The sequence below is a fragment of the Allomesorhizobium aridi genome (genome assembly GCF_043769475.1).
Classification (GTDB): domain Bacteria; phylum Pseudomonadota; class Alphaproteobacteria; order Rhizobiales; family Rhizobiaceae; genus Allomesorhizobium.
In genome coordinates, this window is the sequence record NZ_CP171728.1 from 114,931 (window position 1) to 343,359 (window position 228,429).

205 protein-coding genes and 25 pseudogenes (1 of these 230 only partly in view) are annotated in these 228,429 nt (G+C 60.9%); 107 read left to right on the forward strand and 123 right to left on the reverse strand.

Annotated features, from left to right (window positions below; all coding sequences use genetic code 11):
• Positions 1–375 (reverse strand): annotated as a pseudogene (locus tag ACG873_RS00505) (PQQ-dependent sugar dehydrogenase); it reaches 643 nt to the left of the window's first position.
• Between the two features lie 341 nt (positions 376–716).
• Between ACG873_RS00505 and ACG873_RS00510 the strand changes: the two are divergent.
• On the forward strand, positions 717–1,181 hold the full coding sequence (locus tag ACG873_RS00510) for a phasin (RefSeq protein WP_394886007.1): 465 nt from the start codon (positions 717–719) through the stop codon (positions 1,179–1,181).
• Between the two features lie 725 nt (positions 1,182–1,906).
• Here ACG873_RS00510 and ACG873_RS00515 read toward each other — a convergent pair.
• The gene (locus ACG873_RS00515; RefSeq protein ID WP_394886009.1) at positions 1,907–2,965 is read right to left on the reverse strand and encodes a LacI family DNA-binding transcriptional regulator; all 1,059 of its coding nucleotides are present in this window, start codon (positions 2,963–2,965) and stop codon (positions 1,907–1,909) included.
• 212 nt (positions 2,966–3,177) lie between these two features.
• On the opposite strand from ACG873_RS00515, the gene ACG873_RS00520 reads away from it, so the two are divergent.
• From ACG873_RS00520 to ACG873_RS00555, 8 genes and pseudogenes are all read left to right on the forward strand, one after another.
• The gene (locus ACG873_RS00520; RefSeq protein WP_394886011.1) at positions 3,178–4,167 is read left to right on the forward strand and encodes an autoinducer 2 ABC transporter substrate-binding protein; all 990 of its coding nucleotides are present in this window, start codon (positions 3,178–3,180) and stop codon (positions 4,165–4,167) included.
• An 88-nt stretch (positions 4,168–4,255) separates the two neighbouring features.
• Positions 4,256–5,769 (forward strand): annotated as a pseudogene (locus ACG873_RS00525) (sugar ABC transporter ATP-binding protein).
• On the forward strand, positions 5,762–6,763 hold the full coding sequence (locus ACG873_RS00530) for an ABC transporter permease (protein WP_394886013.1): 1,002 nt from the start codon (positions 5,762–5,764) through the stop codon (positions 6,761–6,763). Before ACG873_RS00525 ends, ACG873_RS00530 begins: the two are co-directional and overlap by 8 nt.
• Positions 6,760–7,755 (forward strand): ABC transporter permease, encoded by a 996-nt coding sequence (locus tag ACG873_RS00535; RefSeq protein ID WP_394886015.1) that lies wholly within the window; start codon positions 6,760–6,762, stop codon positions 7,753–7,755. The genes ACG873_RS00530 and ACG873_RS00535 overlap by 4 nt, the downstream gene beginning before the upstream one ends.
• Before the next feature lie 5 nt (positions 7,756–7,760).
• Complete coding sequence (locus ACG873_RS00540) at positions 7,761–8,609, forward strand: sugar phosphate isomerase/epimerase family protein (RefSeq protein ID WP_394886017.1); 849 nt, start codon at positions 7,761–7,763, stop codon at positions 8,607–8,609.
• 4 nt (positions 8,610–8,613) lie between these two features.
• On the forward strand, positions 8,614–10,077 hold the full coding sequence (locus ACG873_RS00545; protein WP_394886019.1) for an FGGY family carbohydrate kinase: 1,464 nt from the start codon (positions 8,614–8,616) through the stop codon (positions 10,075–10,077).
• Positions 10,070–10,762, forward strand: a complete 693-nt coding sequence (locus ACG873_RS00550) for a class II aldolase/adducin family protein (protein WP_394886021.1) — start codon at positions 10,070–10,072, stop codon at positions 10,760–10,762. Before ACG873_RS00545 ends, ACG873_RS00550 begins: the two co-directional genes overlap by 8 nt.
• A gap of 12 nt (positions 10,763–10,774) precedes the next feature.
• The gene (locus ACG873_RS00555) at positions 10,775–11,071 is read left to right on the forward strand and encodes a hypothetical protein (protein ID WP_394886023.1); all 297 of its coding nucleotides are present in this window, start codon (positions 10,775–10,777) and stop codon (positions 11,069–11,071) included.
• A gap of 82 nt (positions 11,072–11,153) precedes the next feature.
• Here the strand turns inward: ACG873_RS00555 and ACG873_RS00560 are convergent, their stop codons facing one another.
• The 9 genes from ACG873_RS00560 to ACG873_RS00600 all read right to left on the reverse strand — a co-directional run bounded on the left by ACG873_RS00560 (position 11,154) and on the right by ACG873_RS00600 (position 20,582).
• Positions 11,154–12,500, reverse strand: coding sequence for a hypothetical protein (locus tag ACG873_RS00560; protein WP_394886024.1), 1,347 nt, complete (start codon positions 12,498–12,500; stop codon positions 11,154–11,156).
• On the reverse strand, positions 12,497–13,231 hold the full coding sequence (gene hutC, locus ACG873_RS00565) for a histidine utilization repressor (protein ID WP_394886026.1): 735 nt from the start codon (positions 13,229–13,231) through the stop codon (positions 12,497–12,499). The genes ACG873_RS00560 and hutC overlap by 4 nt, the downstream gene beginning before the upstream one ends.
• Positions 13,228–14,232 carry a zinc-dependent alcohol dehydrogenase gene (locus tag ACG873_RS00570; protein ID WP_394886028.1) on the reverse strand — a complete coding sequence of 335 codons (1,005 nt, stop codon included), beginning with the start codon at positions 14,230–14,232 and terminating at the stop codon, positions 13,228–13,230. Before ACG873_RS00570 ends, hutC begins: the two co-directional genes overlap by 4 nt.
• Before the next feature lie 6 nt (positions 14,233–14,238).
• A complete protein-coding gene (gene hisD / locus ACG873_RS00575; RefSeq protein ID WP_394886030.1) occupies positions 14,239–15,561 on the reverse strand; it encodes a histidinol dehydrogenase in 1,323 nt (440 codons plus the stop codon).
• Between the two features lie 35 nt (positions 15,562–15,596).
• Positions 15,597–16,397 carry an ABC transporter permease gene (locus ACG873_RS00580; protein WP_394886031.1) on the reverse strand — a complete coding sequence of 267 codons (801 nt, stop codon included), beginning with the start codon at positions 16,395–16,397 and terminating at the stop codon, positions 15,597–15,599.
• Complete coding sequence (locus ACG873_RS00585) at positions 16,394–17,338, reverse strand: ABC transporter permease (RefSeq protein ID WP_394886032.1); 945 nt, start codon at positions 17,336–17,338, stop codon at positions 16,394–16,396. Before ACG873_RS00585 ends, ACG873_RS00580 begins: the two co-directional genes overlap by 4 nt.
• A 63-nt stretch (positions 17,339–17,401) precedes the next feature.
• Positions 17,402–18,508, reverse strand: a complete 1,107-nt coding sequence (locus tag ACG873_RS00590; protein ID WP_394886033.1) for an ABC transporter substrate-binding protein — start codon at positions 18,506–18,508, stop codon at positions 17,402–17,404.
• Between the two features lie 35 nt (positions 18,509–18,543).
• Positions 18,544–19,689: an ABC transporter ATP-binding protein gene (locus tag ACG873_RS00595; RefSeq protein ID WP_394886034.1), complete on the reverse strand. Its 1,146-nt coding sequence runs from the start codon at positions 19,687–19,689 to the stop codon at positions 18,544–18,546.
• Between the two features lie 119 nt (positions 19,690–19,808).
• Positions 19,809–20,582: an SDR family NAD(P)-dependent oxidoreductase gene (locus ACG873_RS00600; RefSeq protein WP_394886036.1), complete on the reverse strand. Its 774-nt coding sequence runs from the start codon at positions 20,580–20,582 to the stop codon at positions 19,809–19,811.
• Here ACG873_RS00600 and ACG873_RS00605 point away from each other — a divergent pair.
• From ACG873_RS00605 to ACG873_RS00655, 11 genes and pseudogenes are all read left to right on the forward strand, one after another.
• Positions 20,581–20,853 carry a hypothetical protein gene (locus tag ACG873_RS00605; protein WP_394886037.1) on the forward strand — a complete coding sequence of 91 codons (273 nt, stop codon included), beginning with the start codon at positions 20,581–20,583 and terminating at the stop codon, positions 20,851–20,853. The genes ACG873_RS00600 and ACG873_RS00605 overlap by 2 nt on opposite strands.
• A gap of 485 nt (positions 20,854–21,338) precedes the next feature.
• Complete coding sequence (locus ACG873_RS00610; protein WP_394886039.1) at positions 21,339–21,950, forward strand: cupin domain-containing protein; 612 nt, start codon at positions 21,339–21,341, stop codon at positions 21,948–21,950.
• A gap of 117 nt (positions 21,951–22,067) precedes the next feature.
• On the forward strand, positions 22,068–23,006 hold the full coding sequence (locus tag ACG873_RS00615) for a substrate-binding domain-containing protein (protein ID WP_394886127.1): 939 nt from the start codon (positions 22,068–22,070) through the stop codon (positions 23,004–23,006).
• A gap of 68 nt (positions 23,007–23,074) precedes the next feature.
• A complete protein-coding gene (locus ACG873_RS00620) occupies positions 23,075–23,872 on the forward strand; it encodes an ATP-binding cassette domain-containing protein (protein WP_394886040.1) in 798 nt (265 codons plus the stop codon).
• Entirely contained in the window at positions 23,869–24,879 is a 1,011-nt protein-coding gene (locus ACG873_RS00625; protein WP_394886042.1) for an ABC transporter permease, read from the forward strand. Before ACG873_RS00620 ends, ACG873_RS00625 begins: the two co-directional genes overlap by 4 nt.
• On the forward strand, positions 24,880–25,971 hold the full coding sequence (locus ACG873_RS00630; RefSeq protein ID WP_394886043.1) for a phosphotriesterase family protein: 1,092 nt from the start codon (positions 24,880–24,882) through the stop codon (positions 25,969–25,971).
• A 26-nt stretch (positions 25,972–25,997) separates the two neighbouring features.
• A pseudogene (locus tag ACG873_RS00635) lies at positions 25,998–26,770 on the forward strand (glutamine amidotransferase).
• Positions 26,771–26,773: 3 nt separating this feature from the next.
• Positions 26,774–27,688 (forward strand): ribokinase, encoded by a 915-nt coding sequence (locus tag ACG873_RS00640; RefSeq protein WP_394886044.1) that lies wholly within the window; start codon positions 26,774–26,776, stop codon positions 27,686–27,688.
• Entirely contained in the window at positions 27,685–28,524 is an 840-nt protein-coding gene (locus tag ACG873_RS00645; RefSeq protein WP_394886046.1) for a BtpA/SgcQ family protein, read from the forward strand. Before ACG873_RS00640 ends, ACG873_RS00645 begins: the two co-directional genes overlap by 4 nt.
• Entirely contained in the window at positions 28,521–29,777 is a 1,257-nt protein-coding gene (locus tag ACG873_RS00650) for a Zn-dependent hydrolase (RefSeq protein WP_394886048.1), read from the forward strand. Before ACG873_RS00645 ends, ACG873_RS00650 begins: the two co-directional genes overlap by 4 nt.
• 225 nt (positions 29,778–30,002) lie before the next feature.
• Positions 30,003–31,013 carry an AI-2E family transporter gene (locus ACG873_RS00655; protein WP_394886050.1) on the forward strand — a complete coding sequence of 337 codons (1,011 nt, stop codon included), beginning with the start codon at positions 30,003–30,005 and terminating at the stop codon, positions 31,011–31,013.
• Positions 31,014–31,316: 303 nt separating this feature from the next.
• Here the strand turns inward: ACG873_RS00655 and ACG873_RS00660 are convergent, their stop codons facing one another.
• The 3 genes from ACG873_RS00660 to ACG873_RS00670 form a co-directional block, all read right to left on the reverse strand.
• A complete protein-coding gene (locus tag ACG873_RS00660) occupies positions 31,317–32,054 on the reverse strand; it encodes a GGDEF domain-containing protein (RefSeq protein ID WP_394886051.1) in 738 nt (245 codons plus the stop codon).
• A gap of 333 nt (positions 32,055–32,387) precedes the next feature.
• A complete protein-coding gene (locus ACG873_RS00665; RefSeq protein ID WP_394886053.1) occupies positions 32,388–32,885 on the reverse strand; it encodes an RES family NAD+ phosphorylase in 498 nt (165 codons plus the stop codon).
• 4 nt (positions 32,886–32,889) lie between these two features.
• Positions 32,890–33,240, reverse strand: a complete 351-nt coding sequence (locus ACG873_RS00670) for an MbcA/ParS/Xre antitoxin family protein (RefSeq protein ID WP_394886055.1) — start codon at positions 33,238–33,240, stop codon at positions 32,890–32,892.
• Positions 33,241–33,715: 475 nt separating this feature from the next.
• On the opposite strand from ACG873_RS00670, the gene ACG873_RS00675 reads away from it, so the two are divergent.
• Complete coding sequence (locus ACG873_RS00675; protein WP_394886056.1) at positions 33,716–33,985, forward strand: YMGG-like glycine zipper-containing protein; 270 nt, start codon at positions 33,716–33,718, stop codon at positions 33,983–33,985.
• 346 nt (positions 33,986–34,331) lie between these two features.
• Here the strand turns inward: ACG873_RS00675 and ACG873_RS00680 are convergent, their stop codons facing one another.
• Positions 34,332–35,270, reverse strand: a complete 939-nt coding sequence (locus ACG873_RS00680; protein ID WP_394886058.1) for a sensor histidine kinase — start codon at positions 35,268–35,270, stop codon at positions 34,332–34,334.
• 341 nt (positions 35,271–35,611) lie between these two features.
• Between ACG873_RS00680 and ACG873_RS00685 the strand changes: the two genes are divergently transcribed.
• From ACG873_RS00685 to ACG873_RS00695, 3 genes are all read left to right on the forward strand, one after another.
• Positions 35,612–36,382, forward strand: coding sequence for an HAD-IA family hydrolase (locus ACG873_RS00685; RefSeq protein WP_394886060.1), 771 nt, complete (start codon positions 35,612–35,614; stop codon positions 36,380–36,382).
• 114 nt (positions 36,383–36,496) lie between these two features.
• Entirely contained in the window at positions 36,497–37,627 is a 1,131-nt protein-coding gene (locus tag ACG873_RS00690) for a pyridoxal-phosphate-dependent aminotransferase family protein (RefSeq protein WP_394886061.1), read from the forward strand.
• Positions 37,628–37,784: 157 nt separating this feature from the next.
• Positions 37,785–38,012, forward strand: a complete 228-nt coding sequence (locus ACG873_RS00695) for a hypothetical protein (RefSeq protein WP_394886063.1) — start codon at positions 37,785–37,787, stop codon at positions 38,010–38,012.
• 371 nt (positions 38,013–38,383) lie between these two features.
• On the opposite strand, the gene ACG873_RS00700 is transcribed toward ACG873_RS00695, so the two are convergent.
• Entirely contained in the window at positions 38,384–38,638 is a 255-nt protein-coding gene (locus ACG873_RS00700; protein ID WP_394886065.1) for a DUF982 domain-containing protein, read from the reverse strand.
• 500 nt (positions 38,639–39,138) lie between these two features.
• On the opposite strand from ACG873_RS00700, the gene ACG873_RS00705 reads away from it, so the two are divergent.
• From ACG873_RS00705 to ACG873_RS00715, 3 genes are read left to right on the forward strand one after another with little or no spacing between them, the layout of a single operon-like run.
• On the forward strand, positions 39,139–39,795 hold the full coding sequence (locus tag ACG873_RS00705) for an ABC transporter ATP-binding protein (RefSeq protein ID WP_394886067.1): 657 nt from the start codon (positions 39,139–39,141) through the stop codon (positions 39,793–39,795).
• Positions 39,792–42,188: an FtsX-like permease family protein gene (locus tag ACG873_RS00710; protein ID WP_394886069.1), complete on the forward strand. Its 2,397-nt coding sequence runs from the start codon at positions 39,792–39,794 to the stop codon at positions 42,186–42,188. The genes ACG873_RS00705 and ACG873_RS00710 overlap by 4 nt, the downstream gene beginning before the upstream one ends.
• Positions 42,178–43,227 (forward strand): lipocalin-like domain-containing protein, encoded by a 1,050-nt coding sequence (locus ACG873_RS00715; RefSeq protein WP_394886070.1) that lies wholly within the window; start codon positions 42,178–42,180, stop codon positions 43,225–43,227. Before ACG873_RS00710 ends, ACG873_RS00715 begins: the two co-directional genes overlap by 11 nt.
• Before the next feature lie 197 nt (positions 43,228–43,424).
• On the opposite strand, the gene ACG873_RS00720 is transcribed toward ACG873_RS00715, so the two are convergent.
• The 3 genes and pseudogenes from ACG873_RS00720 to ftsZ form a co-directional block, all read right to left on the reverse strand.
• Positions 43,425–43,700, reverse strand: coding sequence for an HU family DNA-binding protein (locus ACG873_RS00720; RefSeq protein ID WP_394886071.1), 276 nt, complete (start codon positions 43,698–43,700; stop codon positions 43,425–43,427).
• A 597-nt stretch (positions 43,701–44,297) separates the two neighbouring features.
• Positions 44,298–44,468, reverse strand: a pseudogene (locus ACG873_RS00725) (HNH endonuclease signature motif containing protein); the annotation flags it as partial.
• A gap of 1,018 nt (positions 44,469–45,486) precedes the next feature.
• The gene (gene ftsZ, locus ACG873_RS00730; protein WP_394886073.1) at positions 45,487–46,518 is read right to left on the reverse strand and encodes a cell division protein FtsZ; all 1,032 of its coding nucleotides are present in this window, start codon (positions 46,516–46,518) and stop codon (positions 45,487–45,489) included.
• Between the two features lie 156 nt (positions 46,519–46,674).
• Between ftsZ and ACG873_RS00735 the strand changes: the two genes are divergently transcribed.
• On the forward strand, positions 46,675–46,962 hold the full coding sequence (locus tag ACG873_RS00735; protein WP_394886075.1) for an oxygenase MpaB family protein: 288 nt from the start codon (positions 46,675–46,677) through the stop codon (positions 46,960–46,962).
• 76 nt (positions 46,963–47,038) lie between these two features.
• A pseudogene (locus ACG873_RS00740) lies at positions 47,039–47,152 on the forward strand (transposase); the annotation flags it as partial.
• A gap of 560 nt (positions 47,153–47,712) precedes the next feature.
• On the opposite strand, the gene ACG873_RS00745 reads toward ACG873_RS00740, so the two are convergent.
• The 4 genes and pseudogenes from ACG873_RS00745 to ACG873_RS00760 all read right to left on the reverse strand — a co-directional run bounded on the left by ACG873_RS00745 (position 47,713) and on the right by ACG873_RS00760 (position 54,568).
• Positions 47,713–48,507: a GGDEF domain-containing protein gene (locus ACG873_RS00745; RefSeq protein ID WP_394886077.1), complete on the reverse strand. Its 795-nt coding sequence runs from the start codon at positions 48,505–48,507 to the stop codon at positions 47,713–47,715.
• Positions 48,508–49,040: 533 nt separating this feature from the next.
• Complete coding sequence (locus ACG873_RS00750; RefSeq protein WP_394886079.1) at positions 49,041–50,309, reverse strand: polysaccharide biosynthesis/export family protein; 1,269 nt, start codon at positions 50,307–50,309, stop codon at positions 49,041–49,043.
• A 419-nt stretch (positions 50,310–50,728) separates the two neighbouring features.
• Positions 50,729–53,035: a mannose-1-phosphate guanylyltransferase/mannose-6-phosphate isomerase gene (locus tag ACG873_RS00755; protein ID WP_394886080.1), complete on the reverse strand. Its 2,307-nt coding sequence runs from the start codon at positions 53,033–53,035 to the stop codon at positions 50,729–50,731.
• Between the two features lie 13 nt (positions 53,036–53,048).
• Positions 53,049–54,568 (reverse strand): annotated as a pseudogene (locus ACG873_RS00760) (phosphomannomutase/phosphoglucomutase).
• Between the two features lie 212 nt (positions 54,569–54,780).
• On the opposite strand from ACG873_RS00760, the gene ACG873_RS00765 reads away from it, so the two are divergent.
• The 3 genes from ACG873_RS00765 (at position 54,781) to ACG873_RS00775 (ending at position 58,022) form a co-directional block, all read left to right on the forward strand.
• Positions 54,781–55,116: a hypothetical protein gene (locus ACG873_RS00765; RefSeq protein ID WP_394886082.1), complete on the forward strand. Its 336-nt coding sequence runs from the start codon at positions 54,781–54,783 to the stop codon at positions 55,114–55,116.
• Positions 55,117–55,253: 137 nt separating this feature from the next.
• Positions 55,254–57,128, forward strand: a complete 1,875-nt coding sequence (locus ACG873_RS00770; protein WP_394886084.1) for a GumC family protein — start codon at positions 55,254–55,256, stop codon at positions 57,126–57,128.
• 306 nt (positions 57,129–57,434) lie between these two features.
• Complete coding sequence (locus ACG873_RS00775) at positions 57,435–58,022, forward strand: sugar transferase (RefSeq protein WP_394886086.1); 588 nt, start codon at positions 57,435–57,437, stop codon at positions 58,020–58,022.
• A gap of 18 nt (positions 58,023–58,040) precedes the next feature.
• On the opposite strand, the gene ACG873_RS00780 is transcribed toward ACG873_RS00775, so the two are convergent.
• From ACG873_RS00780 to ACG873_RS00790, 3 genes are all read right to left on the reverse strand, one after another.
• Positions 58,041–58,277 (reverse strand): hypothetical protein, encoded by a 237-nt coding sequence (locus tag ACG873_RS00780; RefSeq protein ID WP_394886088.1) that lies wholly within the window; start codon positions 58,275–58,277, stop codon positions 58,041–58,043.
• A gap of 299 nt (positions 58,278–58,576) precedes the next feature.
• Positions 58,577–59,899 (reverse strand): polysaccharide biosynthesis/export family protein, encoded by a 1,323-nt coding sequence (locus ACG873_RS00785; protein ID WP_394886090.1) that lies wholly within the window; start codon positions 59,897–59,899, stop codon positions 58,577–58,579.
• Positions 59,900–59,913: 14 nt separating this feature from the next.
• Positions 59,914–60,786: a glycosyltransferase family 2 protein gene (locus ACG873_RS00790; RefSeq protein WP_394886092.1), complete on the reverse strand. Its 873-nt coding sequence runs from the start codon at positions 60,784–60,786 to the stop codon at positions 59,914–59,916.
• A 259-nt stretch (positions 60,787–61,045) separates the two neighbouring features.
• Here ACG873_RS00790 and ACG873_RS00795 point away from each other — a divergent pair, with 259 nt between their 5' ends.
• Positions 61,046–62,278 carry a glycosyltransferase gene (locus ACG873_RS00795; protein ID WP_394886094.1) on the forward strand — a complete coding sequence of 411 codons (1,233 nt, stop codon included), beginning with the start codon at positions 61,046–61,048 and terminating at the stop codon, positions 62,276–62,278.
• 125 nt (positions 62,279–62,403) lie between these two features.
• On the opposite strand, the gene ACG873_RS00800 is transcribed toward ACG873_RS00795, so the two are convergent.
• Positions 62,404–63,531: a glycosyltransferase family 4 protein gene (locus ACG873_RS00800; RefSeq protein ID WP_394886096.1), complete on the reverse strand. Its 1,128-nt coding sequence runs from the start codon at positions 63,529–63,531 to the stop codon at positions 62,404–62,406.
• Positions 63,532–63,669: 138 nt separating this feature from the next.
• Here ACG873_RS00800 and ACG873_RS00805 point away from each other — a divergent pair, with 138 nt between their 5' ends.
• Both ACG873_RS00805 and ACG873_RS00810 read left to right on the forward strand, forming a co-directional pair.
• The gene (locus ACG873_RS00805; protein ID WP_394886129.1) at positions 63,670–64,902 is read left to right on the forward strand and encodes a glycosyltransferase; all 1,233 of its coding nucleotides are present in this window, start codon (positions 63,670–63,672) and stop codon (positions 64,900–64,902) included.
• 352 nt (positions 64,903–65,254) lie between these two features.
• Positions 65,255–65,428, forward strand: coding sequence for a DUF6455 family protein (locus tag ACG873_RS00810; RefSeq protein ID WP_394886131.1), 174 nt, complete (start codon positions 65,255–65,257; stop codon positions 65,426–65,428).
• 130 nt (positions 65,429–65,558) lie between these two features.
• Here ACG873_RS00810 and ACG873_RS00815 read toward each other — a convergent pair whose 3' ends face one another.
• The 6 genes and pseudogenes from ACG873_RS00815 to ACG873_RS00840 all read right to left on the reverse strand — a co-directional run bounded on the left by ACG873_RS00815 (position 65,559) and on the right by ACG873_RS00840 (position 70,878).
• Positions 65,559–66,341, reverse strand: a complete 783-nt coding sequence (locus ACG873_RS00815; protein ID WP_394886097.1) for a hypothetical protein — start codon at positions 66,339–66,341, stop codon at positions 65,559–65,561.
• Between the two features lie 158 nt (positions 66,342–66,499).
• Positions 66,500–67,477, reverse strand: a complete 978-nt coding sequence (locus ACG873_RS00820) for a glycosyltransferase family 8 protein (protein ID WP_394886133.1) — start codon at positions 67,475–67,477, stop codon at positions 66,500–66,502.
• A 39-nt stretch (positions 67,478–67,516) separates the two neighbouring features.
• Positions 67,517–68,974, reverse strand: coding sequence for an oligosaccharide flippase family protein (locus tag ACG873_RS00825; protein WP_394886099.1), 1,458 nt, complete (start codon positions 68,972–68,974; stop codon positions 67,517–67,519).
• A gap of 173 nt (positions 68,975–69,147) precedes the next feature.
• Positions 69,148–69,534 carry a hypothetical protein gene (locus ACG873_RS00830; RefSeq protein WP_394886162.1) on the reverse strand — a complete coding sequence of 129 codons (387 nt, stop codon included), beginning with the start codon at positions 69,532–69,534 and terminating at the stop codon, positions 69,148–69,150.
• 272 nt (positions 69,535–69,806) lie between these two features.
• Positions 69,807–70,099 (reverse strand): annotated as a pseudogene (locus ACG873_RS00835) (glycosyltransferase family 2 protein); the annotation flags it as partial.
• On the reverse strand, positions 70,099–70,878 hold the full coding sequence (locus tag ACG873_RS00840; RefSeq protein WP_394886101.1) for a class I SAM-dependent methyltransferase: 780 nt from the start codon (positions 70,876–70,878) through the stop codon (positions 70,099–70,101). The pseudogene ACG873_RS00835 and the gene ACG873_RS00840, both read right to left, overlap by 1 nt.
• A 378-nt stretch (positions 70,879–71,256) precedes the next feature.
• Here ACG873_RS00840 and ACG873_RS00845 point away from each other — a divergent pair, with 378 nt between their 5' ends.
• The 5 genes from ACG873_RS00845 (at position 71,257) to ACG873_RS00865 (ending at position 77,870) form a co-directional block, all read left to right on the forward strand.
• Positions 71,257–72,684, forward strand: coding sequence for a DUF4214 domain-containing protein (locus ACG873_RS00845; RefSeq protein ID WP_394886103.1), 1,428 nt, complete (start codon positions 71,257–71,259; stop codon positions 72,682–72,684).
• Between the two features lie 24 nt (positions 72,685–72,708).
• The gene (locus ACG873_RS00850) at positions 72,709–74,037 is read left to right on the forward strand and encodes a DUF4038 domain-containing protein (protein ID WP_394886105.1); all 1,329 of its coding nucleotides are present in this window, start codon (positions 72,709–72,711) and stop codon (positions 74,035–74,037) included.
• A 28-nt stretch (positions 74,038–74,065) separates the two neighbouring features.
• A complete protein-coding gene (locus ACG873_RS00855; RefSeq protein ID WP_394886107.1) occupies positions 74,066–75,346 on the forward strand; it encodes a polysaccharide pyruvyl transferase family protein in 1,281 nt (426 codons plus the stop codon).
• A 139-nt stretch (positions 75,347–75,485) separates the two neighbouring features.
• On the forward strand, positions 75,486–76,547 hold the full coding sequence (locus ACG873_RS00860) for an NAD-dependent epimerase/dehydratase family protein (RefSeq protein ID WP_394886109.1): 1,062 nt from the start codon (positions 75,486–75,488) through the stop codon (positions 76,545–76,547).
• Between the two features lie 6 nt (positions 76,548–76,553).
• Positions 76,554–77,870, forward strand: coding sequence for a DUF4910 domain-containing protein (locus tag ACG873_RS00865; protein ID WP_394886111.1), 1,317 nt, complete (start codon positions 76,554–76,556; stop codon positions 77,868–77,870).
• Positions 77,871–78,803: 933 nt separating this feature from the next.
• On the opposite strand, the gene rfbC is transcribed toward ACG873_RS00865, so the two are convergent.
• A complete protein-coding gene (gene rfbC / locus ACG873_RS00870; protein ID WP_394886113.1) occupies positions 78,804–79,343 on the reverse strand; it encodes a dTDP-4-dehydrorhamnose 3,5-epimerase in 540 nt (179 codons plus the stop codon).
• Between the two features lie 341 nt (positions 79,344–79,684).
• Between rfbC and ACG873_RS00875 the strand changes: the two are divergent.
• From ACG873_RS00875 to ACG873_RS00890, 4 genes and pseudogenes are all read left to right on the forward strand, one after another.
• A pseudogene (locus ACG873_RS00875) lies at positions 79,685–80,982 on the forward strand (methyltransferase domain-containing protein).
• On the forward strand, positions 80,979–81,794 hold the full coding sequence (locus ACG873_RS00880; RefSeq protein ID WP_394886115.1) for a sugar phosphate nucleotidyltransferase: 816 nt from the start codon (positions 80,979–80,981) through the stop codon (positions 81,792–81,794). Before ACG873_RS00875 ends, ACG873_RS00880 begins: the two are co-directional and overlap by 4 nt.
• Complete coding sequence (locus tag ACG873_RS00885; RefSeq protein ID WP_394886117.1) at positions 81,791–82,444, forward strand: PIG-L deacetylase family protein; 654 nt, start codon at positions 81,791–81,793, stop codon at positions 82,442–82,444. The genes ACG873_RS00880 and ACG873_RS00885 overlap by 4 nt, the downstream gene beginning before the upstream one ends.
• A 257-nt stretch (positions 82,445–82,701) precedes the next feature.
• Positions 82,702–82,995, forward strand: a complete 294-nt coding sequence (locus ACG873_RS00890; protein ID WP_394885639.1) for a hypothetical protein — start codon at positions 82,702–82,704, stop codon at positions 82,993–82,995.
• 16 nt (positions 82,996–83,011) lie between these two features.
• Here the strand turns inward: ACG873_RS00890 and ACG873_RS00895 are convergent, their stop codons facing one another.
• Positions 83,012–84,379: a glutamate-1-semialdehyde 2,1-aminomutase gene (locus tag ACG873_RS00895; RefSeq protein ID WP_394885640.1), complete on the reverse strand. Its 1,368-nt coding sequence runs from the start codon at positions 84,377–84,379 to the stop codon at positions 83,012–83,014.
• Between the two features lie 202 nt (positions 84,380–84,581).
• Here ACG873_RS00895 and galE point away from each other — a divergent pair, with 202 nt between their 5' ends.
• Entirely contained in the window at positions 84,582–85,835 is a 1,254-nt protein-coding gene (gene galE, locus ACG873_RS00900) for a UDP-glucose 4-epimerase GalE (RefSeq protein ID WP_394885641.1), read from the forward strand.
• A gap of 58 nt (positions 85,836–85,893) precedes the next feature.
• Here the strand turns inward: galE and ACG873_RS00905 are convergent, their stop codons facing one another.
• From ACG873_RS00905 to ACG873_RS00925, 5 genes are all read right to left on the reverse strand, one after another.
• Positions 85,894–86,658 (reverse strand): LuxR C-terminal-related transcriptional regulator, encoded by a 765-nt coding sequence (locus tag ACG873_RS00905; protein WP_394885642.1) that lies wholly within the window; start codon positions 86,656–86,658, stop codon positions 85,894–85,896.
• Between the two features lie 276 nt (positions 86,659–86,934).
• A complete protein-coding gene (locus ACG873_RS00910) occupies positions 86,935–87,591 on the reverse strand; it encodes a Crp/Fnr family transcriptional regulator (protein ID WP_394885643.1) in 657 nt (218 codons plus the stop codon).
• 851 nt (positions 87,592–88,442) lie between these two features.
• Positions 88,443–88,670 carry a hypothetical protein gene (locus ACG873_RS00915; protein ID WP_394885644.1) on the reverse strand — a complete coding sequence of 76 codons (228 nt, stop codon included), beginning with the start codon at positions 88,668–88,670 and terminating at the stop codon, positions 88,443–88,445.
• Positions 88,671–88,890: 220 nt separating this feature from the next.
• The gene (locus tag ACG873_RS00920) at positions 88,891–89,532 is read right to left on the reverse strand and encodes an acyltransferase family protein (RefSeq protein WP_394885645.1); all 642 of its coding nucleotides are present in this window, start codon (positions 89,530–89,532) and stop codon (positions 88,891–88,893) included.
• An 8-nt stretch (positions 89,533–89,540) separates the two neighbouring features.
• Positions 89,541–90,071, reverse strand: coding sequence for an acyltransferase family protein (locus ACG873_RS00925; RefSeq protein ID WP_394885646.1), 531 nt, complete (start codon positions 90,069–90,071; stop codon positions 89,541–89,543).
• Positions 90,072–90,349: 278 nt separating this feature from the next.
• On the opposite strand from ACG873_RS00925, the gene ACG873_RS00930 reads away from it, so the two are divergent.
• The 3 genes from ACG873_RS00930 (at position 90,350) to ACG873_RS00940 (ending at position 92,847) form a co-directional block, all read left to right on the forward strand.
• Positions 90,350–91,813: a hypothetical protein gene (locus ACG873_RS00930; protein WP_394885647.1), complete on the forward strand. Its 1,464-nt coding sequence runs from the start codon at positions 90,350–90,352 to the stop codon at positions 91,811–91,813.
• A gap of 113 nt (positions 91,814–91,926) precedes the next feature.
• Positions 91,927–92,547, forward strand: coding sequence for a Gmad2 immunoglobulin-like domain-containing protein (locus ACG873_RS00935; protein WP_394885648.1), 621 nt, complete (start codon positions 91,927–91,929; stop codon positions 92,545–92,547).
• A 72-nt stretch (positions 92,548–92,619) separates the two neighbouring features.
• Positions 92,620–92,847: a hypothetical protein gene (locus ACG873_RS00940; protein WP_394885649.1), complete on the forward strand. Its 228-nt coding sequence runs from the start codon at positions 92,620–92,622 to the stop codon at positions 92,845–92,847.
• A gap of 91 nt (positions 92,848–92,938) precedes the next feature.
• On the opposite strand, the gene ACG873_RS00945 is transcribed toward ACG873_RS00940, so the two are convergent.
• Complete coding sequence (locus ACG873_RS00945; protein WP_394885650.1) at positions 92,939–94,018, reverse strand: glycosyltransferase; 1,080 nt, start codon at positions 94,016–94,018, stop codon at positions 92,939–92,941.
• Between the two features lie 331 nt (positions 94,019–94,349).
• Here ACG873_RS00945 and ACG873_RS00950 point away from each other — a divergent pair, with 331 nt between their 5' ends.
• The 7 genes and pseudogenes from ACG873_RS00950 (at position 94,350) to ACG873_RS00980 (ending at position 99,830) form a co-directional block, all read left to right on the forward strand.
• Entirely contained in the window at positions 94,350–95,258 is a 909-nt protein-coding gene (locus ACG873_RS00950) for a hypothetical protein (protein ID WP_394885651.1), read from the forward strand.
• Positions 95,236–95,559 carry a hypothetical protein gene (locus ACG873_RS00955; RefSeq protein ID WP_394885652.1) on the forward strand — a complete coding sequence of 108 codons (324 nt, stop codon included), beginning with the start codon at positions 95,236–95,238 and terminating at the stop codon, positions 95,557–95,559. Before ACG873_RS00950 ends, ACG873_RS00955 begins: the two co-directional genes overlap by 23 nt.
• A gap of 165 nt (positions 95,560–95,724) precedes the next feature.
• Positions 95,725–95,850 (forward strand): hypothetical protein, encoded by a 126-nt coding sequence (locus ACG873_RS00960; protein WP_394885653.1) that lies wholly within the window; start codon positions 95,725–95,727, stop codon positions 95,848–95,850.
• A 45-nt stretch (positions 95,851–95,895) separates the two neighbouring features.
• Positions 95,896–96,990: pseudogene (locus tag ACG873_RS00965) on the forward strand (NAD(P)/FAD-dependent oxidoreductase); the annotation flags it as partial.
• A 911-nt stretch (positions 96,991–97,901) separates the two neighbouring features.
• On the forward strand, positions 97,902–98,552 hold the full coding sequence (locus ACG873_RS00970) for a hypothetical protein (RefSeq protein ID WP_394885654.1): 651 nt from the start codon (positions 97,902–97,904) through the stop codon (positions 98,550–98,552).
• Positions 98,545–98,940 carry a phage holin family protein gene (locus tag ACG873_RS00975; protein ID WP_394885655.1) on the forward strand — a complete coding sequence of 132 codons (396 nt, stop codon included), beginning with the start codon at positions 98,545–98,547 and terminating at the stop codon, positions 98,938–98,940. The genes ACG873_RS00970 and ACG873_RS00975 overlap by 8 nt, the downstream gene beginning before the upstream one ends.
• Positions 98,937–99,830: a hypothetical protein gene (locus tag ACG873_RS00980; RefSeq protein ID WP_394885656.1), complete on the forward strand. Its 894-nt coding sequence runs from the start codon at positions 98,937–98,939 to the stop codon at positions 99,828–99,830. Before ACG873_RS00975 ends, ACG873_RS00980 begins: the two co-directional genes overlap by 4 nt.
• A gap of 229 nt (positions 99,831–100,059) precedes the next feature.
• Here the strand turns inward: ACG873_RS00980 and ACG873_RS00985 are convergent, their stop codons facing one another.
• The 3 genes from ACG873_RS00985 to ACG873_RS00995 all read right to left on the reverse strand — a co-directional run bounded on the left by ACG873_RS00985 (position 100,060) and on the right by ACG873_RS00995 (position 102,767).
• Complete coding sequence (locus tag ACG873_RS00985; protein WP_394885657.1) at positions 100,060–100,497, reverse strand: MucR family transcriptional regulator; 438 nt, start codon at positions 100,495–100,497, stop codon at positions 100,060–100,062.
• A 374-nt stretch (positions 100,498–100,871) separates the two neighbouring features.
• Positions 100,872–102,155 carry a cystathionine gamma-synthase family protein gene (locus ACG873_RS00990; protein WP_394885658.1) on the reverse strand — a complete coding sequence of 428 codons (1,284 nt, stop codon included), beginning with the start codon at positions 102,153–102,155 and terminating at the stop codon, positions 100,872–100,874.
• 246 nt (positions 102,156–102,401) lie between these two features.
• Entirely contained in the window at positions 102,402–102,767 is a 366-nt protein-coding gene (locus ACG873_RS00995; RefSeq protein WP_394885659.1) for a hypothetical protein, read from the reverse strand.
• A 530-nt stretch (positions 102,768–103,297) separates the two neighbouring features.
• Here ACG873_RS00995 and ACG873_RS01000 point away from each other — a divergent pair.
• Positions 103,298–104,119, forward strand: a complete 822-nt coding sequence (locus tag ACG873_RS01000; protein WP_394886135.1) for an SIR2 family NAD-dependent protein deacylase — start codon at positions 103,298–103,300, stop codon at positions 104,117–104,119.
• A 95-nt stretch (positions 104,120–104,214) separates the two neighbouring features.
• On the opposite strand, the gene ACG873_RS01005 is transcribed toward ACG873_RS01000, so the two are convergent.
• The 5 genes from ACG873_RS01005 to ACG873_RS01025 form a co-directional block, all read right to left on the reverse strand.
• Positions 104,215–104,376 (reverse strand): hypothetical protein, encoded by a 162-nt coding sequence (locus ACG873_RS01005; RefSeq protein ID WP_394885660.1) that lies wholly within the window; start codon positions 104,374–104,376, stop codon positions 104,215–104,217.
• Positions 104,377–104,402: 26 nt separating this feature from the next.
• Positions 104,403–104,690 (reverse strand): hypothetical protein, encoded by a 288-nt coding sequence (locus tag ACG873_RS01010; protein WP_394885661.1) that lies wholly within the window; start codon positions 104,688–104,690, stop codon positions 104,403–104,405.
• A gap of 130 nt (positions 104,691–104,820) precedes the next feature.
• Complete coding sequence (locus tag ACG873_RS01015) at positions 104,821–104,997, reverse strand: hypothetical protein (RefSeq protein WP_394886155.1); 177 nt, start codon at positions 104,995–104,997, stop codon at positions 104,821–104,823.
• Positions 104,924–105,205 carry a 2Fe-2S iron-sulfur cluster-binding protein gene (locus ACG873_RS01020; protein WP_394885662.1) on the reverse strand — a complete coding sequence of 94 codons (282 nt, stop codon included), beginning with the start codon at positions 105,203–105,205 and terminating at the stop codon, positions 104,924–104,926. Before ACG873_RS01020 ends, ACG873_RS01015 begins: the two co-directional genes overlap by 74 nt.
• Positions 105,117–105,416 (reverse strand): 2Fe-2S iron-sulfur cluster-binding protein, encoded by a 300-nt coding sequence (locus tag ACG873_RS01025; protein WP_394885663.1) that lies wholly within the window; start codon positions 105,414–105,416, stop codon positions 105,117–105,119. Before ACG873_RS01025 ends, ACG873_RS01020 begins: the two co-directional genes overlap by 89 nt.
• Positions 105,417–105,678: 262 nt before the next feature.
• Between ACG873_RS01025 and ACG873_RS01030 the strand changes: the two are divergent.
• Positions 105,679–106,205, forward strand: a pseudogene (locus ACG873_RS01030) (divalent metal cation transporter).
• 61 nt (positions 106,206–106,266) lie between these two features.
• Positions 106,267–106,443 (forward strand): hypothetical protein, encoded by a 177-nt coding sequence (locus ACG873_RS01035; protein ID WP_394885664.1) that lies wholly within the window; start codon positions 106,267–106,269, stop codon positions 106,441–106,443.
• Between the two features lie 1,488 nt (positions 106,444–107,931).
• Here the strand turns inward: ACG873_RS01035 and ACG873_RS01040 are convergent.
• Together ACG873_RS01040 and ACG873_RS01045 are read right to left on the reverse strand one after the other, a co-directional pair.
• Entirely contained in the window at positions 107,932–109,002 is a 1,071-nt protein-coding gene (locus ACG873_RS01040) for a polysaccharide deacetylase family protein (protein ID WP_394886137.1), read from the reverse strand.
• 21 nt (positions 109,003–109,023) lie between these two features.
• A complete protein-coding gene (locus ACG873_RS01045; RefSeq protein ID WP_394885665.1) occupies positions 109,024–109,581 on the reverse strand; it encodes a sugar transferase in 558 nt (185 codons plus the stop codon).
• Positions 109,582–110,203: 622 nt separating this feature from the next.
• Between ACG873_RS01045 and ACG873_RS01050 the strand changes: the two genes are divergently transcribed.
• From ACG873_RS01050 to ACG873_RS01060, 3 genes and pseudogenes are all read left to right on the forward strand, one after another.
• Positions 110,204–110,854 carry a class I SAM-dependent methyltransferase gene (locus tag ACG873_RS01050; protein ID WP_394885666.1) on the forward strand — a complete coding sequence of 217 codons (651 nt, stop codon included), beginning with the start codon at positions 110,204–110,206 and terminating at the stop codon, positions 110,852–110,854.
• 364 nt (positions 110,855–111,218) lie between these two features.
• Complete coding sequence (locus tag ACG873_RS01055) at positions 111,219–112,244, forward strand: GGDEF domain-containing protein (protein WP_394885667.1); 1,026 nt, start codon at positions 111,219–111,221, stop codon at positions 112,242–112,244.
• A 170-nt stretch (positions 112,245–112,414) separates the two neighbouring features.
• A pseudogene (locus tag ACG873_RS01060) lies at positions 112,415–112,664 on the forward strand (transposase); the annotation flags it as partial.
• A gap of 253 nt (positions 112,665–112,917) precedes the next feature.
• Here the strand turns inward: ACG873_RS01060 and ACG873_RS01065 are convergent.
• Positions 112,918–113,970 (reverse strand): annotated as a pseudogene (locus ACG873_RS01065) (IS110 family transposase).
• Between the two features lie 474 nt (positions 113,971–114,444).
• On the opposite strand from ACG873_RS01065, the gene ACG873_RS01070 reads away from it, so the two are divergent.
• Positions 114,445–115,419: a glycosyltransferase gene (locus ACG873_RS01070; RefSeq protein ID WP_394885668.1), complete on the forward strand. Its 975-nt coding sequence runs from the start codon at positions 114,445–114,447 to the stop codon at positions 115,417–115,419.
• A gap of 445 nt (positions 115,420–115,864) precedes the next feature.
• On the forward strand, positions 115,865–120,034 hold the full coding sequence (locus tag ACG873_RS01075; protein WP_394885669.1) for a M10 family metallopeptidase C-terminal domain-containing protein: 4,170 nt from the start codon (positions 115,865–115,867) through the stop codon (positions 120,032–120,034).
• 127 nt (positions 120,035–120,161) lie between these two features.
• Here the strand turns inward: ACG873_RS01075 and ACG873_RS01080 are convergent, their stop codons facing one another.
• The 4 genes and pseudogenes from ACG873_RS01080 to ACG873_RS01095 all read right to left on the reverse strand — a co-directional run bounded on the left by ACG873_RS01080 (position 120,162) and on the right by ACG873_RS01095 (position 125,474).
• A complete protein-coding gene (locus ACG873_RS01080; protein WP_394885670.1) occupies positions 120,162–121,457 on the reverse strand; it encodes a nucleotide sugar dehydrogenase in 1,296 nt (431 codons plus the stop codon).
• A 78-nt stretch (positions 121,458–121,535) separates the two neighbouring features.
• Positions 121,536–123,422 carry an asparagine synthase (glutamine-hydrolyzing) gene (asnB, locus tag ACG873_RS01085; RefSeq protein ID WP_394885671.1) on the reverse strand — a complete coding sequence of 629 codons (1,887 nt, stop codon included), beginning with the start codon at positions 123,420–123,422 and terminating at the stop codon, positions 121,536–121,538.
• A 15-nt stretch (positions 123,423–123,437) separates the two neighbouring features.
• Positions 123,438–124,593: pseudogene (locus ACG873_RS01090) on the reverse strand (glycosyltransferase family 4 protein).
• A gap of 17 nt (positions 124,594–124,610) precedes the next feature.
• Positions 124,611–125,474, reverse strand: coding sequence for a glycosyltransferase (locus ACG873_RS01095; RefSeq protein ID WP_394885672.1), 864 nt, complete (start codon positions 125,472–125,474; stop codon positions 124,611–124,613).
• Between the two features lie 556 nt (positions 125,475–126,030).
• Between ACG873_RS01095 and ACG873_RS01100 the strand changes: the two genes are divergently transcribed.
• Together ACG873_RS01100 and ACG873_RS01105 are read left to right on the forward strand one after the other, a co-directional pair.
• Positions 126,031–126,369 carry a glycosyltransferase family 2 protein gene (locus ACG873_RS01100; protein ID WP_394885673.1) on the forward strand — a complete coding sequence of 113 codons (339 nt, stop codon included), beginning with the start codon at positions 126,031–126,033 and terminating at the stop codon, positions 126,367–126,369.
• On the forward strand, positions 126,273–127,001 hold the full coding sequence (locus tag ACG873_RS01105; RefSeq protein WP_394886156.1) for a hypothetical protein: 729 nt from the start codon (positions 126,273–126,275) through the stop codon (positions 126,999–127,001). The genes ACG873_RS01100 and ACG873_RS01105 overlap by 97 nt, the downstream gene beginning before the upstream one ends.
• Here the strand turns inward: ACG873_RS01105 and ACG873_RS01110 are convergent.
• Both ACG873_RS01110 and ACG873_RS01115 read right to left on the reverse strand, forming a co-directional pair.
• The gene (locus ACG873_RS01110) at positions 126,998–128,194 is read right to left on the reverse strand and encodes a hypothetical protein (protein WP_394885674.1); all 1,197 of its coding nucleotides are present in this window, start codon (positions 128,192–128,194) and stop codon (positions 126,998–127,000) included. The genes ACG873_RS01105 and ACG873_RS01110 overlap by 4 nt on opposite strands.
• A gap of 124 nt (positions 128,195–128,318) precedes the next feature.
• Complete coding sequence (locus ACG873_RS01115; protein WP_394885675.1) at positions 128,319–130,268, reverse strand: DUF4091 domain-containing protein; 1,950 nt, start codon at positions 130,266–130,268, stop codon at positions 128,319–128,321.
• A 718-nt stretch (positions 130,269–130,986) separates the two neighbouring features.
• Between ACG873_RS01115 and ACG873_RS01120 the strand changes: the two are divergent.
• Together ACG873_RS01120 and ACG873_RS01125 are read left to right on the forward strand one after the other, a co-directional pair.
• Positions 130,987–131,984 (forward strand): annotated as a pseudogene (locus ACG873_RS01120) (Gfo/Idh/MocA family protein).
• A gap of 15 nt (positions 131,985–131,999) precedes the next feature.
• Positions 132,000–132,995 carry an NAD-dependent epimerase/dehydratase family protein gene (locus ACG873_RS01125; RefSeq protein WP_394885676.1) on the forward strand — a complete coding sequence of 332 codons (996 nt, stop codon included), beginning with the start codon at positions 132,000–132,002 and terminating at the stop codon, positions 132,993–132,995.
• A 95-nt stretch (positions 132,996–133,090) separates the two neighbouring features.
• Here ACG873_RS01125 and ACG873_RS01130 read toward each other — a convergent pair.
• Positions 133,091–133,848, reverse strand: a protein-coding gene (locus ACG873_RS01130) for an IS5 family transposase (RefSeq protein ID WP_394886139.1) whose coding sequence is annotated in 2 segments (ribosomal slippage) — positions 133,091–133,489 and positions 133,492–133,848 — 756 coding nt in all. Because the reading frame shifts where the segments join, the coding sequence is not laid out codon by codon here.
• 325 nt (positions 133,849–134,173) lie between these two features.
• On the opposite strand from ACG873_RS01130, the gene ACG873_RS01135 reads away from it, so the two are divergent.
• The 3 genes from ACG873_RS01135 to ACG873_RS01145 all read left to right on the forward strand — a co-directional run bounded on the left by ACG873_RS01135 (position 134,174) and on the right by ACG873_RS01145 (position 137,657).
• Entirely contained in the window at positions 134,174–135,289 is a 1,116-nt protein-coding gene (locus tag ACG873_RS01135; protein WP_394885677.1) for an IS110 family transposase, read from the forward strand.
• Positions 135,290–135,493: 204 nt separating this feature from the next.
• Positions 135,494–136,263, forward strand: a protein-coding gene (locus ACG873_RS01140) for an IS5 family transposase (protein ID WP_394885678.1) whose coding sequence is annotated in 2 segments (ribosomal slippage) — positions 135,494–135,814 and positions 135,817–136,263 — 768 coding nt in all. Because the reading frame shifts where the segments join, the coding sequence is not laid out codon by codon here.
• Between the two features lie 245 nt (positions 136,264–136,508).
• The gene (locus tag ACG873_RS01145) at positions 136,509–137,657 is read left to right on the forward strand and encodes an IS630 family transposase (protein ID WP_394885679.1); all 1,149 of its coding nucleotides are present in this window, start codon (positions 136,509–136,511) and stop codon (positions 137,655–137,657) included.
• Between the two features lie 21 nt (positions 137,658–137,678).
• On the opposite strand, the gene ACG873_RS01150 is transcribed toward ACG873_RS01145, so the two are convergent.
• A complete protein-coding gene (locus ACG873_RS01150; RefSeq protein ID WP_394885680.1) occupies positions 137,679–139,232 on the reverse strand; it encodes a lipopolysaccharide biosynthesis protein in 1,554 nt (517 codons plus the stop codon).
• A 443-nt stretch (positions 139,233–139,675) separates the two neighbouring features.
• On the opposite strand from ACG873_RS01150, the gene ACG873_RS01155 reads away from it, so the two are divergent.
• Positions 139,676–141,151 (forward strand): lipopolysaccharide biosynthesis protein, encoded by a 1,476-nt coding sequence (locus ACG873_RS01155; protein ID WP_394886141.1) that lies wholly within the window; start codon positions 139,676–139,678, stop codon positions 141,149–141,151.
• Here ACG873_RS01155 and ACG873_RS01160 read toward each other — a convergent pair.
• From ACG873_RS01160 to ACG873_RS01170, 3 genes are all read right to left on the reverse strand, one after another.
• On the reverse strand, positions 141,059–142,588 hold the full coding sequence (locus ACG873_RS01160) for an O-antigen ligase family protein (protein WP_394885681.1): 1,530 nt from the start codon (positions 142,586–142,588) through the stop codon (positions 141,059–141,061). The two genes, ACG873_RS01155 and ACG873_RS01160, sit on opposite strands and share 93 nt — an antisense overlap.
• A gap of 161 nt (positions 142,589–142,749) precedes the next feature.
• Positions 142,750–143,424 (reverse strand): tyrosine-protein kinase family protein, encoded by a 675-nt coding sequence (locus ACG873_RS01165; protein WP_394885682.1) that lies wholly within the window; start codon positions 143,422–143,424, stop codon positions 142,750–142,752.
• Entirely contained in the window at positions 143,421–144,815 is a 1,395-nt protein-coding gene (locus tag ACG873_RS01170) for a polysaccharide biosynthesis/export family protein (RefSeq protein WP_394885683.1), read from the reverse strand. The genes ACG873_RS01165 and ACG873_RS01170 overlap by 4 nt, the downstream gene beginning before the upstream one ends.
• An 86-nt stretch (positions 144,816–144,901) precedes the next feature.
• On the opposite strand from ACG873_RS01170, the gene ACG873_RS01175 reads away from it, so the two are divergent.
• Positions 144,902–146,116 (forward strand): glycosyltransferase family 2 protein, encoded by a 1,215-nt coding sequence (locus ACG873_RS01175; protein WP_394885684.1) that lies wholly within the window; start codon positions 144,902–144,904, stop codon positions 146,114–146,116.
• A gap of 78 nt (positions 146,117–146,194) precedes the next feature.
• On the opposite strand, the gene ACG873_RS01180 is transcribed toward ACG873_RS01175, so the two are convergent.
• From ACG873_RS01180 to ACG873_RS01195, 4 genes are all read right to left on the reverse strand, one after another.
• On the reverse strand, positions 146,195–147,928 hold the full coding sequence (locus tag ACG873_RS01180; protein WP_394885685.1) for a calcium-binding protein: 1,734 nt from the start codon (positions 147,926–147,928) through the stop codon (positions 146,195–146,197).
• Positions 147,929–148,496: 568 nt separating this feature from the next.
• Positions 148,497–149,822 (reverse strand): HlyD family type I secretion periplasmic adaptor subunit, encoded by a 1,326-nt coding sequence (locus ACG873_RS01185; RefSeq protein ID WP_394885686.1) that lies wholly within the window; start codon positions 149,820–149,822, stop codon positions 148,497–148,499.
• A gap of 8 nt (positions 149,823–149,830) precedes the next feature.
• Positions 149,831–151,585 (reverse strand): type I secretion system permease/ATPase, encoded by a 1,755-nt coding sequence (locus ACG873_RS01190; protein ID WP_394885687.1) that lies wholly within the window; start codon positions 151,583–151,585, stop codon positions 149,831–149,833.
• A gap of 663 nt (positions 151,586–152,248) precedes the next feature.
• Entirely contained in the window at positions 152,249–152,488 is a 240-nt protein-coding gene (locus ACG873_RS01195; protein WP_394885688.1) for a hypothetical protein, read from the reverse strand.
• A 214-nt stretch (positions 152,489–152,702) separates the two neighbouring features.
• Here ACG873_RS01195 and istA (ACG873_RS01200) point away from each other — a divergent pair.
• Positions 152,703–153,940, forward strand: a pseudogene (gene istA, locus ACG873_RS01200) (IS21 family transposase); the annotation flags it as partial.
• A gap of 86 nt (positions 153,941–154,026) precedes the next feature.
• Here the strand turns inward: istA (ACG873_RS01200) and ACG873_RS01205 are convergent.
• From ACG873_RS01205 to ACG873_RS01230, 6 genes and pseudogenes are all read right to left on the reverse strand, one after another.
• Positions 154,027–154,956: a PRC-barrel domain-containing protein gene (locus ACG873_RS01205; protein WP_394885689.1), complete on the reverse strand. Its 930-nt coding sequence runs from the start codon at positions 154,954–154,956 to the stop codon at positions 154,027–154,029.
• Between the two features lie 718 nt (positions 154,957–155,674).
• Complete coding sequence (locus tag ACG873_RS01210; RefSeq protein WP_394885690.1) at positions 155,675–156,004, reverse strand: hypothetical protein; 330 nt, start codon at positions 156,002–156,004, stop codon at positions 155,675–155,677.
• A 447-nt stretch (positions 156,005–156,451) separates the two neighbouring features.
• Positions 156,452–157,321: pseudogene (locus ACG873_RS01215) on the reverse strand (SDR family oxidoreductase).
• Between the two features lie 227 nt (positions 157,322–157,548).
• Complete coding sequence (locus tag ACG873_RS01220; protein WP_394885691.1) at positions 157,549–158,076, reverse strand: ferritin-like domain-containing protein; 528 nt, start codon at positions 158,074–158,076, stop codon at positions 157,549–157,551.
• 77 nt (positions 158,077–158,153) lie between these two features.
• A complete protein-coding gene (locus ACG873_RS01225) occupies positions 158,154–158,498 on the reverse strand; it encodes a hypothetical protein (RefSeq protein ID WP_394885692.1) in 345 nt (114 codons plus the stop codon).
• Positions 158,495–158,743: a hypothetical protein gene (locus ACG873_RS01230; RefSeq protein ID WP_394885693.1), complete on the reverse strand. Its 249-nt coding sequence runs from the start codon at positions 158,741–158,743 to the stop codon at positions 158,495–158,497. Before ACG873_RS01230 ends, ACG873_RS01225 begins: the two co-directional genes overlap by 4 nt.
• A gap of 301 nt (positions 158,744–159,044) precedes the next feature.
• Between ACG873_RS01230 and ACG873_RS01235 the strand changes: the two genes are divergently transcribed.
• On the forward strand, positions 159,045–159,221 hold the full coding sequence (locus tag ACG873_RS01235) for a hypothetical protein (protein WP_394885694.1): 177 nt from the start codon (positions 159,045–159,047) through the stop codon (positions 159,219–159,221).
• A gap of 59 nt (positions 159,222–159,280) precedes the next feature.
• Positions 159,281–159,769 (forward strand): FMN-dependent NADH-azoreductase, encoded by a 489-nt coding sequence (locus ACG873_RS01240; protein WP_394885695.1) that lies wholly within the window; start codon positions 159,281–159,283, stop codon positions 159,767–159,769.
• 321 nt (positions 159,770–160,090) lie between these two features.
• Here ACG873_RS01240 and ACG873_RS01245 read toward each other — a convergent pair whose 3' ends face one another.
• A complete protein-coding gene (locus tag ACG873_RS01245; protein ID WP_394885696.1) occupies positions 160,091–160,537 on the reverse strand; it encodes a hypothetical protein in 447 nt (148 codons plus the stop codon).
• A gap of 101 nt (positions 160,538–160,638) precedes the next feature.
• On the opposite strand from ACG873_RS01245, the gene ACG873_RS01250 reads away from it, so the two are divergent.
• From ACG873_RS01250 to ACG873_RS01270, 5 genes are all read left to right on the forward strand, one after another.
• Positions 160,639–161,286 (forward strand): TetR/AcrR family transcriptional regulator, encoded by a 648-nt coding sequence (locus ACG873_RS01250; protein ID WP_394885697.1) that lies wholly within the window; start codon positions 160,639–160,641, stop codon positions 161,284–161,286.
• Positions 161,287–161,907: 621 nt separating this feature from the next.
• Positions 161,908–163,137 (forward strand): acyltransferase family protein, encoded by a 1,230-nt coding sequence (locus ACG873_RS01255; protein WP_394885698.1) that lies wholly within the window; start codon positions 161,908–161,910, stop codon positions 163,135–163,137.
• Between the two features lie 18 nt (positions 163,138–163,155).
• Complete coding sequence (locus tag ACG873_RS01260; RefSeq protein ID WP_394885700.1) at positions 163,156–164,256, forward strand: glycosyltransferase family 2 protein; 1,101 nt, start codon at positions 163,156–163,158, stop codon at positions 164,254–164,256.
• Between the two features lie 43 nt (positions 164,257–164,299).
• Positions 164,300–165,274: a glycosyltransferase family 2 protein gene (locus ACG873_RS01265; protein WP_394886143.1), complete on the forward strand. Its 975-nt coding sequence runs from the start codon at positions 164,300–164,302 to the stop codon at positions 165,272–165,274.
• Between the two features lie 15 nt (positions 165,275–165,289).
• Complete coding sequence (locus ACG873_RS01270) at positions 165,290–167,080, forward strand: ABC transporter ATP-binding protein (RefSeq protein WP_394885701.1); 1,791 nt, start codon at positions 165,290–165,292, stop codon at positions 167,078–167,080.
• A gap of 634 nt (positions 167,081–167,714) precedes the next feature.
• Here the strand turns inward: ACG873_RS01270 and ACG873_RS01275 are convergent.
• Positions 167,715–168,164, reverse strand: coding sequence for a hypothetical protein (locus ACG873_RS01275; RefSeq protein ID WP_394885703.1), 450 nt, complete (start codon positions 168,162–168,164; stop codon positions 167,715–167,717).
• Positions 168,165–168,691: 527 nt separating this feature from the next.
• Here ACG873_RS01275 and ACG873_RS01280 point away from each other — a divergent pair.
• Positions 168,692–169,461 (forward strand): IS5 family transposase gene (locus ACG873_RS01280; RefSeq protein WP_394885705.1). Its coding sequence is split into 2 segments (ribosomal slippage): positions 168,692–169,012 and positions 169,015–169,461, totalling 768 coding nucleotides; the frame shifts between segments, so codons are not numbered across the junction.
• 304 nt (positions 169,462–169,765) lie between these two features.
• Positions 169,766–170,035 carry a DUF736 domain-containing protein gene (locus tag ACG873_RS01285; RefSeq protein ID WP_394886145.1) on the forward strand — a complete coding sequence of 90 codons (270 nt, stop codon included), beginning with the start codon at positions 169,766–169,768 and terminating at the stop codon, positions 170,033–170,035.
• Between the two features lie 35 nt (positions 170,036–170,070).
• Here ACG873_RS01285 and ACG873_RS01290 read toward each other — a convergent pair.
• Positions 170,071–172,501: pseudogene (locus tag ACG873_RS01290) on the reverse strand (TOTE conflict system archaeo-eukaryotic primase domain-containing protein).
• A gap of 218 nt (positions 172,502–172,719) precedes the next feature.
• Here ACG873_RS01290 and ACG873_RS01295 point away from each other — a divergent pair.
• Positions 172,720–172,886: pseudogene (locus ACG873_RS01295) on the forward strand (DUF736 family protein); the annotation flags it as partial.
• A gap of 22 nt (positions 172,887–172,908) precedes the next feature.
• Here ACG873_RS01295 and ACG873_RS01300 read toward each other — a convergent pair.
• The 7 genes and pseudogenes from ACG873_RS01300 to ACG873_RS01330 all read right to left on the reverse strand — a co-directional run bounded on the left by ACG873_RS01300 (position 172,909) and on the right by ACG873_RS01330 (position 176,318).
• Positions 172,909–173,205 (reverse strand): WGR domain-containing protein, encoded by a 297-nt coding sequence (locus tag ACG873_RS01300; RefSeq protein ID WP_394885707.1) that lies wholly within the window; start codon positions 173,203–173,205, stop codon positions 172,909–172,911.
• Between the two features lie 197 nt (positions 173,206–173,402).
• A pseudogene (locus tag ACG873_RS01305) lies at positions 173,403–173,665 on the reverse strand (HU family DNA-binding protein).
• 268 nt (positions 173,666–173,933) lie between these two features.
• Positions 173,934–174,167: a hypothetical protein gene (locus ACG873_RS01310; RefSeq protein ID WP_394885709.1), complete on the reverse strand. Its 234-nt coding sequence runs from the start codon at positions 174,165–174,167 to the stop codon at positions 173,934–173,936.
• A 278-nt stretch (positions 174,168–174,445) separates the two neighbouring features.
• Positions 174,446–174,808 (reverse strand): hypothetical protein, encoded by a 363-nt coding sequence (locus ACG873_RS01315; RefSeq protein ID WP_394885710.1) that lies wholly within the window; start codon positions 174,806–174,808, stop codon positions 174,446–174,448.
• A gap of 33 nt (positions 174,809–174,841) precedes the next feature.
• A complete protein-coding gene (locus tag ACG873_RS01320) occupies positions 174,842–175,156 on the reverse strand; it encodes a hypothetical protein (RefSeq protein ID WP_394885712.1) in 315 nt (104 codons plus the stop codon).
• A protein-coding gene (locus ACG873_RS01325; protein ID WP_394885678.1) for an IS5 family transposase occupies positions 175,156–175,925 on the reverse strand; the annotation gives its coding sequence in 2 pieces (ribosomal slippage) (positions 175,156–175,602 and positions 175,605–175,925; 768 coding nt in all). The genes ACG873_RS01320 and ACG873_RS01325 overlap by 1 nt, the downstream gene beginning before the upstream one ends.
• Positions 175,926–176,318, reverse strand: a complete 393-nt coding sequence (locus ACG873_RS01330; RefSeq protein ID WP_394885714.1) for a hypothetical protein — start codon at positions 176,316–176,318, stop codon at positions 175,926–175,928.
• 465 nt (positions 176,319–176,783) lie between these two features.
• On the opposite strand from ACG873_RS01330, the gene ACG873_RS01335 reads away from it, so the two are divergent.
• Positions 176,784–176,921 carry a hypothetical protein gene (locus tag ACG873_RS01335; protein WP_394885715.1) on the forward strand — a complete coding sequence of 46 codons (138 nt, stop codon included), beginning with the start codon at positions 176,784–176,786 and terminating at the stop codon, positions 176,919–176,921.
• The gene (locus ACG873_RS01340) at positions 176,911–177,165 is read left to right on the forward strand and encodes a hypothetical protein (RefSeq protein WP_394885717.1); all 255 of its coding nucleotides are present in this window, start codon (positions 176,911–176,913) and stop codon (positions 177,163–177,165) included. The genes ACG873_RS01335 and ACG873_RS01340 overlap by 11 nt, the downstream gene beginning before the upstream one ends.
• A 146-nt stretch (positions 177,166–177,311) precedes the next feature.
• On the opposite strand, the gene ACG873_RS01345 is transcribed toward ACG873_RS01340, so the two are convergent.
• Positions 177,312–178,295: a hypothetical protein gene (locus ACG873_RS01345; RefSeq protein WP_394885719.1), complete on the reverse strand. Its 984-nt coding sequence runs from the start codon at positions 178,293–178,295 to the stop codon at positions 177,312–177,314.
• Here ACG873_RS01345 and ACG873_RS01350 point away from each other — a divergent pair.
• The 3 genes from ACG873_RS01350 (at position 178,242) to ACG873_RS01360 (ending at position 181,140) form a co-directional block, all read left to right on the forward strand.
• The gene (locus ACG873_RS01350; RefSeq protein ID WP_394885720.1) at positions 178,242–179,519 is read left to right on the forward strand and encodes a relaxase/mobilization nuclease domain-containing protein; all 1,278 of its coding nucleotides are present in this window, start codon (positions 178,242–178,244) and stop codon (positions 179,517–179,519) included. The genes ACG873_RS01345 and ACG873_RS01350 overlap by 54 nt on opposite strands.
• A 957-nt stretch (positions 179,520–180,476) precedes the next feature.
• A complete protein-coding gene (locus tag ACG873_RS01355) occupies positions 180,477–180,791 on the forward strand; it encodes a hypothetical protein (protein ID WP_394885722.1) in 315 nt (104 codons plus the stop codon).
• A gap of 94 nt (positions 180,792–180,885) precedes the next feature.
• A complete protein-coding gene (locus ACG873_RS01360; RefSeq protein WP_394885723.1) occupies positions 180,886–181,140 on the forward strand; it encodes a hypothetical protein in 255 nt (84 codons plus the stop codon).
• A gap of 102 nt (positions 181,141–181,242) precedes the next feature.
• Here the strand turns inward: ACG873_RS01360 and ACG873_RS01365 are convergent, their stop codons facing one another.
• The 6 genes from ACG873_RS01365 to ACG873_RS01390 all read right to left on the reverse strand — a co-directional run bounded on the left by ACG873_RS01365 (position 181,243) and on the right by ACG873_RS01390 (position 185,097).
• Positions 181,243–181,434: a hypothetical protein gene (locus ACG873_RS01365; protein WP_394885724.1), complete on the reverse strand. Its 192-nt coding sequence runs from the start codon at positions 181,432–181,434 to the stop codon at positions 181,243–181,245.
• The gene (locus tag ACG873_RS01370; protein ID WP_394885726.1) at positions 181,431–181,685 is read right to left on the reverse strand and encodes a hypothetical protein; all 255 of its coding nucleotides are present in this window, start codon (positions 181,683–181,685) and stop codon (positions 181,431–181,433) included. The genes ACG873_RS01365 and ACG873_RS01370 overlap by 4 nt, the downstream gene beginning before the upstream one ends.
• Entirely contained in the window at positions 181,639–181,845 is a 207-nt protein-coding gene (locus ACG873_RS01375) for a hypothetical protein (RefSeq protein ID WP_394885728.1), read from the reverse strand. Before ACG873_RS01375 ends, ACG873_RS01370 begins: the two co-directional genes overlap by 47 nt.
• Before the next feature lie 1,620 nt (positions 181,846–183,465).
• Positions 183,466–183,984 carry a hypothetical protein gene (locus ACG873_RS01380; protein ID WP_394885730.1) on the reverse strand — a complete coding sequence of 173 codons (519 nt, stop codon included), beginning with the start codon at positions 183,982–183,984 and terminating at the stop codon, positions 183,466–183,468.
• 573 nt (positions 183,985–184,557) lie between these two features.
• Positions 184,558–184,833: a DUF1294 domain-containing protein gene (locus ACG873_RS01385; protein ID WP_394885732.1), complete on the reverse strand. Its 276-nt coding sequence runs from the start codon at positions 184,831–184,833 to the stop codon at positions 184,558–184,560.
• 33 nt (positions 184,834–184,866) lie between these two features.
• Positions 184,867–185,097, reverse strand: a complete 231-nt coding sequence (locus ACG873_RS01390; protein ID WP_394885734.1) for a hypothetical protein — start codon at positions 185,095–185,097, stop codon at positions 184,867–184,869.
• Positions 185,098–185,482: 385 nt separating this feature from the next.
• On the opposite strand from ACG873_RS01390, the gene ACG873_RS01395 reads away from it, so the two are divergent.
• Positions 185,483–186,085 carry a recombinase family protein gene (locus tag ACG873_RS01395; protein ID WP_394885736.1) on the forward strand — a complete coding sequence of 201 codons (603 nt, stop codon included), beginning with the start codon at positions 185,483–185,485 and terminating at the stop codon, positions 186,083–186,085.
• A 152-nt stretch (positions 186,086–186,237) separates the two neighbouring features.
• On the opposite strand, the gene ACG873_RS01400 is transcribed toward ACG873_RS01395, so the two are convergent.
• Genes ACG873_RS01400 through ACG873_RS01415 form a run of 4 tightly spaced genes read right to left on the reverse strand, consistent with a single transcriptional unit; the run spans position 186,238 to position 188,907 of the window.
• Positions 186,238–187,212 carry a calcium-binding protein gene (locus ACG873_RS01400; protein WP_394885737.1) on the reverse strand — a complete coding sequence of 325 codons (975 nt, stop codon included), beginning with the start codon at positions 187,210–187,212 and terminating at the stop codon, positions 186,238–186,240.
• Positions 187,200–187,457: a cadherin-like domain-containing protein gene (locus ACG873_RS01405; protein ID WP_394885739.1), complete on the reverse strand. Its 258-nt coding sequence runs from the start codon at positions 187,455–187,457 to the stop codon at positions 187,200–187,202. Before ACG873_RS01405 ends, ACG873_RS01400 begins: the two co-directional genes overlap by 13 nt.
• Before the next feature lie 48 nt (positions 187,458–187,505).
• Positions 187,506–188,330 (reverse strand): IS5 family transposase, encoded by an 825-nt coding sequence (locus tag ACG873_RS01410; RefSeq protein WP_394885740.1) that lies wholly within the window; start codon positions 188,328–188,330, stop codon positions 187,506–187,508.
• A 55-nt stretch (positions 188,331–188,385) separates the two neighbouring features.
• Positions 188,386–188,907, reverse strand: a complete 522-nt coding sequence (locus tag ACG873_RS01415) for a VCBS domain-containing protein (RefSeq protein WP_394885742.1) — start codon at positions 188,905–188,907, stop codon at positions 188,386–188,388.
• 264 nt (positions 188,908–189,171) lie between these two features.
• Here ACG873_RS01415 and ACG873_RS01420 point away from each other — a divergent pair, with 264 nt between their 5' ends.
• Both ACG873_RS01420 and ACG873_RS01425 read left to right on the forward strand, forming a co-directional pair.
• Positions 189,172–189,303, forward strand: coding sequence for a DUF982 domain-containing protein (locus tag ACG873_RS01420; protein WP_394885744.1), 132 nt, complete (start codon positions 189,172–189,174; stop codon positions 189,301–189,303).
• Between the two features lie 317 nt (positions 189,304–189,620).
• Complete coding sequence (locus ACG873_RS01425) at positions 189,621–189,836, forward strand: hypothetical protein (RefSeq protein ID WP_394885746.1); 216 nt, start codon at positions 189,621–189,623, stop codon at positions 189,834–189,836.
• A 195-nt stretch (positions 189,837–190,031) separates the two neighbouring features.
• Here ACG873_RS01425 and ACG873_RS01430 read toward each other — a convergent pair whose 3' ends face one another.
• A complete protein-coding gene (locus tag ACG873_RS01430; RefSeq protein WP_394885747.1) occupies positions 190,032–190,496 on the reverse strand; it encodes a hypothetical protein in 465 nt (154 codons plus the stop codon).
• A 119-nt stretch (positions 190,497–190,615) separates the two neighbouring features.
• Complete coding sequence (locus ACG873_RS01435; protein WP_394885749.1) at positions 190,616–191,392, reverse strand: DUF1353 domain-containing protein; 777 nt, start codon at positions 191,390–191,392, stop codon at positions 190,616–190,618.
• Between the two features lie 238 nt (positions 191,393–191,630).
• Here ACG873_RS01435 and ACG873_RS01440 point away from each other — a divergent pair, with 238 nt between their 5' ends.
• From ACG873_RS01440 to ACG873_RS01460, 5 genes and pseudogenes are all read left to right on the forward strand, one after another.
• Positions 191,631–192,317 carry a hypothetical protein gene (locus ACG873_RS01440; RefSeq protein ID WP_394885750.1) on the forward strand — a complete coding sequence of 229 codons (687 nt, stop codon included), beginning with the start codon at positions 191,631–191,633 and terminating at the stop codon, positions 192,315–192,317.
• Positions 192,318–192,415: 98 nt separating this feature from the next.
• Positions 192,416–193,822, forward strand: a complete 1,407-nt coding sequence (locus ACG873_RS01445) for a S8 family serine peptidase (protein ID WP_394886146.1) — start codon at positions 192,416–192,418, stop codon at positions 193,820–193,822.
• Between the two features lie 94 nt (positions 193,823–193,916).
• Positions 193,917–194,943: pseudogene (locus tag ACG873_RS01450) on the forward strand (transposase); the annotation flags it as partial.
• Positions 194,944–195,250: 307 nt separating this feature from the next.
• Positions 195,251–195,700: a recombinase family protein gene (locus ACG873_RS01455; protein ID WP_394885751.1), complete on the forward strand. Its 450-nt coding sequence runs from the start codon at positions 195,251–195,253 to the stop codon at positions 195,698–195,700.
• 420 nt (positions 195,701–196,120) lie between these two features.
• The gene (locus tag ACG873_RS01460; protein ID WP_394885752.1) at positions 196,121–196,654 is read left to right on the forward strand and encodes a hypothetical protein; all 534 of its coding nucleotides are present in this window, start codon (positions 196,121–196,123) and stop codon (positions 196,652–196,654) included.
• Here ACG873_RS01460 and ACG873_RS01465 read toward each other — a convergent pair.
• From ACG873_RS01465 to ACG873_RS01475, 3 genes and pseudogenes are all read right to left on the reverse strand, one after another.
• Positions 196,639–197,028, reverse strand: a pseudogene (locus ACG873_RS01465) (hypothetical protein); the annotation flags it as partial. The gene ACG873_RS01460 and the pseudogene ACG873_RS01465 overlap by 16 nt on opposite strands.
• A gap of 397 nt (positions 197,029–197,425) precedes the next feature.
• A complete protein-coding gene (locus tag ACG873_RS01470; RefSeq protein ID WP_394885753.1) occupies positions 197,426–197,779 on the reverse strand; it encodes a hypothetical protein in 354 nt (117 codons plus the stop codon).
• A gap of 701 nt (positions 197,780–198,480) precedes the next feature.
• Complete coding sequence (locus ACG873_RS01475) at positions 198,481–199,734, reverse strand: hypothetical protein (RefSeq protein ID WP_394885755.1); 1,254 nt, start codon at positions 199,732–199,734, stop codon at positions 198,481–198,483.
• A gap of 142 nt (positions 199,735–199,876) precedes the next feature.
• Here ACG873_RS01475 and ACG873_RS01480 point away from each other — a divergent pair, with 142 nt between their 5' ends.
• A complete protein-coding gene (locus ACG873_RS01480) occupies positions 199,877–200,401 on the forward strand; it encodes a hypothetical protein (RefSeq protein WP_394885756.1) in 525 nt (174 codons plus the stop codon).
• Positions 200,402–201,187: 786 nt separating this feature from the next.
• Positions 201,188–201,454, forward strand: a complete 267-nt coding sequence (locus tag ACG873_RS01485; protein WP_394885758.1) for a DUF982 domain-containing protein — start codon at positions 201,188–201,190, stop codon at positions 201,452–201,454.
• Positions 201,455–201,471: 17 nt separating this feature from the next.
• Here the strand turns inward: ACG873_RS01485 and ACG873_RS01490 are convergent, their stop codons facing one another.
• Together ACG873_RS01490 and ACG873_RS01495 are read right to left on the reverse strand one after the other, a co-directional pair.
• Complete coding sequence (locus ACG873_RS01490; RefSeq protein ID WP_394885760.1) at positions 201,472–203,094, reverse strand: calcium-binding protein; 1,623 nt, start codon at positions 203,092–203,094, stop codon at positions 201,472–201,474.
• Between the two features lie 247 nt (positions 203,095–203,341).
• On the reverse strand, positions 203,342–203,527 hold the full coding sequence (locus ACG873_RS01495; protein WP_394885761.1) for a hypothetical protein: 186 nt from the start codon (positions 203,525–203,527) through the stop codon (positions 203,342–203,344).
• 920 nt (positions 203,528–204,447) lie between these two features.
• Here ACG873_RS01495 and ACG873_RS01500 point away from each other — a divergent pair.
• Complete coding sequence (locus ACG873_RS01500) at positions 204,448–204,594, forward strand: hypothetical protein (RefSeq protein ID WP_394885762.1); 147 nt, start codon at positions 204,448–204,450, stop codon at positions 204,592–204,594.
• A gap of 177 nt (positions 204,595–204,771) precedes the next feature.
• Here the strand turns inward: ACG873_RS01500 and ACG873_RS01505 are convergent, their stop codons facing one another.
• The 4 genes from ACG873_RS01505 to ACG873_RS01520 are packed head-to-tail and all read right to left on the reverse strand — an operon-like array spanning position 204,772 to position 210,279.
• Positions 204,772–206,337, reverse strand: coding sequence for an adenylate/guanylate cyclase domain-containing protein (locus ACG873_RS01505; protein WP_394885764.1), 1,566 nt, complete (start codon positions 206,335–206,337; stop codon positions 204,772–204,774).
• A 25-nt stretch (positions 206,338–206,362) separates the two neighbouring features.
• Positions 206,363–206,734, reverse strand: a complete 372-nt coding sequence (locus ACG873_RS01510; RefSeq protein ID WP_031255744.1) for a response regulator — start codon at positions 206,732–206,734, stop codon at positions 206,363–206,365.
• Between the two features lie 54 nt (positions 206,735–206,788).
• The gene (locus ACG873_RS01515) at positions 206,789–209,521 is read right to left on the reverse strand and encodes a response regulator (protein ID WP_394885768.1); all 2,733 of its coding nucleotides are present in this window, start codon (positions 209,519–209,521) and stop codon (positions 206,789–206,791) included.
• Positions 209,518–210,279, reverse strand: coding sequence for a Tll0287-like domain-containing protein (locus ACG873_RS01520; RefSeq protein ID WP_394885769.1), 762 nt, complete (start codon positions 210,277–210,279; stop codon positions 209,518–209,520). Before ACG873_RS01520 ends, ACG873_RS01515 begins: the two co-directional genes overlap by 4 nt.
• A gap of 1,090 nt (positions 210,280–211,369) precedes the next feature.
• Between ACG873_RS01520 and ACG873_RS01525 the strand changes: the two genes are divergently transcribed.
• Positions 211,370–212,056: a recombinase family protein gene (locus ACG873_RS01525; RefSeq protein ID WP_394885771.1), complete on the forward strand. Its 687-nt coding sequence runs from the start codon at positions 211,370–211,372 to the stop codon at positions 212,054–212,056.
• A gap of 50 nt (positions 212,057–212,106) precedes the next feature.
• On the forward strand, positions 212,107–212,310 hold the full coding sequence (locus ACG873_RS01530; protein ID WP_394885772.1) for a hypothetical protein: 204 nt from the start codon (positions 212,107–212,109) through the stop codon (positions 212,308–212,310).
• A 143-nt stretch (positions 212,311–212,453) separates the two neighbouring features.
• Here ACG873_RS01530 and ACG873_RS01535 read toward each other — a convergent pair whose 3' ends face one another.
• The 7 genes and pseudogenes from ACG873_RS01535 to ACG873_RS01565 all read right to left on the reverse strand — a co-directional run bounded on the left by ACG873_RS01535 (position 212,454) and on the right by ACG873_RS01565 (position 218,565).
• On the reverse strand, positions 212,454–212,585 hold the full coding sequence (locus ACG873_RS01535) for a hypothetical protein (protein WP_394886158.1): 132 nt from the start codon (positions 212,583–212,585) through the stop codon (positions 212,454–212,456).
• 1,138 nt (positions 212,586–213,723) lie between these two features.
• Entirely contained in the window at positions 213,724–213,873 is a 150-nt protein-coding gene (locus ACG873_RS01540; RefSeq protein WP_394885774.1) for a DUF1059 domain-containing protein, read from the reverse strand.
• A gap of 691 nt (positions 213,874–214,564) precedes the next feature.
• Positions 214,565–215,197 carry a plasmid pRiA4b ORF-3 family protein gene (locus ACG873_RS01545; RefSeq protein ID WP_394885775.1) on the reverse strand — a complete coding sequence of 211 codons (633 nt, stop codon included), beginning with the start codon at positions 215,195–215,197 and terminating at the stop codon, positions 214,565–214,567.
• Positions 215,194–216,773 (reverse strand): annotated as a pseudogene (gene tnpC, locus ACG873_RS01550) (IS66 family transposase). Before tnpC ends, ACG873_RS01545 begins: the two are co-directional and overlap by 4 nt.
• A gap of 100 nt (positions 216,774–216,873) precedes the next feature.
• Positions 216,874–217,221 (reverse strand): IS66 family insertion sequence element accessory protein TnpB, encoded by a 348-nt coding sequence (gene tnpB, locus ACG873_RS01555; protein WP_394885777.1) that lies wholly within the window; start codon positions 217,219–217,221, stop codon positions 216,874–216,876.
• Positions 217,218–217,637, reverse strand: a complete 420-nt coding sequence (gene tnpA, locus ACG873_RS01560) for an IS66-like element accessory protein TnpA (RefSeq protein ID WP_394885778.1) — start codon at positions 217,635–217,637, stop codon at positions 217,218–217,220. The genes tnpB and tnpA overlap by 4 nt, the downstream gene beginning before the upstream one ends.
• A gap of 703 nt (positions 217,638–218,340) precedes the next feature.
• Entirely contained in the window at positions 218,341–218,565 is a 225-nt protein-coding gene (locus ACG873_RS01565; RefSeq protein WP_394885780.1) for a hypothetical protein, read from the reverse strand.
• A 432-nt stretch (positions 218,566–218,997) separates the two neighbouring features.
• Here ACG873_RS01565 and ACG873_RS01570 point away from each other — a divergent pair, with 432 nt between their 5' ends.
• Positions 218,998–219,306, forward strand: a complete 309-nt coding sequence (locus ACG873_RS01570) for a DUF1236 domain-containing protein (protein ID WP_394885781.1) — start codon at positions 218,998–219,000, stop codon at positions 219,304–219,306.
• Positions 219,307–220,428: 1,122 nt separating this feature from the next.
• Here the strand turns inward: ACG873_RS01570 and ACG873_RS01575 are convergent.
• Positions 220,429–220,803 (reverse strand): PRC-barrel domain-containing protein, encoded by a 375-nt coding sequence (locus ACG873_RS01575; protein ID WP_394885783.1) that lies wholly within the window; start codon positions 220,801–220,803, stop codon positions 220,429–220,431.
• An 83-nt stretch (positions 220,804–220,886) separates the two neighbouring features.
• Positions 220,887–221,360: a hypothetical protein gene (locus ACG873_RS01580; protein WP_394885785.1), complete on the reverse strand. Its 474-nt coding sequence runs from the start codon at positions 221,358–221,360 to the stop codon at positions 220,887–220,889.
• Between the two features lie 263 nt (positions 221,361–221,623).
• Here ACG873_RS01580 and ACG873_RS01585 point away from each other — a divergent pair, with 263 nt between their 5' ends.
• From ACG873_RS01585 to ACG873_RS01605, 5 genes are all read left to right on the forward strand, one after another.
• Positions 221,624–221,812: a DUF3606 domain-containing protein gene (locus ACG873_RS01585; RefSeq protein ID WP_394885786.1), complete on the forward strand. Its 189-nt coding sequence runs from the start codon at positions 221,624–221,626 to the stop codon at positions 221,810–221,812.
• Between the two features lie 68 nt (positions 221,813–221,880).
• Positions 221,881–222,015 (forward strand): hypothetical protein, encoded by a 135-nt coding sequence (locus ACG873_RS01590; protein WP_394886160.1) that lies wholly within the window; start codon positions 221,881–221,883, stop codon positions 222,013–222,015.
• The gene (locus tag ACG873_RS01595; RefSeq protein WP_394886147.1) at positions 222,011–222,184 is read left to right on the forward strand and encodes a DUF982 domain-containing protein; all 174 of its coding nucleotides are present in this window, start codon (positions 222,011–222,013) and stop codon (positions 222,182–222,184) included. Before ACG873_RS01590 ends, ACG873_RS01595 begins: the two co-directional genes overlap by 5 nt.
• A 30-nt stretch (positions 222,185–222,214) precedes the next feature.
• Positions 222,215–222,346 carry a hypothetical protein gene (locus ACG873_RS01600; RefSeq protein WP_394885788.1) on the forward strand — a complete coding sequence of 44 codons (132 nt, stop codon included), beginning with the start codon at positions 222,215–222,217 and terminating at the stop codon, positions 222,344–222,346.
• 334 nt (positions 222,347–222,680) lie between these two features.
• Positions 222,681–223,247, forward strand: coding sequence for a Crp/Fnr family transcriptional regulator (locus ACG873_RS01605; RefSeq protein WP_394885789.1), 567 nt, complete (start codon positions 222,681–222,683; stop codon positions 223,245–223,247).
• Positions 223,248–223,344: 97 nt separating this feature from the next.
• Here the strand turns inward: ACG873_RS01605 and ACG873_RS01610 are convergent, their stop codons facing one another.
• From ACG873_RS01610 to ACG873_RS01650, 9 genes and pseudogenes are all read right to left on the reverse strand, one after another.
• Positions 223,345–223,647: a DUF982 domain-containing protein gene (locus ACG873_RS01610; RefSeq protein WP_394885790.1), complete on the reverse strand. Its 303-nt coding sequence runs from the start codon at positions 223,645–223,647 to the stop codon at positions 223,345–223,347.
• A 117-nt stretch (positions 223,648–223,764) separates the two neighbouring features.
• Positions 223,765–224,022, reverse strand: coding sequence for a DUF982 domain-containing protein (locus tag ACG873_RS01615; RefSeq protein WP_394885792.1), 258 nt, complete (start codon positions 224,020–224,022; stop codon positions 223,765–223,767).
• Between the two features lie 6 nt (positions 224,023–224,028).
• Positions 224,029–224,331 (reverse strand): DUF982 domain-containing protein, encoded by a 303-nt coding sequence (locus tag ACG873_RS01620; RefSeq protein WP_394885793.1) that lies wholly within the window; start codon positions 224,329–224,331, stop codon positions 224,029–224,031.
• Between the two features lie 114 nt (positions 224,332–224,445).
• Positions 224,446–224,721, reverse strand: a complete 276-nt coding sequence (locus ACG873_RS01625) for a DUF982 domain-containing protein (protein ID WP_394885794.1) — start codon at positions 224,719–224,721, stop codon at positions 224,446–224,448.
• Positions 224,722–224,747: 26 nt separating this feature from the next.
• Positions 224,748–224,963 (reverse strand): annotated as a pseudogene (locus tag ACG873_RS01630) (DUF982 domain-containing protein); the annotation flags it as partial.
• A gap of 54 nt (positions 224,964–225,017) precedes the next feature.
• On the reverse strand, positions 225,018–225,296 hold the full coding sequence (locus ACG873_RS01635; RefSeq protein WP_394886149.1) for a DUF982 domain-containing protein: 279 nt from the start codon (positions 225,294–225,296) through the stop codon (positions 225,018–225,020).
• 6 nt (positions 225,297–225,302) lie between these two features.
• Positions 225,303–225,767 (reverse strand): annotated as a pseudogene (locus ACG873_RS01640) (ATP-binding protein); the annotation flags it as partial.
• A pseudogene (gene istA / locus ACG873_RS01645) lies at positions 225,700–227,264 on the reverse strand (IS21 family transposase). The pseudogenes istA (ACG873_RS01645) and ACG873_RS01640, both read right to left, overlap by 68 nt.
• Positions 227,265–227,638: 374 nt before the next feature.
• Complete coding sequence (locus ACG873_RS01650) at positions 227,639–227,896, reverse strand: hypothetical protein (protein ID WP_394885795.1); 258 nt, start codon at positions 227,894–227,896, stop codon at positions 227,639–227,641.
• Positions 227,897–228,429 lie beyond the last annotated feature (533 nt).

Sequence of the window (228,429 nt, forward strand, 5' to 3'; positions counted from 1 at the left end):
CCCCCGGCGAATGTCGCGCCTGTCGCTCAGAGCGCCCCCCGGCCCGATGTCGAACGCGGTCACGCGGTCCCTCGAAGCTACGAATAAACGACCGCGTGAGCATGCGACTCCATTCGGAGCGGAAAATCCGGAGGCGACCCGCCGGGCGCGGCCGCCGGACAGCGGCACCGCGTAGACCGAGGAACCTTTGGTTCCGACGAACAGTACGTCGCCGCAGACCGCCATTTCGCGCGCGGCGGGAACGCGGGCGAGAAGCTCAGCCCGCGCGGGTCCGAGCGCGAGAACCACGCCAGAGGCGGCCGCCGCGACCGACGCGAGAGCGAGAAGTCCGATTCTAGTGGAGAGAAATCCGGCTTTAGGGGAAGAGACGTCCATCGGCGCCCTCCGAATCTTACTTGGGGGAATTGGAGCGGCTTATTCTCGTTTCAAGGCCGAGCCCAAGCCTCACCGCCCTGGAGGGCGGAGGTTCGCGCCGTCGCGTCATTGATGACGATGATCTCGATCTGGTCGGCGAAGCCGCGGTCGTCGCGCCAGTAATTGGCGAACTTCTCGCCGCCGAGGCGGCCGGTTGGTGAAATTCAGCAGTGATTGCTAAGGCAAAAACGCATGGTGCGGCGCACAAAAATGTTGCAATGCACTACAAATGCCGTAACGTCAGTCTCCTAATGAACGAGACGGCTGTTGTGAAAGGCCGTCCACCAAAAAGGATGGAAACTATGGCCAAAACCTCCGACAACACTGCTGAAATCATCGAGAACGTCGAATTCCCGACTTTTGACGCCTCCAAGGCTACCGACCAGTTCCGCGCTGTCGCTGAGAAGGGCGTCGAGCAGTCGAAAGAAGCTTATGCGAAATTTGCGTCGGGCACCGAGACGACCCAGAAGGCTCTGCAGTCGAGCTTCGAAATCGCCAAGACCGCGGGCAACGAACTGTCGCTGAAGACAATTGCCGCATTGCGAGCCAATGCCGAAGCCGGCTTCTCGCACCTCGAAGCCCTGGTTGCGGTGAAGTCGCCCTCCGAGTTCATCGAACTGCAGACTGCCTTCTTGCGCAAGCAGATCGAAAAGACCGTCGAGCAGGCCAAGGAGTTTCAGGTCATGACGACCAAGGCCGCCGAAGATGTATCCAAGCCGATCAAGGACGTCTACGAGAAAGCGATGAAGGATCTCAAGGCCGCCTGATTGCTCGGGGCGATCGCCGTCGCTTTCATTCTGGCCTTAACGGTGCGGGGGTAGGGGCGGCTGAAAGTCTGGGCAATCTCAATCGCGGAACCGTTCGGGGAACCGATGATCGCGAGCAACTCGTCCGGCGCGCTTAGCTTTGAGAGAGCGAAGTAGAGTTCTTGGGCGATCGCCAGCTTGGTGGCGTCGTCGGCGGGCGGCGCCAGGCGCGTCTCAAAAACCTTTCGGCGGAATGAACAAACAAATCGTTCGCTTGGTTTTGATACCTGCGCACCAATGCGTCACGCCATCGGGACTATCCTTGATGCGCGTATCGGCGTAGCCAATCACTTCGCCAGTGGCGCGGATGATGTAGCCGCGTGGCCCTTCGCCGATTGCCTTATCCGAAACAGCCTGACAATCATCGCCGCCGCAGCACGAGGGCGGATAGGCCCATCCAAACGGTGCGCGTCTGTCGGCATGGCTTGGTGACGGTGCGTGTCAATGAGCAAGCCGCCTGCGGCGACGAGAATTGATGCAATCAGGTAGCCAGCAGGGCGGAAGTGGGGGATTGGTCGCGCTTGCCAACAAGATGGCGCGAATCGTCTGGGCGCTGCTCATGAAGCAGGAGAGTTACCAAGCTCCGACCGCAGTCATGGCATAAGCCGGACGGGTCTGGGGCCGTCGGCCATGACGGCAGCACTTACTTGACTGTGACTGTCTAAAAATAAGCTCCAAACACCCTCTCAGGCTATATCCTTCAGCGTGTCCAGCGGCCCTTTCAGTGCAGACCTGGGCTGGATCAACTCTGGCGCAATCAGGAAGGTCTGCGGTACCGTCGGCGGTTCATCGATCAGCTCGAACGCCTTCGTGATCATCGCCTCAACATCCTGCCGCACCATGATTACAGGGAAGGGCAGGAAGGAGCCGAATGGGTCATAGTCGTAGCAACCGACGACGAGCTCGCTAAACATTTCCGCCGGCCGGCCCGCCATGAAACGCAGCAGACCTTCCATATTGATCGACGAATTGATGAACAGCGCGCGCGGCAGCTTGCCATGGCGTTGGTAAAACGCCTCGAAGGCACGCAAAGTTATATCAGGCGAATACCCGGAGGACTGCACACCGTCTTCAGGGTCGGCGCCCAGCAGTGCCTTTTTGGTCGCATGGAAAGCGGCAATGCGTTCGCGGCTGGCGTGGTCGTTGCGGCCGCCGAACAGAAACAGCTCGTCCGGCCGCAGAGGATCGTCATTGCCGAAGTGGTGGATGATTGCTTCCGTCAGCATCCGCGCGCCCTCATAATTGTCGCTGATCACCGAATGTGCCTTCGCTCCCGGGAGGTCGATGTTGATATGCCTCAGCCCCGCCGACTCGCAGACCTCGTGCACGCCGTCCGGATCGGTGGCGCCGACGATGAAGAGCTGGTCGATTGAATAAGAGATCAGCGTCTCCGCGGTCCGCCGTTCTTCTTCCGGGTCGCGGCTGGCGCTAACCACGACCGGGCATTGACCGCGGCTGCGCACGTGCCCCTCAAACGTCTGCGCCATGGAGGAGAAGTAGCGATTGTCGTGGACGGGCAGCATCAGGCCGACCAGGCCCGATCGCGAGCGTCGCAAGCCGCGCGCCTGCAGATTGGTGGTGTACTGGTGGAGTTCGGCGAGGCCGAGAATTGTTTGCGCCGTACTTTCCTTGATGCGGCGCTTGCGCCAGGTGCCGTTCAGCACGGCGCTCACGGTCGACGGCGAACTGCCCGACAGCACGGACAGGTCATAGATCGTCGCCTTCTTCTTGACCTGCTGATCCATCGGGCCCCTCCGGCGCGTCTTTTTAGAGCAGTATCCCGCTTGACGAGAGCTTCTCGATGCACAATAGTTTCTGCACCATCGATTGTGCAAGCGCAAATCGTCAGTGGACGATCGATGGGGAAGTGCCCGTCTTTTCGGGGAGGTTTCTAACTGCCGCCGTCGCTCGACGGCTCGAGTGTGTTCCCACTAGGAACGTTATGGGAGGAGTACAGATGAAAAAGCTCATGATCGCGGCGCTTGCCGCGACCCTTATGCTTGGCGGATCATTCGCTGTGCTAGCACAGCAGGCCGGCAAGGTCGGCGTCGTCGTAAAGATCGGCGGCATTCCGTGGTTCAACGCTATGGAGGCGGGTATCAAGGAGCGCGGCCAAGAGCTCGGCGTCGACGCATTCATGGTCGGCCCGACCAGCGCCGATCCGGCACTGCAAGTTCGCGCCATCGAGGATCTGATCGCGCAGGGCGTCAAGGTCATCGGTGTGGTGCCGAACGATGCGAAAGTGCTTGAGCCAGTGCTGCAGAAGGCCAAGGACGCCGGCATCATCGTCATCACGCATGAATCGCCTGGCCAGAAGGGCGCCGACTGGGATTTCGAACTCGCCTCCGCGACCGGCTTCGGCGAGGCTCACGCCAAGCTCTTGGCGGAGAAGATGGGCGGCGAGGGTGAATATGCAGTATTCGTCGGCTCGCTGACGGTGCCGCTGCACAATGCCTGGGCCGATGCGGCAATCGAGTATCTGAAGAAGAACCATCCGGACATGAAGCTTGTCGGCGAACGTTATGGCGTCGCCGAGGATGTGGACAAGAGCCGCAGCACTGCGCTTGACCTGATTTCCGCAAATCCCGGCTTGAAGGGCTTCCTCGCCTTCGGCAGCCAAGGCCCGATCGGCGCGGGCCGCGCAATCGAAGAGCGCCGGAAGGTGGGCGAGATATTCGTGCTCGGCCCATTCTCGCCAGGCCAGGGCCAGAAGCTCATCAAGAGCGACGCGATCTCCGGCGGCTTCATGTGGAATCCGAAGCAGGCGGGCGAGGTTTTCGTCACGCTGGCCGACCATCTCATGAAGGGCAACGAGATCAAGGATGGCGACACGATCGAAGGACTAGGGACAGTTAAGCCCGACTTCGAAAACCGTAACATCATCGTCGATCAGCTGGTCCCAATCAACAAGGATACTGTGGACGATCTCGCGGCGATGGGCCTGTAAAGCATCCCAAGGCTATGGCAGCCGGGTTGGCCTCGAGCCGGCCCGGCTGAGGATTTGGCAACGCGATTGGGTCCAGGGTTTCAACTCGATGGCTGATCAGGCACTCGATGGCGCCGCGTCACGGCCGCTTCTGTCGCTCCGCAACATCAACATGACGTTCGGCGGCGTGAAGGCGCTGAAGAATGTCAGCTTTGAGGTGCTACCGGGCGAGGTGCATTGCCTCGCCGGCGAGAACGGCTCCGGCAAGAGCACGCTGATCAAGGTCATTACAGGCGTGTACAAGCCCGAGGCGGGCGCCGTGATCGACTATGACGGCCAGAGCTACTCCCAAATGTCGCCGGTAACGGCGCAGGCCGGCGGGATTCAGGTCATCTGGCAGGACCTCGCCCTGTTTCCCGAGATGACTGTCGCCGAGAACATCGCGTTCCAGACCGTCATCGGCCGCTGGCCGCGGCCGGTGAACTATGCCGAAATGCGCCGCGTCGCAACCAACGCCTTGAAACGTCTTGGTGTTACACTCGATGTCGATCTCGCGCTCCACCATTTTCCCATCGCACAGCGGCAGATCGTAGCAATTGCGCGCGCGCTCGTCGGCGAGGCGAAACTCGTCTTCATGGACGAGCCGACGGCGTCGCTCACCCAATCCGAAACCGACTATCTGCTGGACATTGTGCGCAATCTGTCAGCGTCGGGCGTTGCCGTTGTGTTCGTCAGTCACCGCCTGGCGGAGGTTCTCGAAATCTCCAGCCGCGTGACCGTGTTGCGCGACGGCGTCCTGGTTGGCGTCTATCCAACCAAAGGCCTGACCCAATCGCGCATCACCGAACTGATGACAGGCAAGACCTTCGACTATTCCGTCCTGCACCGGGATTTAGGCCCCAGCCCGGTCATGCTTGAGGTTAAGGGGTTGTCGCGGCCTGGCGAATTCGAGGACGTGTCCTTGACGGTCCGGCGCGGCGAGACGCTCGGCATCACGGGGTTACTCGGGGCAGGGCGCACCGAGCTGGCGCTGACGTTGTTTGGCATGCGCAAGCCGAAGTCGGGCTCTGTCGTCCTGGATGGCAAACCCGTTCGCTTCGGTTCCAATCGTGACGCGATCGCCGCCGGCGTCGCCTATCTTTCGGAAGACCGGCTGTCGCTCGGTCTCATTCAGCCCCAGGAAATCGCCGACAACATGGTCATCGCGTCGCTGGACAAGATCCTTTCGGGCGGTTTCATTTCTAGCGATCGCAAGCGATCTCTGGTCAATCGCTGGATAAGGGATCTCGGCGTCAAGATCGGAAAGCAGGACGACGCGATCTCGACCCTGTCAGGGGAAATCAGCAACGTGTCGCCATTGCAAAATGGCTGGCGACCGATCCGAAGCTGCTTATCCTCGACGCACCGACGGTCGGTGTCGATGTCGGGGCGCGCGCCGGCATTTTCGACATCGTTTCCAAGCTGGCGGACAGCGGCCTGGCTATTATCCTGATCTCGGACGAGGTGCCTGAAGTCTATTTCAACGCGGACCGTGTGCTGCACATGGCTCAGGGGCGCATTGTCGGCGAATATGCACCGGGCGCTACGACCCTCCAGGCGATCGAGGAGGCGGTCTATGCGTAGGTTTGTCCGCTCCCACGCAACGGAACTGGCTTTGCTCGCCGTTATCGCAGTCATCTGCGTCTTCCTCTCGTTTGCGACAGACCGGTTCTTCACCCTCGGCAACGCGTTTGACCTTCTGAACACCAGCTCGGTCAACATCATCTTCGCCGTCGGCCTGCTCGTTGTGCTGATTGCCGGCGGCATTGACATCTCCTTCGCGGTTGCTGCCTCCGTTGTGCAATATCTGACGGCCACCGTCCTCGGCTGGATCGGCGGCGGGAATTGGATTGTCGGCCTCATCATCGCTGGCGCATTGGGCGTCGCGTTGGGCTGCATCAACGCCTTCCTGATCCACGGGTTCAGGATCATCTCGATCGTCGCCACGATTTCGACCTTCAACATTTTCTTCGGCTTGCTGATGTTCTTCACGGGCGGCGTGTCGATCTACAATCTGCCGGACTGGCTCACCACCCGCGTCGTGCTGTTCGAGCGAGAGATGGCTGACGGCACCTGGGCGGAGATCACCCTGCCTGTCCTCATTATGGCCATATGCGTGTTCGCTACCTGGGCGTTGATCACGCGCACCACCACTGGTCGCCAACTCTACGCATTCGGCGACAATCCGGAAGGCGCGCGCCGCTTCGGCATCAATATCGGTGCCATGCAATTTATCGCCTTCGGCTGGCTTGGCCTGATGGCGGGCATCGCCGGTCTCGTCCAAGCGCACTACGCGCAGGAAGTGGTGCCGAACGCCCTTTATGGGCGCGAACTCGACGTCCTGGCAGCCGTGGTCCTTGGCGGTGCGCGGCTCGGCGGCGGCAAAGGCAGCGTGCTCGGCTGCATTCTGGGCGTTCTGTTGGTCTCGATCACCCAGAACGGACTCAATTTGATGGGTGTGTCGCCTTTCGCGTTCAAGATGATCGTCGGCGCCATCATTCTTGCCGCCATCACCCTGTCGAACACCAGCATCGAACGCCTTCTGCCGTTCCTGAAAAGCCGACGAGTGCCTTCATGACGGTTTTGATTGAACGCGTCCGCAACGCGCTCGGCCCCGAACTGGCAGGTCCGCTTGCCGCGTTTGTGGCGGTCATGGTCGTGTTCGGCTTTGCTGCGCCGAACTTTCTTTCCCGTGCCACCTTTGGATCCGTCGCCTTCCAGCTGCCGGAACTCGGCCTCCTCACACTTGCCATGCTGCTGCCGATCCTGACCGGCGGCCTGAACCTGGCCATCACCTTCACGGCCAACATGGCCGGCCTGACGCTGGCTTGGGTACTGCAAAGTCAGGGAGGCGTCGACGCGAGCATCGGCGCCTTTGTCCTTGGCTCGGTCCTTGCCATTGCGGTCGGAGCACTGAGTGGGCTGATCATGGGGCTCGTCATCGCCTACACCAAGGCTCACCCCATCCTGGTCTCGCTGTCAATGATGATCTTCCTGCGCGGTCTCGGCGAATTCCTGACGCGCGGCGGCGACGTGTCCGGCATTCCCGGCTTCCTCGCCCTGATCGGCTACGGTTCGATTTTTGGCATCCCGGTGCCGTTGCTCATTTTCCTCGCTTGCGTGCTGATCTGGCACGTCTTGCTGACGCGCATGAAGCTAGGCTTCAACACCTACATGATCGGCTCCAACATCGAGGCCACGCGCTATTCCGGCATCAACACGCGCAAGGTGCAGGTTCTCGTCTACACATTGTCCGGCGCGATGTGCGCGGTCGCTGGCATCATCATGCTGGCGCGCTTCAATTCGGTGCGTGTCGGCCACGGCGAGTCTTACCTGCTGATCACCGTGCTTGCCTGCTTTCTTGGCGGGGTCAATCCATTCGGCGGCTTCGGTCGGGTGATCCCGGTCTTCGTTGCGCTGGTCGTGCTCCAGCTTCTGTCCTCGGGACTCAATCTGGTGGGCGCAAACCAGCATCTTGCGACGGCGGTCTGGGGCATCCTGATGATCACAGTGATGATCCTGCGCTGGCTTGCCGGGCGCCTCAAATTCCTAAACACAAACAGAGGGTGAGTTAGATGCATGGTTTTGGGGTCCACACCTCGATGTGGACGATGGACTGGGACCGACCCGGCGCGGAGAAGGCAATCGCGGCTTCGGTCAAATACGGGATGGACTTTATCGAGATCGCGCTTCTGAACGCGCCGGCGGTCGATGCCGCGCATACACGCGCCTTGCTCAAAAAGCACAATCTTCCTGCCGTTTGCTCGCTTGGCTTGCCGGAGCACGCCTGGGCCTCGGTGCGGCCGGATGCCGCCATCGAACATCTCGAAGTGGCGATCGACAAGACTGCGGAAATGGGCGCGCTGGCGCTTTCCGGCGTGATTTTCGGCGGTATCGGCGAACGCACCGGCGTGCCACCCACCGAGAAGGAATACGACAACATCGCGCATGTGCTGACCGTCGCCGCCAAGCACGCCAAGAAGCGCGGCATAGAGCTCGGAATCGAGGCGGTGAACCGCTACGAGAACCATTTGATCAACACCGGCGCGCAGGCCGTCTGGATGGTGGAGAAAGTCGGGGCCGACAACATCTTTGTTCATCTCGACACCTACCATATGAACATCGAGGAGAAGGGGGCCGCCAATGGCATTCTGGCCGCCCGCGACCACCTGAAGTATATCCACTTGTCTGAGAGCGATCGCGGCACACCAGGCACAGGCAACTGCCCTTGGGACGAGATCTACGCGACCTTGGCGGCGATCGGCTTTAAGGGCGGACTTGCCATGGAAAGCTTCATCAACATGCCGCCGGAAGTCTCCTACGGTCTCTCAGTCTGGCGGCCAGTCGCGAAGGATGAGGCCGAAGTGATGGGCAATGGCTTGCCGTTCCTGCGCAACAAAGCTCACCAATATGGTCTGATCTGACACAATGGATGACGGGCAGAAGGTGGACGGCGCGAGGATCGCCGTCCTCGATGTCGGCAAGACCAACATAAAGCTCTCCGCGATGACGTTCGACGGCATGCTCGCGGAGAGCCTCTCTGTCCGCAACGAAGTGCGGCCCGGTCCACCTTGGCGGCAGCACGATCTTGATGGCATTAGCGACTGGCTGTTCGGCTCGCTCGCCACTTTGTGCCGACATCATCCGCTGGAAAAGGTGGTCGGCACCGGACATGGCTCCGCAGGGGTTCTGGTGAACGCAGATCCCGACGACACTTGCGCCCTACCGATGATTGACTACGAGCAGGACCTGCCGCCTGCAATTCGCGATGGCTACGCGCCGCTTTCGGGCGATTTCTTCGATCGCGGCAGCTCGATCATGCTGAAGGCCGCCCACCAGGCGCGCCAGCTGTACTGGATGCAGCAGGTTGATCCGGAGCGCGTCGCTCAGGCTCGTTGGTACCTGGGCTTGCCTCAATATTGGGCCTGGCGGCTGTCGGGCGTGCCATCGGCCGAAACGACGATGCTCTCGGCGCAATCACATCTATGGAACAACGTGCGCAAGCAGTGGTCGCCCATTGTGGCGGGGCAGGGATGGAAGCGCCTCATGCCACCATTCCATTCGGCCTGGGAGACGCTGGGGCCAATCCGGCAGGATCTGGCGCGCCGGCACGGCATACCGGAAAAAATATCTGTTCTGACCGGCGGCCACGACAGCAGCCTGAACCTCTACCGCTACCAGGCGGCAGGCATGCACGACGCCTGCGTGATCTCTACCGGAACCTGGATTGTCGGAATGTGCGCGACGACACCTCTCGACCAACTCGATGAAAATCGCGGAATGGTGCTGAACAGCGACGTGACAGGCCGCCCGGTCGGCGGCATTTTGACCATGGGCGGACGAGAGTTCAGTCATGTGGCAGGGCAGGGGCAAGAAGGAAATGCAGCCGACGCTGCGCTGGTCAGTTTGTTGATTGAGCGCGGCACCTTCGCATTGCCGTCGTTCGGCGACGATGACGGCCTCTTTCCCGGCAGCGCTGGGCGCGGCCGGTTTGAAGGGCCGCCTGCAGAAACCCCTGCAGAGCGCAAGGCGCTCGCGGTGCTCTACGCCGCGCTGCTGACCGTGGAATGTATCGATGCGCTGAACGAAAACGAGCTAGTTTCATTGGATGGCACCTTCCTGCGAGACCCGCTCTACGCCACGCTGGTTGCCGCGCTGCGGCCAAACGCCGAAACGGTTTACAACCTCGACTCCTATGGCACCGCTTCGGGTGCGGCGCTACTTGGCGAACATGGAGCTCGTGACACACCGGCTCCGATAGCGCTCAGCCTGCCGGCCGCCTTTGCCGGCGATCGTGAGGCGCTCGCGGCCTATGCACAGCGGTGGCGCGAACTGGTCAAGCGAAACAACTTCAACAGGACAAGACGAGCAAAAGGAACGATGGATGACTGATGACACCGCTCTGCGCCGCGAGATGGTGGATGTTTGCCGCCGGATGAACTCCAGCGGTATCAACCAGGGCAATGCCGGCAACCTGTCGGTGCGCTCCAGCGACGGTTTCCTGATCACGCCCTCGTCGCTGCCCTACGAAACAATGACGCCCGAAGACATCGTCGAGGTGGGCTTTGACGGCACCTATGTCGGCCGACGGCCCTCCTCGGAGTGGCGCTTTCACCGTGACATTTTGAGGGAGCGGCAGGAGATCAACGTCGTACTGCATTGCCACTCGCTCTACGCGACGACGCTGGCGTGCCATCACAAGACGATTCCGAGCTTCCACTATATGACAGGAGTGGCGGGCGGTACGACCATCCGCTGCGCGGGCTACGCAACCTTTGGCACGCAGGCCTTGTCCGACAATGCCTTGGTTGCACTCAAGGATCGCCTCGCCTGCCTGCTCGGCCAGCACGGGCAGATTTCGCTCGGCAAGACGCTGGAAGCGGCGTTGTGGCTGGCGATCGAGGTCGAAACCCTGTCTCGCATGTATGTCCAGGCGCTTACCCTTGGCGAGCCGCCGGTCCTTTCCGACGAGGAGATGGCGCGGGTGATCGAGCAGATGAAGAAGATGAGCTATGGCCAAGCGCCGGATGCGGATGGAACGAACGATTTGGCGCGGCCGCGCGGTGCTGCGGGCTAAGCGGTTCGCCTCTTGATTGAATCCAAGAGGGAGCAAATCAGATTCGATGTGTTGCTGGTGGAGGTCGGCAGGAATGCCAAAGCCTATTCCATGGATTTGCGGGAGAGGGCGATGGCGAGCTCCAGTCCAAAAAAGATTATTGAAGATCGCCTGTTCGCAGCGCGATCCCCGGCCCAACCCCTCGGTCTGATTCTGCAACGGAGCGTCGACGATCGGGCAGGGCGCGTCAAACTGCAGATGCGCTTTTCGCCTGATGGAGGCGTCACGATCGGCGTCGACGATGACCGGCTCGCAAACGTTTTTCGGTAAGTTGGCAACGGGTTAGAGCCCGCCTAGCTGCAGTCAATATTCGGCGCTTGTTCACACAACAGAACTAGGGGCGGCCGAAAAGTCATTCATGCCCGCACTTCGGCTTCGTTTCCGGATCGATCGCGTCGAGGAATGCGGTCACGACGTCGCTTCCTTGGCGCGGCCGGCAACCGGCCATCACGGCGACTGAAAAGCCAATGAGCGAGGATACCGGGTGTTGACTCGTGGAACTGGCGCGTAGGTTCATAACCAAGGTCGGGCACAGGAATAGCGCCAGGCGCAGAACGTCGCGCCAGTCGGCCGGCAGCATGCCGCGCGAAGCGAGCATCGCCATGAGTGGCCGCCACAGAGTCATTGCTTTTACCTCGAGCAGGCCAAGCCGGATGCGGCTCGGCGCCCAGTCGGTCGAGACGGTGAGCACGCCTTCCTCGTAAGCGGCCTCAGCGCGATACCGCGCAGCCGCCTCCATGGGATCGTAGAGCCACAGTGGATGGGCCAAAATGTTATGGAAGGTCGCCTTCACCTCCGCTAGCAGCGACGGCACATGGCTGCCGGCGAAGGCGGGATCGAAGAATGAAAGTGATGGTTTACCGTTAGATTCAGAGTACCAGACATTGGCGTTGTGAGCATCGCCGTGCGCCGTCACTCCGCCGGCGTCCGCCAGCCTTGCGGGCCGCAGCCGCTCGGCCGCCGTCTCGAACAGCTCGCCGACCGACTTCGTGTAGGCGAGACCGTTGACGACAAAGCGTGCCTTCGAAAATTCGTTCCAGTCCAGCTCGACCCCAGGCAAACGAAAGCGGCGGCCCACATAGAAATCGGCAAGCCGGCCGCCCGGGACCATCTGCGTCGCGGGGTCGACCAGCCGGTCGTGGAACAGGCGATGGATCGGCTCGGCCGCAACCTCCGCTACGGTGACGGAATGCAGCGTACGGCGATACACATCGAGCAGCTTTTCCGACAGGTCTCGCTCGGCCTGCAGCGCAGCGCTCTCGGCACCGAGGTCCGGTGCGAGGTCGAGCCCGCGCAGCACGTCGGAAAAGCGCGGATCGCTTCGCCGCCGATATACGAGGATCTGCTCGCCCGACATCACCGAGATGTGCACTGGGTGGTCCACCGGCAGCCCCGCCCTGGTGAGGATGTCGGCGCGATAGTATTCTCCGCTCATCGCCTCCTCGCCCTCCTCCTGATGGAACTTGAAGAAGAAGGCTTCGCTGTCGGCGTTGAAGAAGCCGTTGAGCGAGTTGAGGCTGTAGCGGTCGCGGTTGATCGTCACGTCCTGTGCGTCGAGCCCGAACAGGTCATGCAGAAGCTCCGCCAGCGCCTGCTGCGCGGCGTGCGTGTCGGTCAGCGCAAGGCGCCTGATCTCAGCGGTGCGGCTGCGTTCCCTACCGGCACTGCCTCCCCGGCTTTGTTGCTTGTCCCGGCTCATGCGGCGGGCGAGGGCGTGTAGCGGCTGCCCAGCGAATAACGGCTGCCGACATAGGTGAGCTTGTTGACGGTAGCTACCGCCGCGCCCGACCAGGTGCGCCGATGAAGGAGCAGGCAGGGGTCGCCGGGCCGGATCATCAAACGGAGGGCGACCACGTCGTCAGCAGCAACGGCCGAGATCACGTGCTCCACCTCCGTCAGCGGCGTCGCCCGCTGCAGATAGTCGTAGGTGGTGGTCGCGACGAAATTTTGCCGGTGGTAGTCCGGTGCGAGAGCCGGATTGACGAAGCGCTCCTCAAGCTGGACGGGTACATCGTCCTCGAAATGCACGATAATCGAATGGGCGACCGTTTTGCGGCGCGAGAACTCGAAGGCGACGACGAGGTCTATCGCCGGGTTGCGGATCTTTTCGACGACGAGGACCTCGGCCCTATGGCGTCCGCCGCGCGCGGCTATCTCGCCGGCTATGTTCCTGATTTCGATGAGGGCAGATTGCGGTTTCGGCGGCGCCACGAAGGTACCTACGCCCTGGATGCGCAGGAGGTGGCCTTCCGAGGTCAGTTCCCTCAGCGCACGGTGGACGGTCATCCGCGAGACGCCGAGCGTGTCGACCAGCTCGTTTTCGGAAGGCAGCCTCCGGTCCTTCGGCCATTTGCCGCTGCTGATGTGGGCGATCACGTAGTCCTTGACCTTTTCGTAGAGCGGCCCGGCGGTTTCGGGAAGCTTGATCATGGTCTCGTCTCCATTCGGACGATGGTCTTTAGGCCGCCGCCCGCGCCTGCGATCAGGCGCTGGTACGCGGCGGGAATGTCGTCGATCGCGATCTCCTCACCCACGAAGCGCGACAGCGCCGGAGCGAGATCACCGAGCATCGCGACGGCCGGCGCAAGCTCGTCGGCGAAGGCGTGGCAGCCGACAAGCGCTATCTCGCGTTCGACCAGGAGGTTGGGGTCGAGGTCGAGGCGGTCATGCGAAATGCCGACTAGCGCAAGCGTGCCACCGCCGGCCATGAGATCGAGCAGCCCCGCCATCACCAGCACGCTTCCGGTCGCGTCGATGGCATGGCGCAGGTTGAGATCGCCGGGCAGGGCGTCGAGGGCGACGACGCTCGCGCCGGTCACCTCGGCCACAAGATCCGCACGCGCCGCGTTGCGGTCGGCGACGAGGACCGGTCCCTCGCCGAGCCGCGACAGGAGCAGTGCAGCGAGCCCGCCGATCGGACCGCAACCGGCGACAAGCACCGGCGCCTTGGCCGGCGCCGACAGCCGCCGCAACGCGTGCAGGGCGACCGCCAGCGGCTCCGCCATCGCGGCGATTGCGGGATCGAGCGCCGGATCGTAGCGCAAGAGCAGCCGTGCCGGTAGCTCCGCCTCATCCGCGAAGCCGCCGTCGCAGACCTCGCCGACAAAACCGAGCTTGGAGCAGACATTATGCCGGCCGGCGCGGCAGGCGGGGCATTCCCCGCACCAGAAACGCGAATCGGCGACGACGCGGTCGCCGGGGGCAAGCTGGGAAACGCCGGCGCCCACGGCTGTGACTTCGCCGGCGAACTCATGCCCGACGATACTCGGCGCACGACTGATCCACTGACCGGTGCGGAAGTTATGGAGGTCGGAGCCGCAGATACCCGCGGCCGTCACCCTGAGCCGCACCCAGCCAGGCCCTGGTTCGCCGGGAGACGGCACATCCTCGACCCGCAAATCGCCCGCCGCATGAAGTCTGGCAGCCTTCATCGTCCGCTACCGCACTAGATATCGATCGCGCACATCGGAGACAGCGTGTTCATGCGAGGAGAAGCCTTCATAGCGGGCAAGCGTACGAGCATGGCGCGCGAATTCCGGATAGGCTGCGGCCGTCACATAGCCGATGGAAGAGCGCTTGACGAAATCTGTGACCGAGAGCGGTCCGCAGGTGCGCGCCCAGCGGCTGGTCGGCAGGACGGCGTTGGGGCCTAGCCCGAAATTGCCGATCGAAACCGGCGTGTACGGCCCCATCAGGATCTCGGCAGCTTCGGTGATGTGGCCAAGGTGTGCGAAGGGGTCGGTGGAGAGGATCTCCAGGTGCTCGGGTGCGTAGTCGTTGATGAAGCGGTAGCTCTCCTGGCTCGACGCCGTCAGCACGATGCCGCCACAGGCACCGGTCAGCACCGCCGTGGAGAACGCTACCCGCTGCTCGGTCATGCGCGCCCAGTGCTCGGGCAGGGCGGCCAGTGCCTCTTCCGCCACGCGGCGGCTGTGGGTCACCAGATAGGCCGATGAGTCCGGCCCGTGCTCCGCCTCAATGAGGAGGTCGAGCGCGGCCAACCCGCCATGCACGCTGTCATCGGCGAGGATGATCGCTTCGGACGGACCGGCGGGAAGGCCCGGATCGATGACCCCGGCAAGCAGCCGCTTGGCCGCAACCACCCAGGGGCTGCCTGGCCCGACGATCTTGAGCGCGGCCTTGATCGTTTCCGTGCCATAGGCGACCGCGGCGACCGCCTGCGCGCCGCCGCATTTGTAGACCGTTTCGACGCCGGCAAGGCGCGCCGCAACCAGTGTGGCTGCGTCCACCGAGCCATCAGGCGCTGGCGGCGTGACGATGGCAAGCTCCGGGACGCCCGCCACCACTGCGGGCACTGCGGTCATCATTGTGACGGAAGGGAACGCCCCCTTGCCGCGCGGCACATAGAGCGCCACGGAGCGGATCGGCGTGAAGCGGTCCCCGGCATAGGCGCCGGGACGCATTTCCTTGAGCCACATCGCTTCCGGCTTCTGCTCTTCGTGAAAATGGCGGATATTGTCGATGCCGAAGCGAATGGCGGCGACTACGTCCTCATCCACCATGCCGAAGGCGGCATCGAACTCGGCGGGGCTAACCTTGAGTCGCGTGGCATCGAGATCTGCCTTGTCAAAGTCGCGGGCGAAGCGAACGAGCGCGGCATCGCCTTCTGTTCGGACCGCCTCGATGATCGGTGCGGCCTTCTCCATAAAGCCAGAGAGATCGGTCTCGGAGCGCCGCATTAATGCCGCTCGACTGGCGGCGTCGAGTTGGCTCAGGTCGTGGAACGATACGTTTGGCATAGGATTTCCTTTGCGGCCCCGCGGGCCGGTATTCCTCATTTTGATTTCAGGAAGATGTCGAGCCCGACCAGCCTGTCGAGCAGGAACACGGCGAGGGCCGAGCAGGCGATGAAGACCACGGAGATCGCGGCGAGATCCGGCGTGATGATCGAGCGAATGGAGTTGTAGATCAGCACCGGCAGCGTGACGATACGCGCATCGACGAGCAGCAGGCTGACCAGGAATTCGTTGAGCGCAAGGATGAACATCAGCAGCGAGCCGGTGATCACCCCTGGCATAACCGCCGGCAAGGTGACGGAGAAGAACACCTGGAGCGGCGGCGCGCCACAGTTGGCGGCGGCCAGTTCCAGGTCTGGGTCAAATCCGGTGGCACTCGCCGTGACCGCCCAGATCATGAAAGGAAGATTGATGACGCAGCAGGCGATTCCGACCGGCCAGAGCTGGCCGAGAATGCCGGCGTTGCCGAAGATCAGCATGAGACCGATGCCCGAACCGATCAGCGGGATGGTGAAGGGCAGCAGCAGATAGATCTGGATCGTCTTTTCGAAACGCACAGCAAATTTCGCCAGCGCGATGCCGGCCAGCGTGCCCACTGGAATGGCAACGATTGTACAGACCGTCGCAACTTGGAGCGTGCGCAGGAAAGCATTGCGCAGGTCGGACGCCTGTGAAATACGCGCGTACCATCGCAGCGACAGCCCATCCGGCGGAAACGTGATGATGTTGCCGCCGGTGAAGGAGGCGCCGAGCACCACGATCGTCGGCGCCGAAAGCGTCACCAGGGCGATCGTCACCAGCGTCCACAAAACAACCGATTTGCTGCGCGAGCCGCTCACGCCCGGGACCTCCCCATGGCAAGCGTTCCGGCTCCGAACAGCACGAAAACAAGGCCGACAAGGATTGACCCGAGCGCGACCAGCATAAGCGCCAGCGTCGCGCCGAGGCCCTGGTCGGAGGTTCGGAAGAACTGGTCGTAGATGGCGTTGGCGATAAAGTCCTGCGAGCCGCCGCCAAGGATCGCGGGGACTGCGAAATCGGTGAGCGAAAGCGTCAGCACCACCACGCCGGCGCCGATGAAGCCTGGGCGAGCGAGTGGCAACACGACATGGATGAAGGTGCGAACCCAGTTCGCGCCGAGCGATCCAGCGGCCGCCTCCAGCTCTTCGGGAATGGCGGTGAGTGCCGGCGCCAGCATCAGTACGGCGAAGGGCAGCATGTATTGGACGAGGCCGAACAGCACGGCGGGATAGTTGTAGATGAGCCGCATCGGGGCGACCCCGACAAGGCCGAGTGCCTCGTTCACCATGCCCTGGTTGCCGAGAATGATAAGCCAGCCATAGGCACGCACCACCTGGCCAATGAAGAAGGGCATGAACAGTGCAATCAGCAGGAACTTGCGCAATCCTGGCGAACGCGTGCGCACCATCAAATAGGCGTAGGGAAAGGCAAAGACGAGCGTCACCGCGGTGACGATCAGGGCGGCAATGAGGCTGCGCTGCGCGACAACGAGGAATAGTGGCTCGGTCAGTGCGCGGCGGAAATTGGTGATGGAATAGTCGTCGGAGAACTGGAACGTGGTGGTATCGAGCGTGCGCAGGCTCGCATCCGCGATCTGGATGAGACCAAGCACCAGCAGCCCGACAAGCAGCACCGCCGGAAACAGCATCAGATAGGGCGTAGCGCGCCGGAACCGCGCCGGCCAGATAGCGGCGGCAATGCCTTCCAGCGCATCCATGATGCGCCATTTCAGAGGATAGGCTGTCCTGGCTGCCCGCATGAAAAATCCGTCTTTGACGTGAAGGAGCCGGTGCCGCGCCAGCGCAGCACCGGCCGACCGGCGTCAGCCCTGCATGATCGCCTTGAACTTGGAAAACCACTCGCTCTCATTCTCGACCTGGATCTTCGACGAGATACGGATGAGGCGCTTAAAATCCGCTTCGGTGGTCGGATAGGACGGATCGCCCACCAGATCCTTCGGTGGCGTGAGGCCCGGCACCACGCCCGGCAAGCCAAGCCCATCCAGCCAGACCTGCTGGGCTTCCTTGGTCAGCGCATGGTTGATGTACTGCTTGGCCCAGTAGAGTTCGTTTTCCGGCAGGCCCTTGGGAATCCACAAGCCGTCCGTGTCGAATTTCGCACCCTCTTCCGGCACGACCCATTCGATTTTGACGCCGTTCTTGCGTGCCTCTCGCGCGTTGGTCGAGATGGTGCAGGCGGCATCGATCTCGCCGTTCTGGAACCAGGTGGTGAAGTCGGGATCTTCGCCGAGCAGCGGCTGCTGCGCCTTCATCTTGGTGATGAAATCCCAAGCCGGCTGCATGTTGCCGGGTATGTCCTCCAGCTTGCCACCACCGGCGACCTGGGCTGGGAAATGGAAGCCGATGCCGTCATTGTAAAAGGCAAGCCGGCCTTTGAACTTGGGGTCGAGCAGGTCTTTCCAGGACTTCGGCGGTCCGTCCGGGAATGCCGCAGGCCGATAGGCCAGCACATAGACATAGCCGTAGGTATTGACGATCGGGAAGCCTTCCAGTCCGGCCGGCTTCGCAAGGTCCGTCACATTGGCCAGGTTCGGCAGGTCGGACAGGTCTTCCGTTACGCCGCGCAGTGCCGACTTCGTGGCATTGGTGGTGGTGTCCCAGTTGATGTGGATCGGCGGGACCCGGTTCTGCGCCACGGCCGCCCAGACCTTGGGCTGGATCTCGTTGTCTTCAGTCAGGTCGTGACGGACAGCAATCCCCGTCATTTTGGTAAAGCTGTCGGACACACCGGCCTTCAGGCTGTCCACCCAGCTGCCGCCCCAGGCGCGCACGATGATCTCCGCCGGCTTTTCCGGTTCCTGCGCATAGGCACCGCGCAGGCCGAGTGCTGAGGCGCCGCCGAGCGCGGCCGTGGCCCGAAGGAAGGTTCTACGGGAAAGATGGGATAATGTCGGCTTGAAGCGCTTCATCTGCATTCTCCTCTGGGTTTGACCGGTTTCCGGTTCTATCGAAAAACAAGCATGTCCCGGGCATTCCACCCCAGGAACACGCTTTCGCCTATTTCGAACTGCGTGTGCGCGGCGGGATCATGGTCGAAAACGCGAATGACCTCGCCGCCAATTGCGGCGCAGGCTACTTCGTAGACCATGCGCTCGCCTTCGAAGATCGTGTCGGTGACAGTCCCGGCCAGCACGCAATCGAGCTTCGACAGCTGAGCAGCATCGCCGGCGAGACGGATCTGTTCGGCGCGGATCGCTCCCGATGCCTTGTCGCCCTCGGCAGGTGGATTGATCCGATCGCCGATCTTTCCGGCAAGCATCAGATCACCCCGAACGATGGAGACGTCGCCCGCTTCCGATACGGCCCGTACCGTACCGGCAATGAAGTTGGTGACGCCGATGAAATTGGCGACGAAGGCGTTGCGGGGCTGGCGGTAGGTGTGGATCGGCCGTGCCTTCTGCTGAATCTCGCCCTGATCCATGACCACAATGTCGTCGGAAACCACCAGCGCCTCGCGCTGGTCGTGGGTGACGTTGATCGTGGTGACGCCGAGCTCGCGCTGGATGCGGCGGAATTCGAGCTGCATTTCCTCGCGCAGCTTGCGGTCGAGCGCAGCCAGCGGCTCGTCCAGAAGCAGCAAGTCGGGCTCAAACACCAGCGCGCGGGCAATCGCGACGCGCTGCTGCTGCCCACCGGAAAGTTCGTGAATGCGCCTGCCGCCATGGCCCCCCAACCGCACCAGCGCCAGATATTGCTCGACGCGGTCGGGAATGGTGCGTGCGTCGCGCCGACGCATCTTCAGCGGGAAGGCGACGTTCTCGGCCGCCGTCATATGTGGAAACAACGCAAGCCTCTGAAAGACCATGCCGATCGACCGCTTGTGCGGGGGCACCGCGCTCACCGCTTCGCCGTTGATGAAGATCTCGCCGCTGCTCGGGGTCTGGAACCCGGCGATCATTCGCAGGAGCGTTGTCTTGCCGGAACCCGAAGGTCCCAGAATGGTGAGGAACCGGCCCTTCGGCAGGTCGAACGACGCATTCTTGACAGCATGAACCCCATCGAAGTCCATCCCGACATTGCGGACCGTGACTGCGATTTCCCTGCCACCTTCCGCTTCGTGCGAAGCTACGGCCTGGAGAGGCTCCTGCATTGTGGTTCCCCTTTTTGTCGCTGGCCGCATGCAAGAACGTCCAGCGTGTGGGTGGTATATACAACCATATACAAGCGGGGTCTACACGGTCCGCCCGTTGCATCGCCTCTTAGTATCGCTCAGATGGACGCGAGGTAGCCGCCGTCGACCGGGAGGCAATGGCCGGTCACATAGGCGGATGCCCCGCTTGCCAGGAACACAACAGCTCCGGCCAAATCCTGCATCGTGCCGAAGCGCCGCTGCGGGATCTTGGCCAACATCGCCGTCTGCCAGTCAGGATCTTGATAGAAGACATCCGTCATCGCCGTATGAAAATAACCCGGAGCGATGGCGTTGACGCGGATGCCGAGCGGAGCCCATTCCGCTGCCAGCGCGCGCGTCATGCCCAAAAGCCCAGACTTGGACGAGCCGTAAGGTACTGCGGTCGGAATGCCGACATAGGAGGTCAGCGAGCAAAGATTGATGATCGCGCCACCGCTCTTGTCGGCAGCCATCCGCCGCGCCGCGGCCTGCGCACAGAAGAAGGCGCCCTTCAGATTGGTCGATATGATGCGGTCCCACACTGCCTCGTCGACATCGAGCGAGGGCTGGACTTTCTCATAGCCGGCGTTGTTGACCAGAATGTCGAGTCCGCCAAAGGCGTCGGCAATCTCATCAACCACGACGCGGATACGGTCAATGTCGAGGACGTCGAGAGACCGGCAAAGCGACTTCCGTCCGGTAGCGCCTATCCGGTCCGCCGTCTCGCGAAGGGAATTTTCGTCGCGTGCGGTCACCGCGACGTCGGCTCCAACCGCGGCGAGCGCCTCCGCTATAGCCTGGCCGATGCCGCGGCTGGCGCCCGTCACCAGCGCCTTTTTTCCCGTCAGATCGAACAAGGGAGCGGCGTCCATGCCGTCGCGGTTCCTGCATTCCCGAAATTTGCATGCGGTCGGATTGGAAGCGAACACCAGTTGCGGCCGCTTGTCTATCACATCTTGCGTTGCTGCCGGCCGTTATCGCCGCCGGCCGTTTCTTGCCCGCTTTGAGCAACTCCCTCGACCAGCTCCCGAACGCCAGATTGGTGGTGACGATGATCGACGGCAAGTCATCGTCACCAATGATGGCGGCATCTTCGATTTCTCGGCGCTGTGCTCCGACGTCGTCACGCGCGGGAGCGCCTGATCTTCGTTGCTTCGATCTCGTCCACCTCGGCCCCATCGTCTCCGCCAGACCCTTCTGGAATGCGCCACAAAAAATGTTTTGAGGCATCGAGCCTGCAGATTGAGCGCCAGCAAGGATAGGGAAGCGTCCGCAGGTGCGCACAGAGTTGCGATCGACGTGGGGTCAAGGTGCGTAGGATGCGGTCTGCAACTCAACCCTGGAGGATGGCGCATAAATTCCGGTGAAATAGAAGGATCGCGATCGGCAGCGGTGTTGACTGTCAATCGCCGTGGGGCCTCCGCGCCGATCGGCACGATTGGCCATTGAAATCTCAGTGACGGTCGGGGTCACGCTATGGCGCCGCTTCACTGCTACGCGCGCTACTGGACTGCCCGGCCCAATGCTTATACGGCCCAAATTGACAGTCACCGCTTGCAAATCGGTCGCCGCTGTCTTTTGCTTACACGGGGCTCGCCCCTTGACTGCTCGAACGGTTGGCGAATGGGATGAATAAAATCGATCAGCGACGGCAAGACTCTGAGGCGGGCGCCATAGTGAATGCCGCGCGGCTTGGAACGCGGCTACGCCTCGCTCGCCAGACGCGTGGCTTGACGCTGAAGACGCTGGCAACGGCCGCGAACTGTTCTGAAAGTCTGCTGTCCAAGATCGAGAACGGCAGGGCTTCACCGTCCCTACCAATGCTGCACCGCTTGGTCGAAGTTCTGGACACCAATATTGGCTGGATGTTCGAGGACGTGAACGACGACGAGGAGATCGTGTTCCGAGCAGGCAAACGGCCGCTGATCGCGCTCGACGCACTGAGGCGAGGCGAAGGCATCTCGCTCGAACGCATCATTCCCTATTCGCCGGGCCACCTGCTGCAGTGCAATATCCATCACATTGAGAGAGACGGCGAGAGCGAAGGTCCTATCCATCATGTCGGCGAGGAGGTGGGTTATGTGCTCACGGGACGCATCGAGCTCATCGTCGACGGGAAAAGTCACAAGCTCGCCACCGGCGATGCATTCGTGTTCAGATCCGAGCTGCCGCATCACTACCGCAATATCGGCGACGAGCGAGCCAGCATTTTTTGGGTCAATACGCCGGCAACTTTCTAAACGCTCCGGTCCATTCAAACCCGTTGACAAGCATTCAAGTCTCTTGAATTATCCTTCCGTGCCGTTAGCGCCAACGTGGCCAGCCAAGAGTTGGTCTGCAAAACTAGGGGAACCGAAATGCATCTGTTTAAACGTCTCGCCAGCTGCGCCGCCGCCATCGCCATGAGCTCAACGGTCATGGGTTCGGCGCTCGCCGACACGTTCGCTCTTGTCAACATCAACCAGCAGGCCCTGTTCTTCAACCAGATCAACGATGGCGCCCAGAAGGCAGCCGATGCCGCGGGCGTCAAGCTGGTCATCTTCAATGCCAATAACGTGCCGAGCGCACAAAATAACGCGATCGAGAACTATATCACCCAGAAAGTTGATGGCATCATTCTGGTTGCCATCGATGTGAACGGCGTCAAGCCCGCCATTACGGCCGCAAAGGCCGCCGGCATCCCCGTCATCGCCATAGACGCCCAGATACCTGAAGGCGACAACGTCGCGTTTGTCGGTGTGGACAACACCAAGGCCGGTGAAGAGATCGGCAAGTTCTATGTCGAGTATGTGAAGTCCCAAATGGGCGGCACAGCTAAAGTTGGCGTCGTCGGCGCGCTCAATTCATTCATACAGAACCAGCGGCTCGATGGCTTCAAGAAAGCGGTGGCCGACAGCGGGCTTTCGGTGACTTTCCTCGACACTGTTGACGGACAAAACGTCCAGGAAGTCGCGCTGAGCGCCGCCGAGAACCTGATGACGGCCAACCCGGACATGTCGACGCTCTACGCCACGGGCGAGCCGGCTCTGCTCGGTGCCGTTTCGGCCGTAAGCAGCCAAGGCCGTACCGGTGACGTTAAAGTCTTCGGATGGGATTTGACCAAGCAGGCGATCCAAGGCATCGACGAGGGCTGGGTGACGGCGGTCGTGCAGCAAGATCCGGCTGGTGAAGGCAAGGCAGCGGTCGAGGCGCTGGTCAAGCTCAAGAAGGGGGAGACCGTCGAGCCCATCATCAACATTCCGGTCACGATCGTCACCAAGGAGAATGTCGAGCAATACCGCGCGATGTTCCAGTAACTGCTTCGCTAGGTGATCCGCGGCGCTGGATAGCGATGCCGCGGACGCTTCCAATCTCGGATCTCCAGATGAGCAATGGCGAAACCTATCGCGTCCGGATGACGGGCATTTCAAAACGCTACAACGCCATCCAGACGCTGGACGACGTATCCCTCAGGCTGAAGCCAGGCGAAGTTCTGGGGCTCGTCGGCGATAATGGCGCGGGCAAGTCGACCTTGAGCAAGGTTCTGTCGGGGGCGGTGATCCCGGACTCCGGCACGATTGAGATCGATGGGACGCCCGTGTCCTTTGTTTCGCCGGCTGATGCGCGCGCGGCGCGCGTCGAAATGGTCTATCAGGACCTGTCGCTCTGCGACACGGTCGATGTGGCCGGCAATCTCTTTCTCGGTCGCGAGCCACGCCGGCGCGTTGCGGGCATTTCCTTTCTCGACAAAAAGCGCATGCACGCGCAAACGCGCGAGATGCTTGATCGTCTGGGGATTGTAATCGCCGACACCCGGCTCAAGGTCGAAAACCTGTCCGGCGGGCAGCGCCAGTCGATCGCGATCGGCCGCGCCGCATCCTTCGAGCCGTCCGTGCTGATCATGGACGAACCGACGGCAGCGCTTGCCGTTGCCGAAGTGGAGGCGGTGCTGGACCTGATCCGCACTCTGAGCGCGCGCGGCGTCAGTGTCATCCTGATTACACACCGCCTGCAGGACCTGTTTCTCGTCTGCGACCGCATTCAGGTCATGTATGAGGGGCGCAACGTCGCCGAGCGGCTCATCGGCGAAACCAACATCGAGGACGTGGTCAACTTGATCGTGGGCCGCAAGTTCAACGCCCGTTCCGCCAAGAGCGGACATCGGGATGGAGCGCAGGCATGAGCGGCGCAACGTCGGTCCACTCCGCCCAGACCCAAAGGGTGCGCAAAAACACGTGGCGAGACGCAGTGCTCGCCAATGGCAGCGTCGTATCAATTGCGCTGTTCTTCCTCGTCGTCAGCGTCGTCTTCTCGGTGGCGACGGACGCCTTTCTGACCACCCCGAACCTGCTCAACATCCTTCGTCAATCTGCCCCGCTGCTGATCGTCGCCGCAGCGATGACCTTCGTTATCACGACGGGCGGCATCGATCTCTCTGTTGGTTCGGTCTTAGCGTTGGTGGCGACGCTGTCGGCGACACTGCTGCAACTGGATTTGCCGTGGCCGCTGGTCATCCTGGTCATGCTGGCGCTGGGTGGGTTGCTCGGAGCAGTGCAGGGCTACTTTGTTGCGTATGAGGGCATCCCGGCCTTCATCGTCACGCTTGCCGGGCTTTCGGTAATCCGTGGTGTGGCGCTATTGATCACCGGCGGCTACTCGATCCCAGTCGATCCGGGAAGCCCTTTCATTGTCATTGGCCGGGCCTGGTTCCTGGGTGTGCCTGTTCCGGCGCTGATAGCGCTGGCGATCCTCGCACTCGCCTATCTGGCCTTCAACGAAACGCCGTTTGGCCGCTACGTGACCGGCATCGGCGCCAACGCGGAAGCGGTACGACGCGCTGGCGTGAACACACGGCTGGCGACACTCTTTGTCTATGTCATTTCCGGGACCGCGGCGGCCCTGGCAGGTATCATCCTCGCGGCACGGCTGGGATCCGGCTCCTCGAATGCCGGGCAGGGCTTCGAACTTGAGGTGATCGCAGCCGTTGTCTTAGGCGGCACCAGCCTCTTTGGAGGCCGCGGGACGATCGTCGGCACAGTGCTAGGCGCACTTACGGTGGCCGTCATCGCCAATGGTCTGATCCTAGCGCATTTGTCGCCATTCCTCACCCCGATCGTGACGGGAACAATCATCCTGATCGCCGTTTTGCTGAATTTTCGCTTGTTCCGCGGCGCCGTGCGGAGCCGCTGAATGTTGGGTGATCTCTTCGACAATGCACCTCCCAAGCGACTGGAGATCGGGGTCGGCACCGGTCATGTGATGACCGTTCTCGGCCCCGTTCCGGTTGAGGAGATGGGCGTCACGCTCATGCACGAGCACATCCTGCTCGACGGCGCGCGAAGCTGGAAATGCCCCTGCCATCCGGATGAGATGGCGATTGCCGAGCTGCCGGTGAACATCGAGATCATCGGCGAATTGCGGATGAACCCTTACGTGAACCGCGACAACGTCTCGCTAGACGACAGTGATCTGGCGCTGTCGGAACTGCGGCGATACCGGGCACTCGGCGGTCACACCGTTGTCGACGCGACCAACATCGGCATCGGCCGCGATCCGAAAAAGCTCGCCCGCATCAGCCGCATGTCCGATTTGAAGATCGTCATGGGCACAGGCTTCTATCTCGAGCACACCCATCCCGATTGGCTGAAGGGAATGGATGTTGAGGCAGTGACCGAGTTTATCGTCAACGATGTCGGCGGCGGCGAAACGCAGCCGCCGATCCTGGCCGGCCTGATCGGCGAGATCGGCGTCAGCAAGGACTTTACATCCGAGGAACGAAAATCGCTGAGAGCTGCCGCGCGAGCCTCACGCATAACCGGCGTGCCGCTGTCGATCCATCTGCCCGGCTGGGAGCGGCTGGGCCACGACGTGCTCGATCTCGTCGAGGCAGAAGGCGCCGATCTTCGCCACACTGTCCTTTGCCACATGAACCCGAGCCATAACGATCTCGACTATCAAAAGAGCCTCGCCGGGCGCGGCGCCTTCCTGGAATACGACATGATCGGCATGGACTACTATTTCGCCGATCAGGACGCGCAATCGCCGTCCGACGAAGAGAACGCGCGCGCGATCACGGCCATCATCGAAGCGGGTTTCTGTGACCGCCTGCTTCTGTCGCAGGATGTGTTCCTGAAGATCATGCTGACCCGCTTCGGCGGCTACGGCTACGGCTACATCCTGAAGCATTTCATACCGCGTCTGAAACGGCATGGCGTCGACCAGCCGGCGATCGATCGCATGCTGGTCGACAATCCAAAAGCCGTTTTCGCGCGACTGAGCTGAGCGGCCAAAACTTACAAGGGAAGTTCATGTCCAAGAAAAAGATTCTTCTTGCCGGCGAATCCTGGGTGTCGACGGCGACCCACATCAAGGGCTTTGATCAGTTTCCAACCGTTACCTACCACACCGGCGCCGACGAATTGCTGAAAGCGCTGAAGGCGACGGATTTCGACGTCACCTTCATGCCAGCGCATGAAGCGCAGCGCGCCTTTCCGCAAACGAGCGAAGCCCTCTCGGCCTATGATGTGGTCATCCTCTCGGACATCGGCGCCAACACGCTGCTGCTGCATCCTGACACCTGGGTCCACTCAAAGACGACGCCGAACCGCTTGCGCCTGCTGCGGGACTATGTACGCGCGGGCGGCGGGCTTTTTGATGTTCGGCGGATACTACAGTTTCCAAGGCTTCAATGGCGGCGCGCGCTACCACAAGACGCCGGTCGAGGATGTGCTGCCGGTGAGCTGCCTTGCGGTTGATGACCGCGTCGAGGTTCCGGAAGGTTTTGCGCCGGTGCTGAAGGGCTCTTCGAGCCATCCGATCCTGCAGGGTCTCGGTTCGGATTGGCCGATCCTCCTGGGGTTCAACGAGGTCATAGTCAAAGAGGGGGGCAGAGGTGTTGGCAACGGTATCGTCGGACTATGGCTCGCTGCCGCTGCTTGTCACCGGCACCTATGGTAAGGGCCGCTCTGTCGCCTGGACATCCGATGTTGGACCGCATTGGCTGCCGCCTGAATTCATAGCCTGGGACGGCTACAAGACCTTGTTCGAGCAGATGCTTGCTTGGGCGGTGGGCGAGAGCTAGGCGATGCACGTTCACGTCGTGGGCAACGCTTGTGCCGATACTACCTTTCGCACTGGGCGATTTCCGAGTGCCGGCGAGACATTGAATGCTCTCACCCACAGCGATGGGCTCGGCGGCAAGGGCGCGAACCAGGCGGTCGCGGCAGCGCGCACAGGCGCGGCGGTCACGTTCTGGACGGCCCTTGGCAGTGATTATACCGGCTCCTGGATAAGGCAGCGGCTGGGCCAGGAGCTCTCCGACACCCAAGCGACGGAATTCGATCTGCCGAGCGACCGGTCGACCATTGTCGTAGACACAGGCGGCGAAAATATCATCGTCAGCGGCGTTGCCTGTGCCCAGGCCTTTGACCCGATTGCGCAAACCGCCCTGGCGAGCAGGATCGCGCCGGGCGACATCGTCGTCATGCAGGGAAACCTGACGAGCAGCGCGACAAATGCGTGTCTTCAGGTCGCGCGTGAGACAGGCGCGCGAACGGTGCTGAACGCAAGCCCGCTCGACGCCCTAAGTTTGCCAGACATGGGTCTCGCCGATGTTTTGGTCGTGAACCGAGTGGAAGCGAAAGCGCTGACCGGGCAACGAGATATGACAGAAGCGGCAAAATCTCTGGCCGCTAAGGGCGCGACGACAACGGTGATCACGCTTGGCGCGGAAGGATGCCTCGTCCTTGATCGAGATAAGCCGAAGCCAAGTCGCTTGCCGGTCCCGCAGGTTGCGGCGCTCGACACCAGCGGCGCCGGCGACGTTTTCTGCGGATGTCTCGCGGGCGGCCTGGCCAAGGGACTGACAATGATGGGCGCGCTTAGAGTGTCGCTCACGGCGGCGGCAGTCGCGGTAACGCGGCTGGGTACGCTAGCCTCCTGTCCCTCGGCGGACGAAATCGCAGCGCTCATCGATCAACTGAAGCCAAAACGCTCATGACACCCACGCGCCCAATCGGCCAATCGAGCGCCGACACTCTGCTATCGCTTTTCGGGCGGACCAAGGTGGTCATCGGCGTTGTCCATCTGGCTCCCTTGCCCGGTGCCCCGCGTTATGACGGCGAGGCCGTGGAGGCGATTTATCAGCGCGGGCTCGACGATGCGCGCGCCTATCTCCACGGTGGCTGCGACGGCGTGATCATCGAGAACCACGGCGACATCCCCTTTGCCAAGCCGGACGATATAGGACCCGAGACTGCAGCCTATATGGCGGTCGTCGCCGACCGCATCCGACTCGAACTCGGCAAGCCGATCGGCATCAATGTGCTTGCCAATGCGGCGATCCCAGCCTTGGCGGTCGCCAGCGCCGCCGGCGCAGGCTTCGTCCGCGTCAATCAATGGGCCAACGCTTATGTCGCCAATGAAGGATTGATGGAAGGAGAGTCCGGCCGCGCCGCACGCTATCGCGCTCGGCTGCGGGCCAATGGCATCCGCATCTTTGCCGATGCGCATGTAAAGCATGGGGCGCATGCGATCGTTGCCGACCGCCCGATAGAAGAACTTGTCAGAGACCTGGTCTTTTTCGACGCCGATGCGATCATCGCCACCGGTCAGCGCACTGGCGATGCGGCGGATCTCGACTACATCCGCATGATCAAGGCAGCGGCGGGCCTGCCGACGCTGGTCGGCAGCGGTGTGTCGCCAGACAATGCCGGCGACATTCTGGACATCATTGATGGCGTCATCATTGCGAGCGCGCTGAAGCATGACGGCGTATGGTGGAACACGGTCGATCCGGCGCGTGTCACGGCATTCATCACCGGCCTGAAGCGATGAGCAGACCGGCGATCAATGCCGAACGGCTGCTCGGACGGCTTGCTGCCTTTGCCAGGATCGGCGCGACACCGGCCGGCGGCGTCAACCGCCAAGCATTGAGCCGTGAGGATCGCGATGCTCGCGCACTTCTCGCCAGTCTCGGCCACGCGCGCGGCTTCTCCATCCATCAGGACGAGATAGCCAATCTCTTCATCCGCCGTCCAGGTCAGGATGACATGCTGCCGCCATTCCTGATCGGGAGTCATCTCGACAGCCAGCCGACCGGCGGTCGGTTCGACGGAACACTTGGAACGCTGGCGGCCCTGGAGGTGCTCGAGGCCATGGAAGACGCTGGCGTTCAGACCAACCGGCCGGTCGAAGTCGTTGCGTGGACCAACGAGGAAGGCAGCCGCTTTTCACCCGGCACGATGGGATCGATGGCGCATCGCCATGGTCGCGTGCCCGAAACGTGGGCATCTCTGACCGGGAGCGATGGCGCGCTTTTCGCCGAGGAACTCGCCGCCACCCTCAAGGCCTTGCCCAACGCCGCTCCCCGCCCGCTTGGCCGGCCTGTCGCGGGTTTCCTTGAATTGCACATCGAGCAAGGACCGGCACTCGAAAAGGAAAATATCCCGATCGGTGTGGTTACTGAGGTACAGGGCACGCGTTGGCTGGAGGTGACTATCACCGGACAAGCCGCGCATGCGGGCACGACCGAACTTGCCTACCGGCGCGATCCTATGGCCGCGGCCGCCGATGCGATGCATCATCTTTTTGGCAGCGTCATGCCGCGAGACGAGCAGGCTCGTCTGACGGTCGGCCGTGTCACTGCCGAGCCGGGATCGGTCAACGCAATTCCGGGCGCGATCTCGTTCTCGATCGATATCCGCCATCCCACCGAAGCCATGCTCGACGCCTTGGAAAGGCAGGTGGCGGACACATGTTCGGCAACAGCTGACGCACGCGGCTGCACAGTCGAGATTAAAAAGCTATTCGCCATGGCCCCGGCACGCTTCTCCGAAGCAATGGTAGACATTCTGGAGGCTTCCGCGAAACGCCTTGGCATTCCCTACAAGCGCATGATTTCGGGCGCATTCCACGACGCGCTCCATCTGTCCCGGGTCGCGCCGACGGCGATGATTTTCGTGCCTTGCCGTGACGGGTTGAGCCACAACGAGGCCGAATATGTCGAGCCCGAGCACGCCGTCATTGGCGCCCGTCTCTTGCTCGAGGCGACCTTGGCGGCAACGAGAGGGCTGGATGCGCTAAGCTGAGACCTTGGGTCGAAGCGTGGGAAGTCGCGCAGCGCTAGCCGCCATCTCGTGCTAGAGTCCCGCTTCGCCAGCGGCCGGTTCGGCGATAGTGTATTGACCGCCCAGAAGGTCGCTAAACCGAGCAGGTGACATTTTGCTCGTTGCACTTTGGTGATCGAAAACTTCGAGGTGCGCTTCGAAGGCATCCAGATATCATTCAAGCGATTCCACGAAGGGCTGCCACCATTGACTGACCGGTCAGACCTCGACGCCATCTCTGTCCTGGCAACGCTCGTCGCGCTTTATGCCGTTCTGAAGCTTGGGCTGCTGCCCGCGCTTCTGGCGGGATTGCTCATTGCACAACTTGTGCACTCCACCGTCCCGATCCTCTATCGTCTCGGCATTGCCAACCGCAAACTCGGCAGGGCAATTGCATTGACGCTGGTGACTGTGATCGTCACGACGGCAATCGCACTATTGGTCGTTGCCATTTCATCCCGACTCACTGCCGGCCCGGAGAATCTGTTTTTTCTCCTCCAGCGCATGGCGGAGGTGATCGACACCGCACGTAACCACTTGCCTTCCTGGGCGAGCGAATATCTGCCGGCAAACATCAAGGAATTCGAGGACGCCGCCTCCAAATGGTTGCGCGACAACGCATGGCAGCTCCGCTACATCGGCGGTGATGTCGGTTCGTTTGTCTTCTACGTCATCGTCGGCATGATAATTGGCGGCATGATCGCCTTTGGCAGGGACACTCGTGCCAACGAGCCTGGACCGCTGGCTGCCGCACTTGAAGCGCGTGTTATGGTGCTCAGCCAGGCGTTCCAGCGAATTGTGTTCTCTCAGGTCCGGATTTCGGCGCTCAACACACTTCTGACGGCCATCTATCTCGCGATCGTGCTCCCGATCGCTGGTATCAATCTGCCGTTTTTGAAGACGATGATTGCCATCACCTTTCTTGTCGGACTTCTGCCGGTGATCGGCAATCTGATCTCGAACACGGTGATCGTGCTGGTGAGCTTCAGCGTGTCACCGTCGGTCGCATTGGCATCGCTCGCCTTCCTCGTCATCATCCACAAGCTCGAATATTTTGTGAACGCCCGCATCATCGGCACGAGGATAAAAGCATGGGCCTGGGAACTTCTCCTGGCCATGCTTGTGATGGAAGCATGGTTCGGGGTTCCGGGACTTATCGCCGCGCCGATCTACTACGCCTATGTCAAGGACGAGCTAATGATGCGGAAGTTGATCTGACAAAGTCACATAAGATTGCGGTCTGGAACTGAAAAGCTCTCTTAGCATTTCGCGGACTGGCTGAGCGAGCCCGCGAAGATGATCATTCCGCCGCGGGCGATGAGCTGCCGAGTGAACTCCAGCCGCACGGGGGACCACGCCGTTGTCAAATCAAGTCGATCACCAGGCGCGCCGACGCCGCCGAACAGGCTGGTGCCACCGAGGCCGCCACGAACGAGCGGTAGCTCGGCGCGCCCCGCGAGCTACATTTGTTTTCAGGGTCTCCTGCCCATTTTTGGCAGGCCGATAGCAGTGGGTTGCGCTCTAGTGAACGCTGACCTGCTCGTTTGGGGATACCGGCAAAGCATGATGGACGATCTCCACGCGGTTGCGGCCGTTCCGTTTCGCTTCGTAGAGCCGCTGGTCGGCATGGCGGTAGAGTTCGCTGAAGGATGTTTCGCGGTCGAAGGTGACACCGCCGACGCTCACCGAAAGCCTGCAGCTTTCCTCGCCGAGATTGAGTTCGGTGGCCAGCACTTCCGTGCGGATGCGGTCGGCGACAATGCCTGCGCGGTCGGGGCTGACGCCGGGCAGGAACACGCTGAATTCCTCGCCTCCGATGCGCCCGAATATGTCGAATTCGCGCAGCGCCTGCCTGATCGCCTGGGTGATGGCCTTGAGCGCCTCGTCACCGCAGACATGGCCGAACCGGTCGTTGATCGTCTTGAAGTGATCGATGTCGATGACCAGGAGCGCACCGGAATGCCCGGCCTCCTGGGCGGCGATGCGATCAAGATAGCGGTCGACCATGGCCGTGAACGCCCGGCGGTTCAGACATGAGGTGAGTGGGTCGGTCGAGGCGACGACCATGAGTTCGCGATGCGCTATGGCCAGTTCGCGCTGCTTGCCGAGCAGATAGCCGAAGAATGGCGGGGCGAGCAGCAGGGGAATGATCACATTGTTGAGCGGCTGCGAGCCCCAGCGCCAGGTGCCGGTATCGAAGGAATAGCTGTCGATGCCGAAGGCAACGGCGATGCAGCAGAGCGTGCCGAGTGTGCTCAAAACGACGATCCGCCCCCGGCCGACAGCGGAAAAGTCCAATAATTGCTTGATCATCGTCGTTGCGGTGCCCGGCCCATCCAAGGCGCGAGCATAGCCGACGACGGTTAATCGAGCCTTTGCGCTGACCGGCGCTTTTTAGGAGATCGCGCAGACCGCCTCTTAGCCAACCGGAGCGGCGGTCGCTTTATGGCCGGTTCAAAATTCTGCCATCTGGGCCCAGCGGATGCATTGAGGCGTTGGGCCCTACAGGGCAGGGGGTCGGCTATCAGAGCGGATCCGGTGATCAAGGTCAAATGGCCGCCCCGGGAAATGTGCAGCCCGCTGCATAGGCAGCTATCTCGAAAGGCGGTTCTCGTCGTCGATCAGAATCAGGCGGGCCGGGGCCGCATTGCCCCATTTCCAGAGCACGAGATTGAGGTCGTCCCCGGTCGCACCGCGGGCGAAGCTCCTCACCAGCAAGCCTTGATAGCCACTGGCGATCAGTCGGCGGGCGAAAGCCTGCGTTCGTGCTTCCCCGCTCGCCTTCATCTGGTCGCGCCACGTGCCGTCGGCGAGCGCGGCGGCATCCATGCTCTCGGCTTTCAGGGCTGGTTCATCCCGGGAGTCGAAAATTCCGTCGATCTCCGCGTCGTAGGAGACGAGTGTGGTGGGCTGGAGATTTCCGACCTGGTTGGCTTCGCGCAGCGCCGTCATCACCGACAATGATGCGTAGAGAGCAGGAACACCCTTCGGATTGAATCGTCCGCCATAGAGTTCGGCGCCACGGCCTGAGAGCGGCTCGCGCGCGTAGACAGGATTCAGCGCGCGATAGAGCTTTCCCCGATACAGCACCGGGTCAGGCGTGAACGCCGGCGTCGACCGCGTCGACGTATTCGAGCACCTCCTCCCCACGACCGCTGCGCACGAGCTGCATGGCAGTTTGACCCGAAAACCCGGGCAGCGGCTCGGAGCGATACCAGGCATAAGCCATCAACGTCGAACCGAAGCGCGGCTCGACCTTGTTGATCACCTCGACCATCTCGCGCAGCCGGCGTTGGGTCTTGTCGGAGCGGACGCGGTCCTTACGCTGGACCGCATCCTTGCCGAGTCCCGCTGTGTGGGCGACTTCCTCGCTGGTTGTGCGGAAGGCGTCTGCGATCTTGCGAGGCGCGAAGAACCCATTGTCGGAATACTGCACCAAACCCATTCGAGCCTCCTATCGTCAGCGACGCTTTCTTTGACGCAATATAGCGTCAATTTCAGTGGCCTTCAAGATACAGAAGCGGGCAGATAAAAGCGAAAGAGGGAGGAAATCCGGTTCGCCGATAGGTCGGACCTGCCCCTTGTCTCCGGTCTACACCCCTCAAATGTGCGCCAGTGGGCGGCGACATGCTGATCCAGGCGAGCAGGTAGGGCGCGGCTTACGAAACTCGAGATGCGCCTGCGTCAGCGGAATCAGATCTGTGACACAGGCAGTTATCAGCGTTCGCCATTTGTAAAGTCGCATAAGCGTGCAGTGTGGAACTCGGGAGCGGACTGCGCGCCAGCGAGGGAAAAGTCCAGCAACGGGCGGTCCCTCCCTGATCCAGCGCAAAGCGTCTCTTGCGGGCTGCCAGCGAGTTGGAGCGATTCCCGAACTCGCGCATTTCTTCTTCCGGAGATCAACTCCGGGAGGATCAGCCGTGAAGAATGCGCTCATTGTGTTGGCGGTGCTTGCACAACTCACCGCTTGCTCTCAAACCGAGCGGGGCGCTGCCATTGGCGGGCTTGGCGGCGCCGCAGTCGGAGCTGCCGTAGCCTCGCCGGGAGTGCGTGCCGAAGGCGCCGTGATCGGCGGCGCAGTTGGCGCGCTTGCCGGGGCGATAATTGGCCGCGCGAATGAACCAGGCGATTGCATTTACCGGGATCGCTATGGCCGCCGCTATATCGCACGTTGCCCTGCAGGATATTGAGCACCGCGATCTGATCGCTGCTGCTCCCAGCGCTTAGCGGGAAGTCGCATCCCGCGCAGCACGGGAAATGTCGAAACGTCCCGTCCGATTCTGACCATTCGGCGCAACGGCGCGACGGAGCTGCAAGAATGTCTCCAAAGCTCGAGGGTCCGGTCACTAAACCCTGTGGCACGGCTCAACCACGGACCGTGACGGCTTAGACTGACCGGTGGGCAATGCGCTTCCGTACGCATTGCTTCTTCGGTGCTAGGAGGCGCTCGACCAGAACGTCTACTCGTCCGCGATCACCCCAACATCTTGGTCAGCCGGCGCGGTCCGGCGCCGGCCGTCACGTCTCTGGGGTTCCTCAATCGATGCTGTTGCTGGGCATCACCAGGCGGCACAGAAGCCCCACGGGCCGGTACTCGATCTGAACAGAGCCACCAAGTTCGCGCTCGACCACCTGTTTTATCAGTTTGGAACCAAAACCGCTCCGAACTGGATTGTTGATGACGGCCGGGCCTCCGCTCTCGATCCACTCCAGCTCAAACTTCCCGTTCGTGGTCCACCTAATGGTCACCATCCCATTTCCTGATAGCGAACCGTGTTTCGCTGCATTCGTGGCGAGTTCATGAAGAACCATCGACAGCGACAAAGCCGCTGATGGGCGCAGCGGTACATCAGCACCTTGCGTTTCAATGCGGTCCCCATACGGTGCAAGAACTTGCGCCGACAGCTCGCCAAGCGAGACTTTGCTCCACCCTTGCCTACAAAGAATGTCATGGGCGCCAGCCAGCGCAACAAGGCGCCCCTTGAAGAGGTCAACGAACAGTTCGACGTCCGTGGCGCCCCGCGCGGTCTGCGCACAGACCGACATGACTGTCGCCAACGTGTTTTTGACCCGGTGATTCAGCTCGTCTATCAGCATTTTTTGGCGTTCGTTGTCTCTCGCCTGCCGAGCCAGGGCCACCTTGGCCATCGCGAGCCGATCGGCCTGATAGAAGATGAAGGTCGCGATTGGAAACGCGACCAATATGGGAATCAGAATGGCCTCCGTCAGGTCTAACCAGTCGTAGGAAACCTGAAAAACCGCTCGGGACAGCAGGAACAACCCAATAGCTGAACCGGTCGCTGCCGCCGTAGCTGCAGTAGCTCTTGGCACCACGGAAAACAAACCTGGCGTTGCGCCAGGCGATGTGACGTTCGACTTCGGCAGCCCAATCTTTTCCGGAACTGACGATGGCGCTGGAACCGGCGGCACTTGCCGGTCCTGCGGCGGCCATTCAGCAAAGCCGTTGCTGGCCATCAGCCCCTCCCCACGAGCCCATCAAAGCAGGTGCATCGGTTGGAGTCCACAACCTTGACCGCCAATTGCAGAACTGTGGTTGCGAAACTTTGAACTGTAAATCGGCGTGGGGCTTCGGCGCCGATCGGCGCCATAAGTCATTGAAATCTCAGTGGCGGGTGGGTCACGCAGAGATGCCGATTCACACCAGGATGTTCAATACATCCGGCACTTGCGGGCTTCCCAGAATCGGGTCGCGAGACAGCTTGTCACAGGGAGCGGAGCGCAATCTCGATGCAACAGAAGCAATGCTTCTATTAAGCTCCGGCCAGGCACCGCTTCTAACGAGGGATCGGTTGGACATGCCACTCAAGGCTTTGCTTTTCGATGTGGACGGGACGCTTGCCGAAACAGAGGAGCTTCACCGTATTTGCTTTGAGGAGGCGTTCGCGAATGCCGGCCATGACTGGGAGTGGCCGCGGGACATCTACCGTGATCTCCTGAAGATCACCGGCGGCAAGGAACGCATCCTTCACTATCTCGATCGCATGAGCCTGGATATCGGCGCAGATGCGGCGACCAGGGTCGCTGCGCTGCATGCCGAGAAGAACAGGCTCTATGCCCTGCGGACGAAATTCGGCGTGGCGCTCCGGCCGGGCGTCAGGCGCCTGATCACCGAGGCGCGGGGGCGCGGGGTCGCGGTCGCCATCGCAACGACGACCAGCCGCAGCAATCTTGACGCCCTGCTCGCCGCCGCATTCGGCCGGGCTGGGGCGGCCTGGTTTTCGGCGATCGTCACCGGCGAGGACGTCAGCCGCAAGAAGCCCGATCCATCAGCCTATCTGCAAGTGCTAGGCCTGCTCGGGCTGGCGCCAAGCGAATGCGTGGCCTTCGAGGACTCCTTGAACGGCTTGGTTGCGGCGAAGACCGCCGGGCTGCCGGTCGTGCTTACGCCCAGCATCTATACCGAGCATGAAAACTTCACCGGGGCCGATTGCGTCGTCTCCGACCTCGGCGAGCCCGGCCGACCGCTGCGGCACATCGCGGGGTGGAGGCCGAAAGCCGACCTGATCGATGTCCCCGCCCTGCAGGCACTGCTGGTTGCTCGCACCGGCGAGCGCGCGAGGCAGTAAATCTGATTTAGCACGATCATAAAGGGATTAAACTTTACTTAGCAGCTGCGCTTCCGCCATCTTGCGCCCAGCAATATGAAGCCGGTTCGCCGGTCGCCAGGGGAAACGCCTCGGATGAACGCTTTTTCGCCGCCGCCTCGCCTCCTGATGGGCCCAGGTCCGTCCAATGTAGCGCCGGAAGTGCTTGCGGCGCTGGCCCGGCCGACCATCGGCCACCTCGATCCGGGCTTCATCAAGCTGATGGAGCTTATCAAGCACCAGCTTCGGCTCGCCTTTCGGACGGAAAACCGTGTCACCTTCCCGCTGTCGGCGCCGGCTTCGCTCGCGATGGAAATGGCGCTGGTGACGCTGCTCGAGCGGGGCGATACAGCAATCATAGCGCAAAACGGCGTGTTTGGCGGGCGCATGGCCGAAATAGCCAAACGCGCGGGCGCAGAGGTGCGCCTGGTTTCCTGTGAATGGGGCAAGCCTGTTGACCCCGAGGCCGTCCGCGCCGCGATCCGAGACACACGCAACGCCAAACTGCTAGCCTTCGTGCATGCGGAAACCTCGACGGGCGCACGCTCCGATGCCGCCACGCTCTGCGGCCTGGCGCGCGAGGCGGGCATGCTGTCTGTGGTCGACACCGTCACCGGCCTTGGCGGGATTCCGGTGTTCGTGGATGAATGGCAGGCGGACGCAGTCTATTCAGGCACGCAGAAATGCCTCTCCGCGCCGCCCGGCCTGGCGCCGATCACCTTCTCCGAAGCCGCGGTCGCTGCGGCAGAGTCGCGCAAGACGCCGATCCAGAGCTGGTTCCTCGATCTCACCCTCATGCTCGGCTATTGGGACGGGGAGGGTGGCCGCTCCTATCACCATACCGCGCCGGTCAACGCGCTTTACGGCCTCAACGAGAGCCTTTCGCGACTGCTCGCCGAGGGGCTGGAGACGGCCTGGGCGCGCCATCGGACAGCCCACGAGCACCTGGCCGAACGGCTGGAGGCGCTCGGCTTCGCCTTCGTTGTCGACCGGGAGCATCGCCTGCCGCAGCTGAACGCGGTGTGGGTCCCAGAAGGCGTCGAGGACGCCCCGGCGCGTCGGCGTCTGCTCGAAGAGTTCGGCATCGAGATCGGCGGCGGGCTCGGGCCGCTCGCCGGGCGCATCTGGCGCATCGGCCTGATGGGCGAGACCTGCCGGATGGAGAATGTGGAGCACCTGGCGGACGCCATCGGGACGATCCTGCCATCGGCCAAGCGGGCCGGGTAGCGGATCGTATTCGGCAGCTCCGCTGAGTGCATTTCTCGGCGTATCCGAGCTGCTAATGTGGAGGTGTCCGCGCCGCGAACATAGCTGTAAATCGGAGTTGGGAGCGGGCAAAAGATGGCGGTAAGAACCTTCAGGTAATCGACGCAATCCGTGCGAAATGTCGCGCCTCAACGAACAGGCTGGGAAAAACGGGGGCGACGTCGTTCTCAACGATCAGCCACTCTTCGTCTGCGATCCGCAATGTCTTTCCGCCTTTTTCGACTACCTCGTCAGCCATCAGGCGTTCCTCACATGGGTTTGGCAGGCAGTCAGCGGCGCGGGGGAGATGTTCATGCATAATAGAAAAGTTGGCCTGCCATTCGGTGTGAAACCTGATCACTTTTGACGTAAGGCAGCTGCGCCGCTCTTCATTTGATATCACCAGCCGGTAGCGCGAGACGGCAATTCCCCAAAATCCGGAAGGCTGACGCTACCTTGTCCCCGCGTAGCGCCAGCCCCACACGGTCTGGCATTCGGGCAGGTCGAGGCCATGCCGGCGGATGGTATCATGGACACTGGCTTTCAAAACACGACCTCAGGGTTGCTTCGCAAGCGCGGGGAACCGATTCGCGGGAAATGCTCGCGACAGATGGCTGTCGCATCACCGCGGAAGATCGGAATCGACCAAGATTCGTCCTCCAGCGCGGCATCGCGGGCAAAGGCTTGGCGCGCTCCTCGGCCGTCAGTTGGCCTGTTCAGTCAGGCGGCGTGAGGATGTCACCGCCTACCTACCAACATCCCCGCCTCTTCAGCAGCCTCCTGAAAAGCTTGTCGCGCAATCCCGGCCTTCGCCGGATCTTCCAAGGCGGCAAGGCAAACCTCTCTTGCGATACGATGTTTTTGACCGGGTTCAACCGGCCAAAAGCGCAACAGAATATCGGTGGCCTGGACAACATTGCCGACATGGATCGTAGTTCCCACCCAATCGGGGAAGCAGATCGGGACAGGCGGATGAAACCAGACGCGATCCATGACGATATTCAACGCAGCGGATCGGCGCTTGGTTGCTACAGATCAGAACGATGGGAGCATCCCGCCGGAGCACCAGGAACATATTTCCGGGCGTCGACGGCGGAACGTGAATCCCCTGACGTCATCCCCTGCGGTGAGCATGCGTACGCTGGCATTGAAGGCAGCCGGCGAGACTTCAGCGCTTGCGCTTAACGGTTCTCAGGCGGCGGTCGGCGATCGTCGCCGATCGGTATGCTGGCTTCCTCGGCGGCCGCTGGGTAAGTAGTCAGAACCTCTCAGCAGTCGTTGTCGAATTGCCGAATAGCCGAGCGATCGGTCCTGTTGCGTCGAAAAGCCAGTTCGTGCGTTCAAGCTCCACCGACAGCCTCTTGGTGGAGCACAGAAGCGCTCGTTGAAAGCGCGATGATCGCCACCTTCAACGTCGACGGCATCAATGGACGCCTATCAGTACTCTTACGCAGGCGGCTTTCCCTTTTCGTTACTGAATATAGCTATGCTGCATGCTGCTTTTGATCGAAGACCTACTGAAATCCTATCCTGGCCCGGAAGGGCCGGTACCCGTTCTGCGCGGCGTGACGCTCTCGCTGGACGCCGGCAAGACGCTGGCGCTGACCGGCGAATCCGGCTCGGGCAAGAGCACGCTGCTCCACCTCGTGGCAGGGCTGGACGCTGCCGACGGCGGGCGCGTCCTGCTCGACGGGGAGGAGGCCACTAAGCTGGACGACAACGGCCGCGCGAGACTCCGGCGAAGCGCGGTGGGCATCGTCTTTCAGCAGTTCAACCTCATCCCCTCTCTGGACGTTGCCGCCAACATCGCCTTCCAGGCGCGTCTCAACGGCACGCCGGAACCGCAGGAGCTTTCACGGCTGGCCAGTGCGCTCGGTCTGGAGTCGCAGCTGCGGAAATATCCGGAGCAGCTATCCGGCGGCCAACAGCAACGCGTTGCGATCGCCCGCGCGCTTGCGGCGCGGCCAAAGCTGATCCTCGCGGACGAACCGACCGGCAACCTCGACGAGGCGACCGCGGACGAGGTGATGGAGCAATTCCTCGCGCTTGTGGCGGAGACCGGCGCGGCGCTCCTGATGGTCACGCACTCCCCGCGCCTTGCAGTACGTCTGGGGAGCCGGGCGCATCTCAGTCAGGGCCGCCTTGCATGACGGGCGCGGTCCTCTCGGCACTGGCCTCGCATTGGCGACGCAACCGGCTCCAATTGCTGACGTTGGTGCTCGGCCTCGCGCTGGCGACAGCCCTCTGGTCGGGTGTGCAGGCGATCAACGCCGAGGCGCGCGCCAGCTACGATGCGGCTGCCGCCACGCTGGCCGACGGCCGGTTCGACCAGCTTCTGCCTCGCGATGGTGATTCCATGCCCGAGGAGCTTTTCGTCGCGCTGCGCCGCGCCGGCTGGCTGGTCAGCCCCGTCGTGGAGGGAAGGCTGCGCGTCGGCAGCACCGCCGTGAGGCTGGTCGGCGTCGATCCGCTGACTGCGCCGCCGGGCTCGGCTGCGAGCGAGGCGTCGCGCGCCGACCTCAACCAATTCCTGCGCGCGCACACGCTGGTCGCCGGCCCGGAGATGGCGGCGCTTCTTGGGGCGACCCTGCCCAACCCGGTTCTGATCGACCAGGCGGTTGCGCCAGGTACCGTGCTCGCCGACGTCGGCGTCGCCCAGACACTGCTCGGCCGGGCCGGGCGCATCAGCCGCCTGATCGTCCTGCCGGAGCAGCCCCTGCGACAACGGCCGCTGGCCGAGATCGCGCCGGACCTCCTGCTCCAGAGCGCGGACGGCGCGACCGGTGTCGGCCGGCTCACCGATAGCTTCCATCTCAACCTCACGGCCTTCGGCTTCCTCAGCTTCGCGGTCGGCATCTTCATCGTCCACGGTGCGATCGGTCTTGCTTTCGAGCAGCGGCGCGGGATGGTCCGCACCCTGCGCGCGCTCGGCGTGCCGCTCCGCCACCTGATCGTGCTGATGGTGCTGGAGCTTGTCGTGCTGGCGACGCTTGCGGGCGCGCTCGGCACCGCGCTCGGCTATCTCATCGCAGCCCTCCTGCTGCCGGACGTGGCCGCGACGCTGAGGGGGCTCTATGGCGCCGACGTCGCAGGCACGCTGCAAATCCGCCCGGAATGGTGGCTTTCGGGAATGGCCATGGCGCTGGGCGGCGCACTACTCGCCTCCGCGAGCGCATTGTGGCGCCTGGCGCGGATGCCGGTCCTTGCGAGCGCCGGCGGGCGCGCCTGGGCGCTGGTCTCGGGACGAACGCGAAAGCTGCAGGCCGCAGCCGCGGTCGTGCTGCTCGCGGCAGCGGGGGTGCTGGCCATCGCCGGGGCCGGGCTGGCCGCCGGTTTCGCGCTGCTCGCCTGCCTGCTGCTCGGCGCAGCACTTGCGCTGCCGTTTTGTCTCGCCACGATCCTGCGCTTCGGCGAAGGGCAGGCCGTCCGCGCCATGGCGAAATGGTTCTGGGCCGACACGCGCCAGCAGCTGCCCGGCCTCGGGTTGGCGCTGATGGCGCTGTTGCTCGCCTTGGCCACGAATGTCGGCGTGTCTACCATGGTCTCGAGCTTCCGCCTGACCTTCGTCGGCTTCCTCGACCAGCGCCTGTCGGCCGAACTCTACGTCGACGCCAATGCCGTCGCGGACCGAGCGGCATTGGAACGTTTCCTTGAGACGCGCGCCGACGCCGTGCTGCCGATCATGTCGGTTGATGCGACGTTCGCCGGCATGCCGGCGGAGATTTTCGGGGCGCGCATCGGCGACACCTACCGCGAGAACTGGCGCTTCCTCGACGGCGTCCCCGCCGTCTGGGACGAGGTCGAAGAGGGCAAGGCAGTCGTCATCAACGAGCAACTTTCCCGCCGCGCCGGACTGCGCGTTGGCGAGATGCTCGCGATCGGTCCCGGGCTGTCGCTGCCGATCGCGGGCGTCGTAGGCGACTATGGAAACCCGATCGGCCAGGCCATCGTCGGCGAGGCGCTGTTCCGCCAGGCTTTCCCCGGCATCGTGCCCTCTCGCTACGGCGTACGCACCGACGATCCGCAGGGCCTGCGCCGGGAGCTCATCGAAGCATTAGACCTGCCGCCCGCGCGCATCATCGACCAGGCGGCGCTCAAGGCGTTATCGCTTTCGGTGTTCGAGCGCACCTTCTCGGTGACTGGGGCGCTGAACGTGCTGACGCTGGCGGTTTCCGCCTTCGCGATCCTGATGAGCCTGCTCACGCTGGCGGCGATGCGACTGCCGCAGATGGCGCCCGTCTGGGCGATGGGGACAACCCAGCGCCGACTTGCGGGGCTCGAGATCCTGCGTACCGTGCTGCTCGCGGCGATCACTGCGGCGCTCGCCTTGCCGCTGGGTCTGGCGCTCGCCTGGGTGCTCCTCGCCATCGTCAACGTCGAGGCGTTCGGCTGGCGCCTGCCGATGTACCTGTTTCCGGCCGAATACGCGCGCCTGATGCTCTTAGCGCTCGGCGCTGCGCTGCTCGCCGCGCTCTGGCCGGCATGGCGGCTGGCGCGCATGGAGCCCGCCGCGCTGCTAAGGATATTCGCCAATGAACGCTAGGGCGCTCATTCTCCTGCTGCTGGGCGTCGGCAATGCCTTCGCCCAGGGTTTTGCCGGGCTCGGCACGGACCCCGAAGGCTTCGCCGTTCCGGAACCGGGCAAGGTGTTCGAGTTCCCGCAGGATCATGGAGCCCATCCGGACTACCGGATCGAGTGGTGGTACGTGACCGCGAACCTCACCGGGCCCGACGGAGCGGATTACGGCCTGCAATGGACACTGTTCCGCTCGGCGCTCGCGCCGGCCGAGGCCGAGGGATGGGAGAGCCCACAGCTGTGGTTCGGCCATTCTGCCGTGACAAACGCCTCGACGCACCTCGCCACCGAGCGTTTCGCGCGCGGCGGAACAGGCCAGGCGGGCGTGACGGTGGAGCCCTTTGCGGCCTGGATCGACGACTGGCAGATGGCGGGCGACAGCTTCGACAGCCTGCGTCTCACGGCAACCGGCAAGGACTTCGCCTACGACATCGCTATGCGCGCCGAAGGCCCGCTCGTTTTCCACGGCGACCGAGGCTACTCGGTCAAGTCGGCAAAGGGGCAGGCAAGCTACTACTATTCCCAGCCCTTCTTTGCGGTGGAAGGAACGCTCACGCTGCCGGAGGGCGAGGTCCCGGTGCGAGGCACCGCATGGCTGGACCGCGAATGGTCGTCGCAGCCGATAGCGGAGGACCAGGCCGGATGGGACTGGTTCTCGCTCTCCTTCGACACGGGGCAGAAGCTGATGGGTTTCCGCCTGCGTGACGCCGCGGGCGGCGGCTTCACCTCTGCCACCTGGATCGGGGCGGACGGTGCCCCGACACCCTACGGCGACGACAAGTTTGAGGCGACACCGCTCGAGACCAGCCGGGTGGAGGGACGCGACGTTCCCACGCGCTGGCGCCTCACCTTGTCCGACCGCGGCCTAGACATCACCGTCTCCGCGCTCAACACTCATGCGTGGATGGGGCTCAGCATTCCCTACTGGGAAGGTCCGGTGCGGGTGAACGGCACCCATCACGGCAAGGGTTATCTCGAGATGACGGGCTACCAGCGACGACCGTAACACTCGCAGAGGCGCCACATACCGTGACGACGATGGCAGGCATTGAGATGATCGCCCCGGGCGGACCATGAAAACGGCGGCGGGAAACAATCGGGGAGCGGGTTTGGAACGGCAATGCCACCCTCCCGGGAAACCCAGCCCGCCCTGACCGGCTTGTTAACACCCCACAGCGAGGCCGGGGGCGGCCTTTCACTTGCCTAGCCGTTGAGCGTGTCCTTGACGGCCTTGGCTGGAGAGAAGGTCAACTTCCTTGCCGCGGCAATCTTGATCTTCTCGCCATTTGCCGGGTTGCGACCTTCGCGTTCCGGCGTCTCCTTGACCTTGAACTTTCCGAATCCCGGCAGCGAGACCTCCGCGCCGCTCGCAGCTGTGTCGACAATGCCCTTCAGCACGTCGTCAACGATTGCCTTGGCTTGCGCCTTGCTCACGCTGTGCGTCTCCGCCAGCTTTGTCGCGAGTTCGGATGTGTTCATTGATGCTCTCCCCAAGGTTGATTTCACCGCCTCTATGGCATGGGGCCGGCGCTGTCATCAACTGCTCAATTGTCCCGCAAGCGCAGGTTAGCGCAAACCATGCGCTCCTCCTCCGCCGCTGCAGCGAGGCGAAACGGAGGCGGCGTCGCAAGATCGCCGTGCCGTCTGCGCGAGTCTTACCGGCTGCAAGCGATGCCTTACATCTCGGGCAGAGCGCCAAGCCTTTGCGGAACTCCCCATTAACGGCCAAGCTGGCGCGGCGGCCGCACTATCATGTGCATTTCACGATCCTCTCATCAGTCAAACGCTTCTGCCAAAAAACAGAGCAGACCTTATGTGGCGAACTTCAGATTCACGTGAATAGTTTGGACTAATTTTCGTGCAAATCCATTGGTTTCCAATTCCCAATCGCTCCGGTTCCCAGTCGGGCGGTAGATCTACTATTTCTGACAGTGTTGGATTGGCATCCATCACATGGCCGATGCCGACGGCCTTATAGACCGAAGCATCCTCGTCGTGAACATCTCCACAGAGAAAACACCAGTCGCCTTCAGGTCGACTAACTAGAAGCACAGGGCGAGCGCCATCAAAAACATGCTAACAAACAAAGGCTCTTAGCTGCCTTTGCGGTAGGTTGGCTTTAATCATCATTACAGACGCCCATTGTTCAGAAGTACGTGCGCCTTTGCTTCTATTGCAGGTTCGACATCTGTCAACAATGTTGTCTATGGAAGAGTCTCCTCCTTGAGACCACGGTGTGACATGATCATACTCTCTTGAATTCGGCGAGCCTGGAGGACCGGGACTCTCCCGCCACCCTCCTCAATGGCATACAGCATGACGTCAGCCACAAGGTCGGGCCGCTTGCCCTTCAACCACTCAGCCCGATCCGCCAGACCCATCGCAAGCCTCGTCTCACCCCTGCTCAGTCACATTAGTCGGGTGACATGATAAAAGCAGCAATATGTATCATGCGTTTATGGGTTTACGACCTAGTCGGAGGCCAGGCCATCCTGTTGCAACGAGAGAGGATCAAGAACGCGCACAGCGCCCCAATGCTATTGCGCCTGGCATAGGCATGACTGCGAACGACACGTTCCCCACGCCTAGAGCAGATGACTCGCACTTTGACGTGGCAGGACAAGCGGGAAAGTCACCTCTCGGGGTTGATCGCCTCCGCCATTTTCGGATCGTCGACAGGGTCGTCCAATGATCGCGGCGGGCTTGGAGGACGATGCAAGTGGTCCCGGTTTGAAAAGCCTTGGGAACAATCTCCTCAATCGTTCCATGGCGGCAGAAGGGGTGAAGCGTGCAATGCCTTTCGGTGTTTCGCCGTAGACGGGACCAGGGCCGGGGTCGTTGCGTGGTGACCATGACATCCTGACGCCCGCAAACAGAAGCACGGGAGGAGGTTCCGAATTTTTCTTCCGGAACATCACCACGTTGTCATTAGTGTCCAACATAGATTAGCCCCCGTACACAATCCAAGTGTTAGTCAATCAGTTTGCTTGGTCCAAGAGCTGTGATCGCGGAGGAGAATTCTTTCGCCAGGAGTGTTGCAGTTCCGCCCCATCAGCCGCCTCGCATCAATCACTGGAGCGCGGTGATGGAGAAACTCGCGCAAATCGCTCTGTGGGGCTACGGCGCTCGCGGCACTGTTGGGCAACATAGGCCCAGAGCAGCGTTATGACCGGCTATCAGAGCCGTGCAGCGGACGCTGAGCTGGCAACATTGAACTTCGGTCGTGGCGCAGTTCAACCGGTTCGCTGCCGCCAACGATCCCGGTTCAGTGAACGGGTTGCAGACCTTGTGTCTGGTTGCCCCGAATTTCGAGAACTGAATCCATTTCGGCATTAGGCGCTTCCAGTCCGGTCGCGACGACCGACATTTGGAACCTTCCTTCGAGCGTCTGATCGAAGATGGCACCGACGATGATGTCGGAATCGTCGCCGACTTCTTCGCGAATCCGACTGACGGCTTCATCGATCTCAAACAGCGTCATGTCCATGCCGCCCGAAATCGAAACCAGGACGCCTTTTGCGCCCTTCATCGAGCTTTCGTCGAGCAACGGATTGGCGATCGAAGCTTCCGCCGCGTCCCTGGCGCGGTTCTCACCGCTGCCAACACCTGTGCCCATCATCGCCCGCCCCATGTCCTTCATCACCGTTTTGACGTCGGCGAAGTCGAGGTTGATCAGGCCTTCCTTCACGATGAGGTTTGTTATGCAGCTGACACCGGAATAGAGAACCCTGTCGGCCATGGCGAACGCATCCTCGAACGTCGTGTTGGCATTGGCTATCCTGAAGAGGTTCTGGTTTGGAATAACAATGACCGTGTCGGCGAATTCGCGCAGGAGCTCGATGCCGCGGTCGGCCATCTGCATGCGGCGCTTCCCCTCGAAGGTGAACGGCTTGGTGACGACAGCCACGGTGAGTATCCCCGCCTCTCGCGCCGCTTTCGCAATCACAGGTGCAGCTCCGGTTCCGGTTCCGCCGCCCATTCCTGCAGTAACGAAGCACATGTGCGTGCCGGCAAGCTGATCCATGATCTCGTCGATCGATTCCTCCGCAGCTGCCTGCCCGATCTCAGGCGAGGATCCCGCACCGAGACCCTCAGTTGCATACGCACCGAGCTGAATCAGTCTTGTTGCCTTCGACATCGTGAGCGCTTGCGCATCGGTGTTGGCGACGATGAACTCTGTCCCCTCCAAGCCTTCTGCGATCATGTTGTTTACGGCATTCCCACCGCCGCCACCAACACCGATGACGGTCAAGTTTGGCCTCATTTCGAAGATTTCGGGCTTCTTGGGGATGGTCATAGCATCCGTTCCTGAAAGCGCCCCCGCCTCAGAACGAATCGGGTGACGTAAGGGAATCAGATTGCGCGATATGACGCAAGGATTCGCTGCCATGGAAGGGGACGAAGCAAGCGAAGGCTAATGGAACTCACACCTCGGCGGAGGGGTTCGGATCTCATGGGCGCGATTATCCTTCCCAGACTTGTTCAGAGCCGCATTGAGACAATCGCCAGCGACTTCTTGACCCCCAAAGGAATGCTGGCCATCGACTTCAGCAGACCGCCGGGCGAAGCCGCTCTTATCTATCCCGGCTCGGTATCCTGGCGGATCTTCAAGAACCCTATTGCCCTTTTCGTCGGCGGCATTACGGCGGTGCTCCTGGAGCTTGCCGAACCGCGGGTTCGGGCTGGCGTGTGCAAACATACCAATTTCCGCTCCGATCCTGTCGACCGCCTGCGCTGCTGACCACCGCGAACAGGTCTGTCGTGAACAGGAGAAGCTGGACCGGCAGATCCGGTCTCTCGCGCAGGAGGACGCGACCACGCGGCGGCTGACGTCCGTTCCCGGCGTCGGCGTGGTGACGGCCTTGACCTTTCGCCACACGATCGATGACCCCTCGCGCTTTGGCTCAGCCACCGACGTCGGTGCACGCGTCTCTCGAAACGGATCGGCATGAAGAAGGCAAAAGTGGCCGTTGCCCGCAAGATCGCCGTGCTGTCTGGGTCGACGGCACCAGCTCCGAATGGAGCAACGAAAAGATGGCATAGTCGACTCCTTTATCGACCAAGCTCTCGCGGGACTTTATCAATCAGGACCCCCGTGATGTCGCCGCCGGGGCGGCGGTTGTGGCGACCTCGTTGAATCGGCTGACGTCATGTGAAAGTCGTTGCACACGTTGAGGCGCTCGACCCGAACTTCATCAAGAGGCACTCGACCTCGGAAAGGAACCAGACCCCGGCGACGGCATTGCCAAAACCGTATTGACAATCATCCGCAATTGAAAGGCTGATGGAGGGTCCCCATTCCGGCTAATTGACACTATTAGGTTCGACTCACCATGTGCTCTGAAGCAATTCCTTAAAGTTTACCGAGACTTTATTGGAACGACGAAAGATGAAACGCGCTGGAGGGCAGCTTTTGGGGCGCACAGCGGCCGCCGCTTGTGTGCTGAATTGTTGGAGCCAATGCAACACATTCCGGCGGATCACCATTCGGTCAGTGGAGCGCGGGCCGAGATTGCGAAGGGCCTTGCCGGAGTTGAATATATTCGATGCGGTTGCGTCCTCCCTTTTTTGCAACCTGCATCTGCTGGTCGGCTACCCGAAGCAACTCGTCGAAATCAATTTCTGACTCAAACAGAACCACCCCAACGCTAACGCTCAGTGGCCAAGTCGACCCGCCCGCCTCAAATTGCACTTCGGCAATCGCATGCCGGATGCGTTCCGCAACCTTCCCGGCATCCTCTCGGGTAGCGCCTGGCAAGAAGGCTCCAAATTCGTCACCTCCGATCCGACCCACGAAGTCCCCACTTCGTAACGACGAGCGAATTATTCCGGCGATAACACTGAGCGCCTGATCCCCCGCCCGATGCCCATTTTGGTCGTTCAGCCGATTTAAATGATCGACATCTATCACCAGGAGCGATCCGGTGCGACGCCCAGACCTCGACCCCGTCAGGACGGGGTGAGCGTCCACCATGGCCGAGAAAAGCGGCCCATTAAGGCATGAGGTGAGCCTGTCATGTGCAAGTTCCTGGATGTATTGCTGCTTTAGCACCGAAAGCTGGTTTGACTTATAGCCAAGGAGAACAAGCAACGGCGTGCCGATTGCGAGCGGGAGGACTAAAGCAAACACCATAGTCCGCCGAAATGCGTCGGCGTCTTCCCCACTAAACAGCAGGGCTTGTAAGAAAAGGGAGAAAGCTAGGCAGCCAATGGTGCCGGCCGCCGTGAGCAGCGAAGCCCTGACCCAATTGCGTCGCGCCAGTTCACTGAGCTTACGCAGCACCACCTCGTCTCTCCAGTTTCGCCTGGCTGGGGCTTATCGCACATTTATGAAGTTGCAGTTTCACCAAAAGTAAGCATTCGAGATATGCGGATTGCCCCATTGAAGCTCGTCAGCGGCCTTGATGACGAAGAGGCAGGGCAGGTGAACAGAGCGTGGGCATTGAGCAAGTGGGTGGACCGAACCCTCCAAGACAAAAAGGTTTCGGCGTCTGTAAACGTCACCGCCAGTTCGTAGGGCGGCAGCTCTGGCCTGTTGACGGCAAGTTCCACGATCCGCCCGCACGTCCTCGGGAATGGGGTTCCAGACCCAGCCTCGCCTTGGCCGGCGATCCCTAGCGGCGTCGCGCCGCCGGTCACGAAGCGGTCATACCAGCGGTGGAAGGAATGCCGAGCTTTCTAGCGTGCGGCGCGCCGGCAGGTGCGACTGCTCGACAATGCGGATCTCGAGCTTCTCGGAGGCAGGGTATCTCATTCGTCCTCGCCCCCGAGACCGTATGGCCGCCAAGTGCATGGTGAGCAGTTGTGAGCCGTGCTTTCTCAACCTTCCGGCCGCTTTTGCCGAGGCTGTCCGACGATTGGGCTTTTCGCATCCCCTTCGGCAAAGGTGACTCGGACAACATCGCCGCGTTCCAGCTTCGTAACTTCGTCGACGAGGCGGGAGGTGTATTCGTCGCTCACCCGTCGTATGAGACGGTATTGAGGAGCACGGCCCAAGGCATTCTGTGCGGCATTGCGAGCCGTATCGAATTGGGCGAATTTGGCCTTCGCCGAGGTGAGGGCTATTTCGTTCTGATGGTACGCCAGTTCGACATCGCGCAACTTCTCGACATTGGCCTCGTCAACGCGGGTCTCCGCTTCGAGGAGGGCTTGATCGACCGCAATCCGGTTCTGCCTGGCGCGGAATAATGCTGTCTGGAACTCCAGCGCCTCGCGTCGTGTCACTGCAAGCTGGCGCTGGGCATCTCTTCGGGCAGAATGGGCCGACAGTCCCCTTTCCGCGAGACCTTGTTGAACAGTGAGCTGTTCTTCCTGAAGTCGCACCTCCTCGTCGTGCAGCACAATGCTCTTTTCAATCGAGGATATCTCCTGATCATAGCCCTCTCTCTGGGCGTCATAGGTGCGCCGCCGCGATTCTCTCGCGCGCTGGCGCACGGCAAAAATGGCAGCTTCGGCGGACACGATGCTCGCTTCATCTGCAGTCGACGCCTCCAAGGGCGCGGTGTCGAAATCGATGCCTTCTATCTCAGCCAGAAGGCGAGCTTTCTGTACCCTGAGGGAATAGTTGTCCAACTCGAGTGAGGAAAGCTCCTGCAACAGCGACAGCCTGGCGCTTTCAGAAGCTTCCACTTGCGAAATGCCTCCCGCTTCCAGCACCAGTTGGAAGACTGTCATGTCCGGCTGGAATTGGAACGGCCCTGTTCTCGCCACGTCCCCCACGAGGAACACCGGCGCGAATTCGGCTACTGAAACCGTCGGAGCGGTTATTCGCACCTGTGTCGACAGCGATTGATGCAACAGGTCCGCAATTTCGACGGGACTCCGCCCGGCGACGGCCAGTTTCCCGAGCAGTGGGTAGTAAATTGAGCCGTCCGGCTCGACGAGGAAACGACCGGACAGCACGCTCGAGGTATTCTCGTCTCCATAGACAACGACCTGAAGCTCGTCGCCTGCCTCGACTGGATACGTTCGTGCCTCCACCGCGTAAGCGCGATCAACTTGTATTGTGGCAAGGCTGGCGACTACCAGCGTTCCGATGAATCGCCAGCACGGCACCGCGCAGAAGCTGCTCCATCTGGTTCGCGACATTTCACTTCCCCTATGACCCCCCAAATTGCACCAAAGTGCAGCCCCTCCGCAATTTCGCCGATCGTCTGCTTCCTGCTTGTGAGAGATCAATCTTTTGGCTGAAGTGTACCACTTTAGCAGGCCTGCTCACGCTTGCAGGCGTTCTACGCCGCCGCAGAGGGCGATAGCCTCGTCGGCCGCGGCTTCGAAGGCCCCAAGCTTTCAATGGCCGTTAACGGAACTCAGGCCAAAACCGAAATCGCAAACTTTACCTCGGCGGGTTTGACCATACGCCGACGTCGCCCTCGACGACGTCAGCGACGCAACTCGGACAAGGAAAATCTTCGGCTCGGACGTTAGTCCAGAAAGTTAGCTGAAGGGCAAGTTCCGTTGACCTCGACGGACCCCACTCGGTACCTAGCGAGCCGTGTGACCATTGGTCAACCGTAGACCTGCTTCCGGATGGGGTCGCAAATATCGCACGCTGTGAGGGGGAAGAATTCCACCTGTCCTTCAGTCTTATCTAAATACTGCATGAGCGCTGTGACCAGATGATAGAAGATGCTGGCAGGGACCTGCGTCGCCAGCGATCGTCCGCGCTCGTCGATCCTGTCGACCCACATGCCCAGCGGAGCCGGATCGATATGCCATCTGAAGAGACGGGCGACCCGCGCTTCGATCTCGGGCTTCAGGTCGGGACCGGCGAGCCCGTCGAGCGCGATTGCCGCCTTGATGGCCTCGCATTGCGGCCAGCTGCGCGAGAGCCCGTCGAGGGGTATCCCTTGCCGCGATACGGCCGCGTAAGCCAAACCCGTCGCGCGGTTCAACCCGCTGGCGATCGCTGACGAATACAGTTTCTTCGCGTAGGCAGCCAAATCCTTCTGCCCGCTTTCCCGCGCGAACTCGACCAGGAGCGAGGCCCATTCGAAGTGGTGGCCTGGTTCCGTCCACTGTCCCTTTTCTCCAGGCGCGGGAAGCCAGTCCGCGTCGAAATATTCGCCGAGAGTCCAGCTTTCCCCGTCGAAAAAGTGGCACCGGAAGAGGTCGATCACACGCGCCGCCCGGCGGAGATATGCGCGGTCGCCGGTCACGGCATGCCATGCCAAGAAGGATTCCAGCATGTGCATGTGCGGATTCGAACACCGGACCCCATTCCAGTCGGGGGTTTCGAGAAAGCCGTTCAGACAACCGTCCTCGAGATGGGTGTCGATGAAACGGAAGGTTTCCTGCGCAAGCCGCATTGCTTCCGGATGGCCGCACCGATGGGCGTGGGCCAGTGCCAGGAGCACGCAGGAATGGTCGTAGGCATCCTCCACCGGATCCGCCACGCTGCCGTCGGCTTTCAGCGTGCGCACCCAGCCGCCGCGGTCGGTGCGGCCGCATTTCGAGATGAAGTCGATGCCGTGATTGATCAATTTGTCGGCAGGCCCGTCCCAGCCGCGTTCCTTGGCAATTGCGAAGGCGTATATCTGGCGGGCCATCGTCCGCATGCGCTTTGGTTTGGGCTTGTCCAGCGGCTTTGCATCGAAGCCGAGAACCTCGTGGAAGCCCCCATACACGTCATCGACACCAGCAGTGGACCAAAGCGGCAGCGTTTCCTTGAAAAGCCAGTGCTCGACGCGCTTGCGCCATGAGCCGCTCACGATCACCCGATCCTCGGATGCCGTGAACTTGGTCTCGAGACGCCCGCTCTTCTCCAGTTGCTCGACGACTTTCTTGACATTCTGGCTGTGGCTTACGGGCGCGACGAAAACGGCGTCGGGCGTCGCCACCACCGCCACATCCTTCATGCCGACCACGGACAGAAGCCTTCCCTGGCTTCTGAGGTACGAGTTGGCGCAATCCATGGCTACGACGTCTCCCATGACGACGTTGCCGTCGGGGTCCGTCGGGCTGGCTTCCAGCAGGGACTGCCATGAGCCAAGATCGTTCCAGTTGAAGGAAGCGGTGACCATCGCGATGTCACGGGAATGCTCCATAACCGCGTAGTCGATCGAGGTTGATGGGACTGCCGAGTAGAAGCCTTGCGGCAGGTATATGCCCGAAACATCAGTGCGGGCGGCCTTGTACGACCTTTCGGCGGCTTCCCATATCTCGGGACAGAACTCCCTGAATGCGGCGTGCATCGTGTCGGCACGGAACAGGAAGATCCCCGCGTTCCAGTAAAAATTGCCCGAAGCCAGGTAATCCCGGGCTGTTTCGGCATCGGGTTTCTCGACGAATCTGGAAACCCCGCTTACCCCGGCACCATCCAAGGAAGCCTCGATGTAGCCATATCCGGATTCGGGATGCGTGGGCTTGATGCCGAAGACGACGATGCGTCCCGAGTTTGCGGCGGGTGCTCCTGCCTCGACGGTTTCCCAGAAAAGGGCATCGGTGGAGATTTCGTGGTCTGAGGGGACCATGAGCACGAGCGCGTCGTTCCCGTGTTCGGATATCGTCTGCAGGGTGGCGACGGCGACGGCCGCCGCGGTATTGCGGCCGACGGGTTCGAATATTGCCTTCCCGCCGTTCAGGCCGAGAGAGCCGATGTCCGATATGACACGGTCGGCATGACGCTCGGAGGCGACCAGATAGATCGGCGTCTCGCCTTCCGGCCGCGCCTTGAGGCGTCTGACGGTCTTGGCGAGCATGGAGCCGTTGCCAGACAGGTCATGGAACTGCTTGGGGTTGTCCTCGCGCGAGAGCGGCCACAGCCGCGAGCCGACGCCTCCGCTCATGACGAAACTTGCTATCCGGTCCGGCATGGCCCGCTCTCCTTCAGAAGGTCTGGTTGTAGGCACCGACTTCGGGATTGCGCCGAAGCACGGCGTCGACCGCCTCGAACATCTCGCGCCGCCGCTCCGGCGAGACGGGACTTTCCACCACGACGACGATTTCCGGCTTGTTCGACGAAGCCCTGACCAGGCCCCACGTGCCGTCTTCCGCAACGACACGTATCCCGTTGACGGTGACCAGATCTGTCAGCCGCTGGCCGGCGAACTCGATCCCGTCCTCCTTCATCTTCGCGAATTCCCCGACGATTTTGTCGACCAGCCCGTATTTCACTTCGTCGGGACAGTGGGGCGACATAGTCGGGGTCCCGAAGGTCAGGGGAGATCGCGGTAGAGATCGGCGAGAGTCTTGCCCGGATTGCGGTCAAGCATCTCGCAGACCGCGATGCCTGTCACCAAGCCATCGTCGTAGCCGCGCCCGATCGGCGGATTGAAGAAGAAATGCCCCGATTTCTCGAATCCTGCGATGGCACCGAGTTCGGCCACGCGCCTCTTGATGTAGGAATGTCCGGTCTTCCAGTAATCGGTCCTTGCGCCGTTTTGCGCGAGCACGGGATCGGTGATGAACAACCCGGTCGACTTCACGTCGACGACGAAGACGGAACCCGGATGCAGCGCGGAGATGTCCCGAGCCAGCATGACGCCGACCTTGTCCGCGAATATCTCGTTGCCCTCGTTGTCGACCACGCCGCAGCGGTCGCCGTCGCCGTCAAAACCGAGACCGACATCCGCTCCCGTCTCCAGGACCTTGTCTCTGATCGCGTGCAGCATCTCCATGTCTTCGGGATTGGGGTTGTAGCGCGGAAACGCATGGTCAAGTTCGGTGTCGAGCGGGATCACGTCGCAGCCGATCTTCTCCAGTGCCTGCGGGGCGAATGCCCCCGCGGTCCCGTTGCCGCAGGCGGCCACAACCTTCAGCCTGCGGCCGATGGCCTTCCCGGCGGTCAGGTCTTCGATGTATCTCTCGCGGAAGCCCGGAACGAATTCATAGCTTCCCCCGCCAACGAGATCGAAGTCGCCGTCCAGCACGATGGCTTTCAAGGCGCTCATCTCTTCCGGGCCGAAGGTCAGGGGCCTTTTCGCACCCATCTTCACGCCGGTCCAGCCGTTCTCGTTGTGGGAAGCCGTCACCATAGCAACCGATGGGGCGTCGAGCGCGAACTGGGCGAAGTAGGCCGTCGGTGAAAGGGCGAGGCCGATGTCCTTGACGCGGGCACCGGCCGCCATCAGGCCGGAGACCAGAGCCAGTTTTATGGCCATCGAATAGCTGCGGAAGTCATGCCCCGTGACTATCTCCGGGCCGACACCCATGCGGCGGATCAAGGTGCCGAGACCCATGCCGAGCGCCTGCACGCCCATCAGGTTGAGTTCGGGTTCGTTCTGCGATCCGGGATGTCCGAACCACCAGCGGGCGTCGTATTCCCGGAAACCCGTGGCCTTTATGAGCGCGCTGGTTTCGAAAGCGAATGTGTTTGGCTTGGCTTGGCCGACTATGTTCAGTGTCACGGTTTCCGCTCCGCAATTGCAGTGAGCAGTCCTAACACGCTCGCCCGCGCTGGCATCTTCATGAATTCGGGTAGTCCAGGCGCGCCTCGTTGCACCTCCTCATCCGATAGGAGAATGTCCGCCGACAACCGAAAGGATGTCTCGCCTTGGCATCGGGTTTTTGTATCCTGAAAGGTGGGTCCCGTTCGGGCGCTGAGGACATGGGGCTGCAGATGCCGCTGACCGCATTCAGAATTCTGTTCCGCAAGGATACCGACGCGATGCGTTTCGGACCCCTGGCGCGCCTCCTCGACGCCATTCAAGGGGAAATCTCCACGGAAAGCGCGGAACTCAGGTCGTCCGGCGAGAGGATGACGGACTGCGCCGCCTTCTCTTTCGAGGCTATGGAGAACGGCGAGAACCCCGGACGCATGTCGTCGAAGATCGACAACCTCTCGCGACAACTTGCGTTCAACCGGGGCCGTCAGGCCTTGCTGGAGCGGCAAATGTCATTCCTCGAAAGGACGCGCGCGGAGCTGGCACGGATTTTCCACTCCCATAGGAAGTAGCCCCTACGCCGATTGGCGGCGTTTACCTTCACCTGCGCAGGGGTAGTCTTTTGCGGCAGTCTGGGATCGCGGGGCCTCAGCATTCAATGAAAAAACCAGCCGAATGCCATCTCCCGCACGCCTGCAGGAGAAGCTGAATGGACCGAGTTTTCCCCAACCAATGGCCCATGGCGGCGGACCAGCAGTCCGCTGCCAGTCAGGAGTTCATCGGTCTTTCCGACATTACGGGGTTCCTCAGGCGCTATGTCCGCACGATCCTCGCCTGCCTTGCGGCCGCCCTCATGGCGGCCTGGTTCTACAATGCGACGACGGACCCGGTTTTTACCGCGACCACACAGATCCTCATCGAGCCGAAATTGCCCCAGCACCTGCAGCAGGGCGGCGAAGTGAACCTGTCGCTCGACACCGCGCAGGTCGAGAGCCAGATCGCCGTCATGGAGTCGGAAAAGATAGCGGCAATGGTCATCGACCAGCTGAAGCTCGTCGACAACCCGAGATTCAACCGGCCGCATACCCCGACCTTGCGGGAGCGCTTCAGGAAAATGAATGCGTCTCTCGCCGAAGCCTTCGGCCTCCAGGAAAGCGCCTGGCTCACCTCGCTTGGGGAGTATCTCGGCTTGGGAGAACCTGACCTGCCGGTGACGCTGAACGATTATCAGAAATCGCGCCGCACCATGTTGATCTACCGCAACGGGCTCGACATCCGGCGTGTCGGCGTTTCCTACGCCATCAACATATCCTTCACCTCCCTCGATCCCAAGGGTGCAGCCGAGATCGCAAACGCCACGTCGGAGGCCTTCGTTCGCGAGCAGATCGAAACCAAGGCCGAAGCCGCCAGGGAAGGCGGCCGCTGGCTCGAAACGCGCCTGCAGGAACTGCGCGCCCAGATGAACGAGGCAATGGCGGAAGCGCAGGAATTCCGTTCCAGGCACGACTACAGCGTCCGCAATGAAGCCGAAGAAGGCGAGGAGAACGCGCCGACGCTGGAAGAGCTGGAGGTCACCTCCGAGACGTACAGGAAGATGTACGAGAGCTTCCTGCACGCCTACACCAACTCGGTCAGCCAGCAGTCTTATCCGGTTGCCGATGCACGGGTGATTACCGCCGCGACGGCACCTCTCTTCCCCAGCGCGCCGAAGCCGAAGCTGATGCTGGCCTTCGCGGCGGTCGCGGGTGTCGTACTCGGCATCGGGCTTTCCTTCGTCAGGCACACCTTCGACTGGACCATCAGGTCGCCGCGGCACATCAGGGACATTCTGGGCATCGAATGCGTCGGAGAACTGCCGCCCACGAGCAGGTGGAGGGAATCCGGCCATGTAGACGAAGTGGTGAGGCACCCTCATTCCCGATACAGCCACAGCCTCAGGAAGGCGCGGACCGAAATCAGCCTTGCGGAAACGAACCACCCCATCAAATATCTAGGCATCACGGCGGTCTCGAACGACAGTCCGAAGAGTTCCGTCGTGAGCAACCTTGCAACGCTCTACTCGATGTCGGGGCTGAAGACGCTGGTGATCGACGCGGACGTCCATCACCCCGCATTGACCAGCAGGCTCCTCGGCAACGGTGTCCAAGAAAAATCCTGCCAGGATCCTCTCAAATTGAACATCGTCCATGCGCCGGGACGGCCGTTCGACCTGCTTCCATCATCGGTCGTGGACGCCAGGAACCTGTTGGGGCCAAAGACGATGGAGGCGTTCCTCTCGGATGCCTCCTACGACATCGTGATCGTCGACCTGCCGACGCTCGCCTCTGGTGCAGACAGGCTGGCGGTCAGCTCCGCCCTGGACGGCGTCGTCATGGTCGCGGAATGGGGACAGACGCACGTCGAAACGCTTAGGGAACTTGTCAGGACGCTGCAGGCCAGCCGTACGACCATACTCGGCGTGCTCCTGACGAAAGCCCGCGCGATGGCGTCCAAAAGCCGAAGGCATGAGGCGGGCAGGGGGATGTTCCCCCGTTTGAAGTCGGCCAAGCGGGTAGGGGCATCATTCCTTGGGATGAGGGGGTAGCCTCCGGAGCATGCCGCTACGTCCTTTGCCTTTCTTGCCGACAAGCCGCGGCCTTGGAAGAGTACCGGAACCGAACAATTCGGAAAGCGACATCCCAATGACAATGAACGCTTTCGACAAGCAGCCGTACCAGGGAAGTCCGAGCTGGATTCCGCGGTCTGCGCCCAACGCGGCCGACAGCCGGGCAGCGGTCCTTCACGTCGCTTCATCCGACCACGACAGTGCCGCGGCAGCTTTGAGCAACCTGTCGCCTGTAATCAGGTCCGGGACGACCAACCCTCCTTTGGGGGGCTCCTCAAGCGGATCATGGACCTTGTCATAGCGGTCACCGCGCTTGTCATGGCCGCGCCCGCGATGGTCGTGGTTGCCTTGCTGATCAGGATGACGGCAGGAGGTCCGGCGGTATTTTCCCACAGCCGCGTCGGCTTCAGCGGAAAATCGTTCGATTGCTACAAGTTCCGGTCGATGGTTGCGGATGCGGAAGAAGTCCTGAAAGCGCACCTCGAGGCCAACCCCGAAGCCGCCCGGGAGTGGGAGGAGACGCACAAGATCAGGAACGATCCCCGCGTCACCTTCCTTGGGCACATGCTGAGGAAGTCGAGCCTCGACGAGCTGCCCCAGCTTTTCAACATCATCCGCGGCGACATGAGCTGCGTGGGACCGAGGCCCATCGTCAGGGACGAACTCCAGCGCTACGGCGACCATGTCGGGGAATACCTTCGGACGAGGCCGGGACTCACCGGCCTTTGGCAGGTGACCGGGAGAAGCAGCACGGATTATGCCAGCCGCGTGGCCCTCGACAGCCATTACGTGCGGAACTGGTCGATCTGGCTCGACATCGTGATCCTGTTCAGGACCGTCTTCGCGGTGATGCGCGTCGACAGGGCGGCCTGACCTGACCCGCCCGATGTCTCAGCGGCTGCCTTCGTCCCGCTTCAGGTGGACCGACAGGGACAGGCCGACCAGATAGGCGCAGGCCAATGCGAAGGCCAGGATCAGGAACCTGGTCACGGTCACGTCGCCCGGCAGGTCCAGGCCGTTCCATGCAAAGCTTCCGATCAGCAGCAGCACTGTCGCCGCAATCAGTGCGGGAACCTTGAACTTCAGCCCCATCAGCATGCCTGCCGCCGCAACAGCGATTACACTCATGAGCACCGACATCTCCAGTGAGTTCCCCGCAGGATTGATACGCTCTGCGGCAGGGTTGGTTCCACCAGGGTTGCGGAAAATTTGTTTAACATGTGTTAACCGCAATGGTTGCGTAGCTTCTTGGCGCAACTTTGGCCGAATGGCTGTGCGCGTTGTGGCGGAAGACCCGGTCCGTCGTCCGGCAGGACGTCTGCCCATCGCCCCAATGATCTCCTGCGCGGCCCGGACTCGACGGCTAAGCCGCTCGGCAGGCAAATGCGACCGGCACTGGCGGCAAGTGCCGCAGCAGTGGGCGGCAATCAGTTGGTGCCGGGAATCCCGATCGGAGCCAGCGCTGCCCCTGTCTGGATACCTGACGCTGGCAGGGCAGCGGCTATCCCCGATCGCGGCAGCGGGATCTCGACCTTCACGGTATCCCCGGGTTCGACCGGGGTGGTCTCCTCGACCGTGAGTTCTTCCATCCCGATGCTTGTCGTCCTCACGATCTTGTAGACGGGCTTTGCCCTTTCCGACCGCTCTCTCGACGCGAGCAGCGCGGGAGCGGTGATCTCGGTCTCGTAGAGCAGCTGCACCGCGGTATCGGCTTTCCTGACGGATTCGTCGAGCTGCAGCTGCGTCTCGCGCAAGGTCTGGGCGACCTCGTTGGCGTGGCGGTTGCGAAGTTCGAGGATCGCGATGTCGGTCTTGCTCATCTCCTGCCTTGCCCGCAGGAGAGAGGTCTCGGCCGCGAGCCTGTCGCTCTGCATCTGGGCGACGGTCCGCTCAAGCGAGAGTTCCCGAGGCGCGACCGCAAGCCCTTTCTTGACGAGCGACGCCACGCCCGTGAGTTCCTCCTGGACGAGTTCGACCTGCCTGTCATGGAAGGTCAGTTGCTTTTCGAGCGATACCAGCTCCTTTTCCAGGAATTCCCTGAGTTCGCGGAGGGCGCGCAGTTGCGTCATCATCGCGTCCTTGCGGGCCGCGAAGATCGTGCGCTCCTGCTCCATCATCAGGGCAACAGTGGCGTCCTTTGCCCGGTCATTCAGTTCGGCGGGGAAAGCGATATCGTCGCTGCCAGCCAGTTCCGCCTCCAGTCTCGCCTTCTTCGCCGAAAGGCTGACATTCGTCAGCGCCAGCAGCCCGATGTCGCCGCGGCCTGAGATGACTTCGCGCTCAAGTCTCGAGATGTTTTCCTCGCGTGTCCGAAGGCCGCCCGCGATGCCCAGCGCCTGCAGGACCGTCAGCCCCGGCCTGTACGGGAACTCGCCGGGCTGTGTGACATGGCCGACTATGTAGAACGGCCTGAACTGAATGATCTCGACGGCGACGTCGGGCTGACGGCCGAGACCCATGTGCTGCATCAGGCGGTCCCCGATCGAGCGGGCAAGATCTCCGGGGGCGGTGCCCTGTGCCCGGATCTGGCCGACGAAGGGAAGGAAGAGCGTGCCGTCGGCACCGACGACAAAATCGTCGTTGAGGGCCGTCCATTCGAATATGACGTCGCGCGACGCGCGCCACTCGTAAATCTTGAGTCGGACCTTGTCCTGAGGGCCAAGGAGATACTCGCCAGCCACCGTCGGCACGGGGCAGGCGGCCGCCGCCGCGAAAGAAGCCGCCGCCGCCGTCACAAGCCATTGGCGCATTGTCTTCCCCACAGTCAGATTTTCAGGATGTATTCGGGTTCGATCCGTCCCGTGGCGACGTGCAGGATCGCGAGCATGTTGCCCCTGAGCCTGCCCCTGCGGTCCACATAGGGTTCTGGACGCAGGCTCTTGCCGAGGTTGGCGGCGATGTTCCTGAACATCAGCGGAAACGCGAACGATGCCGGGACGGAACCCTTCCTGACCAGATAGACCGCATTCGCGACCTGCGAGTACCCGAACCGCACGCCGCTCACCCGGCCCGTCTTGATGCCGAGATGCACGCCCCTGATCGCGGTCACGCAGACCACGCGACCCCTGGACCTCATTTGGCTGGTGAAGTCGATGTCCTCCTGCCAGCCGTAAAGGACAAGGCGCTCGTCGAAACGCAAATCGCCCACCATGGAGCATCGGAACGACATGTTGCATCCGTATGCGCCTACATGGTCCACCACTTCCGGCCCTTTGAACTTCCGGCCCTTGGTTTCCCGCAGGGCGGCTTCGGCGTCTTCCCAAGTCAGGCCGGCATTGGTCGCGCCGTCCCTGACCACCCGCCCCATGACGACTGCCCAGTCATGGTTCCCGGCGAAGGCATCCTCGACTTGCCGCAGGTAGTCGGCCGACGGAACAAAATCGTCGTCGAAGAAGGTGACGATGTCGAACCGGCCCAGGGCAGGTCCGAGAGCCGTGTTCCTTTGGGCGGACGATCCCCTCGGGCCGAAGGCCAACGACACCGGAAAGGGAGAACTTTCAGGCAGTTGGACATGCGTGGCATCGGGCGCTGACAATATGACTTCGTCCGGAAGCCTGGTTTGGCTGCCCAAATACCCGAGCAGGCGCGCGACCTGTCCGCTGCGGCCAAGAGTGGGGATGATCACTGCGAGTTTCATGCTCGGTCCATGTTCCTGCCTCCGCCGACCCTAGACGGGCGAGGGGACCGAAACAGCCTGCATAAAAGGAGACGGGAGGAGCCTGGCCTACCTCCGGACACAGGCTTTCGGAGTATGCCGTGGGTCTCCCGGGCGTAGGATCCACAGCCATAAGGATTAGGCAGGCATGCCCCCCTGTCCTCTTCTAGCCGATCGGCCAACTTGCTGTGTTCATGACAGGCATCGGAGACTGCTGGCTTGACAAGGCTATGGGGGAACCATGCTGCACGAACGCTCGTCCGACCTGGCCGTCGCTGCCAGGGTCAATGTCGCGATGGAGGAGCTGCCGGCAGCGCCTCAGCCCGCCGTCGACAGGTACGCCAAGATAGCGGTCGTCCACGACTGGTGCCCGAACTTCCGCGGCGGCGAACGCGTGCTCGCGCAAATCTGTAAGCAGTTCCCGAATGCCGAAGTCTTCACGCTGTTCGATTTCCTGCCCGCGGAGGTGAAGGATCAGTATTTCCGGGACGTGGAATTCCATGCGTCTGCGGCCAACCGGATTCCGATGGTGCAGAAATTCTACCGGTCCCTTTTCTTCTTCTGCCCCTTCCTGATCGAACAGTTCGACGTGACGGGCTACGACGCCGTGATCTCGTCCTCGGCCGCATTTTCGCGCGGCGTGATCACCAGGCCGGACCAGCCGCATCTGTGTTATGTGCACAGCCCCGTCCGCTACGCTTGGGACGAGCAGTTTTCGTATCTTCAACAGGGGAAACTGGGCTTTGGCCCGAAGGGAATGCTCTACCGGTACATGCTGCACCGCCTGAGGACGTGGGACACTAGGACCGCGCACGGTCCCGACCTGATGCTGGCGAACTCGAACTATGTCCGCTCGCGCATCCAGCACATTTACGGGCGCGACGCCCGCGTCGTTTATCCGCCGGTCGCTTTGGGCGAGTTGCCATGCGTGGAGGACAAGGACGACTATTATGTTTCTGCGTCCTTCCTCGCGCCTTACAAGCGCACCGACCTTGTCATCCAGGCATTCAACGAGACGCCGTCGCGGCGGCTGATCGTCGTCGGCGAAGGCCAGCAATCCGCCAGCCTGCGGGCGATGGCTGGCCCGAACGTCACCTTCTCGGGCTTCCTGCCACGGAAAGAGTACGTGGACACGCTGACGCGGGCGAAGGCGATGGTCTTTGCGGGCTGCGAAGATTTCGGCATAGCGCTGGCCGAGGCCCAGGCGTGCGGGACGCCGTTGATCGCGTTCGGCCGCGGCGGCGCGGCCGACATCGTGCAGCGTTTGGGGTCGTCCCCCGAGCCTACCGGAGTGCTGTTCAAGGCACAGACCGTCGAGCACCTCAAGGAGGCGGTCGACAGGTTCGAGGACAGCGGCGAGATGATAACGCCCCGCGCCTGCGCCCGGAACGCCAGGCGGTTTTCCGAAGAGAACTTTGACAGCGCGATCCTTGAGTCGTTCGGGGCCGTCCAGGCACTTCATGAAATCATGTGACAACGGCAGTCGAACGATCGAGATCGAATATCCAGCCGGGGCTTTTCCGCGGCGGCCACGGCCAATGCCCATTCAAGGGTTTGTGCAACGGCTTGTTGCACAAACCCTCTCGCCGCGTCGCCTCATCATGTGAGTTCGCGCACCCTGACGACGGTGGTTTCCGTGTCGATGCCGTCTGCCGCGGCCATGGCTTCGAGGTAGCGCAAGGCTGTGGCCCGCCACCTGTATGCCGAGGCTCTCGCCCGTCCCTTGCCGATCATGTGCAGCCGCAAGGCCTGGGAACCGTGCAGCTTAACGAAGCTGTCGAACCATACCCCCGGATTGTCAGGAGGAGCAAACAGGGCTGCGCTCCCGCAGACTTCGGGCAGGCTGGCGCAGGAGGACACCACCACAGGGCAACCGATGGCCATGGCTTCGACGGCCGGGAGGCCGAAGCCCTCGGTCAACGACGGGAATGCCAAGCAGAGCGAGTCCGTCAGCAGGGCGGCCAGTTCGCCGTCCGAAATGCGGCCGAGCCAGTGGATGTTCGCCGCTTCCGCACGAGACTGCCCATTGAAAACGCGGGGGTCCGCGGCACCGGCGACCGCGATCCTGAGACCTGCATCCGCAAGCCGCCCGGCCATGTCCAGGATAAATCCGACGTTCTTGTGCGGGGCAGGGCTTCCGATCATCACGATGGTATCGCGCGACGCGGCCTGTCGCGTCGTCTCCGAATGCTGGGGTTTCCACCTGAGCGCATGCTCGTGGCCGTTGGGGGCAACAAAGGCCCGTCGCGCCGGGACAATGCCGCGGCCGACAAGTTCGCCGAGCGAGTAGTCCGAAACCGTCGAAATCTTCGCTGCCGTCCTGCCGAGGCATGGCAGCAAAGTCTTGTAAAATGTTCTGAACGCGAGAGAATAGCTCTGTGGAGCGTTCCAGACATTCGCGTCATGAATGCAAAGGATGTGCTTGCGCGCAAGAAACGGCCCTGTGTTGCACAAGCTGAGCAGACCGCCGTTGCCAATGGACGAAGGGAGGTGCGTCTGCTCCCAGACATGTCCGCCTGCGCGGCCGATCTCGCGGCGCTCTATGGAAACGAGCGGCATGTCTCCGGATCCTGACGGGCACAGCAGCTCGACTTCGAGACCGCGGGCGAGCGGAACCTGTTCCGCGATCAAGGAATCGAGCGAGCGGACGACCTCCTGCGCGTAGCGCTGTACTCCAGTTGTCGGCTGGGAAAGGAAACGCCCGTTGATGGTCCAGCGCCGTACCATGTCGTCCCCCTTTGAAAACCTGCAGTTTGGGGCCGCGAAGAGGCGCGGTCACCACGGCCCTTTGGTCATCGGGGCTAACCCGGGATCATCCGGATAGACGAGGGTGAGTGGTGCCTACTTCTAACGTGTGAGGGCAAGATGCGCGGCGGGAATGCTAGTCTGTTCGCCGGGGGTTACTGCACCTGGAGGGGAAATGGCCAATCTCGAGTTCGACAGGGACGCAGGCGCGGTGCCGCGTCCAAGGGCGCTCAACGGACACGTCCACTCCGTGCTGCGTGCGCTCGGCAACGATCCCGAATACATTTTCGGCGATGCCGACCGGACCTGGGCGGACTGGGAGACGGCGCGGAGGCGCTGGACGATCAACGGAGACTTCACAACGCTCCGGCAGAGCGGATTGGCGCGCTACGCCCGCGAAGTGACCGTGGCGCTGGACGCCCTCATTTCGGAAGGGCATCCGCTGGGCCGAGACCTCGAGATCGATCTCGTGGTGCCGCGTCCGCTTTCCGAACCGCTCGGCCTCGACAACATCCCTGTCCGGGTCGTGCCCGAATTCAACAAGCCGAGGCTCCCCCAGTTCTGGGTACAGGCGCAGCTGCCGTGGCATGTTCCCGGCGGATTGCTGAGCTTCTGCAACCTCGCCCCCGTGGCCGTGAAGCGGCAGATCGCTTGCATCCACGACATGCATCCGAGGCTCATGCCGTCGAGCTACGGGCGCGGCTTCCGGTGGGCGCACCGCCTCATCCTTCCCGTGCTTGGCAGGCGGGCCGCCCGCATAACTACGGTGTCGGAACTCTCGCGGAGCCATCTGATCAAGTTCGGGATCGCGCGCGAAGAAAACATCGTCGTCACCTACAACGGCAGCGACCATGCCGAAAGATGGGATTCAGCGAGATCGTCGCTGTCCGTCGACGGGGGAGGCCGTACGTCCTGTGCCTTGGGCGGCGGGACCAGGAATACAAGAACATGGGGCTTCTGGCCAAGCTGGCTCCGCTCCTGGACGGGATGGGCCTCGACCTCTGGATGCCGGGCGACATCGACGAAGCCACCCTCCGTCGCCACGTCCCCGAAATGCCTTCCAACATCGTCCTTCTCGGCCGCATCGCCGACGACGATTTCAAGAAGGCGCTGGAAGGAGCCTTGTGCTTCCTGTTCCCGTCGCGGATCGAAGGCTTCGGGCTGCCCGCCGTCGAGGCGATGGCGTCCGGCTGTCCGGTCGTGGCATCGACGTCACCCTGCCTTCCCGAAATCTGCGGGGACCTCGGCCCTCTTCGCCGATCCCGACGACGTCCGTGCTTGGGCCGAAAATGTCCGGCTGCTGATGCTCGGCCCCGACCTCCGGGAGCGGTTGGTCGCCAAGGGCCACGCTAGGGCGAACAGCTATTCCTGGCGGGGGATCGCGGGGAAATACCTCGAACTCATGATGCAGGTGGACGCGGATTTCGGTGAATTCGGCAGCCGAAGCGGCTAGCGGAAAGTCTCCAGACACCGTGCCTGCAAAGATGCAATGTCCGCGTGGCGGTCATCACCCTTCGACCTTGGCTTCGTTCCCGCATCCCTCTATCTACCGCGCGGAATCTCCCGCGGGAGCGGCTACGCTTGATCCAGGTCAATGCGGCGGGCGGCGGGCGTGCGATTGTGGCAGAAGGCTGGAGTTAAGATCATGAGCTTCCATGATTCTCTCGTTTCCGTCGATGTGCGCACGGCATTGATGTGGCCTATGATGCGGAAATTCGGGGTCGACCGGCAGTTGAAACGCCTGGCAAATCATGCTGCGGTTACCTCTCGCGCTGTCGACTGCTGCCGTTCCTGCGGTCATCAGGAAGCTTGCGGGGAATGGCTGGCTCGCGAGGATCATCCAGACGAGCCGCCGGATTTCTGCCGCAACGCGACCTGATCGCATGCTTGCGCCGCAACACAGGCCAAAAGCTGTAACTGTGATCAAGCGTACGGGGCAGCCTGGCCGGACGTATGGGCCGCCAGAGCGCCACTCCCCGTCTCCGCTGCCAAGCCTCCGATTTTCACCACTAGCAGTCTGCGGCAGGACGTGTTCTGAAAGGAAATACCTTGGCGGCGTCTCCAAAGCCTCCGCCGCAGCGCTTCGCGATTTCCTCAGTCAGGAGGCGGCTGGCGTCGGCGGCGCAGGTATAGCCCCGCAGGCGAGCGCCGATGTACCTGGTATCGATATCGCCCGATTTGCAGTGTCCGACCACTTCACCGATGTGGAGGGTCCGGAATTCGATGCTGTATCGCGCCAGCCCCGTGGTTTTCGGGTCATCCCCATGCAGTTGTCCGGAAAAGGCACTGATGCCCCCTGCAGGGGGCACAAAGTAGTCCGGGAGGAATTCTGTCGGGTCCTCGGGCTCCGGCGTGTTGACCGGCAGCCACCAGTTGATCTGGGACGGCATCGCGGAATACCAGCTGTGGGTATGGGTGTGAATCGAAACGGTCCTGCCGGACGGATACGAGAACGACGGGTACAACGTTTTCAACAGGGGTTCGTCCGAATACAGCTCTTCGAGATCTATACCCCGCTCGTTCATGATGAGGTCAATGAGCCTCCTGCTTTCGGGATGGTCACTGAAGGCGGGTTTTACCTTCGAGAGGGCCGAATTGATTTCCAGAACCGAAAGGTGCTCGTGAACCGTGAGCGGGTCGTGAGCTGCAAACGCTTTTTTGAGCATTCCCCGGGCAAGCCCGATCAAAGCCTCAGTGTTCGGAGTGGCAGAGAACACGAAGACGCTGCCCGCGCGGATTTTCTCACGCCGCTCGCTGTCGGCCAGCATCGAATTGAAAAACAGTGCAGTCATGGCATGCCTGCCGTGAAAAGGAGGAGACTAACTCGTCAGGTCATGTCGCCGAAAGTGCCACATTGGAAGTATCGGTGAAGAGGCGCGGTGCCGGGGTGAGTCGGAAGTGACATGTATTTTTTGGCTGGAAAGAACATCTCCGGGACGTTCGGAAGGAACTAGAGGGATCCGGCAGACAGGAGCCGCAGGATTTTGCCCTTTCTCGTGATCTTGCGCCACGGGTAGACCCAGGTGAGCCTGGTTTTCACCCGTCGCCGGTGAGCGATGCCCGCGCGCATCTGGGCCTCAGGCGGTTTCGGCGTCTTCACGTCGCAGTCCATGAGCAGCAGCGCCGCCGTCCTGTAGAACCTGTTGAAATACTCGTCCCACGGCCATCCCGGCGCATTCCAGGGCTTCGGCCCGGCCGTGAAGTGCCAAATGACCGGCGAGAAGCCGTTCCTGCGCGGGTCGAGGACCATCATGTGCTCGCTCTGGTAATTGTATGTGAGCGGCAGGAACGCCACGCGGCCGCGGGCTGCGTGGTTCAGCGCGCTCTGGTCGGAGGAGCGGCAGAGTTCGGGATGTTCCGTGAGAAAGTCCAGCGCCTTCGGAACGATGCCGTTCCAAGCTTTGCGAGAGGTGTAGATCACCCCCGAATTGAAGTAGCTTTCCGCGTCGCATTCCAGCCCGTTCAGGTAGGCGACTTCGCGTTTCCAGCCCCGGCTCTTCTCGTCCATGAACAGGCGCAGCGCGTCCGGTGCCGCCATGATCTTTCCAATGGGAGGCCGAACAGCCAATAGGCTGTCCAGTTTTCCGTCGACCATCGTGTCCCCGTCGATGTAGAGGAACCTGTCGACGCCCGGTTCAAGCAACCCGTCTATCCAGAAGCGCGCCAGCGCGATCGGGGGCAGGTATCTGTCGCGGTGGAACCGGGCCGCTTCCTCGAGCTGCGGCAGGTGAGCCGCCTTTATCCTGATCTTGGTGCCTTCCACCGCTCGGTCGAACTGGCTGGTCCATCCGGGCTCGGGATTGACCACGAATACATAGACCGGAACATCAGCCTCCGTATTGCGGTCAGCCGAAAGAGCCGTCGAGAAAGTCGGGAGCAAATAGTTCTTGTCGCAAATAAGGACTATCGCAGAACCAGTTGTTTCCACATGAGCTTTTGACAATCGTATTCCTCCTGTGTGCAACCGTCATTCAGCTGGGCGAAGCGGTGCTCGCCGAAATGCCGGGAAGGTCTTGGCCATCTCGTCGAACAGGGGATGCCGGGTAACGATCAATGCCGTTGCCCACCCGCCGAACGCCAACAAACCCGCACCGAATGCCTGCCCGAACGAAAGCTCGAAGCCGGAACCTGACACAAAGATCACGGACAGCGGGCCAGCGGTGCTCGCCACGGCCACGACAACGCTTTTCCATAGCGCCGCTGCGATTTCCCCGTACCTCAGCCGCAGCCTGCGGCGGACGAAGCTGAGGGCGATGTATGCCTGGAAAGGAAAAGTCACCAGCATGCACCATACGGCCGCCTGCAGTCCGCCGAATACAACGGCTGCGGACAGGAGAATGCCGGACAGCGGGAAGACGATCAGTGCGCGGATGAACAAGTCGCGGATCGCTCCCACCGCAACCAGTACAGGGTAGTTGAGTTCAAAACTGAAGGAGAAGAGGAGCGCGATTGCGACGATTTGCACGAGCGGCGCGGCCTCTATCCACTGGTTGCCGAGTACGAATTCCACGACCGGGTACGCCAGAACCGAGAGCACGAGGAGGGCGGGCCAATGGAGCGCGGTGATGAAAGAAAGCGCGGCAAGATACGGGCGCTTCAAATCCCGGCCTTGCCTGACTTCGGCCGAGAAGGCGGGCAGCACGACCGACATGGCACCTCCGAGGACCAGTTTGTCGGGTATCTGGCCGATCAAAAGGGTCCTGCTGAACAAGGCTGCCGCATACGGTGACACGAAGCGGCCCAGCAGCAGCAGGGGCAGGGCGTCAAAGATGCGGTAAAGCATGGCGATAGCGCCGTTGTATCCACCGAACGAGATCATTCCGCGCCAATTGGACAGGGATGGCTTGAACATCCAGAAATGGGGGCGCAAGGCGAGGGCGAGACAGGCTGCAAGCCCGCTGCCGATCAACCAGGCCCAGGCAAAACTCATGTAGCTGAAGCCCATCAGGGCGAGGGAGATGGTGGTGACTGACCCGGTGACGGAACCTGCAATGCTGATGGCCGCCACCTTGCCGAACGACATCTCCCGCCTCAGCAGCGCGGTGATGGCGAAGAAGGAGGCGTCGAGGAAGAGGCAGACCGAGATTACCCGGAAATACGGAACAAGGTTCGGCTCGCCGTAGAACGAGGCCAGGAACGGGGAAGCCGATACGAGAACAGCGGCGATGATCCCGGTAAGGATGAACATCACCGTACAAGCCCCCCGGATATCTTCGCGGCTGAGTTCCTGGCGCTGGATGAGGAAACCCGAACTGGCGAACTCCCTGACGGACATGATTATCGCCAGTATGGCCATGCCGATCACCGACACCCCGATCTCTTCCGGCGTCAATATCCGGGAGACGACGGCTGCAGTGGCAAAATTCGACACGAGCAGGACGTAGCGTTCGCCCGTGCTCATCAAGAGTGCGCGTTTTACCGACATGCTTTCCCTTCTTCCCCCAAGGCGGCCAACCGCCTGTGTCCCCGACGGATAGTCCGATAAACACCGTTCCCGGTCATGCCGTCCAATAGGCTAGGGAATGACCTTCTAAAGGGGTAGCGCGGACACTCCGTTCGCTTTCTCCGGACTTCGCCACAGGGCAATTTGGTGAAGTTCTACCGTTGCCAGGCAAGGATTGACGGCACCTTCTTCCGGAATTCACGCCCGAGCGGCGCGAAGAACATTGCGGCCGGGCTGAGGCGGAGGCCATATGCCAACATTGCCGCCGCGGCCCCTGGATCGCCTTGCAGAAAACGCCGCGCCGCCAAGCGGATCGCAACCTCGGCTATCCTGAGCCTCGCGATTCCGTGAAGGCGCGCCGCCTGGGGAACATCCCGACCCTCGAGTCCGAAGAAACTGTCGAACGCGGCCATCCTTTCCTTGATCTGCGTCCGTTCGCCCGCAAAGCTGACCACAGACAGTTGCGCCGGGTGCTCGCGGCGGATGCCCAGAGCACCCTCGAACTCCACGACCGAACCCAACCGGGCAAGGCGGAGCGCCATCTCCAGATCGTCCGTGTACGGGAGGCAAGCCCGGTAGTGTCCCGCCGCCTTTTGCGCGGACGTCCTGACCAGGACGAATCAAGTGCGAGGGAAAACCCTGAATGGCGACAGCAGTCTCCGATGAACCCGGTCCCTTCCGTCACCCGCCAGCCGTCCGGTTGGACGGGCTCGGCGAAGTCTTCTCCCTCGACCTCGACCATCTTCAGGTCCGACCCCAGGGCGAAAACAGCAGCCGGATGGTTTTCGAGGGCTTCGGTGGCGCGCCGGAGCGAACCCTCCGTCAGCAAATCGTCGGCGCACAGAATCATGAAGTAGTCGCCGCGTGCGAGATCAACGCCTTCGTTGAAGGATGCATGTTGCCCGAGGTTTCTGGCGTGGCAAACCGCCCGATCCGGTCGTCGTCAGCCGCGAGGCGGCACGCGAGTTCAGCGCTGCCGTCGGTCGAGGCGTTGTCGATGATGACGACCCGGAGGCCGTCTACGCCTTGCGAAAGCACGCTGCGGACGCATTGCGAAAGGTACGGCCCGGCATTGTAGCAGGGTATGACGACGTTGATCCCGGGCATCAGTGCGGCCTCCTCGTTGTGGCTTGGTCTTCTTGTCCTCCGGCATCGCCGTCCGCATCCGGCTCTGCCTCCAGCACCGCCACCATGTTGGGGTCGAAGACGAGTTTTTGCCTGCCGAAATACAGGTTTGCCAGAATGGCTGCCATGAGACGCCTTCCCGCAACTACGGGAACCTTTCTGATTGCGTTCCCGAATCCGAGACCGAGCACCGCGATCGATTGGGGATGAACGCGGACAATCCTCAGGCCGGCACTCCTGCAAATCTGGTCCAGCTTCCCGATGCCGATCAGGGTCCGGTGCGTCATGTCGCCATTGAAAATCGGCGCTGAGAACGGGCTGTCTCCGCTGGGAAAGCGCGCGACGATCCGCCCGCCCTCCGACAGGATTTCCCTCGCGTCCTTCAGCATCTCGATCAGGTCGTGCAATTCGATGTGCTCGAACACATCGAATGCGACGACCAGATCGAACAGCTGTCCGCCTGCAATTTTGCTGATCCGCTGGCTTGACTCGAAGGCTTTGATCTTCAAGCTCAGTGCGCGCGCGACCAATTCCGGGTCCAGCTCGCTGCCCGCATAGACAAAGCCGTGCCCGTGGCAATACTTCGCGAAATTCGCGTTTCCGAAGCCGATCTCGAACACCGAAATACGCTTGTTTGTATCTATCCCGCAGCGTTCCAATTCCTTCGTGAAATACACGCGGTCTTCATCTGGAAGGATGTAGAAATTGTCCTGCTCCCAGGACTTCCAGCTTCGGTAAATGGCGAAATCGGCATCGGCCATCGCAGGTTCCCGCGTTTGTCAGTCTCGGGATACGGCCGCAGCCATACCCATGCGTGGACCTGTCAGGCAATGAAGCGCGGACGCGAAGGCACAGGCCCACGCAAGACAGCGGTCGCCTGTGCTCAAGAGAAGCGCTCGTTTGACATCCATTCCGGATTCCCGTTCCTCCGTCACGGAACGGACGGCAGGAGTTGGTTTCGGGTTTCCATCCTCCATGAAACGGCATCCACGGTCATGCCGCCCAATAGGTGAGGGAACGATCCGCCTAAAGGGGTAGCGGGAGTCCTCTGTTCACCCGTATGGGCAGATTGCTTCCCGAGGCTGCGGTTCCGACTATCCCGCATTCGATTCAAAGCCGGGTAGGAGGCCCGTTTTGCCATGTCCATCCGTTCCGCAACCGCCGCGGTCTGCCTGCTGGCAACAGCCGCGCCCGCATCCGCCGATGTCCTCTGGGGCGTCAACGGCCATCCGATAACCGCCTATCCGGGCATCCCCGTCGAAAGGCAGCTCGATTACGTCAAGGACCTCGGCATGAAGTCGTACCGGGTCAACGTCACGGGAGAGGACAACGCAGACATCCTCGCCGACCTTGTCGATGCCGGAAAGGTGAGGGGTATAGACATCCTGCCCGTCATCACGCCCGAGGCAGCGGACCTGGAAAACGACAGCCCGGACGAACTGTACGAGAAGACCCGGAAACTGGCGGTCACGCTCGGCACCAGGTTCAAGGACGACATCCGTGTCTGGGAACTCGGCAACGAGATGGAAAACCACGCCATCATCAAAGCCTGCGAGAAACGCGACGACGGCACCCAATATCCCTGTGAATGGGGACCTGCGGCAGGAACGACAGCGCTCGACTACTACGGCCCGCGCTGGGTCAAGGTGAGCGCCGTCCTCAAGGGGCTGTCCGACGGAATGACAGAGGCCGATCCCACGATCCGCAAGGCAATCGGAGCGGCCGGATGGGGCCACACGGGCGCGTTCGCGCGGATGAAGCAGGACGACATCGCCTGGGACATCTCGGTCTGGCACATGTACGGCGAGGATCCCGAATGGGCATTCAGGGAAATATCGGGCTACGGCAAGCCGATCTGGGTCACCGAATTCAACAATCCGAACGGAAGCGAGCGCAGCGAGCGCCAGCAGGCCGACGGCATCAAGCAAGCCATGGCGCGGCTCCACGAACTCAAGGACAAATACAGGGTCGAGGCCGGACACATCTACGAACTGTTCGACGAGACCTACTGGGCTCCCAGCTTCGAAGCCCACATGGGGCTGGCAAGGATTGCCCCCGACCCGGCGAACGAAGGCAAATGGCTGGCCGGGGAACCGAAGCCAGCCTACAAGACGGTTCGCGACTTCGCCCGCGGCCCGCGGCCGTTGCCCAAGCCGCAGCGGGACTGCGACACCGAGACCACGGCGGCCGAAGAAGCCTTGCCCGTGCGCCAGGCGAGCTTCGCCTTCTGTCTCATACTTGGGCGCGAGGGCGACGCCGCCAGCGTGGAGCAGTGGGCGTCCGCCTTGGAAAGCGGGGAGACCAAGCTCGCCGACATGATCATTGAATTGATGCGCTCGGCAAATTTCGAGAGCAAGTATGCCACGATCGGCCTGACCGACCGCGCCTACATCAAGTTCCTCTACCACCTGCTTCTGGACCGTGATGCGGACGATTGGGGCATGGAAACCTATGCCAAACAGATGCGCGCGGGGACCATGACACGGGAGGCTGTGGCCTTCGGCATCGTCGATTCAACTGAGTTCAAAGACAAGTACGCCGCCACCCGCGAAGCCTCGGCGGGGTGAGCCAAAGCGGTCCGGAGGGGTATCATGTCAATGCGCCCCGCGCGACTTCTCTTGGCCGCCGGCCTTTTGGCGGCCATGTCCACGGGAAGCTTGGCCTGCAAAAGCGTTGGCGGGGCGAAGTTTCCGCTGCGGGTCGAATCCGGAAAACACTATCCGACCGACAGGGAAGGCCATCCGTTCTTCCTGCACGGCGACACTGCCTGGTCGCTGATCGCCGACCTCAAGGAAGAGGAGGCGCACCTCTACCTGGAGGACCGCAAGGCTCGCGGTTTCAACACGGTGCTGGTCAGTCTCCTCGAGCATCGTTTCTCCCGAAACGCCCCTGCAAACGCATACGGCGACAAGCCGTTCGCCGACAACGGAGATTTCGTTGTTCCGAACGAGGCGTATTTCGTCCATGCCGACCGCATCCTGCACAAGGCATGCGAGCTTGGTCTTCTGGTGCTGCTCACCCCGGCATATCTCGGATATGGCGGTGGAGATGAAGGCTGGTACCGGGAAATGGCCGCGGCAGGGCCAGAGACGCTCGGCGCTTACGGCCGCTTTGTCGGACTGCGATATCGGCACCTCGACAACATCATGTGGGTCAACGGCGGCGATTACGATCCCGCGGACAAGGACCTCGTCAGCGCTGTCGCCAACGGCATCATGGAAGAGGACCCAAATGCCCTTGCCACAGTCCACGGCGCTCCCGAAACGGCAACGCTGGAGTTCTGGGGCTACGAACCCTGGCTGCAGGTGAACAACGTCTACACCTACGGCCCCGTCCATGCGGCCGCGATCCGGGAGCACAAGATCGGCAGGGGAATGCCCTTCTTCCTGATGGAGAGCGCCTACGAGTTCGAACACGGTGCCGACGAGCACCGGATCCGCATCCAGGCCTACCACGCAATCCTCTCGGGCGCGTTCGGGCACCTCTACGGAAACAACCCGATGTGGCATTTCGGCGGCCCCGGCGTCCACCAGCAGACGATGGAGTGGAAGGAAGCCCTCGACAGTCCCGGCGCAAGAAGCATGGAGGTGCTCCTCGATTTCGTCTCGTCAGTCAAATGGTGGCTGCTCGAACCCGACAGCAAGAACAAGCTTTTGATCGACGGGATAGGCGCGGACATGGGCAGGGCGGTCGCCGCGACCGCCAAGGACGGATCCTATGCCGTGATCTACATGCCGGGCAACAAGTGGGTCACGGTCGACCTTGCGCAGCTTTCGGCGTCTTCTGTCCAGGCGCGCTGGCGCGATCCCACGAGCGGGGAGGTGACCGTAGTCGACGGGTCGCCATTCGCCGCGCAGGTACAAAGTTTCAAACCGCCACGGAACAACGGCCGGGGGACCCGGACTGGATACTGGAACTAGTCCCAAAAGACCTGACGGAGCAGAGCCAATGAGCGCCGTGCACGAACTGCGTGTCAGCCACGGGAAATCGGGGCCGCCGCCAAGGCCCCGAAGCAAGGTCGCCGCAACCACCCGAGGCAGGGAAGAGTGCATTGCCCTCTTCGGCCTGTTCGGCTGCGGCAACCTTGGCAATGACGGCTCGCTCGAATCCATGCTTTCGTTCCTCAAGGAGAAGCGTCCCGATGCGCGGGTCTTCTGCATCTGCAAGATGCCCGATGTCGTGACGGAAGACTTTGGGATCGAGACAGTCCCGATCCGGCTCCCGAAAACGAAAAATGTCGCACGCCTTCTCGACCGCATTTTCCTGAAAGTCCCCGGCAAGGCCATGGATTTCATCCACGCAATCCGGCACCTGCGCAAGGCGGGCGTCATGGTCGTGCCCGGAACCGGAATCCTGGACGATTTCGGAGAGGCCCCGAAGGGGGTGCCTTTCGACATTTTCGCATGGTGCCTGGCGGCGCGGCTCGCGGGGACGCGGATCGCGTTCGTCAGCATAGGTGCCGGGCCTATCAGACGCCGTCTCAGCCGATGGCTGATGACGAGTGCGGCCCGCATGGCCGACTACAGGAGCTACAGGGACACTGGCTCGATGGATTTCATGGAGAGCGTCGGCTTCGACACCAGCGGGGACTCGATCTATCCCGATCTCGCCTTCAAGCTGCCTGTCCCGCTATTGGCCGACGCGGAACGTTCCCGCCAGGTCACTGTCGGCGTCGGCGTGATGAACTACCGCGGCTGGTACGGATTCGAGGAGCGCGGACAAGGGGTCTTCGAAGGCTATGTCGCCAAGATGGCCCAGTTCGTCGCCCACCTGCTGGCCAACGGCTACAATGTCCGTTTGCTCACCGGCGACGACGACGATGCGCCTGCCGTCGAGGCGGTCATGGCCGCACTCGGCGAAAGCCACAAGCAAAGGCTTTCCTACGAACCCGTCCGTCACCTGCACGACGTGATCAGCCAGGTCTCCCGGACAGACCTCGTCGTGGCGACCCGCTTCCACAACGTGGTCGCGGCCCTGATGGCGGAAAAACCCGTGATTTCCCTGAGCTATGCACCCAAAAACGACCTGTTGCTGGAAAGGATGGGCCTTGGCGGCTACTGCCAGCACGTCGACAGTTTCGATGTTGGTCTTCTGCTCGAGCAGTTCTCGCGATTGGCGGAGAACCGGGAAGAACATTCCCGCACAATCAGTTGCCGGGTGGGCAAATTCAGGAAGAGCCTCGAACTCCAGGGGGAATTCCTGCTTTCGACGGTCCTCCGAAAGGATTAGGGGCCACACGCCCGAAAGCGGTAGCGCATGCCAAAGGCTTCGTCCAACGGGGCATCCTGATCGCCAATTGGCGTTCTCGCCCACCCCTTCCGGCCCAAGTAGCCTCTGCGCGATCAAACCGCTTGAGAAGAGGTGCGCGATGAAAGTTCTGGTGACGGGCCATCAAGGCTATATCGGTTCGGTGATGGTGCCGATGCTGCTCCGCGCGGGGCATTCGGTGACAGGCTACGACAGCGATCTCTACCGCCGCTGCAGCTTCGAGGCGGGCGGAGACCAGGCTTCCGTCCCATCCATCCTGAAGGATGTCAGGGACGTGCGGCCGCAGGACCTCGAAGGATTCGATGCCGTCATCCACCTGGCCGCACTTTCCAACGATCCGCTGTCCGACCTCGATCCCGACGTCACCTACGAGATAAACCACAAGGGGAGCGTCCGCCTCGCCACGGCCGCGAAGGAGGCAGGCGTGTCGCGCTTCCTGCTCGCGTCGTCGTGCAGCAATTACGGGCAAGCTGGCGACGGGATCGTCGACGAAACGGGCGAGTTGAACCCCGTTACGGCCTATGGCTGGTCCAAGGTCCTTTCGGAAAGGGACATTTCCGAGCTGGCCGACAGCAGTTTCTCCCCCGTCTACTTCCGGCCCGCTACAGCCTACGGCCTGTCGCCGCGGCTCCGCTTCGACATCGTGCTGAACAACCTCGTCGCCTGGGCTGTCACCAAGGGGGTGATCCTCCTGAAATCGGACGGTACGCCGTGGCGGCCGATCGTCCACATCGAGGACATTTCCAGGGCGTTCATCGCCGGGCTGGAAGCGCCGCGGGACGCCGTCCACAACGAAGCCTTCAACGTGGGGCGGACGGACCACAACTACAGAATCCGCGAGATCGCCGAGATCGTCGCCGAAGTCGTGCCGGGCTGTCGGCTCGAATTCGCGTCCGACGCCGGGCCGGACAAGCGCTCCTACCGCGTCAGCTTCGACAAGATCGCGCTCGCCCTCCCCGCCTTCAAGCCGCAATGGGACGCACGCAAGGGTGCCGAGCAGCTCTATGAAGCCTACAGGACGTCGAACGTGACGCTCGAAGAGTTCGAGGGACCGCGGTTCCAGCGCATCGGCCACATCAGGCATCTTCTCGCCAACGGGCTTCTGGACGACCGGTTGAGGGTTGTGGAGCCTGCGGGGCCTCTGGTAGCCGCGGCGGAGTGACCCGCGATGGAGCACGTGAAGCCGGACGGCCTTGAACAGTCGCCTCCCACGGGTGTCGGCGACGAAATCCATGCCTTGGCCGCACGGCTGTTTCCGGTCTGCAGGAGCATCACGGGAGAGGGCGTGCGGCGGACGCTGGATGTGCTGTCCGATCACGTTGCCCTCGAGCGGCACGAGGTGCCCTCGGGGACGCGGGTGTTGGACTGGACCGTCCCGCAGGAATGGAACATCCGGTCGGCCATCATCACGGGGCCGGACGGGAAAACAGTCGTGGATTTTGCCGACTGCAATCTTCACGTCGTCAACTACAGCGTACCATTCAAGGGAATCCTGCCGCTCGACAAGTTGAGACCACACATCCACACGTTGCCGGTGCAGCCGGATTTGATCCCTTACCGCACGTCCTATTACGCTCCGGCATGGGGCTTCTGCATGGCCTACGAACGGGTATCCGAATTGCCCGACGGCCTCTACCGGGTGGAGATCGACTCCGAACTCAAGGACGGCAGCTTGACCTACGGCGAATACCTGCACCGCGGAAAGACGGAACGGGAATTCCTCCTGTCGGCGCACATCTGCCATCCGTCGCTGGCCAACGACAATTGCTCCGGCCTCGCCCTGTTGGCGACCCTTGCGAAGCACCTGGCCGGGAGGGAAACGCGATACAGCTACCGCTTTCTCTTCGCTCCGGGCACGATCGGCGCGATCACGTGGCTGGCCCGGAACGAGGACCGGACACATCTCATCGACCACGGACTGGTGCTCTCCTGCGTGGGGGACGCGGGACGCCCTTCATACAAGCGCAGCCGCCGCGGCGACGCCTTCATCGACCGCGCCATGGCCCACGTGCTCGGGCATGAAGCCGGGGCGAAATTGATGGATTTCTCTCCTTACGGCTATGACGAACGGCAATATTGCTCGCCGGGCTTCAACCTTCCCGTCGGCATGTTCCAGCGGAGCGTCTACGGCACCTTTCCCGAATACCATACGTCGGCCGACAATCTCGACTTCATCGATCCCGAGCACCTGGCGGACTCCTTCCGCATCCTGACGGACGTGATCGATATCGTCGAAGGGGACTGGACGCCTCTGAACCTCTTCCCGAAATGCGAACCGCAACTCGGCAGGCGTGGGCTCTACGCTGCGCTCGGAGGGCAAAAGTCCCAGGAGGCGACCTCAATGTCGCTGCTATGGGTTCTGAACCTTGCCGACGGGAAGCATTCATTGCTCTCGATCGCGGAGCGCTCGGGACTGCCGTTCAGGGAAGTGGCCGCCGCCGCCGTCATGCTGTCGGATCACGGCCTCTTGGGCGAGGCGGGCTAAGACGATCCTGGATTGCCGCGAACACAGTCCAGGCAACCTTTTCGTCTACAATCCCGACTACCGCCTGCGCTTGGTAACGACCGCTGGCTGGGGAATGACGGCCGAAGGGAAAGCAATGTCTTCAACGTTTGTGGCGAAGAATGCCGCCGGCTACGAGCCACTCATGGGGCGATGGAGTCGCCGCCTCGCCCAGCCATTCCTTGACTTCTCCGACTTGCGGAACTGCAAGCGCATCCTTGACGTGGGATGCGGCACCGGGAGCCTCTCCAAGGCCATCTGCTGAAGCGCTCAGGAACGTGAATGGGTGGAAAGTTGCCTGCTCTGACCTCGGACTTCAGCGGGAGACCGGGTGAAACCTCGGGAAGGGTGCGGATGAACCGTGGGGTGTCCGTCAAAGTGCATAATTCCCTTTAAAGATGGTACTCCGAGACAAGTTCCCGAACGCCACGCTAAAGACATCACTCGACCCGGTTTGCATAGAATCGGGATCTGGAAATACGGTGCTAAGGGAGGCATTGTCATGAGAGCAAAAATCAAAAAAGAAGCGCGGCGCGCAAGATCATTCTTGACGGTTTCCGTAATAATGAACTTCAGAAGGATATTGCGCCCACGAGCGGGACGATTACTACCAGTTGATGGTAGCCGGAAAGTACCGCGCTCACGAGTGCGTGATTATCCTTGGACTCTTTGAACCGGAATCAAAAAGACCGCAGTGATCTCATGCACTTGTTGCGCTTGAACGCGTCGCTGTCTTTCGGCAGGACCTACGCTTGACTTTGTCGACCGGAGTTCAGCCGTTGTCCAATGGCCAAGCAGTTCGGCCATGGGATTTGGATCTCGAAGGAGTTTTAAATACAGGAGACTTGGCCTTGTCGAAGCGGACAAGGCCAAGAGAGAAAGCGGCAAGTTGACTGTGACGGGCGGCAGCGAACGCTAGTGGACAAGCTTCCTGGTCAGAGGCCACATTCTGTCCCTTTCCGACACCGCGGTCGGCATCAAAGGCCAATTTATCGAAAAGACAGGGTCGTTGTAGCGGACGCCTTTCGAGGCGTGGGGCGTATAGAACTGCGAAATGAGGTACGAGACCTCTGCGTCGCCCGTCAGCGTCTGGAACCCGTGGGCGAAGCCTGCGGGGATGTAGACCTGCTTCATGTTTCCGGGCGTCAGCTCGAAGCCCAGCCAGCGATTGCGGGTCGGCGAGTTGGGGCGCAGGTCCACAACGACATCGAAGATTGCGCCCCGGGCACAGGAAACGAGTTTCACCTCGGTATACGGCTCCTCCTGGAAATGCAGTCCCCGCAGGGTTCCCTTCCTGACGGAATGCGACCGGCTGTGCTGGACGAAGCGTGTCGCCAGCCCGCAGTCGGCCATTTCCTTTTCGCAAAAGACGCGCGTGAAGGAACCGCGGTCGTCAATCACCGGCGTCGGCTCGATCAGCCACACACCCTTCAGTTCCGTTTCGGTAAACTGCATGTCGCCCTCAACCCCCGGTGGCCGGGCAAGGACCGGCAGCCCGAGTGTCGGGCAACATCAGCCGGAACAGGAAGAGCTACCTAAGCCTTAGGTGGCTTCTCCGATAGCGGTATGCCGCGCAGATTCATTACCCCGTTCGGCGGTTTCGGAGGGGTCACTGCCCGCGCCCGTTTCACTATAAGGATTAACGTGCGCACCGGATTGGGAAATCGAATCCCAGTCGCCGCCGTCCTAACTTGCCCCTGTCGAAAAAGACGCACTCTCTCGGAGGCGCGGCAGCCACAGGTTCAGCGTCAGGCCACCGCGTCTCCGCCTTTTTCAAATCCAGCGGGGGACCCAGTATGAACATTCAAGCTGTCGAAATCGGTCGAGATCGGAGCGGACGCCGGGACGTCGGCTGCAGGCTTTGCGGATCACGCCTGCGCCACACCCTGGTCGACCTTGGCATGTCGCCTCCGTGCGAGAGCTACCTGCAGGCCGACCAGCTGGACCAGATGGAACTCTACTATCCGCTCAACGTCCTAGTCTGCGACATGTGCTATCTGGTGCAGCTCAAGGAGTACATGAGCGCCGAGACCATCTTCAGCGAATACGCCTATTTCTCCTCCTTCTCGACGAGCTGGGTCGCCCACTCCAAGGCCTATTGCGAGGGGATCACCAAGCGCCTTGGGCTTGGTTCCGGCAGCCTGGCAGTGGAACTGGCCAGCAACGACGGCTACCTGCTGCAGCATTTCCTGCCGCTCGGCGTCCCCGTGCTCGGTGTGGAACCTGCCGCCAACGTGGCGCGCGCCGCCGAAGAAAAGGGCGTGCCGACCCGCGTGGACTTTTTCGGCGTCCGCTTGGCGAAGCAGATGGTGGCCGAAGGACTGCATGCCGACCTCATCATCGGCAACAACGTCCTGGCGCAGGTTCCCAACCTCAACGACTTCGTCGCCGGCATTAAAATCCTGCTCAAGCCGGAAGGTGTCGTCACGCTCGAATTTCCGCACATCGAGCGGCTGATGGCCGAGAACCAGTTCGACACGATCTACCACGAGCACTTCTCGTACTTTTCGCTGCTGACCATCGACGTGATGGCGGCCCGCCACGGGCTGCGGGTGATCGACGTCGAGGAACTGCCCACGCATGGGGGTTCTCTCCGCGTCTACCTCGTCCACGAGGACAGCATCAGCAGCTGGGCGGCGGAAGACAGCGTTGCCGAACTCCTCGACCGCGAAGAGCGGCACGGGCTGACGGAGATGTCGACCTACACGTCCTTCGGCCACAAGGCGCAGCGCGCGAAACGCGACCTCCTGGCGTTCCTGATCGCAGCCAAAAACGAAGGCAAGAAAATCTGCGGCTACGGCGCGCCGGGCAAGGGCAACACGCTCCTCAACTACTGCGCCATCGGCCCCGATTTCCTCGACTTCACCGTCGACCGGAACCCCTACAAGCACGGCCGCTTCACGCCGGGCATGCACATTCCGATCAAGCCCGTCGAAGCGATCGACCAGGCCAAGCCCGACTACATCCTGATCCTTCCGTGGAACCTGAAGGATGAGATCATCCAGCAGATGCACCATGTCGCCGCCTGGGGCGCGAAATTCGTGGTGCCGATTCCTTCGTGACAGTGATCGATCCATCGGAGTTGCGGAAATGAAGGTCGTTCTTTTCTGTGGCGGGCGCGGTACCCGCATTCGCGACTATTCCGAAAGCGTACCCAAGCCGATGATCCCGCTCGGGCACCAGCCCATCCTGCGGCACATCATGCAGTGGTACAGCGACTACGGCCATGACGAGTTCGTGCTGTGCCTGGGCTACAAGGCCAACGTCATAAAGGAGTTCTTCCTGAACACCCGGCCGCAGACATTCGCCGACTGCGTCGTGTCCGGCGGCGGCAGGGATGTCCAGCTCCTCAATGACGCCGACAAAGACTGGCGCGTGACGCTGCTCGACACGGGCATCTGGCGAAACATCGGAGAGCGCCTCTGGACTGCGAAGGACCACGTCAAAAACGAGAAAATGTTCCTCGCAAACTACAGCGACGGGCTGACCGACGTCGACCTCGAGGACGTGATCGCCAAGTTCGAGGCCAGCGGCAAGATCGGCTGCTTCCTCGCGGTGCGCGCGCCGCTGACCTATCACCTTGCCGACATCGCCGAGGACGGCCGCGTCCGCGAGTTTCGCACCACGGAAACGTCGGAGATCTGGATCAATGGCGGCTACTTCGTGTTCCGGCCGGAAATCTTCGACTACATGCGCGACGGCGAGGAACTCGTGCTCGAACCCTTCACGCGCCTGATCGCCGACAACATGTTGATGGCGTACAAACACGAGGGTTTCTGGCGCTCTATGGATACGCTGCGCGACTGGCAGTCGCTGGAAGACATGGTCGAAAAGGGCGACATGCCCTGGAACGCGAAGATCACCGCCGAAAAGAACAGGCGCAATGTAGTCGCGGCGGCGTCATGATGGGGCTTGGCCTCGCCCGTCGCGGGGAGGAACTCTCGGTCCTCTGCCTTGGTGCCCACTCCGATGACATCGAGATCGGCGCGGGAGGCACTATCCTCAGCCTGATCGCATCAGGGGTCAGGCTGGATGTCCACTGGTGCGTGCTGAGCGCAGGCGGCCAGCGGACGGCCGAAGCCACTTCCTCGGCCAAAGCATTCCTCGAAGGCTCGCGGACCTCGAAAATCGAGATCGCCGAGTTCGAGGACAGCTATTTCCCTTCCCAGAGCCGTGCGATCAAGCAGTGGCTGATGGATGTCAGAGCGCGTGTCCGTCCTGACGTGGTGCTCACCCACGCCCGGCTTGACGCGCACCAGGACCATCGCGAGGTCAACCAGCTGACCTGGAACGTCTTCCGCGACCATCTCGTGCTCGAATACGAGATCCCGAAGTGGGACGGCGACCTCAGCCAGCCCAATGCCTATGTGCCGCTCACGGGGGACATCATGGAGCGCAAGATCGGACTGCTTCACGAGCACTTTGGCACCCAGCGCTCCAAGGACTGGTTCGACCGGGAGACGTTCGCCGGGCTTGCGAGGCTGCGCGGGATGGAGTGCCGGGCACCAGAGCATTTCGCGGAGGCTTTCACGCTCCGGAAAGCGAAAATTCTTTAGCCGCCGCATCACGGCCAGCATTGTCTCGTAACAATCAATAAATGCTGCAAATACAGCATCTTGCAAGTCTTTCCCGACAAATTTAGCAAAACTTGCCGAGAGGGCATGACAGCTGGGTGAATTTTTAGGCTGAGAGGATATTGAACTCGGCCGGCGATCTGTTAACAAATTCGCCTTGTTGCCGTCCTGCATAACAGAAGCAGCCTCGAGGCTGTCGGATTTTACTATCAATTTTGAAGTTGAGGGGCTTTCATCAAGTGGACAAACGAGAAATTGCGCCCGGATTTTCGCTCAGCGAAGCCCGGATCGGTACCGTAGAGGGTGGAGAATCCGGTGTCCTGGTCTGGAAATCCGACCAGCTCGTCGCGGTCCTGACCCAGATCGACGAAGAGGCCTACTCCACCAAGGGCAAATGGTTCCTCGAGATCGGCTTCGGTCTTCTGAGCGGGGACCACAGGAATTTCGACACGATCGAGGAAGCCGTAACCTGGGTAGGCAGACAGGTCTTCTCGGTTGACGCGGACGACCGAGCCGCCGCGGCCGCGAGCTGACTTTCGTAGCCGCCGCCTACGCCTTTGCAATGATCGGAATGATCTCGGCGGGTTCATCGCCTCTGTTGTAGCGGCGGAAGACGACCTGGGAGGGGCGGCCGACAAGGAAGCGATCGGTTCCCGATTCCAGCGCCCGTGCATAGACGGCCAGCGCTCCGTCGACGGCCTCTATAGTCTTCATGACAGCCTCGTTATCGTGCGTGTAGCTGACGACGAGAGACGGCATCAGCACTCCGCGCCTGATCGTCTCCTGCATGAACAGGGTCCTGTATGCCTGTGACGGATGGCCGTTGCGGTCGAGGGTGGCGAATGAAAGGCAGCAGGGACGGCCGACCACCTGGAAGTGCCCGTCCACCCCATGCCGCCTGGCGGCTTCTCCGATGCCGTCCTTGAGCTTCTCGCCCTGACGGTGAAGCTGATCGATCACAGGTTCGTTTTGATAAATCCGCATGGTGGCGATCGCCGCGGCTAGCGCATGGGTTTCCGCGCCATGGGTGGTGGACAGTAGGAAAACTCTCGGGCGGTCGGTGTACTCCAGCCCTCCGAGACGCATGTATTCACGTTTCCCGGCGAGCGCGGATACGGAGAACCCGTTGCCCAGCGCCTTGCCGAAGGTCATCAGGTCCGGCTTGATGCCGTAGAGTTTCTGAGCGCCGCCAGTGTGCCACCTGAACCCGGTGATCATCTCGTCCAGAATGAACAGCGCACCGTTTTCCCTGCAGAGGCGCTGGACCTCGTGAAGGAAACCGTCGCGTGGGTCGTCGCCGCGCGACGGCTCGAGGATCAGTGCGGCCAGCTTGCGCGGGTACTTGTCGAACAATTCCTTCACGCTGGCGAAGTCGTTGTACCGGAAGGTGACGGTCAGTTTCCGGACGGCCTCGGGGATGCCCGAGTTCATTGGTGTGGTCCCGATGAACCAGTCGTCGGTCGAGAAGAACGGATGGTCGGCACAACAGGCGACGAGATCGCGCCCCGTGTAGCCTCGGGCCAGCCTGACGGCACCCGAAGTCGCATCCGAGCCGTCCTTGCAGAACTTCACCATGTCCGCGTCGATGAGTTCCAGGAACGTTTCGGCGCACTCCACTTCGATCCTGGCGGGCCTGGTGAAATTGGAGCCTCCGCCGAGGACGGACTCGACCGCCCGGGTTACTGTCGGGTAGGCGTGACCAAGTCCGACGGCCCGGTTGCCCATACCGAACTCGATGTACCTGTTTCCGTCGACGTCCCAGACATGGCATCCCGAACCGCGCTCGATGAACCCCGGCGCGAGAACGGGATACTGGTCCTCGCCTTTCGCATAGGTGTGGCAGCCGCCCGGGATCAATTCGCGGGCGCGTTCCTGCAGGCGGACGGATTTTTGGAAACGAAGGCTTTGCTCGGACATGGGAACACTCCAACTCGTCCGCAGTCTACCCGTCCGATTAAGGATTTCGCGTTCTCCATAAGGTCATCGGTTTAGCACTTATGGGGGATGCCCGGCGGCGGACCGTCACCGGATTGATGGCTTTGCTTCCCGGTTCAACCGTTTTGGTGAATCGCCCCAAGGCGGTTACGGTGGCAACCTTCCTGTCGCCAGGGAGGAGAAAATGGCTGTACTGGTCACTGGGGGTGCGGGATATATCGGCAGCCACACGGTTCTGGCCCTGCTGGAAGCGGGCGAGAGGGTATTCGTGCTCGATGACTTGAGTTCAGGCGAAAGGTCCGCTGTCCCGATCAAGGCTCAATTCATCCACGGCGACGCCGGTGACCTCGAGACAGTCCAGAAGCTGTTGGGGACGTTCGCCATAGATGCCGTCATACATGTGGCCGGCTCCGGTTCGGTCGAAGAATCCGTCTGGAACCCTCTCAAATATTACCGCAACAACACTGCGGTTACCCGCACGGTCCTGGAGGCTTGCATCGGCGCAGGAGTGAAGCACTTCGTGTTTTCCTCCACGGCGGCTGTTTACGGCAATTCCGGGATCCAGTGTCGGGAGGATGCGGCATTGTCGCCCGTGTCTCCCTACGGGAAGTCCAAGCTCATGGCCGAGGCGATGCTCCGCGACACGGCGGGAGCACACTCCGTCCGGTGCGCCGCGTTGCGCTGCTTCAATGCGGTCGGAGCCGGCCCTGCGGGACGGGGTCCGGGCAACCTATTGAAGGTGGCCTGTGAGGCGGCGGTCGGCAAACGTCTGTATGTTCCCGTTTTCGGCACCGACTACGACACTCCCGACGGCACCTGCGTCAGGGACTATATCCATGTGAGCGATTTGGCCGACATCCACCGTCTTGCCCTGCAAAGGCTCCGTCGCGAAGGCGGCAGCTTTGCCGTGAACTGCGGATACGGACGCGGCCACTCCGTACTCGAAGTGATCGAGGCGGTCAGGAAGCAATCCGGCGTCGATCTCGCTGTGAAACCCCACCCAAGGAGGGCGGGGGACGTAGGCATGTCCGTGGCGGATTGCAGCATGCTGTCCGGAGAGCTGGGATGGCATCCGTCCCGCGACAATCTCGCTGAAATCGTATCCCGATCGCTTGAATGGGAGCGCAAATCCGGCAGGCGTCCCACCCGGCCCTTCACGAAACCGGAGATGGTGCGGTCGGCTCAGGCAGCAGGGCTGGCAATGGACCTGACTCCTCGCGAGCACCAGGTGATGCAGCAACTTTCCAAGGGACTGCAGAACAGGATAATTGCGGCGAACCTCGGCGTCTCCGAGCACACGGTCAAAATCCACCTACAGAAGATCATCAGGAAACTCGGGGCGACAAACCGCACCGGAGCTGCCGCAATTTATATCGAGCGGCTCCCGGATGCTTTCAATCGTCGAAACGGAGAACCCCCGGCTTTCAGAAGCCATTGAAAGACGCGAACGGCCCGCCGGACTACCCACACAGCGAACCATTCCTTATCGCCTGAGATCATTCTTGTGACAGGATGCCGTCGGCGAAGAGTTCATTGATCTTGTAGGCGACTTCCGTGCGGTTGGTCGCCTTCAGCTTCTTCATGATGTTTCGGATATGAACCTTCACGGTGCTTTCCCGCAGATTCAATTCGTAGGCGATGATCTTGTTCGCCATGCCGCGCCGGAGCGCTTGGGCGACCTCGGCCTGCCTGATCGTGAACATTCCCGTCAATGGCTGCATGTCGCCGCGGCTGCCCGAATCGATCAGGTGGCGCATGGAAAGGACGCTGCTCGCCGGGACGAAAATGCCTCCCGCTACCGCGAGGTTGATTGCCTCGACGCAGACGTCGATTCCGACCGAAGCCGGAATGTATCCCCTCGCACCGCATTCGAGAGCCGTCAGTATCTGTGCAAGGTCGTCGGTGCCGGCCAGGATGACCACAGGTACCGAATTGAACTCGGACGAAATGCGCTGGATTTCGTCTGCAATGCCGGGATCGGTGATCTTCCGGCCGCCGAGGTTGTAAAGGATGGCTCCAACAGGAGGGTGCGAACCCTTCTTCCTGCGCCATTCTTCGACGGAACCCATCGCCGCGACGGCCATGCCCAGATCGTGGTCGACGAGTGCCGAGGCGAGGCATTCGCGGTCGAGCGCCCTTCCGTCCAGGATTAGGAGACATTCGCTGCCTGCCCGCGGTCCCTGGACAATTTCCGCCCCCCTCGGGGTTATTCCGGACTGATTGGCTGAAGTATAATTATGCTGTCCTGCTGTGGAATCCATACTAATACCCACCCTTTTCCAACACACGCCGCCCCCGGCGGCCGATCAGCCCCTTTTGCAGTCTCAAAAAATCGAAAATTTGACCCACCCCTTGCGAAAGCTTGAGGACAGAACCCCAGCTGCGGCTTTCTGCAAGTTCTTCGCCTTCGCCTGGCGAGAACAGCTTTGATAGATTATGGCATCTTTAGTAATCCGTCATTAACTTATGTTAGCTTTTGCTAAATTTCTGAGTCCGTGGTTAAAAGGTGCGGCCGCTGCCGCCGCATATGCTGAAGGTTATCTGAGGTATTCCTTGTCGAATCCGGCTGTCTTGACCAGCTTCTGGCGGTTGATCACCTCTACATGGCCCGCTTTGAATGAGACTAGACCGGCCTTGCGCAGTTCCCCCAAGGTACGGTTGACGTGAACGGATGTCATTCCCAGCAGGTCGGCCACTTCGTGCTGGGTGAGGGGACACTCATACCTTCCGCGTGACGCCAGGCCGACGACGGAGAGCCTTTCCTCCAGCTCGAGCAGGAGGTGGGCCGTCCTGGTGATCGCGTTCCGCCGCCCGGCGCTCATGAGATGCTCGGCGAGAATGGCGTTCTGGCGGGCCTCGGAGCAGGTGATCTTGTTCCCGAGGATGCCGTCCGACGCAATGGCCTCCATCAGATCCTTCCTGTGAACCTCATAAACGGCAAGCTCGGTTACGGATGCCAGCGATGTTAAACGCGGTCCGTCGACGGAACGGAACCCGACAAAATCGCCCCGGAGTGGAGTGTCGATGACCTGCCGTTCCCCGTTCTGAAGGCCGCGGTAAAGGAGACCCCAACCGGATCTTACGATGAAAACCCTGTCGTCGTCGTCGCCCTGTCGGCATATCACTGAATGGGGTTTGTAGATTTTTGCGGCAACACCAAGGAATTCGCTGTTTCCCCAGTCGTCCTTCGACAATGACCCCCCACGGGATGCGAGCGTATGAATTCCAAAAGTGTCTGCATGAAAAACCGCTGGCTTGTTTCGACTGCCACAACTTATAATAGGCAGTCTCTGAATGCCAGTTATTCGCCGAGCTTGCCAGATACGCAGTTGGTCAGAGACATCATACCAACGGATAAGCATGCGTTTATTTGGCGCAGAACCTCATCCGATTGGCGGAGACGGGATCTGCTTGCGCTCTTCGGCAACGATATTTCTACCTCGAAAGCACCATTGACGGCCTATTACTTCAAGGCCGAATATCCGGTTGCCCGCTCTGGCTGTTTGCTTGCGCGGCCTGTCACGCGGCGATCGCGAAGACAGGATAGGGGGTCGCTACCCACCCCGCCCAGCGGCTCCCCTATCGCTTCGCGGGACGCGCGGCCCGGGGGTAAAATTCCCGGCTAGGTGGCAACTAGCCGCGGGTTGTTGCGGTATTAGGTAGCAAACGCCACCCGAAAAATCGATTAGCGCGTATGCGAAAATTCCACCAATAGGCGTGCGAAAATTCCATTGGGAAAAGCGGTTGCAGGCCCGGCAACTGGCTTTTCGCGTTCAGCGATGGGGGACTTGCGGGAAAATTGGTGGCGTTAGCTACCTTACCTAATGCCGGGTTGTTGGCGCGCTGCTGCTTGGGACAGAGCAACACCCCGCGAACACCTCCGGATAGGTGGTCAGCATGGCCGTGGCCATTGCGCCCCTGGCTGAGAGGCCTGTGACTGCAGCACTTGGGCTGCCATCGTTTCGATGGGATAATGGAGAATTGCAGGGCTTCATGACTTGGCCGGCAAGACCACCGAAGTCATGAACTCAGGGACGACCCGGCTTCAGGCGTGTCCTTGAGGCTCGGCCTCAGAAAGCCACGTTTCGTCCAACAAAGCGGTCTCGCCAGGCTGCATCACTGCTTCAAAGGCATCGATCAGCTTTTTGGCGGCTTTGCTGGCCAGGTGGCATTCCGGATATTTGGCCTTCACGGCCCTGGCCCGCTCGTAGACTTCCTGGAGTTGCCTGACTTCCTTGGGGCCGAGTACGCTATGTACAATCTGGTCAGTCATGCCGTTCTCCTCCTCGCAAATGCCGGAACCCTGAACAGCCCGCCTGCTACCCGCACCAGTACGTTTCCGCAGTCATTTTTACCACGGGTACTTCTAATTAAAAGCAAAAGCATGCCTGCAATCTGGCATTCTATAGATGGCATTTTTTGGGTCTACTCGTTCTTTAGGCTGTTGCAAGCGCGTGGATCCGCCGTTCGTAGGAAGGGTACAGCCGCGTGGATTAACCAATGCCTAACGGTTGCGTTTCGCCTAAGCGGGGCTTCCGTTTGCCCGAGAAGCGGCTTTCGAAATACCTGAAGGACAGTTCCGCGACCGTGGCTGTGATGGCGTAGGAGAGGGCGAAGATCACGAGCCTTCTCAGAATCGGCTGCCCCGACAGGTCGGCGACACTGGAAAGAAGGAAGGCGGCGGCGTTGATCGCCAGCGCGTGGACGATGTAGGCACCGTAGGATATTTCTCCGATACGTCGGAACAGGCGCGACTTCAGCAGCCAGGACACGGACCGGTCGCCTGTCGCTGCAAGCGCCACCAGACCTCCCGAGGCCACTGCCAGTGCCGTGTACAGGAACACCTCACGGTATTGGCCCCATAGGATGCCCGAGACCACATTCTTCACAATGTCGATCCCCCGGGCGTGAACCACAAAATAGTTCATCCAAGTGTAGGTGACGACGTAGGCAATCATCAGGGCAGCTCCCGCCCAAGCAAGAGGGTGGGCCAGCTTGTGCAGCCGGCCGTAATGGCTTGCGAACGCCAGGAGCGCTCCCATGGCGAAGGAATCGGTGTGGAGGAAGGAACCCGAATAGATCCCGTATGCGCTGGCTTCGCTGTCGAGGCCGATGTTGGCAAACTCCGTCGACACTGCAAACCTCATGAGAGGGGCGGCAACGAGGAGGCGAACAGGATGGCGATCACCGTCCGCCTCGACGCCAGGACGAGCACAGTCCCGTAAACAAGGTAAAACTGCATCTCGACCGAGATCGTCCAAAGATGCGCCACGGGCCAATCAGACAACTGGCCACGTCCAAGTCCCATGGCCACGTTGTGGTAGAAGCCCAGCAGCGAAAGAAGGTCGAAGAGATCGACGCTGGCCCCCGCAGCAAGGCTCGCCAGAATCCCGACGCCGACATAGGCATAGTAGACGGGAACGATCCGGATCGTCCTGCGGCGGAAGAAGCCGCGCAACCTTTCCAGCGGCGGCCGGTCAGTCGGTCTCTCGATAACCGCGAGCGTCACCACGAAACCCGAAATCACGAAGAACAGCCAGACGCCCGTCCAGCCGAACGGCATCAGCCCGCAGTGCTGGGCCACAACTGCCGTCATCGCGAAACATCTGAGGGAGTCCACCGACGCAACGCGCTTGCTGCCGTCGGCCGTCCCCGCAGGTGAAAAGGAACCCATCTCGACATCCTTGCGAACCCGCCACAGCACCTTACAGCGTGCATGCCATGCCGGGACATGGACCCGGTTCAGCTTTTATGCGTAAGCTTGGCGCACACCGCCGCAGGCAGCCTCCAAAAGGAGTAGCCGCACTCGCCCGACGGTGCCGGACGCCCGGCTACCTCCTTTGGCCCCCTTGCCCGGAACATCCGCCTGCCGAACTATGCTCCGCTTAAGACAGCTTCTGGCGGCGTGCGGAACATCCCATGCCGCCTCTCAGCGGGGAGGCTGGAGCAAAAATGCAGGTCTCTTTGCCCGGGCTGCTGGTGTGCGCGGCCATTTTGGTGGTCGCGTATTATTCCAGGGGGATGCTGATCATCGGCCTGATGGCCTCGACGGCTTTCGGCGCGACGGCCGTCATGACCCTGACCGCACTGGGCGGATCGTCTCCGCTGATCTACACCGTTTTTGCCGCCCTGCTCGTGACGGCCGTCGCGGCCAGGCGTCATATCTGGTTCGATCTCGGCAACGTATTCGGAAGCATCCGTCCCGTCTGGATCCTGACCAGCCTCATGGCTTACGCGATTATCGGATCGTGGCTGTTTCCGAGGTTCTTCGCGGGCCAGACCAGCGTCTTCGTGCAGTCCAAAACCAGGCTCGCCATCGTCGAGGCCTCCCTTGCCCCGGTTTCGGGCAACATTTCCCAGACCGGTTACTTCGTCCTTGGCGGCCTGACCGCGATCGCACTCTGCGCCGTTCTGCTGCACTCCAACAGGATAGACCAGGTACGCCGCGGCTTCTTCCTGTGGTGCGGCCTTCACACGGGATTGGGGCTGATCGACTTCATCAGCAAAAATGCCGGAGCCGGGGAATTGCTTGGTCCGATCAAGACGGCAAACTACGCAATAATAACAGGGGCGGTCGAGGCTGGATTCACGCGGATCACGGGAGCGTTCTCCGAGGCTTCGTCCTTCGGCAGCGTTTCCCTCGCATGCCTGGCATTCTGCTACACATACTGGAGAAAGACCAAATCACGCCTGGCCCAGTGGCTGGCTGCCATCCTGCTGTTGCTCGTCGTCCTGTCGACATCCTCGACCGCATATGTCGGCCTGGCCTTCCTGTGCATTCCGGTCGCCTTCTCGATAGCGCTTTCGGTCCTGAAGGGAAGGGTTGAAAGCGACGAGATACTGATCACGGCGCTGATGGTGGTCGGCGGCGTGGCCATTATGGGGATCAGTCTCTACAACCCGGCGATCTTCGAGCCGTTCGTCAACTTGATAAACTCCACCATCATCAACAAGGCGGAATCTTCCTCGGGTCAGGAACGGACTTACTGGAACGTCAAAAGCCTGCAGGCATTCCTCGACACCAGCGGCCTTGGCATCGGGTTCGGCAGCTCGAGGGCCTCAAGCTGGCCCATCGCCGTCCTGTCCCAGCTCGGCTTCTTCGGATCGTTGATGATGGCCATCCTGCTTGGCGTCCTGATCAGGGGAATGGGGAAGCTGCGGATTTGGGTCGACCCGGAGACCGATGCCGTCGTAGCCAGCGTGAGGAACGCAGCCCTTGCCAGCGTCGTGGCCAGCTCGCTGGCTGGTGGATCCCCCGATCCGGGCATCCTGTTCTTCGTGGCCCTTGCCATTGTTTCCGCCACGAGAGTGCGCGCCCGGCGCAACAGGGAAGCCTTCCGGTGTGCGGCTCCCCGGCAGGCAGTGCGGGCTTGGTTTCCCGCTCCGAGGCCTTCCACAGGACAGGCTGGAGCGTAAATTCCCGCATCTCTCATCCTGCCAATTCGGAGAGACGCGCATTGCGATGCGTCCTCACTTCGCCACCCGCCGCTTGCTGAGGTATCCTTCCGTTGGGGAAAGGCGGGCGGCATGTGAGGGGGAAATGCCATGCCCAATTCCATCCAGCAGCCGAGCCGTTCGATCTCGTCGGCGATCCCGTCCTGATTGCAGGCATCGGCCAAGGCTTCGAAGCGACGCTCAACTGGCGCGTCCATGACGGCCATGACGAGCGCACCGGCTTCTTCAATGTCGGCGGCGGCACCGGCGAGCACGGCCAGTTCCTGGTGCAGGCGGCGATAGGCGCGGCCGCCTTCCAGCTCGACCGGCTGTCCGTCGAGGTGTTCGAGGAGAGTGCGCAGGACGGCTCCGAGATCAACAAGGTGATCGTGCCGGTGATCTACGGCCCGCGCATCGTCGCGAACTATATCGGCTTCCGCATCCATGTGGTGAAGCCGGGCGACACGCTGTCGAAGATCTCCGAGGAGCACTATGGCAGCACGACCCAGTTCCAGCGCATCGTGCGCCAACCCGCTGGTGATCGACAACCCGAACCTCATCTTCCCCGGCCAGCAGCTGAAAATGCCGATCGGGGCGTGAGGGCTGCAAGGAAATTCAGAACGAGGATCGTCGCCCCTCTCAACCAATCAGCCGAAACCCCGGAGGACAGTATGTCGCCGTTGCCGCTTCTTAACAGCGGGAACGGAAAGCATTAGTTCACGTTTCAAACAATGGGAAAACGGCTTGGCGCGCGGAGGACGCCGGGCATTAACGGAAAGCGTGACCGAATGTCCTATCAGTATTTCTCGCACGAGATCGATTCCGAGACCCACTACTGCGTCAAATGCGGGCGGTTCCTGATGAACCTCCAAGAGAACAAGCAATGGATCGGGAATGAAATTTTCCCTGCTTGTATCGACGGCACCAACGTCACAGCCATAAGCCACATGGTGCGTGGCCAGGAAAGCGCTCCCCAGAACCATGCCAACATGCCGCCGCGGTCATTCCAGCGGTAGCAGCCGCCAATGGCAAGGTCCGAAAGGAAGCGGATGCCGAAACGCTACTTTTTCGCAAAGGGCGTAGGCTGGCTCGTCTTCGATAACCGCCTCAGCACGCCCGCAGCAAATCGCTCCACCGCTGCAGGAAGCGCTCTTTCGAGGCGCGTGACGCCACCTCCCGCAACAAGCGGCCGGTCTCCGCTTTCTCACAGGGACACCGGGAAAGCGCCTGCCGCATCGCCCATGTGATCGCCTTTGGGTCGTTTGGCGACACTTGCGTGCAGACGCCTTGCACAGCCTCTACCAACGCGCTTCCTGCAGACACGATCGGCAGCAGACCCATGTATGCGGCCTCCAGGGCGGGCATTCCGAACCCTTCCAGAAGGCTCGGCAGGACGAACGCCTCGGCATGCGCGTAGAGCCAGCGCAACTGGCTGTCAGGCACATATCCCGGCATCACTACGCCCGGCACCGATTTCGCGAACTCCATTATCTGTAGGTGGCCATCGCCCCGCGGACCGCACAGGACATATTTGACTCCCTGCGCATGGAACCCGCCTTTCCGGTAGGCCTCGAGAGCGGCGATCTGGTTCTTGCGGGTTTCGAAAGCTCCGACCGTTAGGAAAAACGGGCCGTCGACAGCGGGGAGAACCTCCAAGGGGCCGTCGAAAAGCTCCGTACGCACGTAAAGGGGGATGGTCTCCAGGAACCGGAAGCCCGATCCGTAAAGCGAAATGAAGTTGCCTCTCGACCAGTCGCTGACGAAGACGACGCCGGGCCCTTGCCGACGGATTTTCTCGTAAGCGGCGCGGTAGTTCTTAACGGTTCCGGGATCGTAGAGGAAGCCATGCGTCAACGGGCCGACATCGTGGCAAAGAACGATGTCCCTTTCGGCCAGCTCCGACCTCAGGACATAGAGGGGATCGAGAAAGACCCGGACACTGCCGTCATCAGCCCTGCCTCCGATCAAACAGGACCCGCTGTCCTTGAGCCATCTCATTTCCAGCACCATCAGTCTGGCAACGATCTTGCGGACTAGCCCTTCGGGAACCCTGGAGCCGAGCCGCCAGTACCGGACCCGCGCGCGTTCCGGCACGAACTCCCGGCAAAGATCCTTGGCGATGTGATAGGCCCCGGTCCTGTTCAGTATCGAAAGCGAGTTGTCGAACAGCGGCCGGGCAGCGGCCACGGCGGCGAGCGGCGGCCCCGGAGGAGCAGGTTCCTCCCTTGCCGGACCTGCGGAGCTTTTGCCGCCTCTCGGTTCGCAGGAACTCCGTGAGTCCGGCACCAGTGTTCAAACTGTTCATCGCTTCCACCCCAAGCGCGCCGGCCGAAAGGTAGCATGACGTGTCCGAACGGAAACCTCAACCGTTGGGTGTAGTGGATTGCCCGCGGGGCGGACCAAATGGATGAGGCCGCAAGAAGCTGCTGCGCATCGGCAGAACATTGGGCGGAGACTGTCCAAGGCCGGGGGCCTTCAACGTGTCAGGCGGTTGCCGATACACGTCCAGGAGTCTCACGTGTCATTGAAACCCAAATCATCTTCCCCCGCGGCGGTGTTTGCCGCGAAGGTCACCAGCCTTGAATCCACGCCTGCCGTCGTCGCGAACGCGATCAAGGCGACGCCTGGCCACGGCGTCGCCGGACGCCATGCTACGCGGGCGCTGCTCGACGCCCTGTCCGGGCACAAAGACCCGGGCATGTTCGGCCGCATGTTTCCCAACCTCGATGCCCTCCATGTTTCTGATGCCAAGCTCGAGGTCCTTGCCAACTCGATGAAGGACCCGGATCCGGCAAGCCAGACCGGCAACAGTGAAATCCCGGCGGGGTTCACCTATTTCGGCCAGTTCGTGGACCACGACATCACGCTGGATCTCACTTCATTGGGAGACAAGGAAAAGGATCCGCTCGGCATCGAGAACTTCCGCACCCCGAGCGTAGACCTCGATTGCGTTTACGGCCTTGGCCCTGACGGAAGTCCCCACCTCTACGCCCGCAACCCCGCAAACGGGAACAAGCACGGGCCCAAGCTGCTGATCGGCAAGAACATCACGGTCGGCTTCGGCGGCGTGACGGGCGATTTCCGCAACGACCTGCCGCGCAGCCCCGTGAAGCATTACTACGAAGAAGGAAATCTTCCGCCCGAGAGTGATGGGCCGCGGCTACCGATAGCACAGAGACACCGGACAAGGCGATCGAGGGCGTCAGTTGAACAATTCGCAATGTCGGTTCACCCGGGATTCAGAACACGCCCGACGGCGACGGCGATCATCTGTCCCATGGCATCGGCCGCTGCCTTGGCTTCAGGAGTTTTCCAGGATTCCTTGACTTGGTCTGCTGTTGGAGGTCAACCAGACCTCTCCCCTCCTCGTTCGCGCGTATCTTGGAGCAGCCGCCGTCGGACAGATGGTATTCCCGCATGCCTGTAACGAAATCGACGGGATCGCTCGCGATGGCGCATTGGGCGCGCGCCGTACGCTCCGCTTCAACTCGGCTCTTGCCCGTCAGGACAGTGTCGAGCGTTACGATGAGATCAGCGAAGCTGCTGTCATCCAAGTCCATGAAAATATTGCAGCTTCCTTGGCCATGACCGCTTTCCGGGGCGATGCCGCCAGGGTAATGTCCTCGCATACAAAGGGTGGGACAAGTTCAAAAATGCAAAAATCCAATTCTGTTGCGCTGACGGCGGCTGCATTGATCCCTGTCGGCCGCAATGCCGTCCGCTGCTGAAACCATGAGGCTCAGCCAGTTGAAGCGGGCCGACATGGTGGCTCTCCAGCGGGGGCAAAGCGTTGCGGACGGAGCATGTGCGGCAGCGCTCATCAATGAGATCGATGCCTTTGGCGGCCCCGAGGCAACGCGCGAGTTCACGATCGACGCGAAGCCTCGCCGATCGTGATCAAGGGCCAGGGGATCAGCCATGAATGCCGGGACGGCGTCCACACCATGACCGAGAACGGCAGGGATTTGATCCTCCAGAAATATGACGAGAACGGCGAGCCGACGATGCAGGAGCCGTGAGGACTCCGGCTCGGACCCTGTTGACCGTGAACGCGGGCATCCGTAATGGCTTTGGAAGAACTCGACTGTGTGGTCGCAGGAGCGGGGGTGATCGGACTGGCGGTTGCCCGCGCGCTGGCGCTCGCCGGACGCGAGGTCGTCATTCTCGAATCCGCCGATGCGATCGGCACCGAAACCTCGTCCCGCAACAGCGAAGTGATCCACGCCGGAATATATTATCCTGCGGGAAGCCTGATGGCGCGGCTCTGCGTTGCCGGACGCAACGCCCTTTATGACTATTGCCGCGAGCGCGCGATCCCGCACCGCAGATGCGGCAAGATGATCGTCGCGACATCGGAGGAAGAACTCGCGAAACTTCCGGCGATCGCGGCCCGGGCGGCGACAAATGGCGTTTCGGATTTGCGCCGGATTTCGGCGGCCGAGGCCTTGGCATTGGAGCCCGCGCTGGCGACGGCTGGCGCGCTCATTTCTCCTTCCACCGGAATCCTGGACAGCCATGCCTACATGTTGTCGTTGCTCGGCGACGCCCAGAACGCGGGAGCGGCACTGGTTCTCAACAGCCCGGTCCTGGGAGGAAGGATTGAAGAGGGCGGCATCGTCCTCGATGTCGGCGGGACAGATCCGGCAACCATCCGCTGCAAACTGTTCGTAAACGCCGTGGGACTGCAAGCGCCGTCCCTGGCACGAAAGCTCAGAGGCATGCCGACGGACCTCATTCCAAAAGAATATTACGCCAAGGGCAGCTATTTTTCGCTCAGCGGAAAGTCGCCGTTTTCGAGGCTCATCTATCCTGTGCCCGTGAAGGGCGGACTGGGTGTCCACCTGACGCTCGACATGGGAGGGCAGGCGCGCTTCGGACCGGATGTCGAGTGGGTCAGCCGCCTCGACTACGAGGTCGACCCGCGCAGGGCAGAATCCTTTTATGCCAGCGTGAGGCGATACCATCCGGACTTGAAGGACGGAACACTGCAGCCGGCATATTCGGGAATAAGGCCGAAGATAGTGCCTCCCGAAGTCGGCAGCCAGGATTTCGTGATCCAAGGCCCGGAGACGCATGGCATTCCGGGATTGATCAACCTCTTCGGCATCGAGTCACCCGGGCTGACCTCCTCGCTGGCACTCGCCGACCATGTCCTCGACATGGGCCAGGCGATGATGGAGCCTACCGGAACGATGCTGGAGACAGGGCGTTTCCCAAATCCGTGTTCCGTGAAATCTTTTGAAATCTGCAGGACCTGTTTCGTCTCCGTCCACGTAGGCGTCCCAACGTTGGTCCGCCCAGTGCCCGCAGCCGATATAGTTTTCAAGCTGCCCGGCACTGAGCAGCAATCAACATCAACCAATTTGGATTGCCGGTTCCGAGGATTACGAAGTTTAGCGACTCGCGCAGAAGTTCGGCATTACAGCAGCGCGGCCGCGCCGACTGATTGAGCGCCATGGCTATGATAGGGGATGCTGGAGCACGAAGCAAGAAATTGGTGAAACAGTCGTGGCCAAGCCGCCGAACCCGGCAGGAAATGTCGGATCGCAAAGGTTCAGCGGGGCGACAACGAGTTGGAGATCCGGATGACCGAGAACAGTTGGGGGGAGACGCTTGATGGTCGCGGGACGTTGAGAATGATCTGATCGGTCGACCAGATGGCGCTGTCTCCAGCAAGGTCAACTGCCAAGTCAATTACCCTGCACGTCTTCAGCGGCGCAGGCCGAAGTGGGTGCCTTCGCCTTTCATGCGGGCGAACGCGACGGTCGAGGCCAGGCTTGACCGTTTGCGCATCGGGATTCTTGATCGCTCGAAGCGTCGGGCCCGCCATATCATCGACCCGCTGGTTTCCGGCCCCTGCCGCCGCAGAACTCCGGTGGCCGCATCGGTTACACAAAACGCATTGGGAGCCGCCGGCCCCAGCCAGAAAAATGGGGAACATTAGCGTGAGGCAACATGTTCATCTAGATCAGGAGGTGCCCCCAATGAACAGTGTCATTTATCTCATCGGTCTCATCGTCGTCGTGCTGGCCATCCTGTCGTTTCTCGGGCTCGCATGAGGAGAACAGCCATGCCCAGCAACGATCCAGATTCCCCTGAGCAGCAACAGGCAGACGTGAACGCGGCGGCCAGCAGCGCCCAGGACACAATCAGGCGCGAAGCGCGGTCCGCCAAGGACGCGCTGCAAGACGCCCGTGACGAGGTCGCCCGCAAGGCCGGAGAATACGCCTCCGAGGCCAAAGCAGCGGCCGTGGAGCAGGCGGAAGTCGCCCAGCAGGACGTCAGCGCCAGTCTCGCAGCGTTTGGCGGCGCATTGCGGGTTGCCGGCGATCATCTGGCCGGCAGCGATCAGCGCGCCGCTGCGCAATTTATGCAACAGGCGGCGAGCGGCATCGAACGCTTCGCCGGCTCACTGAAAAACAAACCCTTCGCCGATGTCATCGACGACGTGCGCAGTTTCGGCCGGGAAAATTCCGGGGCGCTCATCGCCGGCTCGCTTCTTGCCGGACTGGCGCTCGGCCGGTTCGTGAAAAGCAGCATGCCGACGTCGGGCACCGCGCGGCAGCCGCAGCAATCGGGGAGCGGCGGCGAACCGTGGACCGCCGATGAATTCGGCCAGGCTCCCGGAAGCGGCCAGCAAATGCAACAGAGTACCGATCAAGCGCAGCAGGCATCCTCCACCTACAGCGGAACCGTAACACGGAGCAGCGGCTATGAATGAGCATCAGGACAGCCGCAGCGTCGCGACGCTGCTCAGCGATCTTGCGCAACAGGTCACTACGCTTCTGCAGACGGAAGCGAGGCTCTTGCGCGCGGAAATGTCGGAAAAATTCAGCACTGTCGGCAGCGGCGCGGTCGAAGTCCTTGCAGGCGCTGTTTGCCTGCTCGCCGCGCTGATCGTTCTCTTGCAGGCGCTGGTGATCGCGCTTGCCAACGCCGGTCTCGGTGCCGGCTGGTCGTCACTTGTCGTCGGCGTGGTGGTCGCGGTGCTCGGCGTCATCCTGCTTCGCACCGGCAGCGCCAATCTGTCGCCGTCGCAACTCAATCCCGACCGGACCGAGGAGCAGCTCAAGCGCGACCTCCGGGTGGTCAAGGAGCAACTGAAATGATCGACAAATCCGCAGTCGAAGACAAATCCGCGGTCGAACTGGAACGCGAGGCGGAAGCCGCGCGGGCAAGGGTGGCCAACACCGCCGAAACGCTGAGAAGCAAGATGACACCCGGTCAGCTGATCGACGAAATGACCGGCATGTTTGCGAGCGGCGATAGCTCGGCCGCGCTCCACAATCTCAAGGCGCAGGTGCGCGACAACCCGCTGCCGCTGACTCTCGTCGGCGCAGGTCTCGCCTGGCTGATGTTTGGACAGGTCGCGTCCTCCTCGCAGCACGCTCGAGCAGGCTATGGCACACGCCACGGCTGGGAGGGCGATTATCCGTCAACCGCGGATCTGGGCTACCGCTCCGCCGGACGTGACGGCGATTCGATCACCGACAAGGTCGCCGGTGCCACCAGCTCCGCGATGGAAATGGCGAGCGAGGCTGCCGGCTCTGCGAAGCAGACGTTTGCCGGCGCCACGGACAGCCTCGCCGGGAGCGCCCGCAGCTTCGCCGACCGGTCGCGCGGCATGGGCGCTCAGGCCCGCCATGCTGCGGAGGATATGTTCGAGCGCGAGCCGCTGGTGCTTGCCGCGCTCGGCCTGACGATAGGAACCGCGATCGGCGCCATGCTGCCGCATACTCGCCTGGAAGATGAAACGCTCGGCAAATACGGTAACAAGCTGCGCGATGCCGGCGAAGATCTGTACGAAAAAGGCATGGAAGAGGCCAAGGACGTGGCGGCCGAAGCCTATGGCGCGGCCAAGGAAGAGGCCGATAAGCAGGCGCTGACCGGAGACGGTCAGCCCAGCGTGGCCGAGCGGGTCAGTGAGGTGTTCAAGTCCGCGGCCGAACGGACGGAGGAATCCGTCCGCGACAAGATGGGTTCGCAACAAGAACGCTGAGCCGAGGAAAAACGCCCATCCCGATTTTTGGAACATCGCTCAAGCCGAGTCCCCTGTGGGATGGTTGCATAGAGATGGAGCAGCTCATAGCGCGCGAGAAGCAAAAATGCAGCTTCTCGCAGAGAATTTGCGGTGGGGTGACGGCGCTCGCCTGAAGTCTCCAGTTCCTAGTTGGTCAGCTTCACCATGCAGGTCTCCATGGCAGACCTGCAGGTAAAACAAGAGGGCTTTATGTCTTCCTCCCGCCGCGGCCCTTTGGCATCTTGCCTGGCTTGCGGCCCAGGCCCATTTGCTTGGCCAACCGTGAACGGGCCGCGGTATAGCTGGGTGCGATCATCGGATAATCCGCCGGAAGATTCCACTTCGCCCGGTATTCATCGGGCGTCATGCCGTGGCGGCTCGCCAGGTGCCGCTTTATGGACTTGAATTTCTTTCCGTCCTCCAGGCAGACGATGTAATCGGGCGTCAGCGACCCCCTAACGGGAACCGCTGGTTTAGGCGGCTTTGCTTCTACTGCGGTGATGTCCCTCGTAAGCCTGCCAACCGCTGCTGCGACACTGGCAATCAGGTCCGGCAGCGCTTCAACAGGCACGGCATTGTTGGACACGTAGGCCGAGACAATCTCGGCGATTATTTCGACATCAGGTTGGGCCGCGGTCTCGACCATTGCGTTCTCCCGCACCCTTTCTCAGGCGAGGGGACTGCACCAGATGCGGTAACATAGCGTATCACATCGTAATTCTTTGTGCGAGCCTGTGGGATCCGGCGTCTCGGCCACCACGCATCTGCGCGAGAATCGATAGCCCAAAGGGGTAGCCTGACACCGCGCCGCCCCCACAGCGAGAAGTCCGGCATCACTCCGACAAGCAATTCTTCCGCCGCTCATTATGGCAAATTGCGTCAACTGCGTCGGGGGAGCGCCCGCAACTTTTTTGCGAAAAATAGCGGCCCGCCCCAAACACTGGGGAGAGGGTCGGGGCGACCCTGGACGCGGCAATGTCGACGAGGACGCCAGTCAGCCCACCAGATGCCATGGCATTTTCAGGCGACGGCCAGGGCCTGGGTGAGATCGGCGACAAGATCGTCGGGGTGCTCGACGCCAATCGACAGCCTTATTGTCGTTTCAAGAACTCCGATCCGTTCCCGAACCTCTTTGGGCACACCCGAATGGGTCATGGCGGCAGGATGGCTAGCCAGCGACTCCGTGCCGCCAAGGCTGACGGCAAGTTTCAATATCTGAAGCGCGTTGAGGAACGCGAACGCCGCGGCCTGACCGCCGCGGATGTCGAACGAGAACGTCGATCCGGCGCCGGTGCATTGCCTCCTGAAGACTCTCGCCGCAGGCGTGTCGTCGGTGAGGAACGGCAGATAGGCCACCCGCTCCACTTTCGGATGCTCGGCCAGGAATTCAGCGACGATGCGGGCATTGGTGTTGGCTTTCTCCATCCGAATACTTAGCGTTTCCAGCGAGCGGCCGAGCATCCAGCACGAGTGCGGATCAAGCTGCGTACCGATCGATCCTCTGAGCGCCTTGATCGATTTGGTGACGGCCTTGCTTCCAAGTGCCGCGCCGGCGATCAGATCGGAATGGCCGCCAACATATTTGGTCAGGGAATAGACGGAAATGTCGATGCCGTGGTCGAGCGGACGTTGAAACACCGGCCCGAGCAATGTGTTGTCACACACGATCATCGGACGATGACCCTGCCTGGCTGCGATCTCGTCCGCGATGCGGCCGACCGCCTGGAAGTCGACCAGGGTGTTGGTCGGATTAGAAGGGGTCTCGATGAAAATAATCGAGACCCGGCCTTTCTCGCAGCCTTTGTCAGCGGCCGCGCGAATGGCTGCCTCATCAACACCGTCATGGAACCCGACGGCGCTGATGCCCAAATTGGCCAAGGTCTTGGCAAACAAGGTTTGGGTGCCACCGTAAAGCGGCTGCGAATGCAGGATGGCGTCGCCAGGACAAGCGAAGGCTAGCAAGGTGGTGGCGATCGCCGACATCCCCGATGAAAAGACGGCGCAGGCCTCGGCCCCTTCATAGACGGCTAGGCGATCCTCGACGATTTCGCTGTTGGGATGATTGAAGCGGGAATAGACCAGCCCGGCTCCAGTTCCGCTCGGTGGTTCCTTGCGGCCCGAGACGAAATCGAAGAAGTCGCGCCCCTCTTCGGCAGATCGGAAGACGAAGGTCGAGGTGAGGAACACCGGCGGCTTCACCGCACCTTCCGACAGCTGAGGGTCGAAGCCGTAGCTCAGCATCAACGTTTCCGGATGCAGCCGATGATTTCCGATATGGGTCTTGGACGGGCGTGGGGCGGTCATGACGATCCTCCGGTCAGGTCTTTCAGACCAAAATTAGAGGAAGAATCAACACCAGTCCTTGCCAATTATTGTGCAATGACTTTCGACGAAAATCTGGCGAAGGCCATTTCGGAGGTCGCGATACGGATGGGTTGCCCCGTCGTACTCGATGAGCAGGCCGGCGCCGACAGCCAACTAAACGTGCTTGCAGATAATCTCGTCTGGGTAGTATGATTTTGAGCCTGGCGAGCAAACGGCGGCTGACCGTCAGCAGTCTTCTGGCTTGAGCGAGCGAACCATCCGGGTGACGACCGGATCGTAGGCAGCTTTTTGCTCCCTGCTGTAGTCTATCAGGAACATGGCGGCACGATCGCCGCATACGGTTATGCCTCTGACATAGCGGATCTGATCGTCCTTGGTCCCCGAGTAACTTGCCCATTCACGCGTCAGCCGCCGATAGGTGAATTTCCAGCCTTCCTTTTCGTCTCGACTGATCTGTTTCTTGACCTGAGGCAGGAAGTCGCCTTCGGCGACGTTGGTTCCCCAGACGGCGAGGAGGGCTCCGTCGGGGGAATGGAAGGCCGCGCCATCGCCGTCCTCTGAACGATGCAACAGTTCGAACTCGGGCGGCACGTCGAAAACGAAGCCAAACCTTTCGATGCCGAACTACTATTCCTTTGCTCCTGCCTGAGCAAAAGAGATCATGAGCGCCGAGAAAACCAGCAACATTCGTTCCATGGCCCGTGCCTAATTGCTTGGCCTGCGCTGCCAATCCATCACGGCGATAACTGCGAAAATGTAGGGAGGTTCCGTTATAAAACTATTTCTTCAGGGCTCACCGGTCGATCTGCTCTCCAAAATTCGGTTAGAAGAGCTCGACGGTGCGAAAGGGGAGAGACGGAGGCAGAAGTGGCAACAGGAGGGTTACTATTCTCGATATTCATGGCCCTTCTCAAAAGCTGTCCTTCGCCAACGGCTCGCGTCGACCATTGCGGAAATTCGTTTGGGCCTATCGAATTCACGCACATTGACCTAAGGCGGACCTTCTTGACCCGGTTTCTTTACAGAAAACCGACATTCGACCGCGCCCGAGGGTGGAACAGAAGGTGATTTCGCGGGTTAGCTGGTCCTCGCTCCAGCACCGGAGCGACCATGCTGGAGCCATGTTGTCCGCCGCAGAGGAATTGGCGAATTTGATAAGGCAGCGCCGCGTGATCCTGTTCGTCGGCGCCGGGGTCTCGATGAGCGTCGGGCTTCCCTCCTGGCAAACGCTGATTGAGCATATGGCCGAAGAACTCGAGCTCGATAATGACATGATTGGCCCACCGGACGCCAGCTATCAGATGCTGGCCGAATACTACCGGTTGAGGAAGGGCGGCCTGGGTCTCCTGCGCGACTGGCTAGGTCGGAACTGGAGTGTCTCGCGTGAGAAGGTCAAGGCCTCCCGCCTGCACCGGCTCATCGTCTCACTTGACTTTCCCATCATCTACACGACGAACTACGACCGCAACCTGGAGGTCGCCTTCGATATATACCGCCGGGATTTCGTGAAGATCGCCAACGCCAAGGACTTGGCGAAAGCCAGTCAAGACGTTACGCAAATCATCAAATACCACGGCGACTTCGACGACGACGCATCGCTTGTTCTTGCCGAGACCGACTACTTCGACAGGCTCTCCTTCGATTCTCCACTTGACGTGAAATTTCGTTCCGACGCGCTCGGCCGCACTGTGCTGTTTATCGGCTACAGCATGTCCGACATGAACATAAGGCTATTGCTGCATCGGCTCTGGCAGACCTGGAAACGGTCCGGCTATGAAAAGGACCGTCCAAGATCCTTCGTCTTCATGGCCGATCCCAATCCCGTGCAGGAAGCCGTGCTGGGCCGTTGGGGCATCACGGTGCTCAGTGAGCAAGCTAATGATCCGGAGGAAGCGTTGTACACGTTCCTCTCGAAACTCAAGCACCATATGGATCAACTATAGCGCGCACGGCAGCGTCAGCGGCGAGTGGCGAGGCTTGGTAAGGCGTTTTGTTGCGCAAGGACAATTGTCTCGTGAGACGGCCCAACACTAGGATCCTATTTTCCTTTTCGCATCTCCTGCGCGACCAGTCCGCCGGCAGCCAAACCCAGAGCGAGCGCTACATAAGTCGCCGCGATGGAGCGCTTCGAAAGCACGGTCTCCCAGCCCGGGGTCAGCCGCTTCGGTACAACGAGATAATCCACGGCCGCAGCGATCATGGCCACTGCCGAGGCATCGCGCAGCATCAGTAGAGGCGACCGCGGGGGTTCCTGGCGAGCCAAGCCTCGAAGGGAGCGGCCCAGAAAATGGCCGAGGCGTGGTGGGTGCCGAAGCCCACAGCCGTGTGTTCGAGGTCAGCTTTCCTGACCCCGCCGCTCTTGTCGCCGTGCAGCCAATGGCTGGTGGCATTAGTCGGCTGCAGTGCGGACGTTCCTTCGGCTTTGGCCAGAAGAGCGAGGACGGCCGCCGTCACAAAGCTTGCAACCGTACCGGTTACGCCTGTCGAAAGTCCCGTCTTCAACAACCCGTTCACCTCAAACCTCCCGCAAATCAGCTCGCCCCCTTTAACCGCCGAACCGAACCTCAGTTCCGAATTTCGGCGCCGCGGACTTGAGCTGCTGGACCGCCCGTCGCCGGACACTAATTCTCCGAGATCACCTCTATCACCGCTGGCAAATTCGAGGCCGGCGATCACCAATTCGGTAAGGAGAGCGGTTTCTGCCAGGATCCAGCACGATCGCATCGCCGACGATCTTCAGCATCTGCTTAAGCGAGGAGCGCATCCCCACGGCCGCGATCGCGGTCAGCAGCACAACGAGTCCGGGCGCCAGGCTTTCCATCAGAATTCGCAACAGAGAGATCGAGGCAAACGGTGCCTTGCGGCCGGCTGCAGCAGGCCAACACATAACCAGCCGCCTTCTCTTCAAGGCTGAGCCCCCCAAGGTCGTCCATCGCGACTTCACCTGAGAGCTTGACTGTCCGGCAGGTTCCGCAAAATGCCCTGCTGGCATGCGGTGGGAATGTAGAGGCCGCAATTGCGCGCCGCATCGAGCAGGGTCTCTCCGGGCGCGCAAAGATGCTCCACGCCGGACCGGGTGAAACGGACGCAAGTTGGGCCAGCGGCGACCGATCGCGGAGGTATGGAATTGCCCGCGACGCCGAAACTTTCCTCGTGATACTGCGAGGGCGCGATGCCGATCTCCGCGACACAGGCCCGGACCGTTTGGATAAAGGGCTCGGGGCCGCAGACATGTCCCATCCGCTCGCTTCGGAGCTGGCAACCTTCCGTAGTGCGGCGCGTTCAGCACTGCTGGGTGTGGCCGGAGAATTCGATCTTGGATCTAAACTCGGAGACCACTTTGGGGGCTGCCGCACCGCAGAAGCCGACTTCGTCGCGCAAGCCGCGACTTCTTCGATACCTTGGGCCGGACCTGATCACGGGCGCATCCGACGACGATCCAAGCGGGATAGCCACCTATAGCCAAGCCGGTGCCCAGTTCGGCTTCGCGCTCGATTGGACCATGATCGTCACCTGGCCGCTCATGGTCTTTATCCAGTTGATCAGCGCCAGGATCGGCCGCACAACCGGGCATGGGATCGCAGGCAATTTGCGCAGGTACTGCCCGAATTGGCTACTCATAGAGTCGTATCGCTGCTGCTTGTCGCGAATACAATCAATATCGGTGCAGATCTCGGCGCGATGGCTGATGCGACGAGGCTGGTGTTCGGCGGGCGAGCGCACCTTTACCTGTTCCTGTTCGCCGGCGTCTGCGCCGCCGGGCCGGTCTGGACGAAATATGCGCGCTACGCCGCCACTCTGAGATGGATGACGCTCGCTCTTCTGGCCTATATCTTGACTTTGCTCGCGGTCGACGTGCCCTGGAGCGAAGCCCTTTATCGTATCCTCGTCCCGAAGCTGGCCTGGAGCCCAGACTATTTGATGATGGTCGTCGCTGTCTTCGGCACGACCATAAGCCCTTATCTGTCTTTTGGCAGGCCTCCGAGGAAGCCGAAGACGTGGCGGACATTCCCCATCGCAAGGCGCTGAAGCGGAGCCGGCGCAAGGCCCGGCCGCGCTTGAACGGATAAGCTTCGACACGATGGTCGGCATGGCAGCTTCGAACATCATCGGCTTGGCGATCATTTCGACCGCGGCGTCTACACTACACCCAGGGTGCGTCACGGACATCAAAAGCTCAGCGCAGGCTGCGGAAGCGCTGCGCCCTCTTGCCGGCCCTTTGCTTCGACGCTCTTCGCCCTGGGCATCGTCGGCACGGGTCTCCTAGCAGTGCCCGTTCTGGCCGTCTCGGCAGCCTACGCGATTGGCGAAGCGCTACGCTGGCCTACCGTCCAGCCAAGGGTCGTGACCCCGACAACCCGAACCTCTTCTTCGCGCGCCAGCCGTGAAAAGTTGGGGCGTAACGTAGCCGCTGCGCTTTACGGTAGAACAAGATGCTCTCAGAATGTTGAAGTGCCTGCTCTCGTGGGGCGCGGCTTCGAAATCGTCGATTTTCGCCTGCCACGGATGGAGTTCAAACACGCCGAAATCGACCAAGCCGAGCAGCCCGTCGAGACTATCCAACCGAAGCCGCGTGATATTCACCATGATACGCAGTACGGTCATCTCGCCACCTGTTGGCTAGGACCCAAAGATAGCCGAACGGATCGCGAATACGGACTTCGCGCTTTTAATTGGGGCGGTCCTTGATCGGAATGACGACCTCGGCCTTTTTTGCGACCATCTTCTCGGCAATCATGTCACAGTCTTCGAGTTCAGACCAATGAGGACCGGGAGAAAACCCACCCCCCACTCAGGCACTTCTTCGCTTAGGGAAAGTGGGAAATCGCCAAGCGTGAGAGCGTTGGCGATCCTCGCATGCATGCACGCCCTCGGGATAAATCCCAGCGTAATCGCGCACGAGGCGGCGCGGTGAGGACTGCGATGACAACAGGCGTTGCTCATCCGGCTCCGGGGGAGGCTCAAAAAGCACGTCCTCAGAGTCAATCATCACTTTTGTTTCTGCGCTCTGCACGACGCTTGGATCTGTGACCGCTCAGGGCCTCATGGTTGATGCGATCGACTCGGCAATCGAAGGACACCGAAAGGCCATTCTCGAGGGCAGCCGCCGCAATCATGTCGATCAACTCTCGGTCAGTGATTGGGCATTTGGGCACAATGGCCCGTACGGCCGCTGTTGCCTGTGCAGTGGATACGATGCGCGCCTCCAGCCTGGATTGGAGGTATGCGTTGGCTGCGTTCCGCGCCGCCTTCGCTGGACCTGAAATGCCAGGCATCTCACCGTCTCCGTTCGTACGAGTGCTGCCAAACCACAATCAACTTGCCGTGTTCCGCTATCGCGTCTGCCGTCGAAAGCCGCTTTGTACTCTTAAGCACAGCCTTTAACCCGCAGCATTGCGCCATCGGAGTGCCCTCCGGTTGCAGCATACCAGAATGAGTTCTGCCCCTCAACCGGGCTCCGACCCCTCGTGCCGGGCCTAGGTCCTGCTCATGACACTGGATCAAAAAAAACGCCTGGATCTGGAATGTGGTTGGACGTTCTGACGTGTGCCAATCGGAACTGCGGTCACCGGGATGTCGCCGGCAGTACGACCATGTTGGCAAAGCCCGGACGAGTTGAGCTTCCCGGAAACAACTGGGCCGGCGCTTCGGCCCACCATTTCGGCGCTGGCAAGAGCGACAAGGCGCCCAAGAGTATCTTCCGGGTCATCGCCAGGAATCCGACCGCCTCGACCAGCCCGGAACGACAACGCGATCAAACAAGGATACCGCTCGCCGTCGGACTTGGATGAGTGAGCCGGCGCCTGGGCATTTTGCTCGCGAGCCCGCTTAACCAACCGTCGAATTCGTCCGATGAGACCCCGCACATATCCAGGAAACGCGGTAGCATGAGCGGCTCGTCAGCCCGGGAAGCGAGGCCGGGCCGACATGTGGTCCCGGAACGCACTCCAACCTCGCGCAGCCAAGGAAGGAAGACGGGGCTTGTAACGCCGCTTGGATAACAGAAGTGGGCCGAGACCACTTCTTTTCGCGTGGCGTGGCGGATGTAATCTCGATTCTGACGGATCTCGCGCTGGAAAAGAGCTTTGTCGAGCGGAACACGATGTCTGTGGGTATGCAGCTCGACTTGCACGAGCCTAGGGTCGAGATCTGCCAACTCGATCGCTGACATAATCTGAAGGATGCGGCGAGCGACAAGGGCCTGGTAGTCGACCCCAAGTTCGGAAGCGAGTCTGCACAAAAGCTCGTCTCTGTCGTCGGCGGAATAGCCATTCTCATCCGCGAAGCGGCGTATGTCGGCCGAGATGTCTTGCCGAACGCCGCGCTGCGCAAGAGCGACGGAGCGTTCAGCGATGCGGAGCCTAGCCATCTCCAGAGTGCGGTTGCGAGCTTTCCACAACAGATAACTGCACATGAGATCGAACACTGGCCGCCGGTACATAGAGTAAAAGCTCGTCAGGTACACCGTGGCCGGAATCGCATACTTCTGGAGCAGCGGGTAGGCGACGGCTGCAAAATCATGGAAACCATCGTCGAAAGTGAGGCAAAGCGACTGCGGGGGCAGTTCGCCGGCATATAGTCGATCAAGCGCATCATCGAGTGGAAGTACATTGTATCCCTGCTCGCGAATGGCCGCCAGCCGCTGTTCGAACAGATTGCCGGGAATGTATAACTCCGGATTCCAGCAGTGCTCGTCGGCCAGCGAAATGCCGTGATAGCACAGGATCAGGAGGCGCTCCCTACGCCATCGGCTTCCGCGCAGAGCGGCATAGCCGCCTACGCATCGGGCAGCCCGCAACGCCGTAAGCTTCGCCGCTTTGAGCATCAATCAGCGCCCCACGCAGGTTCAACGGACATAGGTCAGATTCGAATAGACCAGTATAGTCCGCGCCAGGATTTTCAGATCGATCGCCGGACCAAAGTTGTACACGTAATGCAAGTCATGCTCCAGCTTGGTCCGCGTCTCCTCTAGGTCGGCCGCGTAGCCGTAATAGACCTGGGCCCACCCCGTCAGCCCCGGCACAACCGAATGCCTGAGATCGTAACCTGGCAGTTCGGCCCTGTAGACTTCAACCAACGCCGGCTGCTCGGGCCTCGGCCCGATCAGGGTCATGTCGCCTTTGACAATGTTCCAGAGCTGCGGCAGCTCATCGAGATGTGAAAGGCGCAGAAACCGACCGAAGGGCGTGACGCGCGCATCGTTTATGGCTGTGGCCACAACGATCCCGGACTGGCATGGCTGCATACTGCGCAGCTTAAACATCCGAAAGATGCGCCCTCCCTTGCCTGTTCGGTTCTGGACGAAAAAAACCGGCCTGCCCATCAGGAGCAGGATTACAAGCCCACACGCAGCTATCAATATCATAGCAGGCAGAGCAGCAAGAGCGACAAACAGGAAATCCATGACCCGCTTGATGGTGGCATAACTCGGCCGTTGCAAAGTGCCTGCACGTTGCCCAGCTAGCCATACAAAAGATCGAGCGTTCATCCGCGCCCCGTTTTGATCCGATGTTGACGGGACTTGTCATAGAGATCACAATTAGGTCTGTCGCACATCGGCAGAAATGCCCCCAACCCCATCCAAAAGAACTATCCCGGGTCCACAAATCGTATATATTGACTCGCTAATGTAGCCGTACCGACCCAGGCGAGGCTACGCCTTCAAACTTTGAAGCATACCTGCGGCCAACGCGCCGCCGACTGGCGCCACCAGCAAGGCGGTGAGCAAGCCATGGAAGCGGGCAGCTAGCGCCAATGTGACGAGTTGGCCGGCTATTCCCGACGATCAAGACAAAGACCACGTTGCCTCCCGGTGGGGCGCCGGCCGCATGTCGAGGGCTCGGGCCTTGCAAGGCGATCCGCACCACCAAATGGGGGACAAGGACTGTCGCACGAGAACGTTGAGCGATCCTCCAGTAGGATGTATCCTGCTCAATGCGCGGCAAAGCTGCACGGCCTCGTCGGACGCGAGTTGACTTTCCTTTGCAGCCGCCAATCCAGGCATCAACCGCGTTCTGGAGTAAACCATGGGCGCTGGGGTGGAATATCATCGTCGGGAGCTGGCCCTTGCTCTCGATGCCGCGCATCCAAGCCATTCGCTTCCTCCGCTGCCACCTACTGCAACAAGCATTTTAGATATTGGCTGCGGTATGGGACAGACTTTGATGGCTCTTCGACTCGACCCGGCCATCGAAGCCTGGGGCTTGGACAGCGACGCAGAGGCGATAATGGCCGGCCAGAAAATCGTAGGGAGCAATATCCACCTTGTCCTCGGCGCCGGCGAGCACTTGCCTTTTCCGGATGCAAGTTTCGACTTTGTGTTCTCGCGAGTCGCTCTGCCTTACATGGATATCCCCACCGCCCTGGCAGAGATTTCCCGGGTGTTGCGGCCTGGCGGGAAGTTCTGGGCGGCATTGCACCCGTCTGGTATGCTGGCTAAGCGCATCCGCGAGGATCTCTTCAGGGGACGGGCACGGGATGTGGCTTTCTGCTGCTTCGTCGCGCTCAATAGTCTCTCGCTCCGCATCTTCGGCAGGCAATTTCGGATCCGGGGGCATTGCGAGACCGTACAGACCCGTGCTGGATTCCAGAAGCTTCTCAGAGCTTGCGGTCTTGAGCCCTCGCCGGTCGGCACGCGGTCGAACCAGCTCATAGTCGAGGCTCAGAAGCGGCTATAGGCATTCGTTGCCCCGCCGCTGTATCTGGATTCGGCGAGCGCGGAGGCCAATTCAATTCACCCGACGCCTGCGCGAGCTCGTCGGCCAAGGCGAGGGTGAACGCCACGTCGAAGCCTGCCAAAGCTGGTGCAGGAAGCCGGCGCGGTTGCGCTGGTCGACGGCAGGGGAACAGGGCGTCCGCGTCAGTACGCACCTAAGGTGTGCGCCTAAAACTCGCGTTGCGGAGACGTTCTTCTGACCTGGCTATTATTGCTGGCGGGGGGCGGCCATTACAACTTATATTGGCGATGTTCTCAGAATTTCTGAGTCGCCCTGCCAAGCTGGGCGGCGTGTTGGCTTGGCGTGTGATGTCACGGAACCAGCTATGATTTTCGTTCTGATGTTCGCGATACTCGGCGAGCTTGTCACCTTTGCGGTCATCGCCCCCTTGTACGGCTTGGCTATTGCTCTGCTAGCCGCACCAGGCGGTGGCGTTTTGATGGCGCTGCTGGCCGCCGTGTTCCTCAGCACAAGACACCGGACCTCCGCACAGCCTCATTCCGGCGGGCAAACGGAAAGGGCGAGAGGGGCCGATGGATCGTCCGGTGGCTGGCGTCGAGCTGAGGAGCCAATTTTCATCGGAGGCAGACGCGCGCGGAGTTCGAGGGCAGACTTTGCTTTTCCCAACTGGCTTGGCATCGCGCGCTGGACACTACTTGGGACGTCAGGCTGTGCGGCCGGCGTGGTGGTTTTAAGCTTTTTATTGCTCCGCGGTGATGACGGTGCTCTTTTGTCGGTGGGTGTCGTCAGCAGCATTGTGGGCATTGTGGTGTTAATCGCCGCGCCATTATTCTTCGTCTTTGCCTTCGAGCGCCAGGAACTGACGAATCTAAGACAAAAGCTAAGCAGGCGGTCATCGATAGACGGTTTAACGCTCACTTTGGACGAGGCGGTGTTCTCCGCTGTTGTCGATTCTTTTCGCGATAACGCCGGGGCAGGAAACGGTCCCCGGCAAGGCGCCTTTTTAATGATCGACATCGATAATTTAAACTCGATCAACCAGCGTTTCGGACGTGCTTGGGGCAATGAAGCGCTCCGGGCTGTCGCCAGCGCGATCAAGGCGTCCGTGCGAAGCGGCGATCTTGTAGGGCGACTCGGGGGAGAAGAGTTCGGGGTATTTCTACCGGGTGCAAACCGCGATAATGCCGCTGGCGTGGCAGAAAGGACTCGCGCCGCGATCGCCGCGACACTTTTTCAGCCGGGAGGCAAGCGCTGCCTTCTCACCGTCAGCGTGGGAGCTGTCGTGTTCGAGGATCAGATTGAGTTCGACGACCTGTTCCGGACGGCCGATGAAGTGCTTCTCAGTGCCAAGAAGGCTGGACGCAACCGAACCGAGTTGACCGTTATATAGGCCCGCCAAACACCGCCGATTGCCGTACAATTTGATCCATTGTCTCTTTTATTATCACCTGATAGGCGCGCGTTTGCGGTGTGATTGAAACTTTCGTTCACGCACGTACTGACCTGAGACCCTGAACTTCCTCCAGATTTGGGTAGAGTCCGTCGAACAGGAGACGGACGATGCGACCCTCGCGGTTCACGGAAGAACAGATCATCGGGATGCTGAAGGAGCAGGAGGCCGGTGCGAAGACGGCGGACGTCTCCCGCAAGCACGGCATCTCGGCAGCGACGTTTCTACAAATTCAAAGCGAAGTATGGCGGGATGGACGTGTCCGACGCTCGCCGGCTGAAGGCTCTGGAAGACGAGAACGCTCGGCTGAAGAAGCTGCTGGCTGAGCAGATGCTCGACAACGCGATCCTGAAGGATGTCGCGGCAAATTATGTATGGTCCGCACCGTCCGGGCAAGGTGTCGCGACATCGCGAATGACGATTTCAGTTGCATAAATGTATCCGGCCTCTCGCGAGCGGACTGCTGTTGCAGCCAGGCCATGATGAGATCCGCGCACGCCGTTCCCAATAAATGGTTCGGGCACGAAGCCCGCTTTTTTGCACAGGGCTTACGGCATGCTGATCCACTGTTTCGTCATCACTATTCCCGAGCCTTGCAATCGAGCCAGGAGCGTCAGGCGAAAGCAGGATCTCTGCGTTCGTAGAGTGCTCCCGGCTTGTTCAAAACCACCCAGACAATGCGTGCCATCTTGGCCGCGAGTGCGATAACGGCCTTGTTCGGATGCATCCGAGACTGAAGGCCGTCGAGCCAGCTTCCTAAGCGATCGCGCGTTCGGTCCAGATGCCGGAAGCAGGATCGCGCTCCATGCACCAGGAGCTTTCTCACATAGCGGTTGCCGCGTTTGCTGATTCCCAGCAACGTCTGTTTCCGCCAGTCGAGTATTGCCTGGGCACCAAACCTAGCCATGCCGCCAGATCGCGGGCTGTGCGGAACTGCTGCCCGTTGCCGATTGCGGCGAGCAATGCAGTCGCTCCCAATGCGCCGATACCGGGGATCGTCATCAGCCGGCGTGTGACGTCCTCTCGATCGGCGATCGCTTCGATCTGCTTCGTCACTTGGCGGATCCGCTCTTCAAGGCGAGATAGATCGGCGTTATAAATCGCCCAGCAGCCGGCGCATCGCCGGTGATATGTCATTCTCCTCGTCGTTTAGAGCGTGCGGCAGATCAAGTTTGAACAACCCAGCGCCTTGGCGCAAAGGGACGCCGTATTCGAGACAGAAGGCTCGCATCTGGTTGATCAGGCGCGTCCTCGAGCCGATCATCTGGTCACGAATCCTATGCAGCGCTTGAAGATCAACCTGATCAGTTTCCTTCACGGTGATGAAGCGCATTGTCGGCCGCGTCGTAGCCTCCGCGATCGCCTCAGCGTCGATGATGTCGTTCTTGTCCGACTTCACATAGGGCTTCACGAATTGCGCGGGGATCAAGCGCACCTTGTGACCAAGTGCCTGTATCTTCCGGGCGAGCCACTGTGAACCTGCGCAGGATTCCATGCCGACTATGCTCGGATCTGCGCGTGTGAAGAACTGCAGAAGGGTGTCTCGCCGAAAGCGAACTTTCTGAACAGGCGTGCCGTCGCAGCTCATGCCAACGACGTGGAAGATGTTCTTGCCAATATCGATTCCATAGACAGCCGCGGGTCGCGGCAAATTACGATGCGCCATGCTACTTCCTCCATGATCTGACCTCCGCATGATGCGCGAGGAGGACGGGGCGGACCATCCCATTAATGGTGACGGTTTAGCGAAATGGCGGCTGGCTAGAAGGACGCACGAAGCATCAGCTGATGCCCAATTGTTCTGTCGGATGAGATTCTGACAGATGCTCCAGACAACCCCATTTTTGGTGCCGAAAACAGCCAACCGATGAGCGTAAGGCTGGGATCGACGCAGCGATCGTCATCAGCACCGCCGGTTAGTTAAGTTGCCCTAAGATCGTCAGGCTCCCGTCCGAAGAATTCGGCCAAGCACGATGCTGTTGGCGCGACAAGACAGGTGACGTCGGCTTCGTGTTCACCGAACCCGCCGCTCGTAGAACCGATGGACGCCGGCTTTTAAGCTGACTAGACTTTGTCGATCCCCCGTTTCAGGCCGTCGGTCATCAGAGGCAACGGCCCCGAAAGATGCAGATTCGGCGACATGAGCCTCCGCCTTGTGACTGACTTCGAGAACAGCCCCGAACTCCTCGTTTTGGAAGGGGGAGAGGAAGTGCGTCTGATTCGCGCGGTCGGAATCCAGGAGTTTCTCACGGCGCTGCCTGGCGCCGACGCGATCGTCGTCAATGGCACACTGTCTGTGATCTTCAGGCTTGTCTTGTATTTTTTGATATTTCCATGGAAACGAAAGCCCATTGTTGCGGTCGATGTCGTGCTTCGCACGGCGCAGAGTCCCAAACAGAAAACAGCGCTCATCGTCAAACGATGGCTTCTCTCTCGGGTCGATCACTTCATTCACTATTTCAAGGATCTCCGCGGATACGAGCTTCATTACGGAATCGGTCCGGAGCGCAGCGCCTACGTCCCATTCAAGGTCAACATCTGGAACACCGGGCCGGCGTCGCCGGTCGAGGAGACATATGTCTACACGATGGGAATCTCCCAAAGAGACTATGGGACGTTCATCGAAGCGATCTCGCGCCTTTCGTACCCGACCGCCATCCCGGAATTCAGCTTTTGGAAATTCGAGAACCGCACAGCCGATTTCGCATGGAAGCCGGATAATCTTCCGGCCAATCTGGAGCTGCTTGCGGATACAGGTTCTGACGAAGACCTCGTGCATAATCTTGCGCGAGCCAAGGTCGTGGTGATCCCAACGCTTAAATCGAGTCTTTGTGCCTCAGGCATCAGTACTTATCTCGACGCCATGTACCTTGGCAAATGCGTTATTATGTCAGAGGGGCCGGGAGCCTCCGAATTGCTCGGGTCCGGGCAGGCCATTTTGGTGACGCCCGAGGATCCGGACGCGCTGCGGAGCGCGATTCAGGAGGCTTGGGGAAACCACAAGTTGCGCGAGCGCGTGGCGGCAGCCGGCCAACGCTATGCCTTAAGCCTGGGCGGCGAAAAGGAACTGTTGGAACGCGTGTTTCGAAAAACCCTCGAGCTGCTGAAGGCATAGGAGCATCGCGGGCTCAAGACATTTGCCGAAGCCTGGAATCCGATGCCGCCGCGCTTCATGCGCAAACTTGGTCGATGATGCCTAAAGCACGCAGCCAAGCTTGTGACATCTGACTAAAACTGGATATCGCTCACGCAGCGGTGTTGTTGCTGGATGTCTGCATGATCACTCCTGTTGGAGCTCGATCCAAGGCAGACTGCTCCAACGAGCCGTTCGGCAGCAAGCAACGCGCAAGCATTTAGACACGCAAGCTAAGGCCCGCTGACGGGCGCGCAACGCAAGCCAAGCCATTCGCACTCCCAATATTTCGGCCGATCCATAAGAATTTATCGTTTGGATGAAGGAGCTGTTGGGGGTTCTCGCTCAATATGAGCCCAAAATCCCGATCCGCGCGTGTTTTCTCCGCCGGAACAAGGGCTCGTTACCTCGCTGCGGGGGCGCTTTAATGTCAAGAACGGATTTGCTGAGCTCGCTTGTCGGGCCGATCGTTTCGGTTTCGTGGTCTTCTTCGTTGGGGGGCGCCTTCGCGCGGTATGAGCAGGATTTCGCCACATACAATGACAGCCACTGGGCGGCTGACGGCACTGACTGGGCCTCGGCGAACTATTACGACCGCGCCTTCATCAACTATGTCTGGTATGCGCGCACCGGCGAGGAGGTTTATCTCGAGCGCGGCAATGCGATCGCTGCCGATTATCTGAACAACTATGTCGAGGCGAACAATTACGGCGTCGCCTCCTGGTGGTCCATGCCCAAGGGCATCGCCGCCCACTATCTGCTCAATGGCGACCAGGCCAGCCTGAGCGCCATCGGCAAGATGGCCGACCAGGTCGTCAATCCGTGGAACACGGAGAATAATTGGACGAACCTGTTCGACCCGCACCAGTCGGAGGGCCGTGAGCAGGCGCGCGCCCTGGAAACGCTCACGCAGGCCATCCTCATCGATGCGCCTTCCGTTGGCGTGCCCAACATCCAGCCCAATGGCGAAGACTGGGGGGTGTCCGGCGGCAACGATTTCCGCGCTCTGGCCAAGTCGCTCGTGGAGAAAATCCTGAGCTCCGGCTTCCAGCGAGCCGACGGCTCGCGTCCGCATTTCGTGGACGGCGCGGCCCCTGACGGCGCGCCGATCGACAAGCCGTTCATGAACGGGCTCATGAACGAGGCGTTGATGAACTACTACGAGCAGGTCGAGGCCGACCCGCGCATCGTGTCCTTCATCAAAGCCAATCTTGATTACATGTGGGCCAACGAATGGGACGCCACGGCCAAGGCGTTTCAATATATCGACGAGACGTCCGCCACCGGGGAGGAGGATGTGCCGGCCGCCGACCTGAATATGCTGATCGTGAACGGGTTCGGCTTTGTCTACAAACACACCGGCGATGCAACCTATCTGGAGCGCGGCAACCTCGTCTTCGAGGGCGGGGTGGAGGGCAACTGGCTCGAAGGCTCGAAGCAGTTCAACCAGCAATATGCAAGCTCCTACAATTATATCGCCTACACCCAGGCCGACCCCGATACTTCCCTGGCCATTGGACGGACAATCATGGGCTCGGCCATTGCCGACATGCTCGTCGGCGGCGGCGGTGATGACACGATCAGTGGGATGGGCGCCGCTGACAAGCTCTACGGACAGGACGGCAACGACCAGCTCCTGGGCGGGGCCGGAGCCGACCGTCTGTCCGGCGGCGCCGGCAATGACAGGCTTGACGGCGGCGCGGGCAACGATGTGCTGGAAGGGAGCGCCGGAGCTGACCGGCTTATCGGCGGCGACGGGCTCGATTACGCGAGCTACGCCAGTGCGGCTAAAGCTGTCATTGCCGACCTGGCCAATGCCGGCGCCAACCGCGGCGATGCATTCGGCGACGTCTTTTCCGGCGTCGAAAACCTGATTGGCGGCAATTTCGCCGATACGCTCGGCGGGGACGCCCGCAACAACGTGCTCTCGGGCCGTGACGGCAACGACCAGCTCCTGGGCCGGGCCGGAGCCGACCGTCTGTCCGGCGGCGCCGGCAATGACAGGCTTGACGGCGGCGCGGGCAACGATGTGCTGGAAGGGAGCGCCGGAGCTGACCGGCTTATCGGCGGCGATGGGCTCGATTACGCGAGCTACGCCAGTGCGGCCAAAGCTGTCATTGCCGACCTGGCCAATGCCGGCGCCAACCGCGGCGATGCATTCGGCGACACCTTTTCCGGCGTCGAAAACCTGATTGGCGGCAATTTCGCCGATACGCTCGGCGGGGACGCCCGCAACAACGTGCTCTCGGGCCGTGACGGCAACGACCAGCTCCTGGGCCGGGCCGGAGCCGACCGTCTGTCCGGCGGCGCCGGCAATGACAGGCTTGACGGCGGCGCGGGCAAGGATGTGCTGGAAGGGAGCGCCGGAGCTGACCGGCTTATCGGCGGCGATGGGCTCGATTACGCGAGCTACGCCAGTGCGGCCAAATCTGTCATTGCCGACCTGGCCAATGCCGGCGCCAACCGCGGCGATGCATTCGGCGACGTCTTTTCCGGCGTCGAAAACCTGATTGGCGGCAATTTCGCCGATACGCTCGGCGGGGACGCCCGCAACAACGTGCTCTCGGGCCGTGACGGCAACGACCAGCTCCTGGGCCGGGCCGGAGCCGACCGTCTGTCCGGCGGCGCCGGCAATGACAGGCTTGACGGCGGCGCGGGCAACGATGTGCTGGAAGGGAGCGCCGGAGCTGACCGGCTTATCGGCGGCGATGGGCTCGATTACGCGAGCTACGCCAGTGCGGCCAAATCTGTCATTGCCGACCTGGCCAATGCCGGCGCCAACCGCGGCGATGCATTCGGCGACGTCTTTTCCGGCGTCGAAAACCTGATTGGCGGCAATTTCGCCGATACGCTCGGCGGGGACGCCCGCAACAACGTGCTCTTGGGCCGTGACGGCAACGACCAGCTCCTGGGCCGGGCCGGAGCCGACCGTCTGTCCGGCGGCGCCGGCAATGACAGGCTTGACGGCGGCGCGGGCAACGATGTGCTGGAAGGGAGCGCCGGAGCTGACCGGCTTATCGGCGGCGATGGACTCGATTACGCGAGCTACGCCAGTGCGGCCAAATCTGTCATTGCCGACCTGGCCAATGCCGGCGCCAACCGCGGCGATGCATTCGGCGACGTCTTTTCCGGCGTCGAAAACCTGATTGGCGGCAATTTCGCCGATACGCTCGGCGGGGACACCCGCAACAACGTGCTCTCGGGCCGTGACGGCAACGACCAGCTCCTGGGCGGGGCCGGAGCCGACCGTCTGTCCGGCGGCGCCGGCAATGACAGGCTTGACGGCGGCGCGGGCAACGATGTGCTGGAAGGGAGCGCCGGAGCTGACCGGCTTATCGGCGGCGACGGGCTCGATTACGCGAGCTACGCCAGTGCGGCCAAAGCTGTCATTGCCGACCTGGCCAATGCCGGCGCCAACCGCGGCGATGCATTCGGCGACGTCTTTTCCGGCGTCGAAAACCTGATTGGCGGCAATTTCGCCGATACGCTCGGCGGGGACGCCCGCAACAACGTGCTCTCGGGCCGTGACGGCAACGACCAGCTCCTGGGCCGGGCCGGAGCCGACCGTCTGTCCGGCGGCGCCGGCAATGACAGGCTTGACGGCGGCGCGGGCAACGATGTGCTGGAAGGGAGCGCCGGAGCTGACCGGCTTATCGGCGGCGATGGGCTCGATTACGCGAGCTACGCCAGTGCGGCCAAAGCTGTCATTGCCGACCTGGCCAATGCCGGCGCCAACCGCGGCGATGCATTCGGCGACACCTTTTCCGGCGTCGAAAACCTGATTGGCGGCAATTTCGCCGATACGCTCGGCGGGGACGCCCGCAACAACGTGCTCTCGGGCCGTGACGGCAACGACCAGCTCCTGGGCCGGGCCGGAGCCGACCGTCTGTCCGGCGGCGCCGGCAATGACAGGCTTGACGGCGGCGCGGGCAACGATGTGCTGGAAGGGAGCGCCGGAGCTGACCGGCTTATCGGCGGCGATGGGCTCGATTACGCGAGCTACGCCAGTGCGGCCAAATCTGTCATTGCCGACCTGGCCAATGCCGGCGCCAACCGCGGCGATGCATTCGGCGACGTCTTTTCCGGCGTCGAAAACCTGATTGGCGGCAATTTCGCCGATACGCTCGGCGGGGACGCCCGCAACAACGTGCTCTTGGGCCGTGACGGCAACGACCAGCTCCTGGGCCGGGCCGGAGCCGACCGTCTGTCCGGCGGCGCCGGCAATGACAGGCTTGACGGCGGCGCGGGCAACGATGTGCTGGAAGGGGGCGAGGGAGCTGACGTCCTTATAGGCGGGTATGGCGAGGATACGTTTCAGTTCCGCTCCACCGGTGACACGGCTCCTGGATCGCGCGACATCATCAGCGACTTCGTGCGCGGGGTCGACCGCATAGACCTGCGCCTGATTGATGCGAACGTCAACATGTCTGGAGATCAGGCGTTCTCCTTTATCGGCGACCGCAATTTCAGCGGCAAGGCCGGTGAAATGCACTTCGTGAACCACGTGCTTTCGGGGGATGTCAACGGCGACAGCATCGCCGATTTCGCTATCGACATCCGCGGAACCGCTCCCTCCAGCTCGGATGTCTTCTTCTGAGCGCATTGAGTTGATCTGATATCATGGCTCGCTCATTTCTCGCAGCGCCGCATCCGGGCGACGCCTCTCAGAACGGCGGCCGAGCGGAAAGCACTGCCGGCACGATTGTGTGGCCCGGCTCATGCAGTCACATCCGCCAATGGTGGACCAGGTCGTCGCCCTTTTGGCGCGGCAGTGCGCTCTTCACGTCCATCACCATCCCTCGGCCTTCGCGCAGGATGCCCTTGAGCAGAGGCCAACCCGCATCAACGTAGGGGCGATGCGGGACAGCGAGGATGACGAGATCGGCGGACGAGAGTGCGTCAATCGGTTTCAAGTGCAAGCCATATTCGTGAAGGACATCCTGCGATCGGGCGATCGGATCCGAGATCTCCACACACACACCAAAGCTTTCAAGCCCGCGGACGATGTCGATGACACGCGAATTGCGTATGTCGGCCACGTTTTCCTTGAATGTAATGCCCAGTATCGCTACGCGACGCGGACCTGTCACGGGCGCCAGCAGTCGCATGGCCTCTTGAGCGATGCGCTCCCCAACCTTGTCGTTGACGCGGCGACCGGCAAGGATAACCTGCGGGTGATACCCTTTTCGCTCGGCGCTATGGGTCAGATAATAGGGGTCCACCCCAATGCAGTGACCGCCGACGAGCCCCGGAGAGAATGGCAGAAAATTCCATTTGGTAGCGGCGGCGGCGAGCACGTCAGCGGTATCGACGCCCAGCAGCGCGAAAATTTCTGAAAGCTCATTCATGAAGGCGATGTTGAGATCTCGCTGCGAGTTCTCGATCACCTTGGCCGCCTCTGCCACTTTGATCGACGGCGCGATGTGGATGCCGGCTGTGACAACGCTGCCATAGACTGAGGCGATGATATTGGCGGCATCCTGGGTCTGGGCGGAAACAACCTTGCGAATCGTCTCGAGGCGATGTTCCTTGTCCCCCGGATTGATCCGCTCGGGCGAGTAGCCGAGGTGGAAATCCACACCCGCCTTCAGCGTAGAGGCGCGTTCGAGAACGTGCGCGCAATCCTCCTCCGTGGCTCCGGGATACACGGTGGACTCATACACCACAAAGTCGCCCTTCTTGAGGGCGCGGCCGACGGTTTCGGACGCCTTGAGCAGTGCCGACAGATCCGGCCGGCGCGCAGCGTCGATCGGCGTCGGCACCGTGATGATGAAGAAATCGGCCTCGGCTAGCTCGGCGGGATTGTCGGTGAAGCCTAGGGAGGCGGAAAGAACATCCGCAGGCTCCAATTCGTTGTTGCGATCGACGCCGTCGCGAAGCTCTGCAATTCGGACGGGATCGACGTCGAAACCCAGGACCTTGAAGCCATTGCGGGCGAAAGCGGTCGCCACCGGGAGCCCGACATAGCCGAGCCCCAACACGGCGATGCGGCGGCTGCGAACGTCAATCATGCTGTTCATAATGTTCTCCCATGCTCGGCCCGAACGGGCGTTGGATCGGACAATTTCTAACGGCCAAGCGGGGCTGCCCAACGCAGCTCAACGGGAGCATAGCCAATCCTCCAGTTGCATGATGGAGAACAGACGCTGACTGTGGTCGCGCGCGCCCGTTGCGTGTTCAGCTATCAGACGCCGTATCCCCCCCGGCTTGACCAGGCCGAGCCCTTCGAGGGCTCCGCTCCGCGTCAGGGCTTCGAGCCTGGGGCGTAGTTGCCCGGAAAACCAGACCTGCAACGGCACAGAGAAGCCCTGCTTGCGGCGTTCAAACAGTGCGCGCGGCACGTGGCGCGCAAGAAGATCGCGCAGAATGCGCTTTCCGCCGCGCTCGTCCACCAAGAAGTGGTCGGGAAGGGACAGTCCGAATGCAAGGACTTCCTGGTCGAGGAGAGGCGCGCGGGCCTCCAGGCTGTGAGCCATGGTGGCGATGTCGAGCTTCGGCATAAGGTCGTCGGCTAGATAGGTCCGGATGTCGGTGTAGCGCATCTTGCGCAGGGCAGAGCCGCTTGCCCGCGTATACGCGTCGATTAAGATCGTGCTCGCCGGGTCTAGCCCCGCACGTCGCCGTTCGAGCAGCTCGCCATCGTACAAAAACTCCGCTTCCGTCGCGTTGACGAAGGAGCGGAGAGCGGCAAAGCGCTCCGCCGACGAAAGCGCGAGCACCGCAAAACCGCGCTCGGTCCGGCCCATTTTGGCCCCGCCATGGCAATGGCGGGCGACGAGGCGAGCCGCCTGGGCCCCCATGCGGGCGACTCCGGCCGGGATTAAGCTCGCCAGGCGATCGAGGCGTCGCGCATTGCCGTACCAGCCATAGCCGGCGAAACCTTCGTCGCCTCCATCGCCTCCCAGGGCAACGGTAATCGATGGCCTCGCATGCTGGGCGATCGCCCAGAGCGCGAGGGCGGAAGAGTCGGCGTACGGCTCGCCGAAATGCTGCGTTATCCGGGGCAGGATATCGAGAAGATCCGTCCGCCCGCGCAGGGTGTGATGCCGGGTGCCGAGATGGTTGGCAATGGCGGACGAGAACTCGCTTTCGTCAAAACGGCTGTGTTCGAACCCTACGCAAAATGTTTCGATCTGCTCGGCCGATTGACGCACGGTCGTGGCGGTGACAAGACTGGAATCAATACCACCGCTTAGAAACACCCCCACCGGGACGTCACTGCGCAGTCGCAGCGCAACAGCCTTGTCGAGCTTTTCCTGAAGTTCGTCCAAGGCGTTCTGATAGGAGCCCGAATAGGGCTCGTCACAATCCGCGAGATCCCAAAACCCGCGCAGGCATAACCCCTGTTGGCCAAGCGTCGCGAGGCTGGCGGCCGGCATCTTGAAAGTGTTGCGATAGATTGTGTACGGCGCGGGGATGTAACCCAGAGCCAGGTAGAGATCGAGCGCCTGCGGGTCGATACTGTTTGCCGCCCCTCCAACGCGAAGCGCAGCCAGGGAAGAGGCGAAGTACAAGCAGTTTCCTTCCACCGTATAGAACAAAGGCTTTTTGCCGAGACGATCGCGGGCGAGAAGCAGGGATCCGCGCCGGTCGTCCCATGCGGCGAAGGCAAACATGCCTCGCAGCACTTTCACGGTTTCTTCGCCGCGGCGCATAATGAGGCGCAGGAGGACTTCCGTGTCGGATCTGGTGCGGAATATCTCCCCCTTGCCAGCCAGTTCCTCCCGCAATTCGAGATAGTTGTAGATCTCTCCGTTGAAGATGATCCCGATGCTCCCGGATTCGTCCAGCATCGGCTGGCTTCCCGTCGCCAGGTCGATAACAGCTAACCTGCGATGCGCGAGAACCGCACGCCCAGAGGGTGCAGTCCAGAGTCCGGCTCCGTCCGGCCCGCGATGCTTCATGCCGGCAGACATTGCCTCCACGCGTCGAGGATCGGGACGGGCCCCGGGGGCGAGGCCTATGCCGCCCGCAATGCCGCACATGTCGAGACCTCGCCGTCAGCGAGCCGAAGAGCGCTCATGCTTCTTCTTCCTCAGAATGGAGTGGTATAGCTCCTCATATGCGGTCACCATTGCGAGCAGTGAAAAGCTTGATGTAACGCGCTCGCGGCCATTCACTGCCAGCTGCGAGCGAAGCTCGCTGTCCCGCAAAAGGCGAATGATAGCGCTGGCCATCGCGGCGGCGTCGCCCGAAGGCACAAGCAGGCCGCATGCGCCGCCCGCAAGGAGATCGGGCGTGCCGCCAACAGCGGTCGCCACTACCGGCACGCCGCTCGCCATCGCCTCCAGCACGCTGATCGAAGTGCCTTCCGAAAGCGACGGCAGCACGAAGACGTCGAGGTCGCGATACAAGGGTGCTGTATCGGCAAGCGGTCCAGCGAAAATCACGGACCGGGAGAGCCCCATTTGTGCGACTAGCGCTTCAAGTTCCTGGCGCAAAGGCCCTTCGCCGGCAAGCACCAGGCGCGTCTGCGGGAGGGATTGAATCACCAGCTTCAATGAGGCGAGCAGCAGCGCGTGATTCTTGATCGGATCGAGCCGGGCAACGCAACCGATAAGGGGAGAGCCGGGAGCGATGCCGAAGCGAGAGCGAATCGTCCCGCTTCGCGGGCCCGGCGCGAAGCGCGCCGTATCGATTCCGTTTGGCAGGACGGCGACTTTCGACGCCGGTATCCGGGTTCGTTGGACGAGATGGCGGCGCAACGGCGCCGAGACCGCTACCACAACGTCCGCATGGAACGCTCCCCACCAACGCAGCGGCTCGTTCCGCCACCCCTCGCCGTAGGCGAAACCGGTGCAAGGTGCTGACCATCGCGGGCACACGGACAGAACGGGACGCCAAAGCCGCTTTGGCCCAAACTCCGTTGTGCGCGTGGACGACGTGGCATCCGCGTGCCGCGACATGCGCCCTCAGCTTGGCGTCGGGAAAGAAATTGGGCCGAACGCCCGGACAGCCCACCAGGCTTACCGGCACGTCGCTGGCACGGAGAGCCGCGGCCAGTTCGCCCTCCTCCTCCAAGCAGGTAATCCCAACCCAATGTCTGCGGGCGGCAAGCCCCAATGCGAGATCCCGCGCCATCATTTCCATACCCCCTGTTGCCAGAGACGGGAGAACCATCTCGATCCTCAGGCTGGCCTGAGGCGCACCATTCATTTCATGGCGAATGGCGTTCAAGGGACAGATCCCGCTGCGAGCCGGTCCGGACGCAGCTCGCTGTAAAGGCTGAGATGTCGGCGAACCCGCTTTTCGAGCGAGAAGTGTTCGGCCACCGCGGCTCGCGCCCTCTTGGCCGAAGCGCTCCTTCCCTGTTCCAGGGATTGTCTGATCGCCTCGGCCAGGGCGTAGGGATCGGCTGGGGCGACGATCCGGCCTGCCGCCTCGTCGGCCAGAACCTCCGGCACTGCTCCGACGGCGGTTGCCACAACGGGTACATCAGCGCTGAGGGCTTCGAGCAGGACGTTGGGAAGTCCCTCGCTGCGGGAAGGCAGCACGACCAGATCGAGTTGCCGGTACAGGGATGCGACATCCTCGACAGTTCCAAGAAAGTGTATGTCCGACCGAACGCCAAGCGCGACTGCCTGCTGCTCCAGCGCCATCCGCGCGGGGCCGTTGCCGGCAAGGACGATCGAAACTGAGCGGGCCGGCAGGAGAGACACCGCCTCAATCAGCACATCCACGCCCTTCTCGGGACTCAGCCGCCCTATTGCGCCGATGAGCGGCACCCCTGGGCGACGAATGGCCCCAAGCTCCACCGGCGAACTTTCGGAAGGAATGGCCAGGATCGCGTTGTGGATCACGCGGACCTTTTCGCCGGCAGCGGAGAAGTCGCGCTTGTGACGCTCGGACATGACGACAAGCCGATCGGCCCGCGGAAGCAGCGTCCGGTCAATACGATTATACAGCCTGACCTTCCAGCTCTCGTTGGTCGAACCGTGAAAGAACGCGATCCAGGGCCAAGGCGGGTTCGTCCGCTTCAGCAAATAGGCCATGACGGTCGTGCGATAGTTGTGGTCTGCACGATATCGGGCTTCCATTCACGCAAGCTCCGGCCGAGGCGTAGGAGGAGGGAGATGTCAAGGGGCCCATTGTCGGGAAGTACGACGTGCTCGATCCCGGCACGCTCCAAATAGGCTATGAACGGCGACGGCGAACGCCCGGCCCGCTGGAACATGTAGACGCGCAGCTTGACCCCGCGCTCGCCCAACCGGCTCGCCAGAGCCGTCAACTGCCGACCAGGCCCCGATACGATGGCCGTGTCGATTAGCGAGGCCACCCGCAGTTCGGCCGAATGCAAAGGCTGGGTTTCCACAACACCGGGCATCAAGGACGATCCTCCGCTTTCAGCCGGCGCGGGCCAATACATATTTATACCTGTATCCCGCCCCTTCAACACCTGCTTAGCTTCCGATTGCAGCAGGCTCAGAAAATTTCGGCTGCACGCGTTTGGTTCCTCCATCTACCGATCAAGAGAGGATTATGGCAGATTAGGTACCAACGCTATGCAGATATCAATATCATCCAATCGGATGAGAAGCGCCACCTCGGCTCACCCGGAATGGGTATGGAAAGACTTCGAAGGGCGTAGGGGATATGACAGTTTCAGTAATCATTCCGCTTTTCAACAAGGCGCCCTACTTAACGCGGGCTCTCAACTCGATTTGGGCTCAGGATTTCGATGACTTCGAAGTTATCGTGGTCGATGACGGATCCAGCGATGACGGCCTCTCGGTCGCGCGGAGCCATAAGGACAAGCGCCTCTGCGTGCTATCGCAGGCGAACGCCGGGCCGGGAGCGGCCCGCAACCGCGGGCTTGCGCAGGCAAGGCTCCCTTCGTGGCATTCCTGGACGCGGACGACGAGTGGATGCCGAATTTTCTGTCTGCTGGCACGAGGCACTTCGCGAAGGCGCGATCCCATATTGCCAGTGTGACCGCCGGCTATGTTGAGATGCCGGCCGGCGCCTCGTCCGAAGCTCTGTGGCGGTCGCGCGGCCTGTCCTTTGGCCCAGTCCGATTGAGCCCGAGTACAGATCCGTCCTTCGCGATCTCGATTGTGGCTTTCATGACGCCCTGTACGACGATCGCCCGCACCGATGTGATCCGCGCTTTCGGGGGGTTCTACGACCGGAATGGTTGCCGGTACGGCGAGGACGCCCATCTGTGGCTCAAATTGCTCCTCAACGAACAAATCATGGTCGACCTTGAGCCGCGCGTTTGCATCCACCGTGAAGCATCCAGCCTAAGCAGCAATCTGCCCGCCGTGAGGCCGGTCGAGCCTTTTCTTGAGGATCCTTCCGATATCGAAGACAGTTGCCCGCCAAGCCTTCGCCCACTTCTGGAGCAGATGCTCGCAATCCGCGCCTTCAAGACCGCCTGTGTGCTTGGCTATTGGGGCGATTGGCGCAAGGCAGCCGCTCTCAGGCGTCGCTACGCAAGGCAGTCTTGGAGACCAGTTTTGCCCTACCAATTCGCGTCAATGGCTTGCTCCACGCCGATCGGTCCCGCATTGGGCGCCGCCTGGCGGCGCCTGCAGGACGGGCGGCAGCCGAGGGCGCCAGCTTAGGCACTTTCGGGGTGGTCCAAAAGGAAAGGTCGATGCTTCCTGGCGCCAATTCGCGTGATGACGGGTGCTCCTGCAACCTCGCTGAACTCGTCGGGATCACGCAGGCTTGTATCGAGGAATTCCGCGATGCTCGCCAGGCCGAGTCCGAGCAGTATTCCAGCCGCCAAGGCGGCGAAAAGATAGACCTTCGGGGACCTCGTCGGAAATTCGGGATCACGCGGAGGATCGACAATGCGGATGAGCTCCGGCACCCGCAAAATGCCCACGGCGCCCCCTAGCCGAACCGACTCGAGACGTTTCTGTGTTGCTTCGAGCTTGTCCCGGGCTGCCGCGATGTCACGTTCTGCGCCGGCGATCTGCGCCTCCAGCCGCTCGTATTCGGAAATGTTGCGCTGCTCGGTTTCCATCGCGGCAGCAATCTTGTCATGCTCGGACAGGGCGGCCTTGCGTTTGGCAAGTGCGTCTCGCAGTGGGGCGGCATCTTCCGCCCGCATCGATTGCTCCCGCTGTTCGCCCTCGGTTCCCTCGGGGTTGGCCAGTCGGTCGATTTCTTGTTCGAGTTGTTCGATGGTTGCGGTGGCAAGCGCCGCAGGCCTGGCAAGCTCGACGGCCTTGTCGGCTTGGCGCAACGCCTGTGCCTTTGCCTGACGAAGATGGTCGAGTTCCGCCAGCCTCGCCTGAGCCGCAGCAGGGCTGCCGATTGACAATTGCGCCTGCCGCCTTTCCAGCTCGACCTTCAACGCACGCGCCGCCGCCAAGTCGCGCATATGCTTTTCGAGCAGGATTTGAATGGCGTCGGGCTCATGCTGCTCTGGAATCAGAGCCTCCAGGAACCTTGTTATGACGGTTTCGAGCTGTTTGCCCAAACCAGTCGGGTTCGGGCCGGAGTGGTAGATCTCGATGAAATTTGTCCCCGCCCCTTCCAGCCACGTGGTTTCCCTGAGATCGCGAATCCTGACCGCGCGAGACGCCGGATCGGTCATTCCGAGATCATCCAGCACGCCGCCCAGCACGCGATCGCTCAGCAAAAGAGCCCGCAGGGCCGCGAGCCGCTCCTCGTTCGTGACGAACTGCACGTTCGTGGGCTCTCGCGTCAGCGGGCCTGTTTCCCCGGACTCCTGGAGAAGCAATAAGGACCGGGTGACGTAGTTGAGCGGCATGAGTTCGCTGGCGGCGAAGCCGGCCGGAAGCATGATCAGGAACGGTATGATCAGCAACCAGCGGCGTCTCCATGCCGCCTGCACGAGAAAGCGCGTGACTTGTGTCGGTGACCTGTTCATGTCCGGACCGGAGCGTTGTAGCGCGTGGTCAAATCCGTCATTGGACCGATGCCTTTTCGATTATATCAGCCAATTGCCGGCGCGCGGACTCCCAGTCATCGGGATTTGTGCTCCAACTGACAGGCGCCAGGACCCAGGTCGGATCGGAAGAGTCGCCGACGCCCGTCTCCCACAAGACCTTCGGGACCATTCGCTCGATGACGGCCCAAGTCGCCTGGCGGTCGATCGCCTCGGCAAGGGCGAGATATTCGACATCCTGAATCCCGCGGCGCCAGTGTTTCAGACGCAAGCTGGCTATCGGGCCCTCGAGTTCGTAGGACTGCTCCGGAAAGATTGCGTCGGTGCCCGGATAGAACAGAACCCCGTCGCCGTTCGACGTGTTTGGGCCAGTCAGTCCGGTGATTTCGTCAAATTGCGCCGCTCCGCCGAATGTCTGCGCCTCCACGAAGACGTCGGTGTCGCTGCGCCCTCCCTGGTAGTTGGCGTAATATGTGGCTTCCCAGAAGAACCACCGGTCGACGCGCATCTTGTACTGGCCCCAGGGCAGCTCACGCAACGCGACGCCATCGTCCTCTATGGCGAAGGAGCCGGAGGCGGGTCGCAGGCCGTTGTAAAGAAACAAACGTCTGCCGGTTTGCCGCAACGCCTTTACCGCCTGCTCCCAGACCGGCGTGTCGCCTACGCCGATCCAGCTTGCGAAAATGGACAGCGAGGGCAACGCATCGAGGCTCTTGACGAGATTGGCTGTCGCAAACGTGGCAAGAGCTGGTTCTTCCTTCGTGCCCGTTTTCAACCATCGTGCCCATTTTTCGGTCTCGTCATAGTCCTCAGATTCGTCGGACAAGTAGACAAAGCGCTCCACATCGGGAAAATTGCTTCTGAACCATACTTCCCATGCCGTTGCGTGGGACCGCATCGCCTCTTTTTCGGCGCCGCCCCACCACGATTGCCATGCACCATAGAGGCCGACGACGAACAGGTCGCTTCCAACGCCCTCGCCGGGGCCGGCATAGCCGTTCTCACGCGAAAACAATTGGCCGGTCAGGCGTGGTATCCACTCGGGCCGCGGTCGATCTTGTTGCCAGGGCTCTGCGCCAGCGTTGTCGTCGACGAGCGAGATGCGGTGGCGTCTGGCCAGCAGGAACTGCCGGTCGGCCACGCGACGAACCAGAGCGTCCTGACTGGAACCTGCAGCGGGATAGGATTCACCCGTATAGCGGCGGGCAATCTCCTCATAGCCCGTCGCCAGCATGGTCCGCGAGGTCGTGGCATCGGGAAGGGCAAAGGTCCGAACTTGCAACCGGACTGGAATGCGGGCCCGCATGCGACCTTGTTCCGTTATCGTGATCGTCCCGGCATAGTCGCCGGGCGGGGCCGTTCTTGGCACGTAGATATCAGCCCAGATGCTTTGGTTGAAGCGTGCGGGGATGTCGAAGGCGCCGACAAGTTCCAGTGGGACGGCAATATCGGGAAAAAACTTGTCCGCGCCGGGCCGGTCCTTCCACCCGCCATAGGGCGTGCCAAAGATGGACGGGCGTCGCAACCGCTCTGGTATCTGCCGTTCGTCATACGTGCCGTATGAAAGCTGGCTTAGTCCCCTCACCTGCAGGTACTGGACGTAGAAGAGCTCGATCTCGGCGGAGGTCCAATCAAACAGTTTCTGCCTGGTTCGAGCCGGGTCGGAGCGGAGTCGGTGACCCGAGCCGTTCGTCAAGTCGCTGAATGCGACCTGGACCCCGTCGGCAGCGTGATCGGCTGCTTCGATGACCAGGTTAAGCGACACCATCTCGTTTGCTGCGGCGAAGAGGCGGACCTGCCGTCCATCCCAGACCGAATTGTAGATCGAGGTCTCCCCTGAATGAGCGCGCAATTCGTTGCGTGTCACCTTGTCGCCCCCGTCATTGGCCCAAATGGCGGTGATGGCGCCCATGTCGATCAGAGTGGCGCCTGCTGCCGAAATACACGAGCCTGCCAGCAGCAGCAGCATCGCAAAGAGGCAAGAAAACCCTCGTGGGCCCGGCGACATGATTTTCCGGCGCGTCAAGGTCCTCCCCTCGCAGGGGTCGAAGCAGCCTCTCCAATCGGCCCCGCCGCGCTGCACCAGCATTTCCCGTCTTGGAACGTCTTCGGGTTCTGATAGCTTGAACGTGCCGCATGATAGCGGAAGTTGTGAGCAAGTACCAATCCTCGGCGTTGTTGGGAGCAATCCCCTTGTGGCGATCCTTGAGCGTCCGTCATACTAGTGTGTTCCACTGTTCATGATTGTCCGCCGAGCCCCTTACAGATCAACAATTTAGTTGCGGGTGCGTCTTTGATCGTTCGCCATTGTACGCTACTATCCCCACTCAAAAATGGGGAGCACAGTGGGGAAGGCGGGTCGTACACTTCATAAGTTTGTGGCGGCGACTCCATCACGTACACTCCGTCTCTATACGGCCGATTCGGCCCTGCACAGCCATTAATACAGCCTCTAATCAAGAGATTTCGTTCGACGATCCCGTGTCAGCACCTATCATAAACATTCTTAAACCAAGCTGAGGATGACGCCGGTGGTTCCATCGCAGCGTGGTGTCACTTTGGGAAGTCCGTCTTCTCTAGCACCGGAGCGCGCGGTCGAAGTACCGCGACAGGCATCGGCGGGAGGCCTCCGGCTGGGATTGATCGGCGCCGGCGCGATCTCGCCCGCTCATGTTTCCGCCCTGCGCATGATACCCGGTATCCAGCTTGTTGCAGTCTGCGACCGTATTCCGGGAAGGGCGAGCAGGTTGGCGGAGCAATTCGCAATCCCGGATGTGTTTTCGTCTGCCGATGAGATGCTGGAGACGTCCGGTCTCAATGTCGTCCACGTTCTGACGCCCCCCAGTTCCATATTGAGGCCGCCATTGCCGCGGTGCGAGCTAAGTGTCACGTCCTGGTGGAGAAGCCTCTCTGTCTCTCGCCGGCGGAGTGCGAAGAGCTGCTCGCCGAAACTGCGGGGGCAGGCCTGATCGGCGCCGTCAACCATTCAATGACGCACCATCCGGTAATTGATCGCCTTATTGCTCTCATTCGAAGGCGTAAGCTTGGGCGCGTGCACCATGTTTCCGTCCACTTCTCCGCTCCACCAGAGGACTTGCCGCTGTCCGACCCGGGCAACTTCATGTTTCAGTGTCCCGAGAACATGATGTTTGAGTTCGGTCCACATCCGATGAGCGTGATTCGTCTCCTGATGGGTGGCATCAACGAAGGCCGAACAATCGCTTCGGGTGAACGGAACTTAAGTGGAAGCAGGCGTTTCTTCGATACCTGGCAATGTCAGTTGGTTTGCGAACGCGGGACAGCAAGTCTTTACCTTGCGCTCGGAAGATCTCTGAGGCAAGCTGTCCTCTGCGTCATCGGTGAGGACGGGACTGCCCAGGTCGACTTGCTGCGTGGCACGCTGCATCTGATGCAGGCGTCACCCCGTGCGGTGCTCGGTCCGACTGGTGAGGCGCTTCGCCACGGTTCGGAATCGCTTTCAGTCACCTCCGCGGAGCTATTTTATCGGTGGGCCTCTGCTCTTCACAGACCCATCTTGCGACGACGCGACCTGTTCGTTCGCAGCTTGAACGCGTTCTATGAAGGTGTTCGCGGTGGACAAAAGCCGCGAGAAGACTTCGAGGCCGGGAGGACAGTGGTGCAATACTGCGAAACCGCGGCCGAAAATGTGACCTTCTTAGCTTGACGGCAGGTCTAACCAATGTCGCAGCAAGACAGGGTCGTGATCATCGGCGGTACTGGATTCATCGGCCAGCACCTCGTTAGCCAGCTACGGGGCAACGTCCAGTCCATCACCGTCGTGAGCCGTAGCTCCGCTGCATATGCTAGCAACGAAACGTGTCATTACACGACCGGTGATGTCGCCGATGGTGACCGAATGCTCCAGGTTCTGAAGGGCGCAAGCGTCGTTTACTATCTGGCGTTGACGATGGAGGATGATTTCGGGGTTGGCGCGCGCAACGTGGCGGTAGCCTGCCTGCGGCATGGAATTAGGCGTTTGATCTTCGCGAGCAGCACGGATGCCCTGTATTTGGGCCGCAACGGGTCCATTGACGAACGCGCTGGAGCCGATCCGAAGCCGCACCTACGAAACCCCTACAGCCGCGGAAAAGTGAAAAGCGAAAAGGTACTCCTGGAGTTGCATGCGGCGCACGCGCTGCCAGTGGTGATACTCAGGCCCGGTCTGGTGGTTGGCCGCGGGGGGAAGCTCGCTCATGGCGGGATGGGGACATGGAAAACCCCTACGGGCCTATTGGGATGGGGGAATGGCAACAATCCCCTTCCTTTTGTGCTCGTTCAGGACGTGGCGGCCGCAATGGCGCTCACGATGGACGCAGCGGATGTGGATGGCCAAGCATTCAATCTCGGAGGTGATGTTTTTCTGAGCGCGCGCGAATACGTCCGCCTCGCGAGCGAAAAGACCCTGCGCGATTTCCGATTTTATCCACAGAGCCTATGGCGCCTTTACGCAATCGCACTCGCCAAGAGCGCCATCAAATGGGTGCTCCGACGGAGCTTTGAACGTCAAACTTATCGCGACATGGTAAGCCAAGGAATGTACTCTCAGATCGATAACCGCGCCGCGAAGGAGTTGCTCGGCTGGAAACCGAATGCCGATCTGCAGGTCTTCATTCGGGAGGCGATCGAAATCCACGCCGAACCGATTCCAAAAGGCGATCTGAGATTAGGACCCTGAGCTGCATTGCAGGCGGGGTCGATAGTCCGGTCGGCCCGCGCCTTCGCAGGCAGCGCGATTGAGTTTCGCTCCTGTCGCCTAGGTTGAGGACTCATTCATATCCAGGCTGAAATGATTGCAGCGAGAGCGAGGGCTGAGAGGTAGTTCTGTGCATGGCGATCGTATCGTGTTGCGATGCGGCGCCAGTTTTTCAGCTTACAGAACATGCGCTCGATAAGGTTTCGTCGGCGATATGCCTTGTGATCGAGCGGATAGGGCGTGCGCCGTGCGGCGGTTGATGGAATGATCGCCTTGATCCTGGCCCGTTTCAGCCAATTGCGCAGACTGTCGGCATCATAGGCTTTGTCGGCCAGTAGCCTTTTGGGTTTGGCCACCATGCCGATCAAGGGAATGGCCATGGTGATGTCGGCGATGTTGCCCGGCGTCAGCGCGAAGGCGACCGGTCGGCCGCGATCATCGGCCAAAGCATGGATTTTGCTCGTTCTTCCACCACGCGAGCGGCCAATCGCTTCCGAGAATTCCCCCTTTTTGAGCCTGCCGCAGAGCGATGCGCCTTGACGTGGCTGCTATCGATGGACAGCTCATCCGGAACGGGCCCGGCAGCCGCCATCTTCTCGAAGATACGCTGCCAGATACGGCGCTGCGACCACCTGTTGTAGCGATTGTAGATTGTGGTTGGCGGACCATAAGCCGTAGGCACGTCGCGCCAGCGGCAGCCGGTCTTGAGAACATGCAGGATGCCCGAAATCACCCTGCGGTCATCAACCCGAGGTTTCCCCGCTTTGCCGCGAGGAAGATGCGGTTCCATCGCCCTCCACGCCTCATCCGACAACCAAAATAAGCTCTTCGACATCAGTCCTGCCTCCAGCGACTCATTGAAGGCGAAGAATACCAATGGAAATCAGTCGATTGTATGAGTTCTCAACCTAGTCGGTCCTAAACATAACGCACGAGCGCGCACTTGCCCGCTCGCGCATCCGCTCGGATACTTAAATCTTTCGGCGTTGCTGCAAGTCGAGTCTGGTACCTACGATCAAGAAAAACTCCTAGCCAATCCCACCCGCCACCCTAGTCCCTATGATTGCTGGGCCTGAAGGTGGCCCGTCATCCGATATGCAACGGTACGAGGGTTAAGCCGGCTGGCCGGCGCAGAGCCTCATGCATAGGAGACGGGCCATATGGAACATATCAGATTTGTCGGTTTGGATATTCACAAGGAGCGGATTTCGATCGCGGTGGCAGAGAGCGGACGCGGCGGGTCGGTGGAATATCTCGGCGAGATTGCCAACGACCCTGATGCCATCAACAAGCTATGCGATCGTCTGGGGCGTTCCGGCAAGCCGCTGGCGTTTTGCTATGAGGCCGGCCCGTGCGGTTATGGCGTTTATCGCCAACTCACAAGCCTGGGCCATCGCTGCGACGTGGTGGCGCCATCGCTGATTCCGAGGAAGCCTGGCGATCGGGTGAAGACAAACCGTCGCGACGCCACCATGCTCGCCCGCCTCAATCGGGCCGGAGAGTTGACCCCCGTCTGGGTGCCCGATACCGATCACGAAGCCATGCGCGACTTGATCCGGCTGCGCAGCGTCGTGCGCCAGGTGGTGACGCGAGCGCGTCAACATCTTCAGGGATTTCTGCTGCGCCACGGGCATAAGCACGAGCGTGGGACGGCCTGGCGAATGGCTTACCGGCGATGGCTTTCGACATTGGCCTTCGAACATCCCGCTCAGCAGATCGCATTTCAGGACTACGTCGATGTCGTCATGGATGCGGAACGGCGCCTGCAGCAGGTCGAGGAACAGATACTCAGACTGCTCCCGGAATGGAACCAGCGCCCGGTGGTTGATGCCTTGCAGGCAATGCGCGGTATCGCGCTGATCAATGCCGTGGTGCTGGTCGCGGAGGTCGGCGACTTCACACGCTTCTCCAGTCCACGCCAGCTCATGGCCTATTTCGGCCTGGTCCCTGGCGAGCAATCGAGTGGCGAGACCGTCTGGCGCGGCGGCATCACCAAGACCGGCAACACCCATGCCCGGCGCGCGCTGGTCGAGGGCGCCTGGGCTTACAGGATGAGGCCGCGCATCGGCCGGCACAAGGTCGACCGGATCGAAGCGCTGCCAAAAGTCGTCCGCGATATCGGGTGGAAGGCGCAAGTTCGGCTTTGCACCCGATATCGTCGGCTGAGCGCGCGCGGCAAGAACGCCAACGTCGTCGTTGCCGCCATCGCACGCGAGATGGTGGGCTTCATCTGGTCGATCGCCTGCACGGTTCAATCCGCGCCAAAGGCGGCGTGACCGCTATTTGAAGGACAGCCAGCAGAGGAGATCGCAAAACTCAAACATCAGCCTCGGCGATATGCGGCGCTGGAGGCGGGACAATGCCGGGGAGCCCTCGTCACCACTATGAGCCTTTGACGCTCGCCACCTAGGCCGCAAACTCATAAATTGAGGTACCGCTTTGTGACGAGTTCTGATTCAAGGCTTCTTTTGGAGGCCTGAATGCGCCGTTACGAACTGAGTGACTTTGAATGGAGTGTGATCCAGCCTCATCTGCCGAACAAGGTTCGCGGCGTGGCGCGCGTTGACGACCGCAAGGTTCTGAACGGCATTCTTTGGCGTTTCCGGACCGGATCGCCCTGGGCGGATGTGCCGGATCGATATGGCCCCTACACCACATGCTACAACCGGTTCGTGCGATGGCGCAAAGCCGGGGTCTGGGATCGGCTGCTCGCTGCGGTTTCCAAGGCTTTCGACGGCGAGATCATCATGATCGACTCCTCCTGTGTCCGCGTTCATCAACATGCGGCCACGGCAAAAAAGGGGGCGATGACGATGGTTGCATGGGACGTTCCCGCGGCGGGCTCACGACCAAGATCCACGCGCTCGTCGATGCCGAAGGCCGACCGGTCGATCTCGTCCTGACCGCAGGGCAGGCACATGACGGCAAACCCGCAGTCGCCATGCTCGACGTCCTTCAGCCCGATGCGATCCTGCTCGCAGATCGCGCCTACGACAGCAACGTCATTCGCGACCTGGCGGCGCAGCGAGGCGCATGGGCAAACATCCCGCCGAAGAAAACCCGAACCGGCAGCTTCCCCTTCAGCGCATGGGTCTACAAGCAGCGCAATCTCATCGAGCGATACTTCAACAAACTCAAACACTTCAGAGGCATCGCAACGCGCTACGACAGAGACCCGCTAAACTTCCTCGCAGCAATCAAACTCGCGTCGGTTCGCATCTGGTTGAAAAGTTATGAGTCTGCGGCCTAGACAGAGGCAGCCCCAAACGAAACAAGGTCATGCGGCCCGACCCGCGGATGAGAGATTGTTGACCGACGTTCAAGTCCCGCCTCTTGCACCTCATATCCGCCGTACAAGTGCCTCGACCGCCGATCGGGTCGGCGGGCCAATTTCTACGCCAAAGGCCGTTGTCAGCAATCATGAGAGTGGATTGATCGGAACAAAAGAGTCCGAATTGGGATTCCCCTTGGCTTGATGGCATGCGAGTCTGCTGCATGCGCAGCGACATTTCCTTCACCGTATCTTCCGCCGAGCGTCGGCGATTGAACGCCATCACCGGGAACCCCAAGAGCCCGCAGAAACACGTCTGGCGGGCGCGGATCGTCCTTCTGAGCGGCGACGGCGTGGGCACCACGGCAATCATGGCCGAGACCGGCAAATCCAAGACCTGCGTGTGGCGCTGGCAGGAGCGGTTCATGCATGAGGGCGTGGATGGCCTGCTTTGCGACCGCTCCCGTCCGCCGGGAAAGACGCCGGTGCCGCCGGAGCGTGTTGCCGAGATCATCCGCCTGACGCAGGAGCCGCCGCCGCATGAGGCGACCCATTGGACGCTGCGCGCGATGGCCAGGGTCGCCGGCATCGCGGCGTCGACGGTGCAGGCGATCTGGAAGGCCCACGGTCTCAGCCCGCATCGTTGGCGGCAGTTCAAGCTCTCCAACGACCCGGCCTTCGCCGACAAGCTCACGACCATCGTTGGCTTGTATGTCGATCCGCCGGCCCATGCGCTGGTGCTTTCGGTCGACGAGAAGTCGCAGATCCAGGCGCTCGACCGCACACAGCCCGGCCTGCCCATGAAGAAGGGCCGAGCCGGCACGATCACCCATGACTACAAGCGCCACGGCACGACCACGCTGTTTGCCGCTCTCAACGTGCTGGACGGCACGGTCATCGCGCAGAACATGCAGCGCCATCGCCATCAGGAGTTCATCCGCTTCCTCAACCGCATCGAGCGCGAGGTGCCGGGCGACAAGGCCATCCACGTCATCCTCGACAACTACGCCGCACACAAGAAGGACAAGGTCCGCGCCTGGCTCGCGCGCCATCCGCGCTGGACCTTCCACTTCACGCCGACCTCCTGCTCCTGGCTCAATGCCGTCGAGGGATTCTTCGCCAAACTCACCCGGCGCAGGCTCAAGCACGGCGTCTTCCACTCCGTCGTCGATCTCCAGGCAGCCATCAACCGCTTCGTTCGCGAATACAATGCCGACAGCCCCAAGCCATTCGTCTGGAGAGCCGATCCCGACGACATCATCGCCGCCCGAAACCGAGGGTTCCAAACGTTGGAATCAATCCACTCTTTCATCCGACACTGCCACCTCATCACCGTCAGTAGGCGAACGGGCCGGCCGCCGTTGCCCAGATAAAGATATTCCAGGCGTCGTAAGTCAAAGCTGTTCCGGCAGTGCTTCCGATCGAGATCTTGGAATTGTTCGCCTTAGAGCGGAGAATACCGATAGCCCGTAAACGCCGGCATAGAGCACAGCAGATACGCCCAAGATTACCCAAGAATCCGGCATCACCCAGAGGCGGTACAGCGCGAGAACCAGGAACGCCGGTAGAGACCACAACAAGACCGGCAGGAATACCGTTAGCACGTATCGCCAAGGCGAGATGTTCATGAGCCGGCAGCCATAGCCAAGCTGCAGGATGCCCCGGAATAACAGTCCTGCCGCCGCGACGGCCATTGCGACGCCTTCCAGTCCTTGAACTCTGACGAGCAGGAGCGAAAGCGCCAGCACGCTCAGAATCTCGAGGATGCCGAATATCGCAAGCCGGCGATGCACGCCCATGCCGACGATCGTGTTGTATGTGATCCACTGCGACAACGGGATGACTTCGCCGACCATCAGAATAATCAAAAGTCGGTACTCGTCAGGCTGAGGCGCGCCCTGCCAAAGGCTTAGGAGCTCAAAGCCGAAAAGGACGGCTCCGCCGAAAACGAACAGGCTGAGCGCCCAGCAATAACGACCGCCGAGAAGAAACAGATGCCGTTGTTTCTCGCTTTCACTGGCGAAATGATACACAGCGGCATGTGGAGCCACCGCCGTGGTCGCGGAAACCATCATCCAAGTGGTATAAGCCGTTAACAACCGGGGAATCGTAAATGTCGTGACGGGTGCGGGGCCCAAAGCATTGCCGATCACGAAGGACGCCACATTATGCAACAGCGACCTGCTTAAGCTGAGAAGGCCGAACCAGACGCCGAAGACGAACATCTCCTTCAGAACGGGTAGCGAGAAATATTGGAGCCTTAGCCTCAGTCGAGGCTCGACCCACCAGCACAAAGCCGTGCGGAGAATGTAACCCGCTATGGTCGTTCCCGATACGATGTAAGCCAGCTCGATCAACTCAGAACCAGACTGAATATAGATGAAAGTCAGCGCGGTCCGCGCCAGCACGACTGGAATTTCGATAAGGTTGTGCACGTCAAATCGTTCGTACCCCCAAAGAAATCCCCAGGATATCGTACCGGGAAATGACAGGGCTGTGGTAAGTCCTACAATGAACAGGGCGCTGGCGACGTCGCCTTGCTCGGCGGGCGGCACCTCAAACAACGTAAAAAAGGGGATTGCTAAAAAATAGCTCAGCACGGCAACGACAGCGCAAAGTCCCAGCAACAATACTGCCGTCGTGGAGACAACAACATTGATGCTGCGTATGTCGCCCTTGCTTTTATGCCCGGCAATCAGCCGTCCTACAGCTCCCGATACCCCGAAATCCAAAACTAAAAAATACCCCGCGGTGGCGACGATTAATACCCAAAAACCGTACGTATCCCGCCCCAATTGGTTGATCAAAAACGGTAGGATCAGAAAACCGCAGAATGCGTTGAGAGCAGTACTGACCGTATTGGCTATCACATTCAGAGTAACGCGCCCGTGGGGTGCAGGCGTTCCGGTTGCGACACCGCCCATTTCATTTGGCTGCTGTTGGGACATCGAACCCCCGTGGGCGGCCCAAAAAGCGCCGTGGGCTCTTAAACGGCTGGACCGGAAACTTGTTCCGGACCGCAGGTTTGTGTCCGGGGAACGCGTGGCTTGCTAAACGGCCTTGAATAGCCAGTCACTATGCGTCTGATCGGCTTGATAGGTCAGCCCGGCATGGGCCGTCCCACAGCGGCAACCCACGCGGCCAGTGGAACCCCAAACACCAACGATCGACGCAGCATCGCCCTCTCACCCCCGGGCCAAAGGTTAGCGTCCTCATCCGGCGCTGTCGAATCGTGCAGTGGATTATCGTGAGCGCCGCCTTAAGGCACCTCCCGCCAGGCTTTAGCGGGCAGCAAAAAGTGGGGCTGACAGTGGGGACGGCAGCGCAGAAACACAAAATATGCCGCCGTTAAAGGTACTTACGAGGAGAATTTGGCGGAGAGAGCGTGAGTGTGGCGGCAAGCTCCATTGGAGCCGTCGTCAACGCGCTGTGCGGTCTGGTGACTGCGGCATTCCTCCTGAGGCAGCTTGGGCTGGAAACGTTCGGCCTGTGGGCGCTCGTCGTCTCGACGACATCGCTGCTTTGGTTGCTGGACTTCGGCACAACAGTTGCCGTCGGGCGCCTCATTGCCGCTGGGCGGGCGGAAAGCGACATCGGCAGCGTCAACCGGACCTTCTCGACGGCTGTTGCCATGCTTGGTGGGCGCGCAATCAGCGTGGCGCTCATAGCTTGGTTCATTCCGCTCGGATTCCGGGCGGTGTTCACAGTGCCTGCGCAAGACGTGGCGAGTGTCGATTTGGCGCTGATCCTGATGGCTCTTGCAAGCGCCGTTCACTTCATTGCGGCGCCGTTCACCTGCCTCCTGTGGGGGTACGAACGGATGGACCTCATCAATCTTATAGACGTGCCACTTGTTCTGCTGCGGCTCGCTCTGCTCATCATGTTCGTGGGCATCGGTTCGCCGCTGTGGATCATTGCAGCATGTACGCTTTTCACGGGATGCTTGAGTGCGGTGACCCTGGCGTTCGCCAGCTTTCAGGTGGAGCCTGGGCTTGCTCCTCGGGCGCGATTGGTCACGCGGAGAACCGCGGCGACAATTATCCAACTGGGCGTCGACTTTGCCGCGTTGAACGCCGCCAAGTCGATCGCGGTTCAGTTGAGTCCAATCCTCGTAGGCTACGCACTCAGCAATGCGGCCGTGGGAATTTTTGCTGTCGCGCGCCAGCTCTCGGTCAATTGCAACATCCTTTTGTCGGCAACGACCGAAGCCGTCGCGGCGCGATCGGTCCGGCTGTTCTATGAGCAAGCTCACACGGCTCAGCAGACCTTGTTCGTCGAGGGCGGCCGCTACACTACCGCGTTGAGCTGTCTTCTCACCATTGGGCTGCTCGTGCTGGGCGACAGCTTCATTCACCTTTGGCAGAGCGGACGCGCCGACGAAGCCTATCAGCAACTGCGGATCCTCATGCTCGGCGAGCTGATCGCCTTGTCGCAATGGGTCACCTACTGGGTCATCGCCGGGGTCAAGAAACACCGGCTGCTTGCCGTCTTTGCCGTCTGCGAGAGCATCACCATCGCCGGCCTGAGCCTCGTGCTGGTCCAATCTTTCGGCCTCTCCGGCATCAGCTTCGCCGCTGCCGCGGCCGCAATTCTGTTTCGAGGCATAGGACCGCTGCTCTATGGCTGCCGGCTTCTAGCCGTGCAGCCTCGGCGCTACATGGCGCGGGTCATCATACCAAACGCGGTTGGCGGGTTGATCGGCGCCCTGGCCGCTTATTGGCTTGACGCCTGGCTTGACCCTCGCGATTGGAGCACCTTTTTCCTGGCGGCGTCTTTATGTGCGCTGGTGTCCGTCGCGAGCCTGGTCCCATTCCTGTTTCCCCAAATGCTCTCGTTGAAACTGAGGCCGCTCATCCGGCGAGGCTGAGGCGGTTCGATCCTGCTTGGATTCCGATGCTGGCGCTGCCGCAGATCCCCCAGCCAGTTGCGGCGGCGACCCAGCTTGTCGCGCGGGGACGTCGCACCGATCCGAAGCGTTGGCCGAGGCTGACGCCCACCTTGCTATGGCCGACGAGAATGCAAGGAGAGCATAGAGGGCCCAATTGTAAGCCTCGCTGAGAAATGACCCGGCGACGCAGAAACCCGCCAAGCCGGCCGTGACCGCATGGGCAAAAGCCTCCATGTCCGGCACTGCGGCGTTACGCTCCAGCAGTCGGTGGGCGCGAACGGAGGATTTGAAGGTCATGGCGATCATGAACGCGAAGGCTCCCAGACCCAGGAACCCCGTTTCGCCAAGAACCTGAAACCAGGCGCTGTGGGCGGTCAAGGCACGATCAAACCACACCTCGGTATAGGTGTAGAACTGGTCAATGAAGTTGTTTATGCCGACGCCGGTGAAAGGCCGATCGAGCGCCATGTTGATGGCGGCAGACCACGCATACAATCGGCCGCTCGCCGATTCCGCACTCATGTCCTCCGCGCCGCCGGACATGCGGTCGGAAAGGTTCATCGCCATGTACAACCCTGCCGCAATGACGGGTATGACGAACAGAAGGATTGTGCGCGGCTTCATCACTCGGGTTGCGCTTACAGCCAGCACAGCCACCACCGCGAGCAAGCCGCCGCGACTTTGCGTGCAGACCACCCCGGCGATGACGACCCCGGTTGCGACCATGCCGAGGAAGACGTCAATGGCTCTGGTTCGTGACAGCAGCAGGGAAAGGCAAAAACTCAGGGAAAATGTAAGGGTCAAGGCGAGAATGTTCGGGTCGCCCAAAGGCGATCCGAGCTCCCGGGCAACGGTTGCACGGCTCATCTCCACGAGGCCTATGCCACTGAGCCGGTTGGAGATGGTTACGGCGCCGACGAGAAGACCCGAAAGCACGATCAGGTAGGTGGCGACCCTGAAACTCGCCGGTTCCCGCAACGCCCAGCCCAGTGCGAAGGCGATAAGAACCACCTTGATGAAATTCTCGGACCAGTATGCATACGCCAGCGCGTGCGATTTGGCCGTCAAGACGCCAAGCGAGACGAGAAGTGCAAAAACCAGGAGCGCTTTCATTTCCGCGGACAAATAGGCCTTGATGCGGCGGGAGAGAACCAGGTGCCACGCCACCGAGGCGAGACCGAGCACGCTCAAGGCAAGCGGTATTTGCAGCGGTCGCAGAACCGGGAAAACTTCATGAAGGCGGAACAATGAGAAGATCACGAACAGCAGCAGGGTCAAGGACGGGAACCACAAGGCGGCCGCCACGCTGAGCAGCGCCACTGCGGCCAAAAGCGGCACGAACGGATTCGGCGACACCGCCCAAAGCATCAAGGTGGCTGCGGTCATTGCGGCGGCGAGAAGGACTTCTCCGCGCATGCAGGCGACGCCCTACAGTCGCGGCAGTGGGGCGGCTGCCGGGCGGCAGGCGTGAAGACGGCGTGCGCGGGCCTTTCCCGTCCCGGCCCCAAGGCGCGGCGTCGGCGCACGATCCTGCCGGGCCGATGATGCACCGCAATGGGTCGCGCAGCGGACACACATCAGTTGAGCAGTTCGCTGTTTACGGCCCAATTCTGGACGCGCCTTCGCAGCCGGGGCATGGGCCACAGAAGCCAGGAGGCGATCCACGCGACCTCAACGCCCATGCTCGAATAACGGTCTTCGTTCAGGATAACCCCTCCAATGACGCAGCGTGCCGCCTTCAATTTGTCGATGACGCTCCGCAGCTGCGACCGTTTGGTGGAGCCACGAGGGCAGGTCAGCAGCAGATAGTCGCATGCGCCGCCCAGAGGCAGGGGGTTCAGTTTCGCCGGCGAAACGGCAAGGACCGGCCCCAGTTCGAGAAGAATGAATTGGTAGGCCCCAAGAAAGCCTTCCAGGATCGTCCTGAGCTGAGCGGTGTCGGCAAACGCGTAACGGCTCTCCGGGTTGGGCATTATTGTGATGACGTCCAGGCCCTGTTTCTTGTGGGTGATGTTTCTGTCTGCAAGCATGTCGGAGAGGGTGCAGGCAGCGCCTTGATCGTCACGGACAACCTGTTGAAGATCGATGAGCAGCACCGATCTGCCGGACCGCGCCAGAAATTCCGCGGCGCCCCAGGCAACGGAGCCAACGAGATTATCGCATTCGGCAGATGTAAGCCCGATGATGCGCTTTTCGGCACTCGAAATTGCGATGACGACATCTTCTATGTGCCGCAGGTCGACATGCGTCATTGTGCGTTGCCTGCGCCGCCGGCCTCGCCGCTACTGAGCGCTTGGGGTGTCTGATTGGCCTCTTGCTCCGTTTCTTGCGAAACCAGAAGTACGTCTCCTGGCAGCAAATAGGATGATGTTTGCGCTGGCGCCCTCTGCTCTCCGGTCTCGCTGCGGCGGACGATCGTGTATTTGATCACCATGCGCCGCAGCGGCGTCGCCGCAGCCCGTGCGGTTTCAGCGGCGAGCCTGTCGTATGTGTCGGTGGCGGCCTCGACATCGATGCTCGCCTTTGCCAATTCGCCTTCGAGCCTCGCGATCTCGGCGTCTATTCCCGCTGCTCGATCCTCCTCGAGGGCCACTGCTTCCTGCTTGAGCATGGCGGCCGTACTTTGCACACGCGCGCGCGCCACAGCCACATTCGTCGCCTTTTCTTCCAGTTCGGCGATCTTGATCTCGCTCTCAAGCGCCCGCTCGCGAGGAACGAGACCTTTCTGCAAAAGCCCTGCCAACTTTTCGTGCATATCGCGGCGCATTTGGAGTTGTTCGTTCACCCGCGCGGCTTGTTCCTGGAGCGCGTCGAGTTCATCGCCGGCGAGGTTGGCGCTTCGTTCAAGCGCCGCCTTTTTCTTCTCCAGCCCGGTCCGGCGGCTGTTCAGGTAGGACTGCTGTCCTTCAATCATGGATCTGGCCTCTGCCTCGCCTACCAAATCCACAAGGGCCGGCGGCACCGCGATTTGTGCGCTGCCTGCCTTCTCGGCTTTCAGCCTCGCAAGGGAGGCCAGGAGCAGTTTCTGCTCCTCACGGCCGGTCCGCAATAAGCGCACAGCCTCCACGCCGCTGATACTCTCCTTGCTGATGGCTTCCTCGGGCGCCCGGTAGAGACCGCCGACCAAAGCCTCGGCCTGCAACACTGTGATCTCTGGATGCCATTCGACGGCGCCCGGTTTGCTTACGAAACCCGTCACGAAAAGCGGGCGATAGCTGATTATCTCGGCCGTCACGTAAGTCACGCGGCTCGTGAATTCGGTCACGCGCCGCGTCAGCTCCTGTTCCAACTGCGCCAAGGACATGTCCGCGACGTCTATCCGTCCGATCACCGGAACCGACAGCGTTCCATCCGGGCTGACACGGTATTCGCCGGTCAGGTCCGCTTGCCCGTGGAATCTCAGTGATAGTCGATCGGCAGTGGTGACCTGGATAGGCGGAGGCTCCTCCGGAGACTGGCTCACCGCCGCAATCGGGGTGTCATCGGCTGCGGCTGACGCCATGAACACGCCCATGGCCAGAACGGAAACAACGGTGAACAAAATCTCGGCCGATGAAAACTTCATCACTGAATTCGCTTCGTCACCGCCCGCACCGTACCGAATGTCATCAGCTTCAAGCTCGCTGCAACCAACAAGACACAAACCTAATCCTGGCTTGCGTCCACCGCAAGGCTGACCCAATATTATCGATGGAAGCCTTTCCGCCGCCGGAGAACGGGAGTCTCTGAATGGAAGTGGCGATACTTGCCTGCTGCGCGGCTCTGCTGCTTTATCACCACGTCGGCTATCCCGTTCTTCTGCGCCTGCTGGCGAGCCGGATCGAGCGCCGCCGAAGATTGTCTTCTGAACCAGGCGCGCGCCCCTTTCACCCCGCAGTCCCCATTCCGTCGGTGGCGCTGCTCATTCCTGCCTACAACGAAGGGCGGGTCATACGGCGCAAAATTATCAATTGTGCGGAACTCGATTACCCGCCGGAGAAGCTCACGGTCGTCATTGCACTCGACGGATGCAAGGACGACACGGAAACGGTCCTGAGGAATACATTGGCACAATATCCCTCTTGCAACGCCAGAGTGGTCGTAATCGAACCCAATATCGGGAAAATCGGAGTCCTGAACCAGCTTGTGCCTGAAATCCAAACGGATCTGGTCGCGCTGAGCGATGCGTCGGCCCTGTTAAACAGCGACGCGGTCGGGCGAGCCGTGGCTCATTTCAACGATCCGCATGTGGGCGTGGTCTGTGGAACATATTCCTTGCCCGAGGATGCCTCGCCGGGCGAGCGCGCCTACTGGGACTACCAAATTCGAATAAAGTCCGACGAGGCGCTGATCGCGGCGCCGATGGGCGCTCATGGAGCCTTTTATGTGTTTCGCCGGGCGTTTTGGACACCGTTGGAGCCAGACACGATCAATGACGACTTCGTGCTGCCGATGCGCATCATTTCGCAAGGTTGGAAAGGAATCTACGACCGCCAGATCGTCGCCACGGAGTTGGAGGCCACGAATTCCCGACAGGATTTCCGCCGGCGTATCCGGATCGGTGCGGGAAACCTGCAACAGGCGCTGCGTCTCTGGAGGCTGGCCAGTCCCATGAACTCCGGGCTTGCCTTCGTCTTTGTTTCTGGAAAGGGCCTGCGCTCCTTCGTGCCGTTCATACTTGCATTGGCTTTCGCGGCATCCGTTTCACTGGCCTTGTCCGGCGGCCTAGTCTGGCAGTTGCTGCTGGCCGCCGAATTGGCGGCCGGCGCGCTGGTTTTCGCTGCAGCGATCCTGCCTCGACGGCTACCTGGAATATGCAATTCCTTCAGCTATCTCGTGCAGGGACATGTCGCGTCGGGCTTCGGTGCGCTTCTCCTGTTGAGCGGACATGCCAAGGATGTCTGGCAAGTCTCCAAGGCAAGGAGGAGCCCGGTTCATCCTCCGTCGGAAAAGACCCCGCGATAGCAAGCAGGCATCCGGGTGCGGCGCATGTCGCGATGGATGCCTGCAAGGGTGTCGGCTTCTGGGAAGCGCGTCCTCAATTCAAACGAGGAAGTCGGCCGGAGAAACGGGGCCGTTCATTTGAATGGCGAAGTCGGCGATACGGTCGCCATTGACGTCACCCGAAAGCACGTGGTCCACGAAGTTCATTTCACCGGCCTTGCCGCTGAAACCGTGATCTTTGATGAAGGAAAACGCCTGATCTCCAGAAATCTCGGCGTTCGCATCGATCAGGCGCAGGTCTACGCGGTCGACACCGTGCACGAAGTCGCTGATGGTGTCAGGCGATTCAGGAGACGTGTCTTCGGTTGACTGGAACTGAAACCTATCGGCGCCATGCCCGCCGACGAGGACGTCAGCTCCCGCGCCCCCTTTCAGCACATCTTTGCCCGCGCCCCCGTCAAGCCTGTCATTGCCGGCGCGGCCGACCAGACGGTCAGCTCCCGCTCCGCCTTCCAGCACATCGTTGTCCGCGCCGCCGTCAAGCCTGTCATTGCCGGCGTCGCCGAACAGACGGTCGGCTCCGGCCCCGCCCAGGAGCTGGTCCTTGCCGCCCCCCCCGTAGAGCTCGACGGCTTCGGCCGTACCGCTGTTCGTGTCTTCGTTGAGGCTCGCCTCGTTCGCAGGTTCGTCCGTCGGCGCGGGGTCTAGCTGGCTGTCAGGCGCGCTGCCGGTTTGGTCACTCCCACTGGCGAGGGAGGTATCGGGGTCGGCTTGGGTATAGGCGATGTAATTGTAGGAGCTTGCATATTGCTGGTTGAACTGCTTCGAGCCTTCGAGCCAGTTGCCCTCCACCCCGCCCTCGAAGACGAGGTTGCCGCGCTCCAGATAGGTTGCATCGCCGGTGTGTTTGTAGACAAAGCCGAACCCGTTCACGATCAGCATATTCAGGTCGGCGGCCGGCACATCCTCCTCCCCGGTGGCGGACGTCTCGTCGATATATTGAAACGCCTTGGCCGTGGCGTCCCATTCGTTGGCCCACATGTAATCAAGATTGGCTTTGATGAAGGACACGATGCGCGGGTCGGCCTCGACCTGCTCGTAGTAGTTCATCAACGCCTCGTTCATGAGCCCGTTCATGAACGGCTTGTCGATCGGCGCGCCGTCAGGGGCCGCGCCGTCCACGAAATGCGGACGCGAGCCGTCGGCTCGCTGGAAGCCGGAGCTCAGGATTTTCTCCACGAGCGACTTGGCCAGAGCGCGGAAATCGTTGCCGCCGGACACGCCCCAGTCTTCGCCATTGGGCTGGATGTTGGGCACGCCAACGGAAGGCGCATCGATGAGGATCGCCTGCGTGAGCGTTTCCAGGGCGCGCGCCTGCTCCCGGCCCTCCGACTGGTGCGGGTCGAACAGGTTCGCCCAATTGTTCTCCGTGTTCCACGGATTGACGACCTGGTCGGCCATCTTGCCGATGGCGCTCAGGCTGGCCTGGTCGCCATTGAGCAGATAGTGGGCGGCGATGCCCTTGGGCATGGACCACCAGGAGGCCACGCCGTAATCGTTCGCCTCGACATAGTTCTTCAGATAATCGGCAGCGATCGCATTGCCGCGCTCGAGATAAACCTCCTCGCCGGTGCGCTCATACCAGACATAGTTGATGAAGGCGCGGTCGTAATAGTTCGCCGAGGCCCAGTCAGTGCCGTCAGCCGCCCAGTGGCTGTCACTGTATGTGGCGAAATCCTGCTCATACCGCGCGAACGCGCCCCCCAGCGAAGAAGACTCCGAAACCGAAACGATCGGCCCGACAAGCGAGCCCAGTAAATCCGTTCTTGACATTAAATACCTTCCAATCTGTGCGATAAGCCCCCCGACCCAGCATGCACCCGCGTTAGCGCGCCTTGGCGCCTAGCGGGCGAGATCAGACCTGAGATTCTTGGCGAGCCGGCTCGGCTCCTCCAGCCATCGGCTTTGCCGCGCCGGATGTGACGATGCTTTTCTCGATTTGGAGCGTCGTGCTCAGTTTCCGATGTCGGCGCGCCGACCGTGGGCGGGAATTCGAAAACGGCACGATATGCAACGAATGCGGGCGCGGCTCGGTATAAACAGACAACGACGATTTCCCCTTCAAAGGCTTTATCTCGGTCGTGGTCTCTTCGAGCAGTGGGGCCTCAGTCTGGCACTGACAGGGCAAAAATGCGGCGGGTGGAAAATGCCGCAGGAACAATGGCTAGCGAACAAATCAGCTGTGGATAAGGCTCTGCGGGGATGAGGTTTGGGCGTCATGCCGACGGCCGGCCCGGGAAGAATCAACGTCCCGTCAGCCGATTCGGTGTTGTGAAAACTGCGAGAGCCGAGCAATGGCGTGACCATCAAGCCTATTGATTCAGCAGATGCGAACCGGTTCCTATTTTTCCCGGAAGGCGCGCTGGAATGAATCCATCAAGGGCTTCGACAAGTACGCCAGGAAGGTGCGTTCCCCGGTGGAAATGAACGTCTCGACGGGCATGCCGGGATAGACTTGCTCGGGCTTGACCTGCGGCGGAAGCTTGTCCGCCATTTTGAGACGCACCGTATAGTATGGCTGCCCGGTGTTGGGCGTAATGAGGCGGTCTGCGGAGATGTAGAACACCTTGCCCGGGATCTTGGGCGTGGAGCGGGCATCAAGCGCCGTGAACATCATGTCCGCGTCCTGCCCGATTCGTATGGAATCGATGTCCTGCGGTTTGATCTGGGCTTCGACGATCAGGTCGTCGGTGGTCGGGAGGAGTTCCATTGCGACCTCCCCTGCGCGGATGACGCTGCCCTCGGCATTATAGACGGATCGTACGACGATGCCGTCCACCGGCGCCCGGATCGTGGTTCGTTCGAGCACCGATCGGGTGGCGTTGATCTGCTCCTCCAGATCGGCGACCTGGGCGCGGGCCTTGTTGAGCTCAGCAACCGCGTCCTCGACCCGGCTCGTCGTCAGCCGCTCGATCTGCTGGCGCGCTTCAACGGTCTGGCTCACCGAACTCGCGATCTGAGCCTCAAGCGAGCCGGTCTGGCCGACGAGTTCGGCGACGCTGCGCAGGAGATCGGAATATTCCGATCGGTTGGTGAGCCCTTTTTGCAAAAGCCCCTTCTTCCGGCTGGCCTCTTCGTTGACGATCGCGAGTTGTTCTACCGCCGCCTTCTTTTGAGCCTCCAGTCCCGCGACGGAATCCTGCAGGGCAGCCACGCGCTGCTTCAGGATCTCCTGTTCCGCCTTGTGGCGCGCGAGCCGCGCCTGGAATTCCTTGTTCTGCTCGGCGAAGACATCGCGGAACTGCGAGGTGCTCGCATAGCTTTCCACGCCCTTTGGTAGGAGGATTGCCGCCAATCCATCACGCTCCGCCTCAAGCCGCGCCATCTCGGCTCGTTCAACGATCCATTGCTTGAGCACGCGGTTGAGCTGCGCCTGCGCCAGGGTTGGGTCGAGCAGGATCAGGGCCTGCCCCCGGCGAACCCGCTCGCCTTCCTTGAACATGATCTTGTGGATGACGCCGCCTTCGAGATGCTGGATCATGACGTTCTGACCGGCGGCCGCGACGACTCCCGGCGCAATTGTGGCACCCGCAAGCGGCGCCATCGCGGCCCACAATACGAAGGCGAGCAGGAACGCGGCCACGGCTGCTCCACCTGCCAATGTGATCTTCTCTGTGCGGGTATTGATGTGGTCCTGCCAGCGATAGATATTTGCCGTGCTTTGCATGGATCTGCTCATGTGCCGTGATTGACTGCCGCTGTCTTTGCGTCGGGGCGCGAGAACGGCACCACAGCCTCCCCGCCGGTGGCTTTTGGAGCCATCGGCCGCGGTCCTGCGCGGCGACCCTGTGCGAGCCGGTCAAGCACATCCTTCGCCGGGCCGTAGAGTTCAACCTGGCCGTCGCGCAACATCAGTATCCGGTCGCATTTGGCCGCGATGGACGGCCTATGCGTGATGATGAGAACCGTGGTTTTCCGGGCGCGCGCCTGGGCGATGGCGCGCTCCAGAGCCGCCTCGCCTTCGGAATCAAGGTTGGCATTTGGCTCGTCGAGGACCACGAGCCTGGGATCGCCATAGAAGGCGCGAGCAAGCCCGATACGCTGCCGCTCTCCGCCAGAAAGTCGCACGCCCATGGGTCCGATAACCGTGGAGTACCCGTCCCTTTGGGAAAGCACCATCTGGTGCGCCTGCGCGCGCGCGGCCGCCTGGATCACCTTCTCGTCGGCTGCATCGCGCTCAAAGCGCGCGATGTTCTGAGCAATCGTCCCAGGGAAGAGCTCAACCTCCTGCGGCAGATAGCCAATGCGCCGGCCCAAGGATTCGGCATCCCAGTTGCGGATATCGGCGCCGTCGAAACGCACTGCGCCGGAGCGTGGCTGGATGGCGCCAACAAGGAGGCGCGCCAGGGTGGATTTGCCCGCACGGCTCGGCCCGATGATGGCGACGGTCTCGCCCGCGGCCACGGCGAACGAAAGCCGCTTGATTAGGGGCAAGGCGCCGTCGCTCGCGCCCGGCACGTAATACACCAATTGTTCGCTTGTCAGCTTGCCCCTCGGAGATGGCAGCGCCACGGCGGGAACACGCCCCGGCTGACCACGGATGCCCGATACTCTTTTCCAGGCAATATTGGCTTCCACGATCTGGCGCCAGCTGCCGACTATTTGGTCAAGGGGCTGCAGCGCTCGGGCCGAGATCATCGACGCCGCGAATATCATCCCGGCTGTCATTTGCTCATTCAGCACGAGGTAAGCCCCGACTCCGAGGATCGCGACCTGCAGAACCGACCGTGCGGTGCGGGAGACCCCACCGTAGAATGTGTTGATTCGGGCGATGCGATCGGCGGCACGGACGGATCCGGAAAAGCGCTCTCCCCAGAATTCCAGCGCATTTGTCACCATTCCGAGGGCGCGGATGGTCTCGAAGTTTCGCGCAAAAGATTGCGCGGACGTCATTGATTCGGAAAGGTTTTCCCCCGCATCCTTGCCGTGACGTGAACTTGCGGCCTGATTGAGCAACGCGAGCGCGATCATCAGAACCGCGCCGATCACCGTGACCAAGAATAGCAGGGGGTGAATGAAAAACAGAAGGGCCACGAACAAAGGCCCGAAGGGGAGATCGAACAGGAAGTAGATCGTCCGCGACGCAATGAAGCTCCGCAGCGTGGCGAGATCCCGCAATGCCTGGATGTCGCCGAGTCCCGCGCGCGGCCCGTTCATGGCGGCGAGAAAGGATGGGCCGCCATACGCGACATCCAGCCGCGCAGCAAGCCGGCTGGCATATTCTCCACGCACGATCTCGAGCAGACCGAAACAAAGCAGCGCCGCGAGCGCCAGAACTGTCAGATAAAGGAGAGTATCCATGTTGTTTGCAGGCAGCACTCGGTCATAAACCTGAAGCATATAGATCGGCAGGACCAGCAGAAGGATATTCATGACCGCAGAGAACAGACCCATCTCGGTCAGAATCCGCGACAACACCGTTCTGTTCAAATATGCTGGCATGTCAAATAAGGTCTCCCAGAGATATTCGCGGGGTCGTCCCAGTGATCTTGTGGCGCTACCCAACCGACTGCGAACCATCGGCCGCGGTCCCAGTTAGGCACGACACGGCTTAGTCGACTCTGTTGAAGCAGATGAACGAAAACGCGCCGAGCACTGGGCTCGGGCACATTTTCCAGCCTTGGCGCGAGCAGATTTCCGCGGCAAACGCTCGCGCGCAGATGCGTAGGTGGTTTCTTTAGTCCCTCAATCGTCCCTCAACCAGGGCCGATGCTCTTGCCCTGGCGAGTTCGCGGCTTGGTGACAGCTGTTTTTGGTGATTCTGTGTCAGCGCAACAGAATCGGAGCCTCGTCGAATTGACGGGAGGTGAGGAAAACAGCCCCTTTGAAGCCGACCGCGTACCTCGCCTTTTTGGATGAGCGGGGGTCCTGTATCAAGGCCCGCTTTCGGCTTCTGCCGAAAGCGCCGGCGCTGAACGCGCCAGGCCCCTCCCGAATAAGGATCAGGCGCCGTTCTTACGCAAGACAGATGGATCATCGCTGGCGCCAGCGGTCCCGGCAATGCTCGCAATCCTCATTGGCCGTTATCCCCAATCTCGCGCGGCCTGATGGCGGCTATGACGCTCGCCGAAGGCATGCGCGTCACGCCACACCTCAATCCCGCTTCCGGATTTGTCGATCCATGGAATTCAAGTCGACTGCGGCTTTGATGATGTCCCACATATCGTCAGCCGAACGCAGGATGAGCGGCCAATCCATGAAGGTTTCCATGTAGCCGTCAGTCTTGATCTCATGGCTGAAATTGGCAAAGACGCGCTCCGCCGTTTTGTTGCCACCTGGTGTGCAAAATGTCTTCTGTGGATGGCTCCCGCGTTGCAAAAGGTAATACGACATTTTGGCTCATTGGTCGGGTGCAGTTTTCTGTCCGGCTTGTTGATGCAGCTATATGGAGCTGCTGGCCCTGATGGGGTCGGCGAACTGGGTCCCAATCTGTGATTTTTCGTGGAATGAGGACCCTGTTTGAGGGGTGATTTTCGTCCAAACGGGACCCCTTAACGTGGGGTCATCAAGATGCCTTCCGGTTTGATCGGAGGCATTTGTGTTTTGGATGTTGGTTGTGGAGACGATTGCAAAGATACGCCGGCTGTCGCTGGTGCAGGGGAAGTCGATCAAGGCGATCTGCCGGGAATTGGGAATCTCCCGGAAGGTGGTGCGCAAGGTCCTGCGTTCGAGCGAGACGGAGTTCCGCTACGAGCGCAAGCATCAACCTTATCCCCGGATGGGAGCCTGGCGTGTGAAGCTGGATCTGCTGCTGTCGGCGAATGCGTCGAAGCCTCAGCGTGAGCGGCTGACGCTGATCCGCATCTTCGAGGAGCTTCGCGGCCTCGGCTATGACGGCAGCTACAGTTCGGTGCGGCGGCATGCGCAGGACTGGGATGAGCAACGCGGCAGCGCCGCGGCCGAGGCCTACATTCCGCTGAGCTTCGCACCGGGTGAGGCCTACCAATTCGACTGGAGCCACGACGTTGTCCTGCTGGACGGCGTGACGGTGACCGTGAAGGTTGCCCATATGCGGCTCTGTCACAGCCGCATGTTCTTCGTTCGGGCCTATCCCCGCGAGACGCAGGAGATGGTGTTTGACGCCCATGATCGGGCGTTCGCCTTCTTCCGCGGAGCGTGCACGCGCGGCATCTACGACAATATGAAGACGGCGGTGGACGCGATCTTCATCGGCAGGGATCGCCGCTACAACCGCGGCTTTGCGCAGATGTGCGGGCATTACCTTGTCGAGCCGGAGGCATGCACGCCGGCGTCGGGTTGGGAGAAGGGCCAGGTCGAGAACCAGGTGGGACTGGTGCGCGAGCGCTTCTTCACGCCGAGGCTACGCTTCAAGACGTTGGAGGATCTGAACGGCTGGCTGGCCGACAAATGCGTCGCCTATGCCAAGGCGCATCGGCATCCCGAGCAGGGCGATCGCACGGTCTGGGAGGTGTTCGAGGAGGAGCGGGCCAGCTTCATCCCCTATGCCGGGCGCTTCGACGGCTTCCACTGCGTTCCCGCCTCGGTGTCGAAGGCCTGCACGGTGCGCTTCGACAACAACAAATACTCGGTGCTGTCGAGCGCGTCGGCCGCCCGGTCGAGATCCATGCCTATGCCGATCGGAGCGTCATCCGCCAGGATGGTGCGGTGGTCGGCGAACATGCCCGCTGCTTCGGCCGCAACGAGGTGATCTACGATCCCTGGCACTACGTGCCGGTTCTGGCCCGCAAGCCCGGCGGACTACGCAACGGCGCACCATTCCGTGGCTGGGTTCTACCGGCGGCCATGGAGAAGGTGCGTCGCAAGAAGCCCGTTTGTCCCTACCTGGCAAAAACCCGCGCCGGAGTCAGCGCGGGTTTTTCACGGCGACTGCGGAGGACGCGACCGAGTTACTACCTCATGATCAAGCGCTGCTCGTCACGATTCTCGGCATAGTTGCTTTCGTCATAAGCAGGCTGCGCTTCGAGCTGCTCCTTGGTGAAATTGGTGTAAAGGTACTTGTTGCCGTCCTTGTCGGCCATGAACGACAGCTTGTCCATTCCGACGGCAACTTCCTTTTCGCCAACGCCGAGGAAACCGCCGACGTCGATAATGATCGCGTCGACCTTGCCGTCCTGCGACATCACCACCTCGCCGATCTCACCGATATTCTGGTCGTTAGCACCATAAACCGTGGTGCCGACCAGGTCTTCCGAGCGAAGAAGCTCGCCCGCGGGCACTTCGGTCAAGGTCGACCTGTCTATCGCACCCGTTGTCGTCTGATCAGCGCCGGTCGCGTTCGAATCGGATGGTGCGGCCGCCGTTTGGTCGGCAGGAGCCGCCGGTGCAGCCGCCGTGCTGTCATCTGCCGGAGCCTTAGGAGCGGTCGCAGTCTGCTCGTCAGCAGGAGCTGCTGCGGTCTGGTCATCGGCAGGGGCTGCTGGCGCTGTTGCGGTCGCATCGGGCGCCGGTGCAGGCGCGGTCGCCGTCGTGTCAGTTCCGGTAGCCGGAGCAGGTTCTGTACCTGCTGTCGTCGCCGGGGCAGGTTCATAAGCATTGGGATCGAACTCTGCCTGGGCTTCGAGCTGTTCCCTGGTTGTCGGGACCACGAGCCAGCGGTCGCCATCTCTTTCTGCCCAGTCGACTTCCGAATAGTTCACGGCGACGTTCTTTTCGCCGATTTCGAGGAAGCCGCCAACGCCGAGCACGACGGATTCTATCTTGCCATCCGCGCCGATCACGATGTCGTTCACTTCGCCGATGTTTTCAGCGTCATCACCGGTGCCATTGTAGACGGTTTCGCCGATGATGTTGGTGGCGAGATAGCCATCGGCACGGGCCACGGAGCAGCATCCTGCGCCGCCGGCGCGGGCGAAGCAGGCGCCGGAGCGGTTGTGTCCTGGGCATAGGCTGCCGTCGACAACAAAGTGGCGACGGCGGTTGTAGCCAAAAGATTGCGTATCATCGTATACTCTCCTTTGCTTGAAACTGGATGAACAACTGCCGCACCTCACCGGAACCATCGCAGGAAAGGCCGGGCGCGGCTTCACATCAAAACGTCGCGATTCTCGTCTAGTTCCGCATCGTTACTTTCGACAACCCAATTAATTGAACGCGACCGACACCTCGAATTCTACGGGCCTTGCCATCGGCTGATAACAGAACGATGCATGCCTCGCATGGCGCATCCGTTGCGCCGGGCCGGGATCTATCACTACGCTCCGTAGGCCGCGTTAAGGCGGCGCGGCAGGATCAAGTGTGGTTCCTTGTGACCAGCCAACGTCTGCATCTGCAGGTGCTGATTTCGGCTCATGTCATGTCATGACGGCCTCGCACCAGAGTGCAGTGTGGAACTGAACAGCGGAGGTCTTCCTGGATCGTCAACTTCTGGATGCGTCACAACGTCGAGCCCGTCCAAGCTCCGTCCAAGGCTTTACGGGAAACCAGGTTTGCGCCTTGGCGGCAAAGGCCGGCGGCAGACGGTCGAACTCGTCGGCCGCGCAAGGTCTCTAGGAAAAACGCTACCACTTCTTCATGTAACTTCTTCATGTAACGCCGTCGTCATTGCTGCGCTTCCTCCATGGCCTTCCTGTTACCAATCAACCGCTCGGCGGTGGCAAAAGCACGCTGCCATTTTTCCAGCTCCCCCGGCGGCAAGGGCTCGTCCAACGGCATTAGTTCCTCAAACGCCGAGCACCAGGTGATGTTGAACGCACATGGGAGGAGATCGGCGAATCGCAGCTCCCGGCCGAAGCGTCTCCGGATCGCTTCCTGCGCACACGCCTTGCACAGCGTTTCATTCTTCCGCGCTATCTGTCGCCAGATGGCATCCTTCAGCATCGGCGCCACTTCGTCCGGTTCATTCCCGCAACGATCGCAGAGAATGTTCATCGCGGCTCCTCGATGAGCTCGGCCGCGCAGCAAGCGACGTTCGAACGCCCGGCCAAGGCCGAGGAACGGGAATTGCGCGGAAGGCGCTCCACTTCCAGGCGTATCGAGTCGCTGCAATTCACGGTCGCCATTTAACCTCTTTAGCAGCGGTTTTCATAAACCAGCTGCCGTTCGCATTCCGGCCCCGGGGTCGGTTTCCGGGACGCCGAAGCGGTTTGAAGCGAATCGGCGCCATGGCCATGTCATTGCCCATAGCCGCGGTCGTTCAGTTTTACCTAAACGCCTGTTCGAGCCGACGGTTTCGTTGGTGAGCTGCTTAGCTTTCCAGAACGCGCAGGCGCCTATGGTCGGCACGTCGCCTCGTTGCCCGCAGCATTCCGCCATGAAGGCGGGACGGCTATTGCACGAAGGGGCGGGCCTGCGGATCTCGCTATGCTCAAGGTTCGCCTAAATCGTTGGGCGGCCGCCCGTGATCTCATATAGGGCCCCCGTCGTGTAGCTGGACTGTTGAGAGGCCAGCAGGACGAAAGTCGCTGCGAGCTCCGCCGGTTGCCCTGGCCGTCCTAGTGGCGTGTTCTTACCGAAGTTCGTGACTTTCTCGGCAGGCATGGTCGAAGGGATCACGGGCGTCCAGATCGGGCCAGGAGCAATCGCGTTGACGCGTATACCCTTTCCGGCGACGAGACCGGCCAATCCCGCCGTAAAGTTGGCGATCGCGCCCTTGGTCGTTGCTTAGGCAAGCAAGCTGGGCGACGGGTCCGTCGCGTTAATCGACGACGTGTTGATGATCGCGCTGCCGGGCTTCATACGCGGGATCGCCGCTTTGCAAAGATAGAACGTGGCGTAGATGTTCGTCCGAAACGTCTCGTCCCATTCCTCGGAGCTTATCTCCTGGATGTCCTTGAACGTGGCCTGATGTGCCGCATTGTTGACGAGGACATCGAGACGGCCGAACTCGCTGAGTGCGTGCTCGACAAGCGCTTTGCAGTGGTTCTCGTCTCTGATGTCGCCCGCAACGAGGATGGCCCGTCTTCCGGCCTTCTCAATCCAGCGAGCGGTTTCAGCCGCGTCTTCGTCCTCATTGAGGTAAGAAATGAGCACATCGGCGCCCTCTCGGGCGAAGGCGATTGCGGCCGCTCGGCCGATGCCGGAATCACCGCCTGTGATGACGGTGGCACAGCCCTCGAGCTTGCCGCTTCACTTATAGCTCTCCTCGCCGTGGTCGGGACGTGGCGTCATTTTGCCGGTGTAGCCGGAAATATCCTGGCTTTGCTCCGGAAAAGGAGGTTTCGGAAAGTCGGGGGTAGGTTGCGGCATTGCTGTTTCTCCTGCTTTTACGTGGGCCAAACAGCCATATCTGAGTAAGGTTCCGCTTTGCGTCATCGACCGCTGGGCCTACATGACGGGTGCGACATCGCTTTCTCCGGCCGTTGTGTTTAGTTATCCACCTTAAGTGCCCCTGACGCTTGGTCCGAGCCTGGGCGTCGGTGAAAGGAGGGCCCCGGCGATAATCTGCCAGGGCCAACCCGCTCCGCCCAAAGCGGTTACGCGGCTTGTTGCAATGCGCGTTCGTTCACACCGCCCTCGCCAAGAGCGGAGAGCGCTTCGTCCGTTGCTGTTTCTTCATTGAGCGTGGCTTTCAAGAGTTCCACCGCTTCGGGCTTTCCAAGCTGTTCCGCCCACGCGATGAGGGTTCCATAGCGGGCGATCTCGTAATGCTCGACCGCCTGGGCCGCTGCCACTAGGCCAGCGTCCAGGGCTGGAGCGCCCCTATACTCTTCGAGGATCTCCGAACCTTCTTCGAGGATGCCGTCAATGGCCGGACAGGTCTTGCCACGGGCGGACTTGCCAAAGAGTTCGAACACCTGGTCGAGCCGTTCAACCTGGCCCTCGGTCTCGGCGCGGTGTTTCTCGAACGCCGCAGTCACCTCTTCCGATTCCGCGCCCTTCGCCATTTTCGGCAAGGCCCTCAAGATCTTCTTCTCGGCGTAATACAGGTCCTTCAAGCCATCGAGGAAGAGGTCTTCAAGGCCCTTCGTTTCCGCTTTTGCGGCCTTCTTCGTGGTTGCCATTGTGTCGTCTCCGGGTTGGTAGCAGCCTCGCCATGTCGGAGGCTGCTGATAACCCGCCGCTCCAAGACTTGTTCCCATCATTTCGGGGTATCAGGCGGTCGGCCGTCCATCAACTTCCCGATGCCCTTCTCCAGGGGGCCGACTTCCTCCTCTACCTCTTCAAGCTTGACCCGCGCCGACCTTGCGTCTTTGCGGAACGTCTTGGCCAGGTCAGGTGCCAACCTCTGCGGCTCGCCAAGGATGCGCGGCTTATAGATATGCTCCTTCGCCCATTGGCGAATGAAGGCCAGGCCCTTGAAGCTCATGCGGTGTTCCCCTTTCGACGCCGCCAACGTCAGCTCGTCGGTGATCGCTTGCTCAACGTCGACTACGACCTCTTCCAGCTCTTCGAGCGGAACGCCCGCTTTCTTGGCGTCTGTCACGCATTTTTCGCGAGCACTTTGGCGACTTTTGCGTTTGGTTTTCCAACGTGCTTCGCATCTACGTTCTCATCCAGCCACTGGTCCATAAAGTCCTCTGCACGATCGCGCATCAACGTCCTCTCCGAGCAATTCACCGAGGCGGAAAACGCGCTGCCGTCAAAAAGGATGCAGTCAAATTCAGGGCTGAGCGAAAAGCGCCGGCGCCCAACAGCCTGGACATCTTCGGTTTTAATTGACGTGGACACCTTTCTCCGCGGAACCAGTGATTTCTGCGGCTCTCCGCTGATTTGGCGGGTTTCTTGTCCACGTGTCGTCTGGCGGTGGGAAAATCCTCCTATTCCAATAGGAGGCCCACATGGAATCACAGCTTGCTCTAATTTCAATCGCAGCGGTCACAGTGCTTAGCGGTGGAGCGGCCGCTATAATCACTCTCACCGTCGATGTCCGTAGCAGGCCAGGCATACAGAGCCTGGTAGAAGGCTTGATGCGGATCGCGATACTCGGCGCAGGGGCGCTTGTCGCGCTGACGGATGGGGGAAGCCAATTATGCGTATAGCGTCGCTCGTTGCCTTCGTGCTGGCAGCCTACGCGCACTGGCGGCCTTCGCTGCCGGCGTGTGTCGCTGCCGCGGCGGCGAACATGGTGGCCGTCTATTTCTTCTGGCCGGGCGCGTGCACCGGGCCGGTCACGGTAGTTTTGTACGCTTGGAACAATCCGCGCTAAGCGGAATTGGGAGGCGGGAACCCTGGGCGAGGTAGAGGGCCGAAGCGTGCCCATCCGTCGTGTGCGCTTCGGCTCTCCCCTCAGACCTTTTTGCACCCCCGGTAATTACGTGGTGGTTTGGTAAGGCACTCGGAGCGAACCTGGCGGCTGATCTCATCGACGAACTGAGGGCTGCGGACACCATCGTCATCGGCGCGCCTATGTACAATTTCGGCATGGCGTCGACCCTGAAGGCCTGGTTCGACCACGTGCTGCGGGCGGGCGTCACATTCCGCTACAGCGAGGCAGGACCGGAAGGCCTGCTCACCGGCAAACTCGCAATCGTCGTCGTGACTCGGGGCGGCCTCTACAGCGAAGGTCCGGCGCAGGTGATGAATTCCCAGGAGCCGCATCTGCGAAGTCTCCTTGGTGTCATCGGAATCACCGATGTCACTTTCGTCCGGGCGGAGAAGCTGGCCTTTGGGCCCAAAGCCCGAGAACAGGCCATCGAGGCAGCACGCGCACAGCTTGGACAGACGGTCCGGGACCAATACCTTCAAGCGGCTTGACGTTCTCAGTCAACTCCGCGGGTTCGTTGTGGCGGGCCGATAGCATTGGAAGTGATCGGTTCCGACTACGGGTCGGTACCGGTGAAGCGGGCACTCGCCTTCGCGCAAAGGCTCGAGTCGATCGCGATTGAGACGTAGAACGCTCATCGCGGTATAATCCGAGCCGATGCCCGGCCGGGTCGGTTGCGCCACAAGCCGACCTTGCTGACACTGCTCGTCAGCCGACGTTCACGCGAGGGCAGAAGTTCGAGCCCACGCCGACGTTCCGCCTGTCGAGGATCGATCCGGTTTCACGCCCTTTCCGGCGCAACAGCCCATCGGCTATTTTGTCGTCACCGTCACCACGGCGGTAACAGGTTGGCCGTCCACAAGAATGGGCTGGTGATGATCATCCGCAAGGAGGACGCCGATCACGTGCTTGCCGGCGGCATCCGGACAATGGCCGAAACGAGCCTTGATAACGTCGCCGCCAACGTCGCTGTTCATGCTGTTGTACGGCTTGCCGGGGATGTTGCAGGCGTCGCCGTTCGGATCGATCTTCATATGCACATGGCCGCATTGGCGGTTGTCGCCGCATTCACCCGTAGGGAGCAGCGTAAAGTTGCTTCTAACAACGACGCCTATCGCCTTCTCAGAATCGTTGCCGAGTTCGATGACCGAACCGCCCTTCGGCCAGACGATTTCCAAGGTGGGCCGGTCTTGGGCCGGGGCCGATCCAAGCGACAATAAGAAGAAAGCAAGGCCAGTCGTTGCGACGATGCGAAGCATGGGAACCTCCGTTGATATGTAATCGTTGATTACATTCGGCGCGCTCAGGCGCAAGTAAATAATCAGTGATCACATCGTGGCCTCGTGCTATTTGAGAGGGTATGACCAAGAATACGGATGCGGGCGAAGCCAGCCACCCCAAGCGTTATCATCACGGCAATCTGGTCGAGGCCTTGGTCTCTGCAACCGTGGAAATCATCAAGGAACGCGGGGCGGAGCATGTGTCTGTGCGCGAGGCCGCAAAGCGTGCCGGTGTTTCACCCGGCGCGCCATTCCGGCATTTTCGATCGAAAACAGCACTGCTGACCGCAGTCGCCGAACAGGCCATGGACCGGCTGACAGAGGCCGTCGCCACGGCACACTCGAAAGTCGACAGCTCGGATCCAATTGTGGCGCTCGAAGCCATCGGACAAGGCTATCTGGAATGGGCGATTGCCAATCCCACGCATTTCCAGATCATCAGTTCGCGAACGCTGATCGATTTCGATGCGTCGGATAGTCTTCGCGATCAGAATGAAGCCATTCGCCGGAAGATGATCGACCTGCTGACCCAAGCGCAACTACAGGGCCGGCTTGCTCCGGGCGCGGACTTCGATCATCTGGTGCTTGCCGCTCGTGCACTTGTCTATGGGTTGGCACGCATGGCGATTGACGGTCATTTTCCGGAGTGGCTTTCGTCCGAGCCGCCATCCCTCGCCGTGCAGAGGGCGCTCCGTCTTTTCATGAGCCAGATGACCTCCAAAACGTGATCTCGGGAGAACCCGAAAGGGTCTCCGAGATCGCGGACAGGACCGTTTCTCACAGCCTGCACCCAATCCATTTGCGGCTCGCGATGCCAAGGATTCGTGGCCGTTCGCCGCGAGATATCGGGCGGTGGTCGAATTGTAGAAGGCCCGCGTTGTCCGGCGGCAGCTGCTTCCCGCTCCACACGACACTGGAGAGTACCGTTTGCTATTTAGACATCGAAGTCGATGACGCGTTCGCGCTCTCTCTCTCTCTCTCTCTCTCTCTCTCTCTCTCGGCCCTCATTGGGCAATACGACACTCAAACCGCGACGAATTTATCTGCCGATGCAACTCAGGTACTTGGAAGTAAACTGCCATAATTTGAGATCTGTTTGAAAGGCTACTTTACCTGACAACTAAAATAAACGGTCATTTCCTGCTGTTACAAAATATTATCTGAGAGAACCAAACCCGGTAACTCCTGCCTAAGCCGCGCCATATTTACCCCTGTAATCACAATTTCGGGGGACTTAGGCGGGATGTTAGCTGTTGGGATACTTTGCCTGCTAAAGGGGCAGTTGATGAATTGTGCGTCAAATTTGCTGATTTCGAGCTTTCAGGCCAGCCCGGCGGGTGTTTGACCGAATGCCTAGCGCCGAAGGCGGCAAGTCGATATTGCACGGGCGGGATCGGCAGCTCGACGCGCTGCGGGCGCTCGCGGTGTCGATGGTGCTGTATGCGCATTTTTTCGATTCGGACGGTTCAAACTGGGGCCACCTCGGCGTACGCCTGTTTTTCGTCCTAAGCGGCTTCCTGATCACGCGTCTGCTGCTGGAGGCGCGATCGGCCGGGGAGTTCAAGCCCGCTACCGCACTGAAGGCATTCTATTCCCGCCGCGCGCTGCGGATTTTTCCGCCTTATTTTGCAGTGTTGGCTTTCGTCTGGCTGGCCGGCCTTGAGCAATCCCGCGTCGTGCTGACCTGGCACGGCCTTTATCTGTCCAACTACTGGTACGCGCTACGCGACGCCTGGGATCCGTGGGTTCTGTGCCATACCTGGAGCCTGAGCATCGAGGAGCAGTTTTACATCGTCTGGCCGCTCGTCATCCTGTTTGCGCCGCGCCAGTCGATCGAACGCATTTGCATAGGCGTCATCGCTTTTTCCCTGGCTTACCGCTTCTATTGGCCGCTCACCGGTACGCCCTCTCTCGCGCGCGACTTGCTTCCGCCTGCATCCATGGATGCGCTCGCAGCCGGCGCTCTGCTCGCCGCCTATCGATCGAGAAGTGCGGTCTGGCCACTTTGGATGAGGCTAGGCTGGTTGCCGCTCGCTTGCGCGTTCCTGGTTGCTCACTGGCTTTCTCCTTCGCCGGTGACGCCGCAGCAGGCGTGGGCGCTTTGGATCGCGTCGGAAGTTCTGCCGCTGCTGCCGCTGGTGATGCTCGTCGGCTGCTGCTCGTCCGGAGTTGGCGGTTCCGTTGGTCGGATCGCCGAATTGCCGCTGCTGACCGGGTTGGGACGCATCAGCTACGGCGTCTACTTGTTCCATCCGATTGCCCTGTCGCTGGTGGTAAAGGCCCAGCCCTGGATCCCGGTCAATGTCTCCAGCCAGGGCGCGGGCAGGCTTCTGGTTGCCGGAACTGCCACTCTGATTGTTGCTTTGATTTCGTGGCTGCTCTTCGAGAGGCCCATCAACGCCCTGAAACGCTACTTTCCCTACGTTCCGTTACCCCAGAGCAACGCCGCCCTAGCGGGTCGTGCCGGAGCGCCTCGCTCCGCTGGATTGCTTGCACAGAGGGCCAGCGCTGGAAAATCAACTTCCGTCATCGAGCCGGCTGACAGCCGTCAAGAAGTTCGGGTTTCAAACATCCACTGAACTGATCCGAGCGCGACAATGTCCTCACCTTTGGTTTCCGTATTGCTCCCGGTCTACAACGCCGAACGCTACCTTGTCGCAGCGATCGAGAGCATTCTGCGCCAGGACTACCCGCACCTGGAACTCATCGCCATCGATGACGGATCTACGGACAACTCGCTCGCAATCCTGGAGCGGTACCGCAAGACTGACGATCGCATCACCGTCGTCTCGCGTGAGAATCGCGGGCTCATCGCGACCCTGAATGAGGGGCTCGCAATGGCACGCGGCGATCTCGTTGCCAGGATGGACGCGGATGACATTGCCTATCCAACACGCCTGTCCCGGCAAGTGGCATTATTCGACCAACAGCCGCAGCTCGCCATTTGCAGCACGGGTGTCGACAGGCTCCTGGGCCGCCGCATCCTGAGCGGCGCCCCCGATCCGATCTACTGGCAATGCAGCCTGCGCATATTGTCGAACTTCTTCACCATCTTCATGCATCCCACCGTCGTCTATAACCGGCGGGTCATCCCGCAGGACGTGCTCTTCTACGATGCAAGCTACGTCCATGCGGAGGACTTCGATCTTTTCAGGCGAATTACCGAGCGGTTTGAGGCGGCAATGATCGCCGATAGCCTGCTTGCTTACCGCATCCACGGCGAGAGCGTCACCAACAAACACAAACGCCCGATGCGCCGGACGCATCTGAAGATTGTCGTCGAGAACCTTACCAGAGAGGCGCTCGTCGCCGACGCCGACGTGCTGCTCGACATCGGCAAAGCCGTGAACATGGACACGGTTCGGAGCGCGGCCGAAACCATTCTCGCGCTTGGAGGGCGCATTTCCGCCCAACCTCCCGAAACAAGGCCAAGTTATGAGGAAGGCGCTTTGAACCTGTTCTACTTTCTCTACCGGATGATAGGGGACGAACAGCCGCAACTCACGCATGAATTCCTGAACCGAACGGCCAAGTGGGGAAAGATCCGCCGGCGTGAACGCTATGGCCTGCGCATCAGCGCATTGGCGCCGCAGCTGAGCCGCCTTTCAATCGCGGCAAACAAGCGTGTCGACGGGATAGCGCGACATTGGCAATCTATCCCCGCGTCAGCCATTCTGCAACACCAACGGTCGACCTAGCATGTCCCGATCCACCAACCCGACAGGCGGCTCGGTCTTGCAAATGGCTGCTATTGCTGATCCCGCGGTCGCCGGGCAGGCCCCACCTCGGGCAAGCTTCATAGTTTGCACGCGCAACCGGGCAGCCGCGTTGGAGGCATGCATCAAATCCATCCAGATTGCCTGCCAATCATATGCGGTTTGTTCAGCCGAACTTTTGGTGGTCGACAATGGCTCCACTGACGATAGCCTGGAGCGCCTTGCGCGCATCGCCGAAAGGTCGAACCTTGCGATAACGATTGTTTATGAGCCAAGGCCTGGACTGTCGGCCGCGCGCAATGCCGGATTTGAGCGAGCGCGGGGCCAAGTTTTGATATTCGTCGACGACGATTGCGAAGTCCATCGCAACTATCTTCGCGACCTGGACCGGCACTACGCAACTGGCGAGGCCTGTATCAGGGGTGGCCGCGTCGAGCTTGGAAATTTGGAAGACCTGCCGTTCACGATAAAGCGTTTGCCAACACGCGAGCGACTTGAGCGGATCATGCCCCCGGGCGGTTTTGTCCTTGGCTGCAACATGACGATGACGCGCGAAGTAGCCATTAAGGTGGGCCGTTTCGACGAACGGTTCGGCGTCGGAGGACCTCTGCGCTCGGCAGAGGACACCGACTATCTGGTGCGCGCATTCCTGCTGGGGATCCCCGTCGAATATGTGCCCGACATGACGGTGTTCCATCATCACGGGCGTGGTCTTCGCCATGAAGTCGAAGCGCTCCACCGGAACTACAGCTTCGGCAATGGAGGGCTTTACCTGAAGCACATTCGACACGCGCCCTGGCTGCTGCGCCATTTTTATTGGGCGGTGAAATCGGCATGCCGGGAGCTTGTCGGTGGGCCGCCGTTCGATCCCGAATTGCGTCTTTCCCACTGGCCGATCGTATTTATGAACTTGCTGGGAGCGGCTCAGTATACGCGCCTGTCGTTGACGAAGCCCTCGCGGCACAGCGAAGTGCGGCGGCCCCAACAGGCAGCGACCTAGAAGGCGAGATACGTCATGCTACGGCCCAAATCACCAGGACTGCCGACGCTCCGTAAAACGTTAGGACCGCAACTGCGCCTGCTTCCGCTCGTGGTCATTCTTGGCCTTACCAGTGCCGCGCTCGAAGGCGTCGGCATCGGCCTGATCATCCCCATGCTGAGCATCATCGCTGGCCAAGGGGATACACCCGACATGGGCGGCATCTCCGCAGCATTCCAGCAGGTCGGTTCGGGTCTGGGCGATGGGCAGAGGCTGCTATTCATTTCCGCCATCATCCTCGCCCTGATCACATTGAAGAATGTCCTGGCATTCTCAAACACGGTCCTCACCACCTTCATCTATGGCAAGGCGAGCCATTCCATACGAAGTGCGTTATCGGAACAGCTCCTGAAGGTCGGATTCCCATTTTTTCTTCAGCAAAGCCCCGGACGGCTGCTGAACATCATCTCCAACGAATCCTGGCGCGCGTCGGACGCAATCCAGACAGCCCTGGCTGCCATGGTCAATATGTCGGCCGCCGTCATTCTGCTGGCCTTCCTTCTCTTCCTGTCCTGGGAGATGACGTTGCTGGTGGCTCTCGGGGTGGCCTTGGTACAATTGGCGCATGCAGCGCTCTCCGCAGGCTTAAGGGCACCCAGCCGCAGCGTCACTTCGCGCAACAGCGAGCTTGCCTCGCGCATGCTTCATCTTGTGCACGCGGGACGGCTTATCCGCATTTTCGGGCAGGAAGCAAAGGAACAGGCCGTATTTGACGCCGCGTCGGATGCTGTTCGAAAGGCGGGGCTCGTCCTGCAGGTGCGTCAGGGCGCATTGCCGCCGCTCACCGAGGTGCTCCATGCCGTCCTCTTCCTGGGTGCGGTTGTAGGGGCATGGCATGCCGGCGTCAGTTTTCCGGTAATCGTCGCCTTCGTGGTTCTGCTCTACAGATTGCAACCGCACATGCGTGCCTTGCAGATGTCCTGGAGCCAGCTTCAAGGATGGAGCGGGTCGCTCGAGGAGGTCCGGTGGCTGTTGGACCCCTCCGACAAGCCGCAACCACCCCAAGGCGCCGCAGCCTTTCGCGGCCTTTCACGGCAGTTGAAATTTGACGACGTGACGTTCAGATATCCCGGCTCGGAGTCCGGCGCGGCGGTATTGCGCTCGGCGCGCTTTGAAATCCGCAGCGGCCGCTCCACTGCGATCATCGGCCGATCGGGCGCGGGCAAGACGACAATCGTCAACCTTCTATGCCGATTTGTGGAACCGGATGAAGGTGTGATCCTTGTCGATGGCAAACCGCTGAACGAAATTGACCCGACCCAATGGCGAAGCCGGATCGCGCTGGCCAGCCAGGACCTGGAACTGGTGGACGGCACCATTCTGGACAACATCGCCTATGGTCATGACCTAGCCACCGTTGCCGACGCGCAGCGCGCTGCTAAGCTGGCCGAGGCGGACGAATTCATCCTGAATTTGCCCCAAGGATATCAAACAATCGTCGGCTACCGAGGTGCCAACCTGTCGGCCGGACAACGGCAGCGGATCGCCCTTGCCAGAGCCTTGGCGCGCGACCCCGATGTGCTCATCCTGGACGAGGCTACCAACGCCGTGGATGGCCTCTCGGAGGCTGCCATCGTCGAGACACTGAAGTTGAGAGCGAACCGGCGCACGACGATCGTCATCAGCCATCATCGCAGCACGATTTCGTTCTGCGATGATGTCGTCATCCTTAGCGGCGGTCGTATAAAGAGCGCAGCATCATTGGCCAAGCTGGAGTCGTTAAGTATGGACGAACTCTATGAGCACGACACATTCGACCCAAGCTGATTCACTAGGAAGAGGCGGAGTTCATCCAGCCTGAACCGACTCAACGTCGCAATCTGTCCACTTCGGTCACCGTCAGCTCTCCTCAGATCGCTGGAAGCGAAGTGTCGGTCGCTGCGTAAGCTGCAGCCAGCAAACGCATTCGGCCGATGTCTGAAAAATCGGTCGCTGAGGTCTTACTAACCTTGGTGGGCAAGGCTTTTGCTTGTATGAGCGGTGAGTATGGCAGGAACTAACCGCAAAGCTCCTCGACCAACTGCCGCCTCTCTCGGTTTGTCGCACGCTCCGGCGCTGATGCGCGTTCCAGCTCAAGCGGCTGCTTCCCTCCCGCGATCTGGACGACTGGTACAATCGTCAAGTTTGGTGACAACGAGAGGCGCTCGTGTGAGCGCCTGCCGTGCCATCATTCGGGTTTGGATCGTCACCTTGGGCGGCAAATAGGCCGCCTGAAAGCTTTTGACTGTCAGACGACCAGTCCGCTATCTCGGGCGGGGGCGATGTGACAGCGGTAACACAAGCTATCACAGTGACATAAATCCGTGCGACGCCGAATAGGTCGTATCTTGTGATGCTACTGTAAAAGGCTCCATCTTCCGGCAGTCAATCGGCAGCGTGACGTGGCCGCTCTTCGGCGGCTTCAGGCGGTCCTGCCCAGCAGCTTTCTGAACGCCCGCGCCCACATTGCCCGACGTTCGCAACTGCGGATGTGGCGGCGAAAATGCTTCGCAAGTCCGGTGCCGGTCATCGCGCCGTTGTAATGGCAGTCGCAGAACAAGCGGTGAGCATCTCGGTCGCTCAATTCAAAGAACTCCATCGCGTCGCCCAGCCGGTCGCCTGGCAAACCTGACGCGCGCAACACCGGATCATGGAATGCAACGGTCAGCGGGGTGTTGTCTCCGCGGTAGGCCCTGAGCTGGTCTGGGGACAGGTGTTCTAGCCGTCTCAGTGCACTCAGTGGTCCACTGTGGCGCTCAAGGGCTTGCGCCCAGAGTTCCAGGCGCTCGCGGGAAGACAATTGTGTCGGCTTCCTGGCCAGCTGGACGGGTTCAGAATTGGCTATGATCTCGTCGGGGATCTCGTGCTTCATGGCGGCGTCCTTTTCTTTGAGAGATTATTTGAAAAGTAGCGCGCATATCGGACGTCGACAGGAGATCGGATTAAAGATTCTGATCGAAATTCTTCTCCAATGGCTCGTACCAGACGGGTGGCAACTTGGACTTGGCGCTCACGGGGCCAGAAAGTAGGACCCCTCCGCGATTTCGGGCGAGCTTTTTCTGCGGTGCGGCAGCGCCCAAGGCGGCCTCCGAGTTTAGGTCCAAGATCGAATTCTCCGGCCACACCCAGCAGTGCTGAACGCCCCGGACTACAGAAGGTTGCCAGCTCGCACAAAGCGAGCCGATGGGACAACCAGCCGAACGTGCCGATCGTCCTGGCAGGTATCACCTGGCGCAAAGCCTTGAGCGAATGGAATTCGTCGACAATGACTATCAGACTACCTCTTTTTGAGGAGTTTCCCGAACGCCATCTCACTGTCATCGTTCTAGGCCGCAAACTCATAAATTGAGGTACCGCTTTGTGACGAGTTCTGATTCAAGGCTTCTTTTGGAGGCCTGAATGCGCCGTTACGAACTGAGTGACTTTGAATGGAGTGTGATCCAGCCTCATCTGCCGAACAAGGTTCGCGGCGTGGCGCGCGTTGACGACCGCAAGGTTCTGAACGGCATTCTTTGGCGTTTCCGGACCGGATCGCCCTGGGCGGATGTGCCGGATCGATATGGCCCCTACACCACATGCTACAACCGGTTCGTGCGATGGCGCAAAGCCGGGGTCTGGGATCGGCTGCTCGCTGCGGTTTCCAAGGCTTTCGACGGCGAGATCATCATGATCGACTCCTCCTGTGTCCGCGTTCATCAACATGCGGCCACGGCAAAAAAGGGGGCGATGACGATGGTTGCATGGGACGTTCCCGCGGCGGGCTCACGACCAAGATCCACGCGCTCGTCGATGCCGAAGGCCGATCGGTCGATCTCGTCCTGACCGCAGGGCAGGCACATGACGGCAAACCCGCAGTCGCCATGCTCGACGTCCTTCAGCCCGATGCGATCCTGCTCGCAGATCGCGCCTACGACAGCAACGTCATTCGCGACCTGGCGGCGCAGCGAGGCGCATGGGCAAACATCCCGCCGAAGAAAACCCGAACCGGCAGCTTCCCCTTCAGCGCATGGGTCTACAAGCAGCGCAATCTCATCGAGCGATACTTCAACAAACTCAAACACTTCAGAGGCATCGCAACGCGCTACGACAGAGACCCGCTAAACTTCCTCGCAGCAATCAAACTCGCGTCGGTTCGCATCTGGTTGAAAAGTTATGAGTCTGCGGCCTAGGAGAAGAGTGCGGAAATACAAAAAATGGAGGCGGCCATGACGCAGGAGCGTGAACCCACGCTTGACGATCTCCTGAGCGAACCCATCATCCAGACGGTCATGGAAATCTACGGCCATACTGCAGACGACATCCGACATCTAATGCACCAAGTGGGCGCTCGGAAAAAGCGATCAATGCTTCAGAATCCCTCTCGGATGGCTCACGCGCGTCAGCCATGATGGCCACTTCGGCTTCTTGATGGCGGATCGCTGTCACAGTTTGCCACGGGACGAGGAGACCGACTGCATCGAGCCGATCAATCCGATGCAAGAGGTGCCGGCAACCATCAAGACGCTCGCGATCGACGCCAAGGCGCGCCTCGTCCCCAGCGATCCTGCCTCCACCAGCGACAAGGCGCCAGACCTGCGCGTCATCGTCTCCGGTGTCGAGATCGGTGCCGCCGGGCGCCGGACCTCGAAGGACGACCGCACCTACCACTCGGTCAAGCTCGACGATCCGTCCTTCACCGCGCCGATCTACGCCAACCTCTTCGAAGGCGACGATGGCGAGTTCACGCTGATCTGGTCGCGATGACCCCACTGTGGCGCTCCGCTTACAGCGGGGCGCCACTATTCAAGCACGTAGCCCAGCGCACGATAGCCCGCGCGTCGTTTCGCGGCCATCCGAGCGAGAACCGGCACAGTCTGATCGACATAGTCCACGACCAGGACATCCCTTTTTCCGTCATACTCGTGATGCAGGCGACCGACATACTGCGCCAAATGTTCCCTTCCAGGCGATCGGCATCGTCAGGAACAGCGTATCGAGTCGAGCGTCATCGAAGCCTTCGCCGATGTAGCGGCCTGTTGCGAGTAGAGGCGCTCCTGATCCTCCGATACCCGCATCGCCGCGTCGGCCATTTTGCGATCGCCCGCGGACATGCCACCGCGCAGCACGACGAGATTCTTCACGAAGGGCGAGAACCGGTGCCGAAGATAGTCGAGGTGATCCTTCCGCTCGGTTAGAACGACGGGCGAACGCTTGGCCTCAAGCGACTTCAGCACGTCATCGAAGATCAGATCATTCCGGCCATCGTCCTGAGCCAACGCCGCATAGATCGCAGGCATCGAGGGGCGCTCGGCCGACGCCAAGGGCGGAGGTAGCTCAAATTTTGTCGAACGATCGCGCACTCGATGGCGGATACCGCGTTCCGCAGCTTGAACCCGCGCTTCAACCCGATGGCGAACAGGGCCGCATTGCATGAAGATGATGGGATGATGCCCGTCCTTACGACAGTCGCGGACAAGCCAACGACGTACCGCGCTTTCGACCGCCGAGCGACAAGCTCGAAGCTCGCCGCGGACAGGTGATGGCATTCATCGACGATCAGATGGCCATAGTCGGCGACGGCATCCGCAACTTCCCCTTGCGGACAAGGCTCTGAATGAGCGCGACATCGATGACGCCTGTCGGCTTTCTTTTCCCGCCACCGATAACGCCGATCTGCTTCGGGTCTATGCTCAAGAACGATCGTAGACGTTCCACCCATTGATTGAGCAACTCCCGTCTATGGACGAGGATGAGCGTGTTTCGCGCGCGGTGCGCAATGAGCGCAGCCGCGACAACCGTCTTGCCAAAGGCGGTTGTCGCGGCAAGCACACCGTTTTCATGGGGGACAAGAGCATCGAAAGCCCTCAACTGCGGCCGTCGCAATTCGCCCTGGAAGGAAACGGTCGCAGGAAGTGCCGTGCCGATTTCACGACAATCTTCCAGATCGGCAACGGCGCCATGGCTTTTGATGAGATCGATCAATTCGTCGAGACAGCCTCGGGGTAATGCAATATGCTGGGGATAGAGTTCGGCGCATGAGACAACCCGCGGCTTGCCGAATGTCGGCAACCGCATGGCTTGAGCTCGATAGAATTCCGGGTTCTGGAAAGCCGCCAGGCGGATAAGCTGCGCAATCAGGGCCGGCGGAAGTTCTGCCCTGTCGATGTAAACCTGATCGGCGACCACGATCTTGATGTTCCGCGGGATCGCAGCCTCAATACGCCGTGGCGCATTGCGACGCGACAGCGACATCTTCCACGGCTCGTCGGCATGCTCATCGTCCACCGGCATGCGGACGCCCAAAACCCGACCTGACAGTTCCGCCTCATCCGCAATCTTGAAGACCACGTCCGCCGATAGCCTGGGCAGCGATGACAGATACGCCCATTGGTCGTCGTAAGGTCGCAGATCCTTGTCGACAAAAACGCTATTGCCGATCTCACGAGCTTTTCTCTGTAACGGCAGTGCAATCAGATTGCCAAAGCCCCCAACTGGCATCGTGTCCTGATTGGGAAAGAAGCGATCATAGGATGTAAAGCCGATCTCGGGGCGCTTCTCCATCGTCTCCGTGATCAGGGCAGAGCCCATCTGCCTGGCGGTCCTTGCCGGAACAGGTTCGGAGAAGAAGATCCAGACATGGCCGCCGTTCCCTGATCTCGACCGCTCCAGAGCAGCGGCAATTTCTTTTGCATGACAGGTGTCCAGCAATGCCCTGGCATCATCCGCCCAGCTTTCCTTGTCAAAGTCTGCGGCAAGGAACCAGCACGTCTCGTCCTGCAGCAATGGATAAACCCCAGCGACAAAGTCACCGGAACGGCCATTGCCTCCGCGCAGATGCTTTTCGACGATGTCCACGGATGGCGGGATGAATGCCTGATGCGGGCATTCTCCACATTTCACCTTCGGCTTACCGCAAATCCCCTTCGCCCACTCGTTGGAACAGGCTGGCGAATATCCTGAACCCCCGGTCTTTCTGTTTTCCCACCGAACCGGAAAGACATCGGGACGGCCAGCAAACAGACGGCGGAACAGCCCGATTTTCTCGGCCGATGACGAGTTGTTGGTGACAGGGGCATCGGCAAAAGAGGGCCGTTCGGAGGAGCAACTATCGGATGTTAGTCTCTGCTCAAGTGTCTCCAGCTCACGCTCAAGCCTCGCGCGCTCGGCATCCAGATCAGCCAGCAGCCGCCGAATGCGCTCGATTTCCTCCGAAACATCATTCTCGTCCATCGAAGTCGCAACTCACGCCTCAAGGTTCGTGCCACGGTCAAACATAGACCAAGGGCGGCTCGGGCATAAGGCGGACAGCGTACGACGCGCTGCGACTCAATGGTCGAGATTATGCGGAGTGGCACAGCAACAAAAACCCCAGAAAAACTGCGGCCACCGGCCAACGACTCCGCATAATCCCGCGCTACGCATAATCGGCTTTATGCGGTGCACCGCATAATGTCGAACTGGGCGCCGCCTGGCAGAAGGTCTCGAACGAGGGCCGCGACTACCTCTCGGTCAAGCTGGACGACCCGAGCTTCCCGGCTTCGATCTACGCCACCCTGATTGAGGTGGAAGGCGAGGACGGCTCCAGCTCATCTAGTCCCGGCCCAACCGCGACTGATCGGCCACCGGCAGCTGCCCCGTCAACCAGACGGGGCCGCTCCTGCATGTCGAGATGCCGGCCTCGGGCGATAGCCACGCTTTCTCTTGCTGCGCAACAGCTCCAGGAACAACCTGACGGCTTCCCTCTCCTCGTCGAAGGAGTGCTGAACCATCCGTCCGCGCGTCCCGATCCGTCCCCAACGGCGGATCAGGCATGTCTGACCGAACAGTGTCTCATCGATCGACATGGCGTAGAACCGGGCCATGTTCCGGCTCGCGTCCATGCGTTCGATATAAAGGCGATAGCGTTGCGCAACCATGCCAACAGCATCGCGCAAGCGGAGTCCGCCGTCCAATGACAGCTTTGAATCGCTGGACCCGGATCGATTCATTCTCGTGATGGGTCGTTGGACCGGCACACGCCCCGAAGCGCCGAGGTTGACAACATCGGCTTCCCGTCAATCGGTGCAGTTCGCGAACCGGGCCTTCGATTTCTCGACGATCTCGGCCCACCGGAAACGAGCCGCCAGAGCGGTCAGCCGTTCAATGCATCCTTCACCGCCTTCGCCGGCGGGAAGGTGAGCTTCTTGGAGGCCGCGATCTTGATCGCGGCGCCGGTCGAAGGGTTCCGGCCCTCGCGCGCCGGCGTGTCCTTGACCTTGAACTTGCCGAAGCCGGGAATGCTGGTTTCCGACCCGAGATCTCCTTAAACACGCTCTCCACGATTGCCTTGGCCTGCGCCTTGCTCAGGCTCTGCTCGGTGGCAATCTTGTCGGCGATTTCGGTTGTCGTCGTCATGATCTGCAAGTCCTCTGTTGCATCATCCTCGCCTACCTATGGGAATTACAACATGCCACTGGAACAGACGGAGCTCGGGGTTTCGGCCGCAATCCACTGGAAATAGCCGCGGATACCAATTCTGTGCTCTGACAAGAGGCGGATGCACACCAGCAGCTTCCAACATCCCTAGGTGGCATCGCTGCTCACCGCGCGCTTGCGCCACGTCAGCGCCTGGAGCTTCTGCCCTCCAGTTCGTCATATCCGCCCCTTAGCCCCATAGGGATTGCTAGGCCACGTCACGATGATCGAAGCACACGCCGATGGTCTGACCAGTTAAGGTCTCGACGATGAAGCCGACGAGTTCCTCATCTGTATGCTCGCAACTGGGGCAGAGTTGCCGAATGTCGGTGAGAACGTCGCGGGTCGAAAGGATGCTCCCGGGCCTGTATTTGGCTAACGCTGTGAAAACAGCCTCATAGGCATCCAAGTTCGCTGAAACCGACCTTTGCTGTTGCTGCATTGTCGCCCCCCCTCGCCACAAGTTAGCCGCTACTTGTCTAGGAAAAGGATACGCAAACGGCGGCGCAACGCTACAAGAATTGTGGTCCGACCAGGAAGGCTTATGGCCGGGCTAGCGGGCAAGTGGGTGCTGATTTCCTGGAGTAATCGAAAAATCATCGCAAACGGCGCGTCGAGCGTGAAGCGTGCTTTACCAACGGCATTGTAGGTTCCGTCCGCATCGGCGGGCAGAATGGCCCGTCGATGTTCCCAAGCCCCGTGACCGTGGCTTGAGCGCCGTCAAGGTCGCGCGGATCTGCGCCGCAGATCATGCGCGCCGCGGAGCGGTTGCCTTGACAGCGCAAACGCGGTCACAGTTCCGGCAGGCGCTCGGCGTGCTTCTCCAGAAAATCGTTGACCAGCAACATAGTAGTCGTTGACCCGCCTGCCTTCCGAAGCAGCGAGCAAGCGCAGGCGCCGCTTGTCTTTGGCGGCGACATAGATGGTTGTCGGCTCTTTTTTGTCCTCACGCAGGGATCTCCCGGCGACAGGATCGCGCTTTTCTCCCTCTTCCTTCACTTTGCGGATATCCTTGCCGCTCAGCCCCAGTGTCGGGCGATCGAGCTTGGGAAGCACAGTCGGAGCCGGCTGCATGACGCTCAACAGAGTGACTTTTTGGCGTTGTCGTCCATCTAATCACTCCGCTGCGGCCGACCGGCTGGCCTCAATCACATACTGGATAATCTCGGCGAATATCGCCTCGGATTCGGCTATCGCCTTCGGGTCCACCCGGCCACCCGCGTAAAGCGTCGCGCCAGTCTGCATGTCCTTGTAGGCAATGCGGTAGGGCATCTCCTCACGGGCAATTCGTGTACCGTCTTGCTGGATGATCTCGCGCAATTCGGCAAGCGCCCTTGCCCGCTTGTCGATCACGGTGTTGTTCGTGAACACATACATGACCGGCAGGGCAAAGCCGCGGTTCTCGGCGACCAGGGGAATGTGGCCGTTCACTAGGCCGCAGACTCATAACTTTTCAACCAGATGCGAACCGACGCGAGTTTGATTGCTGCGAGGAAGTTTAGCGGGTCTCTGTCGTAGCGCGTTGCGATGCCTCTGAAGTGTTTGAGTTTGTTGAAGTATCGCTCGATGAGATTGCGCTGCTTGTAGACCCATGCGCTGAAGGGGAAGCTGCCGGTTCGGGTTTTCTTCGGCGGGATGTTTGCCCATGCGCCTCGCTGCGCCGCCAGGTCGCGAATGACGTTGCTGTCGTAGGCGCGATCTGCGAGCAGGATCGCATCGGGCTGAAGGACGTCGAGCATGGCGACTGCGGGTTTGCCGTCATGTGCCTGCCCTGCGGTCAGGACGAGATCGACCGGTCGGCCTTCGGCATCGACGAGCGCGTGGATCTTGGTCGTGAGCCCGCCGCGGGAACGTCCCATGCAACCATCGTCATCGCCCCCTTTTTTGCCGTGGCCGCATGTTGATGAACGCGGACACAGGAGGAGTCGATCATGATGATCTCGCCGTCGAAAGCCTTGGAAACCGCAGCGAGCAGCCGATCCCAGACCCCGGCTTTGCGCCATCGCACGAACCGGTTGTAGCATGTGGTGTAGGGGCCATATCGATCCGGCACATCCGCCCAGGGCGATCCGGTCCGGAAACGCCAAAGAATGCCGTTCAGAACCTTGCGGTCGTCAACGCGCGCCACGCCGCGAACCTTGTTCGGCAGATGAGGCTGGATCACACTCCATTCAAAGTCACTCAGTTCGTAACGGCGCATTCAGGCCTCCAAAAGAAGCCTTGAATCAGAACTCGTCACAAAGCGGTACCTCAATTTATGAGTTTGCGGCCTAGCTGATGAGCCGCGGTAATATCGTCCATCGCAAGATGCACCGGCACCACGGCTATGTCGGCGGCAAAAAGCGCAGCAGTCAGCTCGTCGTTGGTCTTGCCCTTCGGTGTCGATGATGATCAGCTTGCCCTGCCTGTCCTGTTCCTGGGCGAGCGCGAGGATCTCGGTGGGCGACGAGACAGCCACGATCTCCAGATTTTCAGGCTTGTTGCCGAAGCGGTCGAGCAGCGTGGACCAGCGGTCGATATTCTTGCGCTCGTCGGCGTCGATGACAAAAACCTGGTGGCCTTGATGTGTGGCGACACTGGCCAAGGCACGCACTAGCGTGGATTTCCAACGCCGCCTTTTGCGACGGCAACAGTGATGATCACCAGGCTCCGTCCTTCGCTGACAGCGCTATAGCGTTCTGATTTATAACGTTGCGGGCGCTGCAGTTTTCAAGCAATTTGATACTTTAATTTATGACGCTGCACAGCCATGCCATCATGATGTTATGCCGCCATGAATTGCAGCGTTGTGCCGTCGTGACGCCATGCCATTGTGATGGCGTGTCGCTACAGAGTAATACCGCTATGAAGGTAAAGCATCCTTCAATTATAAATGCTACAGGCGCAGAAGCGTGTCGGAGAAAAATGAATGCGTTCGAAGCGGCGCATGTGTTTCTCTTGTTTTTCCCCCATGTTTAAGGTATTTCTTCTTTGGCAGGATAGCGAGATTTGTGGAACAAATCCCTTTTGCGCGCCCGCGAAGCGGGCTTAGGTCGGAAAATATGGGGCAAAACAGACCGTGCCACGCCAGGGCGCCAGCTACGGAGAAGTCGTCAGGTTCCGCGTCAGTGCCGACGAAAAGGCGGCGCTGGCCGCCGTCAGCGCGCCCGAAAGAGTGCCGGAATCCGAGGTCATCCGCCGTCTTTTTGCGCGCTGAAACGGGGCTGTTTCTTCCGGTGGCCGATGTCGATCGACCGGCGATCGAGGGACTTCACGAGCAGCTGCGCAAGATCGGCGGCAATCTCAATCAGGCCGTTCGCGCCATGAATGCCGGCCGCGTCGGCTATGAACCAGCGCTCGCCAAAAGCCTCACGGCACTTCTCGGAATGATGCAGCCGACGAACAAGCGGCTCGCTGAAATGGCGCGGCCAGCCCGGGCACGACGGAGACCGGATCCATGAGCGGGTTTTTCACCGAGCTGGCATTCAGCATCGACGAGATGCTTGGGGACAAAGCGCTGGCCGTCGAGGCAGGGATAACGGACGAGCTGTCGGAGGCAGAGGAGATCCGGCGGCGGGCTTATGCCGCTACTGTGGCGGCCTGGGGCTCACCGGCCGCGGAACTGGGCGCCGACGATGCTGCGGCGAGGCGGCCGGCTTGGCGTGCCGCGGGGATGGGGACGGGCATCGCAAAAATCTCGTCCACGCAGCGGCCAGCCGCTGCGGCTCAAGCAAAGACGGCCGCGCCGGCGGCCGAGAAATTCGCTGTCACCGGATTTCCAACGCCAAGCGCGCGCGCGACGCGACTTACCGCGGCGACAGCAGTTGCCGGCCCGATGGACTCGGCAACCATCACCGCCGCTCTGCGGCCGTTTACCGGGCAAAATGACCCGATCGCAGTTTTCACCAAAGTCGCAGCGCTTGCGGTCGCCAATGACGAGAATGAAAGACGGCGACGGGGAGGGGGTGGCGGTGGCGGCCACCCGGTTCCGACCGCTGTCGCAAAGACCACGAGCGGGCCAAGCCAAGCGCAGGCAATCGCGTCGCGCGCGGGAATCGCGGCCGGCGCGCAGCCAGCAGTGTTCAAGGTCACTTCGACGGCCGGGACGAAGGGTGCCGCCGGCGGCTTGCTCGAATATCTTGGCACCCGGCCCGATCAGGATGGCAAGAAACACGATATCGAGGTTTTCACGAGTTCGGGGCTCAGCGTCGAGACCCGCGAGCAGCGGCGGTCGCTGCTGGACGAGTGGCAGGAAGACTTTCGCGAGCCGTTCCAGAACACGAATTTCATCGAGATCGATATCGAGCTCTCCGGCCATTCCGGCCGCGAGGAATTGCACGATGCGTTGAATGCCGCGTTTGGCAGCAAGCCCTTCGTCTATGCGCGCGCCGGCAGCACCGTGAAGATCTACGCTTACACGGAGATGAAAGCGGCAGCACTTGCAAAGGCATTGCAGAAGCTCGAACCCGAAAACGGCAGAGGAGGGGTCCTGCAACGGGCCGATGACGGGATCACGGCCCGGCTGAAAGACGCTGGCGTGGCCGGCAAGGCCGAGATCAAAGCGGCCGTTTCGACCGAAAGAGGCGGCCAATACTTTCTGCAAAAATTCATTCGGGGCAATGTCGGCGTGATCAAGTCCGACGGCGACGCGCTGCCGGCCGGCCAGCGCGCGGATAAAGCCGCGGCAGCCCTCTACGCGACTTGGAAGGCGGATTTCAAGACGGTGGAGCCACGCAATGTTTATCACGTCGTCTTTTCGGCCAGGGCGGGCACGGACGCGCGTGCGTTGCTGCGCGCGGCCGAGAACGTGCTTGCCGAAAAGATTCCTGACCACAAATGGGCGATCGCGCATCATCCGGAGACCGGGCACGTCCACGTGCACGCGATGATCCTTGCGCGCTCGGAAAGCGGCCGGCAGCTGCATTTCAGCAAGACGGACTTGTACGACTGGCGCGCAGCCTTCGCGGAAAAAGCCCGCGAGGAGGGGATTGCCATGGTGGCGACCAGCCGCATGGACTTCGCCGCCTCGCGGCCCTTCAACATGCGCCAGGCCGGTGCGTACGAACGATCGAAGCGGGACACGCGTTACTCCGTGTCGCCGATGATCGCGCAGCGCGTCGAAGCGAAGCGGCAGGCCATGTTCGAGGCAAAGACAATCGCCGCCCATGGGGCAGTAATCTCGCGTGGCTGGCAGCTAACCGCCACCATGGTGCGCGAGGCTATGCCCGGATCGCGTGCGGACGCAGGCGCCGCAGCGTTTTCGGCAGCAATCGCCGACGTTGCGGCCGGTCAGAGGTCCGAGCTTCACGCGACGCCGACGTTACGAGGCGAGGGGACATCGCTATCGCGGTCGGCCGGAAAAGTTGATATTCTAGTTGATCTGGCCAACCGTACACAGGAGATCGTGAGCATGGAATTGTCGCCACTGGAACTCCGCCGAAAGATCGCCGATGTGAACAAGGCCTTTGATCGGATCGACGGCTCCTTGTCGAAGACGGAGGACAAGCAGGAGCTCGCTGGTATCCGCGTGGAAATGAACGGCCTCTTGAACGAACGGCTGAATGATGTGCGGGTGCAGATGGCTACTGGCGGTACCGGGGCCACGGACACGGTGCGAGACGAAGGCCGCTCTCTCCGCGAAAAGGATCACCAAGCCAAGACGCAGGATCGCGCAAACGAGCAGAACCCGCGACAGTCGGACAAACAGGCCACGTCGCCCTTCGCGGCGGGAAAGAAGGCCGAGCAGCAGGCGGACCGTGTTGTGCGGCAGAACCGCGACACGCAGCGCTCTTTGGACGATGACCGGGAGCGTTGATTCCGGGCGGCGGGCCGTTCGCATCGATACACAGGCGGCACGGCGGACAAAGTGCGCAGAATTGTCGCGATGGTCTGACAAAGAGCTGGTCAGCAATGAAAGCCGACGAAGCACCCTTCTAAAATCATTTCTGGTCGTCGAGGACGAAGTTCTGGTACGACTGGTGTTGCCTACTCTGGATGGGCTGTTGGGGGATGGGCCGAGCGATGGCCAGGGTGGCACCTGTCGCCGGCTGAGCCGTCGTAGCGTACACCAAGTTACCTCAGGTAAAGGCCACCCCCGTTGTGACCATCAGAGTGGCGGCGGCAAGCAGGAGTTGGCGGTGATCGTGTCGGGCACCAAGGATTCCGACTCCGTTAGTCCTGGTTCGAATCCAGGTTCCCCAGCCAACTGCTTTCCTGAATAAAATCAGCCACTTAAACCAGTCAGACTTGCCTTGATGCCGGGCTTTTATGTCGCATCATGTTGCAAACAGCTACCGTTGATTTCCAAGGGTTTCCTGCGACTATCGGCAAATCCGTGCGACCTGCGCGCGACATGAGGGCCGACAGGGACGGAAGAAGCTGCCGGACGATTTCGCACCTAGAAGTGCAGGTAGATGCTAAATCCTGATCCGTTGTAATAATGCGGGTAGTAACCCCGGTGGCCATAGTAGGGGCTAAAGCCGTAGTGGGGCCTATAATAGCGTCTGTAGTAGGGCCTATAATAGCGGCGAGGGTAGCATCCATAGTAGCCGCACCCCCGCAATGCGTACCGCCGATTCCAGTGACGACCACCCCGCCAGTGACCTGATGCGGTCGTCGCAATCGCCCCATGCGTGCCGACACGTTGAACATGACCCCACAACAGATTCACAGCAGCACGTCCTAGGGGCCGGAAATACCACTTCACTTTGAACCGAACTGCAGAATAGCCGTTACGTCTCCAGCCAAATTTCTCTAGCTATGGAGATGGAAAATGGATGCGCTCACAGCCGCGACAATGGTTCTTTTGACGTGCTCGCCTGATGCTACCTGCTCGGAAATGCGAGGCGCAAAAATATACGAGACCATCACCGCCTGCCGGGAGGCCATGCCTTCCGTCGTCGAACGCATTAAGACCGTAGGCGGGAAAATTACGGCCAGATGCGAACTGGCCTCAGACGGACTTGGCATCGATCCTACTGTCACCGGCTCGATTGAAGCGGACGACCGAAACCAAGCGACCGTTCGGGTCACCAGATTCATTGATGGCGATGCGATCACAGAGGCTTACCGCGTTCCACGGTCGTAATAGTCCCCCTCCCATACTCCAAAAAGGGTAGGCCTCGCCTTCTGGACTCGTGCCGACCCAAGATCCAATCTGCTCAATGGGCAGGGGTAAACAAATGGACGATATTCATCGCACCTATAATCTGTGGAAGAAAACGCAGCCGTCGCCGCGCGATAGCGAACCGCCGATGCACAATGACCGGAGGGTTGTCAGGTCATTGCGGGAACGTGATCGTCGTCTAAAACGGCTCCGCATCGGCAAGAAGCCACAGGACGGCGACAGCGACTGTTTTCATTGCGGGCAGCTGTTCTTCATGCACCAGTCGCGCGGTGGTCGTTTCGGCTTGTGCCAACCCTGTCTCGGCGATTAGTCGGGCGCAAAAGCCCGCCAGGGCGAACCGTGGCGGGCTTCGGCAGCGGACAACTCTTCTTAAGCCGCCCTGACGCCGGGATGACTGAGGTGGAAGACCTTGTCACGCGCCGCCTCGACCGCCTTGCACTGCTCCTGTGCCCTGTGCCAGCATCGCAAGCCGCATCACGACGTTGCCGTCATTGCCCATAGTCTCACCAATCAGCCCCAAGGCTTCCAAAAGGTCGTCTATGGTCAATAGAGGGTTTTCTATATCGCAAGCGATGTCGAACACGGTTTCTTGAACAACGTTCATGACATTGCCCCCATGCGCTTCATTTCGGCAATGAAGGTCTTGAAAACGCGGGCTTCGTTACTCTCGCCCATATGGTCCTCCCACATGACGGCCTCAAGCAAGACCGCGTTGGTCTTGGCGACGAGGCCGGCGAGGGTCGTGGCGGAGATTGGCTCGATCTGCTCGACAAGCGCCCTGATACGGTCGTCGCAATCGTCCCACGCGTCATATGCGGCGTGATGGCCGTTTGCCTCCCGCCATCCACCGCGCATGCTCATCATCCGACAAGAGGCCGGTGCCTGGGCGCTCCACATAAAGCTTGTGAGAGGCACCGGCGAGTTCCGGCAGCAGCGCCAATTCGCGCTGTAGCTCTTGGCCGAGCCGGATCAGTTCGGCGTCGGCCGATGCTGGTTCGGCCAGCAGCGTGGTCACCGCGAGAGCCGCCATTGCAGCACCAGCGCCGAGCATTGGCGCGGCGGCGGTTGCTGTTTACGGCAGGCATAGCTTCGCCGGCCGCCCCGGCCTTTTTTGTCATGCTCTCTCTTTGCAACCTCGACTCGCAGGTTCCCCCGTGGCCTTCCCCGCTGCACCCGCACAGCCTTGTCGAAAGACTTGTCCTTAAGCGTCCCCATCACTCACCCTCCAGAAGCCGCGTCCCAACCAAAAATTTGTGTTTTCTGGAATTGCCACGTTCGGGTGCTGACTTTAGCGCCTCTTATCGTTCCACCTTCCGGGTGATCATGCCCAATATCTCATCTGGAGTCTCCTTCACGGTGTACCAGTAGTTCTTTTCAACATTCCTTCCCATTGTATGAATTAGTGTTGCCGTTCCTTTCTCGTTAACTTGAAACGCCAAAACATTGCCAAAGTTGATCGTCAGCCGCCTATTCTTCTCATCAGTTAATGTTAGCCACACTAAGACGTCCTCCCTTTGCCCAAGCTGTGATGTTCGTCTGCCCACCAATCCGTTGTACATTAGGAATGTCTTATATACACCGGGCGGAGGAACTCAGGTATTCAATTCGCCGTGCGATCCGCCTGCTAAACGCGTTTGTCACAGCATTCTTCCCTCTGCTCTGGCGGGCCGGTCTGCCTTGAGGAATAATATCCTAGCGCGGCGATTCTCAACCCATTGGAGATAGCCATGTCCAGGCGTAAGAAACTCACCCACCTCACACAGCCCGAGATCGAGCGGTTCATGAAGGCGACGACAGAATTGCACCGCGCCTGCTGCGATCCGCTCATATCGCCTCAATGCGACCATTCCCGCGCACTGACGGAACTTAACGGCGCAATCGTAACGGCGATTGAGTCGGTCACGGGTGATAAGGCGCCTTGCATGCGGCCCCCGAGGTTCGACCAGCATCCGGTACAAGCCGCCGGCCCTTGATCACTGACGAAGGAGAAGAAGAACGACCGCTTGGAGAATAATGCCGACGACAATCCCGAGGGTGAGCCCAAGCTTGAAGCGAGCAGGGAGCACCGGGGCCAAAAAAAGCGCGCGAAGAGGCAACGGCATTAGACGGAACAGGCCAGAGGGAGTGCTCTATCATCATGCTATAGGAGTGCTCCGCAAACGATTGGTCAAGCTGCATTCAGCGCCTCGCGTCGTATACTTGACCGTTGCCATATCCCCATATGGTAACTGGCCGGCGTCAGTCATCCCTCTGACGCACCCACGTGGACGCCGGCCCTTTTTGTCGTGCACTCTCTTTGCGTGGCAGTTTTTGGAGAGCCTTCCAAGGTGATCGAACAGCGCCCGCGCCGCCGATGAACAAAGAGACCCGGCGCGAGGATGGGACCAGCGGCGCCTTCCAAGGGTGAGTGCGTCATGAGGGGAGCCCCTTGGAAAGCTGGAAAATGGCGCACCGAGCAGCTTGTTCCAAGCTAAGACACCGATGCGGCCCGCTATGAGCGCTGTTAAATTCGCGACAGCTAATATATACTCGGAGTGCCATACCCTCGAATATGGCATCGGCCGGCGTCCCGCCGCTGTTTCTCAAAGGAAACATGGATGCCGGCCATTTTGTTTGGCTCTAACTTGATCCGTCTTTATCCTGCGTACCCGAAAGCGAATGCGATCAGGGCGAGTGCCACGACCAGAGCCACACCGGCGAGCAGTCTGTAAGCAGTCTGCTTCGGTTTAGGCGCCAGAGGAGGCAACGTATACGCGGATTGGGCGTCTGCCGTCCTCATCTTGGCGAATTGCTGATTGTGCGCGCCGTTTTCGCCATCGGGCTGTGGCAGAGTACTCTCATTGAACGCACCGCTCTCGCGCAGCTTTGCTTCCCAGCGATCAGCAAGCATTAGCTGCTTGAGTATCCGTTTTACGATCTCAGCCCGCGGACCATTCCAGGCACGAAGCTCTACAGCGAGGCGGTATGCGCATTCAGCGATTTCCTTGTTGGCCATCTTGGACTTGCCGGAACCACGGATATTGCTCGCGCAAACGTGTTCTGTGCCTTGAGGAATATCGTCGTGCCCGGTGTCCAGTATCATGTTGCAGCATTCAGTAAGAACCATGAACAGCGCGTGGTTGGCGTCTGAGTGCTGAAGTTCGAGCTTCGCCATGCGATCTGGCATCGTTCTCCCCTTTTCCGACGAGCCAACAGCGGCATAGACATACACAAGACACGTCAATCGCGCGGAAGAAAACGCCGCGAGCCACCGCCACTGGCCGCCAGCGGCGGATTGAGTATTCAAAAAAACTGGAGGAAGTATACCGCAGCCGGGGGGTTGCCCGATCCGGTCAGGCCCGGGCCGCCACTCTCCCCACGAGACAACGGCCTGGGCCGCTTGCTTTCCCAGACCCTGCGTTGAGCCTTGTCGTCAGACCGGACCGGCCTCGCCGGTTAGCTTTTGCTGCACATTATCCTTCCAAAGCAGCCGGGCCACTGGAACCGGATTTGGCTACTCGCGTTCACAGCGCATGCTTCAGATAGATTTCGTGCTATCGCTGGTTCAGACCTTCGCCATGTCGGCCATGGCGACACAGCTGGCAGTCACGATGATCGCCGCGTTGGCCGAGTTAGCCCGCCTGTTTTAGACCGCGAGCCCGTCAGTCGCGGAAGAAAAAACTGCCGGCCGCTTCAGGAAACTCCGGAAGACACAAGAACAGCAACCAGAGGGCCTGGACGGCGGCAATCAAAAACAAATACGTCCGGAACGGCTCCTTGCTCGTTTTGTGACGCAAGGCTCATTGGCCACTAGAGCGCCAATTGTCCCGCCGACAGCAGCTATCGATAAAAGGGTACGCTCAGGAACGCGCCACAACCCATTGCGGGCGCAATGCTTGTCCCATGCGAAGGCCAGAAAGCCAGCCATGTTGATGACAACCACGTAGGCAGAAAAAAAGAAAAAAGCACTTCCGGAGCCAACATCTCGTCCCCCAAGCCACAGGATCGGCGGCGACGATAACATGGTACATTTCACTTGGCTGGGGTCGACTGGCCCTCACCGGTTAACGGCGTATTCCTGGATTAGAGCGCCGGGATTGCCGGGAACGGTGACCACCGACACTTCGGCTAGGTCCAGAACGTCGCGGATATAGGACACGCCGCCCCCGATTGGCTTTTGCATGGCAGCCATGTCGCCGCCGAGCGACAAACCGCCCGCCTCGCCATCCTCGACTACAGCATCGAACACGGTGCGCAGCGGCGCAGCGGCGTTGTCTATTGTGATCACCGTTCCGCTCTCGCCGTCGAAAATGGTCCTGAAGGGGAGCGCCGATGATTTGGCTATTGATCGTGTTTCGCCAGTCGCAAGGCTGGTGAATTAGTAGACCGTCAGACCTTGGATATAAAACTCGTCCTCCAGGCGCGGCACATCGGACGCGGGAATGCCGCTCAATGTTGCGGCGGAGGACCCTGCCGAAGGGCATTCGCAAATCTGCCTCCCAGAATCGCAGAGATCGTCTGGACCTCCGATCGAAAGTTGAAGCTCCCGACGAAAAGCTGCTTCATCGATCGAATGCTCCCGGCAGGCGGTCCCTCACCGCGTGAAACAAGGGTTCTGGGTTTCATTGCCATCGACGATGCGGATCAACCGGCGCCGCGAACGATGTTCCTCGGTGCGTCGGGTTGCCGAAGCGGCTGGCATCGTCCTTCTTCAGGAGTTCACCGAGGTTGAAACTGGCAAGGGCGCCGACGCGCTCGATCGTCGGCCTCAGCTTGCCGCCGCCCTCGCCGCAGCCCGCCAGGCGAAATGCCCGGTGCTGGTCGCCAAGCTCGACCGGCTCTCTCGCGATGTAGCATTCATCGCCGGACTGATGGTGCAGCGCGTGCCCTTTATTGTAGCCGAACTCGGTGCTGACGCCGATCCCTTCATGCTCCACCTCTATGCGGCACTCGCCGAAAAGGAGCGGCGCATGATCTCGGAACGGACAAGGTCCGCCCTCGCCTCGCGCAAAGCCTGCGGCACGAAGCTGGGCAACCCAACTAACGGCTCCACGGCGGCTGCGAAGGGTCGCGCTGTCTCGATCCAGGAAGCCGAGCGGTTCGCCGCGACCGTTCTGCCGATCATGCAGGAAATTCAGAAAGCTGGCGTTACCAGCCTCCGTGGACTTGCCATCGCCTTGAACAACCGCGGCGTCCGAACCGCGCGCGGTGGCCAGTGGCAGGTCTCGAACGTGAGAAACCTGCTGGCCCGCCTCCCCGCCAGTCCGCTTTTATAATCGGGATTATCCGGATTGGCGCGCACTTCCCGGCCCGGCGCTGCTCATGCCGTTTTGGATGGCGGTCTAAGGACTACCTGTTCTTCGAATTTCTGCGGGATAGCATTCACGCTGCTCAGACAAGCCACACGTTTCGATTCGTTTCCAGCCGATCAGAGGATAAAGTCGCTTTGGCCCAGACTGGAAACATTGCTCACTGTAATCATGAACTCTGCCGTCGAAAGAACCCCGTCTGTATCGGCCAGAACGATAACGTCGCTGCCGGACTGATACCAAGTGATGCTGTTGGCCTCGACGTATTGACCCGCTTGCTGACCGCCCCAATTGAACACTTGGTCGATATCTCCCGAAGCGATTCCGGAAAAGTCAAATTTGTCCTGACCAGAGACAAAGTTGTTGATTGTGTCGCCACTATCCCTCACATCAATGAAATGAATCGTGTCCAGCACGCCGTCTCCTGATGCAGCCCCGTCATTCGCGTCGATAATGTCGGCACCGTAACCACCGTAAATATTATCTCCGGCTGAATTTCCGACAATGATGTCATTCCCCGATCCACCATAGATTGCATCCGTGCCGTTGCCTCCGGTCATCGTGTCATTGCCGGACCCTCCGTACAGTATGTCGCCCCCGTTTTGCCCGTTGAGGGTGTCGTCATCAGCGCCGCCATATCGAGTTGTATTGGCATTCCCGTCGTTGATTACCTGTGTGCCTGCCGAACCAAGATTGTCAAAGTCGTTTGTATCGCCAGTGCCCGTGAATACAAGCGGTAGGCTCGCATTAATCGCGTCGTTGCTGCCGGTGATGGTGACCGTCACCACCTGCGCGGTGCCGTCCTCCGAGTAGACCGTGAACGTGTCCTGCAGCGGCGTGCTCGTCTGGTTGAGAGCGTTGACCGCCGCATTGTCGTTGTCGAGCGTGTAGGTCCACACCCCGGCCGCCGTCATCGCATAGGTGCCGTAGCCGTTGCTGGTGGCCGCACCCGCCGCCACCGCCTGGAAGGCGTCCGCCGCATTGTCGACGTCGGTCGCAAGCAGGTCCCCTGTCGCCGTGTTCACAACCGCGTCCTCATCGACCGCGCCGGTCGAGGTGCCCGTGATCACCGCCGCGTCGTTTACTGCTGCCACTGTGAACGACTGGGCCGCAGCGGACGAACCACCGTTACCATCTTAACAAAGTAGCTCAGTCCGACAACGCCGTTAAAATTCACATCCGGCGTGAAGGTCCAGGTGCCATCGCCATTGTCAGCCAGGGTGCCATTTGTCGCGGAAAGACCAGAGATACCGAGTATGTCGCCATCGACGTCGGTAAAGCCGGCCAGCAACTCAGCAGCACTGATCGTATAGTCAGTGTCCTCGATGCCATCCGCCATGATTGTCGGGGCCCAGTTAGAGCCTGAATCAAAAAGGATGTTTTGATATCAAGCTCTTGCGAGCCTGCGTGTGAGCAGGCGAATGTGGGCGACGTATAACCAGGCTTCTGCGGAGGCGATGGATTTCTCCCAGTCCTTAGCCAGCCTGCGGCATCGCCCCAGCCATGCGAATGTGCGCTCCACGACCCAGCGGCGCGGCAGGACCTCGAAGCCTTTGGCTTTGTCCGTCCGCTTGACGATCTCCAGGGTGAACGTGCCGATCTTTTGCATCGCGCCCTTAAGCTTCGGCCCGGCATAGCCGCCGTCGGCGAAGACGTGTCGCAGCCACGGCCAGCGTTCGAGAATGGTCTTGAGGGCAGCCGGTGCGCCGTCCCGGTCCTGGATATCGGCGGCATGGACGACGAGACCGACCATCAGCCCGATGGTGTCGACAACGATGTGACGCTTGCGCCCGTTGATCTTCTTTCCTGCGTCGAAGCCCCGAATTCCGCCGCTTTCCGTGGTCTTGACCGATTGGCTGTCGATCACGCCCGCCGTCGGACTCGCTTCCCGACCCTCGGCCTCGCGCGCCGCCATGACGAGGCTGTTGCTGATGGTCCGCAACAGGCCCTCCTCACGCCAGCGATAGAAGTACTTCTGCACCGTTGAAAAGGGTGGGAAGTCTTTCGGCAGCAATCGCCACGCGCCGCCCGACGAGGCGAGGTAAAGAAGTGCGTTCACGACCTCGCGCAGGTCCGTCTTGCGCGGCCGGCCGATGCGGTTCGCCGACGGCATCATCGGCGCAATCAGCGCCCACTCCGCATCGGTCAGATCGCTTGCGTAACGGGCGCAACGCCGCTCATAATGCGCACGGGTGATTTCAGTCCAGGCCATCGTGATCTCCATCGAATCTCGCAAATCCGACGGAATCACAACCTGCTGAAATCACTCAACTCTTTTTGGAACGGACACTTAGTTCCGGAGCGTCGTTGACGCCGTTTAGGGTGATGGTGACCTTCGCGGTACTGTAGGCGCCGTTCGCCATCTTCGCCGTATAATAAAACGTGACGATCGTTTCCTCGCCCTCGCCCAAGGTATCTCCAAGGGCGCTCGCGTCGAAATGGATTGTTCCGTCTGAATTCACCTGGATTTCGATTGGGCGATCCAACTCGGCACCGTTGATGTCATTGGTTATGGTGTCGGCCAGTTGGGTCAGCTCGGGTTGTGTCGGGATGCCGTCCGAAACGCCGATGAGCTGCGCCGACCCGGGATCATTTCCCAGAACGTTAAGGTCGCCCTCGACGCCGCCCGTTCCTTCGCTGTCACTTAACCAGCTATAGTTGGCATCCGTGAAGGAATCATCCTTCGCAGCGTTGTTGACAAGCGAGACCCTTACGGTCGTTTTAGCAGCCATGATTGTTCCCCCCAGGCGATCCATCGCCATGTACGTCAGCAGCACTTGGCCGCCCATTGAGCTGGGCCAGTGAAGTGGTTAACTTATGAGAGACGCCCCTAGCCGCATGCCTGCGACCAGTTGTTGCCCATTTACCCCATTAATAAAACGTTAACACACAGTAATGTGCTGCAGAAGCGCCATTTCTGGCACATAGTTAAGTTCAACTCTGGATGGTGGTGCCGCTGCTTTATTTAAAGGCGAGCACGGGGCCGAGTATGAAATACCTCACAAAATTTGGAGGCGTTTGCTCAAAAGACGACACAAAGAACGGAAGAAGTGATGGACGACAAACGCTTTTCAGAACCTGTGCGACTGCTTATTGAGCCGGCAGGTTCGACACAAATCAGCTCCGCTTGGGAAGGCGTCGAGTGTCTTCACTCAAGCTGGCCCTCCAAACGCGGTCGAGCTTAGCGCTCAGCAGTTCGTTCATGCCTTGATATGCTCGACGGTCTCAGGCCGGTCCCGAGCGCTCGACGCGCCTTTGCGAGAACAGCAAAGAAGCCGGCGTTCTGGGCAGCGCGTGATCGATGGGGTGGCGCCATGATCCAACAACTCACGGCTTGGGCTATGTTCGCAGTTGCCACCGGAATCACACTTGGAATTGCAGTGGGCAATCTGCCGATGGCAACGAAAGGGTGAGCTGTCGGACGTCGCCATCGACCGCAAATGGCTGCACCAAGTGGCGCTTCCAGGCGATCTCTGTGTCATGGCAAATTACAAGATCCTGCATGGATTCTGCCGCGGCCTATCCGTTGCCCCGCGCGGCGAAGCGTGACGGCAGAATGGCCGAACCCTGGCTGGACCCGGCAACGCCCGCCGCCGAGGCGAAGGCGCTGCTCGGGCGGAACCTTGGCCGCGAGCTGCAGTTCGTCCGCGTCGGCCGTGAGGTCAATCAGGCGAAGTTCAAGGGCGAAGAGTGCATCAGGCCGGTCAATCCGCTATGAGTGACGAGCGGCCCCTGACGATAGCGCCGAACGCAGAGCTGGCGTCGCCGAAGAAAATAGAAGCGCACTGGTGCGATCACCCCGGCTGCCGGCAGTGGGGCTGCTTTCGGCTTCAACGGCCGCTACGGGACAAGCTGGTTTTGCGGAGACCACCGCGCCGAAGGCGATCTGATCATTCCCCGCACGCAATGAGGTTCAGCGCTTTTCGGCCTCTGCAGGCGCGCCTTCCAGGGCGTCCCAGACAGGGTCGGGGTCCAGCAGCCCCTGATCATCATACCACTCGGTGAGCGCGTCCAGTTCCGCCTCAGAGAGGCCGCCGTGTTCGAGATGCGCCGCGAAAAGATGCGAGCGGCTCTTTCGAAGCAGCGCCGCCAGCGCCTCGGCGTCCTCCCGCGTTGTCTCAGGCGTGAGCCGCAGCCCGAAAAACTTGCCGAGCAAGGATCGAAACATGCCGTCGAACTGGATGCAGAGCTGCCCGTCGACCATCATCTTAACGATTGGCTCCATAGGCAGGTTGTCAGTCGGCATCTCCTTCATGGCGTGAACATAAACGGAACAAGCGTTCGAGTCCAGCATGTTCGGAACCAAACGAAGCACGCCTTGGTTGGGGCAGCATCGGTTAAGGAAAGCGCACAGTAACTGAAGGACAGCACTGGCCACGTAGCGGACTATCGAGCGTTGGCAAGTGCAGGCATTCCGGCTGCGTCACCATCGCAATGAACTTTCGGGAAGGCGAACTTCTGATCCATCGCTACTGTCAGAGATCCATGCGAACCTGCTCAACGGGCCGAGAGAGGAGTTTCAATAAAAATCTGGCTTTCGTTCGCATAAAAGAAGTCACCGGGCCGCAGGTCCCTCGCTCTCCGCTCCAGATACTCCAGATCCACTTGGTCTCCCGAACTCGTTATGATCTGCTCCATGCGGCGCAGTTCTTCGAGAAGCTCGGGGTCGTCATAACTTGCCTCGCGCGAAATGATCATTGCGTCGCGGGGATTGTCATCCGTTTCATCTGCAAGCGAGGTGGCGTTACCGCCTTCGCTGCTCACGTCGAATTCCATCGGCGTTGCGCTGCTGTTCGCCTGCACCTCGACTTCGAAGACGCACCTGTCGCCGCAATTGCGGCCCGGGATAAGCTCGACCCATTTTGGCCCGGCGAGATAGACGGCATAGTACATGAGTTTTGCTTTGGGGATCGGAATCCCGAGTTCGCGCAACGCGTCGTAGAATACTCTGTGGGTCGAGCGCCAACTGCGGACATGACGGCCGCAATAATGGTCGTGAATCACCGCGGCCTTTATAAAGGAAGGATCGAACGGCGAGCCAATGAAAGGCTGGGCCCATCCTGGTATGGACGCGCCATCGGTTTGATTCTGCGCAGCTGCCTGCCAAGCAAGACCGGTTGGATCGATGTATTTCAAGTCATAGCTGAGAGTGCAAAGCTGCTGCTGCTCGCATCCCGCGGGCAGAAGCTCCAACTGACCGACAAAGTCGGCCGTTGCAGGTCGAGGCGCCAAGGCGAACGCCAACACGATCCCGATCGGGTAGTAGGTACGCATAGGCTTACATCCTTTTCCGCAAGTCTGGCTGCCCTGCAAACGGAGTACATCCTGCTCTAAAGGTCTCCCGCTGGCAACAAGTCTGCTTGCACTGACGGGCGGCAGTCCAGCTCATGTGGCGCTCAACCCGAGCCGTGAATTGTAGACGGTCGCCTTTACTGTTACGCTAAGGCTGCGGAAGGAGCGGTGATCGCGAAACCACGATGCGTTTGCCGGCCACACGCTCCGGGAGGACAAATTGAGACACATTGTGGCAACGACGATTGGCCTCGCTGTGGCGCAGTTCGGCCTCGGAAGCGCGGCGGCTCAGGAAGGCGGGACGATTTACCAGATTCCGCTGAAGAGCGGAGTGCTCGCGCCGGAACCGACAACGAAGAGTCCGCCGGCAGTGGAGGCCCTTCCACTGGAACTGGACGACCCCACGGCCGCGGCCCCAACGGCACGTGCCGAGGAGGCGCCCGCCAACGGGGACCCGCCTGTCGAAACACGCGCTACGAAACGCATGATCATCCAGTTTGAGCGATTACCATCGACCAATGAAATTGCCGAATTGAGGGGGCGCGGTGTCCGCCTCCAAGATTACATCGGCGGCTTCAGCTATCTCGCGACAGGTGACGCGGCGGCCGCCGATAGCGTCGAGCAGTCGGAAGACAATATCCGCGCGATACAGCCCCTCCTCCCGTCACAGAAGGTTCACCCGGATCTCGCAAGAATCGGGCAAGAAGAGGGAGATGGTGATAGCGCCGAACCGGCCACTGTAACGGTGCAGCTTTTTGGGGACGCGGACTTGAAGCTCACGGTGGATGCGATTCGAGGCATGGACGGGGAAGTCGTGGAAAGCAGCAGGGCCGCCCGTTCACTCGTCGTGAGACCCCTGCCGCTGAAATCAGTAACCTCGCGGGGCTCGATGAGGTCAAGTTCATAGAGCCCGCACCGCCGCCGCGTCAGCAGTTCAATGATGGCGTTCGGGAGAGCACCGGCGCGGCGAAGGCCGAATCCGAACTTAACCTGATCGGGAAGAACATTCGCATCGGCATCTGGGACGGCGGCGTCGTAGCCGGCTCGCATGGCGACTTCACCGGCCGGCTTACGGTTGCTGAACCCACGGCGCGCGTCAGCTCACATGCGACGCATGTGGCGGGAACCCTGGCCGGCGACGGCTCAGGCAGCTTACGCGAGGAGATCGGAATAGTACCCCTGGTTTTGAGTAGCCAGGCTGATGCCGCCATAGATGCGGCGGCGACGACGGAGGAGCTCCGGGCCCAGCCCGCGGCAGGCGAGGAAACCCTGCAGGAAAAGCTGCGATCCACGCTGACGGCATCGCCCGCGCAATGGCGCGGCGTTGCTCCAGGCGCGGCGATCATTTCATATTTTTGGGACCAATCCGCGGACGATCACGAAGCGGCAATTCGAGATGAACAAATCAGATTGTCTCAGAATTCATGGGGCTTCGCTGTCGATTCCGCCCGCGGCAATTGCAGTCTGTACGGCGACTATACCGTCGATGCAGCCGCTTATGATCGCATTGTCCGAGGGCTGTTCGGGAAGCCGCTGCCAATCGTTTTCGCGGCCGGCAACGAACGCAACGATAGCGACTGCGGAATGAGCGCGAACCCGCCGTTCGAAAATTATGCCAACATCACCCCACCACAGACCGCCAAGAACGTCATCACCGTCGGCGCGATAAACTCGGACGATGCGCTCATCACGGAGTTCTCCTCGTTCGGGCCAACCGATGATGGCAGACTGAAACCGGATCTTGTCGCGGCGGGCTGTCAGAGCGGCGACGATCAGGCCGTGACCTCGACGGTGCCGGTCAACGACTATGATGGAAAATGTGGAACATCAATGGCAGCGCCTGCTGTTTCAGGCGCCATCGCGCTTTTGATGGAAGCCCGCGACGCGGCCAGCGACAGCAGCAGCGAGAAAGACCTTCACCCGTCGAGCTATCGGGCGCTGCTAATTCACGGAGCGCAGGATATTGAGCAGATGGGCCCCGACTATGTCAGCGGTTATGGGCGACTTGATATTATGCGTTCGCTGAAGCTCCTTGATGACAAGGCTTTGACAGAAGGCGAAATCGAGGAAACCGATCAGAAACGCGTCGCCATGCTCGATGTGCCCCCCAACGCTAAGAAGCTGAAAGTAACGTTAGTATGGGATGATGAGCCTGCATCCCCGAACGCTTTGATCTCACTTGTAAATGATCTTGATCTGCGCCTGGTATCGCCTGTTCAGGAACCGGCCAAACCGTGGGTACTCGATCCCTCCAAGCCTAAGGAGCCTGCGACTAGAGGTTTGGATCGCATCAACGTGGTCGAGCAGGTGGAGGTTGAATCTCCAGCAGCCGGTTCTTGGTTGGTCGAGATTGCAGGCTTCGCAGTGCCAGTTCCACCACAGGCGTTCTCGCTGATGGTATCCATCGAATAGTTGGGTCTAGCGCCGCCCACAGCTTTGACATGTTTGGATGCCCGGGGAGCGAGGACCGGATTGCAGCTATGAACTAGCAGCAGCCTTGAACCCTATCCTGCGGCACCTCTTCGAAACAGTCGTGGAACGCTGCTTGAGCGAAGGCTTGGTCGGCGGCGAAGGGTTCGCGGTGGACGCCAGCCTCATCGCGGCCGATGCCAACAAACACGCTCCATCCCGGGCAACGAGTGGCGCAGCGACAATCTTGGTGCCGGTCGAGCGGTGCGCGAGTATCTCGCAACCCTGGATGATGCCGCTTTCGGGGCGGCCAGTGAGGTCACGCCGAAGTTCATCTCACCCTCCGATCCAGCGGCACAGTGGACCGGAGCGCACAAGGGTCATGCCTTCTTTGCCTACGCGACCAACTATCTGATCGATACCGACCATGGCGTCATCCTGGACGTAGAAGCCACCCGCGCTATCCGGCAGGCAGAAGTGGGAGCGGCGCGCACCATGATTGACAGGACCGAGGACCGCTTCGGCCTGAAGCCAGCGTACCTGGCCGCCGACAGCGCCTACGGATCGGCAGCGAACCTCGCCTGGTTGGTCAAGGAACGGGAGATCGCGCCGCATATCCCGGTGTTCGATAAGTCCAACCGCACGGACGGCACTTTCTCGCGCGCCGACTTCACGTTCGACCCGGACGTGAACGAATACACCTGCCCGGGTGGCAAACGGCTGGTGCAGTTCCGGCGCAGCTACAAGACGCCGCGCACAGGCATCACCAGTGCGGGCACGCGGCTTTACCGCGCCGGACAACACGACTGCAAAGTCTGCGAGCTGAAGCCGCAGTGCTGTCCGAATATGACCTTCCGTAAGATCACCCGAGATCTGAACGAGGATGCCCGCGATGTCGCCAGAGCAATTGCCGAGACGCCGGAATATGAGCGGTCCGCCATCGACGGAAGACGGTCGAGATGCTGTTTGCGCATCTCAAGCGCATCCTGCGCCTCCGACGTCTGCGACTGCGCGGTCCCTCAGGCGCGCGCGACGAGTTCCTCCTCGCAGCCACCGCCCAGAATCTCAGAAGATTGGCAAAGCTCCGACCACCGGCCGGGCCGATGATCGCTACCATGGCGTAAAGGAGGGTAGCCGCCGCCGCTAAACGAAACTGCAGGTATTAGAACCGAAAACTGCGGCCAATCTGGCCGGATTGATCCGACCAAGAGCCATCCTTCCGTCCTGGCAACGACTAAATCAACAATATCAGGCGCGAAGCAGCCATTCACTGTGCGAAAGACAAAAGTAGCCTTCGGGTCAATTTTCGTCGTAGAACGCCTAGTCGGGAGTGCGTCGGATCGAGGAAATCGGCTGGTGCGCCGTGCTACGCTCGCCAGTGACCGGAAGACAAACGTATTCAACGACTTATAAGTTGCTTCTCAATCGCTTGTGAGCAAACTGCAAACGGTGGTTTGCAGTTTGAACACCCCCGGGGGTGAACGGATGAGCAGCGCGATTGCCTACTACAGAGTGTCGACCCAGCGGCAGGGCCGTTCAGGTTTGGGCATCGAAGCACAGATGGCGGCAGTGGCCCGCTTCGCCGATGCGGAACGCATGACCATCCTGCACGAGTTCACCGAAATCGAGACCGGCAAAGGAACGGATGCACTCGCCAGGCGCCCTCGCTTGGCAGAAGCGCTTGCTGCTGCGAGGAAGGAGCGCTGCCCGGTGATCGTTGCCAAGCTCGATCGGCTCTCGCGCGATGTGGCCTTCATTGCCGGACTGATGGCCAATCGCGTGCCCTTTATCGTAGCTGAGCTCGGTGCGGACGCCGATCCTTTCATGCTCGAACAACCGCGGCGTCCGAACCGCTCGCGACGGCCGGCGGCAAGTCTCTAACGTCCGCAACCTGCTGGCCCGCCTGCCCAGGAGGCCGCTTTTATAAGCGGGAATATCCTTAACTACCGTCGCAACATCCCGGATTGCGTGGTGGGCAAAAAAGGGTGGATCGCCCCGGGGACGCGCATCGTGCGCCGAACCACCCGTCCCCGATGGACACAATCCTGCGCCCCAATTGTTAAGCAAGGATTCTGGCTCTCACTTGTGGTCGCGTTGGCGACGCAACCGTTGGAGTCAACGAGGCAACGAGGCTGACAAATTCGCCTAGAAAGCTTGGCACCGTACCTGCGCGAGGCATTCACTGGGCGGTTGATGAGTGAACCAAGGGGTTGCCACTGGTTCAGCAACGAAAGCGCTTTACAATGGTCATTTTTGCGCATTCAATCCAATTGGGAGCGTAATACTTTCCAGGAGAACGTCATGCCAGATCGCTTTGAAAAACAAATCCGTGAACTTGAAGGTGCCATAGGAAAGCTTCCCCAAGAAGCTCTGGACAATTTCATAAAATTCAATCAGAGACATCGATATTTTGTTCCGATGGATGGCTATCACTCAGTTCGACATCCGCTGAGAGACATCACATGTAGCGCTACTGAGGTCTTTCTGCTTTCCGGCAACGACAAAACTGGAAACTCTGGAACAGCCGAGTTGCACCTCAATGATTTTCTTTGTCATCACGCGTTCGATAGCGGCCAGCGAGGCGGTTTGATTAGTCGCCCTCAATTCACGGCCTTGCCGACGAGTGATACGCCAGTAATACTTACAGTGAAATTCGGCTTGAGTGAGATCGCGTTGCAACCCGGTGAAGCAGTGGGCGGCAGTGTTTCGTCGCCTCTGTTGGATGTTGTTGTGACGGTCACAAGCTGGAATCTTGACGGAAGTCCCGCCAAGGATGTTTGGTTTTCTTGGGTAACAACGATTGAAGGAGCGCGAGTCTTTCAAATCGGCGGTTGATGACGCGGATCCAATAACGAACGCCTGCTAACATCGAAGCCCAAATCAATGGCATGTATGGACGGCCTCCGCGTGGCAAGGGCTTTCCCCGGCGAGGTCTGGGTGGCGTGGTCGGCCAGCACCTGTGCGATTGTCTTGCCCCCGCCCCACAGCGCGTCGTCGACGCGGATGGTGTCGATGTCGTTCTGGAAGCCGGAAATAGTATCCTTGTCGTAATTCGGCGCAAAAACGAAGATGTCGGCCTCAGCTCCGCCCACGAGGGCGTCAGTGCCAGCCTCGTCGTCCACCGTGTCTGTACCAGCCGCTCCCTGGAGATTGTCGTTGCCGTCGCCGCCATTCAGGCTTTCGTTGCCGGTGCCACCCGACAGAAGGTTGTCCTTGGCAGAGCGATACCCAAGCTACACTGGATCGGGAGACCATTGCCGACGAGCTCGGCCTCGCTGCCGTCCGGGAAGCGCGTCGCCAAGCTGTTCGACACGCCGCGAGAGGTAGGTGCTGAAGGTGCCACCCGTGGCGGTCGCCCGCACCGCCGGGGCGCTCCTCCCGTAGAGGGCGGCAGGGCGTGACGCGGCCGGTCGCGATCAAGGCCTTCGCTACCACCGCTGTGTCCGCAAGGTGCGAGAGTTACGCAGAAGGACAATGCATGTAATAGCGAGCTTTTCTAGACCGCGTTAACGCACCGGCCGTGGCGGCAATGATGGTTGACGATGTGCATGCAGGCACGGGGAGTCTCTCTGAACGGCCCGCACGAGGCCGGTTCGGAGGTACGCTTCAGGCTTGGAGGCAGCAGTCCTCCTCGACGCTCGCGAGCGGCGAGGTGCGCAGGACGCGGACCTGGCCGAGGTCGCCGCGAAGTGGGTCGGTGAAGCTGCCATTCGGCTCGGGCAAACTCTCGACGGCGAGGACGGTGAGCGGGGTCTCGGGGTCGAAGCCGGCGCGGGCGAGCGCGTCGCGCACCTCCTGGTCGGTCCACCGGCCTTCGGCCTGTGGCGCCATCGGCACCGACTGGCGCTTGCGGGCCTTTCGGCCGGGCCGGATGTCGAGCTGGACGTTGCGCCAGCTCGCGCCGTCGGCCTGCAGGAGCCGCGCGTAGAGACGAACCAGATCTCGGTGTTCGGCTGCCACGGCGTCACCTGCTGCAGCCCAAGGTAGGGAGTCGCGAAGGGTGCGCGGGCGGTGATCGCTCGGCCGGGGCCGACCGTCACCGAGCAGACGAGCTCGGGCGGCGGGTGCTGCACGCCTTCGAGGGTCATTGCCTCACCGAAGCGGGCTTGGGCGGTCGACCAGAACGGGTCGGCCGGGGCGCCCGGGCCGTGGCCGACGCGGATCTCGTAGGTGAAGAACGAAAAGAGCTCGGGCGAGGCTGGGTCGGTGTTGGGCGGCAGCGGCACGAGGAAGTGGCGGTCGGAGTTGCCCGCGGGATCGAGCCGCTGCATCGCGTTCAGGCCGGAGAGATCCTGCGGCTGGCCCGGCGTGATCACGCGGGCGGGCTCGGGGTCGAGCGGCACGCTCTCGAGCACGTCCGGGTCGCGCACCGGTTCCCAGTCGGGCAGCAGCATGGGATCGGGCGTCTGATAGACCGCGGACGAAGTAGGCGTCGCGCGGGTCGGCGAGCGGCGCGTCGAACTCGAGCCAGAGCCGTTTCACCCGCGAGCCGGTGGCGGAATATTCCTCATTCGGGCGGTACTCGGTGAGCGCCAGCCCCGCGGCGACGACCTTCGGAACCTGACGTGGCCGGATTGCCACCGGCAGGCGGGAGGCGACGGTCTGGAGCGTGCTGGTGCCGCCTTCGAAGAAGAGCTGCGTTCGGTACTCGACCCCGCCCTCTAGGGCAGGCCGTCCTGGCCGACCGGCGGGGTGAAGGCGTCGAGGAAGACGAGTCGGATGTATCCGCGCTCCGACCTGGTGCGGGCCTGGACGTTGATCGTGTTCATGAGCTGAATCTCGCCCACATCGCGCCATGCCGGCGCGTCGCCAGGCGCGCCCGGGAGCGAGACGCGGCGGCGGATCCGCACGGTCGGCGCGCCCTGGCCGCGCCAGGTCCAGTCGCGGTCGAGCACCATCTGGGCGACGTTCACCCATTGGCCGGCGAGCTCGCTCGGGTCGGCGAACTCGAGGCTGCTCGCATCGGGTGCCGCGTGGTGGGTTAGCCTGGCGCAGCCGAAGGCAATGCGCTCGCCCTGTCGGCCCATCAGCATCGCCTCATCGGCAACGAGGTCTGCCGCAATGGCGAGGCGGCCGACGAGCGCACTGCCGGGATCGTTCTGCGCGACGGTCGCCGAGACGGCGGCACGCGCGCCGGCCGGGTCGGGGCGGAGAAAGACCGAGCGCAGGCGGTCGGAGTCTGGGAGCGTGACGATCGGATCGGTCTCGGCGGCTGCGACGGCGTGAAGCTCGATCGCGTCGACGTCGCCGAGACGGGCTGACTGTGAGGCAAAGTAGGCGAGATCGTTCCGGCCGAGTGCGGCCACCTCGACACGGATGTCACGCGAGCGGACGAGGGGGAGCGCGCCAGTGACCAAGCCCTCGGCGCCGAGTTGGGCGGAGACGTCGATCTCGCGGTAGTCGGCCGCCGAGCGCCAGTCGAAGGCGAGCGCGAGGGGCTGGGCCGGGTCGGCCGGGAAGGGCCGGCTCGTCGTGTACCACTCGATCCAGCCGTGGTCATCGGCCGCGGGGTCATAGGTTGGCGCCCGGAGTAGCACGCGGGTGCGGAGCCAGGGCGTGTCCGGGTCGGGTATCGCCGGCGGGGTCGCATTGGCCGGGTCGGCATCGTTCGCGGCGATCTGCGCGAGGAGCTCGGCCCGGGCCGGCGCGCCGGCGGCGAAGACCGCGGCCGGATAGCCGAGCGGTGGCCGGGTGATCTCGACGGAGGCGGCCGCCCCGTCGGCGGGGATCGCCGCGAGATCGACGAGCGGACGGCGTGGCGGCACGTGCCGCTTCATGTGGAGGAGAGCGACCGGTGCCTCGCCTTCGCGGACGGGATCGTCGACGAGCGTCGGCCCGCCGCCGGTCGCATCGGCGAGGCGGACGCGAAATTCGTAGCGCCGGCCGTAGCGCAGGTCGGCGGCAGCGAGCCCCACTGGCACGTCGATTTCGGGCGGCGCGCCGAGCGGGGGCGGCGTTCATGAGGCGCTGCTCGTCGGTCGTCTCCATGACGATCGAGCCGCCGCGCCAGATCGCGAACCAGGGCGCGAGCCAGAGCTGGCCCTCGATGTCGCCCGGATGCACCTCGACCCAGCGTTCCTCCTCCTCGGTGCCGAGGTCGACATCGAGATCGAGTGGCGAGAGGACCCGGGAGAGCGAGGTCCAGCTCTCCGGCGGCGCACCCTCGGGGACCGCCGGGCGAATGTCGACGCGGTAGCCGAGGATGCCGCGCGGGGCGACCACGTTGTTCTGGCCGTCGGGCGAAGCGCCGAGCGCGCGGTTCTGGCCTTCGAGGATATCCTCATCGTCCCAGCCGAGCTGCACGCCCTCGTCGCGTGGAGCGGAAGCGCTGGTGCCATACTCGTCGAGCATGTCGACGCCCAGCGGCTGGCGGGCATGGACGATCTTCGAGAAGCCGTCGTCGAAGCGGACGGCTTCGGAGAAGACCCGGTCCACCTCGCCGAGCGCCGCCGCGGCAACCGCGTCGTCGGAGACCGGGAAGACGACGGGCGTGAAGATCGGCCGGGTCTCGGCCGCGGCGAGCGCCGGGACGCGGGTAGCGAACGAGCGCTGAAATCCGGGAGCATGGCCTGTCCGGCATAATCGCCCCCGGGCGCGAGCTCGACCCAGAGCCAGCCGCCGTTCTCGAGCCGCGGCGCAGGGGCGACGACGATCTCGACGGGTACGATCAGGCCGAGCGCCTCGGCGAGCCGTGGGCGGCGCAGGCTGAAGGCGATGGCCTCGCCCCAGCCGATCTCGGTCGGCGGCTCGGGCGGCACCGCGTCGGGCGGGCACTGCACGAGGCACTGGTAGCGTCCGTCGATCACGCCGAGCGAGGTGCGCGGCTGGACGAACTCGAAGGACTGCCGGTAGCTCTTGGGCAGGTACTTGTGAAGCTGGCGGGTGAGGTCGGGCGCCTGCGGCGCGAAGGTGTTGCCCGTCGGGCCATCCGGGATCTCGAGCGCCGCCTTGGTCGCCTCGAAGATCGCCCGGGCATCGGGAGCGCCGCGGGGGGCTGTGTCCACGGTCTGGTCAATGGCCGTCCTGCCCGGCATCCCGGCGGCATCCGAGACGAGGACGCGGAGCGCGATCGCGGCGTCCGCGAAGGCAGGAACCCCCGGGGGCGCCGTGAGCAGCGGCTCGAGCGGGTTGCCGGTCGGCGACACGAGGACCCGAGGCCGCATGAGCCCGCATGAGCCCGCAGCGCAGGCATGCAGACGAGGTGAGTATATCGTTGAAGAACCCGCTTGTCTGAAACCGTTTGCCTGCTACGGCATCAGCAAGAAACCCGCCGCTAGAGGATTAGACGACCGGCGGCGGCTCCTGCTTCCGAGGACAAGCGATGGAGCAAATTCGTCCGAGTCCAACTGGGACCGGAGAAGCGAGAGAATGTCCTCTACCCGGGCAGCCGCGAAATGCCTTCTTCGGAACTGGCCAACCGACTGGGGTCCGCAACATAGGAATGCACGGATAGTCTGTGTTGCCGTGCTGAAGGGAGAGCAGTCACCCGACTTTGCGCGCGAGGCATTCATGACGGGTGGGGTCGCAGATTCAATCCCTGCATCGCCCACCATCCCCTTTAAGCACCGCAAAGTCAGTTCCTCGGTTTCGCGTTGGCCGCAGCGTTTCTATAGAAGGGTCGCGCCGGCAACATAGCTCCGGCGCCACCCCCATCAGATGATGAAGAAATCGGCGTTCGTCAGACCCAGTCCTACACCCACGGTGGCAAAGTGGACCGAGCCGCCTGCAGCGTTGCCATTGCTGTCGAAGGTCAGTGCGCCGGTCGCGCTGTTATAGATGATGCGGTCGTCGGCAGCCGCTGCCCCGGCACCGATGTGGAAGGCGCCGACGGCCAATGCGCCCGCCGCGAGGCCACCATAGACGGCGTTGTCCAGGTGGAAGGTGTCGGCGACTACATTGTAGTCCGTGATCGTGTCCCTGTTGGTCACAGCGTTGGGCGCAGTGGTGAACTGGAAGATGTCGTTGCCGAGGCCGCCTATCAGCGTGTCGAGACCGATGCTGCCATTGAGCGTATCATTGCCGGTGGCACCGTTGAGGGTGTCGTTGCCGGCCGCGCCGTTCAAGATATTGCTCGCGGCGTTGCCGGTGATCAGATTAGCGAGCGCATTGCCGGTGCCTGATGTGTTGCCGACTCCGGACAATGTCAGCCGTTCGACCGCGCTGAATATTTGAGTGGCGCTGGCCAGATTGAAGCTTATCGACGATACGACGGTGTCGATCCCATTGCCGCCGTCGGCGAGTTCGTCGACCCTGTCACCGATATTGTCGACATAGTAGAAGTCGTTGCCTGCGCCGCCGCGCATATCGTCGGCGCCACCCGCACCATTCAAGGAATCATTGCCCCCCAGCGCGCGTATGCGGTTGCTGAAGCCGTTTCCTGTGAACACGTCATTGAAATTTGTGCCTCGGATGTTTTCGAAATTGAAGAGCGTGTCTTGTCGCCCAAATCCGTCAATGGCGACGCCGGTTGTCAAGTTGACATTGACGCCAAGATTGCCGCCGCGGTTCGAATCGCGATCATAGCGAATTTCGTCAATTCCGCCGGCGCCATTGAAGCTGTCCCGGCCGCCCAAGCCTGCAAACTGTTCATCGGCGGCCGAACCGACCATGATATCTGCGAACTGCGTGCCGCGAAAACCCTCTATCCCTGTAAACGTCTCGCTGTTGCCCCAAGGATCGGTGACGGTTCCGGCCTGGACGTTAAGATTAATTCCTCGAAGGGCCGTAGGGTCGTGGTAGGCATCCTCGAAGCTAAGGTGATCGAAGCCGACGCCTCCGCTGTAAGTGTCGTCGCCAGGGCCGCCGACCAGATGATCGTCGCCAGCGAAACCGTTCAGGAAGTCGTTGCCGGTGTGGCCCTGCAGGTCGTCGTTTCCCGACGATCCGTTGACTGTGTCGTTCCCGGACATCAGCCATCGGTTGAGGCCCCAAGCATCGAACGAACCGGCGGCATCGTTGAAATCTTGGAACGACCGATTGATCCCCGTCAGCGTCTGAACAACAGTCGTGCCGTTGTTCTGCAGGACTTGAATCGAAGTGAGAGTTCCGGCGATTCCATGGCCTTGCGCATCGTAGCTGAAGCCGGTGCCGATCAACTTTACTTTCAGGCCATTAGACAGTTGCAGGAACTGCTGGGTGGCCGTGGAAGAAATAACCGAGTAACCGGTCAGGTCGAGTAGTTCGCCAAGACTCGGGTTGTAGTCAAATCCTGGCAAGGGTGGGTTGTATCCTTGCGGATACACACCGCCCGGAAAAAACATCGTAGACGTTGCCATTGCAATTTCCCCTTTGCTAAAAAGATGGACAGATTTGTAACGTCATACGGCGCAAGATTGGCCATAGCTGGACAATTTCGTAGACCGTAAAAACTACAGGAATATTACCATCTCCCTAGTTAGCAAGGTACACATACTTGGCCGAACCTGCGACCGAATAATGGTGCGTAGGCCGGCCTTAAATCTACTCCTTTCGGAGAGTACTGGGGAAACCGCCCAGACTCGGATCACTCCCTCAGGGCTGGCTTCATCCGCCCGGCCTTGGGTTGATAAAGCGATCCATCCGTTCATGCAGCGTCGACACGCTGCCCTTAATGTCCCTGACGCCGATCATCACCTCGTCGCGGAACTCGCGAAGGCCGGCCTTTGTGATGTAGGTTTCAGCGACGTGCAGCTTGTGATCGGCAAGCTGGTTGCTGAGCAGGTTTACCATCGCGCCTGCGGCATCTTCCCGGCCTGCAGCTTTCTCGACGAGATGCTGGTGTCAGAAGCTCGACCCGGCGACGGTCGCCAAGGCCGGCCGCTGGGCAGACCTGGCGCTGATGCTGCGCACCTATGTCCATGCCGAGGACCCGAACGCGAAGGTTCGGGAAGCGCTCCGCCGGCCGGGAGAGCGCCGCCGGCAATGGCCTTTCCGGTAGCCATGGCCATTTGACTGCCGGTCGCCCCCCATAAACCGAGTTGACGTAGGGGAAAGAACTACTAGGCTGCTAGTTAGGACAGGAGAGAACAAGCCATGCCTAGAGGGATATCAATATATATTGCGCTAGCTTCAGTGACGATGCTCTTGGCGCAGGCCGCAGAGGCCAAGACGTACAGTGACAGATCCTGCAGAAAAGACTACAAGCGTTTGTGCCCGAATACCCCAATATCTCGTTGTGACCTTGCCACGATGCTGAGCGAACTTTCGCCAGCCTGCAGGGCCTTCGTGGAGAAGAATAAATAACACGAAGGGCCGCGCGAAGCGGGCTGGTGGACGCAGCGGCAATGTTGCCGAGAACCCCCGCATCGTTACCGAAACGGTTAGCCGCCGCGCCCATCACACCTTGCCGGCAAGGCCGCGGCGGAAGTGTGGCTGCGGGAACCTCGCGGAACGCTTGACGGGCACTGACGAGTTCGGAGGAACTGGCGCTACCCACCCCGTAAGCCCGAGGCAGCGCCAGTCTTCATACAATGCGCCCCCCGGCGCATGGCTAAACGCTTTTGGGTTTCTCCCGCCCTAAAGTGATCAGCGCTACAATTAATCATTGACCAAATGGTAAAATCAAGCGGCTCTCCCAGAAATTCTTCCGTTGTGTCCAGAGAGCAACTTACATTTCTAGTGGACCAAAACGCGCGCTTCCCGCGCCGCGGTTGGCTGCCTCAAAACTGTCGCTCCTTCCAGCCGTCCAAGGAGCGAACTCCGGCATCTCGCCGGGCGAGGCGCGCGATCTGATCGAGCGCTTCGGCAACGATCGCGAAACGCTGGAGCAAGAAGCCAAAAAGCTCAAAGGCAGCTGAACGATGATCATGATCGATATTCTGTTGATTTGACCGATCAGGTCAACTTCTCCAGGCGTGGCTGTCAAAATCTTTTCACTGCGGACGCTTGCTGCCAGGTAGTACGCAGCGGATACTCGTTTACGCGGCGCCGTAAGCACAGTGTCGCTTTGTGGGGTTCCCTGAGGCAATCAGACATCAGGGTCGAACGAGATAGGTTTCCATCTTCCCGACGCCTCTCAGTTCCACAATGCAGCGCGGTTCGAGCTCCCAATGGGTGTGTAACGCGCGTCTGGTTGCCTCTGAGATTTGCATGCGGTCCGCCACGCCCTGGGACTCGAGCCGGCTTGCGATGTTCACCGTCTCTCCCCAGACATCGTAGACGAACCGATGTCGGCCGATTAGACCGGCGATCACTGGTCCGGTGTGCACGCCGATGCGGACACGAAAACTATCGCTGCCTGATGCTAAGATCCTCAACGAGTCCAGCATGGATTTTCCCAGCGCCACGATCCGATCTGCGTGGTCGACTGCTGGCTCCGGAAGACCACAAGCGGCCATATACGCGTCTCCGATGGTCTTGATCTTCTCCACGGAATGCTTTTCCGCGAGGGCGTCGAACATGCCGAACATCTGGTCGAGGCGCTCGATAAGGTCCGGTGCCGGCAATCTTGCCGCGATAGGCGAGAAACCGACAATATCGGCAAAAAGGATGGTCACCTCCTCGAACCGGTCCGCAATGATCTCCTCGCCCCCTTGCAACCGCGCAACGATCTGATCGGGCAGGACAGCATGAAGAAGCGAGTCGGCCCGCCGCTTTTCCGCCTCGATCCGCTGAAGATACTGGTGCTCGCGGTCGCGCCAACGCTTCCTCTCCAGACTGGATTTGATCCGGGCGCGCAGCAGGACTGGATTGAAAGGCTTAAGCAAATAGTCGTCGGCTCCCGCCTCGATGCAGCGGACTACGGCGTCCACTTCATTCAGCCCCGATATCATGATGACCGGGATGTGTCGCCACCGGCGCTCGGCTTTCAATCGTGAGAGCACCTCGATGCCGTTCATGTCCGGCATCAATATGTCCAGCAGCACAAGGTCGAATTCGTGTTCCGCAAGGCGGGTCAGCGCGGACAAGCCTGATTCGGCAGTGACTACCTGATGACCGTCGTGCAGCAAGCGGCGCGAGAGGAGATCGCGGTTACTGCTAATGTCGTCGACGACAAGTACCCTGCCGTTGCCGCCCGAGAATGGATCGCGCTCCGTTTTGCCCAGCGCCATTTCGAGCCCTGCCGCATCGATCTCTGACAGATCCGTCGTCCATAGCCCGTCGTTGTCGCTGGCGCGCGAAAGGCCGGCAATTGCATCGACATGCGCCAACAGCTCCGCCGCAGCCGCGAGCATCACCCTGACATCTTCGTCCAATGCGTGTTCGTGCAATTCTTCGGCTTCTTCAAGGATCATTTCGGAGTAGCCGATAATCGCGTTGAGTGGTGTTCGCAAATCGTGGCGCAGTTTCGCCTCGATCTCGCGCCCTGTATGGTCCGGATAGTCGGCTTTGCCATGGATCAAGCTGTCGATGAGGCTGTTCAATTGCCGCGCAGCGGCGCCGACCCTCTCAAGATCTGGTGTGATGTGCACCAGACCGTGGTTCTGCACTTGTTCTAGCAGCAGTTCCTGAAATCCCGAGATTGCCCGTGCCGGTCCAGCAAGCCGCTGCGCCAGATGGGCGGCTATTGCGTGGCGTTGGAACTCGTTCTTGGCAGTCATGTCTCCAATCCGCTGACTCGGCGGTTCACGGATTTGCGGCAAGCAATTGCTCGATTTTCTGGACAAGCCTCGGCAGGTCAACCGGCTTGCTGTCGTAGTCATCGCAACCGGCCTCAAGCGCCAATTCCCGATCGCTGGTCATAGCATGCGCAGAAAGCGCAATTATAGGGATTCCGGAGGTGGCCGGATCAGCCTTGATCCGCCGTGTCGCCTCCCATCCGTCCATCACGGGCAGGCTCATATCCATAAGGATCAGATCCGGTCTTTCCGAAATGGTGAGTTCCACGCCCGATTGTCCGTTTTCCGCAATAAGCACTTCGAACCCACGCCGCGACAACCGCCGCGAGAGCATGTCGCGATTCATTTCGTTGTCTTCCACCAGAAGGATCCTCGTCATCTTCGACCTCCTCTAACCGTGGGGCAGCTCAACCATCCGCGATACCGGGCCAACCTAATCAGCTGCGGAAATCTGGCGTTCGAGGGCCTTGACCAATTGAGACCTGCTGTTTGTGCCCTTGGTCACAACGGCAACCGCCCTGTCGCGCAGCCATTTGAGCTCGTTCGTCGACAAATCCTTCGAGGTAACGACAACGACCGGAATATTCTGCAGTTCGGGCGTCTGCTGCATCTCGTTCAGTGTCTGGAACCCATCCATTTCTGGCATCAGCAGATCAAGCACGACCAGACGAGGCAACAATCGTTTCATCAGCCCGAGGCCGCGCACGCCGTCGCTTGCCTCGTGAACCCGCCAATCCTTCTTGATCAGGATACGCCGAAGGAAATCGCGGGAGGCCTGGTCGTCATCAATAACAAGCACATCGCGGTTGCCACCGCCGCATGCCTCTATCGTTTGTATCAGCTTCTCGGTGTCGATCGGCTTCGTCAGGTATTCCACCGCCCCGAGGGAGAGGCCGAGTTCGCGATCTGCAAGTACCGTCGCAAGGATCACAGGAATCTCGCAGAGCTCCTTATCGCTCTTCAGCGAGCGCAGCACTGACCAGCCGTCCTGATGAGGCATGATGATGTCGAGAATGATTGCCGCGGGACGATGCGCTCGAGCAGCGGCTATTCCTTCCTCTCCGCTTGCTGCTTGGAACGACGCCAGTCCCGCCTCCGCCAAGGCCCTAGCAATGACAGTTCGCGCAGCGGGTTCGTCATCTATGATCAAAACCGCCTTGCCCGGCGGCAGCGACGGCACCGGTTCGGCGGGGTTTTGCTCGCCAGGTTCTTCTTTGAACTCGGCTGGAATCTCCATTGTGAAGGTCGAGCCTTTTCCAAGTTCACTCTCGACCGTTACAACGCCTCCGATCATTCGGCAGAAGCTCCGGGTTATGCTGAGGCCCAACCCAGTTCCGCCATAGTTGCGAGTCGTGGATGCGTCCGCCTGAGTGAAAGCGTCGAAGAGCCGCTCTTGCTGCTCCGGGGTCATTCCGATCCCGGTGTCGGACACTTTGAACATCAGCCAATCGCCGTCCGGTCGTTTGTCGCGACGCAGCGTGAGTGTGACACGACCCTCTTCGGTGAACTTGGCGGCGTTGCTGAGCAAGTTGAAGAGGTTCTGACGCAGCTTCGTCTGGTCCGAATGCATTTTCCCGAGGTCGCCCTCGAGGTCCAGCACGAAACTGTTTCGGTTTTTCGCCATCAGAGGCGCGACTGTGGCCTGGACATCGCGCATCAAATCGGCGACATCGGACGTTTCCAGGAAAATTTCCATCTTGTTCGCCTCGATCTTCGACAAGTCGAGGATGTCGTTGATGAGCGCCAGGAGATGGCGACCGGCTGCGGCGATCTTCTCCAGTTCCGGGACGAACGCCTCCATTTGCTGGTCGCTGGCATCTTCGATCAGCATCTCGCTGTAGCCAATAATCGCGTTCAGCGGCGTGCGCAGTTCGTGGCTGACGGACGCGACGAAGCGGCTCTTGGCTTCATTTGTCGATTCAGCATGGCTCTTGGCCCGCTCGAGTTCGTCCTGTCTCTGCTTCAATTCCGTGATGTCGGTGTAAACGGCAACGGCGCCGCCGTCAGGCGTTCTTCGCCTGCTTACGCGAACCCATCGGTCGCCGAAGCGATCCTCACCGACGAAGCCTGCCGGATCTTTGTGGATGTGCAGCCTCTCGGCAATCCAATTCTCCGGCGACGCGCCCTCAAGGGCGACTTGCCCGCTCGCCAGGCGTCGCCTCAGGATATCCTGAAAGGTTTGTCCAGGAAGAGAAGCTCGCGAATGGTCGGGGAAAAATTCGCAAAACTTGCTGTTGGCCAGGATGACCCTGTCCTGCGGATCGAACAGGACAAATCCGTCAGAAATTGCCTCAAGCGCCGCTGCAATCGTCCGTCTTTGCCGCTCCGCCTCGTCTTCCAGTTGTTTCTTCTCAATCGCGCCCGCCCGAAAAAGCCGAAGCGTCCGCGCCATCGCGCCGAGTTCGTCGCCTCCCTCCATCGGTATTTCGACATCGTAGCGTCCTTCCGTCAGTTCGCCGATGGCCCGGTTCAGCCGTCGCAACGGGCCAACGATCGAGCGAAGAACGAGGAAGGTGAGAACTGACCCAATCAACAGCACGATGGCCACCAGAATGGCGGCGGCAGTCGCCGTTTTCTGGGCTTGCACTACGGCGTCGTTGCGAGCAGCTTCTGCCTCGGCGCTCACTTGCTCGACAAGTTTGTTAAGGGCGGCATCGACATTTGTGCTGTGAGTTCGCGCCTCGGCCAGGAGAGCGTTTCCAATGATGCGGTTGTCCTGAGTATAGCTGTCCGCCGCCTCCAGCGCCGTTTTGACATAGGCGCGGATCTCACTGCGGATTTCCCTCACTGCATCGGGGGATGATTTCGCAAGGCGGTCGAGTTGGTCCAGCAGTCGCTCACGCGCCTGCTCGGCGTTGCGCTGGGAGTTCATCAGCAAGCTGACTGACAAATCGGTGAGCCAGTATCGCAATTCGCCGAAGGTCACGTGCGTCGCAGCCGCGGTCGCCGCGAGGTCGAACAATGCCTTGGTGTCTGCTGTGCGGTCGGCACTGCGATAAAGCGCCTGCGTGAGAAGGAAGGAAGATACGATGAGGCTGATGAGGCCGGCCGCCGTCAGCGCAGCTACGCGGACGGCGATCGGCAGACTGGCAAGGCGACGTCCAAGGGATTTCGCCGGCGCGGGTATGGCTTCCAGCTCGTGGGGTGAGTGTTCAAGAGCGCTCATTTGAACAAGACGATGCTGATTGCACCCCCCAGATCGCCCGCTTTACCTCCCTCCTTTGGATATCCGGTCACATCGATCTCGCCCTTCGGCTCGCCGTGGCAGGAAAGGCACGAGTCCGTATAGTATTCGGGCAGCAGCATTCGAAATGCCGGGCGCCCGTCCACCTCGGTTACCTCCGTATAGGCCTCTCCCTTTGCTCTCTTCGGGTCTGAAAAGACGCTGACGATGATGTTGGCTTCCCAAGCGTCCGGAAGCGATTTACGGTTGCGCACGAGTTGCTCGGGCGCAGTCACCCGCACCAGAGCTTCGTTGCCGACCTTGGCGGCGAATTTCTCATTCAACAGACGCGCGAAAACGGCCGGTACGAAGCCCTTGAACCCGATCCCAGCGCGGTTGATGTCATCTTGCTGCTCGTCCACCACCTCCCGCATAGCCCCAATCTGGGCCTCAAGCAGACGCCGGTCGCGATTGGTCAATTCGCCGGAAAACGGGTCCTGGCCGGTGTTTTTTGAGTAAACGGCGATGGCCTCGCTCGCAAACCGCTCGCTATCGAGGTGCTTGTCGCCAAGTGCGGGATCGTTGATTAGTGTCTGATAGTTGGAGACAACGCTTCGCCCCGCGCGAAGCAATTCAGCAAGGCGGATTCCCATCGCGACATCTTCAGTAACTCCCGCTCCTATGGCAGCCGGCGCGAGGAACGCGCAACCGACAAGAGCAGCAACAATACTTCTCCGCGTCAAGGTTGACAGGGCCGACATCTTCTTTCCCCTCGAAGGATACCAAAAAGCAGTATAGCACGATGGAGGCTGATGGCGTAGAGACAACCGCCTATGCGCAAGCGATATTAGAGCGCATGCTCACACACCGTATACTTCACAGAAAAAACGTTTGTAGAAGAAATCGAGTGTTTGGGCTCTCACGTTGTTGGCTCGCATAAGTTGCATGCCATTTTGATCATTTGATCGACCATTGCCACCTAAATGAAAGGATGGCTATGTTACGAAAAGCAATCGGCATTTCGACCTCCAGAGAACGATTACCGCTTGCTGCCACCGCAGCGCCCAGCCCGAGGAGAAATGCTCGGCATCGGGATGGGCCAGTAGTGATACAACCAGTCCTTCGCGCGCTGAGTACCGCCCGTGCCGTCAATTCGAACCAATGATGAAGGGATGACTTCGATGTGGACGAATTTTCATTTTGTCACCGTTGGCCCATTCGCAGATGGTTCCGCCTTCGCGCCGAGCGAAAAGCTATGTGGATGTCAACGGACGGGCTGAGCCGGTCACCGGATGACATTCTAAGCAACATCCGTATCTCACGCGACGAAATCACGTGCGCTTTCACAGCGACCGAGATCCGAGTTGCGGTCGGGAATGGGATACGGCCTTGATTTTGATCGGCCCACAATTTCTGCCGAGTGCATGCCAAAGTCTCACTGGAGGCGACAATCCGAACTGATCCCGAGTTGATCGCGGCGCTGCCCGATCTTTACCTACTCGCCGGTTGTGATTCGTTTCAGTGGGTCGTCGTTCCGCGACTGCGCAACAATGACAGCTTACATGCCCCTGTGCAGACGTTATAGCTCTACGCCAGGAAGGTCGTTAACGGGTCAAATTGCGTCGTAGAACCCTTGTGATGGCTCTCATGCCGGTCGTCTAATCGGAGTGCGTCTGATCGACCACACAGACTGGTGCGACTGAGAGTCCTCAACCGGTGCCAAAGGAACATCCGAAGCTCGCCGGTCTCTGGAGATAAGCGTAATCAACGACTTAGAGGGTGCTTCTAAGGCACCTATGTGCAAACTGCAAACGGTGGTTTGCAGTTTGCACACCCCGCAGGATGAGCGAGATGAGCAGCGCGATTGCCTATTTCAGGGTTTCGACCCAACGACAGGGTCGCTCAGGTTTGGGCATCGAGGCCCAGAGAGCGGCAGTCACCCGCTTCGCCGAAGCAGCTGGCATCGTCCTTCTTCAGGAGTTCACCGAGGTTGAAACCGGCAAAGGAGCCGATGCGCTTGACCGTCGGTCTCAGCTTGCTGCCGCCCTCGCCGCAGCCCGCCAGGCGAAATGCCCGGTGCTGGTCGCCAAGCTCGACCGGCTCTCTCGCGATGTAGCATTCATCGCCGGACTGATGGTGCAGCGCGTGCCCTTTATTGTAGCCGAACTCGGTGCTGACGCCGATCCCTTCATGCTCCACCTCTATGCGGCACTCGCCGAAAAGGAGCGGCGCATGATCTCGGAGCGGACAAGGTCCGCCCTCGCCTCGCGGAAAGCCTACGGCACGAAGCTGGGTAACCCGAGCAACAGTGCCATGGCGGCGGCCAAGGGTCGCGCGGTCGCAATCCAGGAAGCTGACCGGTTCGCCGGAACCGTTCTGCCGATCATGCAGGAAATTCAGAAAGCTGGCGTTACCAGCCTCCGTGGACTGGCCATTGCGCTAAACCACCGCGGCGTCCGAACCGCGCGCGGTGGCCAGTGGCAGGTCTCGAACGTGAGAAACCTGCTGGCCCGGATTGCCGTCGATCCGCTTTTATAATCGGGAATATCTCGACCACTCGACTGCAGGGCTCCTTCGGAGATTGAGCAATGGCTGGCTGTGCCTACCTAAACTCCCATGACATCGCGCTCCTGAAACAAGTTTTCGACGAAATGTGCGCAAGTAACAAGACGGTGCCGGACTCCCCTGCCGCAGCCCATTTGGCAAAGGCGCTTGTGGTGGCTTTCGAAGACGGCATCCAGGACAAGGCAGGCTTGTTAGCGGCGGCCATCACGGATCAGAGGGCCGCATAGCAGCCCTACTGCCGCGTCATCTTCCAGTCCATCATAACAATGTTGGCGGGTCGTTTAGATTATTGCCGCGGTTGGGAACTCCAGCCAGTCCAAGTCACAAGCTGCGAGGCTGAGCATTTCCAAGCCGGCGTCGCAGGATACCGCTAGTAGCAGCCCTCGTCTCGCTCTTCGGCGGGGATGATGCTGACGTGGCCGCCAATCTCCAGAACAGCAAACTTGATCTGATCCAGCCGCTCCAGGCCGTGCTGTTCGCGGGCCGCGCTCAAAATTATCATCCAATACGTCCTCGCGCGCTGAATCACGATCTGCGAGCAGGTAACGATCGGCCAGCGCCGTGATCACTCGGGATCAGTTCGACTCGCCGCCGCGGGGACAGTGAGACCTTGGCATGCAACATGGCAGATACTGTGGGCTGGACAAATCATCGGTCGGCCGCATTCCGCCCCGACCCGGAACTCGGATTGGGACGCTTTGACAAAGCGCACGTGATTTCGTCGCGTGAGATACCAATGTCGCTAAGAATGTCATCCGGTGACCGGCTCAGCCCGTCCGTTATTATCCACATCGCTTTTCGCTCGGCGCGAAGGCGGAACCATCCGCGAATGTAGCCAATGGTGCCATTATGAAAACTTGTCCACATCGAAGTCATTCCTCAATCATCTGCTCGAACACACGGCACGGAACGGCACTGGCGGTATTCACCGCGAGAAGACCGGTTACGTCGCATCTGACTCGTCTCAATTCCGAACTTATCGGTCTCGGCCGGCTGGGCGCACCGCGGCGGCAGCGACTGCAACCGCGCCGGCGAGGGTTGAAATGCTGATTGTTTTTCGTAACATAGTTCTGTTTCCTTTCAGCGATGATGGTTAATCAAGCGATCAAGATGACATGCAGGTTGTGCTGGCCGACAACATAAGGCCATAACACTCATCTTCTTCTACAAACAATTGTCATGCTAAGTTTACGGTGCGTGAGCTTGCGCTCGAACACAACGAATATATATTTCAAAGCTAATTTTTTAGCTTTAGCAAGCCATATTTTAACGGGAAGCTTGACAAATCCACTGCTGACCTCTCGGTGCTCCACCCAGGGTGGTCGAGGGACGTTCGGCAAAAACGGGTTTGCGGGCCAGGGCCGCTTCGGAACGGGCGGTGGATGCTTCGGTCCTTCCCTAGGCGCTGTTCCATCAAGAGCGCCGAAAGAGCCCGTTGCGCGGCCCCTCTCTGGCGGCGGGTTATTTGCATTCAGGTAAGGAGAAGGTCAGCGCGAAGCGTCTGCCTTACGACCGGCTCGTGAAGAATGGATCGCTTTGCCAAGCGCACGCCACGACGACGAGCGAGAAAATAGCGGTAGCCGATACTGACGAGTGTCCGAACCTTGCCGCCGCGTAACCCTCGCCATAGAGGAACCCCCTTAGGCAGACCGCCTGATAAGAGCCTCGACCTGTGCTCTATCGTCAGAAGACCACAAGGCAGAGTCCTCTTTGTGGGCGAGTGAGGCATGGAGCTCAATGTGCTTCCATAGCTCTTCTTCCGTCTCCGCTTCGAACCGTCCTGGGCACACTCCATTCCCGGATACTCATTGCAAGCGTAGGAATAATAGCCCATTCCTGCCTCCCTTTTTCAGCCGCGCATGTCGGCTTCATTGTCGCCGCCAGCCGGCTTGTGCTCAAGCGTACCCATACTCAACCATCCCACGTCGCGTTCCAAAGCTATGCGCGTGGTCGGCTCCCGGCAAGAGAAGGCCGAAACTGCTATATACTCCATTCCGCCACCTCAATCTGACACAACTCGCGGCCTCGCTGAACGGTCAGCGCACCATACCCACTCCCCCCATTGTTAGGATCCGATCATCATGCATGGTTGCTTTTCAACTAGTGCAAATATTTCAGCCCTCTGGCATATCGCTTTAATTTCAAATCAGATGTAAATTGTAACGTTTCGTCGACTACTACCCTGATCGGCGGTGACAGCCATGGGGGGCTCGTCTTGGTAAATTTGACGAAGAGACTAGTCGCGGCCGTATGCGTGATTGCGCTTGCTGGCGCCGCTTACTTTTTCTGGAGCGAATACAACGAAGCACAGAAGCAGATCGAACGCGCGGGGCGGATCGAACGCGCGCGGAAAGTTAGGCCGACACCACGCTTGAAGGCATTGTCGCTTCGAGCGCCGCCAAAGGCCGAATCGCATCCAGGAAATAAGGCCTGATCTTCTAAGCACGCCACCATTCTGGTAACCGTCCGGTGTGAGCCCTTTCAGCGTTCTGATTGGCGGCTTTTGGCGAAGGCGGCCTTTCCGATGGCGCGGCGCCGGGCCAGCTTTGCGATGTTGGCCTTGATGGTGGGAAGGTCGATGTCCTCTGGGTCGAAGACCCGTCCGTACCATTCGATCAGCCGCTTGCGTTCGGGATGTCTGGGCTTGGCCATGGTCTCGACGAACTCCTCGAAGCCGGGGATTCCGCCGACGTCTTCCGGCGGAGCGCGGCGGGCGCCGTCGACAAAGCGCGGGTAGTCGAGGCCGGGATCGGCGTCACCGATAGCCTCGATCGTGAGCGTGTGCTCCCAGTTGTCGCCGAAGTCGTAGGTGTAGGCGAAGCGCTTTAGACCGCGATCGGTCAGTGGGCCGAGCTTTGTGTTCTTGGCGTCGCTGAGCTTGATCCACCCATCCGGGTCGGGGATGCCGTAGCGCCTTTTTTGGCCGTCAATCTCGATCGTGAAGTCGAAGAGGTGATAGTTCTCGAACAGCATGACGGCCTGGATAACCTCGTGAAGGCCTCTCAGGCTCGTCGTCAGGGGAACCTCGACGCGCCGCCAGACGGCCGGCTCGACATGGTCGAGCACGATTTTGATGCAGGCGATGCGATCGACATAGGAAGCGGCCGAGATCATGCCGCCAGCGTAGCGGCCTCTCGTGGCGTCTGCCAGTTCCAGGGCGCGAGGTCGCCGATCCGGTTGATGGGATGGTCGGCGATGCGGGTCAGAACGTCCCTGAGATAGGCTTGGGGATCGAGGCCGTTGAGCTTGGCGCTCTCGATCAGGGTGTAGATGACGGCGGCGCGCTCGCCGCCGGTGTCGGAGCCGGCGAAGAGCCAGTTCTTACGGCCGATGGCGAGCGGCCGGATCGCGCGTTCGGCGGCATTGTTGTCGATCTCCAGATCGCCATGGTCGGCATAGCGGGTGAGCGCGGGCCAGCGTGACAGGCCGTAGCGGATCGCCTTGGCGAGTTCGCTCTTGCCCGACAGCTTGGATAGCGTCGATCGAGCCAGCTTCGCAGATCGGCGAGCCGTGGAAGGGCGTGCTCCTGACGTGATCGTCGCCGTTCGTCAGGCGGGCGGCCACGGACGGCATCCTCGACCTGGTAGAGCTCGCCGATCCGGCGCAGGGCCTCGGCAGCGAGCGGCGAGGCGTTGGCCTTGTGGATATCGAAGAACTTGCGCCGGACATGGGCCCAGCAGGCGACCTCGGTGATCGCCGCGCGCTTGCCGGGGCTGTCTGCATAGAGCTTGTCGAAGCCCGCATATCCGTCGGCGTGGAGATATCCCGCAAAGCCCTGAAGATGGCCTTGCGGGCGTATGCCCTTCCGATCCGGGGTGTAGCGATAGAGAACGGCGGGCGCTGCATCACCGGCATGGGGGCGCTCGTCGCGGACATAGACCCAGAGCCGGCCCGTCGCGGTCTTGCCGAACCCGGGGGCGAGCACCGGGACAGGCGTGTCGTCGGCGTGGAGCGCGCCCCCGGCCAGGGCATGCCTGCCGATCGCCTCGGCCAGTGGCGTCAGCAGCGCCGCCGCCGATCCGACCCAATCGGCCAGGGTGGAACGGTCGAGATCGACACCCTCGCGGGCATAGATCTCGGACTGTCGGTAAAGCGGCAGGTGGTCGGCGTACTTGGCTACCAGCACATGGGCGAGCAATCCGGGACCTGGTCGCCCGCGCTCGATCGGCAAGGACGGCATCGGCGCCTGCACGATCGCCTCGCACAGCCGGCAGACGATCTTGGGTCGGATATGCCGGACGACCTTGAACAGGGTGACGCGCTCCAGCACCTCGGTCTCGTCCTGGCCGAGCCGGCGCAACTGTCCGCCGCAAGCCTGGCAGCCACAGCCGAGATCGCCACCGGCGATGCCCGCTGGCCAGTGGATGACGTCCTCGCGTGGCAGGTGATCGGGCAAGGGACGACGAACCGGATGCTGCCGGGCGTCCGGAGCTGCCGATATGACCGTGCGCTCCAGGACCGTTCGCGCCGCCGTGCCCTCTTCGACATCCTCGAGCGCCAGCTCCAGCTGGTGGATGGCGGCATCGAGCTTCTCCGACGACTGCCCGAACTGCATCCGGCGCAGCTTCGCCAGTTGCGCCTTCAGCTTCTCGATCATGAGCAGATGGGCGGCGCTCTGCGCCCGTGCCGCGGTCAGCAGCGCCTGGAGCGTCGCGACGTCATCGGGAAGGTCTGCGGAAGCGCTCGCCATGGTAATCCGAGATTATCGCGAAGGCGGCGGCCAAGCCATTGAATCATGGTCGATCTTGACGGCGGACCACAGTCCTGAATCGGCCTCGAAGCCGTTCGCTTCATAGCGCCAGGCTGGGGCGATCGGTCCGGATCGGCGCGCGCCAGTCGATCCCTTCCAGCAGCATGGAAAGCTGCGCCGGCGTCAGTCGCACCACGCCGTCCGTCGTGACGGGCCAGATGAAGCGACCCCTCTCCAGCCGCTTGGCGAACAGGCAGAAGCCCTGTCCATCCCAGTACAGCACCTTCAGAAGATCGCCCCGGCGGCCGCGAAAGACGAACAGGTGGCCGGAAAACGGATCCTGCTGCAGCGCCTGCTGCGCCAGCGCCGCCAGGCCGTCGAAACCCTTGCGCATGTCGGTCGGGCCCATGGCGAGATACACCCGCATCCCGGCGGGGATCGCGATCATCGCCGGTCCAGCACGTCGAGCACCCGCCGAAGCGCGTCCGCGTCGACATCGCGATCAACCCGCAGCCGGCGGCCCGAGCCGAGCGCGATCTCGATGATGCCGGACGAACGACGGCTCCGGCGTGCGGACTCCACGACGGCGACCTCGGACACCGGCGTGGGCGTGACGTCGGTCACGACAGGAGCCAGTTCGACAGGCAGCAAAAGCGGCGCCGGGCTGCCCCCTCCCAACTGACCAAGCTTCGCCTGTCGACGCCATGTGAAAACCAGGCTCGCCGCGACGCTGTTGCGCCGCGCGACATCCGTCACCGTCATGCCAGCAGCGAAACTCTCCTCGACGATCCGGACCTTGTCCTCATAGTGCCAGCGCCGCCGCCGCTCGATCGCACCCAGAACCTCCGCCCGAACCATCGCCATGACCTTAAAGCTAGACTTAAGGTCACACCGTTCGGGAAATGCCGCCCACCCCGCAAGGCGGCCAAGACCGGACGGTTACCCATTCTGCGGCGTCAACAAATCTGCCACGGTGACCGGCTGCTTGTAGCCCTGACAGATGCGGGAAGCCAATTGTGGGCGTAGCGGGCTCGTTGCCTTTGTGCTGGCCGCCTACGCGCTCGGGCGACCTTCAATAACCTCGCCGCCGCTACGAACGGGGCGGCGGCGGACTTCCTCTGGTCTGCCCTATAACGCAACCTCTTTGCAGGAGCCCGGCTCGTGAGGAATAATGTCCTAGTGCGGCGATTCTCAACCCATCGGAGATAAGCCATGTCCCGGCGTAAGATTCAAGTCGGCCCCGCCGGCACAGGCGAGCCGCTTCATCGACAGGCAGGGCCTAGAATCGACAGGCAGGGACTGAAATCATGTCCACCGGACTTGAAGGCCGGGTTGAAAGAGGCGATCGAATTTCTCCGGTCGCCCCTGTTCGATTTGGCGCTGCCGCTCTGCGTATCGCTTCTGGCGCTGTTGAACGGACCCACTGAAGGGTGCTGTCAAGCTCTGCTCTGGCGATCCGCTGTGACAACGAGCGCTTCATCGCTCGCTGGCCGAAACCAGGGATGGATCATGTCACCAAATACAGTGGAGGGCAAACGCCAAATAAAATCGCGACGGGTGCTTCCGGTCAGCGTGCAGCTTGCCTAGATGGCCGCTCGTCGCCTGCCAATGCGGCATCCAGAGCCGTTTTCAGTTCTTCGGCGGTCTGCGCGCCTTTTTCGAAGAGCGACAACACAAGATAGCTGGCGTCTCGGTGGTCAAGGCTGGACCGCTCGATACCCGCGCTTGCGTCCTTCAAGACCTTGCGGAGCAACGCCAGTTCGTGAGGCTTATATATTCCGCTGAAAGCCATGAACGCCTCCTACCTGTTAGGGCGAAAGCGTGATCGGCTCTTTCAATCGCCCGGATGCCAGAGATTGGCGGGCGACGTGTTGACCTTATTCCGTTGCTGTGCCTTCGCAAGGTAATTCGCTGGCGGGGTTGTCACCGATACAATCGCCTCAACTAACGAAAGTATATCCTCTTTATTTTCCCGCACCGCGGCCGTGCCGTGTTGGTTCCGCGTACGCCTTGGCGAGCATCCAAAATCGTAACAAATTTAGCGATTTGGGGAAGAATGCTACCAGGCAGGTCCTGTCGAGTTGAATAAGTGCTTCCAAGGGAACAAATTTTGCCTAGCCGAGTTTGAGTAGGTCGCCGGGCGGAAGTGCTTGTCACTGTGTTTATGGTTGGCTGCTGACGCAATGCGACGGCTTATCAATTGTTTGCACACGGGAGAAAATTTATGAGAATGCATCTTTCCGGCATCGCCGCTGGCCTTCTGCTTCTTGGCAGCGTCAGCATCGCGACTGCTCAGACCGTCGTAATCGCTCCCGAACAAGAGACCGTTATTCGGGAGTACGTCACGAAACAGAACGTGGCGTCCGTCGAGCTGCCTGCCGATGTCAAGATTGAAATCGGAGCCACTCTGCCGGAGTCGGTCGAGGTGCACAAAGTGGACCTTCCGGACGTGAAGTACAGCTACGTTGTCGCCGGTGGGCAGACTGTCCTAGTCGAACCGGAAACCCGCAAGATCGTGCATATTATCAAATGACTGTTGAATTTCATTAAGGGGCGGGCGGGCAGATCGCTGAATGCAAAGTCCTGTCCTTTGGCGATCTGCCCTACTCGTTGAACAGGTTTGATTTATGAGAGTGACCGAGATCAAGGTTCCGCCCGCCGGGACCCAACCAAACGGGCGATCGTCAAACAAATCTATTTCGCCCTATCGAAGCTCGGCGCCGCCGACGACTTGCTGGCCATCGTCGGCAGCTGGGGCGACACGATGGATGATGCCCGCACGCTCGACCATCTCCGTGCTTTCAATCGCAACGGCACTATGTTCAGCGAAGTGATCTGCCGGGCCGACTGACGCGCGAGACGGCAAAAATCCCCCCAAAATCCCAAAAGAGGGCCGGCGCGAGGTTGGGAGTGAACCTACAAGCGCCAGCCTTTAAAGAGCGCGGTCCTTGGGTGTGGAACCGAGGCCATGCCGCCGGACAATATCACGGACACTGGCTCCCAAAACACGATCTCAGGGTTGCTTCGCAAGCACGGTGAAATGCTCGCTAACCTTGCTCCCCGCATCTAGTGGCGCGCGACCGGTGCGCGAGTGTTGCTGTTCCAGCTTCTCGGCGAACCTCGCCATCGGCCTTGCGATCGGTCTCGGTATGGCGGTGGGCCTGGCTCAGCCGGGTAAGGGCGAAGGGGTGGCAGCGTCCCGGATTGCCTGACGGGCGAAAGAGTGGGTGAGTCGCCCCGGTACGCGCAATCGGGGGCAATATTCCCCGTCCCCGAAAGTCACGAGGCTGCACTCCATTCGTTAACCAAACGTTGCGACCGGAAGTGGGCTCGCCCGCCCGGTCGGGAACGCCGCACCGCCGGTCAGATATGTATTCCCGGATAAGTTGCTGGACGCGAATCTAACGACAATTTTCGTCCAGGTATGTAGATGTTCGCAAATGGGTGGCAGGGGTGAGCACAGGCGGCCGAGTAGCTTCAGTAAATGGCCGCCTGTGCCAGCAACCGCCTCGGTTAATTTTATGTCCGCCGCGGTACGTCCTCAGATACCAGCGAATAGTTCTCGCTGTCCCTCATACTGATCTGCTTGTGGCGGCCGGAAAAGCGCGCCGAGTTGGCCACGCTCTCCCGGGGCGAGCACCTGTTTTGGGGTTCGCTAAACCCAATAGGGGCGGACGCCGTAGTAGTCGTAAACGCGGCGGCCACTCTCGGCATCCCAGTCGAAATCCTGCTCGCGGGCATAGTGCGGAGCGCCTTCGACTTGCTCCTTCGTTAGGTCGATGCGGAAGCCTCCGAGGTTTTCGTCATAGTCGAGTTTCTGCCACGGCAACGGATAGTAATCGTCGCCAATTCCAAGGAATCCTCCAAAGCTGAGGACGGCATAGGACACCCTGCCGCCTCTCTTCTCGAGGATCAGCCTTTCGACCCGTCCGATGTGATTTCCCTGGATGTCATAGACGTTAGTGCCCACGACCATGTCGCTGGCGATAAGATCGTGGGTCTCACGAATGTCGGAATCCTGGTTTGTCATGATTTTTCTCCTTCCCGGTCTGTTATGAAGCAAAACGGGACCGTGCCCCTCCACGTTCCAACGAAAACTTGGTGCAGCAGCCGTCAGCAACCTTCTGGCTTGAGCGAGCGAACCATCCGGGTGACGACAGGATCGTAAGCGATTTTCTGATCTTTGCTGTAGTCCATCAGGAACATGGCGGCACGATCGCCACACACGGTTATGCCTCTGACATAGCGGATCTGATCACCTTTGATCCCGGAGTAACTTGCCCATTCACGCGTCAGCCGCCGATAGGTGAATTTCCAGCCTTCCTTTTCGTCTCGACTGATCTGTTTCTTGACCTGAGGCAAGAAGTCGCCTTCGGCGACGTTGATGCCCCAGACGGCGAGGAGGGCTCCGTCGGGGGACTGGAACGCCGCGCCATCGCCGTCCTCTGAACGATGCAACAGTTCGAACTCGGGCGGCACGTCAAAAATAAAGCCAAACTTTTCGATGCCGAATTGCTGCCATTCCTGCGCTCCCGCCTGAGCAAAGGAGAGCATGAACGCCGAGAAACCCAACAAAACTCGGTCCATGGCCCGTGCCTAATCGCTTGGCCTCTGTGGCCAATCCATCACGGCGATAACTGCGAAAATGTAGGGAGGTTCCACTTAAAACCGTCTCTTCAGGCTGCTCGCCGGAGATGCAACAATCGCCGGATTCACTCCTTGGAACCTATCACATTAGAAGATGTTGATGTGAGCTCCGTTGTTGGGGACAGACAGAGCGGGCAGATCGCGGGCGGTGCCGTCTGGTTCTTCGGCGATCTGCTCCCCCGACCCGGTCAGGAGAGAGCGAGATGGCAGACGACAAGAGCAAGATCGGCGGTCCGGATCGACTGCGCGTCGCCAGCGGGCAGGAGTACGAGGTCCGCGACTTCGCAGAAAAGTTCGGCATCTCGCCGGGCGAGGCACGCGATCTGATCGAGCGCTTCGGCAATGATCGCGAGACGCTGGAGCAAGAGGCCAAGAAGCTGGGCGGGGCCTAGCTGTCTGTTGCCTTGTCTGGCACAGGCTAGCGGTAGTAGCGTTGGTGTGCGGGCGGGGATGTTTGAGTATGGCGACGCTGGACGACAAGCCTTTCGACCAGGCGGTGCAGGTTCATGGACGGGGTGCCGAACAGGTCCGCAACATCGGCAGCGCCGAGAGAGGCGGCAGAATGGCTGCTCTACAAATGGCCGCAGAAGATTGACACAGACCGTGCGCGCGCCGCCCGAAAAGCCTGTCTAGAGGTATTGGAAGGGCAGCGTAAGGCGGCGACAGCTCGCAGAGCCTTCCGCGAGGCCGCGGAGGAAGCGGGCATCCTGATCGGCGACGCCGTTCGCGTTCCGATCCCAAAGGCCGTGAAACGCAAACGGTAAATCTGTTCACATTGAAAGGATGGACCCACGATGAGCGATACTCCGATGCCAGTCACCGGCTTCTCCATGGACGTCTCGATGTCCGAAGATGGCCGGAGAATGGTTGCCTTGCTCACGCTGGAGACCGGCGACTTGACCTTCGAATTTGCTGTAAACGAGTAGGCTGCCCGAGCGATGATCGAGAACCTGCAGCAGTTCCTCGACATGGTGCGAACGGGCGGCAAGGCCAACTGATTATCAGGAAGTGCATCGAAGCCACCGGACGGCAGCGAGGAAAGTGTCTCGCTTTCAAAGGACCCCCAAACGTCGGTTTCGTACGGACGCCCACAGATCGACGGCGCGCGCTATATACTTATTTATCGGCTGCACGATGTTACGGGCGCAGCCGGCCGGGAGATACACGAGCTCTTGCCCTAGACGAAGGGGAGAGCCAATGTTGCACTCCACAAAACCCCAATACAAAAACAGACTTCTCGGCCTGCTCGACCCGCAGGACATGTCCCTGCTCTCGCCCCATCTGGAGCGCGTCGAGCTTGCACTGCGCGATCGCCTCGAACAGCATGGCAGGCCGATCAAGTTCGTATACTTCTTCGAGCAAGGCATTGGCTCGATCGTCGCCAAGATGGCGGCCGACCGGGATGCCGAAGTGGGCATTCTGGGCCGTGAAGGCATGACAGGAACGATTGCCGTCCTCGGCGACGATCTGGCGCCGCATGATTGCTTCGTCCAGCTCGCCGGAGCGGCGATGCGCATTCCGATAGCCCCGTTTCGTGACGCGCTCGAACAAAGTCCCACCCTGCAGCGGTTTTTTTTGCGCTTCGTCCAATGCCTGATGATGCAGACCAGCTACACCGCTCTCGCGAACGCCCGCCAGCAGCTCGAAAGCCGTCTCGCCCGCTGGCTGCTGATGTGTGAGGACCGCGCCGGCGCCGAGCTGAACATCACGCACGAATTCCTGTCGATCATGCTCGGGCTTACAGTAGCGGCACGCTCTGCGAACTGCATGCCTGGCTGTTCAAGGACAACCCACTGGGAATGTTCAGTCCCACCAATCCCGATGTGACTTGCGAGAACGCGGAGTTTTCCCTGCTGGAAGGGCCGACCAAGCTGGTGACGGTGCCCTGACGTCCAAACAGGGGTGCTATAATCGCTTAATGCCTTCAGGCGGCCGTCCAATTGTCTATAGCCTGCTCATTACGACCTGGCATGTGCGGCGCCAAAATGCCGGCGGCCCGGGCGAATGCCTCGAAAGCCTGCCGCGCTGCCTCGTCATCACATTCGCAGGCCAATGCGGCGCGGCATGTATCCATAGCCTCCTCGTGCACCGGGCCACGCCTTCGGAAAGGCCAATCATTCAGCAACTCAAACGCCGCCCTGACGCTTCCAACATCCTGGACGAATCCGAGTCCGACGAAGATCGATACTGGTCGGGAGAACTGTCGGCTGTTCATGATAATCTCCAAGTAGCCATCCCAAGCATGGCGGCCAGAAGTGTGCAGGGGGCGCTCGGCAACCTGCGAATCGGCCTTTGGTGCAGGAGCCTTCATCCAAATGTAGGATTATGTTTGTCGGCTGGGCACTCAGCCCGGAATATCCGGTTCGATCAGGATGCCGGCCTCCTTTCCGGCAGCAATGAATGCCCGTCGCGCAAGATCTGGCGGCTGTTCGTTCTTCAGAACTGCGATGCACGCCACCCGAGCTTCCCGGTGCTCAGGCCCGCCCTCTGTCGGCCAGTGGTAGAGCAGCCATTGCGCTGCGGCCTGCGTGGAGCTGATGACACGGAACCGGCCCGCGGTTTCGACGCGCACAGGCTTGGTCCAGTAGATTTCCCGCAGCATGGGGGCTCACCTTGCCGGCGACCTTGTCCAATCCTCGACTTCCCGCAACCTCGGCAGCGGCTCATCTTTGGCCAGAACACCGGCAATCCGGGCGAACGCCGCCAAGGCCTTTCGCGCTTCCTCGACTGTGCCCTCGTCTATCGTAACGGCGAAACAGGCATTCAAGGCCCTTTGGAAGATCGGGCTGCCCCGTGCGGCTGGCCAGTTCTGAAGAAACGTGAGCGCCTCTTCAACATCGTAGATTTCGGTCACCGCCTCACCGGCTTCGGTCACGATGCGCACCGGCAGTGGGAACTGCATCCTGTCCATCGATCGCCTCCGGGCGGCTTAAGCCGCCTTATAATCGTGAAACCATACGCCTTGCGCATCCGGGACATCAAGCGTGGCAACCGAGGAAATCAGGGCAGCGGAATCACTTCGTCATCACCCGTTCCCGAGAGCAACGATTTCACCGGGTTGCGCCGCGATAAGGATTTTTGCCTCTTCCGCCGCCTGCATGAAAGCTTCGCGCGCGACTGCGGGCGGTTCACTTCCTCCGAGCACCTTCATGCACGACATTCGCGCCTGAATACGTGTAGCGGTCTCGCCGATTGGCCAGTCGTAAAGCAGCATCTCTGCGGCCTCTCTGGCGCTGCAAACAAGGCGTTCTCCCACAGGAACCGGCTTTTCAAAGGGTCCAAGATCGACGTCCTCGGGCATCGCAGTCTCCTCTTGGGTTTAACTGCGTCAGCAAACGCCTGCCGGGCCTCTTCGGCTGTGACTTGCCCGTGCACGGCTCCACGCAGCGCATTGTCGGCCATTTCCCACATCGGCCCAGCACGGTCCGGCCATTTGTCGTTCGCAAGGCATTTCAACGCCTCCCAAACGATATGGACCAGGCGAGTTTTCCCGGCTTTGCCGAAGCCGATGCACACCGGCCGATCGAAGTGGATCTGTCTCATCACTGTGCCGAACGTCCGTCGCTCACGGGCGTTCCCAAAATCGATCCCGGCGGTTTATCTCTTCATGTTCGTGGGGGGCACGCGGTCCACATCGCCGATCAGGATGCCGGCCTCCTCGGCGGCCTCGCGGAAGGCTTGCCGAGCCGCCGCCGCCTTGCGCTGGCCCTCCAGCACCACTAGACAGGCCTTTCGGGCGGCGCGCACGGTCTGTGTCGATCTTCTGCGGCCGTTGGTAAAGCAGCCATTCCGCGGCCTCCCTGACGCTGCCGATGTTGCGGACCTGGCCGGCGCGGCGTCCATGCACCCGCACTGCCTGGTCGAACGGCTTGTCATCCGGCAATCGGCGATACGCCCCTGTTTCCCGGCCCGGTGCTCGGTTTCCAGCCGGTTGACCAGATCGATGACGTTGTAGAAGCGGCCACGCGAGCCGTTGCGGATAAGAGCACGGGCGATGCCAATAGCGAGATGCGACTTGCCGGTTCCGGTGCCGCCGATCAGCACGGCGTTGCGCTGGTCGGCAACGAAAGTGCCGTTGGCGAGGTCGCGGATCAACGCCTCGTTGACCGGGGTGCCGTCGCAGTCGAACTCCTCGATATCCTTGGCGAGCGGCAGCTTGGCGACGGTGAGCTGGTATTTGATCGAGCGGGCCTGCTTCTCCGATATCTCGGCCGAGAGCAGGTCACCGACAATCCTCGGCGGCTCGTGCTGGCGCTTGATGCCGGTCGCCATGACCTCGTCATAAGCGCCGCGCATTCCATAGAGCTTCAAGGTGCCCATCAGTTCCAGAACCTGTGTGCGTTCCATCAGCTTGCCCTCCTGAGGCTGTCATAGCGGGCGCAGTCGGCCTGCGGCTCATGCTGCAGGCGAAGCGCGTCCGGGGTGAGGATGGTGACGGCCGGCGCCGGATCGCGCCGCCGCGCCAGGATGTTGAGGATGACGGCGGACGAGCAGACGCTCTGGTTGAGCGCTTCCTGGCATGCCGCCTCGACGGCATCGAGCCCGTCGCTGAGAACGGCCGCGAGGATCGCTACCATCTGCCGGTCGCCGTCATGTGCGGTCTTCAGTTTGCGCCGCACCCGCTCCATGGCCGAGGGAAGAACCCAGCCCTGGAACGGCGCGCCGTTGCGCAATGCGCCGGGCTTGCGGGCAAGCACCGCAACATAATGCCAGGGATCGTAGATCGTCTCGCCGCGGCCGAAGGAACGGGCATGCTCGGCGACGACCGCGCCGTCCTGACGAATGACAATGCGGTCGGCATAGGCCTGGATCTCGACCGGACGGCCGACGGCGGTCGACAGCACCGAGTATTTGTTGTTGTCGAAGCGCACCGTGCAGGTCTTCGATACCGAGGCGGGCACCGTGTGGAATCCGTCGAAGGGACCGCGATAGTCGACCAGCTTGCCGCGCTCGTCCTCGAACACCCCCCAGATCGAGTGCTGTGGTTGATCGACATGACGGTGCGCCTTGGCGTAGGCGACGCACTTGTCGAGGAGCCAGGCGTTCAGCTCTTCATAGTTCTTGAAGCGCAGTCGCGGTGTGAAGAAGCGCTCCCGCACCAGCCCCACCTGGTTCTCGACCTGCCCCTTCTCCCAGCCCGACGCCGGCGTGCAGGCGACCGGCTGCACCAGATAGTGGCTGCACATCTGCAGGAAGCGGCGATTGTATTGCCGGTCCTTGCCGACGAACACCGTCTCCACCGCCGTCTTCATGTTGTCGTAGATGCCGCGTGTGCAGGCCCCGCCGAAGAAGGCGAAGGCGCGATCGTGGGCATCGAACACCATCTCCTGCGTCTCGCGTGGATAGGCCCTTACGAACATCATGCGGCTGTGGCAGAGCCGGACATGGGCGACCTTCACGGTTACCGTCGCGCCGTTGATCAGGACGATCTCGTGGCTCCAGTCGAACTGGTAGGCCTCGCCCGGCGCGAAGAACAGCGGCACATAGGCATCGGCCATTGCCGATCCCTGCGCCTTTGCCCAACGCCTCGCATAGCGCCGGATCGCGTCGTAGCCGCCCTCGTAGCCCAAGCCGCGAAGCTCTTCGTAAATCCGGATCAGCGTCAGCTGCTCGCGCGCCGCCTTGCCACGGTTGCCATTCAAAAACCCGTCGAGCTGATCCTGCCAAGGGCCGATCTTCGGCTGGGGTTGCCGCTCGCGCTCTAGGAGACGACGTCTCGTCTGACCTGAGAATCTTCCGGACCGTGTTGCGCGAGACATGCAACTCGCGGCAGATTCGCTTGAGCGACCATCCCTGCACATGGAATGCGCGCCGAACCCGGGCAATCGTATCCACCGACTTCATCCCCTCTCCATCCGCTCGCCAAAACGAACGAATGGTCGCACATCGACGTGACAAGGGGGGTCAAAATTGGACGCCGATCCTCCCGTCTAGGGGGTCAATTTTGCACGCCGGTTCACAAGCATTCGGCCCGGTGTTCTTGCGGAGTCATGCGCAGCAAAAAGCAACCTGGTGGCTGATCACTTCCCGAAACGGAGCATCGTGTTCCGATGGTCAGCACTCATTGTGCCCGAGGCAAGATCCGCCACTGGTCCAATCAATGCGTCAGCATGCACCGATAGCTCAAGTGCACTGGAAAACGGGACTGCAATCAGGATTCCATTTAGGTCCGCTGGGGCACGTGCAAGTAACGGCGGCGGGACGCCCGCAAGCGTCTTCTATCCCCGAATGCGGTCGATCCGTCTTCCGAGAAGCCAAAGCGCCAGCGCGATCAATACCACGCTCGGTGCATAGAAAAGCGCATGATCCCCAAAATAGCCGAGGCCGTCCGGCAACAGGACGAAGCTCTCCTGGTCCGCCAGCCAGCCGATAAACAGGCCCGCGACGGTGACCGGAAGCACGACGAGCATCAGGCCGAGATTTGCCAGGCCATCGGGGTTGGTATTCACGAAGTCGATCCAGACACCCAGGGCCAAGGCGAGGTAAGCCGCTGGCAGAAAGATTCTCCACTTCATGCCTTAGTAGAGAAGTGTTCTCCCTCGGGTTCAATGGTCTCGAAGAGGTGACCCGGCACTATGGTCCCTATCCCCTTCGGCATCCCTGCGATCAAACCCGGAGCGAGAACCACATAGGCGCTAAAATCCGGGGGGGCCGGCGCTTGGATTTACCCGAGTAGCGCCAGCCCCGCATGGCCTCATCAGGTGAGGAGGAGGCCACGCTGGGACGACAATATCATATGGAGACCGGCTATCAAAACACGACCTGGAGACCGGCTATCAAAACACTATCTCAGGGTTGCTCCGCCCGGATCATCGTCCAGGCGGAGAGTGGGCCCTCTAAAGAACAGCGGCCATGACTGGACGGCAAAAACTGGCCGAGGGCGTAAAGAAACGCGGTGTGTAATTGTTGAAGCCAGGGCTCGTCAGCCGGGTCCGGTTTCTCAAGGGCGACGGCCACTGTAATCGGCGCTCCGCGCCCATCGGCACGAATAACGATTGATCTCATTGGC

Excerpts from the sequence above, each read along its gene's own strand:
- ACG873_RS00510 (WP_394886007.1), top strand. The coding sequence starts at position 717 with ATGGCCAAAACCTCCGACAACACTGCTGAAATCATCGAGAACGTCGAA.
- ACG873_RS00515 (WP_394886009.1), bottom strand. The coding sequence starts at position 2,965 with ATGGATCAGCAGGTCAAGAAGAAGGCGACGATCTATGACCTGTCCGTG.
- ACG873_RS00520 (WP_394886011.1), top strand. The coding sequence starts at position 3,178 with ATGAAAAAGCTCATGATCGCGGCGCTTGCCGCGACCCTTATGCTTGGC.
- ACG873_RS00530 (WP_394886013.1), top strand. The coding sequence starts at position 5,762 with ATGCGTAGGTTTGTCCGCTCCCACGCAACGGAACTGGCTTTGCTCGCC.
- ACG873_RS00535 (WP_394886015.1), top strand. The coding sequence starts at position 6,760 with ATGACGGTTTTGATTGAACGCGTCCGCAACGCGCTCGGCCCCGAACTG.
- ACG873_RS00540 (WP_394886017.1), top strand. The coding sequence starts at position 7,761 with ATGCATGGTTTTGGGGTCCACACCTCGATGTGGACGATGGACTGGGAC.
- ACG873_RS00545 (WP_394886019.1), top strand. The coding sequence starts at position 8,614 with ATGGATGACGGGCAGAAGGTGGACGGCGCGAGGATCGCCGTCCTCGAT.
- ACG873_RS00550 (WP_394886021.1), top strand. The coding sequence starts at position 10,070 with ATGACTGATGACACCGCTCTGCGCCGCGAGATGGTGGATGTTTGCCGC.
- ACG873_RS00560 (WP_394886024.1), bottom strand. The coding sequence starts at position 12,500 with ATGAGCCGGGACAAGCAACAAAGCCGGGGAGGCAGTGCCGGTAGGGAA.
- hutC (WP_394886026.1), bottom strand. The coding sequence starts at position 13,231 with ATGATCAAGCTTCCCGAAACCGCCGGGCCGCTCTACGAAAAGGTCAAG.
- ACG873_RS00570 (WP_394886028.1), bottom strand. The coding sequence starts at position 14,232 with ATGAAGGCTGCCAGACTTCATGCGGCGGGCGATTTGCGGGTCGAGGAT.
- hisD (WP_394886030.1), bottom strand. The coding sequence starts at position 15,561 with ATGCCAAACGTATCGTTCCACGACCTGAGCCAACTCGACGCCGCCAGT.
- ACG873_RS00585 (WP_394886032.1), bottom strand. The coding sequence starts at position 17,338 with ATGCGGGCAGCCAGGACAGCCTATCCTCTGAAATGGCGCATCATGGAT.
- ACG873_RS00590 (WP_394886033.1), bottom strand. The coding sequence starts at position 18,508 with ATGAAGCGCTTCAAGCCGACATTATCCCATCTTTCCCGTAGAACCTTC.
- ACG873_RS00595 (WP_394886034.1), bottom strand. The coding sequence starts at position 19,689 with ATGCAGGAGCCTCTCCAGGCCGTAGCTTCGCACGAAGCGGAAGGTGGC.
- ACG873_RS00605 (WP_394886037.1), top strand. The coding sequence starts at position 20,581 with ATGCCGTCGCGGTTCCTGCATTCCCGAAATTTGCATGCGGTCGGATTG.
- ACG873_RS00600 (WP_394886036.1), bottom strand. The coding sequence starts at position 20,582 with ATGGACGCCGCTCCCTTGTTCGATCTGACGGGAAAAAAGGCGCTGGTG.
- ACG873_RS00610 (WP_394886039.1), top strand. The coding sequence starts at position 21,339 with ATGAATAAAATCGATCAGCGACGGCAAGACTCTGAGGCGGGCGCCATA.
- ACG873_RS00615 (WP_394886127.1), top strand. The coding sequence starts at position 22,068 with ATGCATCTGTTTAAACGTCTCGCCAGCTGCGCCGCCGCCATCGCCATG.
- ACG873_RS00620 (WP_394886040.1), top strand. The coding sequence starts at position 23,075 with ATGAGCAATGGCGAAACCTATCGCGTCCGGATGACGGGCATTTCAAAA.
- ACG873_RS00625 (WP_394886042.1), top strand. The coding sequence starts at position 23,869 with ATGAGCGGCGCAACGTCGGTCCACTCCGCCCAGACCCAAAGGGTGCGC.
- ACG873_RS00630 (WP_394886043.1), top strand. The coding sequence starts at position 24,880 with ATGTTGGGTGATCTCTTCGACAATGCACCTCCCAAGCGACTGGAGATC.
- ACG873_RS00640 (WP_394886044.1), top strand. The coding sequence starts at position 26,774 with ATGCACGTTCACGTCGTGGGCAACGCTTGTGCCGATACTACCTTTCGC.
- ACG873_RS00645 (WP_394886046.1), top strand. The coding sequence starts at position 27,685 with ATGACACCCACGCGCCCAATCGGCCAATCGAGCGCCGACACTCTGCTA.
- ACG873_RS00650 (WP_394886048.1), top strand. The coding sequence starts at position 28,521 with ATGAGCAGACCGGCGATCAATGCCGAACGGCTGCTCGGACGGCTTGCT.
- ACG873_RS00670 (WP_394886055.1), bottom strand. The coding sequence starts at position 33,240 with ATGGGTTTGGTGCAGTATTCCGACAATGGGTTCTTCGCGCCTCGCAAG.
- ACG873_RS00680 (WP_394886058.1), bottom strand. The coding sequence starts at position 35,270 with ATGGCCAGCAACGGCTTTGCTGAATGGCCGCCGCAGGACCGGCAAGTG.
- ACG873_RS00685 (WP_394886060.1), top strand. The coding sequence starts at position 35,612 with ATGCCACTCAAGGCTTTGCTTTTCGATGTGGACGGGACGCTTGCCGAA.
- ACG873_RS00690 (WP_394886061.1), top strand. The coding sequence starts at position 36,497 with ATGAACGCTTTTTCGCCGCCGCCTCGCCTCCTGATGGGCCCAGGTCCG.
- ACG873_RS00695 (WP_394886063.1), top strand. The coding sequence starts at position 37,785 with ATGTCGCGCCTCAACGAACAGGCTGGGAAAAACGGGGGCGACGTCGTT.
- ACG873_RS00700 (WP_394886065.1), bottom strand. The coding sequence starts at position 38,638 with ATGGATCGCGTCTGGTTTCATCCGCCTGTCCCGATCTGCTTCCCCGAT.
- ACG873_RS00705 (WP_394886067.1), top strand. The coding sequence starts at position 39,139 with ATGCTGCTTTTGATCGAAGACCTACTGAAATCCTATCCTGGCCCGGAA.
- ACG873_RS00710 (WP_394886069.1), top strand. The coding sequence starts at position 39,792 with ATGACGGGCGCGGTCCTCTCGGCACTGGCCTCGCATTGGCGACGCAAC.
- ACG873_RS00715 (WP_394886070.1), top strand. The coding sequence starts at position 42,178 with ATGAACGCTAGGGCGCTCATTCTCCTGCTGCTGGGCGTCGGCAATGCC.
- ACG873_RS00720 (WP_394886071.1), bottom strand. The coding sequence starts at position 43,700 with ATGAACACATCCGAACTCGCGACAAAGCTGGCGGAGACGCACAGCGTG.
- ftsZ (WP_394886073.1), bottom strand. The coding sequence starts at position 46,518 with ATGACCATCCCCAAGAAGCCCGAAATCTTCGAAATGAGGCCAAACTTG.
- ACG873_RS00735 (WP_394886075.1), top strand. The coding sequence starts at position 46,675 with ATGGGCGCGATTATCCTTCCCAGACTTGTTCAGAGCCGCATTGAGACA.
- ACG873_RS00750 (WP_394886079.1), bottom strand. The coding sequence starts at position 50,309 with ATGTCGCGAACCAGATGGAGCAGCTTCTGCGCGGTGCCGTGCTGGCGA.
- ACG873_RS00755 (WP_394886080.1), bottom strand. The coding sequence starts at position 53,035 with ATGCCGGACCGGATAGCAAGTTTCGTCATGAGCGGAGGCGTCGGCTCG.
- ACG873_RS00765 (WP_394886082.1), top strand. The coding sequence starts at position 54,781 with ATGCCGCTGACCGCATTCAGAATTCTGTTCCGCAAGGATACCGACGCG.
- ACG873_RS00770 (WP_394886084.1), top strand. The coding sequence starts at position 55,254 with ATGGACCGAGTTTTCCCCAACCAATGGCCCATGGCGGCGGACCAGCAG.
- ACG873_RS00775 (WP_394886086.1), top strand. The coding sequence starts at position 57,435 with ATGGACCTTGTCATAGCGGTCACCGCGCTTGTCATGGCCGCGCCCGCG.
- ACG873_RS00780 (WP_394886088.1), bottom strand. The coding sequence starts at position 58,277 with ATGAGTGTAATCGCTGTTGCGGCGGCAGGCATGCTGATGGGGCTGAAG.
- ACG873_RS00785 (WP_394886090.1), bottom strand. The coding sequence starts at position 59,899 with ATGCGCCAATGGCTTGTGACGGCGGCGGCGGCTTCTTTCGCGGCGGCG.
- ACG873_RS00790 (WP_394886092.1), bottom strand. The coding sequence starts at position 60,786 with ATGAAACTCGCAGTGATCATCCCCACTCTTGGCCGCAGCGGACAGGTC.
- ACG873_RS00795 (WP_394886094.1), top strand. The coding sequence starts at position 61,046 with ATGCTGCACGAACGCTCGTCCGACCTGGCCGTCGCTGCCAGGGTCAAT.
- ACG873_RS00800 (WP_394886096.1), bottom strand. The coding sequence starts at position 63,531 with ATGGTACGGCGCTGGACCATCAACGGGCGTTTCCTTTCCCAGCCGACA.
- ACG873_RS00805 (WP_394886129.1), top strand. The coding sequence starts at position 63,670 with ATGCGCGGCGGGAATGCTAGTCTGTTCGCCGGGGGTTACTGCACCTGG.
- ACG873_RS00810 (WP_394886131.1), top strand. The coding sequence starts at position 65,255 with ATGCGGAAATTCGGGGTCGACCGGCAGTTGAAACGCCTGGCAAATCAT.
- ACG873_RS00815 (WP_394886097.1), bottom strand. The coding sequence starts at position 66,341 with ATGACTGCACTGTTTTTCAATTCGATGCTGGCCGACAGCGAGCGGCGT.
- ACG873_RS00825 (WP_394886099.1), bottom strand. The coding sequence starts at position 68,974 with ATGTCGGTAAAACGCGCACTCTTGATGAGCACGGGCGAACGCTACGTC.
- ACG873_RS00830 (WP_394886162.1), bottom strand. The coding sequence starts at position 69,534 with ATGGCGCTCCGCCTTGCCCGGTTGGGTTCGGTCGTGGAGTTCGAGGGT.
- ACG873_RS00840 (WP_394886101.1), bottom strand. The coding sequence starts at position 70,878 with ATGGCCGATGCCGATTTCGCCATTTACCGAAGCTGGAAGTCCTGGGAG.
- ACG873_RS00845 (WP_394886103.1), top strand. The coding sequence starts at position 71,257 with ATGTCCATCCGTTCCGCAACCGCCGCGGTCTGCCTGCTGGCAACAGCC.
- ACG873_RS00850 (WP_394886105.1), top strand. The coding sequence starts at position 72,709 with ATGTCAATGCGCCCCGCGCGACTTCTCTTGGCCGCCGGCCTTTTGGCG.
- ACG873_RS00855 (WP_394886107.1), top strand. The coding sequence starts at position 74,066 with ATGAGCGCCGTGCACGAACTGCGTGTCAGCCACGGGAAATCGGGGCCG.
- ACG873_RS00860 (WP_394886109.1), top strand. The coding sequence starts at position 75,486 with ATGAAAGTTCTGGTGACGGGCCATCAAGGCTATATCGGTTCGGTGATG.
- ACG873_RS00865 (WP_394886111.1), top strand. The coding sequence starts at position 76,554 with ATGGAGCACGTGAAGCCGGACGGCCTTGAACAGTCGCCTCCCACGGGT.
- rfbC (WP_394886113.1), bottom strand. The coding sequence starts at position 79,343 with ATGCAGTTTACCGAAACGGAACTGAAGGGTGTGTGGCTGATCGAGCCG.
- ACG873_RS00880 (WP_394886115.1), top strand. The coding sequence starts at position 80,979 with ATGAAGGTCGTTCTTTTCTGTGGCGGGCGCGGTACCCGCATTCGCGAC.
- ACG873_RS00885 (WP_394886117.1), top strand. The coding sequence starts at position 81,791 with ATGATGGGGCTTGGCCTCGCCCGTCGCGGGGAGGAACTCTCGGTCCTC.
- ACG873_RS00895 (WP_394885640.1), bottom strand. The coding sequence starts at position 84,379 with ATGTCCGAGCAAAGCCTTCGTTTCCAAAAATCCGTCCGCCTGCAGGAA.
- galE (WP_394885641.1), top strand. The coding sequence starts at position 84,582 with ATGGCTGTACTGGTCACTGGGGGTGCGGGATATATCGGCAGCCACACG.
- ACG873_RS00905 (WP_394885642.1), bottom strand. The coding sequence starts at position 86,658 with ATGGATTCCACAGCAGGACAGCATAATTATACTTCAGCCAATCAGTCC.
- ACG873_RS00915 (WP_394885644.1), bottom strand. The coding sequence starts at position 88,670 with ATGACTGACCAGATTGTACATAGCGTACTCGGCCCCAAGGAAGTCAGG.
- ACG873_RS00925 (WP_394885646.1), bottom strand. The coding sequence starts at position 90,071 with ATGGGTTCCTTTTCACCTGCGGGGACGGCCGACGGCAGCAAGCGCGTT.
- ACG873_RS00930 (WP_394885647.1), top strand. The coding sequence starts at position 90,350 with ATGCAGGTCTCTTTGCCCGGGCTGCTGGTGTGCGCGGCCATTTTGGTG.
- ACG873_RS00940 (WP_394885649.1), top strand. The coding sequence starts at position 92,620 with ATGTCCTATCAGTATTTCTCGCACGAGATCGATTCCGAGACCCACTAC.
- ACG873_RS00955 (WP_394885652.1), top strand. The coding sequence starts at position 95,236 with ATGGTATTCCCGCATGCCTGTAACGAAATCGACGGGATCGCTCGCGAT.
- ACG873_RS00970 (WP_394885654.1), top strand. The coding sequence starts at position 97,902 with ATGCCCAGCAACGATCCAGATTCCCCTGAGCAGCAACAGGCAGACGTG.
- ACG873_RS00975 (WP_394885655.1), top strand. The coding sequence starts at position 98,545 with ATGAATGAGCATCAGGACAGCCGCAGCGTCGCGACGCTGCTCAGCGAT.
- ACG873_RS00980 (WP_394885656.1), top strand. The coding sequence starts at position 98,937 with ATGATCGACAAATCCGCAGTCGAAGACAAATCCGCGGTCGAACTGGAA.
- ACG873_RS00985 (WP_394885657.1), bottom strand. The coding sequence starts at position 100,497 with ATGGTCGAGACCGCGGCCCAACCTGATGTCGAAATAATCGCCGAGATT.
- ACG873_RS00990 (WP_394885658.1), bottom strand. The coding sequence starts at position 102,155 with ATGACCGCCCCACGCCCGTCCAAGACCCATATCGGAAATCATCGGCTG.
- ACG873_RS01000 (WP_394886135.1), top strand. The coding sequence starts at position 103,298 with ATGTTGTCCGCCGCAGAGGAATTGGCGAATTTGATAAGGCAGCGCCGC.
- ACG873_RS01005 (WP_394885660.1), bottom strand. The coding sequence starts at position 104,376 with ATGATCGCTGCGGCCGTGGATTATCTCGTTGTACCGAAGCGGCTGACC.
- ACG873_RS01015 (WP_394886155.1), bottom strand. The coding sequence starts at position 104,997 with ATGGAAAGCCTGGCGCCCGGACTCGTTGTGCTGCTGACCGCGATCGCG.
- ACG873_RS01020 (WP_394885662.1), bottom strand. The coding sequence starts at position 105,205 with ATGCGGCGCGCAATTGCGGCCTCTACATTCCCACCGCATGCCAGCAGG.
- ACG873_RS01025 (WP_394885663.1), bottom strand. The coding sequence starts at position 105,416 with ATGGGACATGTCTGCGGCCCCGAGCCCTTTATCCAAACGGTCCGGGCC.
- ACG873_RS01035 (WP_394885664.1), top strand. The coding sequence starts at position 106,267 with ATGGCAGCTTCGAACATCATCGGCTTGGCGATCATTTCGACCGCGGCG.
- ACG873_RS01040 (WP_394886137.1), bottom strand. The coding sequence starts at position 109,002 with ATGCTCAAAGCGGCGAAGCTTACGGCGTTGCGGGCTGCCCGATGCGTA.
- ACG873_RS01045 (WP_394885665.1), bottom strand. The coding sequence starts at position 109,581 with ATGGATTTCCTGTTTGTCGCTCTTGCTGCTCTGCCTGCTATGATATTG.
- ACG873_RS01050 (WP_394885666.1), top strand. The coding sequence starts at position 110,204 with ATGGGCGCTGGGGTGGAATATCATCGTCGGGAGCTGGCCCTTGCTCTC.
- ACG873_RS01055 (WP_394885667.1), top strand. The coding sequence starts at position 111,219 with ATGATTTTCGTTCTGATGTTCGCGATACTCGGCGAGCTTGTCACCTTT.
- ACG873_RS01070 (WP_394885668.1), top strand. The coding sequence starts at position 114,445 with ATGAGCCTCCGCCTTGTGACTGACTTCGAGAACAGCCCCGAACTCCTC.
- ACG873_RS01075 (WP_394885669.1), top strand. The coding sequence starts at position 115,865 with ATGTCAAGAACGGATTTGCTGAGCTCGCTTGTCGGGCCGATCGTTTCG.
- ACG873_RS01080 (WP_394885670.1), bottom strand. The coding sequence starts at position 121,457 with ATGAACAGCATGATTGACGTTCGCAGCCGCCGCATCGCCGTGTTGGGG.
- asnB (WP_394885671.1), bottom strand. The coding sequence starts at position 123,422 with ATGTGCGGCATTGCGGGCGGCATAGGCCTCGCCCCCGGGGCCCGTCCC.
- ACG873_RS01095 (WP_394885672.1), bottom strand. The coding sequence starts at position 125,474 with ATGGAAGCCCGATATCGTGCAGACCACAACTATCGCACGACCGTCATG.
- ACG873_RS01100 (WP_394885673.1), top strand. The coding sequence starts at position 126,031 with ATGACAGTTTCAGTAATCATTCCGCTTTTCAACAAGGCGCCCTACTTA.
- ACG873_RS01110 (WP_394885674.1), bottom strand. The coding sequence starts at position 128,194 with ATGCTTCCGGCCGGCTTCGCCGCCAGCGAACTCATGCCGCTCAACTAC.
- ACG873_RS01115 (WP_394885675.1), bottom strand. The coding sequence starts at position 130,268 with ATGCTGCTGCTGCTGGCAGGCTCGTGTATTTCGGCAGCAGGCGCCACT.
- ACG873_RS01125 (WP_394885676.1), top strand. The coding sequence starts at position 132,000 with ATGTCGCAGCAAGACAGGGTCGTGATCATCGGCGGTACTGGATTCATC.
- ACG873_RS01135 (WP_394885677.1), top strand. The coding sequence starts at position 134,174 with ATGGAACATATCAGATTTGTCGGTTTGGATATTCACAAGGAGCGGATT.
- ACG873_RS01145 (WP_394885679.1), top strand. The coding sequence starts at position 136,509 with ATGCGCAGCGACATTTCCTTCACCGTATCTTCCGCCGAGCGTCGGCGA.
- ACG873_RS01150 (WP_394885680.1), bottom strand. The coding sequence starts at position 139,232 with ATGTCCCAACAGCAGCCAAATGAAATGGGCGGTGTCGCAACCGGAACG.
- ACG873_RS01160 (WP_394885681.1), bottom strand. The coding sequence starts at position 142,588 with ATGCGCGGAGAAGTCCTTCTCGCCGCCGCAATGACCGCAGCCACCTTG.
- ACG873_RS01165 (WP_394885682.1), bottom strand. The coding sequence starts at position 143,424 with ATGACGCATGTCGACCTGCGGCACATAGAAGATGTCGTCATCGCAATT.
- ACG873_RS01175 (WP_394885684.1), top strand. The coding sequence starts at position 144,902 with ATGGAAGTGGCGATACTTGCCTGCTGCGCGGCTCTGCTGCTTTATCAC.
- ACG873_RS01180 (WP_394885685.1), bottom strand. The coding sequence starts at position 147,928 with ATGTCAAGAACGGATTTACTGGGCTCGCTTGTCGGGCCGATCGTTTCG.
- ACG873_RS01185 (WP_394885686.1), bottom strand. The coding sequence starts at position 149,822 with ATGCAAAGCACGGCAAATATCTATCGCTGGCAGGACCACATCAATACC.
- ACG873_RS01195 (WP_394885688.1), bottom strand. The coding sequence starts at position 152,488 with ATGTCGTATTACCTTTTGCAACGCGGGAGCCATCCACAGAAGACATTT.
- ACG873_RS01210 (WP_394885690.1), bottom strand. The coding sequence starts at position 156,004 with ATGAACATTCTCTGCGATCGTTGCGGGAATGAACCGGACGAAGTGGCG.
- ACG873_RS01220 (WP_394885691.1), bottom strand. The coding sequence starts at position 158,076 with ATGGCAACCACGAAGAAGGCCGCAAAAGCGGAAACGAAGGGCCTTGAA.
- ACG873_RS01235 (WP_394885694.1), top strand. The coding sequence starts at position 159,045 with ATGCGTATAGCGTCGCTCGTTGCCTTCGTGCTGGCAGCCTACGCGCAC.
- ACG873_RS01245 (WP_394885696.1), bottom strand. The coding sequence starts at position 160,537 with ATGCTTCGCATCGTCGCAACGACTGGCCTTGCTTTCTTCTTATTGTCG.
- ACG873_RS01250 (WP_394885697.1), top strand. The coding sequence starts at position 160,639 with ATGACCAAGAATACGGATGCGGGCGAAGCCAGCCACCCCAAGCGTTAT.
- ACG873_RS01255 (WP_394885698.1), top strand. The coding sequence starts at position 161,908 with ATGCCTAGCGCCGAAGGCGGCAAGTCGATATTGCACGGGCGGGATCGG.
- ACG873_RS01260 (WP_394885700.1), top strand. The coding sequence starts at position 163,156 with ATGTCCTCACCTTTGGTTTCCGTATTGCTCCCGGTCTACAACGCCGAA.
- ACG873_RS01265 (WP_394886143.1), top strand. The coding sequence starts at position 164,300 with ATGGCTGCTATTGCTGATCCCGCGGTCGCCGGGCAGGCCCCACCTCGG.
- ACG873_RS01270 (WP_394885701.1), top strand. The coding sequence starts at position 165,290 with ATGCTACGGCCCAAATCACCAGGACTGCCGACGCTCCGTAAAACGTTA.
- ACG873_RS01275 (WP_394885703.1), bottom strand. The coding sequence starts at position 168,164 with ATGAAGCACGAGATCCCCGACGAGATCATAGCCAATTCTGAACCCGTC.
- ACG873_RS01285 (WP_394886145.1), top strand. The coding sequence starts at position 169,766 with ATGCAAGAGGTGCCGGCAACCATCAAGACGCTCGCGATCGACGCCAAG.
- ACG873_RS01310 (WP_394885709.1), bottom strand. The coding sequence starts at position 174,167 with ATGCAGCAACAGCAAAGGTCGGTTTCAGCGAACTTGGATGCCTATGAG.
- ACG873_RS01355 (WP_394885722.1), top strand. The coding sequence starts at position 180,477 with ATGGATGCGCTCACAGCCGCGACAATGGTTCTTTTGACGTGCTCGCCT.
- ACG873_RS01360 (WP_394885723.1), top strand. The coding sequence starts at position 180,886 with ATGGACGATATTCATCGCACCTATAATCTGTGGAAGAAAACGCAGCCG.
- ACG873_RS01365 (WP_394885724.1), bottom strand. The coding sequence starts at position 181,434 with ATGAACGTTGTTCAAGAAACCGTGTTCGACATCGCTTGCGATATAGAA.
- ACG873_RS01370 (WP_394885726.1), bottom strand. The coding sequence starts at position 181,685 with ATGCGCGGTGGATGGCGGGAGGCAAACGGCCATCACGCCGCATATGAC.
- ACG873_RS01380 (WP_394885730.1), bottom strand. The coding sequence starts at position 183,984 with ATGGCGAAGCTCGAACTTCAGCACTCAGACGCCAACCACGCGCTGTTC.
- ACG873_RS01385 (WP_394885732.1), bottom strand. The coding sequence starts at position 184,833 with ATGTTATCGTCGCCGCCGATCCTGTGGCTTGGGGGACGAGATGTTGGC.
- ACG873_RS01405 (WP_394885739.1), bottom strand. The coding sequence starts at position 187,457 with ATGGCGGATGGCATCGAGGACACTGACTATACGATCAGTGCTGCTGAG.
- ACG873_RS01410 (WP_394885740.1), bottom strand. The coding sequence starts at position 188,330 with ATGGCCTGGACTGAAATCACCCGTGCGCATTATGAGCGGCGTTGCGCC.
- ACG873_RS01415 (WP_394885742.1), bottom strand. The coding sequence starts at position 188,907 with ATGGGCGGCCAAGTGCTGCTGACGTACATGGCGATGGATCGCCTGGGG.
- ACG873_RS01420 (WP_394885744.1), top strand. The coding sequence starts at position 189,172 with ATGGACGACAAACGCTTTTCAGAACCTGTGCGACTGCTTATTGAGCCG.
- ACG873_RS01425 (WP_394885746.1), top strand. The coding sequence starts at position 189,621 with ATGGATTCTGCCGCGGCCTATCCGTTGCCCCGCGCGGCGAAGCGTGAC.
- ACG873_RS01435 (WP_394885749.1), bottom strand. The coding sequence starts at position 191,392 with ATGCGTACCTACTACCCGATCGGGATCGTGTTGGCGTTCGCCTTGGCG.
- ACG873_RS01460 (WP_394885752.1), top strand. The coding sequence starts at position 196,121 with ATGCCAGATCGCTTTGAAAAACAAATCCGTGAACTTGAAGGTGCCATA.
- ACG873_RS01480 (WP_394885756.1), top strand. The coding sequence starts at position 199,877 with ATGCACCTCGACCCAGCGTTCCTCCTCCTCGGTGCCGAGGTCGACATC.
- ACG873_RS01485 (WP_394885758.1), top strand. The coding sequence starts at position 201,188 with ATGTCCTCTACCCGGGCAGCCGCGAAATGCCTTCTTCGGAACTGGCCA.
- ACG873_RS01490 (WP_394885760.1), bottom strand. The coding sequence starts at position 203,094 with ATGGCAACGTCTACGATGTTTTTTCCGGGCGGTGTGTATCCGCAAGGA.
- ACG873_RS01495 (WP_394885761.1), bottom strand. The coding sequence starts at position 203,527 with ATGGTAAACCTGCTCAGCAACCAGCTTGCCGATCACAAGCTGCACGTC.
- ACG873_RS01505 (WP_394885764.1), bottom strand. The coding sequence starts at position 206,337 with ATGACTGCCAAGAACGAGTTCCAACGCCACGCAATAGCCGCCCATCTG.
- ACG873_RS01510 (WP_031255744.1), bottom strand. The coding sequence starts at position 206,734 with ATGACGAGGATCCTTCTGGTGGAAGACAACGAAATGAATCGCGACATG.
- ACG873_RS01515 (WP_394885768.1), bottom strand. The coding sequence starts at position 209,521 with ATGAGCGCTCTTGAACACTCACCCCACGAGCTGGAAGCCATACCCGCG.
- ACG873_RS01520 (WP_394885769.1), bottom strand. The coding sequence starts at position 210,279 with ATGTCGGCCCTGTCAACCTTGACGCGGAGAAGTATTGTTGCTGCTCTT.
- ACG873_RS01525 (WP_394885771.1), top strand. The coding sequence starts at position 211,370 with ATGAGCAGCGCGATTGCCTATTTCAGGGTTTCGACCCAACGACAGGGT.
- ACG873_RS01530 (WP_394885772.1), top strand. The coding sequence starts at position 212,107 with ATGGCTGGCTGTGCCTACCTAAACTCCCATGACATCGCGCTCCTGAAA.
- ACG873_RS01535 (WP_394886158.1), bottom strand. The coding sequence starts at position 212,585 with ATGATAATTTTGAGCGCGGCCCGCGAACAGCACGGCCTGGAGCGGCTG.
- ACG873_RS01545 (WP_394885775.1), bottom strand. The coding sequence starts at position 215,197 with ATGATCTCGGCCGCTTCCTATGTCGATCGCATCGCCTGCATCAAAATC.
- tnpB (WP_394885777.1), bottom strand. The coding sequence starts at position 217,221 with ATGATCGCGATCCCCGCCGGGATGCGGGTGTATCTCGCCATGGGCCCG.
- tnpA (WP_394885778.1), bottom strand. The coding sequence starts at position 217,637 with ATGGCGATGGTTCGGGCGGAGGTTCTGGGTGCGATCGAGCGGCGGCGG.
- ACG873_RS01565 (WP_394885780.1), bottom strand. The coding sequence starts at position 218,565 with ATGGCTTTCAGCGGAATATATAAGCCTCACGAACTGGCGTTGCTCCGC.
- ACG873_RS01570 (WP_394885781.1), top strand. The coding sequence starts at position 218,998 with ATGAGAATGCATCTTTCCGGCATCGCCGCTGGCCTTCTGCTTCTTGGC.
- ACG873_RS01575 (WP_394885783.1), bottom strand. The coding sequence starts at position 220,803 with ATGACAAACCAGGATTCCGACATTCGTGAGACCCACGATCTTATCGCC.
- ACG873_RS01580 (WP_394885785.1), bottom strand. The coding sequence starts at position 221,360 with ATGGACCGAGTTTTGTTGGGTTTCTCGGCGTTCATGCTCTCCTTTGCT.
- ACG873_RS01585 (WP_394885786.1), top strand. The coding sequence starts at position 221,624 with ATGGCAGACGACAAGAGCAAGATCGGCGGTCCGGATCGACTGCGCGTC.
- ACG873_RS01590 (WP_394886160.1), top strand. The coding sequence starts at position 221,881 with ATGGCGACGCTGGACGACAAGCCTTTCGACCAGGCGGTGCAGGTTCAT.
- ACG873_RS01600 (WP_394885788.1), top strand. The coding sequence starts at position 222,215 with ATGAGCGATACTCCGATGCCAGTCACCGGCTTCTCCATGGACGTCTCG.
- ACG873_RS01605 (WP_394885789.1), top strand. The coding sequence starts at position 222,681 with ATGTCCCTGCTCTCGCCCCATCTGGAGCGCGTCGAGCTTGCACTGCGC.
- ACG873_RS01615 (WP_394885792.1), bottom strand. The coding sequence starts at position 224,022 with ATGCTGCGGGAAATCTACTGGACCAAGCCTGTGCGCGTCGAAACCGCG.
- ACG873_RS01620 (WP_394885793.1), bottom strand. The coding sequence starts at position 224,331 with ATGGACAGGATGCAGTTCCCACTGCCGGTGCGCATCGTGACCGAAGCC.
- ACG873_RS01625 (WP_394885794.1), bottom strand. The coding sequence starts at position 224,721 with ATGCCCGAGGACGTCGATCTTGGACCCTTTGAAAAGCCGGTTCCTGTG.
- ACG873_RS01635 (WP_394886149.1), bottom strand. The coding sequence starts at position 225,296 with ATGACAAGCCGTTCGACCAGGCAGTGCGGGTGCATGGACGCCGCGCCG.